The following is a 224,404-nucleotide window of genomic DNA, read 5'->3' on the forward strand; positions in this document are numbered from 1 at the left end:
GTGACGGATGAGATGTTCATGGCCGCCGCCCATACGCTTGCCGATTGCGTCGGCAAGGAGGACCTCGCGCAGGGCAGCCTCTATCCGGCGCTCCCTCGTATTCGCGAGGTCTCGGTACGCATCGCGGCCGCCGTCGCAGACGTCGCCTTCCAGCGCGGGCTCTCGGACGGACCCGCGCCCAACGACGTGAAGGGCCTGGTCCAATCCCAGATGTACGAGCCGAAGTATTAAGCTGTTGCGGGAAGCCGGAACGGCTTGGCTAACGCTCTCACATCGTCATGGCCGGGCTTGTCTCGGCCATCCACGCGTTGCCCGTGGTCCAAGAAATCCGGATGCCGGAGATACAAGCCCGGGGCGCTTGGCTCGCCGCATCACGTTGATTTTTCACCAGTCTGTCTCGATTCAGGACAGGCCAGTGTGGTGGAATCGTCACAGCTGGCGCGAAATGGCCGCGGCCTCAGGCGTGCTTTTGTTCTGACAAGGTTCTGCCCTCATTGCCCACCGAAACTGCGGGTCGTTCGGAGGGCGTACCATGTATCGCATTGCACGTGCCGAAAGTGCCCGGATTTCCCTCGTCACCTCGGGCCGGTTGCTGCTCGCCATCCTTGGCGCCGCCTCGCTCGCCGCCTGCGCGCAATCGCCGGTCGGCCGCCAGAAGGCGGATCTCGCCGGCACAAGCCGGCAGGCCAATGTCGAGCGCCCCCACAGGGTCGCGGCGCTGCATCCGCGGCCGATCAGCCGGGCGCGTGGGCCTGACCGTGCCGGAGACGCAAAGCAAACTGCCTCGCATGGCGTTGCCAGCTTCTATTCGGATACCGAGACCGCGAGCGGCGAGAAGTTCGACAAGAACGAATTGACCGCGGCCCATCCCAGCCTGCCGTTCGGCACCAAGCTGCGCGTCACCGACGTCTCCTCCGGCCGCTTCGTGACCGTCAGGGTCAACGATCGCGGGCCCTATGTTCGCGGACGCGTGGTCGACATCTCTCCCTCCGCGGCCGAGGCGCTTGGCATGATGGACAAGGGCATTACCAATGTCAGGCTCGACGTCGTGCGATAGGTGCGATTGAACGACCAGGACGCTGCCGCTTAACCGACTGTTAGCCGCTTCTCAAGCACCATGGATGCCCGAACAATTCGGGGCTTTTGGGGAGGCGGACGCTTGAACACGATCCAGTATCTCGAAGATCAGGCTGCACGCGCCGAGCGGCTCGCCAAACGGATCACGGATACGCTGACGATCGAAAAGCTGCTGAGCTTCGCCGGCGAACGCCGCCGCGAAATCGAGGTCATCACCGGGAAATATCGGCGCGCATAACTCCTCCTACACCATGCACCGGACGCATTCCCCGTCGCTTTGAGGCGCGGAACTTCTTTTCGCCTCCTGCGTCATCTGGACAGTGCATGAGGAGGAAGAAGTCATGGGTTTTGGACGAGGTGCTTTGCTTTGGTTGCTTGGCGTGCCGCTGCCGATCGTTCTGCTGCTGGCATTGTTCTGGCATCACTGACGTTGCTACACGAAAAGCGCCGCGGAAGCGGCGCTTTTTTGTTGCCTGCAATTTGACGGCGATCACCGCGCGGCGCGTCGCCAGCTGTGGTTCTCGACGAAGTCGCTGAGATAGTCGGGCAGCGTCACGCCATCGATGTCGCAGCGCGCCTGGATTTCGCCGGCGACGTCGGTCGAGATATCCTTCATCCAGTGCTCGAGCGTGTTGAACGAGATGACCTTGATGGGATCGTTGAAGCAGCCGGCGACGAGTTCGCGGATCGTGGCGTCGAGGTCGGTTCGCTCGATGCGGATTTCAGTCGCCTTGTCGCGGCGATCGATCACCACGAACAAGGTCTGGTCTGCGCCATAGGGCACGACCGGGGATGGTACGCCAGCTTCAAGCATCTCAGATACCCTCGCCTTGGCTTTCGACCCGTTAACGGGAAAAACCGGAAGAAGGTTCCTTCGTTGGTGAGAAGCTTGTCGGACGCGTGCAGCTTCAGTGTCTGCACGCAATCAGAGATACTCCCTCAGCCGCGATAGCTCGATGACGTGCTCGGGCGAAAGGATATCCGTGACCAGGGGCGGCTGCGCCGCCGTATGGATTTCGTAGAGGTGCCTGGTGGCCGCCGGCTTTTCCATGAAGGCCGAGATGCATTCGTCGAGCGTGCCTTCGCTGACCTGATAGGAATCTCTGTCGGGCCGCCGCTGGTTCGCAAGCGACGGCCATTTATGCAGCGCCGCGAGCATGCCGAAATCGACCTTTGAAACCCCGGCAACGTCCCCCATCGCACCGCCTCACGCAAAAAACACCCCAGCACGCGGACTTGCGTGCCGGGGCCTACATCTGTCGCTGCATCTCAATGCCACGTGAGCCTCAACGCGGCGGCCGGGAAAAGGTTCCCGGCCACCTTGCCATTCTCAGCTCGCGGCGGCCGCAATCCTGTGCCCCGGGCTGCCGTGACCGTGGCTGTGTTCGTCGCCGCGGCCGACCTCCGGCGGCAGTCCGGCGAAGCGGCGCAAGGCTTCCGCCATCTGCACCCGGCCCGAGACGCCGGTGATCACCACGTCGACCATCGCAAAGGACGAGTGGAAATGCCCGCGCGCCTTGAGTTGCTCGACCCGGACGCCGGCGGCCGCCATCGCCTCGGCATAGGCGATGCCTTCGTCGCGCAGAGGATCGAATTCGCAGGTGACGACGAAGGCCGGCGGCAACCCTGAGACCTTGCCGCGCAGCGGCGAGACGCGCGGATCGGTGCGGTCGGCCGGTGAGCAGTAGAGGTCCCAGAACCAGTACATCAGCGAACCGGTCAGGAAATAGCCGGTCGCATTGTCGTTGTATGAGGGACGATCGAAGCTGCAGTCAGTCACCGGACAGACCAGGAGCTGGCCGGCGATCTCAGGCCCGCCGCGATCGCGTGCGAGCTGGCAGGTGACGGCGGCGATGTTGCCGCCGGCGCTCCAGCCAGCGACCAGCACCGGGCCCGGCTTGCCGCCGAGTTCGGCGGCGTGCTCGGCGATCCAGCGCGTTGCCGCATAGCCGTCTTCGGCTGCGGCCGGGAAGCGATGCTCGGGCGCGTGGCGATAGCCGACGCTGACGAACATCATGCCGGTTCGCCGCACCATGTCGCGGCAGAACGGGTCGTCCGACTGCTCGTCGCCGAGCACCCAGCCGCCGCCATGGAAATAGACCACGACCGGATGCGGCCCGGGCGATGCGGGCTTGTAGACACGATAGGGCAGCGGACCGTCGGTGCCCGGCAGCGTGCCGTCGACGATGTCGCCGATCGGCCGCCCTGCGGGGCGGCCCTTGTTGAACTCGTTGACGAAGGCGCGGGCGCCTAGCGCGCCCATCGACTCGATCGGCGGCAGGTTGAGCGACGCGAGCAGGTTCAGCACCAGCCGCACATCCGGCTGCAGCCGCACCACCTCGCCGTCGTTGCACTGCGCCGCGATGTCGGGGCCGGCGAGCCTGAAGCCGAGCATGCCGCGGCCGACGACCTCGTCGCAGATGCTGCGATAGGGACCGACGCCGCCGGTATAGGGCATCAGGCCCTGCACCTTGCCGGGCACGTTGGCGCCGGTGTACCAGGTGTTGGCGAGCCGGTGCAGCGTCACCATCGAACAGTCGGCCATGTGCCGGCCCCAGCCGGCTTGCGCCGTCTGGGTCGGCTCGATCGTGGTGAAGCCGGCATCCCGCAGCGCTGCGAGCCGGTCGACGACCCAATCGACATGCTGCTCGATCGACACCGCCATGTTCGACAGCACCGACGGGCTGCCGGGCCCGGTGATCATGAAGAAATTCGGGAAGCCCTCGACGGTGAGCCCGAGATAGGTCTGCGGCCCCTGCGCCCAGACATCAGTGAGCGACTTGCCGCCGCGCCCGGTGATCGGATGCACGGCGCGGATCGCGCCGGTCATGGCGTCGAAGCCGGTCGCGAACACGATCACGTCGACGTCGAAGTTGCGCTTGCCGGTGGTGATCCCGCTTGCGGTGATCGCCTTGATCGGCTCCTCGCGCAGATTGACCAGCGTGACGTTCGGCCGGTTGTAGGTGGCGTAGTAGTTGGTATCGAGGCAGGGCCGCTTGGCGCCGAAGGGATGATCGTGCGGCATCAGCGCCGCCGCGGTTTCCGGATCCTTCACCGCCGCCGAGATTTTCTCGCGAATGAGCTCGCCGATTAGCGCGTTGCCATCGAAATCGACGGCCTGGTCGGCCCAGAGCTGCGTCAGGATGTGGACGAGGTCCCCGGCTGCCCAGGCACGTTCGAACCGCTCACGACGCTCGGCATCGCTCAGTTGCCAGCTCACGACGGTTTGTTGCGGGTAGGGCACCCCGGCCATCGACTGGCGTGCCTGCTCGCGATAGGCCGCGCGGTCGCTCTGGAACAGGTCCATGCGATCGGACGGCGCGGGGCCGTTATGCGCAGGCAGCGCGAAATTCGGCGTGCGCTGGAACACGGTCAGATGCGCCGCCTGCTCGGCGATCAGCGGGATCGACTGGATGGCCGACGAGCCCGTGCCGATGACCGCGACGCGCTTGCCGGCGAGATCGACGCCGTCATGCGGCCAGCGTCCGGTGAAATAGACCTTGCCGCCAAAATCCTTGACGCCGTCGATCTCCGGCGGCTTTGGCGCCGAAAGGCAGCCGGTGGCCATGATGTAGTGGCGGCAGGAGACCGGCGCGCCATTGTCGGTGGTGAGCTGCCAGCGCTCGGTCGCTTCGTCCCATCTGGCTTCGGTGACCTTGGTCCTGAAGCGGATGTCGCGGCGCAGGTCGTAGCGGTCCGCGACGAAGCCGAGATAGCGCAGGATCTCGGGCTGGGTCGCGTATTTCTCCGACCAGGTCCAGGCCGTATCGAGTTCCGGATCGAAGGTGTAGCTGTAGTCGATGGTCTGGATATCGCAGCGCGCGCCGGGATATCGGTTCCAGTACCAGGTGCCGCCGACATCGCCGGCCTCTTCGAGTGTGACCGCCGAGAAGCCGGCCTTGCGCAGCCGGTGAAGAAGATAGAGGCCGGCAAATCCCGCACCGACCACGGCAACATCGACCCGTTGGGCTCCGCTCGCCGCCTTGGATTCACGTGCGGCAACCATTGCGTCAGGCATGGCATTCCTCCCGTGTATTTTGTTTTGCCGGCAGGCTATCGCCGCAGGCTCGGCTTGTCATCAGAACAAGTGCAATCTTCGGTAGCCATTTGTGGCGTCAGCCGTGGCCGCGCGAAGGTTGCGGCGATACACGCATCGCGATGCACAATCGCCGGGATAGCCCGGACTCATCAGACCACATCCCTCTGTGTATGCTTGCGGATACTAGCCACGCGTGCCGACCGGGCGTCATGACAGAGTTGAGTGAACGGACCAAAGCGAACATGGACGTCGTCCTGGAGGAGACGTGTCGCCAATTGCCGCATGGCGGCGATCACGACAGCCGCAGGTTCATCGCCGAGCGCCTGATCGAGGCGGCACAGTCCGGTCACTCCACGCTCGGTGAGCTCGGCATCGTTGCGCGGCGCGCGCTCGCGGAGCTCATCGCGAAGAACGGTTAGGGCGCTGCGGCGCTTGCTTCCCCATGGGACGCGGACGTAACCTGACGGCGAACCCGTCCGCGCATCGAGATCCACCAAGATGCGGTCCTTGCTCGCGCTTGCTGCGGCTTCCGCATTCCTTTGCACCGGCCCGGCCGCGGCCCAGCCCGCCGGACAGTTTCCATTCGCTTTGACGCGTGAAGGACAGATGCTCGGCGCCGTCGAAGGCGAAGTCGCGTCCTTCAGGGGGCTGGCCTATGCAGCGCCGCCGGTCGGCGCCCTGCGCTGGCGTCCCCCGCAGGCCACGGCCGAGAACGCCGAGATGCACACCGCCTATGAGTACGGCGCGCCCTGCCTTCAGCCATCGCTGCCGGGCGCGCGCGAGGATTGCCTCACGCTGAACGTGTTCCGTCCCTTCGGGGTCGACGGCCCGCTGCCGGTGATGGTGTTCATCCATGGCGGCGCCTTCGTCACCGGCACCGCGAACGATCCGCTGTTCGACGGCGCGAAACTCGCGCAGGCCGGCCTGATCGTAGTGACCGTGAATTTTCGTCTCGGCGCGCTCGGCTGGCTCATTGACCCCGATCTGTCGGAAGGCGGTTCGGGCAATTACGGTCTGATGGACCAGATTGCGGCGCTGCATTGGGTGCACGACAACATCGCGGCCTTCGGCGGCGATCCGGGCAACGTCACGCTGTTCGGCAGCGGCGCCGGCGCGGCGTCGATCGCGCTGCTGATGCTGTCCGCGCAATCGCGCGATCTCTTCCAGAAAGCCATTCTGCAATCGGTGCCCGGCCGTATGCGACTGCGCTCGGCGCAGGAGGCGGAGCTCGTGGGCCGGCAATTCGTGGCGGCGCTTGGGCGGCAGGCGGATCCGCGCGCGGCCGAGCCGCGACGCCTGCTCGCCGCCGAAAGGCATCTGCTGGAAAAATCGTCGCGCAGCTTCGCGCCGATGATCGATGGAAGCCTGGTGATCGAGGATCCTGCCGCGGGCTTTGCGGCCGGACATGAGAGCCGCATTCCCCTGATGATCGGCTCGAACGACGACGAGACGAATTTCGACAGCGAGCTGGAAATCAAGGAGGAGCTTGCATCGTCCGGCACCACCAGCGATGAGCTGCGCAAGCTCTATCCGGACCTCGCCGGGTCTTCGGAGCTTGCGGCGAGGTTCTACACCGACAAGGCCTTCTCGGAGCCGGTGAGGCTATTGGCGCGCCTGCATGCGGCAAGCGGCGCGCCGACCTTTCGTTATCGCTTCGCCTATGTGCCGGAGGCGCGGCGCGCAAATCCCGAGGGCGGTCACGGGCGCGAGTTGCAGTTCATCTTCGGCGTGGAAGGCGTGCCCGGTGCGGGGATCCTGTCACGAAGTGATCGCGAGGTCGCAAGCCGCATGCGCGCCTATTGGATCAACTTCGCCAGGAGCGGCGATCCCAACGGCCCCGACCTGCCACGCTGGGACGTTGCGGCAGGCCGCGATCGCCTGCTGCTGATCACGAACGATCGGATCGCGAGCGGAGACGACCCCTGGACGGAGCGTCTCGACCGGCTCGGGCGCTAGGGCTGGATGAGCTGGACTTAAGCCGCGAGCTCGACGCGCGGCGCCGGGCTCAGCCGGTCTTCCTCGAGATAGTCCATCGCACCGTCCTTCTCGACGGCGTAGAACTGCTGGCCTTCCTTCGACCTGTAGGCGGCGCGAACGACGCCGCGGCGGCCCTTGTCACTGTTGACGACGTCCCCCAGCGCAAACTTCTTCATCTTACGTCTCGCTTGTCTTCAGGCCGATTCCTTCGGCCACGCCGGCGATTTTGTGCGGTGAATCGTTAACGTCTTGCTAACCATAGGAGTTTGCCTATGCTCGCGGCCGATCGTATGTGGCCAACGAGATGAGCTTCCACCAATGACGCGGTTTCCTACCTTCTTCCTGTCGCATGGCGGCGGCCCCTGGCCTTTCATGGAGGACAGGCGGGTGCAATATGCCAGGACCGCCGAAGAGTTCGGCCGGTTGCCGCAGCTTCTGCCCGAGAAACCCAAGGCGGTGCTCGTCATCACCGGCCATTGGGAGGCCGACGCCTTCACCGTGTCGACCTCGGCGCATCCGCCGATGGTGTACGATTATTACGGTTTCCCCGAGCATACCTATCACCTGAAATATCCGGCGCCGGGCCGGCCCGAGCTCGCCGCGGAGGTGAAGGCGCTGCTCACGCGCGCCGGCCTCGATTGCCGGGAGGATCCCAATCAGGGCTTCGATCACGGCACCTTCGTGCCGCTCGGGCTGATGTATCCGAACGCCGACATGCCGATCGTGCTGCTGTCGCTGAGATCGACCTATGATGCGGCGGAGCACGTCAGGGCCGGGGAGGCGATCGCATCGCTGCGCGATGAAGGCATTTTGATCGTCGGCAGCGGGCTCACCTATCACAACATGCGTGGCTTCGGTCGGGCAGAGTCGAAACCGGTCTCGTATGATTTCGAGGCCTATTTGAACGAGGCGATCAGCCACAAGGATGCGGCGCGCCGCAACGCGATGCTGGTTGACTGGGAGAACGCCCCGAGCGCGCGCCTGGCCCATCCGCGCGAAGATCATCTGCTGCCGCTGATGGTGGCCGCCGGCGCCGCCGGCAGCGACGTCGGCCATCGCGTTTTTGTCGACGAGGTCGCAAACGTCGCGATGGCGTCGTATGTGTTCGGCAATCAGCCCTGAATCGCGCGGCTGCCCGCAATCACAATTTACGCCAACGTCGCGTCGATCTTTCTCGCGGTATCCGTTCCGAGCAATTGCTCATAGCGAGCCTTGACGGCGGCGTAACATTCGCACGTGCCTTCCTCCAGTCCCTCGGCATCCAGAATCCTGATCTTGCCGCGCGCGTAACGGATCAGACCGGCCGCTTGCAGCGTGCGTGCGACGACGGTCACGCTCGATCGCCGAGCGCCCAGCATCTGTCCGAGATATTCCTGCGTGAACTGGAGTTGGTCGCTGCCGGACAAGTCACGCGCGCGCAGCAGCCAGCGACAGAGCCGGGCCTGGACGCTATGCGAGGCGAAGCACGCTGCCGACTGCTGGGCTTGGGCGTAGACGGCCTGCTCATGCCGCATAAGGAGCGCCAACAACCTGGGACTCTGGAGCGTGGCCGTCTTCAGCGCATCCATATTGCAGACGACGATGTCTCCGCCAAGTTGAACGATGCCGCGACAGAGGGACATCCGCCCGTCCAGCGCCGCGGCTGCGCCGACGACGCCATCGATTCCGACCATCGCAGTTTCAATCATCTCTCCGGTCGAGAGGGTCACCACCAGCGAGACCACTGCGCCGGCAGGAAAGTAAACGGAGCGAATTTCCTGATCGGCCTCGAACAGCAGAGAATGCTGCTCGAAGGCGACTGTCTTCAAGTGCGGTTCGAGGATTCTGAAATCGGTTTCGGAAAGATGCCTCAGCAAGAGGTTCTTCATGCGTCGCTCCCTGGGACAGGCGGGAGCGCAGAGAACTCTCAGCTATCGGTGCCTCATGCGGATATCCGATAATGGAACAACAGTAAGAGCCGTACCGCACATAGCGAGTCTTTATTTCACTATGCCAGATTTTGACATAAGGATCGAAGGGAATCCGGTCGAGAACGTCAGTAAGGCTCGCCTGTATCTGCGGCGCGACAGCTAACCGCTGCGGGGCCTTCACATGTCTCGGCGAGCAGCCGAATGCGATAGATGGGCTCCCGTCTTGGACCCAGAAGCTCGATCCGCCATTCGGCATTTTTTTCGAGAATGCAGTCTCGCGCCAAATCCCCGAACACTCTCGTCGTTTCCGTCCACGCAGATTTATGATCCGCGATCTCGGCCAGATGTTCGACCGTGCCGCCGTCGCACCTGGTAATCCGGAAGTAATGGTCGGGCATGATGCGCTCCGAACGGCCGCGAGGGATATCACTCAGTCTGACCGGTCCGCCAATTATGTCAGCTAACGCACATAAGGACCCTGGGCGCCTGTACCTGCAAATGCAAGCGAAATCGGGCGCATGGCCTGAGACTGAATCTCGCAAAGGTTGAATCGTGACGCCGGCTTTTGGGCGGGACCCGGCGGTCCGCACTCCAGCGTGCCTATTCTCCTCGTTTCCAGAAGTTCGCCGGAACAGCGTTTCGCTGGTCGCTCATGCTCTTCAGCAGGCGAACGTCATTCGATTCAGCCGCGGCCACATCGAGTCGTCAACGTCGCAGAGCTCAATAAGGCGACCCGCGAATGCTATCGCGCGGTGAAGTTGCAGTACAAGCGGCTCCGGTTTTCTCCGGAAGAGAAATCCGAGGCTTGAACAAGCCTAACCGTACTTCAGCTTCATCACCAGAATGCCGCCGGCGAGCACCATGGTGACGGTGTTGGCGGCGACCAGCGGAGCGTCGCCGGAGAGCAGGCCGTATATCAGCCAGAGTGCCAGGCCCAGCACCATGATCAGGAACATGCCGAGCGAAATGTCGCGCGCCGAACGGGTCTTCCAGACCTTGATGGCCTGGGGCGCGTAGGCGATTGTGGTGCAGGTGGCGGCAGCGAAGCCGATCAGCTTGATCGCGAAGGGGTCCATGGCGGCTCTATAACATTGATTCGGCGGCGGCAGAGCGTCTGAGGCGGCCCTCCAGGCGGCAGTCTGCCCGCGCCTCGTCCTTCGAGACGGCGCTTAGGCCCCCCTCAGGATGAGGCTGGGCAGCACGGTGCTGTGGAAATTGTTGCCGCATATTCGGCCCTCATCCCGAGGAGGCCGCGGATGCGGGCGTCTCGACGGATGCGCCGCAGGAAGCCGCTATTCAAATGCGAGAGGCCTGCCGCTTCAGGTGCGTCGAGCAATGAGATCGCGATAGAGCGCGGCATAGTCGCCTGCGCGGTTGCGCCAGGACACGTCGGTTGCAAGGCCGCTCAATTGCAGCCGGCGCCAGGTCGGCTTGTCGTGGAAGGCGGTGTTGGCCTTGCGCAGTGTGCCGGCGAGGGCGTCCGCGGTGACGGGTGCGAACTTGAAGCCGGTGGCATCGCGGCCTGACGCAGCGGCCTCGCCGATATCGACAATGGTATCCTCGAGACCGCCGACGCGCGAGACGATGGGCACGGCGCCGTAGCGCAGCGCGCAGAGCTGTGTCAGGCCGCACGGCTCGAAGCGAGACGGCACGATGAGCGCGTCCGAGCCGGCCTGGATCAGATGCGCGAGAATTTCGTCATAGCCGATCACGACCCCGATCCGGCCGGGGTTCGCACGCGCGGCGGCCTGATAGCGATCCTGCAGATCGCGGTCGCCGCTGCCGAGCAGCGCGAGCTGCATGCCTTCGCGCAAAATGGTCGGAATGGCCTCGAGCAGGAGATCGAGCCCCTTCTGCCAGGACAGGCGGCTGATGACACCGAGCAATGGCGCCTCGTCGGAGGAATCCAGATTGAACTGCTGCTGGAGCACGGCCTTGTTTGCGGCCCGGAACGTGAGGTCCTCCGCGCCGAAGCGGTAGGCGATGTGCGGGTCGCGTTGCGGGTTCCACACCTCGATGTCGATGCCGTTGAGGATACCGCTCAGCACGCTGGCGCGGGCGCGAAGCAGGCCGCCGAACCCCATGCCGCCCTCGTCGCTCTGGATTTCCTGCGCATAGGTCGGCGACACCGTGGTGATGCGATCGGCGAACTGCAGGCCTGCCTTCAGGAAACTGATGCCGCCGAAATATTCGAGGGCGTCGACGTTGAAGGCGTGCCAGGGAAGGCCAATCGATCCGATGAGCTGAGGAGCGAACTTGCCCTGATAGGCCATGTTGTGGATGGTCATCACGGTGGCGGGCCGTGGCCGGTTGTCGTAGTGCAGATAGGCCGGCGTCAGCCCGGCCTGCCAGTCATGGGCATGCACCACGTCAGGCACGAAGGCGGAAACGAGGCCGTGGCCGATATCGGCCGCGATGCGCGACAGGGCCGCAAAGCGCACGCCATTGTCCGGCCAGTCGACGCCTTCGGCCGTCACATAAGGGTTGCCAGGCCGCGCGTAGAGATGCGGCACGTCGAGCACGAACAGGTCGAGGCCGTCATGTGAGCCGGCCAGCAGGCGTCCGGGGCCGCCGAAATAATCCGGCCAGCGCCGGATTTCCTCGGCTCCCCCCAGCAGCCTCATCACGTCGGGATAGCCCGGCACCAGCGTGCGCATCTCGATGCCATGCGCCTTCAGCGCAATCGGCAGCGCGCCGGCGACGTCCGCGAGCCCGCCGGTCTTGACGATGGGATAGACTTCAGAGGCGACCGCGAGGACGCGAACAGGCGTCATGTATTGAGCCTGTCGAGCATCGGCTGGGTGATGAGCGAAATGCCCTGTTCGGTGGTGCGGAAGCGCTTTGCGTCCAGCTCGGGATCCTCGCCGACGACGAGGCCTTCCGGGATCTCGACGCCGCGATCGATCACGACGTTCTTCAAGCGCGCGCCGCGGCCGATATTGACGTAGGGCATGATCACAGCGTTCTCGACATTGGCATAGGAGTTGATGCGCACGCCGGTGAACAGCAGCGAACGCCGCAGCGAGGCGCCGGAAATGATGCAGCCGCCCGAGACCAGCGAGCTCACGGCCTGGCCGCGGCGACTCTCCTCGTCATGGACGAATTTCGCCGGAGGCGTGATCTCCGAATAGGACCAGATCGGCCAGGCGCGGTCGAACAGATCGAGTTCCGGCACCACGTCGGTGAGGTCGATATTGGCGGCCCAATAGGCGTCGACCGTGCCGACGTCGCGCCAGTAGGAGCGGGGGTCTTCGCCGGAGCGGACGCAGGAGGTCGAGTACTGGTGCGCCATGGCGCGGCCGTGCTTGACGAGGTAGGGAATGATGTCCTTGCCGAAATCGTGGTTGGAGTTCGGGTCCTCGGCGTCGCGCTTGAGCTCCTCGAACAGGAATTTCGCGTTGAACACGTAAATGCCCATGCTGGCCAGCGAGACATCCGGCTTGCCGGGCATCGGCGGCGGATCGGCCGGTTTCTCCAGGAACGACTTGATCCAGCCGTTCTCGTCGATGTGCATGATGCCGAAGCCGGAAGATTCCTGGCGCGGCATCTCCAGGCAGCCGACGGTGACGTCGGCGCCGCTCTCGACGTGCTGGCGCAGCATCACCTCGTAGTCCATCTTGTAGATGTGGTCGCCGGCGAGCACGACGATGAAGCGGCAGGCGTGGGATTCGATGATGTCGATGTTCTGGTAGACCGCATCCGCCGTGCCGACATACCACATGTTCTCGGAGACACGCTGGCTCGCCGGGAGGATGTCGAAGCTCTCGTTGCGCTCGGGGCGGAAGAAGTTCCAGCCCATCTGAAGATGCCGGATCAGGCTGTGCGCCTTGTACTGGGTCGCGACCGCGATACGGCGAATGCCCGAGTTCACCGCGTTCGACAGCGCGAAATCGATGATGCGGGATTTTCCGCCGAAATAAACCGCGGGCTTGGCGCGCCGGTCGGTCAACTCCAGCAGCCGGCTGCCGCGTCCGCCGGCCAGAACGAAGGCCAGCGCCTGGCGGGCAAGCGGCTCGGGTCTCGCGGCACTCATTTGATCCTCCCACACAGACTGGGGCGCAGCCAAAATCCCTCTCTCACGGAGGGCCTGTCGGGCGCCGTCGGGCAAAGAATAGTAGCGGTAGGAACGGTAAGTCGGAAAGTAGGTTGTTGGTTGCGAAACGCATGAACCTTAATGCTTTATCGCGGCCCGCGTGGGCCGGCGTTCCCGGATCGGCCGCCGGGATGACGATGGCCGGGCCAGGCGATCTGTCCGGCCGGCTTGGCTCATCGTCGCTATTGGGGCCTGGGCCTGCAGGTATGGAACGGCTGATGGGCAAGGATACCCGTGCACCACGGGCTTTTCAGGCGAGTGACGATATGCCGCCTGGTTGGCTCGACAGCCAAATTTCCGATCCCGGCCGGTTTGCTGTCCTGCCCGGGCGTTGTCCAGGCGTCGCCCGTCTTTACGCGGGCCATCCTTGCGGCCATGCCGTCGAGGGCTTCGAACGATCGAACGAGATTGTCATCAAGTGTGGCGGTTTCGGGTGGCGGCCTGAACTCGAAGCGGTCGCCAGTGACCAACAACAACGTCACGACGACGAGACCGATTGCGCAACATGCCAAGGCAACGGCCGTCGCGATCATGGCACGGTAATCGTCCGTATCGTCGCTGAACGGTTGAGACAGCAACATGGATTATGCAAACCGTCGACGCCAGGTGACCTCAATCCCGAATGCTTCCGACCAGGGTTGGCCTAGATCAGGCAAGTCAGGTAAACAACGGCGGCGGTGAGCGCGGTCGCAATCGACCAGAGCGCGGGATCGAAAGTCTCCGCGATCACTTTGGCTTCGGCTCTTTTCCTTCGCATGGATTTCCTCCAGTCAACGGGAAGCGGCGAGCACCGCGCTGCCTGCGATATGCGGCCTTCCGAGCGCTGCTTCGATCGTAGCCGGCTTGGCATACACATGAACACACAGTGTGAATGCAGTGACCGAGATGGCAGCGAGCAGCGCCACAATCACGATTTTGCGGTGGGTCGCGCGATCCGCATGGTGAATTGAATGGCTCATCAAGGCCCCTCCGTGCCCACCTGGGCACGATCAACCAGAACCTGGCGGCTTGGATATTGCGCTGCTTATCTTAGGGAGACTTACCTAGGTGGTTTGACGGAGGCGTACGGACCACATGGCACGGGCGGCGGAGTCCCTGCTGTCTTGTGCGGTGCACCGCAAAACGAAGTCTTTGACTTGGGGCAATGAAACGCCATCGTGGTGTGCGACGTTTGAGATCGAGGCGTCAGACAAGGAGTGAAGCGATGAGCATCTGGAAGACAGGAGCTGCCTGTGCACTGGCAATAACCGTGACGGTCGGCCAATTGGAGCAGGCCGCGGCGGCGCCGATGCCGACCAATATCGAAACCATGAAGACGATGGTTCCCAACGACGCTACGCAGGTGCATTGGCGCGGCGGCGGCTGGGGATTGGGCATCGGTGGTCTCGCGGCCGGCGCGATCATCGGCGGCGCTATCGCGAGCGGCGGCTATTACGGCGGCGGCCCGTATTACGGCGGCTATGGATATCCGGGCTACGGTTATGGTTATGCGCCAGCCTACTATGGCGGCGGTCCATATTATGGTGGCTACGCGCAGCCTTACGTCTATCCCCGGTATTACGGCTACCGTCGATATTACCGGCCTTACTATGGTCCGCGTTATGGATACTACAGGCCCTACGGTGGCTATCATCGATACTACCGTCGCCATTGGTGAACTCGCGAGCCCGGTAGACGAAGACCCGGTAGACCAAGAGATGCCTGAACCTGATCATGCTTGAATCGGGTTTGGTCAGAACAGGGTTTGGTATGCCTGAACAGGTAGGCGCGGCGCCAATTGTATCATCCGGTTGCACGTCGGGCTTGCCGGCCATTCGGCAAGCCCGTTGATTTGTCATAGGCAGGCTCCTTTGACGCGAACGCACGCAGTGCGCAGCGGCTGCGCCGGCTCGCACGCGGGTGCTTCATAAACAGTAACAATGTGTGATGGCACCACCGGCCGGGCCCTGCCGCGGCTTGGAACCTCGTGGAACAGCGGAACGTTTGTAGCGCGGGGCAGGGTTAACGGGGAGCGGTGCCGTGCGAGCGCAGCCGACGCTATTGTTTTGTCTAGCTACCTTCTTGCTTTCAGCTTTTTCTGTCGCCCACGCTGAAAGCGGGCTTGCCTCCTATTACGGATACGGAAAGGCCGGAAAAGGCGAACTGACCTGCGCTCACCGGACGCGGCCCTTCGGCAGCATGCTGCGGGTGTCGTATGGTAGCCGCTCGATTCAGTGCCGCGTCAACGATCGCGGCCCCTTCATCCGCGGTCGCATCGTCGATCTCTCGGTGCCGGCCGCCAGAGCGCTTGGCATGATGAGCGCCGGCGTGGTGCGGGTCTCGGTGGAATAGACCTGCCGGCGCGCTATAGTGCTGCCCAAGGTGTGGGTGAGGGGCGCTATGGCCAGGATCAGGGTGGGACTCGTCGGCTGCGGCTTCGTGTCGGAGCTGCATATGTATGCGTTCCGGCGCGTCTACGGCGTGGATGTCGAGGTCGCGGCGGTCGCCGCGCGCGGGGACCACGTCGTCGAATTCGCCGCCCGCCATCAGATCCCGCGCGTCTACCGCAGCTTTGCCGAACTGATCGCCGACCGCGAACTCGACGTGATCGATATCTGCACGCCGCCCAATCTCCATGCCGGGATGATCGTCGCCAGCATGCAGGCCGGCAAGCACGTGATCTGTGAAAAGCCCTTTGCCGGCTATTTCGGCCGTCAGGGCGACAAACAGCCGATCGGCAAGCACGTCCCGAAGGCGCAGATGTACGAACGCGTGCTGGAGGAGATGGACGCGACCCGCGCCGCGATCGAACGTACCGGCAGGCTTTTCATGTATGCCGAGGACTGGATCTACGCGCCCGCGGTGACCAAGACCGCGGAAATCATCAAGGCCACCAAGGACAAGATCCTGTTCATGAAAGGCGAGGAGAGTCATTCCGGCTCGCATGCGGCGCATGCCGCGCAATGGGCGATGACCGGCGGCGGATCGCTGATCCGGATGGGGTGCCATCCGCTCTCCGCCGTGCTCTATCTGAAGCAGGTCGAGGCCAGAGCGCGCGGCGAAACCATCCATGTTGCCAGCGTCACCGGCGATGTCGGCAACGTCACGGCCGTCCTCAAGCCGGAGGAGCGCACCTACATCAAGGCCAATCCCGTCGACGTCGAGGACTGGGGCACGCTCACCGCGACCTTCTCCGACGGCACCAAGGCCACCGTGTTCTCCGGCGACATGATCATGGGCGGCGTGCGCAACCTGATCGAGACCTACACCTCCGGCGGCTCGCTGTTCGCCAACATCACGCCGAACACGCATCTGATGAGCTACCAGACCTCCGAGGAGAAGCTCGCCTCCGTCTACATCACCGAGAAGGTCGACCGCAAAACCGGCTGGCAATATGTCTGCCTGGAGGAGGAATGGACCCGCGGCTATCTCCAGGAGATCCAGGATTTCATGGAGTGTGCCGCGACGGGCCGGCAGCCGCTGTCGGACCTCGCGCTGGCCTACGAGACGATCAAGGTGAACTACGCCGGCTATTGGGCGGCGGAGGAGGGACGGCGGGTGGTGCTGTAGGGCGTGGCGAGTGGGTAGAACTATCGCCGCAGCGGGACTGCTCCCTCTCCCCGCAAGCGGGGAGAGGCGCAGAACGATAGTCTCACGTCCCGTAAGTCGATCCCTTCGGCAGCGGAAACACCGGGTCCCGCGTCCTGATGTTGGTCGGCCACACCACGGAGATGTGCTCGCCGGCATTCTGCATCACCACGGGCGTCGAGCGCTCGTTCTGGCCGGAGAGCGGCGTGCCCGGCGGGAAGAATTTCACGCCATAGCCTTGGATGGTGCCGCCGGCGGGAATGTCGACGTCGAGCGCGGCCTTGCGGATGGCCTCGGGCTCGAAGCCGCCGTACTTTTCCTTGGCGACCGGCAGCACGTTGTTGAGCAGCACCCAGGTCTGGTTGAAGCCCATCGAGCAGTGCGGCGGTACGTCGGTCGCGCCGGTCTTGGCCTGGTAGCGCGAGACCATGATCTTGGTCAGATCGCCGATGCCCGGCGCAAGCTTGGCGGGATCGAGCAATTGTGCCGGCACCGGATCGATGTTGCAGAAATTGTCGATGTCGGCGCCGAAGGTCGCGCGCAGCTTGTCGAGCTGGCTGTAGCCGGCGCCGGCGCCGAACAGCATCTTGAAGCGCAGGCCGCTCTCGCGGGCCTGGCGCAGGAACAGCGTGATGTCCGGATTGTAGCCGGCATGCGAGATCACATCGGCCTTGGCGCGCTTGATTTTTGTAACCAGCACCGACAAATCGGGGGCCGAAGCCGAATAGCCCTCTTTCAGCACGACCTGAAGTCCGGCCTCCTTGGCATAGGCCTCGTCCGCGGCGGCGACGCCAACACCGTAAGGGCCGTCCTCGTGGATCAACGCGATCTTGACGTCCTTTGGCTCCATGCCGAGCTTCGCCTTGGCGTGCTCGTTCATGAAGCCGGCAAAGGCCTGGCCATACTGGTCCGAATGGATCTGCGCGCGAAACACATATTGCAGGTTCTTGTCCTTGAACACGGCGGTCGAGACCGCGGTCGTGATCCAGAGGATCTTCTTCTGCTGCTCGACCTTCGCCGCCATCGGCACCGCATGCGCGCTCGAATAGACGCCGTTGATGATGTCGATCTTTTCCTGGCTGATCAGCCGCTCGGCCTCGTTGATCGCCACGTCCGCCTTGCTCTGCGAATCCGCCGCGACCGGCACGATCTTGGTCTTGCCGCCGATGCCGCCCTTCTCGTTGACGAGGTCGATGGCGATCTGCGCGCCGACCGAGGAAGCGACCGAACCGCCGGCGGCGAACGGGCCGGTCAAATCGTAGATCAGGCCAATGCGCAGATTCTCGGCTTGCGCCTGGGCCCGTGTCCAATCCAGGCTGAGTGCGGCGGCGGCAGCCGCCGAGCTCTTCAGCAGCTGCCTGCGTGAAGTCGGCATTCTATCCTCCCTCGAAACCGTCTTATGATCTGGTCTTGTTATTTTTTTTCGAAGTATGGCGAGCGGGACCGCGGAAAGTCAACATCGCCCAAGGTCGATACGCTCCGGCCGCGGCACACAACGCACCTGCGAAAGGCAAAGCAAAAGCCCACCGCTCCCTGCGGAGCGATGGGCTTGATGCTGGCGAAAGCCGATTTACTGCGACAGCTTCACGAAGGCCGGAAACTTCAGCTTCCCTTCGGCGATTTTCTCCGGCCACACCACGACCTGCTTGCCGTCCTGCCATTGGAAGACCAGGCCGGACACGGTTGTGGGGCCGGACTTGATGCCATGGGTGAACTCGTCATCCTTGCCATAAAACTGGATGCGGCCAATCGTGCCCTCGAAATCGGTCTTCTCGAGCTCGGTGACCATCTTGTCGGGATCGGTCGAGCCTGCGCGCTTGATGGCTTCCGTAATGAAATAGACCTCGTCATAGGCGGTATAGCCGGTATAGGCCGGCGGCGCGCCGAACTTGGCCTTGTAGGCGGCTGCGAACGGTTTGGTCTTGGAGGTCACGGCGACGTCGGGCGTCGCGACGGCGAGCGACGGCACGCCGTCGGCGGCGCCATTGGTGTCCTTCCAGAAGGTCGGGCTCAGCGCCTGCGCGCTGATTCCGAACATCGGGACCGGCACCTGCTGGTTCTTCCACTGCACCGTCGGCTGTACGCCGACATGCGAGATGCCGGTCACGATCACATCAGGCTTCTTGCCCTCGATGTTGTTGAAGATCGGCGTGAAGTCGGTGGTGTCGGGCGAGAAGCGCACGTGCTCGACGACTTTCAGGCCCGCCTTGGGCAGGCAGGCCTCGTAGCCGACGTCGAGCGGTTTGGTCCAGGCGGCGTCCTCGCTCATGATCGCGACGGTCTTGAATTTGAGCTTGTCAACGAGGAGATCCTTGGCGGCGTCGCAGACGAGCTGGGCCTGGGCAGCCGAGGTCAGATAGCCGTGGAAGGTGTATTTGTTCTTCTCGTAGTCGTTGTGGATCGCCTTGGTGATCTCGTTCGAGGCGGCGCCGGGGGTGATCAGCGGCATCTTCAGCCGCGCCGCCCAGGGCTCGAGCGCCAGCACGACCTCGCTGATGTAGCTCGCGATCACCGCCGACACCTTGTCCTCGCTGACGGCACGCTGGAACGCGCGCACGGAGTCCGCCGAGGAGCTCTTGTTGTCGTAGGTCACGATCTCGATCTTGCGGCCGAGGATGCCGCCCTTGGCGTTGATCTCGTCAGCGGCGATCTGGGCGCCGCCCGGCGTCGCGGCACCGGCGATCGATTGCACCTCGGCGATGACGCCGATCTTGATCGGATCGTTCGACTGCGCGTAGGCGGGAGCAGCGAGGCACAGCGCCAGCGCGGAGGCGAGGAGGAAGCTGCTCATATTCGTCGATGGTCGCATGGTCGTTTCCCTTTCGTTTGTTCTTGTTGATGCTTGCGCGCTACAGAAAATCGGCGCCGGCTTCCGCGGCGAAGCGGCCGGGATCGCCCTCCCAGACGACCCGGGCATGCTCCAGCACATAGACGCGGTCGGCATGCGGAAGCGCGAAGGTCACGTTCTGCTCGCCGAGCAGCACCGTGATCGAGGTGGTCTGCCGCAGCTTCGTCAGCGCCTTGGACAATTGTTCGAGGATGACGGGGGCGAGGCCCAGCGTCGGCTCGTCCAGGATCAGGATCTGCGGCTGCATCATCAGCGCGCGGCCGATCGCGAGCATCTGCTGCTCGCCGCCGGAGAGCGTCTGCGCCATCTGGCCCTGGCGTTCCTTCAGGATCGGGAACAGCTCGAACAACCAGGCGAGCTGCTTTGCGCGGGCCTCGTCGGCCAGATGCTGGCCGCCGAGATCGAGATTTTCCCGCACGCTCATCTCGCCGAACAGCTCGCGCGATTCCGGACATTGCACGAGACCGCTGCGTGCGATCCTGGCCGGGCTGGTGCCGCGCAGCCTGTCGCCGCCGCGCACGATCTCTCCGCTATAGGGCAGGAAGCCGGAGATGGTGTTGAACAGCGTGGTCTTGCCGGCGCCGTTGAGGCCGACGATCGAGACGAACTCGCCCTCGTGGACGTGGATAGAGACGTTCTCCAGCGCCTGCGCCTTGCCGTAGAATACGCTGACATTCTCGACCTGGAGCAGCGGCACCTTGTCCTTGAAGCTGGTCTCGGGCCGCGCATGGGTCTCGATGGCGCCGCCGAGATAGACCCGCCGCACGGTCTCGTTCTTCATGACGTCCTCGGCCTTGCCGGTGACGATCTCCTCGCCGAGATACATCGCGAGCACGCGGTCGACGAGCGCGGCGACGCTCTTGACGTTGTGGTCGACCAGCATCACCGCACGGCCCTCGTCGCGAAAGCTGCGGATCAGGTCGGAGAAGATTTCGACCTCGGCCCGCGTCAGCCCGGCGAAGGGCTCGTCCACCAGCACGACTTTTGGATCGCGCGCGATGGCCTTGGCGAGTTCCAGCCGGCGCAAATCCGCGAATGGCAGCGTCGGCGGGCGGCGGTGCATGACGGCGCCGAGGCCGACGCGGTCGGCGATCCATTTGGCGCGCTCGATCAGCGCCTTGTCCGGGAACAGCATGAACAGGCTGTCCGGCAACAGCGCCACCATGATGTTCTCCAGCACCGTCTGCCGGTTCAGCGGACGCGAGTGCTGGAACACCATGCCAAAGCCCTTGCGCGCGATCTTGTGCGCGGGCAGGCCGGCGACGTTCTCGCCTTCGAAGATCACCTCGCCCGCGGTCGGGCGCTCGATGCCCATCACGCTTTTCATCGCGGTCGACTTGCCCGAGCCGTTCGGCCCGATCAGGCCGAAGATCTCGCCGCCGTTGACCTCGAAGCCGAGGTTCTTCACCGCCGTGAGACCGCCGAAGCGCTTGGTCAGACCGCGGACTTCGAGCACGGCCCGGTTTGAAAGCCTCATATCCATCACGAACGAGCCTCGCGCGAGAGGGCCGCTCCGAGGAAGCCGCCGGGAAAGAACAGCACGACGAGCAGGGCGACCGCCGAGACGATGAAGGTCGCAAGCTCCCCGGTCGGCCGCAGGAATTCGCCGGCGACGATCAGGAAGATCGCGCCCAGCGCAGCGCCAAGCACGGTGCGCCGGCCGCCGAGCACGGCCGAGACGATGACGTTGACGCCGACCGCGACGTCGACCACGGTGCCGACCGAGGCGGTGCCGAAATAGAACACCAGCAGCGCGCCCGAGAGCCCGGAGAAGAACGCGCTGACGATGAAGGCGGCGAGCTTGTGCTTGACGATGTTGAAGCCGAGCGCGCCGGCCTGCACCGGATCCTGGCCGCTGGCCTGGAGCACGAGGCCGATCGGCGATTGCGACAGCCCGTAGAGGATCGCGGCCGAGATCGTCATGAAGCCGAGCGCGATCCAGTAATTGGCGCCGGCGTTGATGGTGATGACGTCGGGGATGGTCAGCCCGATCTCGCCGCCGGTCAGATCGGCGAACACCACGATGAAGTTCTGCAGCATCAGCACCGCGACCAGCGTGGTCAGGCCGAAATAGGGTCCGCGCACCCGAAGCGCCGGCAAGGCCAGCACGAGACCGGCGATGACGGAGGCAAGCGCGCCGAGTACGATGCAGAGATAGACCGACCAGCCGAACTGGGCATTCAGGATGCCGGCGGTGTAGGCGCCGACGCCGATCAGGAAGGTCGGGCCGAAATTGACCTCGCCGGCGAAGCCGAACAGCAGGTCCCAGGCCATCGCGAACACGCCGAAATAGAACGCCACGGTGAGCAGGCCCAGCACGTAGCCGGAGACGTAGAGCGGCAGCGTCGCCGCGACGACGACGAGCGCGAGCGAGATGAAGAACAGGCGTGAGGTGAAAAAGCTGGACATCTCAGCGCCTCCCCAGAAGGCCCTGGGGCCGGATGTACATCACGAACACGAGCAGCAGCAGCGCCGGAATGGTGCGGTAGGCCGGCGAGACCAGATAGGCCGTCAGCGTTTCGAGATAGCCGACCACGAAGGCCGCGATCAGCGAGCCTGAGACGCTGCCGAGGCCGCCGAGCACCACGATCGAGAACGCGCTCGCCGTCAGTGGTCCGACACTGTAGGAGCTGACGCCGAGGAACATGCCGAGCAGCACGCCGGCGATGCCGGCGAGGATGCCGTAGATTCCCCACACCACGATGTAGATGTTGGTGAGCTCGAGCCCGAGGAGGGTGACGCCGCGCGGGTTCATCGACGCCGCCAGCACAGCCTTGCCGGTGCGGGTGCGGTTCACCAGCAGCCACAGCAGCGCGATGACGAGGCAGCACACGATCGCGGTGAAGATCTCGTTCTTCGGCGTGCGCACGCCGAGGATCTCGACGACGCCCTCGACGATCGGCAGCACGGTTTTGGCGTTATTGGTGAAGAAATAGGCGATCAGCTCCTGGATCATGATGCCCCAGAGCAGCGTTCCCGTCAGAACGAAGATCTCCTTCTCCTCATTGGGGATGCGCCGGGAATCCTGGATGGGCTTCACCACCGCGAAATAGGTGGCGAAGGCGGTGAGGAGAGCGACACCGACGCCGATCAGCGCGCCGGCATAGGTGCCGACATTCAGCACGCTGGCGGCGGCCCAGGCCGCCACCGCTGCCGCCACCATGATGGCGCCGTGGGAGAGGTTGAGCACGCCGGAGACGCCGAAGATGAGCGTGAAGCCGGTGGCACCGAGAGCATAGAGGGCGCTGATGGCAAAGCCATCGATCAAAATCTGGAAAGCTCGCATTGATGATTGGCCGCGTGGCAGCTCGGGCTGCCGCTTTGAGGAAAGGTGCTGCGGGGACGCCGCAAGTGGAAGCTCCCGGGAGGTGATCCCGGGAGCATGTCCTGCCAACTAGTTGCTGAGCTTGATGAAGCTCGGGAACTTGATATCGACCTTGGCGATGTCCTTGGGCCAGACCGCGCTCTGCTTGCCGTCCTGCCATTGCAGCATCAGCCCGGTGATCAGGCCCTTGCCGTACTTGATCGAGTGGGTGAACGGATCATCCTTGCCATAGAACTGGACGCGGCCGATCGTGCCTTCCCAGTCGGTCGTCTCCAGCGCAGCGACCAGCTTGTCGGCGTCGGTCGAGCCCGCGCGTTTCACCGCATCGGCGATGTAATAGACCTCGTCATAGGCGGTGTAGCCGGCATAGGACGGATAGTTGCCGAACTTCTTCTTGAAGTTCTCCGCGAACGGCACCGACTTCGGCGTCACTGCCACGCCGGGGCCGGAGACGCCCTGGTAGAGCACGCCTTCGGCGGCCTGGTTGGTGTCCTTGCCGAAGGTCTCGTTGGTGGCCTGCGAGGAGATGCCGAACATCGGGATCGGCACCTGCTGGTTCTTCCACTGCACCGTCGGCTGCACGCCGACGTGGGAGATTCCGGTGATGATCACGTCGGGCTTGGCGCCCTCGATCTTGTTGAAGATCGGCGTGAAGTCGGTGGTGTCGGGCGAGAAGCGGATGTGGTCGAGCACCTTCAGCCCGATCTTGGGCAGGCATTCCTCGTAGCCGACGTCGAGCGGCTTGGTCCAGGCGGCGTCCTCGCTCATGATGACCGCAGTCTTCATGTGCATCTTGTCGACGAGCAGGTCCTTGGCGCCGTCGCAGACCGACAGCGCCAGCGCCGCGGAGGTCAAATAGCCGTGGAAGGTGTATTTGTTCTTCTCGTAGTCGGCATGCACGCTCTTGCTGATCTCGTTGGAAGCGGCGCCGGGCGTAACGAAGGGCGTCTTCAGCCGCGAGGCCCAGGGCTCAAGCGCGAGCACGACCTCGCTGATGTAGCTGGCGATCACGACGTTGACCTTGTCCTCGTTCACCGCGCGCTGGAACGCACGCACTGAATCTGCCGAGGAGGAATGATTGTCGTAGCCGACGATTTCGATCTTGCGGCCATCGACGCCGCCCTTGGCGTTGATCTCGTCGGCGGCGAGTTGCGCCGCCTGGGGAATCGACGCGCCGGCGATTGCCTGCGCTTCCGCGATCACGCCGATCCTGATCGGATCGGCCGCAAGTGCCGCGCCTGACGTCATCAACACACCGGCTGCGGCGGTACCGAGTGCCATTCGCAACGCAACAGAGAGTCGTTTCTTCATCTTGTTCTCTCCCTTTGAACAGGCCTCTTGTGAGCCATTGTGTCGCAACTATACCGGCGAGGGCACTCTCGGCAAGTGAAACTGCGTTCAGGATTGTGAGAGAGAACTAAAGTCTAGCGCTGCGCAAATTGCAGGCAAAAGAGCAGCGAAACACTGATCGTGCGCAGGCATGCAGATTCCGTCGGCGGGCATGCGTGAGTATCAAGGGCTGAGAGCAATCGTCGGTTGACGAGCCGCGATCTCGTCAAGCGCTTCAGCGTGCTTGCAGCAGGGATGGATCGAGCGGTGTCAGCCGGGCGGGATCGAATGGCGACAAGTCAATCTCGCGCGTTGCACCTTCAGCGATCAGTTCTGCCAGCGCTTGCCCGGTCGCCGGCGCATTGAGGATGCCCCAGACATTGTGCCCGGTCGCAACATAGAGGTTATCGCTCCGCGGCACCTTGCCGATCAAGGGCAAGCCGTCCTGCGTCACCGGACGGAAACAGGCCTGCTGCGCGATGATCCTTTCGGGACGGAACAGCGGCGATAGCCGCCCGGACATGGTCTGCAGCCGCGCGATCGCATCGCGATCGGGCGTCACGGCGGCGGGATCGAGCGGCAGCGGCGCGATGTCGGAAAGAGCCGTGATGTGCGTGCTGCCGTCCGCGCGTGGGAAGACCTCGATCGACACTGCGCTGCCGTCTTCCTCCCTCTCCAGGAATAACGCTTCGGCCGGTGCGTCGCCGTCGGTGTCGTAGACGATGCTCGGGCTGCGCTGGCCGTAGACGGGAGGCAGGCTCATCCATTGCGCCGCGAGCAGCGACCACGGTCCCATCGCGATCACGACGGCATCCGCCTCGATCAGATCACCATCGATCTCGACGCCCCCGGCTGTCATTCCGTCAGTGCCGCGCGTGATGCCGGTGACACAGCCATGATGCAGCTTCGCGCCTTGCGCCCGCGCTGCGTTCATCACGGCCGACGTGAACTTGCGGGGATGAACGATCGCAGTCGTCTCCGCCGTGCCGATGCACTGTGCAATGACGACGCCGTCGCTGAGCCAGCCAAGCGCGGACGGTGCATCCCGGCGCGCGTCGCCGTCGGACGCAACGAAACCGCTATAGGCGGTCATCGGCCGGTAGCCCCAATCGCCCGAGATTTCCTCCGGCAGTTGTGCGTGAAGCGCAAAGCTGCGCCGGGCCAACGCATCGAGCGGCGTGCCGGTGCACCAGTCCCGTGCCAGGAAGCCGCCGGCCTTGCCCGACGCGGCGGCCGCGACCTCGGTCCGTTCCACGACGGTCACGTCGATGCCGCGGCGGCGCAGGAAATAAGCCGTGCAGGCCCCGATCACGCCGCCGCCGCAGATCACAACGCGCATGATTTCTTTCCTGACTCAGGTCGCTCCCGGGAGCCCGTTTCGACTCCATCGGAAACAACCTAGCTCGCGTAACCCCGTTCCAGCGATTGACGCTGCCGGTGCCGGTCCAGCGCCAGATCGACGAGCCGCGTCAGCAGCTCGCCATACGGTACGCCCGAGGCTTCCATCATCTTCGGATACATGCTGATCGACGTGAAGCCGGGCAGGGTGTTGATCTCATTGAAATAGAACTCGCCGGTTTGCCGGTCGAGGAAGAAGTCGACGCGTGCGAAGCCGCCGCATTCGAGCGCGGCGAACACTTCTGTGGCCAGTGAGCGCACGCGCTCCATCTGCGCGGCGTCGAGCCGGGCCGGAAGGTCAACCCGAGCGCCATCGGGATCGAGATATTTTGCCTCGTACGAATAGAACTCGTGATGGGCATTGGGGTTCAGCTCGCTGGCGACGCTCGCGAACAGCGTCTCGCCCTCGAGCACCGCGACCTCGATCTCGCGCGCGTCGATGCCCTGTTCGACCAGCACCTTGACGTCATAGCGAAACGCATCGTCGAGCGCCGTTTCTAGCGCATCCTGCGTCTTGACCTTGTGGATGCCGACGCTGGAGCCCATGTTGCACGGCTTGACGAAGACCGGGAGATTCAGGCCCTCGACCGCCTTCGCAAGCGATGAGATGCGGTCCTGGACCAAGGCCTTGCGGGTGAGCACGCGATAGGGAGCGACCGGAATGCCGGCGAATTCAGCGAGCCGCTTGGCGACATCCTTGTCCATGCTGACGGCGGAGGCGAGAACGCCCGATCCCACATAGGCGACATCGGCCAATTCCAGCAGGCCTTGCACGGTGCCGTCCTCGCAGAGCGGCCCGTGGATGACCGGAAACACGACGTCGATCTCGATCGGGTTGGCAGCGCCTTGCGTGATCGGCATCAGGGCTCCGCGCTCATCGGGGCCTCTGGCGAGCCGCATCTCCGGCGCATCGGGCAGAATCGGCAAAGCCGTCGCGTGCGACTGATCGAGCGTCTGAAGATCGTTCCATTGCCACCGGCCCGTCTTGTCGATGGAGACCGGGATCACCTCGAAGCGGGTGCGGTCGAGATGCCTGAATACGGAGGCGGCCGATTTCAGCGAGACCTCATGCTCACCGGACCTGCCGCCATAGAGAACAACGACGCGAATTTTGTCTGCCATGGCTCAATTATCATGCGCTCGATCCGGAAGTCACCCTTTGTTGTCCGATTCGAGCATCAACGCAGCGATGGAAACAACACGGCGCCGGCGAGGCACACCGGCGCCGTGTCGCAATTGAAGGCTTGTGCCGTTCAGCCCGGGCCTGCACCTTGCGTTGCCGTGTACACCGCGTAGAGCGACTGGCTCGCAGCCATGAACAGTCGGTTGCGCTTCGGGCCGCCGAAGCAGATGTTGCCGCACACTTCCGGCAGCCGGATGCGGCCGAGTAGCTTGCCTTCGGGCGACCACACCGTCGCGCCGCTATAGCCGACGGCGCGGCCGGCATTGCTGGAGGCCCAGACGTTGCCGTTGACGTCGCAGCGCACGCCGTCCGGTCCGCACTTCACGCCATCGACAACGCACTCGCTGAATCGCTTGTGGTTGGTGAGCTTGTTGTCGCTGCCGACGTCGAACACGAAGATCTCGCCTTTGCCACCGGGGCCGGTATCGCCCGGTCCCTTGCCGGTCGATACGACATAGAGCTTCTTGAAGTCCGGAGAGAAGCACAGCCCGTTCGGATCGGGCACCTGCTCCTCGGTGACGACGAGATCGATGCGGCCCGATGGGTCGATGCGATAGCAATTGGTCGGCAGCTCGCGCTTGCCCGGCACGAAGCCGGCCGGCTGTCCGATCCGCGGATTGAGCTTGCCGCCGGAATTGCTTGGGCCGCCCGCGGCGTCGGGCTCGCCTTCATAGAGCTGGCCGCCATAGGGCGGATCGGTGAACCAGTAGCTGCCGTCTGGATGTGCAACGACATCGTTCGGCGAGTTCAGCCGCTTGCCCTGATAGGAGTCGGCGAGCACGGTCGCGGTGCCGTCATGCTCGTAACGTGTCACCCGCCGCGTCAGGTGTTCGCAGGAGAGCTGCCGGCCCTGGAAGTCGAACGAGTTGCCGTTGGAGTTGTTGGACGGCGAACGGAATACGCTGACGCGGCCGTCGTCTTCGCTCCATCGCATTTGCCGGTTGTTGGGAATGTCGCTCCACAGCAGATAGCGGCCCTGCGCGCTCCAGGCCGGGCCTTCGGCCCACAGCACGCCGGTGTGCAGGCGCTTGATCGCCGTGTTGGGCTGCGCGAGATCGTTGAAGGACGGATCGACCGCGATGATGTCGGGGTCCCAGAAATAAGTGGTCGGCGCGCCGTGGGGGCCGAAGTCGCGCGGCGGGGTGGTGATCGTCGTCGGCGGTGCGGCAGGTCCGGTCTGGGCCAGCGCGGCGCCGGCACCGGCCATGGTGGCCGCGCCGAGCGCGAGTCCCCGGACGAGTGTTCGTCGTGAAAGCGCAGTCTCCTGGTCACGCTGAGCCTCTTGGCGTGTCATCGCGTCCTCCCGGTCTTGTTCGCTGGCCGGTTGATCCGGCCGAGCAAGGGGAAGGTTAGTCCGGTCTGGTGACGGTTGCGAGGGGTAGGCTCGCATCCTCTGCGCGATATCGCGCCGCAAGCGGGTTGGAATATCGAACAAGAAAACGACAAATTCGTCTCGGCGCGGGCGGGTCGCAGAAACCGGTTCCGGGCGTCGCCAGGCTGTGGAGCATGTCAAGCCTTGACCTCCTGCGCGATGCTGGCAGAACGTCATTCGGGGCGCAGGTCGGAGTTCACTGTGGCAGTCGCTGTCGTCGTACTGGTTATGCTGCTGGCGATCGCTTTTTCGGCCGGCTATTTCACCCGCGACTATGTCTCCCGGAAACGGCGGGCGGCGGCGCGTCGCTGGCGCGGGTACACCGAGCCGGATTGGCTCCGCGCCAATGCGCCGGCCAACACCAACGAGGTCGCGAACCCCGACGAGGCGATACCTGTCGCCACCGGCGAACTCGGTCAGATGCTGGACCGCTGGGAGAGCAGGGCGCGCTCCCGCCGCGCGGGATAGCCGGCGAACCGCCCATCCCTCGGAAATCAGGTCAGCTGTTCTGACCATCTTTTGGCGTTGCAGGGGCCGCCAATTCTCGTCTAGAAACATTGCATCGAGCCTCCCGGCAACCAACCGTCAACGGTTTTGACCGAGGATTGAGGGCTCAAAAGGGTCTGGCAATGCTGATTCGCGGCCAAATTGATGGGATTTCGGGGGAGGTGGCTCTGGCCGCCGCCACGATCCCGGCCGCGCTGCTGCCCACCCTCCTGATTGGCGGGCTTCTTCTTAGCTGCCCCTGAGGGCCGGCTGGGCGCCATGCGCCTGGGCGCTCAGGGGTTGGTCGAGATCACCGGACACCTCAAGCGCCCAGAACACTGACGGCGCAAAAGCTCAAAAGGAATTTTTCAATGGCCTCCGTGAACAAGTCCGACAAGGACCGCGTCATCATTTTCGACACCACGCTGCGCGACGGCGAGCAGTGCCCCGGCGCCACCATGACCTTCGAGGAGAAGCTCGAGGTCGCCGAGATGCTGGATGATATGGGTGTCGACGTCATCGAGGCCGGCTTCCCCATCACCTCGGAAGGCGACTTCCAGGCGGTCAGCGAGATCGCCCGCCGCTCCAAGAACGCCGTCATCGCCGGCCTGTCGCGCGCCCATCCCGCCGACATCGATCGCTGCGCCGAGGCGGTGAAATTTGCAAAGCGCGGCCGCGTCCACACCGTGATCGCGACCTCGCCGCTGCATATGCGGGTGAAGCTGAACAAGACCCCCGAGCAGGTGCTCGAGACCTCGGTCGCCATGGTTGCGCGCGCCCGCAACCAGATCGACGACGTCGAATGGTCGGCCGAGGACGGCACCCGCAGCGAGATGGATTATCTGTGCCGCATCGTGGAAGCCGTCATCAAGGCCGGTGCGACCACGGTGAACATCCCCGACACCGTCGGCTACACCACGCCCGACGAATACACCCACTTCATGAAGACGCTGATCGAGCGCGTGCCGAACTCGGACAAGGCGGTGTTCTCCGTGCACTGCCATAACGATCTCGGCATGGCGGTGGCGAACTCGCTGGCCGGCGTCATCGGCGGCGCGCGCCAGGTCGAGTGCACCATCAACGGCATCGGCGAGCGTGCCGGCAACGCCGCGCTGGAAGAGATCGTGATGGCGATCAACGTCCGCAACGACAAATTCCCGTTCTGGAATAAGATCGACACCACGCAGCTCACCCGCGCCTCGAAGGTGGTGTCGGCGGCGACCTCGTTCCCGGTGCAGTACAACAAGGCGATCGTCGGCCGGAACGCCTTCGCCCACGAGAGCGGCATCCATCAGGACGGCGTACTGAAGGACGCCTCGACCTACGAGATCATGCGGCCCGAGATGGTCGGCCTGAAGCAGTCTTCGCTGGTGCTGGGCAAGCATTCCGGCCGCCATGCCTTCGTGCACAAGCTGGAGGAGATGGGCTACAAGCTCGGCCCGAACCAGCTGGAAGATGCGTTCACGCGGATGAAGGCGCTCGCCGACCGCAAGAAGGACATCTATGACGAGGACATCGAGGCGCTGGTCGACGAGGAGATGGCGGCCTCGCACGACCGCATCAAGCTGACCTCGCTGACCGTGATCGCCGGCACCCATGGTCCGCAGCGCGCGACCATGAAGCTCGACGTCGACGGCCAGATCAAGATCGAGGAGGCCGAAGGCAACGGTCCGGTCGACGCCGTGTTCAACTGCATCAAGGCGCTGGTGCCGCACGAGGCCAAGCTCGACCTGTACCAGGTCCACGCCGTGACCCAGGGCACCGACGCGCAGGCCGAGGTTTCGGTGCGGCTGTCGCATGAGGGACGCGCGATGACCGCGCGCGCGGCGGATCCGGATACGCTGGTGGCGTCGGCCAAGGCCTATCTCGGCGCGCTCAACAAGATCGTCATGAAGCGTCAGCGCGACACGGTCACGACGGCGACGGCGGCGGCAAGCTGAGCTGCACTCACGGCCAATCGGCAGAAACGCGGCGCGCTCGGCGCCGCGTTTTTCGTTCATCGTCCTGCGTGGTGCTTCCGCGGATATCCCCGCGGCCCTGCATTTTTGCAAGGAGACCCCCTGCTAACAGGCAATGGTGCCGATACCGGCTTCCCTATAAAGCTGCCTTCAAGTCTTTGACTTAAAATCTTGAAATCAAGCTTTGGGGCCGGCGTGCCGCGCCTCACAAGAAATGCGGGAGGAAGCATGAGGAAACTCATTTTGGCTGCGGCGTCGATTGCGGCCCTGGCGCTGACCGGGCCGGCACTGGCTCAATCGCCGATCATCATCAAGTTCAGCCACGTGGTCGCCGCCGACACGCCGAAGGGCAAGGCGTCGCAGAAATTCAAGGAGCTCGCCGAGAAGTACACCGGCGGCAAGGTCAAGGTCGAGGTCTACCCGAACTCGACGCTCTACAAGGACAAGGAAGAGCTCGAGGCGCTTCAGCTTGGCAGCGTGCAGATGCTGGCGCCGTCCAACTCGAAATTCGGCCCGCTCGGCATCCGCGAGTTCGAGGTGTTCGATCTGCCCTACATCCTTCCCGACCTGAAGACGCTGCGGAAGGTGACGGAAGGCCCGCTCGGCCTCCGCCTGCTCAAGCTCCTGGACTCCAAGGGCATCACCGGCCTTGCCTATTGGGACAACGGCTTCAAGCAGATGAGCGCCAACAAGAAGCTGATCGCGCCGGCCGATTATCAGGGCGTCAAATTCCGCATCCAGTCCTCGCGCGTCCTGCAGGCCCAGTTCAAGGCGCTCGCCTCGCTGCCGCAGGTGATGGCGTTCTCGGAAGTCTACCAGGCGCTCCAGACCGGCGTGGTCGACGGCCAGGAGAACACCTGGTCGAACATCTATACCCAGAAGATGCACGAGGTGCAGAAGTACATCACCGAGACCAACCACGGCTACATCGGCTACGTCGTGATCGTGAACAAGAAGTTCTGGGACGATCTTCCGGCCGACATCCGCGAGCAGCTCACGAAGGCGATGAAGGAAGCCACCGACTTCAACAACACGCAGTCGCAGAAGGAGAACGACGACGCGCTCGCCGAGATCAAGAAGAGCGGCAAGAGCGAGATCATCAAGCTCACACCGGCGCAGGACGAGGCGATGCGCAAGGCGATGGAGCCGGTCTACAAGGACGCAGCCAGCCGCGTGGGCCAGCCGCTGATCGACGAATTCCTGAAGGAATCGAAAAGCACGACGAACTGAGCCAGACGATGCATGAATGAGGGGCTTCCGTGCCGGGCGCGGAAGCCCTTTTTTTGTTGCGAATGATTTCCGGTTGCGGCTGGAGGTAAAATCAGGCGTTACATCCTCGTAACAACGCCCTCCCTGTCCAAGTTGTAAGTTGCGCGTCAGCCTCGCGGGCCCCATCTTCAGGGCATCCTTCCAGAGGAGGTCCGGATGAGGAAGTTCACCATCGCTGCCATCGCCGTGCTCAGCATCGCCGGCTCGGGCGCGGTTTATGCCCAATATCATCGCCCGTGGATGGAGCACATGCGCCACATGCGCATCAATCCGGAAGACCGCGCCGCCTTCGTCGACGCGCGGATCGCCGCCGTCCATGCCGGGCTGAAGCTCAACGCCGACCAGGAGAAGCTGTGGCCGCCGGTCGAGGCCGCCGTGCGCGACTTCGCCAAGCTGCGCATCGATCGCGCCAATGCGCGAATGAATGCCGGCCCGGACGATGCGGGCAGGGATGCAAGCAAGGATGCCGACAGGCCGGAGGATCCGGTTGCTCGCCTGCGCCAGCGTGCCGACGACATGGGCGCGGCGTCGGTGGCCCTGAAGAAGATCGCCGATGCCGCCGATCCGCTCTACAAGACCCTGGATGACGGCCAGAAGCGGCGCCTTGCCGTGCTGACCCGCCACCGCGGCCCGTTCGGCGGCGGCGAGGACGGCCCGCATCGCCACTTCATGGAACGCGGCATGGACCGGATGATGGAGCGCGGCATGGACCGCTTCCACCATGACCGTTTCGACCGCGACGGCGGCCCGGACCGGGACCGCGAGGGCCGGCTTTGAGCCATCGGGGATTTTGCGGGAATCAGCCCCTGGATTAACCTTGGCGAAGCCGCTGGAATCCAGCGGCTTTTCGCTTTTTGGGGACTGTTGAAAAACCTTCGCCGCATCGCTTGCCATACCCGGATCGCTTTGCTAAACGACCGGCCTCGCAAGGCATTGACCGCCTTTCGGGCGCATAGCTCAGTTGGTAGAGCAGCTGACTCTTAATCAGCGGGTCCCAGGTTCGAGCCCTGGTGCGCCCACCAAGTCAAAGACTTAGCGACCAAGACCGTTTGAGCAGCTAACTTTTCAAACGGTCTTTTTGAAGCAGCGATATCGGCCGTTTAACGTCTGAGAGGCCTGTCTTGCGGCCGTAGGTCAGGAGGTCGTGCTCTTGAGCTATTGCTTTCGCGGGACACGATTTTTTGCGGCCGGAACCCTCAGCCGACGGTGAGCGCGATCTGTCCAGTGATGGATCGGAGCGACAGTTCAAGCTGTTCAATAGGTTGTAAGGTCGCGTGCGCACGACGTGTGCATCCGGAGATCATGAAAAATCTTGCGACAGCCAACGTGAGCAAGTCTCTGAAGTCGTAGGCTCGCCCCGGGTCACGGCTTATCGAGCAGTGCGACCCATTGGAAAGATATGCCGACGATGGGTCTCGAAATACTCGGTGAGTTCGCCAAGCTTCACCCCAGCTCAGCACTCAGTTTCGCCACGATCAGGCTCTCCCTGAATTCTCGGTGAATATTAGATGCCCGCATTGACGAGCAGCGGATCGGCTGAGGTCACGAGCTTCAGGGTCCGCAGCGAGAAGGTCGATCGGGTGTGCCGGATGCCCTGGATCCGGTAGAGCTTCTCCCGGAGAAAGCGCTCGTAATGCGTGGTGTCGGCGACCGCGACCTTGACCAGATAGTCGTAATCGCCGGTGACGAGATTGGCCTCGATCACCTCCGGGATCTTTGCAAGGGCGTCGCCAAACCGGGCCAGCACCTTGTCGTCGTGCTTGTCGAGCGTGACCTCGATGAAGACGATATCCTTCAGACCGATGGCGACGTGGTCGATGACGGCCGCGTAATGCTTGATCACGCTGATCTCCTCCAGATACCTGACCCGCGACCAGCACGGCGACGACGACAGTCCGACGCGATCGGATAATTCGTTGATTGTCAGCCGTCCTTCGTTGCGGAGGATCGAGAGAATCTTTCGATCGACCAGGTCGAGGTCCGCCTTGGTGCGCGGCTTAGCGCGGGAAGACGATTTCATCAGAGATCTCCGGAAATGCAGACGATTCTTCTGCAAAATCCGACTATCCCACAAAATATCGGGAAAATCACCTGTTGACCCGGCAGTAGAGTCTCGTCGAGGAGATCAGCCAATGTCGTCCACCGCATGTCGCGCTTCGTCCGTCGTCTTCAGAGCCATTGCCACGGATTCGCTTGCCGCGGCATCCCAGCTTCTGGCCGATGTGCAGCGCTTCGGGCTGCAGATGGTCGAATTCCGGATGCTGGTCGATGGGGAAGGCGGAGCGGCCATCGACTTCGGCATCGACGCAAACCCGGACCGCGATCCCTTGGTGCTCTGCTCTCGCTTCGCACGACATCCCGCGCTCCGTTCGGTCGAAATTGTCGGACGGTCGCCGGTCAACGCCGAAGGCACGGTGTCATGAACGTCCAGCCTCTCACCTTTCATGTTCCCGAGCCGCACCCTTGCTTCGGCAGCGCGGCGGATGTCAGCGGCTTCCAGCTGTCGGACGCAGTACGGGTTCGTCGCCCGGAGATCGATGTCGAGGCGAGCGAGATCCGCGATCTCGCCTACGAGTTGATCCGGGTGCTCGATGCCGACGGACATGCGGTCGGCCCCTGGTCTGAGGCATGTACCGTGGATCAACTCCGCTCCGGCCTGCGCGCGATGCTCAAGACGCGGGCCTACGATGCGCGCATGACCGTGATGCAACGGCAGCGCAAGACGTCCTTTTACATGCAGTGCACCGGCGAAGAGGCGATCGCGTGCGGCTTCCAGTCGGCGCTGCAGGCAGGGGACATGAACTTCCCGACCTATCGCCAGCAGGGGCTGTTGATCGCGCAGGACTGGCCGCTGGTCGACCTGATGTGCCAGGTGCTGTCGAACGAAAAGGATCGCATGAAAGGTCGCCAGCTTCCGGTGTTCTATTCGGCGCGTGAGGCCGGCTTTTTCTCGATCTCCGGTAATCTCGCCACCCAGTATGTGCAGGCGGTGGGTTGGGCGATGGCGTCGGCGATGCGGGGCGACAGCCGCGTGGCCGCAGCCTGGATTGGCGAGGGCGCGACCGCCGAAAACGACTTCCATGCCGCGCTGGTGTTCGCCTCGGTGTACCGCCCACCCGTGGTTCTCAACGTCGTCAACAATCAGTGGGCGATCTCGACGGCGCAGTCAGTAGCCGGCGGCGCACAGGCGACCTTTGCGGCCCGCGCGCATGGCTACGGAATTCCCGCGTTGCGCGTCGATGGCAACGATTATCTGGCCGTTCACGCGGCGGCGTGCTGGGCCGTGGAACGCGCCCGCCGCAATCTCGGGTCGACGCTGATCGAGTGGGTGACCTATCGGGCCGCACCGCATTCGACCTCAGACGATCCGTCGAAATATCGCCCGCAGAACGACCAGGCGGTGTGGCCGCTCGGCGATCCCGTCGAACGGCTGAAGGATCATTTGACCGGGATTGGTGAATGGAGCGAGGCGCGTCACGTCCAGCTAAAAGCGGAGCTCGACGAGGAGATCGCCGGCGCGGCGAAGGAGGCGCAGGGTTCTGGGACGCTGGTCGAGGGCTCCAAGTGCAGCCCGGCCTCGATGTTCGATGATGTCTACAAATCGATGCCGCCTCACTTGCGCGAACAGCGGCAGGAGCTTGGGTTCTGACCATGCCTTCCTTGACGATGATCGAAGCGATCCGCGATGCCATGGACGTGATGATGGCGCGGGACGACCGTGTCGTCACCTTCGGCCAGGACGTTGGTCGCTTCGGCGGCGTGTTTCGCTGTACCGACGGCCTGCAGGGCAAATACGGGTCATCGCGCTGCTTTGATACACCGATCTCTGAAAGCGGCATCGTCGGCATCGCGGTCGGCATGGGGGCGTACGGCTTGAGGCCGGTCGCTGAAATCCAGTTCGCCGACTACATGTATCCGGCCTATGACCAGATCGTGTCGGAGGCGGCGCGGCTGCGCTACCGCTCGGCCGGCGAGTTCAGCGCCCCGATCGTGGTGCGCATGCCCTGTGGCGGCGGCATCTTCGGGGCGCAGACGCACAGCCAAAGCCCAGAGGCACTGTTCACCCATGTGGCGGGGTTGAAGACGGTCATTCCCTCGAACCCGCATGACGCGAAGGGATTGCTCATCGCTGCGATCGAGGATGACGATCCGGTGGTGTTTCTCGAACCGAAGCGGATCTACAACGGTCCGTTCGACGGTCATCACGACCGGCCGGTCGTGCCGTGGTCGAAGCACGAGCTGAGTGAAACGCCGCAGGGTCATTACACCGTGCCGATCGGCGAAGCGGTCGTTCGCCGGGAAGGAGCGGAGGTGTCGATCCTGGCCTATGGCACCATGGTCCATGTCGCCGAGGCGGCCCGTCGGGAGGTTGGCATCGATGCCGAGATCATCGATCTCAGGTCGCTCATTCCGCTCGACGTCGACACCATCGTGCAATCGGTGATCAAGACCGGCCGCTGCATGATCGTGCACGAAGCGACCCGCACGTCGGGCTTTGGCGCCGAGCTTTCCGCATTGATCCAGGAAAAGTGTTTCTATCATCTCGAGGCGCCGGTCGTGCGGGTGACGGGCTGGGACACGCCTTACCCGCATGCGCAGGAGTGGGACTATTTCCCGGGGCCGGATCGCGTCGGCCGCGCGCTGATCCGGCTGATGGAGAGTTGAGATGCCCGTCGAGTTGGTCAAGCTACCCGATGTCGGAGAGGGCGTTGCCGAGGCGGAAATCGTCGAATGGCATGTGGCCGTCGGCGAAGCGGTCAAGGAGGACCAGATCCTGGCAGCTGTCATGACCGACAAGGTGACGGTCGAGGTTCCTTCGCCAAGGGCTGGCGTGGTCGTCGAACTCGGCGGAGAACTGGGCGCGCGTCTCGCTGTCGGCAGTGCGCTGGTCGGAATCAGGTTTGGAGCTGACGATGACGGCGTTGCAAATGGGCACGAAGCTGTCGCGCGGGTCATCGTTGGTACTGGCTCTGATGCGATCCCGGTTGAAGTGACGCCCCGGACCACGGGGGATCGACGCAACCGCGCGGCCGGCGCCATCGCAACACTGTCGCCGGCACGGCCGATTGCCTCGCCGGCGACAAGGGCGCGAGCGCGTGAGGCGGGAATTGATCTCCGTTTGGTTTTGGGCTCTGGGCCCGCCGGCCGGATCACGCGCGACGACCTCGCCGATCATGTTCGAAATCGATCGAAGGGGACCGGTGGCCACCGGATCGCGCAGTGCAATGATGCTGTCGAGCAGATCAAGGTCATTGGTCTGCGTCGCAAGATCGCCGAGAGGATGGCGGAATCTACCCGGCGTGTGGCGCATTTTTCCTATGTCGAGGAAATCGATGTCACGGCGCTCGAGGAATGCCGCAAGCAGCTGAACGCGCGGTTTGCCGACGCCCGGCCGAAGTTGACCGTCTTGCCCTTTGTCGTCGCGTCGCTTGTTCGCGCGCTGCACGATTTTCCGCAAATCAACGGAACCTATGACGATGACAAGGAGGTCGTCAGCCGCCACAGTGCCGTTCATGTCGGCATAGCCACGCAGACTCCATCCGGCCTGATGGTGCCTGTGCTCTTCCATGCCGAGGCGCGCGATCTCTGGGGCTGCGCGGAAGAGATCAAGCAGCTCGCGACGGCGGCGCGCGAAGGCCGCGCGAAGCGGGAAGAACTGAGCGGCTCGACCATCACCATCACCAGTCTCGGCGATCTCGGTGGCATCGCAACAACGCCCGTCATCAATCGGCCGGAGCTCGCGATCCTCGGCGTCAACCGAATGATGATTCGCCCGGTGTGGCAGGATGGTCAATTCGTTCCGCGTATGATGATGAACCTGTCGTCGTCATTTGATCACCGCATCGTCGATGGCTACGAGGCCGCGCAATTCATCCGGCGTGTGAAAGAGCTGCTCGAGGCGCCGGCCCTTCTCTTGGTTGGAAACTGACGTGCGGGAGAGCACCGTAGAGGTCGTGATCATCGGCGGAGGGCCCGGCGGCTATGTCGCCGCCATTCGTGCCGGGCAACTGGGATTGCGAACCGTACTGATCGAGCGCGCCGCCCTGGGCGGGACCTGCCTGAATGTCGGCTGCATCCCGTCCAAGGCGCTAATCCACGCCGCTGATGCGTTCCATGTCGCCAATGGGCAACGTGAAACCACGCCGTTCGGCTTGAGTATGGGGGAGGCGAAGCTCGATTTCGGGCGGACCGTTGCGTGGAAGGACGCGATCGTGAATCGCCTGACAGGCGGCGTCGCAGGCCTCCTGAAGCGAAGCGGTGTGTCGGTGATCTCAGGCGTCGCCGAAATACTGGATGGCAAGACCGTCAAGGTCGGAACGGCTGATGCGACGACGCGTGTTCGCGCCAAGCACCTCGTTCTCGCAACCGGTTCGGTGCCGCAGGTCCTGACCACGCTGCCGTTCGGCGGCAATGTCATCTCATCGACCGAGTTGCTCTCGCTGCCCGAGAGGCCGCGCAACCTCGTTGTTGTCGGTGCCGGGTATATCGGCCTTGAGCTCGGAATGGCCTTCGCAAAGCTCGGATCTGATGTGACGGTCGTCGAGGCCGCCGAGCGGATCCTGCCGAGATGGGACGCGGCGTTGACGCGACCTGTGGTGAGGCGGCTTGAGGAGCTAAAGGTCAGTGTCATCACCTCGGCGTACGCTCAGGGGCTGACGCCGGATGGCGAGAGCTTGTTGATCGAGCAGCGCGGGCGGGCTCCGCGCGAACTACCAGCGGACAAAATCCTGGTCGCCGTCGGGCGCACGCCTTGCACTGAGGGTTTCGGCTTGGAGCGGCTGGATCTCGCGATGGACGGAAAGTTCGTTGCGATCGATGACCGCTCCGAGACATCGATGTCGAATGTCTGGGCGATCGGCGATCTCACGGGAGAGCCGATGCTGGCACATCGCGCCATGGCGCAGGGCGCGATGGTGGCGGAGAACATTGCGGGACAACGCCGCTCCTTCGATGCCACAGCCATTCCGTCCGTGTGCTTCACCGATCCGGAAGTGATTTCGGTCGGACGAACGCCGGAAGAGGCCAAGGCAGATGGCAAGGTGGACGGTTACGAGATCAAGGTCGCGACCTTTCCCTTCGCTGCCAATGGCCGGGCCCTGACGCAGGTGGACGAGGAGGGGTTCGTACGGATCGTCGCGCGCGCCAGCGACCACCTCGTGCTGGGGGCGCAGGCGGTCGGGGCGGGAGTCTCGGAACTGACGTCGTCGCTGACACTTGCCATTGAAATGGGAGCGGTGCTCGAGGACATTGCCGGCACCATCGGCGCCCATCCGACGCGGAGCGAGGCGATCCACGAGGCTGCGCTTGGCGCGTTGGGGCGCGGCCTGCATTTTTGATGGACGCGAAAGAAAATTTGGTGGAAACGTCCTGCAAGACTTGCAGCAGGATCAAACTCTGGAGCGCGGACCTTGTCTAAATCTGAACGGACTTACCGCAACTACATCGCCGGCCGCTGGGTCGATGCCGCCGATGGACGCCGCCTCGAGATCCTGGATCCGTCCGACGGTTCGCATCTTGCGGATATTGCCCGTAGCAGCCGCGAAGACATCGATCGCGCGGTCCTGGCGGCCCGAGCGGCGCTGGCCGGCGACTGGGGACGCATGTCGGCGACTGACCGTGGCCGTGTCCTGCACCGGATCGGCGAGGGTGTTCTGAAACACGTCGATCTGCTGGCGGATCTCGAAGCACGTGACGTCGGCAAGCCGCTCAAGCAGGCGCGGGCCGATGTCGAGGCGCTGGCGCGCTACTTCGAATTCTATGGTGCCGCCGCCGACAAGGTTCACGGCGACACCATCCCTTATCGTTCCGGCTTCACGGCCATCACACTGTATGAGCCTCACGGCGTAACCGCCCATATCATTCCCTGGAATTATCCGATGCAGATCATCGGACGCAGCCTTGGTGCAGCCCTTGCCATGGGCAACGCCGCCGTCGTGAAGCCGGCGGAAGAAGCCTGCCTCACGGTGATCGAGTTCGCCCGCATTGCGGAAGAGGCGGGATTGCCGCACGGCGCGTTCAACCTTGTCACCGGGACCGGCGAGGAGGCTGGCGCGGCCTTGTCCGGCCATCCCGGCATCAATCACATTTCGTTCACGGGTTCGGTGGCGACCGGCGCGCTGGTGCAGGCAGCCGCGGGGCGGAATGCGGTGCCGGTGACGCTGGAGCTTGGCGGCAAGTCGCCGCAACTGGTGTTTGCCGATGCCGAACTCGATCGGGCTTTGCCGTTCCTGGTGATGGCGGGCATTCAGAACGCCGGCCAGACCTGCTCTGCATCGTCGCGGATCCTGGTCGAGCAGTCGGTCTACGAAGAGGTCGTAGCACGCATGGCCGATGCGTACCGAAAGCTGAAGGTGGGACCGGCGCTGTCCGACCTGGATGTCGGCCCCGTGGTCTCCCGCCGGCAGAAGGACATCGTCGGCGGTTATATCGGTCTTGCCGAGCGTGACGGCGCGCGTATCGCAGCGCAAGGCACGATCGCGCCAGATGCACCTGCCGGTGGCGCCTATGTCAAGCCGACGCTGATCCGCGACGTTTCGCCCAGCCACCGCCTCGTGCAGGAAGAGATCTTCGGGCCGGTCCAGGTGATCATGCCCTTCGACAGCGAGCAACATGCGCTCGAACTGGCGAACGGTACGCCCTTTGGCCTTGTCTGTGGAATCTGGACCCGGGACGGCGCGCGACAATTCCGCCTCGCGCGCGGGATTCATTCAGGCCAGGTCTTCATCAACAACTACGGCGCCGGCGGCGGCATCGAGCTGCCGTTCGGCGGCGTCAAGCGCTCAGGCCATGGCCGCGAGAAGGGCTTTGAAGCGCTCTACGGCTTTGCAACGACCAAGACGATTTCGATCTATCACGGCTGACGGCTGCGAAGTGCTGGCGGCGATCAAGCCGCCCGGCACTAACCGTGATTGCGCGTCAGGCGCGCCCGCGCAACCTTGCGCAGAGAATGTCAGTGATTTCCTCGGAACCGGCCGTTCCGCCGAGATCCCGGCTCAAAGCCATTTCGTCGGCGAGAGCAAAGTTGACGGCCGCTTCGATCCGATCCGCCGCTTCGACCAACCGTGCATCGGCATGACGCCGGCCCAGCCAGTTCAGCATCAGGGCGGAGGCCAGCACCGTTCCGTAGGGATTGGCGATTCCCTTGCCGGCGATATCCGGAGCCGAGCCATGGGAAGCCTGAAAGAAGCCGTTGCCGTCGCCGAGTTCGGCGGACGGTGACATGCCCATGCCACCGATCGTCGCGGCTCCAAGATCGGAGATGATGTCGCCGAACATGTTCTCCGTGACGATGACGTCGTAATGCGATGGACGATTGATCAGGTGGACGGTCATGGCGTCGATCAGCACGTGTTCAGCCTCGACATCAGGATATTGTGCCGCGATCTCATCGAACACACTTCGGAAGAACGCGTAGCTGCGCAGCACATTGGCCTTGTCGCAACAGGTGACCCGACGGCGTCCGTCGCGCGGAGCGCCGCCACGCGTGCGGGCGAGTTCGAATGCGAAGCGCACGATCCGTTCGATGCCCTTGCGGGTCTGCACCAGGGGATCGACGGCGACCTCGCCGCGAAGCAGCGTTCCTGCGCCACGTGCGGCATAGAGGCCTTCGCTGTTCTCACGAACGATGACGTAGTCGATGGCGCCGGCATCGCGCAGCGGCGATCGCACGCCTGGTAGCAGCTTGATCGGCCGGACATTGGCGTAGAGATCGAGTTTCCCGCGCAGCGTCAGGGTAAAATCGAGGCCTGCCTCGGTGCCGTCGGGGTGGACGACGCCTGGCATGCCCGCAGCGCCGTGTAGGATCGCGTCGGCGGCGCGACATGCCTCGAACGTCTCGCCCGGGAAGGATTCGCCGGCTTCGAGGAAATGCTGCGCGCCGGCGGGGTGCTCGCTGAAGTGAAGCGGCGAGGTGTCGCCGAACGCGGCCTCCAGCGCCCGGACCGTTGCCTTGCCCACCTCAGGTCCAATGCCGTCGCCGTGGACGACGCAGATTTCGTACGTGGTTTTCATGACGTGGTCTCGCCTCAGATGCAGCGGCCGCCGTCGACTTCCATCGCGACGCCCGTGATCATGCTTGCCTCGTCCGAGCACAGGAAGGCGGCAGCGTTGCCCATGTCCTCCGGCGTGGAAAAGCGGCCGAGTGGAATCGTCGACAGGAATTTGGCGCGGATCTCGGGCGTGTCCTGGCCCATGAAGGTCTTCAGCAGCGGCGTTTCCCCGGCGACGGGGTTGATCGCGTTGACGCGGATGCCGAACGGCGCAAGCTCAAAAGCCATCGCGCGCGTCGCCGTGATGACCCAGCCTTTCGAGGCATTGTACCAGGTCAGGTTCGGTCGCGGACTGACGCCGCCGGTCGAGGCTACGTTGAGCACTACGCCAGATTTTTGCTGCTTGAAATGCGGCACGATGATCTTTGCGCCGTAGTAGATCGACTTCATGTTGACGCTGGCGATCCGGTCGAACATGTCGTCCGTCACCATTTCGAGCGGTTGGGGGGTGTGACCGACGCCGGCATTGTTGACGAGGACATCGAGTCCTCCGAAATCCCGCTGGGCTTTCTGCACGACTGAAGCGAAGCCGGACTCGGTGGAGATATCCGCCTCCGCCGCAATGGCTTTGCCGTCGAACAAGCCAGCCACGCGCTCTGCCGCGGCTCGATCGCGATCGGCCACGACAACGCGGGCACCTTCGGCTACGAATTTGCGAACGATGCCTTCGCCGAAGCCGGAGCCGCCGCCTGTCACGATTGCGATCTTGTCTTTCAATCTCACGGCGGTCCTCATGGTTGGAAGTGTTCGAGATTGGCTGGCCGCCGGCACCGCTTGAATGGCAATGCGATCGCCGGTGAAGACGCGGGAGCTGCCTCGCTTTGCAGACGAATGGGAGGAGAGGGGACCGTCTCGGTCAGGACGAGTCGTTGAGAATGCCGGCGTTTGCCGCCTGCGCGGCGTTGTGCCGGCCACCCCATACGTCGCGCGACCTTTCCAGGTGTCGTCGGATGGTTGCTTCGGCCCCGCAGCGATCCTGCTTCGAGATGTAGTCGAGCAGCTTGAAATGCTCATTCGCGGATTGCTTGAGAAAGTCTCGCGGCGACTCGCCGCTTGCAAAGCCCTGCAGCCGCACGCGGTCCCTGAGCGTCTCGACCAGTTTGGCGAGATAGTGATTGCCGAGCGTGGCGATCAGCTGAACGTGGAATCTGAGATCGGTATCAAGGAAGGCAATCAGATCGCCGGAATCCGCCGTCTGACGCGTGGCCTCCGCCAGTTGATGAAGTTCGTCGAGTTGTCCACCCGACAAGCCGCTCTGGGCGATATCGCCGAGGCTCGGCACCTCCAGCAGCAGCCGGACAGCAAAGATATCGTTGAGTTCGTTGAGCGACAGCGACACCACGCGAAAGCCGCGATTGCGCTCCGCTTCGAGCAGGCCTTCGCGCTCGAGATCGAGCAAGGCTTCCCGTACCGGTGTCGCCGACACGCCGAGTTCGGCCGCCAACCGCGGCACCGAGTAGAGTTGATCCGGTTGCATCTGCCCGGTGATGACAAGCCCGCGGATCACCTGACGCGCCTGCTCGCGCAGGCTTGGCGCCGAAATCAGCCCTGCCGAGCCCTTTTGCATCGTTTCCATGCATTCTCATTAGCACACTGGCTTAAAAATCCACAATATAAAGTGTGATGTGTGATATATTATAGCTTGACGAGCAAAGTGTGATGCGTGATATTTTACTCCAGAAGAAAAACCAGGGAGATAACAAATGGCGGTAGATCGCATCCTCATGATCGTGTCCGACACTGTGCGGACGGACATGCTCGGCTACAACGGTGGTGGGGTTAGAACTCCCAATCTCGACAAGCTTGCCGCCAAATCGATGGTGTTCGATCGCTACTATGCATCGAGCTTTCCGACCGTCCCCGCGCGCTACGATTATCTGACCGGTAAGCCAGCCTTCGCCGGTGTCGGCTGGGGCGCGCTGCCGCGCGCGGATCGCTCGATCGCAACCACATTGACCGAAGCGGGCTACACGACGCTCGGCGTGGTGGACACACCATTCTATCAGGTCAACGGCTACTCATATGACCGCGGATTCAATTTCTTCTACGACATGAAGTCCCAGCTGTTGGGAACGCCGCACTATTCGTCCTACAGCGCGCCCAACAAAACCAAGCGCCAGGGCGAAGGCAAGCTGCCGCAATGGCCGATCACCGGCAAGGTAAAGCCCGATCCGCGTACGGGCGAGATGGACTGTCCGGCGCCGCTCACCATGGTGCAGGCTGCCAAATCTCTGGAGCAAATCTACGAGGACAAGTTCTTCGCGCTGGTCGACACCTGGGATCCGCACGAGCCGTGGGATCCGCCGGCCTATTACGTCAGGCACTATCTTCCCGATTATGCCGGCGAGCGCGTGCACCCGCCCTATGGCGAATGCAAGAAGCACGGCATGACCGATCGCGACATCGCGGTGGCGCGCGCGCTCTATAGCGGCGAGCTCGAGCTCGTCGATCGCTGGATCGGGCATCTGCTCAATCAGCTCGCCTATCTCGGCATCGAGGACTCCACCGCCATCATCTTCGTCTCCGACCACGGTTTCCTGCTGGGAGAGCATGGGCTGATGGGCAAGATGGTCCGCAGGGCGCCCGGCGAGGCGACGTGGATGCGCTCGCCGCTTTACGAGGAGATCGCGAAGGTGCCGCTGTTGATTCATGTGCCGGGCGCAAAGGCCGGTCGAACCAGCAAGCTTGCCTGCGCGCTCGATCTCGCGCCCACGATTTGCGACATGGCCGGCCTGCCGCGCCAGGCGGAGATGCAGGGGATCTCGCTGCTGCCCGCAGTCCATGGCCAGCCGTTCGAAGGACGCGACCACGTGCTGACCGCGCTGCCGCTTGCCAATCCCGGCGATACGGTTGAAGTCGTCGACGATCTGATGCGGACGGTGGTCGAGTGGCAGCCCGTCACCATCACGACGGAGCAATGGTCGCTGCTCTACGCGACTCCGAACGATCCGGTCGAGCTCTATGATTTGCGCTCCGACCCGAAGCAAGCGACCAACGTGGCGGCAAAACATCCCGACGTCATCCGCTCTCTGCTGAAGTTGTATGCGGAAGACCTGCGACGCGCCGGCGTCACCAGGAAATACAGCGATCCGCGCCTCGCCGCGTTGCTCGAACCCGCATCCTAGTTCGCATGAAGACGACGCATCAAAACAGGGATCCGGAGCGTCGGCTCTGATTCAATCAGAACCGACCATGCTCCAGGTCGTTACGGCGGCAAAACTCGATCGACTGGTGGAGGGAGACATGAGGGGCGACTTCACGCGAAGGCAATTCCTCGGCTCCACCGCGACGGGGCTGGTTGCTCTCGGATACGGCGTAGGGGCGCCGTCGATGGCGGCGGAGGGCGAGGGGCCCACGCCGAAGCGAGGCGGCGTGCTGACGATCGGTCAGGACGAGAATCCGATCGGGCTCGACCCGCACAAGACGGCGGCGTTTTCGACCACGAACATCGCCGAGCATATCTTTACCTGCCTGCTCAGGTGGGATGCGACTGTGAGCCGTGTCGAACCGGACCTCGCGGTTGCGTGGGAGAATCCGGATCCCCAGACATTCGTCTTCCATCTGCGCGACGGCGTTAAATTCCACAATGGCGATGTGCTCACCAGCGACGACGTCAAGTTCACGTTCCAGCGCATGGTCGATCCCGCGACCCGCTCGCCGTGGGCCTCGATCTTCTCGGTGATCCGCGAAATCGAGACGCCGGATCCGCGGACCGTGGTGTTTCGTCTCGCCCATCCGTTCTCCCCCTTCCTCAACTATCTCGCCACGGTCAGATATACCGCGATTGTCAGCCGCGAGGATGTGAAGCGCCGCGGTGACCTCGTCACGGGCGGCGTCGGCACGGGGCCATTCATGCTGGAGGATTTCCGGCCGAACTCGCTGGTGCGGCTGAAGCGCAACGCGGACTATTACGAGCCCGGATTGCCTTATCTCGACGGCCTCGACTTCCGCATCATTCCCGACGAAGGCAGTCGCATGGCGGCGTTGCGGGCGGGCAGCGTTCAGCTGACCTGGCTGAGCCGCCCCGATTCGGCTGCGCAGATGCGCGATGTCGCAGATATCGTGGCGCCCGAGCCTGAAGCCTATTCGCGGCTGATGCTGCTCGAATTCGATCAGCGCAAGCCACCCTTCAACGACGTTCGCGTTCGCCGCGCCTTCAGTCTCGCGCTGAACCGTGAGCTGATCGTCAAGGTGGTTTGGCGCGGCCGGGCTGGCCTCACGGCCGCGCTGCCGCCGATGCAAGCGCCTTTCGCGGTCCCGAGCGGCGAGGTGCCCGGCTTGCCCTATGCCAGGGAAGACGTGGCCGCGGCCAAGGCGCTGATGGCAGAGGCCGGCTATGTCGGCGGCTTCGAGACGATTTTTGCCGTCTCGCCGGCCAACTATGGCGACGTTCAGATTGCCCAGATCATTCAGCAGATGGTTGGCCGTGTCGGCATCAGGATCAAGATCCTGCAGAAGGAATGGAGTAATCTCGTCACCGATTTCCAATCGACGGAATCTCCGATCTCGATGGCCGGCCTGGTTTGGGGACCCGATCCCGACACCAACATCTCGATCCGGCTGGACTCTCATTCCACGGTCAACCCGGGCAAGACGGCCGATCCCGTGCTGGACGATCTGCTCGCCAAGGCTCGCCAGAGCTACGACCAGGCCGAGCGTGTCAGCCACTATCGCGCGGTCCAGCAGCGCGTCGCCGAGATGGCTTACGTCATCACGCCCTGTGCCGCCGCGCTGCGATGGGAGATGTGGTCGACGAAGCTGCAGGGCTACCGCGCCTTGCCATCGACGCTGCGTGTCTATCTTCGGCAGTCCTGGTTGCAATAGGCGCAAGCGCAGGACTTGAATGGAGGTGTCGATGCTCAGATATGCCGCGGGCCGCATCGTTCTCACCGTGCCGGTGCTATTCGGCGTGTCGCTGATGAGCTTCGCCATCATCCATTTGATCCCCGGCGATATCGTCAGCGTGCTGGCGGGCCCCACGGTGGCGCTCGACTCGGAAGCGGCCCAGAACATCCGCCACGCGCTGCATCTCGATCAGCCGCTGCCGGTCCAATACGGCATCTGGCTGACCGGCACGCTGCGCGGCGATTTCGGCAACTCGTTGGTGATGGGGCTGCCGGTCGGCCCGCAGATCGCCTCGCACCTTCCGGTGACGCTGGTCCTGACCGCCCTGTCTCTGATTCTAGCGATCATGATCGGATTGCCAGGAGGCGTCGTCGCGGCGACGACCCGCGGCCGCTGGCCCGATCTCGCCATTCGCGGCGTTGCTCTGCTCGGCCTGTCGACGCCGCCATTCTTCGTCGGCGTGGCCGCGGTGTTGCTGCTTTCGATCTATCTGCCATCGTTCAAGACGCTGGGCGCCGTCGACCTCCATCACGATCCGCTCGGCGGACTTCAGACCTTGCTGCTGCCGGCTTTCGTGCTGTCGCTGGCGTCCGCCACGACGATCATGCGCTACACGCGCGTCGCCATGCTGGAGGTGCTGGCGGAGCCTTACATGGCGACGGCGCGCGCCAAGGGTGCCGGTCGTCTCCGCGTGCTGATTCGGCATGGTCTTCGCAATGCCCTGTTGCCGGTGGTGACCGCGGTCGGCGTCACCGCGGCTCACCTCATCGCGGGCGCGGTCGTGGTCGAACAGGTGTTCGGCCTGCCCGGTATCGGACAGTTGATGCTCAACGCGATCTATCAGCGCGACTATACTCAGGTTCAGGCCACGGTGCTGGTGATCACCACGCTCGTGGTCCTGATCAATATCATGGTCGACCTCAGCTATTATTTACTCGATCCGAGGATTCAGCAGCATGGCTGATGCGCATCCGACCGTGATCGACGTGCCGGACCAACCCGGTGTGCAGTTGAACCGGCCGACGATCGCCGACGAATCCGATCTGGCTTCCTGGCGTTTCCGGCATTGCCTGAATCTGCCGCTCCTGATCGGTGCCGTGATCGTCCTGCTGTCGATCGCCCTCGCGCTCACCGCGCCGTGGCTGACGTCGCACGATCCCCTGGAGATCGCCGACGCATCGCTCTCGCCGCCGTCAAGTCAATATCTGCTGGGTACGGATCAACTCGGACGGGACGTCCTGACGCGGATCCTTTACGCAGCGCGCAGCTCGCTCGCGGCGGCCTGCCTGAGCGCTGCGCTGGCATTCGTATCAGGCACCATGATCGGTCTCCTTGCCGGATACTCCAGCGGGCTGCTGGATGCCTGCCTGATGCGCGTGCTCGACATTCTGCAGGCCTTTCCCGCTCTTTTGCTGGCCATTGCGCTGGTGGCCGCACTCGGGCCGAACCTGCCCAATCTCGTGTTCACCATGGGCCTGTTGTTCATGCCACGCTTCGCCCGTGTTGCGCGCGCCTCGACGCTGTCGGTGCGGGAGCGGGACTACATCACCGCTTCCATCGGGCTCGGCGTGTCGCGCGCGCGAACCCTGTGGCGGCACGTTCTGCCGAACATCGCGGCGCCCCTGATCGTCGAGGCGTCACTGACGGTGACGATCGCGATCCTGACCGAGGCCTCGCTGTCGTTTCTCGGGCTCGGCGTGCAGCCGCCCGATCCGACCTGGGGCGGCATGATCGCCGAATCCACCTCGGTGATGGCGCTCGCGCCATGGCTCGCCCTTAGTCCGGGGCTTGCCATCGTGTTCGTCGTCGTCGGCTTCACGCTCATGGGCGATGGCTTGCGCGATGCTCTGGATCCAAGAGGTTGATCGATGCTCGAAAAATTGAAGACTGATGCAATGCGCGATCGGCCCTCCGATCTTCACTGGATGCCGGCTTGGCAGATCCGCGAAGCCATCGTCACACGGCGCCTGTCGGCGACCGAGGTCGCCTGTCATTTCATCGAAAGGATCGAGAAGCTCGATCGACGCCTCCACTCCTTCTTCACGGTGTCGGGGGAAGTGGCGCTGGGCCAGGCCAGGGCGATCGATCGGCGGATCGATCGCGGCGAGCCCGTCGGTGCGCTGGCGGGTGTGCCGGTGTCGATCAAGGATCAGTTCTTGACCAAGAGCATCCGTACCACCAGCGGATCTCGGATCTATGCCGACCATGTGCCGGAGGAGGATTCGCTACACGTCGCGCGCGTGAAGGCGGCCGATGGCGTGATCATCGGAAAGACTGCCACGCCTGAATTTGGGACGTTCTGGCGCACAACCGGCCGCGTCGCGCCGGAATGCGTCAATCCCTGGGATCCCCGACGCACGTCTGGGGGCTCAAGCGGAGGGGCGGCGGCAAGTGTCGCTGCCGGCTTCGGCCCGCTGGCGCTAGGGAGCGATTCGGGTGGATCGATCCGGCTGCCTTCGGCGATGTGCGGGGTGCTCGGCGTGTTGCCGAGCAACGGCAGGGTGCCACAGCACGGCTCGCTCGGATCCACCATGTTCCTTTGTAGCGCAGGCCCGATCAGCCGCGACGTGCGCGATGCGGCCACGTTGCTGCAGCTACTGGCGCAGCCGTCCGTCGACGATTCCCTGTGCCGGCTGGATGAGCCGCCCGACTATCTTTCCGGGCTCGATGACGGCATCGCGGGACTGCGGCTCGGATGGTGGGAGGATCAGAGCATTTCGGGTCAGGTCGATGCCGCCGTGATCACCGCGATCAAGAAAGCTGCGTTTGGCCTCGGCTCGCTCGGTGCCAACATTGTCGATGATGCCGTGACGTTCGACACGCAGGGGGTGGACGAAGCCTGGCGGGTGCTCGACTTCGTCGATCGTTACGCCTCGCTCGGCGAGTCGCTCTATGCCGACCCGCTGGCACGGCGCAAGCTGACCCAGTATGCGCGCGAGCGATTTGCCTGGGCCAAGGGCGTGAACGGCGCCGATTATTCGCGCGCGGTGCTCCGGCGCGCCGCCTTCATCCGCTCGTTCGAGGCCGGCTTCCGCAGCTGTGATCTCGTGCTCTCGCCGACGCTCGGCTTCACCGCGCCGGTGATTGAATCCGTCGGTCCCGCCCAGCGCATCCCGGCGCTGGTCGCCTATACACTGGCTGTCAATTTCGCCGGCTTCACGTCCGTGACAATTCCCTGCGGCTTCGTCGATGGAATGCCGATCGGCCTGCAGGTGATCGCACCGCCAAATCAGGAGGCGCTGGTGCTGCGCGCGGCCCGTGCCTTCGAGCTCGCTTGGCCGTGGGCCGGACGAAGGGCCGCGGTTTAGCGGAGCAGAATCATGTCGCTGCTGCGCGTTGAAAATCTCCGAACGTATTTCGACACGCGATCCGGCGTGATGAAGGCCGTCGACGGAATCAATCTTGAGGTTCGCGAGGGCAGCACGCTTGGCATCGTCGGTGAATCCGGCAGCGGCAAGAGCGTCACCGCGCTTTCGATCATGCGTTTGATCGAGCGGCCGGGCCGCGTCCTGCCTGGTAGTCATATCTATTTCGAAGGCGTGGACCTCGCAGCGATTTCGGAACGGGAGCTCGAGGACATTCGCGGCAATCGCATCTCCATGGTGTTTCAGGAGCCGATGACTTCGCTGAACCCGGTCTATACGGTCGGCAACCAGATCATCGAAGCCATCAGGTTGCATCGTCGAGTGAGCGTGCGGGATGCTCGCGAGCGTGCGATCGAATTGCTGGAGCTCGTGGGAATTCCCTCGCCCGAGCGCCGCATCGACGCCTTTCCGCATGAGCTGTCCGGTGGCATGCGGCAGCGTGTCATGATCGCGATGGCGCTCGCTTGCGAGCCCAAGCTCCTGATCGCCGACGAACCGACGACTGCGCTCGACGTCACCATTCAGGCGCAGATTCTCGAATTGCTCAGGCAGTTGCGCGACAAGCTGGCTATGGCGGTGATCCTGATCACCCACGATCTCGGCGTCGTCGCAGAGATGTGCGATGATGTCGCGGTGATGTATGCAGGCGAGGTGGTGGAGCGAGGCTCCGTCGACGCCGTCTTCTGTGCTCCCCAGCACCCCTATACCGAGGCATTGCTGAGGTCGGTCCCACTGTTGGGAATGACACAGGCCGAGCCGCTCAACGTGATTCCCGGCATGGTTCCGAGCGCGCTCCACTGGCCGGTGGGCTGTCGGTTCGCGGCGCGTTGCGACTACGCATCCGACCATTGCCATCGTGAAGCGCCGGAATTAGTCGCAACCCGCGCGGGATATGCAGCCTGTTGGTTGCGCGGCAATGCACCGAGCAGCGAATAGTGGGGAAGCGAGCTATGCATGAGCCGTTGTTGAATGCTCGTGGCGTCAAGAAGTATTTTCCGATTCGCAGTGGGCTATTGGGACGCAATGTGGTCCAAGCGCGGGCGGTTGACGGTGTAGATCTCAGCGTCAGCTCTGGAGAGACACTCGGTCTGGTCGGCGAATCCGGTAGCGGAAAATCCACGCTCGGACAGATTTTAGTCGGCCTGATGAAGCCGAGCGCTGGCGAATTGTCGTTCGATGGCACACCGATCGCCGATCTGAAGGGATCTGAATTGCGACGTTCGCGCCGCCAGATGCAGTTCATCTTTCAGGATCCGAGAGGATCGCTCGACCCCCGCATGAAGATCCACGACATCATTGGGGAGGGCCTCGATGCTGCCCAGAGCATGGAGCGTCCCATGCGTGACAGGCTCATTGCAGAAATGCTGGACAGGGTGGGGCTGCGGCGGGAAGCTGCGCAGCGCTATCCTCACGAGCTGTCAGGTGGCCAGCGTCAGCGTGTCGGGATTGCAAGGGCGCTCGTACTTCGACCGAGACTTGTGGTTGCCGACGAGCCCGTTTCCGCACTCGACGTCTCGATCCAATCACAGGTGCTGAACCTGATGGTGGAACTGAAGCGCGAGCTGCACCTGACTTACGTTTTCATCTCGCACAATCTCGCGGCGGTCAGCTATGTCAGCGATCGGATCGCGGTGATGTATCTTGGCAAGCTTGTTGAGCTCACATCTACCGAGCGGCTCTGCCGCGCGCCGCTTCATCCCTATACTCAGGCGCTGGTGTCGGCGGTGCCAGAGCCGATTCCGGGCCGCCAGCGACAGATCGTCGTATTGCGGGGGGACATTCCAAATCCGATCCAGCCTCCTTCCGGTTGCCGCTTTCGGACGCGCTGTCCACTGGCACAGCCGATTTGCGCGGAAAGAGAGCCGCAGCTGAAGGCGGTTGGAGTGGCAGATCATCTCGTTGCCTGCCATTTCGCATGACCGGCCCTATCACTGTGCTTGAGTACCGCCACCTAGGGGCGAAGCGCTTGCATCGCCACACGAACCCCAGGCTTCCGCCTATCTCCTTGATGTCGCCGTACGACGAGTGGTGAAATTCGTAAATCGTTCGTGCTGAAACCCAGCAAAGGGTGCACCGATTGGCAGCGTGTCTCGCGGCGAAAATCAACGAGAGAGCTGCGGGTGCTTCTGCTAGGGCTTCCGGCGGACTATGGCAATTGTAATCGCGGCACTCAACTCGGACCGTCTGAGTTGCGCGACCGCAAATATCGATAAATCGAGCACCACAGGATTTCTGCGCGGGAGCGCTTCCGTCCTTCCTTTCCTACCAGCAATTCGAGTAGATCGATGCCGGAGATGGCGCGATCCGCGTCGCGAGCCCACGATAAGAATGGTTCAGTAAACGTCCTGACCCGAGAGCGCTATCACGGTCCGGATCATGATGCGAATGTCCAACCAAATGCTCCAATTGGCGACGTACCAGACATCGTACTCAACGCGTTTCTTCATCAGGTCGATGGTAGGAGTCTCGCCGCGCAAGCCGTTCACCTGAGCCCAACCGGTGAGGCCGGGTTTGACGTGACGGCGACAGGCATAATTGCCAATCGTCTGGTCGTAATATTTGTCATGTGCGAGAGCATGCGGTCGTGGGCCAACCAACGACATTTCCCCGCGCAGCACGTTCCATAATTGAGGCAATTCGTCGATGCTGGTCTTCCGCAAAATGCGCCCAACTCTGGTAACCCGCGCATCTTCCTTACTTGCCTGCTTGATCTCGGAACCATTCTCCGAAACCGTCATGGTGCGGAACTTCCAGATGTCAAACAACTTGCCGTTGAAGCCGCGGCGCGTTTGACGAAATATGACGCTACCTGAGGACTCGAGCTTGACCAGGAGCGCCGTCACAACAAGCAAAGGCGCAAGGAACAACAACCCGAACGATGCAAGACCAATATCGACGCTGCGTTTCAGGGCTCGCTCGCTGACCGAAAGAGGCGCTCGCTGGATTTCGATCGCGACTGATCCGCCAATGGGTGCGAATGGCCGCGATACAAGGTCGGCGATTTCAAAATCCGGCAGCAGGCGGACGGGATTTGGCACCTGGCGCAGGCATTGGCTGAGGCGTTGAAACAACGGCAGGTCGTTCCAGTTGAAGGCAAGAAGAAATTCGTCGACGCCTGCTGCGCGCGAACTTCGAATGATGGTCGTCAGCTCGCGCTCCATTGCCGCGTCGTCAGCCTTTAGCACAGCGTCCAGAACGAAGTGACGTACCACCTGAAAGCCGTTCTTGCGCAAGTCCTTGAAGCGGCTTGAGGTAAAGTCGAGCGGCTCGCCGCTAATCAGTACGACGCTTCGTTTGACGGAATGTCTTCGCGCGAAAGAAGAGTTCAAGGCGAGGCGCCAGATCGCGCGATGCGCGCCCAGACCGACAAGGCCGGCCGCTGCAAACAGAACGATGGTGATGCGGGACAGCTCGGCAGTCGATCTAAGCAGGAAAGCAGAAAATGCGAGAATCGCGAGTGACAGAACCCACACGGATGAAGCCATACGCAATTGCCAGCTTGTATTGACTAGATTGTGGCGGTCGTAGCAGCCTCTGAAAAAGGCGATCGCGACGAACGCTGTCGCCACAAGCAACGCGACGCCGACCGAAAGTTCTCGCTCAGCCAGTGTTGCCATGAATTTGCGGTGAATTAGGTTGGCGGCGGCATAGCTGAGCAGAATGAGCAGGAAGTCGCCTGTCATAATGCCAAATTGAAACGGTGTTTGCAGTGAGACGCCGCGTCTCGTCGAGGACTTCGAACCATATGTGGCTAATGACATGAAAGGCCTCGTTCTAAAGACTGTACGCGGCAATGCACTGACGAAAGCAAGGGCATATTCAAAACCCTGCATCGAGAGACTGCAGACCCGATGATATCGATGTAGCTCCTCGCGACGTTTCGACGACGGAGATCGCGGGTATCAACAGCGTTTAGGGGGCCGACCGTGGCGCCAAGGTCCGCAGACAAGGCGAGGGTCCAGATGCAGTGCGCTGCATGCCGGCGGCTGTAGCAGGAAGCGGAGACTCGGCCAGGGGTGGAGGCGGGTCTGCGACAAACTGCGCGGTGCTGCCCGAAAAGAAGTATAGTGTGGACCAATCTGGGGAGAGCTCGACCCAGTTGCTGTTGCCGGCCCCTCGATTGTTGGCGCCGCTGTGCGGCGAGTCAGGAGAACGCCACCAGTCGGCCCCAACGTTGGCAACCACTCTCATCTCGGGGTCCGTCGTCTTCATGTCTATCTGGACGTAGACAGAATCGACAGCTCCGGCGGCGAAACCGCCGCGTCTCACGAGCCACATCAGGTCGTTGCGGCCGGGAGGGGGACCGTCAACAAGGGTGCCTCCATTCGTCTGAACTTCAATCTTCATCTGGACAGCAGGGCTCTTGGGAACCATTGCGTCAAAATGGGCTCCAACGATCTCGTTCTCTGTCTGATCCTGCACTAGGATCCATTCCTTCGTGCTGCGAAGGCGTACATATGTCTTTCCGTTGGCGACCAGGACCTTGCCGTCCTTGTTCGATGTGTTCGCCCCAAACTTTGGAAATACCGATGCCATTCCTGTGACGGCAGTGAATTCGGCGGGAGGTTCGCCGTTCTCGGGCTTGGAGGCGCCGTTGCACCAGGAGGATGTCTTGGGGGCACCGGCAGGATATGCCTGGCTATACCCAACGCTGTTCTGCTCGATGACGCGCGAAGCGAGACTCACAGAGGTGACGGCATCCGGTCTTCCACTCGCCGCATCGGCACTCTCCGTGGAGGCGGCCAGAATTCCAATGAGGCCGAGTGGCAGGAGCCAACCCGAGGCAGATCGCTCGAGGATGCAAATCATACGTGCAATAGCAGCGCGCGGCGAGCAGGATGGGATAAAATGGTAAGTGTCAGACATAGACCGACCCATAACCAGTTAAACGTCTTCTTATATCGTAGACACCGGGCGCTCGGCCAACTTGACAATCGTCAAGAATGGATATGCGATTTTGGACCGTTCAACCGCGTGTTGCACGGTTAGCCTGTTTGACGTCGTAACCCTTCGTTCTCGGATGCAACGACGTCTGCGACGCTACGCTTATTCGCTCGACCGAGACCGTCGATATAGCGCCGAGCCGGCGTTTCAATCACAAAGTAGGAGAAATAGGAGACAGCGAATATGATCAACCAGGAGACTATGCAGAACGCGACCATCAGTCCGGGCGACGCGTGAAAGAGCTTGTCGGCGATCGCATTCATGACAATCAGAATTACCAGGGGATGCCACATGTAGATTGAATAGGTGAGCTGGCCGAGAGGGGCGAGGCGCTTCACCAAGGGTGGCGCAGTCCCCTGATCGGCCGCCATCGCGGTGATCGCGACGACATAGACGAGTCCCAGCGAGATGAGATGGTGGGTATAGGTCATCATCGAGATCAGCAACAGCGCCATTGACAATAGCAAAGCTCGCCTCGGCGCAGGAATGATCTGAAGTTTGTGTCGAAAGCAAAAAAGGCAAATGCCAATCATGAAGGAAGGAAGCGCCCTGAAGGGCGGCCACACGTCGACCCACGAGCGGTCGATGGAATTCTGAGTGAGATCGATGGCGATCATGACGACAAGAACAAGGAAGGACGCCACCAGAAGCCCAAGCCTTGATCTGACTGCCGCCCAAGCGAAGAGCGGAAACATCAGATACATTGCCATCTCGGCGCCAATCGACCAGGATACACTGCTGAACGAAATTCCATTGCCGCAGGTCAACATCGCATTGAGGAGAAGGGCGGTTTCCGCGATGCATGTCGCTTCGAAAGACGGTTGGTGATTTCCCGCCTTGCCGAGCACGACGAATACAGACCAGACAATGATGGAAGCCGCCAGCGTCAACCAGTGCAGCGGCATGAGCCGGCCGACACGTCGCTGGAGAAATGATCCATAATCGGAGAGCGTCTCGACGTTTCCTTGATAGACATGCGCAATAACAAATCCGGAGATCACGAAAAAAAGGTCAACGAATAGGGCAAGGCCGCTCGGTAGCGTAGGCCGAATGGCCGCCGGAAAGAAGAACTCGAAAGAGTGTCGAACTACGATGCCGATAGAGGCGACGAATCGAAGCAAATCCAGATGCAGCATCTCGCCGGACGCAACACGAAGAACTGGAATTGTCCACGCTTTGACCGTCATGTCGCCGCGTTCCGGCTTGTTCGTTGGCGACCCGGCGGGTTGTTACGGCTGACTTTGGCCAGTGTTCCCAGCGTCAGAGCAAAGGCCAGAAGGCAGTCGTTTGAGAAGGCTTGCGCGGTTGCGGTTGAATCGGCAGGGATGGGGCGTGAACCGGCCTCAATAAGCTGCTGCCGTCCGTCTGCCGACGGAGAGGATCTATCTCTGTCGTTGTCCGCAGAATTACTCCACTGGCTGGAACGGGCCCCGAGAGCAGCCGATTTGCCTTGGATGAGAATCTCGCCGCTTCGGGTTGGTCTCGAGGGGGACGCGGGCAATATCTCCTTTACCAATCCGCGCAGCGGCGGAGCTGGGCTCGCGCGAAAGCCGTCAGCGCTCATGGAATAGAAACCGATCGTCTTCCACTGGGTCGAAAGTTCGATCCAGTTGCTGCCGCCGACGCCTGGATTGTTGCTGTGGTCTTCGAGATAGGGCGCTCGCGCGTCGCGCCACCAGTCGGCGCCGACCATGGCCACGAGATGCAGGTTCGGATCGGTAACCCTCATCTCCATCTGGACATAGACGGCATCCGCAGCGCCAGCCGGGTAGGTTCCGCGCGCCTTGTACCAAAAATGATTGTTGTAGCCGGCCGGAGGCGCGCCAAAAGCGATCGTCGTGCCGGCCACGGGGGTGGCTTTCATCGGGATGGCAACGTTGCCAACGAAGTCCGGGACGAAATGCCCTCCAGTCAGTTGCGTTTTCGACTGGTCTTGCACCAACGTCCATTCACCAGTGTGCTTGAAGCGAACGTAAGTCCTGGCGTTGGCGACCTCAACGGCCGCGTCCGGATTTGAATACGGCGGTGACCCCACCTTCGGATAGACTTGTCCCCAGCCTTCGACCGCAGTGAAATCCGCGGGCGGCGACCAAAGCCCGCCATCATTCCATCCCTGGTACCAATTGTAGCTTGGGGGCACGCCTGCAGGAAAGCCTTCGCTACTCCCAGGAGTGTTCTGTTTGATGAGATCGGACATTGAGAAGTCCATCAACGACACTTCCTTGCTCATGCGCCGGACGGGCTGTGTGCAAGCCATTTCGGCGACGTAAACCGGCCCGCGTAGCAAAAGAACAACGTCATCGATGTGAAATTGTCGATGAGGTTCTCGGATAGAAAGTAGATGAGGAGCACCGTGTACATGGTCTTCGCCGCCCGATCCTTCAGCGAAAAAACGATGGTGAAGACGAAGATGGCGAAGACCAGAAAATTCAGCAGCCCATACTCTGCCAATACGCGCAGGTAGTCATTGTGCGGCGGCAGCGGCAGGACAGTAAGGACACCGGTCTGACTTGCGCCATATCCGAACAATATTCCGCCGATTCCGAGCGACGAATATATCTGCCATATGTTCGTCCAGTGTGTGACGCGGAAGAACGCAGACATGTCCGTCGTTCCGGTCAAATCGATCAACTGCTTCGTCGACATTCGGGCGACGGTGCTCGGATCGAGGCTCCAGATCAGCGCGATTGCGTTCAACCCGGTTATCAGTCGATCCAGCGCGCCGACGGCGTAGGCCGCAACGCTGGCGCATGCCAACAAGATGAGCGCGACGAAGACCTGTGGTCGCAATGGGAAAAAAGACCAAAGGCCGATGGAGACGATGGTCGCCAGGGCTGGGCCAACACGGTTCATGATGGCAGCGTTTATGAACTGTGCGACCAGGACCTTGTTTCCGAACCAGGGGGACAAGGCAAAGAACAGGGCCGAGAAGTACAGCGCTGCCGTGTTTGTGTTCGGAAAGTAGGAGAACACGTCAGGATATTCGATGCCGGTATAGACGTGAGTGTGGCCGATCACCTTGAACAGTAGCGGCAATGCCGCAAGCACATAGATGCAACGCTTTTCGGCCGGCTGGATCCGCTGGGCCATGCCGCGGCCCGCTACGTAGAATGAGTAGATTGAGACAAGCTTCAACCCATCGGACAGCTCGAAAGCGCCAAAGTTCACCAGGTAGCTCGCGCCCGTGAAGATGCAAGCGAGCGTCAACAGGGCATTGTAAAAGTAGCTTCTCTCGTCCGCGATCAGCACATGGCGCGCAGACCACAGGATCAGAAGCAGGCTTGTCGAATTGCTCAGGACGTTGAATACCGTCGAGCCGGTGAAATGATAGAGAAAGGTCAGGCAGTTCAGGAACACGAGGCCAAAGCAGGTCACCACGAAGAAGCGGCCCTGCATGGTCGTCGAACCGGAGGCGAGGTGCGGTGTACCCTCTCTTCCCAGAGCTAGATCGTTCACAACTGGGTACTCCGCGCTTCTGACCTTTCGGTTCCGCGTCGCCCCTCCGAACGGGAGCGCACTATCCGGGACCGACCTGTCGGATCAACATGTCGGGAATCGCCAAGTCTGAGTTGACGATCGTCAATTCCCGCCCGTCCGCTTCGGTGGAGCTTAAGCTGTCAGAGGAATTGGAGTCGACAGTGGAACGTGGCACGAGCAGTGTATTAGCCAGCGCGTTCGGTCTGTTATGGCGTCGGCAATGGGTCATATATCTGTGCCTGTTGCTGACGTCCGGCGCGGCCTTTCTTTACTACGCTGCGGTTGGAGAGCGCTACGAAGCGTACGTCTTGCTTCGCGCCGGGCAGGGAATCAAGGAACGATCTTCCAGTAACGCGGCGACTACGCCGTTCGGGGAGGGCGTTGACCTCCAAAGCCGAATGGAATCACTGTCGCGCATCGCCAAGATCGATCTGGTCATCCTGGAGGCGGCGAAGAACGTCGGTTACGAGAGACTATCGTCCGACTCAAACCCGACGCTCCTGGCCAGATTTATGGCGTGGGGAAGGGAGATTGATCTTCGAGACGTGTTTGCCAAGGAACCTGCAGAACCGAAGGCGCAGGCGAAGCCGGTTGACGAGACGGAAGAGGACATAGAGCGTAACCAAGCGGGCATTCTAAGCTTGCGAGACCGCGTCAACGCGAAACAGGAGGGGCGCTCCGATCTATTGAGGATAACGTTCCGTCACAAGGATCCGGTGATCGCCGCGAGCTATCTGAACGAACTCGCGAACGCGTTGGTCACCGTGCAAAGCCTCGACGTGCAAATGCCAGGTGCACAGGAGTTCTTCCAGCAACAAACGAAGCGGCTGGAGGAGGAGGCCGAGATAGCAGCTGCAGAACTGAAGCGCTTCTCCGTCGAGGCCTCGATCTATGCCGTCGACGACCAGCGGCAGCTGCTTCTCAAACGTGCCAGTGATCTGTCTGCGCTGATCGCCACGACGCGAGGAGCGATCGAGGACAAGAAGGGGCAGAAACAGTCGGTCGCCGAACAATTGGCCGTATTGCGGCCAGTTGCGCAGAACAAGGCCATCAGTCGGATGGTAGCCACGCTCGGAGGGCAGGATGGCCGTAGGGGTCTTGACCCGGTCGCGAAGCCGCCGGAGCAGTTTGAGGAGCAGCCGCCGTTGCTTCTGATCAAGGTCTACCAGGACAACATGGCAACGCTGATGAAGCTGAATGCCGAACTGAATGGGCAGACGGAGCTCCTGAATCAGCTCGGTACTGAGCTCGAGAAGGTAAACAAAGAGCTGGCGTCGCTTTCCGCAAAGGAAGCAGAATACGGCAGATTGAAACGAGTTCTCACGACCGCGTCATCGGCCGCCGCACAGTATGCAACTCGTATTGTCGAAGAGCAGATAAGCTCCGAAGTGGCCAAGAAGAGCCAGCTCTCCAGTCTTAGAGTGGTGCAGAAGGCGATAACGCCAACGGCGCCGGTGTTTCCGCAAGTCTCGCAGCTTGTCGCATTGGCAGTCGCTGGCGGAATTCTGCTTGGCTTAGGCGGTATCTTCGGTCCCGAGCTTGCCAAGAGCACCAGGTATCCGGCGTCAAACCCGGCTACCGCCGTTGAGGATCACGATCCGATAAAGAACTTGTTGATGGCCGTTCCAAGAGGGGACGGGATGAGGGGGCTTCATCCCGTCGGATGGGCTGACTACGAGGAAAACGGCGCCGGGATTGGCGCGCGATCACCCAGAGTGCCTCCACTGAAGGGGTGAATACAATGTGCCATGAGAGTGCCATGTGACGGGTCGGTGGCCGTCACCGGTACCAAGGGTAATCCTCGACATGAAGATATTCAGCATTTGTTGCGTTCGAGACGAGAACGACATTGTCGGCGAGACGTTGAAAGCGGCTCTCGAATGGAGCGATCGGATCTTCGTTTTTGACAATGGAAGTGTCGATGGAACCTGGGAGACGCTTCAAGACTTGGCGAATTGCTATCCCAAGATCGAGCTTGTTGGCCACGACGATCGGAGGTTCACCGATGAGCTACGCGGGGAAATATTTGAAACGAGACGGCACGTAGCGTCGCCGGGGGACTGGTGGTGCAGGCTCGATTCTGACGAGTTCTTTATCGATGATCCGGCGCAGTTCCTTGGGAACGTGCCCCAAAGCTATGGCTTCGTTCTTTCGGCGACTATGAATTTCTATTTCACGGACGCCGATCTGAAGAACTACGAAGAGAACCCGGCTGAATGGCTCGCCCGCTCCGTGCAAGAGCGGCTCAGGTACTATCAGAACAACTGGAGCGAACCGCGCTTCGTTCGCCATCGAGGCGATCTCCATTGGGGCGGATTGATCTGGCCACATAATCGCGGACGGACATCTCCATCGCGGATACGTTTAAAGCATTTCCCATATCGCTCGCCGGCGCAGATATCCAAGCGACTGGCGATACGTCAACAGCAGCCGGGGCTGTTCAAGCACGAGGCGAACCGAGCGCTTGCGAAGGGCTTGCAGCCTGACTGGATGGAAAAGGGTCCAATGCCCTTTCATGAGCTGGCCTCCTGGCGCGATCGCGTGAGAGAGGCCGCTGAATGTGACGTTGATCGGGGCGATGGAATGTTCTTCATGCGCGATGACCTCATGCCGCCACTTCCGTCGCCGGCCTTGGACCTGGTGAAGGTCGGTCTGCGGCGGACCCAGGTAGGGAGAGCAATTGTGTCACCGCTCCTGAGATGGCGTCGAAGCCAACTCGGCAGGCGGTGAGCCGTCTGTCCCACTTGCGCGCGATATCAACGGCCGAACCGAGCTGGACGAAAACTGACAGGAGCAGAGAAATATGGTAGTGAAAGACCGACTGAAATCGTTCGTGAGGTCAGCAGGATACGAAATTCGCCGTCATCATCCGAATTTGGCGGAGTTCCTCCGATCCCGTTCCGTAAACCTTGTTCTGGACGTCGGAGCGAACGAGGGCCAGTTCGTACACGATCTCAAATCCCAAGGTTATGCAGGGAGGATCGTCTCCTTCGAGCCTGTGGTTGATGTGTTCAAGAGACTCGAGAAAGGGTGCGAGGCCGATCAGAAATGGGAGTGCCGAAATTTGGCGCTGGGCGATATCAACGGTATCATCCAGATCAATGTGAGCAAGAACACGGCGATGAGCTCGATCGTCAGCCAGACAGAGATCGGTCGGAACAGCATCTACGAATCCCAGGTGGTTCGCGTCGACAAGGTCCGGATCGCCACGCTCGATTCGATATTTGAGGAGTTCGTCGGCGAGCGTGTTTTCCTGAAGGTTGATACGCAGGGATTTGAGCAAAGCGTCCTGCGCGGGGGGGCAAACTCGCTTCATCGCCTGGTTGGCGTCCAACTCGAATTGCCGCTGATCCATCTTTATGAGGATACCTGGAAGTTCGATGAAGCACTCCGCTTCATGCGTGAGGCTGGCTTTACGCTGAGCCAGCTGCGTCCGGTGACCTACTACTCCCGGGATCCAGCGTCGCTGCTCGAGGTAGATTGCCTATTTAGGCGGACTGATTACGCCGATGGTCTCAGCTACGATTAATTGCCGAACATTCCTGAGATCGTTCTGAATCTGCGATTAGGCGCCCACTCGGCGGGAATAGGCGCTCGAGATCGGGAAGCCGAACAGCAACCAGTAGCGCCATAGTGCCATGATGAGCGACGTCAACAGGATCGCCACTCCGGCGCCATGGAGTCCGGCGAGCGGCAACAGCGCCAATTGTGCTATCACTAGAACTCCTACCGAGGTCAGGTTCGTGACCGTCGTCAGGCGGTCAAGATGCGCTGTAAACAAGGCCAAGACGCCGAAATCGGCCATATAGCGAACAGCCAGTCCAGCGACGATCAACCAGAATGCCGACCACTGGACGACGAGCGCGGGCTGAGCGACCCATGGCAGAAGGACCTGGAAGGCAAATCCGACCGCCGTGCTGAGCGCAGCGGTCGCGAGCGCGGTTGTCCGCAGGAAGCGCCAGGCCAGCTGACGGTGCGCCGAGGGGCCGCTGGTCCGATATGCGCTGATCAGCGATGGGCGCTGCTTTTGTTGAAGGACCAGAGCCAGGAAGGTGGTTGCGGAACTGCCGACCGTCCAGAAAAGGAAGTAGATGCCGGCGACTTTCAAACCCAGGAACAGTGTGATCAGGTAACGGTCGATATACTGGCTCGTAATAAAGCCGAGGTCGCTCAACAGCATGAGGAAGGACTTTCGGATCGCGTCGGTGATCACTGAACGCCTGAACGGCCGGAAGAAGGATGCCAGCCATGGCCATGACCGGCTCAGGAAAGCGAACAGCCCCACCGAGGCAACGCCTCCCACCAACCAGAAGCCGAACAGATACGGAAGCGATCTGAAGCTGGTGTCCCAAATGGCGAGCGGAACATAGAAGAGGATCCAGGCCGCGCCGCGGATGAAACCGATGGCGTTCGCCCAGACGTGCCGCTGCAGGCTGGAAAGGAGGTAGAAAATGTCGTTGCCAACATGCTCGAACATGATCACGGCGACGATGAGGATCCAGAGAGGCGGAGTGCCGAAGAGGACGGTGACCAGCGTCGTGATCGTCAGAAGAACCGCGTACGCTAAGACCACGAAGCACCAATAGTGGCGCATGCTGTCGATCATTTCGCTGGTGGAGGCCGTTACGGCGTCGCGCATCAGCAGGTGGTTCATACCGAGATTGACCACGATCGGAACGGCTGCGATCGCGCCGGCGGCGAGGCCATAGAGACCCAGCGACGACAGATCAAGATAGCGAGCAATGAACAGGGTGAGGCCGAATTTGCAGCCCATGACGCTCGCCCGCATGGCCATGACCATTAGATCGACGAGGAGGCGGCTGGGAGAGTCGTTCAAGGCTGGTGTGCTCATGATGCAGGCAATGAATCAGGCATAACAGATCACCATCGCATTCATCTCGCGTCCGGTCCGCTCGATCGGAAAACCAATGACTCCCGGGGGAGCCTATGGGTGCGAGAACCGGCCGAATTTGAGAGGCATCAATAACGGTTTAAGCCGACAAATGTGGCCGACAGTGCTTGCTGTCAGACTCGTGGGTCGGGAAACGGACCACAATCCGTGCGGTTACCGTCAAGCGAGTTGTTCCGGTGTGCTGCGCCTCAGGCGACGCAAGCGGGCGGCGAGAAACGGCGGACAAAGGGCGACAGCAACGAAACGAAGGACGGCTTGCAGGCTGACGCCATGAAGATCCCGGCGAAATTGCCAAGCCACGCTCGACATCTCCACTATGCTCGCACCGCCTTTACGAAAATCTGTCAGCGTGATCAGTCCCCGACGCGCAAAGCAGCGCCTGGCCTGGAGCTGGACGGTTTTGCGCAGCTGTGTGTCCTGGACACTGGATTCGGCAGTCTGCGCGATCAAATCGGCTACCTTGCGTGCGTCGTGCAGAAGCTGCTCCACCCCCAATCGAGCCGTCTCAGAATCCTCGTGATAGGTGTAGGTCGCACAGGCCTCGTTGATGAGACCTGCTTTGCCGAGAAGTAGCAGCGGCGCCCAGGCAGCGACGTCGGCCGTGTGCGGCAGATCCAGCGGGATGCCGCCGCGCTCGCGCAGGAGGGCAGTGCGCATCACCACGCCGCATACGTTAACGGTGATCTGGTCGGTCAGGAACGCATTCAGAATCGTGGTGCCGTCCCGAATGCCTGTATCGAGAGTCCGACTGACGCGTGGAGGGCGCGTCTGGCCGAGCGAGGCCGCATGTAGATTGCTTAGGGTAATGACGATTGGAAGTTGCGGGTGTTGGTCGATGAGGGCAACGCATCGCTCGAGCAGCGACGGCATTATTCTGTCGTCATCGGAGACGAGGATGATGTATTCGCCTCGAGCATTCGCGAGACATGCATTCCAATTCGGGAGCAGGCCGATGTTCGTTTCCTGGGTGATGACGCGTAATCGTGGGTCGCTAAAGTCGTTCAAGGTCTGTGCGGTATCATCTGGCGAAGCATTGTTCGAAACGAGGACCTCGAAATGGGGGTAGGTCTGCGCCAGGGCCGACGCGACGCATCCCTTCAATAGGGCGGCACGGTTATACGTGGGAATTGCAATCGTCACATAGGGATGGCTTGTCGTGGCCGGAGGCATACGACTCGCGATTGCATTCGCAATATTCGAGGGCGGACACTCCGTGATATTTGCCGAATGTGTCATGGAATTTCGATTGTCAGACCTGTCGTCGCGACAATCGCCATGAGACGCTCGGTCCGGTATTGTTTGGTTCCCGATCGAAAGTGAACTTCCTGGAATGCACGGCCGGCTCCTTCCACGTGTGAAATCGCACAAGGGCGTCATGGACGGCGAACGGCATCATTCTGGGCGCGCCCGGCATCATCTAGACTGCGACAGACGGGGTCCGAGTTGACGGCTATCAATTCCGTCGCCCGTTGTTCGTCAAGCCGCGGCTGCTTGCGTGAAGGCGTTCCTCACGGGCTGGCGCAAGCGAGCATGCGAGGGCCGTGAAACGGCGCCCCGAGGTTTTGTTCTATCCCATCGCGAGAAAACTAGTGTTGGGCAGGCAACGAGAGCGTCTGCGCGAGTGAAGCGTTCGGATCGGCCGCGAGAGGCCCGTTCGTCACCGCGCTGGTTGTGATCGCATCGGTTGCGGCATATTGGTTCATTAGCGCAACCGCCTGACTTGCACTGCTCAGCAGGGACGCCGAGGCAGAGCTCGCCGGCTTTGCAACCAAAGACACATTGTCATAGAGCGCACCGAGCCCGTCACTGCCTTGGCCCGCGACCTCGCGGAATGTCACGCGGTCCTGCCCGCCTGTACCGGTCACCGTGAAATCATAGTTTTGCCAGGTGCTGTCGGGAGGAACCAGCCCAACGACCGAGCCATTCCAGAGGACTTCGATCGAGCAGGTCGAGCTTGTGAATCCCGGGCGCGAGCGCGCATCGAAGGAAAGGACGTATTGCTGCCCCGCCACGGTTTTCACATCCTGGTAAAGTCCGTCACGGGCTCCAGCATAGTCCAATTCGCCGTAGTTGACGCCGTCGCTCGCTTTCACGCCATTTAGATTGTTCCAGAGCTCGATGGTTCCGCCACTGATGGCGTGCCAGCCTGGGATAGCATCGAAGGCCCCCCAGCGGCCGCCTTGGAGTGGCGTCAGCGAGGATGACTCGAACGATCCGTTCACCAGGAGAGTCTTATCCGCGCCCCCCGGTAGTGAATCGGCTGGCGTCGCCGTGGCGACGGTGAGCTCGATATTGTCATAGAGGGCACCCAGGCCGTCGCTGCCCTGGCTAGCTACTTCGCGGAAGGCAAGGCGATCGTTGCTGCCGGTGCCTACGACCTTGAAATCATAGGCGTCCCAACTACTGCCAGGCGGAACGGTCGCAATGACTGAGCCATTCCACAAAACTTCGATCGAGCAGGTCGCGCCGGTGAAGCCGGGCCGTGACCGCGCATCGAAGGACAGTTGATAAACTTGTCCCGCGACGGTCTTGACGTCCTGGTAGAATCCATCTCGGGCGCCGGCATAGTCGAGCTCGCCAAAATTGCCGCCGTCGCTCGCCTTGACTCCGCCAAGATTGTTCCAGAGCTCGATCGTGCCGCCGGAGATCGCGGTCCAGCCGGACACCGACTTGTAGGCTCCCCAACGGCCGCCAGCGAAGGGCGCCAAGGACGTTGCCTCGAACGACCCGTTGACAAGCAAGTTCTTTCCATTTGCCGGTGGTGAGGTGACGGGCGCGCTCACCGTCACATTCAGGGCGGCAGATTTCGTGCTGACGTTGCCCGCAGCGTCAGTGGCCATCGCAGCAAAGGCATGGTTCCCGGTAGCCAACTGGGCCGTTGTCAGGCGCCAAGCGCCGCCCGCGTCAGCAGTGGTCGTGCCAATCACGGTCGTTCCCTCAACGACCTTAACCGTGCTTCCCGCTTCCGCCGTGCCGCCCAATGTCAGTTGCCTGGTGTTGGTCGTCTTGGTCGCGACGGTACCACTGTCCGGTGTGAATGCGGCAATCTTGGGGGCTGCTGGCGCAAGCGTGTCCACAAGGATACTGCGAGAAGCGGATTTTGAACTGACGTTGCCTGCAGCGTCTGTGGCGGTTGCGGTGAAAGCATGATTGCCGTCCGGCAATTGGGCAGTGGTCAGGCTCCAGGTGCCGCTCGCACTGGCCTTGGCCGTGCCAATTGCGGTGGTGCCCTCAAATACCTTGATTGTGCTGCCCGCTTCTGCCGTTCCGCTCAACGTCAATTGCTTGACGTTGGTGATGTTGTCTCCGGCGGTACCTGTATCCGGCGTGATTGCGACTATCGTGGGCGATGCCGGTGCCAGCGTGTCGGAAGGCTCGACTGGAGGAGAAGATCCAAACAACGGCGGAGGCAAGTCTGCCTGGAACGCCGCAGTGCTCATGGAATAGTAACCGATCGTCTTCCACTGGGTTGATAGCTCAACCCAGTTGCTGCCTCCGACACCTGGATTGTTGCTGTGGTCGGCAAGATACGGCGCTGTCGCGTTGCGCCACCAGTCCACGCCCACCATGCCCACCAGCTTCGCGTTGGGATCGGTCTTCCTCATGTCCATCTGGACGTAAACGCCGTCGACCGTGCCAGCTGCGTAGGTCCCGCGCGATCCATACCAGAAATGATCGTTGTATCCGGTCGAAGGCGCATCAAAGCTCGCCGCTCCGTTTGACAGGCGAGTCACCGTCATCGGATAAGCTGAGTTACCGGCGAAATCAGAGACGAAATGCCCGCCTCCGATGCCAAGCTTTGACTGGTCCTGAACCAGCAACCACTGGCCGGTCTCCTTGATGTGCACGTAGGTTCTTGCGTTCGCGACTTCGATGTCCGAACTTGGGGACGCTGGAGCCCCTTCCTCCGTATAGACCTGCCCCCAACCTTCGACCGCGGTGAAGCCGGCGGGCGGGGTCATCTGACCGCCAGGATTCCAACCCTTGTACCAACTGTAGCTGTGCGGAACACCGGCAGGATACCCCTCGCTGAGCCCAAGCGTGTTCTGTTTGATCAGCTCCGATAGCGAAATCCCCATTTCACTTTCCTAGTCGTTCGAATGTGTGAATGTGAGACAACGTTTAAAGCTGCCCGCGAACGTGCGAGGACAGAACGCACAATCGACGTTTCGCCGTTCGCGCCAACTAAACGCTGTTTCTGCTGATACTCGAAAGTTGCAAGAACCGGCCGGACGCCCTGCGGCCATCGTCTCGCATTACCGAAATCGGACTTGCCGAATCACCTTGAGCCTTTCCACAAAGCATGAACCAAGCCGCAGTAAAGTTCAATCGACGCGTCGCAACGAACTCTTCACAGCTTCTGCGACTGCACTCATTTTGAGCAACCGGTCGTCAGCGCAACGACCTGCAAATGCAACCTAGCGCATTCCCGAGTTCACGCTCGCAACAGAATCTGTCGTCAATGTGATTGATTTGTTGCGGAATGAGGTGGCAGTGAGGCGCTCTCCCATCATCGCCGTCTAATGGTGGCGTTTGCGGCTTGAGGCAGCAGGAGCTATTTTATCACCACGTTTGCTATCACGAGGAAATACCGGCTGTTTTTGTGTTTGGCTCGCTGTGGTGTGGTCGCATGTTGAGCGCATTGCGTCGAATTGTCCCGCCTCAGTGAGACGCATGCCGTTTCCGACATTTGAAGCTTTGAGCATCGACCCTTCGACGGGTGCGGTGGTCGAAATCCCTGCGACGAGAGGTTTCCGCACCTCTTATTGTTGCGCCGCTCATTATTGAGCATCGTCAACTCGATTGGAACGGTTGGGTCTAACCGAGAGGAAAGGCGTCTCTTCTGTGGTTCGCCGAAAGGGTTCGAGACGGAGGCATCACGTGATCGGCTTTCGTGCACAGACCGGAATTTCGAGTGTTCTATCGGACTGGCTCGATCTTGCGCGCGGCCTCGCTGCCGTCGAGGTGCTGGCATTCCATTCCTATCAGTTGATGTTCATGGAGAAGCTGCCGGGCGAGAGTTACGACCCGGCAATGAGAGCGGTCTATTCCATTCTGTGGGCAGCAAGCGCGAATGGCCCCGCGGCTGTTCTCGTGTTCTTTGTTTTGAGCGGTTACCTTGTGGGAGGGCCAGCTCTGGTTGGAGCCTTGCGAGGACGGCTGAACGCTGTTGACTATTTCTCGGCGCGCTTATCGCGCCTCTATGTCGTGCTCCTGCCTGCGCTGACGATATCCTTCTGCCTCTATATCTCGGCGCGGCAGTCAGCGGGGTGGCAGGTATATGTGTCCTCGCATCAGGACGTCTACAATAATGCGGTCATCTTTCACGCGCCTGTTGGCGCGGCCGCCGCGATCTGCAACGGCCTGTTTTTCCAGACGATAGCCTGTTCGGAATTCGCAGGAAATGCGGCCCTCTGGAGCTTGTCGAACGAATTCTGGTACTATGTGTTGTTTTTTGCGCTGATTTCGGTGCGTAAGAAACCGGCCTACATCGCGATGATCTTCACGGTCTTCGGGCTGTTTGCGCTCGCCGAACACCATGACGCGGGCGGCACGCATGTCGGTCTGAAGTTTGTCTTCTTTTTTTTCATCTGGTGCTTCGGCGTGATCGCCTATGCGGTGATTGCGCCGGCCTGGGCGTGGTGTTGCGGCTTTCTCTTGAGCATGACGGGACTGTATCTTCTCACGTTGAAGGGCATCTTCCCTCAATGGGCGTCGTTCAGCATGGTGGTCGGGTTAGGGACGGCCGCATTCATTGTTGGCATAGACCGTCTGAAGGTGCGTCTGCCTTCATTTCTTCGAGCCGGCAGGGAGCTCGCAAAGTTCAGCTTTTCCCTCTATGCGATTCACTATCCGATCCTGCTGCTCCTGAACGTCACCGCCGCCAGTGATCGCCAGGAATTCACGCTGGCCTCGGTCGGGCTTAACGCAAGTTTCATGCTGGCCTGCCTGTTCACAGCGGCAATCTTCTATCTCGTTTTTGAAGCCCGCACCCCAACGATCCGCGACTGGTTGAGGGCCAAGATGCTTCGCGGCTGGACCGACAGTCGTCTGCTGCATCCTACGGTGGCTGTTGACGCCGCCGCTCTGCCATACGCGCTCGGATCTGATCGTGCTGCGGTGCCCCCTGCTGCCGCCGGAGCCGGACCGTCCTTGCCGTCGGCTGCCTCTGGAATGCCGCTGAAGCAGGCAGAACCGTCGCGAGGGCACCTTGCAGCAGTCGCAACTCGAGTCCCGATGGTGTCGCTCAAGGACGGCCATGCATTGCCTCAGCTCGGCTTTGGAGCCTGGCAGGTCGACAACGCGATTGCGCCGGAAGTCATCACATCCGCGATCAACGCAGGCTATCGCTTGATCGACACGGCTGCGGATTATGGAAACGAGAGCGGAGTTGGCACGGCCCTGAAGCAGGTAAGAAACCAATTCTATATCACGACGAAGCTTCGCAATGAGGATCAGGGATACGATCGGACAATGCGTGCGTTTGACGCAAGCTCTGCTAGGTTGCAACTCGACGTTGTCGATCTCTATCTGATTCATTGGCCATGCCCTCAACGGCGGGCATATATCGAGACTTGGCGTGCGCTCATCGAGCTCCAGAAACAAGGACGTGTCCGGTCGATTGGTGTATCGAACTTCATGGCCGATCATCTGGAACGCATCGTGCATGAGACCGGCGTCGTACCAGCGGTCAATCAGGTCGAGCTGCATCCAGCGTTCCAACAGCGCGAGCTACGGAATATCCACGAGCGCTATGGCATCGTGACTCAGGCATGGAGTCCGCTCGGGCGGGGCGCGGCTCTCACCAATCCGAGAATATTGGCCATCGCAGAACGGTGCGGCTGTTCGCCTGCGCAGATCGTGCTTCGCTGGCACCTCGAAAACGGCACGATCGCGATACCGAAATCGGCAAAGGCAGCTCGCATGGCCGAGAACATCGACCTGTTCGACTTTGAGTTGACCAGCGACGACCACGCCGTCATTTCGAGGCTCGATCGGCCTGATGGAAGAATCGGCCCCGATCCTGCATCCTATGGGCAAACGGGCTTATTTCGTCGACTGACCCGTCTCCTCTCGAGGACTTGAGGCAGCTCGGGTTTTGTCTTTCCGTGGCTGCCGGTTGAGCTCATATCGGCTCAGTTTGTCGGAACCGGCGGCTTGGAAGGCGCTGTACGGGCTTCCGCAGGGCGGCCAAACAGCGAACTCCACGCGGTTACGAGCATGTACCGCACTCGATCCACGAGCATTGAGACGAACGCCAGGATCTGCTTCTTCCCTGTCATCACCCTGGATTCGAGCAGATGCCAGGATGCAATCGCGAAGATCGAGGTCACGGCAAGGCTGATCCCAAAATTGACGTACCAAATGCGGTAGGTCGGCAAGAACTGGGCAACTGTTTGCTGAACGGGAAACCCGTAAAGATAGATGCCATACGAGTAGTCGGTCACCCGGGTGACAGGTCCGACGTTGAAATTGAGTAGTCCGACATACACCGTGAGGTAGCTGACGAAGAGCGCGGCGAGATCCTCTCCGGCGCGGCTCGAGGCGAGGACGGAAGCAACGAAGCCAACGAGGCTGATCAGCAGCAGCCAACGCGAAAACACGATCCGGGTTCGATTCAGGAACAGCGCCACTCCGCACAGGAAGGCGAGAACTAGCATCCGGCCCGGTGGAGCGGCAAGCGAAGCGGGCTTCCCGCCAACAATGTCACGCAGCGCCAATGCGCTGACTACGAACAGGACTGCGAACAAGAAGAGTCGGCGGCGCCTCGTCAAGCCGATTAACGCGGCCGCACTGATGGCAACATAACATTCTAGTTCGTGCGGAACGGTCCAAAGCTGGCTGTTTACCATGTTTGGTACGGGCAAGTCGGCAAAGACGCCGGGCAAATAAAAGTGAACGTCACCGATTGCATTGAGGAAGTAGCGAAAGAAGGCGGGGTCGGTGAAATAGTGCGACAGGGCGAGGTTTGTGAAGAGCGGGCCGATCAGCATAGCCGAGATTACGACTTCTGCAGTCAGGGCGGGGAATATCCTGATGACCCGCAGCGTGACGAAAGCCGGAAGGTTGTTCCGTTCGAGGCTTCCTGCAACGAGGAAGCCGCTGAGGGCAAAGAAGGCGGGGACGATAAGCCAGACAATGGGCTTCAATGAGCCACCATAGAACCATTGTTCGGCGGGCAAGCCGTAGCAAACCGCGACAGAGTGCCAAAGAATGACGGCGACTGCCAATGAGATGCGCACGAGATCGAAACCCGCGGGCCGTCCCTTCGCCGCTTCCCACTTGTCACCGATCGATGTCATCGCGTGTTCTTCCGGGGTGGTAGGCGTTCGCCTCGATCTTTGAATATCGGCAGCGCAGATCGGCAAGTTGATGATCGTCAAATCGTTTATGCACGCGAACGCTTGTCATGACGCGGTGAGCGGCATCAACCGATGTCTGCCGAGTTGACGGTCATCAACTTGGTCGTGCCCCAGCGAACTACGGTCAGAACTGCGCCATCCGAAAGTGCATCTGCGCATGTTTCGGTCGGGAACCTAGGACAGGAGATCCCTATGAAGGTTGTTATTCTCGCCGGTGGCTACGGTACGAGATTGAGCGAGCAGACTTCGGTGGTGCCGAAGCCGCTGGTTGAGATCGGTGGTCGTCCGATCCTGTGGCATATCATGAAGCTGTATTCCCATCATGGCCTCAACGAGTTCGTCATCTGCTGTGGCTACAAGGGCACGATGATCAAGGACTATTTCATGAGCTACCTGTCTCACCAGGGAGACTTCACGCTCGACCTTCAGCGCAACCGCATCGAAATGCATCGAAACGGATCGGAGCCTTGGCAGGTTACGCTGGTCGATACCGGAGAGAAGACGATGACCGGGGGACGCCTCAAACGAGTGCGCGAGCATCTCGGGAATTCGACCTTCTGCATGACATACGGCGATGGCGTCAGCGATGTCGACATACGTGCGCTAATCAAATTCCACCATCAGCAGGGCGCGTTGGCGACTGTCACCGCGGTCCAGTTACCCGGCCGCTTTGGCGCGATCAATCTCTCGTCTGATCGCCCCCGCGCGGCCGGCTTTCGCGAGAAGGACGCGACCGACGGTCAAGTCATCAACGGAGGTTTCTTCGTTGTCGAACCTCAGGCCCTCGATCTCATCGACGACGACAGCACGAGCTGGGAAAGCGAGCCGCTCGCCCGTCTGACCGAGCAGGATCAACTGGCTGTCTACAGGCACCGTGGCTACTGGCAGAACATGGACACCTTGCGCGACAAGGCCATTCTCCAGGATCTCTGGGATACCGGGGATCCACCCTGGTACGTCTGGAATAAGGGCGTTGCCGCGAATGGAAGCAACAAGTTATCGCACCCCGCAATCGCCGATCGGACAACAATCTGAGGAGATGAAGCAGATGCGCGTTCTCTTCACTGGAGCTGACGGATATATCGGTGCGGTGCTCGGCCCGAGGCTGCTCGAGCACGGTTACGATGCGATCGGGATCGACACGGGCCTCTACCGCCGCGGCTGGCTATTCGATGACGGCAGGACACGGCCAATGGTCATGTCGCGCGATACGCGGCAGTTGTCACTGTCTGATTTGGAGGGGTTTGACGCTGTGGTGCACCTCGCGGAGCTCTCCAATGATCCGCTGGGAGAGAATGACCCTGCGATCACGATGGAGATCAACCATCGCGGCTCCGTGGAATTTGCCCGCAAGTGCAGGGAGGCGGGAATCGGGCGATTCATCTATGCGTCCTCTTGCAGCATCTATGGAGCGGCCGGCAGCGAGGTGAAATCCGAGACGTCTTCTTGCGAACCTCAGACGGCTTATGCGCGATGCAAAGTGCTCGTCGAGCGCGATCTCGTCGAACTGGCTGACTCCCGGTTCACGCCCGTGTTTCTGCGTAACGCCACCGCGTTTGGAGCGTCTCCCCGGCAGCGCTTCGATCTCGTCCTGAACAACCTTGCGGGGTGGGCCTTCACAACAGGAAAAATTCGCGTCATGAGCGACGGCACCCCCTGTCGTCCGTTGGTCCACATCGAGGACATCTGCCAAGCCATCCTGTGCGCTTTGGACGCTCCCCGCGAAGCGGTTTGCGCCGAGGCGTTTAATGTCGGCGATGAAAGTCAGAATTATACGGTGCGCGAGATCGCGGAGATCGTTAACGACACTTTCACCGATTGCGATCTTTCGTTTGGTCCGAGTGGTCCGGACAATCGCAGCTATCGCGTCTCCTTTGCGAAGATTAGGGCCCACATGCCGAATTTCCGCTGCCAATGGAATGCGGAGCGCGGCGCGCGGCAATTGAGCGGGGTATTCCAGCGCATCCAATTAGACGAAGCGACCTTCAATGCCGCGCCATTTACTCGCCTTTTGGAGCTTCGACACCTGCAGTACACCGAGCAACTGGATCTTCATTTGCGGTGGACGCCAATTCCCGAAATCGTGCCGGCGCTCGCGCGCACTTAGTAGCCTTTGCGGCGGGAAGGTTCGCGTATTTGCCTGCCGACGCCGATGGACCCAGGTCGAAGCCCGTCCGCGCGGCAGCGTTGGAAACGAATTGCTATCACCAGTTGACTTTTCCTCAACTGATCATAATATTATTGCAATGCGGCAATCCTGATTATGGGTGGCCGCGTATGGCCGGAGGGAAGGGAACACCGAGCAGAAGTACCAATGGGTGAGGTTGTTTTGCCGTTTCATCAGTTCAAGCTGCCAACGATGTGAGAGTCCCGGGTAAGAGTACGGGATTGCTCGGAGATTGAGCAGTGCCAGTCATCCTAATAGTTGATCAGCACAGTGTTTATCGTAGCGGTCTCCGAGATGTAGTTGAGGCCAAGTTTAAGAAGTCCCGCGTCATAGACATGGCACAGCTTGAGAATTTTGAGCTGGAGACAGGCATCGATTTGATCTTGATCGATCTAGGTTGTCTTAACCAACGTTCGCTCTCGGTTCTCTCGGAAGTCGTCGACTTGAGGCCCGCTACTCGTATTGCAGTGATGTCGGCTTCGAGCAGCCGCACGGACGTGCTGAAATGTCTTTCGGCTGGATTTCATGGATTCTTGCCCAAGCTTCAGTCGGATGAGGAATTGCTGTCCGCGGTCGGCGATTTGCTGTCTGGACGCATCTATGTTCCGCGGTGGTTGGCCGATGATGATGTAGGCCGACCAGAGCCCCCTCAGGCGGTCAACTTCAACCTGGAGGCTCTGCGATTGACACGCCGGCAGAACGAAATTCTTCCGCTGCTGGCCCAAGGAATGTCGAACAAAGAGATTGCGCGCGAGCTAAGCATCGCGGAAGGAACCAGCAAGATCCATACAGCGGCGCTTCTGCGCGCGCTTTGTGCCCGCAATCGGACGGAGGCGGCCTTTATAGCCGCGAAGTTGGTCGGGCCCAGGGACAGGTTGGCTAGCAGAATGAGAAGCAAGAGGTTCTCGATCGACCGGGGTAATGGCTCAGGCCCAGGTTCGGAGTTGATCGTTGGCGATCGATGGGCGCAGCCCACGGACAGGCCTCTCTTTCGAAGACCAGCCGGGTGATCGCTGCATTTTCCAGCTTGCCGCGCTTGGCAACAACGTCTTGCTCGGCGCCGGCTGCTAGAGATGCAACCCCGGGGCCGTGTCCCCGGCGAATGGTGGTGGAGAGCTCGGCAGAGCAACGCTCGCCTACGCGCCTGAGATCCTAGCGGGTCGGCAGCTTTGCGGAGACTGGAGAGTCGCCGGTAGGATTGGGTTGCGACGCGCCAGCGCAACCGAGGAACCACCGATGATCGACGATATCATGACGCTCCGCGCGCTCGTGGACGAACCAGGTGAAAGCCCTATCGTCCAATCGAGGGCGACTGGCCATATCTGTGGATCGACGCAACCCAAGTGAAGGGCTAGCCAGCAGGGATGCATCGTCCGGGTCGTGGCGATCGTCGCGGTCGGCGTCAACGCCGACGGCTGGCGCGGGGTTCTCGGCAACGGATATTCAGTCTCCTTGAGGCAGCCTTCGCGGCATCGTCTCCGATCCCCCCAACGAGAACAAGGTTCTCAACGCCAGCTGGCAGCGTTGCCGCGTCAACCTCATGCGCAACGCTCTGGCGCACGCAACTGGTTGCCATGTGAATTGTGGGAACCTCGTGGGAGGCTCGCAGCTTCGGATCAAATTACTCAGCAAGGACAATTGCGCTCCTCGACCGCAACTCTTCCCAAAAAATCGATCCGACAGAAGGCGCTGTGTAATTGGGCACAGCTGGTACACGCGTGAGCACTTTCACTGCGAGCTTGCACGAGCTTTTTGCTCTTTTGAGCGCGGCATAGGCAGCGAACAGTTTCTTCGCCCGACGGACTAGTCCAACTGGCTTATACGGAACCAGTAAAATCCTAACGCTTTAGCCTGAGTATCCTTCGGATTAGGTCCGCCTACACTTCAACGTATTGGATTACGTATTGAGGTGAATTCAAATGCTTACAGAATCCGCTTTACTTCAGGGTAAACTTTCTCCGCAAGTTCATAGATCGACCAGCGTTCCCGATTTTCGACGCCCGTCTACGTCCTTCGTACCTCGCTGCAGGGCTCTCTTTTGGGAAGGAGAGGAAGAAGCTCAGAAGATCGAGATCGTTGAGGGGGTCGTACGGGCAGTCCGCCTTCTTGAGAACGGAAATCGCCAGATTCTTGCTTTCTACTGGCCCGGCGATGTCGTTATGCCGACCCATTCAACCCATCAGCAGTTTACTGCAGAGGCCGTGACAGATTGTCGCGTTATCCGATCGAGGACTTCTGGGGTGTGCCGGAGCGATGAGCCCTGTGGGGCCCACCAGGTGCTGGCAGATACCCTCACCTTGGTGATGACCATGAGCCAAAAGAACTGCGTGGCGCGCATCGCCTGGCTCTTGCTGCGCATACGGCCACACTTGCCTGCGGACCCAAAACGCCCTGGCGCGCTCCGACTTCAGTTACCCCGGGCTGATATCGCCGATCACGTTGGAACGTCGCTCGAAACGGTTTGTCGTACCTTGGCCGAGTTCAAGGCGAAGAAGGTCATCGACCTTCCCAATCGTAAGACGATCAAGTTCACCGATCTTGAGGGGCTAGCGAGGATTTCCAACGGGCGAGCCGTTGATTAAACCGCTTCGTGCTGTAAGCGTCTCGCCGCGACTGTTCTTTGTGGTTCGCGGCGGGTTATCCTCGGATGTCGAACGTGATCAGATTGAGGCTTTCACAACTACACCGCCGCGCGCCAGGCCTTGATCGGCTAACTGGCTTTCGCATCGCTTGACCCGCGAACTCTCGTTCTCGGCGTTCCGGCCGAAGTCGAAGTGGCCTGTCGACGGAACACCGGTGCGACCGGCCTGCCAATCAGATGGGCTTCCGGCCCGTCCTCCAGCGCCTTCTGATATACGGCGAGTGCGCCGTCGATGGCCTCGATGGTTCGGTCGATATCATCGTTGGTGTGCGAATAGCTTGTGACCAGTGAGGGCGCTAGCAAGCCGCGGCGGATTGTCTCCTGGAGAAACAATGTGCGGAAGGTCTGTGATGGCACTCCGTCACGATCACAACAAGCATAGACCATGTTGGACGTCCGGCCGGCGAGCTTGAAATAGCGGGTTAATCCGCGGCGCTGCGTGGAGTCTTCGATGCCGGCCTTCAGGCGATTTCCTTGGCGATGGAGCGTCTCGATGACTGGTTCGTCGCGATAGGTGTTCATGACGGCCAGGGCCGCAGCCAAAGCGTGAGTCTCGGCACCATGTGTCGTCGAAAGCAGGAAGACGCGATCGCGATCATGATTGAGGCCGCCCAGCTCCATGATTTCGCGTCTGCCGAGCAGCGCAGAAATTGCGATGCCGTTGCCCATCGCCTTGCCGAAGGTCGATAGGTCGGCCTTAATTCCATGGTGACGCTGGGCAGAGCACTCCGGCCATCGAAAGCCTGTGATCATCTCGTCGATGATCAAGAGAGCACCGTTCCGATGACACAGTTCGTGCAGTTCGGCGAGATATCCCGGCGTCGGCGGTACCTCCTTTTCGGCTTCGAGGATCAGGGCTGCCAACCGACCCGGGTATCGAGCGAACAGCGCCTCCGCCGAGGACAGGTCGTTGTACCGGAATCCCTGTGTCAACTGCGCCATAGCCCGGGGTATGCCGGCGCTCATGGGTGTCGTGCAGATCGCCCAGTCGTCGTAGGAGAAGAAGGGCTGACCGGAGCAGAGCGCTATCATGTCCCGGCCCGTATAAGCTCGGGCAAGCCGTATGGCAGCCGTCGTGGCAGTTGATCCGTCCTTGGTGAATTTCGCCATTTCGGCGGCGGGGACGAGCTCGATCAGGCGCTCCGCACATTCGACCTCAAGTGCCGAAGGCCGCGTAAAGTTTGTGCCTTGTGCCAGCTGCGCGGCTGCGGCCTGCATGACAGCTGGAAAGCCATGGCCCAGCGACACCGCGCGCAGTCCCATTCCGTATTCGATGAACTCGTTGCCGTCGACGTCCCATACATGGCAGCCCAAGCCTCTCGAGATGAAGCCTGGCGCGAGGAGCGGGTACTGATCGTCGCCCTTCGCGTAAGTATGTGCTCCGCCCGGGATCGCAGCGCGCGCCCGAAATCGCAGCGCTCCCGACGCTGCGAAGTTGTCTAGATTTGTTTCCGCGAAAAAACTCGACCTAATATTCATCGCCAAACCCCTTTTCAACGCGTGATGTTCGAAGAACCGCAATTACGCGCCGCCCGGCTGCATTTGATGACACAAGAATGTCACGCATTTGAGGGTTCTCAACTTGGCATCAGCCGCGACCTGGATTCCAGACGACCTTTCCCAATTGCCGCAGTTCGGTCAGGCTGACTGCAAAGGTAGTCGACCTTTTGACAATCTCCGTTTTTTGGGGCGGACGCAGCTGGCCTGGCGGGGTACATCACCCCGCTACCCAGAGCATCGTTTGAACGCCGCCATTGCATGGCCCACCGTTATTGAGCTTTGTCAGATTGGCGAATTCAGCTCTGGCTAGGCTGTCGTGAGGTCATGTCACGGATTGAGCGGGCAATGTCTGAATTCGAACAACTCAGAAACGCAACCTACGCAACCCAGTTTAGGGGCACGAAAGCGGCGAGCCGAAGTTTCGAATGGCCTGTCCTCGGTATCGCATTTGCGCTGGTCAGCGTCGTTGCGTGGGATCTAGCTCTGCTGTGGCTTGCAGCCAAACTCTGTCGGATCGTGTTCATCTAGTAGCCTGAACCCAGCTATTTCATCTGCCTCATGATATTTTCCGAAACAATCCTCGCCGGCGCCTACACGGTGGAGATAGATAGGCATCAGGACAATCGGGGATACTTCGCTCGGGTATTCTGCGCCGACACATTTCTTGCGCACGGCCTCAAGCCCGTCGTCGCACAGGCAAGTATCAGCTACAACGCAAAACGCGGTACGCTGCGCGGCCTGCATTTCCAATATCCCCCAGCGACGGAAAACAAGTACGTCCGATGCACCAAGGGCGCGGTGGCCGACGTGATCGTCGACCTGCGGCCGGAATCGGCAACCTATTTGCGACATATCATCGTTAACCTCTCCGCGGACAATGGCCGCGGGCTCTACATACCGGAACGCTTCGCACATGGTTTCATCACGCTCACTGACGACACAGAGCTGATTTATCTAATCAGCAACTATTACACGCCGGGCGCGGAAGGCGGGTTGCCGCATGACGATCCTTCGCTTGGAATTTCCTGGCCGGCAGAAGTGCGCGTGCTCTCGGATCGTGACAGGGCATGGAAGCCCCGCAGCAATATCGGGAACGAATTGAAGGCCCGCATGAATATCGCTGTCCCCAAGAGGTCGTAGGCGAGGGCTCCACGTTCGCAAAAAGCAAACGTGACTTGACGACCGTCAATAGCTCTGTCCCGACCAACGCTAGCGTGTCGGTGACATCACAGATTGCCATCGGCAGGAGCATAGAATGCTGAAAGAAGCAGCATCCACCCTTAACGTCAAAGCACCAACTGCGCATGCAATGGAGTTGAGCTGTTGTCGTTTCTGCAGCGCGCCTCTTGAACGTGTGTTTATCGATCTCGGAATGTCTCCATTGGCAAATTCCTATCTCCGGAACGAGAAAGCCAAACAAGACGAGCGCTTCTTTCCGTTGCGGGCTTACGTTTGCGGAGAGTGCTTCCTTGTCCAGCTCGAGGAATGGGAGGCGCCGGAGAATATCTTTGGAGACTATGCCTACTTTTCATCCTACAGCGATTCATGGCTGCAGCATGTTAAGTCCTACGTCACCCGAGTCATCGAAAGGTTCGGAATCGGGGCAAACAGCAAGGTCGTCGAGATCGCGAGCAACGACGGCTATTTGCTGCAATACTTTGTCGAAGCCGATGTGCCGGTTCTAGGCATCGAGCCGGCTCAGAACGTCGCTGCCGTTGCGCGCGCGAAGGGCATTCCGACCCGTGTGGAGTTCTTCGGCGAACGTGCAGCCCGTACCTTGCGACGCGAGGGGCTACGCGCTGATCTGTTGATCGGAAACAATGTCTTGGCTCACGTGCCAAATTTGAATGACTTCGTCAAAGGCATGAGCCTTCTTCTCGCCGACGCGGGGGTCATCACGATGGAGTTCCCCCATCTGATGCGTCTGTTTGACGAGTGTCAGATTGACACCATCTATCACGAGCATTTTTCATACTTCTCGCTTATCGCTGTCGAGAAGATCTTTGCCGCCCACGGCCTGACATTGTTTGATGTCGAAGAGTTGCCGACCCATGGTGGCTCGTTGCGAATCTATGCTCAGCACGCCAACAAAGGATGGCATCCGATCTCCCATCGGGTACTGGATCTCAGGCGCCGCGAAATCGATGCCGGATATGCCAATCTTGACCACTACGACGCATTCGAAGAGCGCGCTGTGGAAACCAGGCAAAAGCTTCTTTCCTTTCTGGAGGATGCAAAGCGACAGGGCAAGCGTGTTGTCGGGTACGGCGCCCCAGCCAAGGGCAACACACTCTTGAACTACTGCGGCATAACCTCGGACCTCATTGAGTATACGGTCGACCGAAACCCACACAAGCAGGGGGCGTTGTTGCCGGGATCCCACATTCCAATTCTCGAGCCCGAACGCATAAACGTGACAAAGCCGGACTACATTCTCATTCTACCCTGGAACCTGAAGCGGGAGATCGTTAGCCAGCTGTCATTCGCCCGCAGTTGGGGAGCTCAGTTCGTGGTGCCGATACCCGAGCCCAGGATCGTGGATTGAGCCGACCGGATACCGGAGGGACGTGGAGCATGGATGACATTGCAAGGCATGCAGACTTCGCGGACCTCAGGGAGAGTGAGGCGGCCGTTGACCTGTCAGCGGACAAGACCGGACGTGCACTCCACGAGTTTATTGCGGATATGTATCCCATCTCCCGCAGCATAACGGGGGATGGGATCCGAAGAACGATCGATCTCATCCGGAACTACGTTCCTCTTACCACGTGCGAAGTACCGTCCGGCCTCCAGGTATTTGATTGGACCGTTCCACCGGAGTGGAACGTGCGTGATGCATATGTCAAGAACAGCGCCGGCGAGCGCGTGATCGATTTCGGGAAGTCGAACCTGCACCTCCTGGGCTACAGCATACCGGTGAGGGCGCACATGACGCTCGACGAGCTTAAGCCTCACCTCTACTCGGATCCGGATAAGCCGGACTGGATTCCCTATCGGACAAGCTATTACCAGAAGACCTGGGGCTTCTGTCTGCCGCACAATGACCTATTGGCAATGCAGGAGGACGATTACGAGGTTTGTATCGATGCCAGCCTCGCACCGGGTCATCTGACTTACGGCGATCTGAGACTGCTTGGTCGCACCTCGGACGAGGTGCTGATCTCCTGCCATATCTGTCATCCGTCGCTCTGCAATGACAACCTGTCCGGGATCGCGGTCGCAACCGCGCTGGCGCAGCACCTTCGGAAGATGGAGCTCAGGTATACATATCGCTTCGTATTTATCCCCGGCACTATTGGAGCGATCACCTGGTTGGCGCTCAACGAGGCTCATGTCGGTCGGGTGAAGCATGGATTTGTGTTGACCTGCGCCGGCGATTCGGGGGCGATGACCTACAAGAGGAGCCGCCGCGGCAACACAGAGATCGATCGAGCCTGGTCCTATGTGCTTGAGCAGAGCGGCGAACCGCACGAAATCCAGGAGTTCTCACCTTACGGCTATGACGAGCGGCAATATTGCTCGCCTGGCTTCAACCTACCAATCGGCACCGTAATGCGAACGCCGTTCGGTAGATTCGCGGAGTATCACAGCTCGGCCGATAATCTGGAGTTTGTTCGCCCTGCTGCGCTGTACGATACTCTAACGAAGGCGATTGCAGCCATCGACGTCATCGAGAACAACGCCTACTTTCGGAACGAGAAGCCATTCTGCGAGCCAAAATTGGGCAATTATGGCCTTTATCGTGGATTGGGCGGGCTCGCGGCCGGAGACTTCCAGATGGGGCTGCTATGGGTCCTGAACATGTCGGACGGGGATCATTCACTCTTCGACATCGCCGAACGATCCAAGTTGCCTTGGGCGGTGATGAAGGAAGCGGCCGCCGCGCTGAGCCGAGCTGGTCTCATCAAGCAAACCGAGCCGAGCCCGACAAACTAGTTTCGTCAAGGCGGGTGGTGTTTGGCCGCCGATAGAGGTTGAGACAGCTGAAGGGCGACGAGTTGATGGTGTCCGCTGGAAAAATGGCTCGCCAGCACGTCGAATTTGAGCATTCCCGGACCGGCGAGAGGTCATGATACAGAGGGTGGTGCTCATTGTCGGGTGGGTGGTACTCGTGTTCATCACGTTCACTAACACCAATTCAAGGTCGTCCGAGGTTGGCTGGTCTTCAACTGGAGCACTTCGCTGCCTTCGCTGTAATGGGCTCTGCGTTTTCGTTCGGCATGACACGTCGTACATGGGCTGTTCTTGCCTTGGTGATCCTCAGCGCGCTTGCTCTCGAAGGCATGCAGTTGCTAGCGACGGATCGGCATGGTCGGATTCTCGACGCCGCAGTGAAGGTCATCGGGGGAGTCTGCGGGGCCGGCGCCGGCCGTCTAGTTCCGCATCTGATCGATATCCTGACTTCGCCATCCGCGAAACGTCATCAGTAACAGCGCGTGGTATTTGCAGCGAATACCCTTGCACAGCTGCTCGTGCGCTACCGCTCCCGCAAGCTTTCCTGCTTATACCGCATGATCGGTGATAAGAGATAGCTAATGACACTACGTGATCCAGACTTGATCTCGACGGTGGCGGCCATACCGGGTGAAAGGCTGACATGCTTGTTCTCGATGTTCATGTAGCTGCGGTCGAGCGACACCCGCGCTGCGTAGACGAGCTCCTGTCCATTGGGTTCGCTGCTGGTTGTCCCGGCGCCGAGAGGCCTGGTGTTGCCGTTCTCCGGTGGCTTGTTCCGGGGAATGGCGTCCTGGGAGATGTTGATCACCTTGCCATGTAGCAGTCCGTACCGGGTAAAATTGAAGGTATCGATCTTGATGGCGGCGTTCTGGCCTGCCTCGACGAAGCCGATATCCTGATTCGAGATCATGGCCTCAACTTCGAGATTGCTATCGATTGGAACGATCATCATGATTGGTTGCGCCGGCGTGACGACACCCCCGACGGTATGAACTGCGAGTTGCTGTACGACGCCATCAATTGGCGCAGTCAGGTTTTGCAGGCCGGTGTGCCGCTCGGCTTTGATGACGTCCTGGCTTAGACCGGCAGCCTTCTGTTCCGCCTTGGCGAGTTCCTCGAGCAACGTTCGTTCGTATTCGGCAATGGTCTTGTTGCGGTTCTCCACCAGAACCCCGACGGCGGCATCTGCTTCGCCAAAACGGCTTTGCTGAACGAGTATCTCCTGTCGTTGACCGAGTAGCTCTTGGTAGTCGGCCAAGTACTGCAGCTTAGAACCGAGTTCTTTCTGGTACAGCTGCTCGCGTATCTCGACGCGCTGCTGGAGCGGGCCAATTGTGGCTTTCAGCTTATCCATCGACGCCTTCGAAGTGGCCCGTTCAGCTTCCTTTTGTGAGATTTGGCGGTCAATTGCAGCGAGTTTGGCAGCCTGCTCGGTGGCTTGGCTGACGAGAAAGCGACGATGCATCTCGATCAGCGCAGTTGTGGCGGCTGGGGGCGGGTTAAACGCCGAAGCGGGATCAGTCTTATTTGACAGTAACGCCTTCAGGCGTGAGGCGTCGAGCTGCGCACTCATCAGATCGCTCTTGAGGTGGTTCAGCTCTGCAGCGGAAATGGTCGCATCCAGATCAACCAGGCGTTCACCGGCTCTGACGGTTTGGCCGTCGTGAACGTAGATCGCGCGAACAACGGCGGTCTCGAAGGGCTGGATGGTCTTGGTTCGGTCGCTCGGGATGATCTTGCCAGGAGCGATAGCAACAATGTCGATGGTTCCAAGGCAGGCCCAGAGCAAGGCGACAATGAAACCCGCCGTGATGCTGATGACGATGGTACGTCCAACGGGCGAAGGAGGGGTCTCGATGATTTCGAGTGCTGCGGGGAGGAAAGCGAGTGCTTCGCTCGGATGAATCCTGTGGGAAGGCGTCAGCCCGACAACGGCGCGGCCGAGCTTGCGGGCGTGATCCGCGAAAACAATGACCGCGTTCCCGCTGTTCGCATTCCGGGGAGGCTCCGTCGGCGCGGCCGGCCGCTGCTTGGACATTGCAGATGCGCGATCGGCGCGAGACGAAAACATACCAGCCAGTCGTGCCCTAACAATCAGGGATCGCTCCTTTGAACGCCGGATGAATTCCAGGCAGCATCGTGAAAAGCGCAGTAGCCGAGCGGTGATGGCGCGTTGATGGGCGATCACGACGAGCCGTCCGTCCCAATTGGACTCAAGCTCGTATCTGGAAATGATAGATGGCCTTGCGGCGCCAGCGGTCATCACCACGGCCTCATAGCCATGTACTTTTCCGAGTAGGAGAAAGCTGCCGCTGCGAATCGGGAGGATGCCAGGCAGGGCTGATGCCGATAGTCCGTCCCAATCGGTCAGAACACAGCTCGCAGAGAGATTGAGCTCCCTCGCATAAGCGAGCATTTCCGGGACATCGATAGGCGTGTAGCCGGACCGCTGGCGAATATGATCGAGGCTGCTGTCAACACCACGCAATCGGAGCAGGAGGTCGAGCACAAACAGCCCCGGATCGTCGAACGTCTCTGCCGTCGTCTGTTTCATGCGGCCTCGTCGATGCCCGCGTGAGCTCGACCGTGTCGCCTGTCGGTGTCGACGCAAGCGAAGGGCAGGCTATGCAAGGTCATGGAAGCCAGACTGTAGGCGGAAGAGCTTTGAATAACGTCCTCCGCGCTTGACCAGCTCTTGATGAGAACCATCCTCGACCAAGCGGCCATCTTCAATCGTGATGATCCGGTCGGCCATTCGTAAGGCCGATAGCCGATGCGCAATGATCAGGACAGTACGGCCGTGCACGATTTTGGCCATGTTCTGTTGAACGATGTGCTCACTCTCGTAGTCGAGTGCGCTGGTCGCCTCGTCAAAGATCAGGATCCGGGGATTGGTTACCAGCGCGCGCGCAATCGCAATGCGCTGACGCTGTCCGCCGGACAGGCTGCTCCCGCGCTCGCCGACTATCGTGTCGTATCCGTTCGGTAGTTGTAGAATGAAATTGTGTGCACCGGCCATTGTGGCCGCTTCAACCACACGCTCCGTCGATGTCGCGGGATCCGCGAAGGCAATATTGTCCCTGATCGAACAGTTGAAGAGGACACTGTCCTGGAGAACTACACCGATCTGTCGGCGCAGCCAGGCGGGGTCAACCTGAGTCACGTCGATCCCGTCGACGAGGACCCGGCCTCGCTCCGGGATATACAGCCGCTGCACCAGTTTGGCCAAAGTGCTCTTCCCCGAGCCCGAGGAGCCCACTATTCCAATGACCTGCCTTGCCGGAACGTGCAGCTGCACATCTCGAAGGATTTCAGGCCCATCGATGCGGTAGCGAAAGGCTACCTGTTCGAACGCAATATCACCTCGGATGCTATGCAGCGCCGTTTTTCCAGGGCTGTAAACAGGCTCCGGCTCTGTATTCAGGATGTCGCCGAGGCGCGCGATCGAGAGCCTGGCTTGGTGAAAATCTTGCCAAGTCTGGGCTAATCGGAGGACCGGGCCGCTGATGCGACCGGAGATCAGATTGAAAGCAACCAGCTCGCCAACAGTAAGATCTCCAGCCATGACGAAGCGAGCGCCGAAATAGAGGATGGCGACGCCGACCAGCTTGTTGACAAGCTGGACCGATTGGCTGGACACGTTCGCCAGGCTGATGACACGAAAGCTCGCTGCGACGTATCCGGCGAGCTGTTGCTCCCAGCGACGTTGCATCTGAGGCTCGACAGCCATCGCCTTGAGCGTTTCCATCGCGGTGACGCTCTCCACAAGAAAGGCCTGGTTCTCCGCACCCAGCCGAAATTTTTCGTCGAGCCGCCGCTGAAACAGAGGCGTCGCTCCGGCAGAAATTGCGACATAGACCGGAAGCGAAGCGAGGACGATCCAGGTTAGCGTTGGCGAGTAGAAGGCCAGCACTGCAATGAAGACAACCGAGAAGGACAGGTCGATGACCAAGGTCAGAGCAGAACTCGTCAGGAAATTGCGGATATTTTCGAGTTCCCTGACCCTCGCGACAGAGTCACCCACCCGCCGAGCCTGGAAGTAGCCGATCGGCAAGGCCAACAGGTGACGGAATAGCCGAGCGCCTAGTTCGACATCGATTCGGTTGGTGGTGTGAGAGAAGAGGTATGTACGGAGAACTCCGAGGATCGTTTCAAACATCGCGGTCGCTACGAGGCCGATGGCGAGTACGTCCAGCGTACTCATGCTGCGATGCACTAGAACCTTGTCGATAACCACCTGGAAGAAGAGCGGCGATACCAGGGCAAACAGCTGAAGGCAGAACGATGCTGCAAGGACTTCGAGGAGCAATCGCCGGTATTTTCGAATTGCGCCGAGAAACCACGTGATGTCGAAACGCCGTGCAAGATCGGAAAGAGCGGCTCGACGCGTCATCAGAATGACCGCGCCGTCCCAGACGGCTTCGAGTTCTATCCGCGACATCATGACCGGTTGCGGGCGACCCGGCTCAAGCGCGATGACCCGCTCCTCGGTGGCCTTTCCGAAGATAAGAAATCTATCCTCACGAAGGATCGCGAGCGCGGGCATCGGCAGACCGGAAAGCCTAGACCAATTGGTCCTGACGACACGTGCCTTCAACCCAAGCTCCTTGGCAGAGCGGAGAATCTCGGCGACCCTGATAATGGTCCCAAACTGATGACGGATGCGCTCAGGATCTATGGCGAGGCCGTTGAAGCGGAGCATCATAACCAACGCGATCAACCCTTGATCGGGGATTGCGCCAATTGGCTCAAGGTGCTCGGGCATCCTCTCTCCGCATTGCATCGAGCAGTTGCGATCCGGCAGTCACCGGGCAGTTCTCGCCGATCACGAAGTTATGTCGTTTTGACGCCCGAGCGCGTCCTTAGACGCAGCCCGTATCCTCAGAATTGGGCCGCATTCCGACTCGAAGAGGGGCCAGCACCCCATCATCCTAGGCCGCGCACTGGTGGCGAGTTGACGGCCGTCAATATCGGCGCATAGCGGTCGCCTATCATCCTGCTGATGGTTGTAGTTGCGACGAGATCAGCCTGCCCGACCGAACACCATCCTGCAGGCGTTGGTGTCCGCCCCGCAGTGTGGCCTGTTTCGGTCTCCAGAAAAGGACCGCGGCGATGACGGAGCCTTCGTTCGATTTCAGCGAAGAAATCGCTGTTTCGGTGGCGCGCTCAAGGCTGAGTCCGGAGCAGGATGTCCCGTCTTCTAGACGAGAACGGCTTGGCGGATCGGGTCGGAACGCTATGAAAGTGTTGTTTGCGAACAAGTTCTTCTTTCGTAACGGCGGCTCCGAAGTCGTGATGTTCGACGAGATGGAGTTGATGCGCAGGCGGAATGTTGATGTCGTCGAATTCTCCATGAATGACGATCGAAATATTCCATCACGCTTCCAATCGTACTTCGTCTCGCAGAAATCGTATCACGCATCATCCAGACGCGAAAAGCTGAGATCGGCATTATCCTTTATTCATTCATCCGAAGCTGTCTCGCAAATTACGCGCCTCATCCGAGATGAGAAGCCGGACATATTGCACTGTCATAACATCTATCACCAGCTCACTCCCTCGATCGTCACCGCAGCAGCGGAAATGGGGGTTCCCGTCGTTCTCACGCTTCACGACTACAAACCGGTGTGTCCCGTCTATACGCAGCTAAGCAACGGACAGGTGTGTGCGAGATGCGGCGACGGCGCCTTCGAGACGATTCTCGCTCGTCGTTGCGCCGACGGTTCTCTAGGGCGCAGCGCCTTGCTTTGGGCGGAGGCGCGCTATCACGCGCTGCTGGGAAGCTATCATCGCGTCGGAAAATTCATTGCGCCGAGCAAGTTCATGTATGAGGCCATCGTCCGTCGGTTCGGTGCAGATAAGGTGGTTCATATTCCAAACGGGATCGACGCATCGCGTATCGATACCTCTGTCGGCGATGACGGATACGCACTGTATTTCGGGCGCCTGTCGCCTGAAAAAGGCGTTGAGGATCTCCTTAAAGCTCATGCGACCGCCCAAGGCGCCTGGCGGCTGGTAATCGCCGGCACTGGACCGCTTTTCGATGAGCTTCGGCGGAAATACCCCGCGGCGGAGTTTAGAGGGCATCTCATGGGCATCGACCTCGAGCGCACAATCAGGGAGGCGGGTTTGATTGTCGTGCCCTCGGTGTGGCACGAAAACAGTCCTCTCTCGATTCTTGAGGCGATGGCGCATGGCAAGCCAATCGTCGCTTCCCGCATTGGCGGAATTCCCGAGTTGGTCAGAGACGGGACGACAGGTCTGTTGTTTGACCCTGGCGACGTTATTCCACTCTCTGAAAAGGTCAGAACTCTCCTCGTCGACCGCAGTCGTCGCGAGGTGTTCGGTCGCAACGCACGCAAGACCGTCGAGAACGAGTACTCGCTCGAGAAACACGGTGCGGCGTTACTCTCGTTATACGAGGATCTGATTGCATCAGTCGGCTTACACAGGAAAGTTGGATCATAAAATGGACCTTACCGTCATTTCCACGTTCCGCTGCAACTCCAAGTGTCAGATGTGTTACATCTGGCAGAATCCGACCGAGCCGAAGGAAGAGGTGTCGCTGGCTACGTTGTCGAAGCTTCCATCCGGCTTCGACAATTTGAATGTGTCGGGTGGAGAGCCGACGCTTCGCAAAGACCTCGAAGAGATGATCGATCTTCTCTATCCGAAGGCAAGAGTGACGGAAATATCGTCGAACGGGCTGCATCCGGAGCGCCTCGTTCCGATCATCAAGAAACACCCCAACATCAAGGTACGCTTCTCGCTCGAGGGCGATCAGGAGACCAGCGATAGAATTCGCGGGGAGAAGGACGGTTACAGCACCAAGATCGCGGGACTTCGTATGCTGCGCGAAGCCGGCGGCACCGACCTCGGCTTTGCGATGGTCATCCAGGACGAAAACGTCGATCAGCTCGTCAATGTCTATGAGTTCGCTCGCAAGGAAGGATTCGAGCTGGCAACTTCCACGCTTCACAATGCGTGGCAGTTCTACAAGAACGACAATTACTTCTATGATCGGAAGGCAGTCGCGCGGAAGGTTGAAGGGCTTATTTCGGCGATGCTGCGTAGTCCGAAGCCAAAGAACTGGTTTCGGGCCTACCTGAACCTTGGCCTGATCGAGAAGATTCTCGGTCATGATCGGTTGATCCCGTGCAGTGCGGGTAAGGATTTTGCCTTTATCGACCCGTGGTCGGACGTATGGGCTTGCAACGTCCGCTCGGATCTGCCCATGGGAAATCTTGCGCGGGAATCATGGAACGAGATCATGAACAGCGAGGCCGCTCAGCAGACACGGAAAAAGGTCGCGAGCTGCGGGCAGAACTGCTGGATGGTGACGACCGCGCGGACCGCGATGCGGTCCAACTTGGTCCCTCAGCTTCCAAAAGGCGAGCCGTTGTTATGGGTCATCAAGAACAAGCTCAAGGTCTCGATCGGCAAGAGCATATGCTTTGACAGCTATATTGATTATTCCGACGTGCGTCCATCGCCGCATGTCGAGCGAACGTCGTTCTTGAACAAAAATGTCAAGGCCCGGCTGGTCAAGGGCCGCATAACCCCGGACGAGCATTACCCGCTGCGAACATTTATGAACAATTAGATTGGAAGGAAGTCCAGATGAGAAGGCGTGAGATCTACATGTTCGGCTTCCGTGGCTTCCCTCAAATTCAGGGTGGTATCGAGACGCATGCAGAAAATCTCGCACCAAGGTTGGTCGAGCTAGGCAGGGGGGTTACCGTCTGCATGCGATCTCCTTACGTCGCCCCGAATGTCCCCAAAGTCTGGAAGGGGGTGCGGGTACTGCGACTGTGGACTCTAAGTAACAAGTATCTGGAGACTCTGCTCCATTCCGTAGTCTGCGCACTTGTCGCAATGGTGCGGCGGCCGGCGTTGGTGCACATTCACGGTATAGGTCCTGCAATTGTAACGCCGTTGCTTCGTGCTGTCGGCCTGCGGGTCGTCGTCACGCATCATGGTGAGGACTACAATAGGGAAAAATGGGGCTGGGCGGCGCGTATGGTCCTGAGGACCGGCGAAGCTGTCGGAATGCGCTATGCTAGCAAGCGCATCGCAGTCAGTCGCAGCATAGGCGAACTCATCACTTCCAAATATGGCAAACCCTGCGAGGTGGTGCCGAATGGCGTGGTGTTCTCGGACTTGCCGCAGCAAAGCGAACAGGTGGTCGGGTTGGGATTGGAGCCGGGACGATACATATTGACGGTCGGCCGGCTTGTTCCTGAGAAGCGGCAGCTCGATCTTTTGCGCGCATTCCTGGCTGCGGCAATGCCGGGATGGAAGCTTGCCATAGTTGGAAAGATCGACCACCAGAATGAGTACGCGGATCAGCTGGTTAGAGAGGCGGCCCGCCACCAGAACGTTGTCATGGCCGGGTTTCAGACCGGCGACGGGCTGCGACAACTCTACGCCCATGCGGCACTGTTTGTTTTGCCGTCGTCGCATGAGGGATTGCCGATCGTTCTGCTTGAAGCGCTTAGCTATGGATTGCCGGTGCTGGTAAGCGATATCGCACCTAACCTGGAGGTGGTGGGCGATCCCGAGCACATTTTCCATGTCGGTGATTGTGAGGAGTTGGGTGCGAAGCTGTTGGTGCTGACAAAGACGCGTCTGAGCGCGTCTGAGCGCGAAATGGTACGTCGCGAAAGCGCCTTGCGGTACGATTGGTCCGATATCGCATCGAGAACGTCGGATATCTATGATGACCTGCTCGGCCGGACACGGCAGCAAGACGATCTATCGCGCGCAAGCTGGGGCGCCAGCGCAAGGTCGCAACAATCGGCATATGGCAGACCAGCCAACCATTGAGGCATTGCCAGTGCTTTCGACGACAAAGTCTGGCAGCATATTGGCGCGCCCCATACGTTGATCGGGTTGAAGCGATGCCGCTCCCGGGCCGGCGGTGCCGAGGATTATGGCTGTTACTCGGAGCTTGATTTCAAGTCGGGCGTCCCCGGTTCTCAGTGCTGAGATCTCAGCTCTTGCGGTCCTCCCGCAACTATGGTCTGGCGATAGCGTCGGCCATGGTCGATGGGCGTGGCGTCCAGAGTCTGTAGCCCGCGACCGAAACCTCGGGGAGCCACGGGCTCTGCGACCGGATCCGATCGGTCGGCCAGCGGCCAGCACAAGCTGGATTTCTCCCATTGCCTAGATAATGGACATAGATTGGGGCTTCCGAAAGCCGTCGAACCCTGAGAGGCTCCGGGTCGGGGATTCGCCGGCCCGATGAAGCTGGTCAGGTGTCGAAGCGCCGGGCGTTGCTGGATTATGTGAGAATGAGCAGGGTGGATGAGCTAACGACCGGTGAGATTGACGAGCAGATTGTTTCGATCATCGAGCTGGCCGGTGAAAATTTAGTGCGCCTGTCCGATCCGTCATTCGAGTTCGTGCCGGAGCGAATGACAGGAGCGATATCGGCCATTCATCAGCGCCTGAAAGCGGAGCTTGCTGCGCTTCTTAAGCTGCGGACCGTATACGGCGATCTGATCGTTTGCCGCATTGTTGCCGGCAGCTATCCCTGGATCCGTGACCAATTGTCGCCGTATCAACATTTGAGACTCGCGTGGCTACAGCTCACGCAGCTGAGCAGCATGTTTGATCACTCCATGACTGAGCTCGATCGCCTTCACGACGAAACGCTAGAGTTGCTTTCTATCGACGTTGAAAGAGCGGTTGCTGATGGCTCTCCTCGAACGAGGGCGGGCGAGCGGAACACGCGGGTAGATCGCTGGTTCGAAGTTGTGCCGCAGCACGAAGCGCCAACGTTCGAGACCATGAGGATTGCAAGCGAGTTGTCGATCGCTGACGCACTCATCGCGGAGTACTGTGACGCTGCGCGGCGCGAGCTATTGGGAGAGATCGACGCGACCGCACAAATCGTGAGTTCCAGCATCGCTGGTTTTTTGTCGGATCATGGGGGCGAGCTGATAGACCTTATTGGTCGTTACAACGACATGGTCGAGAACCTCAAACTCCGGTATCGCCGAATGTGAGACGCAGATTTTGAACTGTCGGGAACACGAAATATCCTTTCATTCTGCAGAACTCGATTCCTGTTTAGATTCCTGGATACCGACTCGCAGCTGACTGGCCGTTACCCTGCCTGCGACGGAAGCGAGCTCGTAGCTCACTCTTTGCCCTTCAATCAACGTCGAAATGCCGGCTTCCTCGACGGCGGACATATGAACGAATATGTCCTTGCCTCCGCCGTCGGGCCTTATGAAGCCGTAACCCTTAAACTTATTGAACCAGACTACGAATCCGTTAGCCAAAGTTCCTCCGGCATCCGCATGATCTAGTCCGACGTAAAGATTGCGAAGCGTAGAAATTCACATCGGGCGTAGAATGACTTCTTTTGCTCAAACCCCGGTTGTTACCCCTTGGTCCGATGAGGGGTGAGTTTCGTTCATTCAGACTAACCGGCGCTGCAAAAATGCTGCGTATGAATCGGAACTCGTGGCCCAATGCTCACATCCCCACAATAGATACGTCAAGTGTTGCTGCGCAAATAAGCAATATGCCGCGTTTATTTGCAGATATGCTTCCTGCCTTGCGTGTGCTGTAGGCGCAAGCGCCTCTCGAAACGTCGATCGACTTAAATGCTGCATCTCGCGATTAGTTGCAAAGACGCAGTGGTAAAGCGATCGCGATCTGAAAGCCTGGTTAAGCCAAGAAAGAGCTACGGCAATATGGAATGTCGCACAACGCACCTCTTTCGCGACAACCGGCCAGGGTCTGGGGCGAAAGCGATCCGCGACGAGGAGGCGATTAGCAGAGCAGGTGCCTGCCTTGGTTTCGTCGGGAAGCGCAAGTTTGACAGGCATTTGTGATATTCTCCGACCGTCCGCGTGAGATGACGTCAGTCGAGTGCCGGAGATTGAAGCCGATTCACCTCGCCAGATCGACAAGTCGGAGTGGAAGCTTTAGCCTGCTAACGATCTTTCTCACAGCTTGTGGTGTTCTTCCAAGGCGTCGTGAAACGGCGTGCAAGCTCTTTCCCTCTAAAATGAGGAACCGTACCTGCTCGATCTCGTGATGACTCCATGGCGGAGCAACCTTTCGCTTGGTGGTCTGCGGGGCCAACACTATAGCGCTCCTTTTCAGGCTGTTACGAAGAGGCAAGGGTCTCGGGGTCAGGGAAGCGGGGTGAGCTGGTAAGTCGTGACAATCGGGCTTGCTTGCTCCGCATCATAGTTCTGGCTGGCTATAGCTTGGATGGCCTCGCGATGCCGATGAAAGGTCGCTCGAATGTCCATTTCATCGGCGCCATCGACCGCTGCGCGATCAATAAGAGCGTCCCAATCAACTTTGCAGATCACTCGTTTGGGACCGTCAAACATCGCGAACAGGATGCCCGAATGTTGGTCAACAACGGTCATCTCTCCGGAAGGGTCATGTCGAAGGGGCATCGCAGCGGATCTCCGTTGTGCAATTCTTCGTTGGAGTTTGCTCCGGGGTTCAGGAGTTTCTTTCGCACTACGCCCTATGCCGGCGAAGACTGCCTTGCACGAGATGGAAGCTAGGGAAATAAAGCAATGTTGAATCTGATCACGGTCAAGTTGTGGGACCGGCCCCGGCATCAAATCGCCTCATGCCAAAGGAGTTCGCTATCGGCTCTCCGCAATAGCTGTCTCTGGTCCGCTGGTCCGAACCCGCGTCGCCCTCGATTGCGCCGCAAAAGGATCATGGATGGTTGAAGCTCGTACTGGTGCGCTCTGCTCAGATTTTATGCTGTCGACGATTGATTGGCGATTAGTGACTTCGCTTCGGGGTAGCAACCATGACCGACCGACCGACTGTCCTCGTCACGGGAGGCGCCGGCTATATTGGCTCGCATGCCTGCCGCGCCCTGGCCGCCGCCGGCTATCAGCCCGTCGTTTATGACAATCTTTCGACGGGTCATCGCAGCTTCGTTGCCGGCCCCCTGGTGACCGGCGACCTTCTCGACGGCGCAGCGCTGGCGCGCGCCTTCGCCGATCACAAGGTCACGGCCGTGATGCATTTCGCGGCGGCGAGCCTTGTCGGCGAATCCATGACCGACCCGCAGAAGTACTACATCAACAATTTGCAGGGCACGCTGTCGCTGCTCCAGGCGATGCGCAACGCCGATTGCCATCGCATCGTGTTCTCCTCGACCGGCGCCGTCTACGGCAACGCCGATTCCAAGGAACTGCCGGAAGACTTCCCCTGTGCGCCGATCAATCCCTATGGCGCGTCGAAATGGATGATCGAGCGGATGCTCGCCGACTACCGCGCGGCCTATGGCTTCGGCGCGTTCTGCCTGCGCTATTTCAACGCCAGCGGTGCCGATCCGGCCGGCGGCATCGGCGAGTTGCGCGACAACGAGACCCACCTCATTCCGCGCGCCATGATGGCTCTCCAGGGCCATGTCGACTTCGCGGTGTTCGGCGATGACTACGACACGCCCGACGGCACCGCGATCCGCGACTACATCCATGTCACCGACCTCGCCGCCGCGCATGTCGCGGCGCTGAAGCTGCTGGAACAGGGACATGCCGGCGGTAGCTTCAATCTCGGCACCGGCTCCGGCTTTTCGGTGCGCGAGATCCTGGGCGCGATCCGGCAGGAGACCGGCCGTGAGGTGCCGCACACCGTCAAGCCGCGTCGCGCCGGCGATCCCACCTATCTGGTCGCCGACGCCTCCGCCGCACGAAAAGTTCTTAACTTCGTGCCGCGCCATTCCGACCTGCCGACTGTGATCCGCACCGCCTGGGCCTGGCACCAGAAGGCGCATCCGCTCACGCGATTATAACGTACGAGCCAGTAGTCCGGCTTGGCGCATCGAGGTCAACCGTGCTGATGGGTTGCGACAAGCCCGGGGCATCGCTGTGCACGGGGATTGCTATGGAGCGGGGAGAACCACCGGTGGATTGCCGGCACGCCCGGTACGGTGGCTGGTCGCATGCAGGAGTGGTTAGAGGCCGGCGCCTGACAGCATCAGGTTGCAGGTCCCCTATCTTCCGAGCGGCTTGGAGGAACTGGTCCACGGGCTACTACCGGAGCGCAATGTAGCGGCTTATTCCGCACGGATTACGACGGTCCGAGCTTGCGCCAAGCGCTAGGCCTCCCCCGCCTGGCGAGTTAAGCGGCGCCTCTTGATCTATCCGTTGTACTCTTCAATTTCAGTCGTTCCCAACATCCTCAGCGCAGCGAGTATCGTGGTCGTGCGACAGATGCCCGATTGCGGCCGGATAAGCCCTAGTTCGCGACCGGTAAGTCATTGATGGTTCTCAACCCGTCGCTATCTCTTAATCAGCGGGTCCCAGGTTCGAGCCCTGGTGCGCCCACCATACAAGATCAAGACCTTAGCGAGAGAAACCGTTTGAGAGCGCCGAACTAAAACGGTTCTTCAAACGGTGTTTTTGGCGGCCGACCGGCGAGTCCCCTCGCGGCATCGTGCTCTACTTTGCTCGCTCAAGCAGAGGCGAAGCCGACTCGAAGGCCGACCGGCAGAACCGCTTCCTCAGTTCTCTATCTGGGTCAGAGCCGCCCGACGTAGCGGGTATTTTTCCACTTTTGTTCTACATCATCAGCGACGCATTGGGGCGGCTGTGCCGCGCTGCTGCTGAAATAGTGCTTGAAGTGGATGTGAACCCTCATGTTGTCCGGCCGATAAGCCGCCATGCAGTCGTAGAGGAGAACCGATCCCGCTTCGAAGGACCATATGGCGCTGTGCAGGATTTTGAATCCCCAGGGAGCAGGCAAGTGCTTACCTGCAGGCTCAGCTGTTCGAGGCGGAATGATCGTGTGCCTGCTGGAGGTTGGGCAGGCGAGCTCGCGCCGGGCGAGATATCGTGCCGGACGAAGGCGCCGGCGTGAGCGTCTCTCCCTTCCCACCGACACCTCGGGCAGAATCGAAGAATACGCAGAGGTTTGCTGAAGTACGGGCTGACACTGCATGACGGAGTACAGATCCTGATCGATGAAGGCGCAAACTCTTCGCGTCCCCGCCGCAGACGACCACAAAGGACGAATTCATCTTCGCGCGGTGGGCAGGAGGTAGTGCCTGAAGCTGACGTCGTCCTTCATGACCGGCCACGAATTCGACAGCCCAAGTGGAAGCACGCGCTGCGCGGTGTTGATGCAAGCATTTTGGGAGGCGCCATCCAGGAGAGTCGCGGAGCCGTCGATCGCCAAAAGGCAGCGCAAAACATCATCCGTGAAGCTGCCGGGACGAGGTACCTCGTAAGGGGAGTGCGACAAGGCGGCATCTTCACGGGCTTCGCCGGGCGCCTCAATATGTCGAGGTGGGCGGGAGTTGGGGCCCAATGTCTATCAAGCAATGCGAATGATGCATTCGAGGCGTTGATGCGCGAACTTGTTGAAGCGGCATATTGCGAGATGGTCAATCTGAAGCCTGCTCCGATTGAGCCGTCGTGGATCATTGAAGGCAATCCGGAAGCTTGTTCGCACCTTGTGTCGACGAGCGCATGTAAGACTGCCTGGACCATGATCTGGTCCTGCACCCAGGGCAAGTTCAACTGGCATTACGATTTCGACGAGACCGTCGTGATTCTCGAAGGATCAATCCTGCTCGAGGTCGATGGGGCGCCGCCGACGCGTTATGGAGTCGGAGACGTGATCGTGTTCCGTACCGGGGCGCGTGCCAAATGGCACGTCGAAGATAGTGTGAAGAAGGTCGCCTTCTGCCGGCTCAACAATCCGTCTCCGCTGGGCCTCGCCATCCGTGCCGTCAACAAGCTCAAGTCACTGATGCCTAGCCAACCTGCAGCGTCGCGACTTACTTGACGGGATGCAACTTAATAGCCGGACACGAAAGAAGTCGCTCAATGCGAGCATCACTTCTCTCGATCGAATTGGAACGACCCTGGCGCGGGAGTCGATTCCAGTCAGGCCCCGACCCATGCTTTAATCCGGCTTCCCCGGGTCGATGTCGTCATCGGTCGCCGCCACATAGTTCACATGCAGAGTGATTGGGACCTTCGATCCGTCCAGAACCACACGCAGGCTTCTCGGATAAAATCCGCCGCCGATGACGCGTCCGGTCTTTCCAGCCAAGCGAGCGCCGGCTTCAGGCTTTACCTGGACCCGTGAGCCCGGAGGAAACCCGAGATTGGTGCAGGCTGATTCCGGCATGGCCTTCTCAGTAGTGAAAGAGACAGTGCTCGACGCCGCGAAGTTCAAAGGAAATGTTCTTAGGCATGGCGGCCGACGTCGCTGTAGGTACCTGTCACGGCTTGACGTAGGTCCAGCCCAGCTCCTGCAATTCCATGACACGCACGACGCCAGATTTCACGACTTCCGCCTGACGAACGATCGGTATGTCCTTATCCTCGGCCTTCTTCATCTTCTCCTGGGTGTTGCCGCAGGCCTTGAACGAGACCTCGGGCGTGCTCAGGGCCATCTCCTCGATGCGTGCCTTTACCGGCGAGGTGTCGCCACGCAGCATGTGCAGGCCGGGCCCGAACGTGACGACCTCGATCTTCACCTTCTCGCCAGCGTCCTTGTAATATTGCGCCACATTGGTTGCGTTGTTAAGCGCGAGATTCATCGCTGCGGGGTCGTTGGTATTCACCTGCAGGATCAAATGATGTTCTCTTTTCTTCGGTGTGGCCGAAGCCTCCATGCGGGCAAACGCGGAGTGCTTCCACGTCGCCGTCGTCGGCTTCGCTACGTGCTGTCTCTCATGGCTCGCCTTATGCGGGACGGGTTGCCCGTCTGCCGGGGTCCAGTATTTTCCGCCCTGCTCCGCGGCCGCAAACGATGCGGAAACCAGAACGGTGATCGCTGCCATCGCGGCCGCTTTGGCAATATGTTGAAGCCTGATCATTATCCGCCTCCATTGAAGAAAATCATATGCACGCCATCAATGATTTGGTGTCGCGATCGCGCGCGGCCATTTGCACGCCGCGGCCATCTTCGCACGCGCCGCGTCCAGCCCGGCGAGGGAGAACGTTCCGTCATGGGCAGCGCCGCCCCGCGGTGAAAGCAGGACAATGAGGTCCCCGCTGTCTGGAAGCGACTGCAGCAAGCGAACGACGTCTCCTGCGAACGCGACGCCGGGACCGAATGCCGGGATGGCTGCCGCGACCTGCACCGCAGGACTATCATTGACGCGATAGGAAATTGCATCGTCACCGTCTCCGCGGGAGATGCCGGGTCCCGCGAGCACTAGCTCCGTCCAGCCGCTGCGACAGCGGATCGATAATTGCATTAAGGGCTCGCCGGTCCCACCGCGCGACGATGTCGTAGCGGTCGCGATCGGTGAGTAGTCTATTGGGGAGGTCGTCTGGCTGACGATCCAGTCGTCTTCCGGCGTCAGGCGATGCTGAGGCGCGACGGTACGCGTCAATTTATTCAGACACGCCAGGCGCTCCGCGTGTTCCTTCTGAAGACAGGAACGGAGCTGCGTCATGGGGTCCTGGGCCAACGCAATGCCGCCTGCACCCCAGAGCGCAACAAGAAGAAGCATCGCGGCCCGTGTCATTGCGATGCTTGTGTTGCGCGAGGCTGGCGATTCAGCCACGCCTGCGCCGCAGGGACGCGCGTGAGACCCGGAACCGTTGCGGCGAGGTTGATGGATCTCCACTTTGGATCGAAACCGGGCCCCTGTAATCTGTCGATCCGGGAGAACAGGTGGTCGATGAAGCGCGCGACGCGCTCGGAGCGATTCGAGTTGGCCGGCCAATTGAAGGCGACCAGAGCGGTCGGCACCGCGATCGTTGAAACCCGTTCGCCCGGTTTGATCAGATTGGGATAGTCAGCCCCATCGAGGGCGGCAGGAAGATAATAGTCCTCGAACTTGCTGTCGTATGTGAGGGGCAGGAACTTGAAACCCGGCTCCCAGCGGCCGCGCACAAAGGCATCCACCGGCTTCGAGGTAATGAAGACGACGGCTGCCATCTCGCCCTTGCGCATCTGTTCGAGCGCGATTTGATGCGGAATGAACGTCTTTTCCACCTCGAGATTGAGCCGGCTGAAGATCAGCGGCCCCGAATAGGCCGCGGCTGTGCCCTGCGTATTGAAGTTGACCTTCTTGCCGGCGAGATCACTCAAGCTCCGAATCTCCGGCCGAACGAAGATGTGCAGCTCGGACGGGAACAGATTCAGGACATACGCAATCCGTCGCTGGATGTCCGGCACCTGGCTCTTGTATTCCTCGAGCGCGTCGGAGTTGATGATGGCCGCATCGATGCCGCGCAAATAGAGCAGGGAATTCAGATTTTCAGTGGCTCCGCGAGTGACGACCGGCAGAACATGCATGTTGTCTCCGTCGTCGACCACACGGGCGATCTCCGCCGCCAGGCGGATCGGGGCGCCCTCAAGCAGGCCTCCAGCCAGGCCGATCGTCCAGGCGTTCATAGAGATCGCCTCAGGCCTTGGCTGCGGCGGCTCGGGCCGCGCCAGACGAACCTTGTGAGGCCGATTGTTCTGCGGCCGGGCATCCGCCCAAGGCGGGAGGGCCAGGAGGAATGGTGCAAACGCCGCGAGCAAGATCAGCCGATGCAATCCAGTAAGCCTTTTCATTGCCCAAGGTCCTCTACACATGCCTCATGCGCGTCAGCGCTTTCGGATCTCGATAGCGCGTGGTCGTTTGGAAAAATGGCCGCACGGGACCGCGCTATCGACCCAACGCTTCGAATCGCGCCTTCGCCTCCTCGACTCCTCCGGCTTCGGCCCGCGCATAGAGATCACGCGCCTTGCTCGCGTCGCTGTGGGTTCCATAAGTTCCAAAACTGGGAAGCGTCAGCGGATCGTAGGTTTCCGCGAGCACGAACACTGCCTGCGCACTGCCCATTCGGGCGACGTGCTCCAGCACGATTCGCGCCGCGCCGATGTCGCCCCGTTCAAGCAGCAAGCTTGCGCGCGCGATCAGCCTCGCTACTTGCATCCCTTCGTCAGGATTGACCTGCGCATCGTCTGGGCTGCGCGCCACCATAGCCTGGTCTTGGACTGGCTCATCTTGGGCAGGCCGGTGCTGGAGTGGCCGTGCCGGCGCCTCGCGCGCGGCCTGGCCGGTGGTAGCGAACTGAGACGCAGCGGTGAGACCTTTCGCCACAAGTGCGCCGTTGTCGTGACGCGCCAATGCAAGAGTTCTTTCCAGTCCCTCGGCCCGCTCGCGCTCACGCTGCAACAAGCTGCGCAACTCGGCCGAGTCGCGCTCTCTGGCCTGCTTGATCCACACGACTTCGTCGCTCGCCTTGGACGCCCGCTCGGTCTGCGCGTCGAGCTCGCGGCCTGCTTTAGCAAGATCCCGAGCCAGCTGCTCGACCCGCTCGCGCTCCCGTTGCTGCGATTGCCCCAGCGAGGCGGTATCGCTCGCCTCCGCCTGTTTGAGCTGTGCCGCTTCCTCGCTGGCTTTGGCGGCTTGAGCTTCGTAGGCGTAGACCTTGCTGCGTGCCATCGAGAGATCCTGCGCCAGCGCATCGGCTCTCTCGCGCTCCTTCTGCATCGATCGTCTCTGTTCCGCGGCGCCAGCTTTTTCAGCTTGCGTCAGCCTGGCGACCTCGTCGCTCGCCGCTGCCGCTCGCGCCGTTTGCACATCGATATCGCGTCGCGCGGCTGCGATCACCTGCTCCAGCTGACCGTTCCGATCCCGCTCCTGTTGCAGGGATTGCTGCAACTCCGCCAAGCCACCTTCCGCTGCCTGCTTCAGCTGGGCGGCCTCGTCGCTCGCCTTTGTCGCGAGTGCTGTCTGAGTATCGACGTCTCGATGCGCGACTGCAAGCGCCTGCTCGAGCCGGCCGGCCCGGTCGCGCTGCTGTTGCAGGGATTCCTGTAATTCCACGCGGCCACCTTCCGCCGCCTGCTTCAGCTGGACAACCTCGTCGCTCGTCTTTGCCGCAAGTGCTGTCTGAGCATCGACGTCGCGTCGCGCCGCCGTCAACGCCTGCTCCAGCTGTTCGGCTCGATCGTGCTCGTGTGCGAGACCTTGCAGGAGCTCGATATCGTGTTTCGCATTGCCGAGTTCGCAGGACAGCGCGTCAGGCCCGCGCGGCTCCAGTTCCGGAGACTGCTGCGGCTCTCCTCTTTCGGTTGCTGCCGCTTGCGCGAGCCGCATTGAGTCGCGATGGTCGGAAACACTCGCCTGTCGTGCATCCACGACGTATCGCGCGTGATCGGCGGACGCCTGCACGTCCGGAATGGACGTGATCACGAGCATAGCCGCCGCCAGCCACAGGGGCGCGAACCATCCCAGCCCGGACAGGTGTCTTGCCGTCTCCGGCGCGAACAGCGTCTCGTCGCAAGCACGGCGCGACGTATCTGCGACGTCGCAGGTGGTGTTCAAATGAAGAATGGCCGTGCGACCCATTTGCAGTGACCCGTCGCATGATGGTGCGGTTCGTTACAGGTGCATCATTATGCGCGCTGCCTATCCGTGATTCCTATTACTCGCATGGAGGACCCTCGCTTCCCCCTTTCCCTGCTCAGAAGAGGTACCTCCAGGGATGCCCACAAAGGGTCGTTGTGCCTGTGATCTTCAGAGGCCACGATGGGCAGCGTTATCGTACTTGTTGTCCACGTTTGCACTCAGTGACGGATGCGGCGGGATTGCTGCCATCGAAATCGAGAACCATTCACCATGGATGCCAAGGGAAAATCCGAGCCCGTCATTCGACTGCCCAACGTAGCTTTGCGCAGGGGAAAGAAACCCCTGCTGTTGTTCCTGGGGGCCGTCTCCGGGCTCGCGCTTCTGGGGGCCGGAGCGGCCAGGAATTGGGAGGCGGTCGAGGTTGCCTCCGGAGCCCTCGTGCAGAAGGTGTCCGCTGCAATCGGTACACAGCAAGACCAGCCGGGTCAGGCCATGGCTGAATCCGCCGGCGTGCTCGGAGCTCAGGCGCCGGGCGCAGCGCTGATCGAACGGAGCGCCATCCTTGCCGTCCCCACCATGACTGAGCGCCCGAGAACGGTCGGCATGCCGCTGGACGCGCCGGCGGCTGGCCTTTTCGTCGTCGGCGACCGGCTCAAGCTCGCGTTCTACGAGCGCGTTGACGTCGAGGAAGACAAGTGGGGGCGCTCATCGTCCGCGTCGGCTCTACGCGGCATCCTGCAGCGCCCGGAACTGAGCGGGGAATACGCCGTCGAGGAGGACGGCAAGATTTCTGTGCCCTTGCTCGGCTCCATTCCGGTCGTCGATCGGTCAGCGCAACAGGTGCAAACCGAGCTGCTGGAGCGATTCGATCAGCTGCTGGGCCGCAAAGGAATGATCAATATTCTGTCGGTGGAGCGCTCGCCTATTTACGTGCTGGGACCGGTCAAGAATGCGGGCTCGTTCAAATACGTGCCCGGCATGACGGTCCTTCATGCGATCGCGCTGGCCGGGGGGCTTGATCGGGGTACCAATGAGCCATGGCAAAAGATCGAAGCTGTGCGGGAAATCCAGAGGCGCAGTGCGGCGGTCGATGCCATGCTGAAGTTATTGGCGCGTGCGGCGGTGCTGAAGGCCGAGCGCGAAGGGACCGAACCAAAGATTCCGCTCCGGCTGCTGGAATTGGTCGGCTCGACCGAGGCCGCCAATCTCGTCAATGAGCAGAGCGACCGACGCAAGGCCGTCGCTACGGCCCGCAAGAACCGCGAGCACGCCATCCTGACCGCATTGGATTCGGCCAAGCAGGATGTTGCTGTATACGGGCGCACGGAGGCGCTCGACGAGCTCGTCAAGCTGCGCCAGGATCGCGTCAGCAGCATGCGGACGCTCGTGGACCGCAACGTTCTCAGCATGACGGTACTCAATCAGGTCCAGAGCGAGTTGACCGACGCCGAGCAACGTCGGCGGGATGCCCTCAATCAGTACGGGATGGCCAAGCAGCGCCTCGCTTCCATGGAGGCCGAGGCAATGAAGGTCCAGGCCGATGTCAAGAACGATCTGGAGGTCGAGATCGAGACGATCGAGCGCCAGATTGCGGACAATGAGCGCGAGTTCAACATCAGCGAAGGCGTGCTTAGCACATTGCCGGCGACCCGTGCCCAGTTTGCGAAGGAGGCGAACCGGGTGACCTACGAGGTCGTGCGGCAGACTGCAGCCGGACCGGTCGCCATCGCCTCCGCGGGGATGAGCGTGTTGCTACCTGGTGACCTCGTCAACATCATCACGGGCGAAAGCGAGACAAAAGAGCGGGCCGGCGCGCCGGTCGCGACCTCGCCGGCGGGCGAGAGACTGCCGGCCGGGCGTCCCGCCGATCGTGCCGATACGACCGGTCGCGCTGTCGCGGACAAGAGGGCCGGTCCGAAGTGATGGCGTTCGGGAGATTGAACCGCAAAGGTGATGGGCCTGCTGGCAGCCAAATCGGATCGGAAGCGCCTGTGTCGACGAAGCTGAAGCCCGACTATAGGGCGATCCAGCGGCGCTTGAAGGACACTCGATCGCCCGAGCGCCTGATCGCGCACTACGAACTCGAGCGCCGGCTCGCGGATCGTCTGCGGGCCGCCACCGGCGACGAGCGCTCCCGTCTCTATGCCGAAGTCTATTCGGAACTGTTCAACAGCCTGCCGGACCATCCGCAAAAAGCCGCCGGCAGCTCGCGGCCGGACCGGGTTGCGAGACAAGTCAGGCTGCTCAAGCCTCTGATGGAGCGCGGCGGCGTGTATCTGGAGATCGGCGCCGGTGACGCCCTGCTGCCCTACGCGCTGTCCAGCGTCGCCCGTGAGGTGCTCGGCTTGGATGTCACGGATGCTCTTGTGAATTTCCCCGCCGCTCCGGCGAATTTCCGATTCGTGAAGACCGATGGGGTCGACATTCCGCTCGCGGACAACTCCGTCGATCTGGCGAATTCGGATCAGCTCATGGAGCATCTGCACGTCGAGGACGCCAAGGACCAGCTCCGGGAGATCCACCGGGTGCTCAGGCGTGGCGGGCGTTATGTGTGTACGACGCCGAGCATCGTTACGGGGCCGCACGACATTTCTGCGCTCGTCGACGATGTGGCGACGGGCATGCACATGCGCGAATATGACTACCGTTCGCTGCGCGCCCTGATGCTCAGGGCCGGCTTCCGCCGAGTCGAGTTCCCCCTGGTGACCGCCGGATATCGGCTCGCCACGCCACCCTATCGCCTGATGCGCGGCGTCGAATGGGCTCTGCAACGCCTCCCGGCGCGTTTGCGGCGCAATCAATTGGCCGGCGTCCTGATGGGCATCACGGCAATTGCAACCAAATAATCGCGCGAGACTCAGAACGAGCCTCCGGCGGCGCCGATCACGATGGTCCGCAGGCATCCAATTTTGCGGATGATGCCCCTACACCGTGATCGGAGTTTTCTTGGGGCGGGCCATGCCTTCGCGCACTGAGCCGGCGGCAGAATCCAGCTTCGTTGCGAAGGCCAACACGAGGGCCGCACACGTCCCCTCGATGCTGACGGCGAGTATCCAGCCCAGAACCAGGCCTTGCAGTCCGCCAAGTTTTGCGCCAGCGACCGCGAAGCCGATATCCAGCAATCCGCCAAGCGCGAACCAGACAGACGCCTTGCGCATCTTGTCGCCAAGCCGCGCCAGCGTGCAGCCATGAAACTTGAGCGTAAGTCCCAGAAGGCTGAATCCGAGCAAGCGCATGCTCGAACCGGCGATCTCCGGATAGGCCGGATTGAAGAGCGCAAGGAGTTGCCGCGAATAGGCGAAGACAACGACGGCGCAGACCAGGGAGAAGAGCAGTGACGCGGTCAGCGACACCAGCAGGTCGTGACCGAATTGTCTGGAGTTTGCTCTGACCACGGGGAACAGGACTGTGGCCAAGGCTGCCGGAATCAGCGCGGCCATCGAGACCAGCATCCACAAGGTTGCGAAGGCGGCGTTGATGGTCGGGGACAGGAGGACCAGCACAAGGTATGGCATGATGATGGCGGGAGCCTGGACGGAGACATCAAGCGCGTAATGGCCGAGCACCTTGCCGCGAAGAGCATGGAGCAGCCCGAAATCGGGCGCTCCGACGAGGCTACGCGCACCACCTCGAGTCAAGAGATCGAGACCGATCCAGGATGCGAGCAGGCCGACCACCCAGGTGAGAAGAATCGCGGCATTGGAGGCAAGTCCGGCGGTGGCGGCAGCGGCGATCAGCATCAGCTTGAGCGTCGAGAACAGCACTTGCCGGACCATCCTGGCGCCGCTGCGCAGACTGCCTACCAGCGCCTGCTCGAGCACGAAGCTGAGTGCGGTCAGGCTACAGCCAAGGACGAACAGGCAGGCCTCGGACCAGCCGCCGATCGGGCTGGCCGAGCTGAGTTGTCCTTCGGCGATGACAAACAACAAGGCCAGGCCGAGCGCCAGCGTCGCCGCGATACATGCCGCCGCGGCCGCAAGCCCGGCCCCTTGGCCGGGATGCCGGACGATTTCGCCGATCAGCAAGGTCCCGACTCCGGCCTCCCCCAGGAGAGCAATGAGGCCCATCACGGACAGAAGGCCGGAGGCGTTGCCGATCACCTCCGGCGGGAACATCCGCGCGGCGAGCCACCAATAGACAAATCCAAGACCCGCCGACGCTATCGTTCCGATCGCCAGTGCGCCCGAATTCGTGAAGAGAATCGCGCTCTTTCGAAGCGTCCTGGGTAGGCGCGCGATGAACGTCCATGCGAGCGCTAGCATGATGGCTCTCCCGAACATTGCTTTGCCGGCGGCTCGACCCTGCTGGCGGCCGGGCGCAGCACGTCGCGGTAGACCTGCTCGATCCGGGTCACGACCGCACCGGCCTTGAGACGCCCCACCCGGGCGAGACTTTTCGACTCGAGGTGGGCCAGCAAGGTGCGGTCGTCCAGAAGTGATTGCATCGCGCGGGCCAAGGCTTGCGGGTCGCCCGGCGGCACGAGAAGGCCCGTTTCGCCGTGATCGACGAGATCCGGCATACCACCGACGTCTGTCGCGACGACGGCTTTGCCGGACGCCATTGCTTCCATGATGACGGTCGCGCAAGCTTCCGGCCCGACCGAGGGCAGCACGCCGAACAGCGATCTGTGCCATGCATGCATGATGGCGGAATGTGGCCAGTTGTTGAAAACGCGAACGTTCGGCGGAAACACGGTTGGCGTATCGGCGACCCGGCGTCCGATCAGGATCAGCGGCGGCGCCCGCTCGAGCCGGGCATAGGCCTTCAGGAGAACGTCGATGCCCTTGAGCCGCATCATGTCACCGACGAACAGGATGAATCCATTTTTCGGCAGCTCCCGCAGGCAGGGATATTCCGAGCCAAGTACGCCGACATCATCGGGCACGAAGTTTGGGATGACCTCGTAGGGCGTGCGGCCTCCGGTGAGACCGGTGTGTCGCGCCACCGCGTGGCTCACCGCGATGAAGCGGTCGACCACGCGCCGCGCGACGAAACTTGATGCCCAGTTGCCAAGCGTCGTCGCGGTGGCTTTCACGGCGCCGTAGTGAGCGGTGGCGCAGGGCAGGCACTTCGCGAGTCGCGGGCCATCGCACAGATGCGTGCCCAGGTGCATGAAGTTCTTCCTGGCGCAGACGAGGCCGTAATCATGGAGCGTCACCACGAGGGGCGCGCCACCGAGAAGCCTGAGCGGCAGAAAGGAGGCGTAGATCCAGTTATGGGCGTGGACGATGTCCGGCCTCTCCTCTGCGACTAGCCGCTTCAGCGCCAGCAGCAATCCGGGATCGGGGAAGGGTGGGGCGTGGCGGCGCTCGGAATCGGCGTGGAGATTTGACAGGCGCTGGACTGTGCCGCGCAGGCGACGCACGCGGACTGCGCCGTCGAACTCAGTCTCTGGTGATCCGGGATGCATGAAGGTCCCGACGCTTACACTATGGCCGCGCTGCGCCAGTGCCCTGCCGAGGTTACGGACGTGTCGCTCCTCGCCTCCGATCACCGGAGGATAGAATTGCGACAGCAGCAGGATGCGCATGATCGGCCTCGTTTCAGGTGCGCGGCACCAGCGTCGAGACGCTGCGATAGAGTCGATGGTCGTCCGGCCTGTAGAGCCGGGCTTCGGCCCTTTGGGAGGTGGCCGAGACGGGTACCGGGATCTGTCGCGCCCAGGTCTCGCCCGGCGCGATGGTAAGCGAGCGGAAAACCGCGGACAGTCGCCCGTCGATGGTGATTTCCACGTCGAAACGGTGAGTCTGGGTCTCGGCGCTGCGGAGGCCGACGGTGAGCCGGCCCGGGCGATCGCCGGCCGGTGGCAACATCCACAACTCCGTGTAGCTGAATTGTCGGTAAGTCGTTTCGTCGCGGACAGCCAGCGCATAAGCGCCGGTCGCCAAGAGCAACGCGAGTACGATCGCTGCGCCCTGCCAGAAGCGGACCCGCACCGGACCTGGCCAGGGAGGCAGATCGGGAGCGTCGCTGCGACTGTCGGCCACGAGCGCAGCGCCGATGGTGATGGCGCAAAACCAGATCGCCCAGCCGGGCGGCCCCAGGAAACCTGCGGTGTTCAAGGCAAAGCCGCCGGCGATGCCGATGGCGAGGCTCGTGCCGACCGCGTAGGCGAGATGCTCGGATACGGAGGTGGTCCTGATGCCGATCGCCCGCAGCACGGCGTGACCAGAGACGAGGAAAACGATGGGTGCGCCCAGGATGGTGCGCAGGAACAAACTATCGCTGACGGCCACCGCAGCCAGCGTGACGGCCGCCCAGACGCAGGTGGCCAGAAGGTCCCGGCTGCTAGGAATTCCCATGCAATCCTCTCACGTCGTAGATGACGATCCAGCCGTTGTCGTAGATGCGCGTGATGCCCTTGATGTCGTCGAACTTGAGCAACATGTCGCTTGAAAGCGGCTTTCCTTGCTGCACCTGCCACGGCTCGAAGTAGAAGCCGAGCACCGGCGGGGCCGTGCACAAACGCAGATCCACCAGCAGGAAGTCGATGTCGCTCCTGGCCAACGCCCAGAAGTCATCGGGCCCCAACGTTTCGGCTTCGAATAAGCGCGCGGTATCAACGCCTGCGGCGATCTTGACCCTCACGTCCTGTCGCCCGTAGCTGGCAAGCAGCAGGCGATTGACGCGGTCGGCGGTGAAGCGATTGCCGGCCGCGAGCCACTGCTTGGTCCAGAGTGCAGTTTCGATTCCCATGGGCTCGACCGATTGCTGGTCGGCTGCCACCCTGTACGGTCCACGGATCGGATCGAGCGCAGAGCTCGTGACGCCGCCCATGACAATAACGGAGAGCGCGATTGCCGGCCCAATGAGGCGCCACCCACGGGGCTCGCGGCCTTGCCAGAAATGCACGATGCTCACCGCGACGACCAGCCCGACGGCGATGAACACGAACGTTCCCATGCGGTTGCCGATTTCCCATCCGGCGCTGGTCAGCCGGAACGCCACCGAGATCGGGAATCCGAAGGCCAATAGGGTGAGGAGCAAGATGCGGCCGTCGCGCCAGCGACGCCTCAGAATGTCCTGGATCGGACGCCAGCCTGCGCGCGCGCTGCTCGGTGCTGTCGTCGCCAGCGACCTGAAGAATCCTGTCGCCAGTCCCAGTGCCAACAGCAGGATCGCCACCATGGTTGTCAGCCGCATGCCGAGGGGCTGGGCCGGGGGGCCGAGATGCTCCGACCGTGGGGTGGGTGCGCCCATGATCTTCCCCAGCAACGTCCTAAAGCCGCCTTCGATGACCGGGCCAAGATAACCCGTGAGAAGGTTACCGTGGGCTTCCATCCACAGGAACGGCAGGGCGATGGCGAGGAGAGCCGTGGCGCCCACGGCAAATCTTGCCTCGATCTGCATGGGGCCGCGCCGCAAGGCTTCGAAGCCGGCCAGTGCTCCGAAATAGATGGCCGCGAAGGCGGCCGAGAGGTGATGCGTGACCGCAAGGGCCCCCAATAGCAAGGCGATCAACCCAAGCGCTCGCAGCCGCGGTCGCCCATCGAGATCCCTGGACGCTACTTCGACCGCGATGGCCAGCACGCACAGTACGACGCCAAGGCTCTCGTAGGAGAACATTGCCTCGAACACTGCGAAGGTTGTGCAGCCCATATAGACGAGACAGGCGATGGCCGAGGTGCGCGGTGATCCGGAGAGCTTTTCGTAGAACAGGAACAGACCGGCGACGAAGGTGCCCTTCAGGATGACCAACAGCAGCGTCCCCGCCGCAAACAACGACAGTCCGGTGAGATCGACGATCGCAGTCGTCAGAATTTCCAGTGCGGGATACGCCGGGCCGATCGGCAGAAGCGGGTTGGACAGGAATAGCCGGCGTGCCGTCAAGAGATCGTCGGCAGCGACCCAGTGCAGGAATTCGTCGTGACCGATGAAGCTCGTCGGAGAATAGACAGCCTTGCAGTAGAACAGGGCTTCGGCAAGCAGGAACAGCAGGAAGAGTCGTTCGCCCCGGGCGACCCTGGGCCAGCCGGTGCGAAGGCTGATTGGGACGACCAGCAGGACCACGCCAGACCAGAAAAGCAGTGGCGCCATGTCGTTGGACCGGCGCCCGGCGGCGTGCCCCGCCACCACGAGTAGCAAGGCCATAGCCGCCGTCAGGCACAAGGCCGCGATCCATTCGCAACTCACCGGTCGCGTCGGGGCGTCGGAGCTGCCGCCGTGAAGATCGGGGCCGATGACCGCCGAGACGAATTGGACTCCGGTCTGGAGCGGGTTTGTCCCGGTTGCTGCGGTTAGATGAGCCCGCGTCATCGGCGTGGTGCCTTCGTCGCAGAAGGCCACGAGGGGATGCCGCCGAGCGGTAGGCGCCCCCTGGACCGGCTGCTCAAAATGTCGTTGCAGACATCGTCGTAAACTTCGCTCAGCGCTTGTGCGCAGTCATCCCAGTCCGGCAACGCCCAATCCGGGACCTCCCGCTGGGCCTTCAGTCCCTCGGCCATAGCGGCAGCTAGCGCGCTCGGGTTTGCGTCGCGCGCAATCGCCCGGCACAGACCTTTGGACGCAAGCTCTCCAAGCCCGGACGTGTCACTCACGAGGACCGGGCGCCGCAACGACAAGGCTTCCATCACGGCGACCGGATGGGCTTCGTATTCGCTGAACAATACAAACAGCCCGGCGCTCGCCAGGAGGTCGGCCATCTTCTGTCGCTCGGATCCGGGAAGGGTTGAGATGCTGACCCGATTTTCAAGGCCAAGCGTCGCGACGAGGCGCCGCAATTCTCCCTCATAGGGGCCCGATCCGACGACATGCAGTCGGACGTCTGGTACCCGGCGGATCAGTTCGGGCATAGCTGCAATCGCCCGGTGATGGCCCTTGTAGCGCTCGAGCCTGCCGCTGGAGACGATCAGGTGGGGATCGACCTTGACACCGGGACTCGCAGCCGGCATCGCCGCGCCGTTTGGAATGACGACGAAGCGTTCGCGCGGCACGCCCATCCGGGCGCTGAAGAACCTGGCTTCGAATTCGGAGACGCCGATCAGCCGCGCGGCTCGGGCCACGAGCGGCCGGAGCAGCGCGTGCTGCGTCCCGCGCACTGCATTGCGCAGCCGCGAGGAATGTCCGCCACTGTGGAAGGTCATGACGAATGGTATATCGCCGCGGATGGCCGCGAGCAGCCCGATCGGCGCCACGAAGGTGTTGTAGCCCTGGAAATGGATGAGATCCCAGACACCGCTCCGGATCGCAGTGTAGATGCCGGGCGACACATAAAGGTCCCGTTCCCTCGGCCAAGCCGGCACCCGCTGCACGCGCATGCCACGCATATACTCCTCAACCGGCAGTTCTCCCGAGGGGTCGGTGGTGAGCACGTCGACCACATGGCCACGCTCCACGAGGCGGGGGCCGACCTCATGGATGTGGGTTTCGATGCCTCCCGTGAAGGGGTAGCAGCGAGCAGCAACCATCAGGATTTGCATCGGGCTATCCCTTCACCAGACGATTTCTCGATCGTCCCAGCCCTTCACGGATATCCATAGGCTACCAGCGAGACAGGCGACAGCACGCGCTCGCGCAGGATCGTCTTGAGGACGCGCCAGCCGTCCGGGATCGCGCGTAGATTGCTCTCACCACTGATGCGCGGAGCCTCGAAACTCGCGACCTCGACTATGTTGAGGTGGTTCTTCAAGGCCCGCACGCTGATGAGGGTCTCGATCTCGAATCCGTCGCAATCGCAGTCGAGCGTGGCGACGTGCTTGGTCCAGAACGCTATGTATCCGTAGCAGAGATCGGAGAACACGCCGCCATAGAGCAGCCGCACGGTCTGGGTCAGCCCCCAGTTGCCGAGCATGCGGAACGGTGACATGTCGTCGGTACCGGCTCCCTGGAGGAAACGCGAGCCCTTGACCAGATCAGCGCCGGCCATCAACGCACTCACGAAGACGACGGCCTCTTCCGGGATCATGGAGCCGTCGGCGTCGATCATGACGATGATGTCGCCGGAGGCTGCCCGGAATCCCGCTCGCAGTGCCGCGCCTTTGCCTCGTCGGGGTTCCATGACAACCTTGACGTCACGCAGGCGGCGCGCCACCACGACGGTATCGTCCGTCGAACGACCGTCCACGATAATGATCTCATGTGCCCAGTTCGGGATGCGCGGCAGAAGCCAGGGGAGGTTCTTGGCTTCGTTGAGTGTCGGGACGATGAAGCTCACGCGAGGCAGAATCAGCGACCGCCCCATAGCGATATTGATCGGGGCAGGCGCCGGAGCGCCCCCGACATGGGCGAGAATGCTGGGGACAGGGGCGTTCATGGCGACACCGTACGGTCGAGCGGCCGAAGCTGGAACGCGGGCCGGTAGCGTACCAGGACAGCCGACAGGTGGCGGGCTAGATGACGGGCCGGGTGATATGTGCCGTAGACGAAGCGACACACCGGACCAAAGCTGTTTGCCGCGGCCGGACCAATGAAATGCAGGCCCGGCACGGTCGTCTCGTAATGCGCCGAGAGTTGCGGCGCTCCATCGATCAGCTGCATTCGACGCAACAGCGTTTCGTTCAGGAAGCCCAGCCGGCTCACGTCGACCTTGTAGCCGGTTGCAAAGATGACGTGGTCAGCCCGCATCGAACGCGGCGCACCAGCGAAGTCGACGAAATCGAGCATGACTTTACCATCGTGCGTCTCGATGCCACGAATGGCCTGACCGAGCCACACCGGCACTTGTCCGAGAACGCGGTCCTTCACGAAAGCGCCGCCCAGCGGGCCCAGCGCCCCGTGGTCGGCGAGCCGGACTCGCAAGTCCTTCGACAAAAGCCGGATCAGTTGCGGATATTTGGCGCAGGTCGCCAACGCCCAGCCATGGCCGATGCCGCTCATCGGAGCCGTGGTGCGCGCGAACAAGGAGCGGTGCCGGGGGCCGTCGGCGAAATTCAGCTTTGGCCGGCGCGCAACGAGCGAAACCGCAATCCCTCGCTCATGGAGCAGCGCCGCCAGATCAGACGCCGATGATCCGGATCCGACCACGATGACCTCTCTGCCGTTGAGGGCCTCCAGCGAACCGTACTCGCCGCTGTGCGAGCACAGCTCGACCGGCAGATGCGCAACCTCCTGCGGCAGGCACTTGAAGGGATTCAGGCCGATCGACACCACGACGCGGCGCGCATGGACCGTTTCGCCGTCGTCGAAAGTGGCGCGAAGAATGCCCGGGCCGGGCTCCAGGGCGATCAAAGTCTTGCGCTCAACGGCGGGTACGTAACGCGCCTGGAAAGCTTCGCCGTAGTCGATGAACCGGCTGAGCGGCAGCGGCATCAACTCGTCATGATAGGGCAGGGCACGTTCGTTGCAGAAGCTCTTCAGGCCGAATTCCGACTTCGGGTCTGAGAGGCTCGTGGCCCAAGGATAGGATTTGAGCAGCATGCCGCGGGGCATGTTGGTTTTCCAGGGCCCCATGGGCTCTCCGAAAATCCGGTGCTCCACGCCGCGTGCGCGCAGGTGCGCGGCCAGCGACAATCCGTAGGGGCCGGCTCCAATGACCGCCACATCTACGGACGTGCTTGACCTCGCCATTATGCAGACTCCGTACAGGGGGCAATGAAGATCAGATGATAGATCCTTGGAGAGGAAGGTTCTGGGGCCCTCTGACCTGACTTGACTGGAGCATCCCCGATGCGATGGTGCGATGGAAGCACGATAGATGGTTAGCTCATTGTGGTTATGCGTTCAGGTCGGTCTCGGCCGTACCACGGTCAGCTTCCCTCGGCCGCGGAACTCGGGGTTGCCGTGCAACTACTTTCGCAACGTCGCAAAATCCGAATCGACCGGTGCAGGAGTTTGGTCATAGGCGATCGATGGGCGGGATGAGAGCGGACCATAGGTGACTGTAACTTCCCGTAGGCCGCCGACGTTACCGAACAGGTCGACAACCTCCAGGCCGGACTGACGGTTGTACGTGTGGCACCCGAACGCTCCGGACGTGATGCGGCCGACCGGAGTCTGCACAAACTTCGACCGGTCGAGCGCATCGATCTGGCAAAATGTCACCGCGCCGCCATAGTAGCGCGAGCAATCCTGGACCGGGCGTAGCGTGCGCCCGCCTTGCCGGATGAAGGCGCCTGCGGGACGGCTAAGTGTTGCATCGATCAGCACTGGGTCTTCTGCCTGGGGCGTCCATACTCCTGTCAGGCTCTCGGCACGGTAGATGCTGAGGACATCCCAGGACGTCGATCCCCACACCCTTCGACTGACGAAGAACCAGAAGGCGCCCGCATGCTGCAGCGGTGTGGTGTCGTAACACTCGATGCCTTCGACGAGGCAGGCTTCGCGCGTCCATCGATGTGGGAATTCCACGGCCCTGTAGAGGCTCACACTCCTGGCCGCCCCTGATTCCGGAATCATCCAGATCTGTCCGTCCTGCTCGAATACGAATGGGTAGGACAGATGATGCGGTTCCTCGACGACGATCTGTGGTGGGGTGGTGGTTCCATTCCGGTCCGCTGTCACGACCGCAATGCATCCCCGGCTCTTGGTGTTGAGATACTGTTCGACAAAGATGTAATCCCGACCCTGATGTCGAAACGGGAACGGGTCGGCAAGATAGCCATTGGCGTGCGAAGTGAGGACACGAAAGCCTGCGTTACCCTTGTCGAGCAGGCTGGCGTTTTCGTCGAAGCGCCAGCCGATTCCCCACGTCTTGCCGCCCCGCGCCAGGACATCCAGGAACCTGATTGCCTTCGATGCCACGGTGCTGGTCGCAAATGCGAGGGCCGAAAACGCGCCAAGGCACCGGGTGGTTGTCAGGGCGGCGCGGACATCGGACGCGGTCCCACCGGCTTCCTCGCGCAAGGCCTTGAGGATCAGCACCACAGCGCAGGAGAGCGCGCTGTCGAGGCCTGCTGCGAACACGTCGCGGTCCAAACGGGCCGGTCGCGCCGTCCATGAGCCCGAGGGGAAAGCCGTGTCGTGTAGGTCGATGAGGAGGTCCTGGTCATTGGCGAGCGCGGTCATGACGCCGATCTCGCCGGGTACGCCGTTGAAGAGTGGCGTCAGCAGACGTCCTCCTCCCGTGAGCGGCTCCTCTCCGCTGAAATTGATCACCACATCGACATCCCCGGCCGGAGCCGTCGGCAGGGACCGCAGCGCCGTTTCGACGGGATCGGTGGCGCGGTTCGCGCCAAAGCCATGGATCAGCCGTTCGAGGTCGATCAGAAGACGGCACATCGACGGGAGCGGGCGTCGGGTGGTTGCGAACGCGCAGGAGACCTCGTTGCCGGGCGTCCCGGCAAGCGCCTCCGCCAGCCACTGATGCCAGCGAAAAAGTCGAGACGGATCGAGATACAGGCAGATGCGCATTGTTGGTCTCACGCCTCCGAAGGACGCCGGCACGTGGCGGCGCCAAGTTTCCGCTGCGACTCCGCAATCCAAGGTTGCAGATGCAAGGCTACGCCGTGTGCCGCGTTGCGCGGATAGTGCGCGAGTGCTGGCAGCGGATCGTCGCGGCGCCAGTAGCCATCCACCACAACGGACCGAGGCGGGATCGGTGTCGCACCCAGGCGGATCCGCTCGATCCAGGAACTCTGCCACACCATTCGGCCGTCGATCGGGCCGTCAGGAAGGGGCGGCAGGCCGAGCTCGTGCCGATAAGCTATCAGCGGGATGTTGACCCCGGCGAGCGTCGCCGCCTCCTCCTGCCAGTCGGTGCGCCCGACCGTCGGCTCGATGATCAGGAAGCGTTCGCTCCTGGCATCCCGCTTGTATTCGATGCCACCAAATCCGAAGTAGTTCACCTGATCGAGAATGCCTTTCGTCGTGCGCTCCAGCTCCTCGTTGGTCGAAGCCGTACAGAAGGCCGTGCTGCCGCTGCCCGGCGGTGTGCTGGCGAGCTTTTGTCCGGTGAACAGGCCGAGCGTCTCACGGTCGCGGCCCCGGTAGAACAGGCAGAAGTAGATGTTGTCGTCCGGTCCCTCGATGGTTTCCTGCACCAGGACCTCGCCGGCCTGAGCCAGCAACCTCTCGGCCGTCGCGATTGCGTCGGCGTGACTGTGCGCAGTGAGCAGGCGGGGAGCGTGTCCTTCATGGACGTGGCGCTTGTCAGCCGGCTTCAGAATCATCGGCAGGCGGAGTGTCGCGATTTTCTGGACGTCCGTGAGAGCCCGCACGACCACGCCGTTCGGTATCGGCCAGCCGTGCAGGCCGGCGCTCTCGTGAAACCTGGCTTTGTCGTGCAGCATGAGAACCGTCCCGTGAGCCGGCAATCGGAAGCGATAGAGTCTCTCGAGCTCTTTACGATGTTCCGAAATCGTGAGCAGTGCCAACTCGTCCGTGACGACCAGGAAGGGCGGCTTACCGAGCCGGCGTTGTAGATCACGCAGAAAGTCAATGAAGCCTGGACCGTGCAGGGTGTCCGTGAGGACCTGATGGGCGTAGCGTGACCACAGCGCCGGGTTCGAGCGCTTGCAGTCGACCACCCAGATGGGCATCCCGCCCACCGCAAGGCTGCGGCACACTCCGAGGCCGTTCAGCTCGCCACCGATTACGACAGCGGGGACGCGCCGCTCCGACGAGCCGGACATTTGGTTGGTTATTGACACCGCTGGGCTCTACCGAAACGACCGGAACCGGCAAAGCGCCACTATGCCTCATCGGCGACGGATCGTGCGACGCCAGTGGAGGTAATCCTTCGGGGCGGTTGCGTTCGGCCTCGGGCGAAGGTCACGTGGAGATATGATTGTCGACTGGCAACGGGCGAGAGACGGGCTGCGCGACGCCGGAATGCGTGTGCTGGTGCTCGCGTTGCTGTTTGCCCCGGCATCCGTGAGCGTCGCGCACGATATGTCGGCAACGTCCTTCGTCAAAACTTCCGGAACGGATTTCACGGTCGACGGCCGGCAGTTCTTCGTTGTCGGCGTCAACAACCATTATCTGACCTTCGGCTCGCGGAACGAGGTGACGCGTGTTCTCGACGACGCGGTGGCCATCGGCGCCAATGTAGTCCGTACGTTCCTCCAGCCGGTAGTTGGGTCGCTCGATGGAAGAAACGCAACGATCTGGAACTGGAAGGCTGATGGCGATGCCAATGATCTCGCGGTCAGGGGTACGTACCTTCTCTACTGGGACGCTCGCGCTGGTGAGATGGCGATCAATGACGGCGCGAACGGTATGCAGAAGGTTGACTTCCTCATTGCCGAAGCGGGCAAGCGACGCCTGAGGCTAGTCATCGCCTTCCTGGATTTCTGGGCTTACACGGGCGGCGCCCAGCAGATGCGGGCTTGGTATGGGAGCCAGGACAAGTCCGGATTTTTCTTCAAGGATCCTCGCACGAAGCGCGACTACAAGAGCTGGGTCAGCCATGTCGTGCAGCGGGTCAACCCGCTCACAGGGCTCGCCTACCGGGATGATCCGACCATCATGGGCTGGGAGCTGATGAACGAGGGCAATGCGCAGCCAGAGGCCTTGCGTTTGGCCTGGACTGCCGAGATGTCGGCCTACGTAAAGTCGCTCGATCCCAATCACCTCGTCAGCTCGGGGCACGCGAACGTCGACGCGAAGCTATCCGATCTGACGATTCCGACTCTCGATTTCGGGACCTGGCACGGCTACCCGCTCTTCTACAAGCTGACCGTCAAGCAATTCAACGACACGATTACCGAGTTTTGCCAGCTGGCAGCGCGTGCGAAGAAGCCGGTCCTACTGGAGGAATTCGGCTATGCCCGCTCCAACCCCGGCTCGGCCGAGGCTTACGCGATGTGGCTTGACACGCTTGCGCGCGATCCAAACTGCGCCGGCTGGATGGTGTGGCGGCTGGTGTCGCGGCAGGACAGCGGACGCTATCCCGTCGACGAGCACGACCAGTTCGATATCCGTAACGATGGAAGCACGATCTGGAACATATTCAAAGCAGCGGAGCGGACGGCGCGGATCCGGGAGACCACCGGGAGCATCCGATGATCGAAGCTTCCGTCGTGATCTGCGCGCATACGCTCGACCGCTGGGACGAGCTGACACGCGCCGTCCAATCTGTCCGCAACCAAACGCGTGCCCCGCGCGAAATCGTCGTCGTGGTGGACAACAACGATGCCTTGCGAGAGCGCGCAGCACGAGAGCTTGCCGGTGTGACCGTCCTAGCCAATGCCAAGCAAGCGGGCTTGTCGGGCGGACGCATGACTGGGGCGGAATACATCACGGCGCCTGTGATCGCCTTTCTTGACGACGATGCCGCCGCCGATCCGCACTGGCTGGAGGAACTGCTGGAGGCCTACAAGGATCCAGCCGCGCTCGGAGCAGGCGGCCCGGTCGAGCCACTGTGGCAGGCGCCACCGCCCCCCTGGTTTCCGGGTGAATTCCGCTGGGTCGTCGGCTGCACCTACACGGGCATGCATGTGCAGGACGGCCGTATCCGCAATCCGATCGGCGCCAACATGTCGGTGCGTGCCGACGTGCTGCGGCGCGCAGGTGGCTTCACGTCGGAGCTCGGACGCCGCAAGCTCGGATTTTCCGTCAGCGGCCGCGCGAGGATCGGCGGCAAGGCCGAAAGCTGCGAAGAGACGGAGTTCTGCATCCGGGCTACCCGCCTTCACCCTGGAGGCTACTGGGCTTATCGGCTCGGTGCACGGGTGCATCACGCGGTGCCTGCCCAACGTACGACATGGAAATACTTCGTCCACCGCTGTTTGGTGGAGGGCACCGCCAAGGCGGTCTTGACGGGTCTCGCAGGGTCCAAAGATGGCCTCGGAGCGGAAGGCCGCTACGTCAGGGACGTGTTGCCGCGCGCGGTCGCAGGCGATTTGAGGGCAGCCATGCGCGGCAAGGTCGGCGCCGCGCGTCGGGCCGGAGCGATTGTCGCGGGCTTCGCTCTTACCGCTTTCGCCTACGCCACGACCCGCCTAGGCGGGGCCGCGGAAGCGTTGTCGCAGCAGGTGTTATCGCGGGTCTGGGTCTGGAGAGCATAGCTGGCGTCGTACTGAGGCCCGGTTAGCGAATGCGGAAGGTGTCCGAGATGATCTTGGTGACCGGAGGTGCCGGCTATATCGGATCCCACGTCTGTATCGCGTTGCTGGACGCCGGGTTCGACGTCGTCGCGGTCGACAATCTCTCCAACAGCAACAAGGCCTCGCTCGAGCGCGTGCAATCCATCTGCGGACGTTCGCTCGTTTTTCGGCACGCCGATATCCGGAATGAAGAGGTACTCCGCGACATCCTCCATGCCTGCAGAGTGACTGCGGTCATTCACCTCGCAGGGCTGAAGGCGGTGGGCGATTCCAACGTACGGCCCATGATGTATTACGAAAACAACGTCCTGGGAACGATGCGGCTGGTGTCGGCCATGAGGAGGGCGCATGTAAAGACTCTCGTCTTCAGCTCGTCTGCGACCGTTTACGGGTTGCCGAGATACTTGCCGCTCGACGAGAAGCATCCCCTCGGTCCGACCAATCCGTACGGCCGCACAAAGCTCGTCATCGAAGAAATGCTGAAGGATCTCTGCAGGTCCGACGACGGTTGGCGGATCGGCAATCTGCGCTACTTCAATCCGGTTGGCGCGGACGAAAGCGGGCTCGTCGGAGAAGACCCACTGGGCGTTCCCAGCAACCTGCTACCGTTCGTGGCGCAGGTAGCGATTGGACGGCGGGAGAAGCTGCAGATCTGGGGAAACGACTATGACACGCCCGATGGGACTGGAATCCGCGACTTCATTCATGTGGTCGATCTTGCATCCGGACATTTGAGTGCCTTGCGCCACCTCACACAGCCCGGTGTGCTCACGGTCAATCTTGGAACGGGTTGCGGCAGCAGCGTTCTGGAGGTCATTCGCACATTTGAGGCAGCGAGTGGGCGATCGGTCCCCTATGAAATCGGGCCGCGCCGGGCCGGTGATGTCGCCGTCTGCTATGCCGACCCTACCTTTGCGAAGGACGCGCTGGGCTGGACATCGACGCGGTCGTTGCAGCAAATGTGTGAGGACCATTGGCGTTGGCAATTGCAGAACCCCAATGGCTATCAGCGTAGCGAGCTTCCGAAGGTTCGGGAGCGGTCCAGGCAACTCCGCCGTCATGGCTGAACTCGCACGCCCGAGGTGGTTGGCGAGCACCGAGGGCCTGACAGCAAGAGTGGAGTTCGAGGCGAGCCGCCGCCGCAAGTAAACCGCCCATCAGAGGTAGCTCGCAATGACCCGAAATCTCCACGCCGCAGAGCAAGCCTGCAGGTAAGATGCCGTCGCGTATGGGAATTTGCGATGCCACACTATCGTGCATACGTTCTGGACGAACACGGCCGGTTGGGGGGCGTGGTCAACCTTTACTGCCCAGACGACGCGTCCGCAACCAAGCGGGCCGGGCAGTTAGCGGACGGTCATGAGGTTCAGCTTTGGCGACTGGTCGCTGAGCTCAAATTTGACGATCCGCAGCATCGACCCAAGCGGCGGCGGAGTGTCCGCGCACCAATGCACTAGGATCGATTGGCGCGTGTGCGTTCGTTTCGCGCATCTTTGACAGTTTGGGGCGCTTCGACCGCGATGTCATCAAATCCGGAAACAGCGGCTCGCGCGTGGGAAATGGACGCACGATCACGCGGGCCGAAAGCGGTCGCCGGTAATCCGGTCTAGAATGGCCTGCACGGCATACCAACGTATGCCTGTATCCGCGTTTAGAAATCACATTTCGAAACTTTTTTCGCCATGTTTCATTAATACCTACCCTCCCAGCAGTCGGGGGGGCGCTTTCAAAAACCCACTGCACTGAAATCTGTTCGCCAAGCAGAGCTTGCGAGCATGCGGTATGTCGCGCGCGTTCACGCAGCGGCAGTGGAATTCCCTGTTATCAACGTCAAGAGGATACCGGAATGACCCTTTCCGCACCTGCGGGCTATACTTCGAGCGATCTCATCTTCCAGGAAGACTTCTCCGGCACGACGCTCGACAGCTACTGGCACAATTACATCACCAGCAACGCCGCCAACGGCTGGCCGTGGAACAGCTACGGATCAGGCGGTAGCGGGGTCGGCGGTCCGTATGACGCCGACTACTTCATGCCGAGCCAGGTGACCGTGAACAATGGAGTATTGGATCTCACGGCGATCCGGCAGTCGGTGTCCGGCATGAACCAGGGGACGCAACAGACATTCCCGATCACGTCTGGCACGGTCAGCAGCTACGGCAACTTCGAATTCAATGGCGGCTATCTTCAGATCAGCATGAAGGCGCCGAGCGGCGATGGTGCGTGGCCGGGCCTCTGGCTGATGCCGGGCAAAGGCGCGGGCAGCAGTGGCGATAATTTCGAAATCGATATCCAGGAGGGTGGATATACCGGCTCCGGCCCTGCAAACCAGGCCTTCAGTTGGCATCTTCATACGCCCTCCGGGACCGTCGGCGGCACCGTCGACACCGGCGTCGACCTGACGGCGGCCTTCCACACCTATGCCATCGACTGGCAGCCCGGGAAATCGATCACCTGGTACCTCGATGGGAAGCAGATCGCACAGGTGACCAGCGCGCAGGTGCCGATCCCGAATGAGCCGATGGAATTGATCATGGACAATCAGGTCGCTAATTCCAACACGACCGGATGGCATACGGCTCTTGACAGCTCGACCCCTTCCTCGATGCCGATGCAGATCGACGCGATCCAGCTCTATCAAAAAGCAGGGAGTGGCGAAACCGTCACGGGTGCGAACGTCACGGCCACGACGCAGCCGACGGTCCAGCCGGCGGTGACGCAGGCCACGGCTTCTCCCGCAACGGGCATCGAGCATGCCGGCGATACCATCACTCTGTCGCTCGCCTTCAACGAGGCCGTGACGGTGACGGGTACGCCGACGCTGTCGCTCAATGACGGCAATACCGCCACCTATGTGGGTGGTTCGGGCACAGGTACGCTCACTTTCCGCTCCACAGTTGCGTCCACCGACAAGGATACCTCGGCGCTCGCCATCACCGGCGTCAATCTTCCGAGTGGTGCGACCATCAAGGACGCGAGCGGCGTCGCTGCGAACCTCGCTGGCGCCGTGAAGACGTTCACCGGTCTCCAGATCGATCCAATCTTGCCGGCGGTGACACAGGCTACGGCTTCTCCGACAACCGGCACCGAGCACGTGGGAGACACGATTACGCTGTCGCTCGGCTTCAACGAGGCCGTGACCGTGACGGGTACGCCCACGCTGTCGCTCAATGACGGCGGCACGGCCACTTATGCCGGTGGTTCGGGCACGGGCACGCTCACCTTCAAGACCACGGTCGCCTCGACCAACACCAGCACCTCGGCGCTCGCCATCATCGGGGTCAATCTTCCGAGCGGTGCGACCATCAAGGACGCGAGCGGTGTCGCTGCGAATCTCGCTGGCGCCGTGAAGACGTTCTCCGGTCTGCAGGTCGACCCGACGTCATCGACGCCAACGTCGCCGTCGACCCCATCGGCGACCACGCCAGTCCTCACTATCGCGGATAACTCGCTCTGGGTGGCCGGGAGAGGTGGTACCGTCGATCTCGGGGCCAAGGTAACGACGACCGACGCCAACGATCTCGTGACCGTGAACATCACGGGGTTGCCGAGATATGAGTCGATTACCGACAAGCTGGATGGTCGGACCTTCACGGGGAAAAACATCACCCTGACGGCCGCGCAGGTCGACAGCGGACTGACACTGACCTCGCAATATCGGGGCGGGGGTCAGCCGGTTGCGACACTTTCGCTGACGGCAAGTGCAACGGATCCGTCAACCGGCGCGGTTTCGACGGCTTCGCCGCAGACCATCACGGTGACGGATCCTCGACCCGCAGACGTCACGACCACAACGTCGTCGCACCACCAACACACCGCGACGGATCATCAGCCTGCTGCCACCGCGACGGCCGTGGCTCCGATGGCGCCGCAGACGGTCGACTTTGCGAATCATCCGCAGCCGACCACTGCAAGCACGGTGGTCTTGGCAAGCCGGGCCTCTGCACTGCTCCAGCAACATGTGGACCCGGCCACCGACACCCTGGCAACGACCGCGCCGCAGCCGATCACTGTGGCAGATCATCCGGCTGCGAGCGGCACGACGACGGCGTCCATGGCAAGCCAGAGTTTTGCGCTGCTGAACCAGTATCTGGCCGCTCACACCGGCCAGGTGGATTCCGGCCAAATCGTGGCGGCTGTCTCGCAAGCGATCGGCTGGGGTCACGAACCGTTGCTGGCCCGACCGCAACATTAGTGCTCCGCCGCACCCAGGCTCAACGCCTGGGTGCGGCTCCGTCTATGTTTGTGAATGCATGAGAAGGAACATCGTACGCGGCCGGTGGCCGCGAAGGGTTGAGTAAAAAATGGCGATCCAGAATGGAAATGCCCATGCCGCAGATCTCGGGCTTCGATCCCTGGCTCTGTTCTTGCGCCTTCATGGCGTGAATGCCGAATCCGACCAGATCCGCTACCGTTGCGGGGAGAGTGAAATCGGCATCCGTGCGATGCTTCGCTGCGCCCGCGATTTCGGACTGAAGGTCGGTTCGCGCACGACACATTGGAAAGAGCTCGCAGGCATCAGCTTGCCCGGAATCGCAGCGCTGCGTGATGGCGGATTTCTGCTGCTCGGGAAGGTCGAGGACGATGCGGCGCTCGTGTTGCATCCGACCTCGACACGTCCGACGTTGATGCCGCGTGCGGAATTTGAAGAGATCTGGGACGGCCGCTTGATCCTGACCGGATCTCAAAGCCTCGCCGGTCGGGCGCATCATGCCTTTGCCGGTCTGATTGCGCTCGGGCGTGATGTGGTTGGCCGTGCCGGTGACGTCCTGACGCATGCCTTTTCCGCCCTTCGTCGCGATATGCCCGTCCATGAGCCGGTTCCTGAGCCTGCGGATGGCGATGAGTCTGGGCTCATCGCGGTGGCGATACTGCTGCGTTGCCATGGCATCGCGGCCGACCCGGAGCAGATTCGGCATCGCATGGGCACGTCTCGGGTCGGTGTGACCGAAATCCTGCGCAGTACGAGGGAGTTCGGGCTCAAGGCTCAAGCACAGCGGTCGGGCTGGAACAGGCTTGCCGTCACGCCGCTGCCGGCAATTGCCGTGCTGCGCGACGGCAGCTTCCTGATCCTGGGCAAGGTCATCGACGACAAGCTTCTTGTTCAACGCCCATTGTCTCCACGACCCGAATCCGTGACTCAGGCCGAACTCGAGGCCGTCTGGGACGGCGACATCATCCTGATGACCCGACGCGCCGCCCTGACGGATCTCTCCCGGCGATTCGATATCAGCTGGTTTCTCGGTGCGGTCCACAAGTATCGCCGTCTTCTCGGCGAAGTTCTGATCGCGTCTTTCTTCCTTCAGGTCTTTGCCCTCGTCGCGCCGTTGTTTTTCCAGGTCGTCATCGACAAGGTGCTCGTGCATCGAAGCATCAGCACGCTCGATGTTCTGGTCGCGGGCCTCGTTGCGTTGACGTTGTTCGAGACTGTTCTCGGCACGTTGCGCGTCTATCTCTTCGCGCACACGACGAACCGCATCGACGTAGAGCTCGGCGCTCGATTGTTTCGTCACCTGATGGCGTTGCCGATCGCATACTTCCAGACACGCCGTGTTGGCGATTCGGTCGCACGCGTTCGCGAGCTCGAGAACATCCGCCAGTTCCTGACGAGCTCGGCGCTCACACTCGTCGTCGATCTCCTGTTCACCGTCGTCTTCCTTGCGGTGATGTTCTACTATTCGACGCCGTTGACGCTGATCGTTCTGGCCTCGTTCCCCTTCTACATCGGAATTTCCGCCAGCGCCGCGCCGCTGTTTCGCCGACGCCTCGATGAGAAGTTCAATCGCGGCTCGGAGAACCAGGCCTTCCTGGTCGAGAGCGTCACGGGCATCGAGACGCTGAAGGCGATGGCGGTCGAACCGCAGATGCAACGCCGCTGGGAAGAGCAACTCGCCGGCTATGTAGGTGCGAGCTTCCGCGTGCTCAGCCTGAACAATACGGCGAGCCAAGCGGTTCAGATGATCAACAAGCTGGTCACCGTCGCAACGCTCTACTTCGGCGCCAGGCTCGTGATCGGCGGTGACCTGACCGTCGGCGAACTGGTCGCGTTCAATATGCTGGCGGCGCGGGTGAGCATGCCGGTACTTCGGCTCGCGCAGATCTGGCAGGATTTCCATCAGGCCCGTTTGTCGGTCGATCGTCTGGGCGACATCCTCAACACCATGCCGGAGCCAAGCTTCAGTTCGGCCCGCGCCGCGCTGCCGGCGATCCGCGGCAAGGTCACATTCGAGCACGTAACCTTCCGCTACCGCGTCGACGGCCCCGAAGTGCTGCACGATGTGTCCTTCGGCGTCGAGCCCGGCCAGGTCGTCGGTATCGTTGGCTCTTCGGGCTCGGGCAAGAGCACCATCGGCAAGTTGATCCAGCGTCTCTACGTGCCGGAGAGCGGACGCGTGCTGGTCGACGGCGTTGACCTCGCGACGGTCGACCTGACCTGGCTTCGGCGCCAGATCGGCGTGGTTTTGCAGGAGAACGTGCTCTTCAATTGCTCGATCCGCGAGAACATTGCGCTCGCCGACCCGGCCATGCCCATGGAGCGCGTCATCGAGGCGGCGGCGCTCGCCGGCGCTCACGACTTCATCCTGGAGCTCCCCGAGGGCTACGACACCATCGTGGGTGAACGCGGAAGCAGTTTATCCGGCGGGCAGCGCCAGCGTGTCGCGATCGCTCGCGCACTCATTACCAACCCCCGCATCCTTATCCTCGACGAGGCGACCAGCGCGCTCGATTACGAAAGCGAGCGCGCCATCCAGCAGAACATGAAACGGATTGCCGCCGGTCGGACTGTATTCGTCATCGCTCATCGGCTCTCGACCGTGCGCAATGCGAACCGGATCGTCACTCTCGAGCATGGCCGCATCGTCGAGGACGGAAGCCATGATGAGCTGATCCGCTCGAATGGGCGTTACGCAAACCTTCATTATCTGCAGGCCGGTATCCATGACGTCCGCTAGCCGAAATGTCGTTCCGTTTCCGAGAGCCGAGATTCGACGGCGTGAGCACGAGATCGCATTTCTGCCCGCGGCGCTCGAGATCACCGAATCGCCGCCATCGCCGATCGGTCGCGCGATCGGGGCGAGCATCATCGCAGTCTTTTGCGTCGCGCTGTTGTGGGCATCATTCGGCAGCGTCGATATCGTCGCCACTGCGACGGGCAAGATCGTGCCTGGTGGCCGTACAAAGCTGATCCAGCCGTTCGAGACGGGTGTTGTCCGCGCCATCCACGTCCGAGACGGACAGAGCGTCAAAGCCGGCGACGTTCTGATCGAGCTTGACCCAACGATGACGGAGGCCGATCAGGAGCGCCAGAGAAGCGATCTCGTCGCAGCCGAACTCGACGTTGCGCGGCTGCGCGCAGCGCTCAGCGACGATCCGCTTGGCGCTTTCCGATCACCGCCGGGCGCAAGTGCCGCGGAGATCGAGATGCATCGCCAGTTTCTGATCAGCCAGCGCGCTGAGCAGAGCGCCAAGCTCGCCGAGATCGAGCGCCAGCAAGGTCAGAAGGAAGCGGAGAGGGCGACCACGTCGGCGAGCGCGGCGAAGCTCCAGGCGACGATACCGGTGCTCCAGGAGCGAGTCGACATTCGCAAGAATCTCGTCGACAAGGCCTTGGCCTCGAAGGTTGTCTATCTCTCCGAGTATCAGGAGCTGGTCGGCCTTCAGCAGGATCTGGTGCTCCAGCAGAGCCGGCTCCGCGAAGCCGACGCTGCCATCGCCTTGTTGAAGGAAACGAAAGAAAGGACCGCCGCGGAGTATCGGCGTGCCACCTATGACGCACTCGCGAAAGCTGAGCAGAAGGCAGCGAGCGCCGCGCAGGAAGTGGTCAAGGCGGACCGGCGCACGAAGCTTCAGCATTTGACCGCGCCGGTCAACGGCGTCGTGCAACAGCTCGCGGTTCACACGGTGGGAGGTGTGGTGACGCCGGCACAGGCGCTGGCCATCGTGGTTCCAAGTGAGAGTCAGCTTGAGATCGAGGCCATGCTGTCCAATCGCGACATCGGCTTCGTGCATCCCGGACAGAAGGCGGAGATCAAGATCGATACGTTCAACTTCACGCGCTATGGGCTCCTGCATGGGGACGTACTCAGCGTGTCGACCGACGCGATCACGCGGGACAGGCAGGGCGGATCGAACGACCGCGCGCCCGGCACGGCGCAAGGCAGCAGCGAGCCGAAAGGCCAGGAGCTAGAGTATGCGGCGCGCATTTCACTCGACCGCACGCACATGCAGGTGGAGGATAAGCTCGTCAAGCTCGGTCCCGGCATGGCGGTGACGGTCGAGATCAAGACGGGCACGCGCAGGATCATCAGCTACCTTCTCTCGCCGCTGGCGAGATACAAGCAGGAGGCGCTGCGGGAGCGATAAAGGGCCGGCTCCCGCAGCCTGTGCGCTCCGCGTCGTCAGCCCGAGGAGCGTATCCGCGCGATCTCGAGTACCATTCATGCCGGAGCAGCGGGGAACACGCTGCCGGCGCCTAGACGTCGCGAAGCCGACGAAAGGGTCGCGGCTTAAGCCTTTACTCCGCATGACCGTTTGCGCGACGGCAGTTCGTTTCCGAGCCCCTGCGTCTACTTGTAGAACCGTACCGCGGCGGGATTCCCCCGGTCCACGCCCTGGCGGAGTAAGCCGTCGATAGGGGGTGCCACGACGGGAACTAGTGGAGCCGGCTCCATTTCGGAGATCGCCTCGATAGGCTTCGCGATCCCTCTGCCCGCATCGACTGCTGAGGGGGCGCGACCGTTTGCCGGCCGTACCAGCGACCCATGGTTCATCCCCCAGATGGCCGCTTGTGTCCGGTTCTGGACCCGGATCTTGCGCAGGATCGCCTTGACGTGAACTTTCACGGTGGCCTCGGCGATATTGATCTTTCTGGCGACGCACTTGTTGGAATCACCCTCGATAAGGCAGGATAGAATTGCCTTTTCTCGCGGAGAGAGCTGCGGAAGGATCGCGTCCTCTGCAGCGGCGAGGATGGCTTGTTCGCATTCGCTTGGCTCCGCCGTTTCGCGTGCGCGATTGGAATCAAGGGCGAATGACAGGAATGCAGGCGGGAAGACGGTCTCGCCCATCGTCACGAGCTCGACGGATTTGATGAATGCGTCGCACGAATTAACGTTCACGAAGTAGCCGTTCGCCCCTGCTCGAAATGCGGAGGCAAGGTCGACTGGCCGATAATTGTCGGACACGATCGCGATGCGCGCGTCCGGGTACCGATCTTTCACAAATCCGATTTGTTCTATCGCCACGCTGAAGCCATCGCCGGTATGGACGATGAGGAACATCAGTTTCTCTACTTGAAGTGAGCTTGGCAATTCCTCTGGGCGAGAGACCGATATCGGGATGCGAAAAGTCGCCGCGTGCAAAATTCTGGCAATTCCTTCTCGAATTAAAACGCTCTTTCCGATAAGAACTACCTCATGAGATTGATGCCTCCTCATTTGGTCCTCCAGCCAACGCAATGACACAACAGAAACGCAAATCAATTAAGTCTGGCGAGGGATGACCAGCCATTGTTGATGGTTGGCCGTTCTAGCTTCTAGCTATCTTGAGTTACTCCGAGCCTTCCCGAACGCCATCGGCAAATCCACCGATCTTGTATTCTTTAGGCTTTTAATAATGTTAGTTGAATTCCCAATCGCCTATATGCCGTTCGTTATAGACGCGGGGGTAGGTCCAGGCCGAAGAGCCTCGCGGAACTCGTTTCGTGCGCCGTCTCTGGGTGACGCGGCGCGTTGGCGAGCTTGAACCTGTCTGGAATTGAACTGCGCGTTAGGCGCCGTCCCTGCATCTTAGTCGGGGGCGGTTGTCTGCGGACCAATTTGATGGAATGCAGCTAACAAGAAATGACGGGAATTTGTGCGACGATGCGGTGAATTGCTTCACGGCGCTCTCTTAGACCAAACCTAAGATGTGGCGCGATCGAGCGCGCGCAATTCGAATAGGGAATTTGGTCATGGCTATTGCACAACACTCAGCACCTATGCCGTCCTTGGTTCGCAGTTACGACGGCGTGACTATTTTGGGCTACATGGCGTTCGCCGTAGTGATGCCTGCCGCAATCGACTTTGCCTCGTGAGGTCCAGGCTTCGCTGATGCTGATCTGTCAGCTATGACTTCCTTGTTCCTCTCGAGGCACGCCAGTCTATCTAACTGACCGGCTAAACCCCGCAAGGTTCGGGCGATGTTTTTGAGGACGGCGGCGCGATCCTCAGAAGGGGTAACCTCACGGAAAAGTGTAGAGTAGTGGTCAGCAGCTTCTTGGCACTGTGTGATGCTTATCATCCATTGCCTCTGATGTCGTTCCGGCCACCGACATTCTTGTCATGCATGGCAGACCAGATCTGAGCAAAATTGCTCACCTTTGGGCAGCCTCACTGTTTGCATCGCGTCTGTCGTTTTCCTTCTGAAGACCGTTGTTTTCGAGATGGCCGTCAAGGCGAACTGATCTTCACTAATCCCGAAGGTGGGGCATTCTCTGAAAACGCGATGCTCGCGGTACTTGATCGTCTCGGTTAAGGCTCGCTGCCAAATAACGGGCAACAGCCTACGCCAACGGCTGGCTAGCGGCGTTTAGTTCGTCGCGAAGACGCCGAACGTCCTGTTCGTGGATGGCCTGCGTATCCCTCAGCGTACCTAAAATCTTGAGGGCGTCCGTGGCGTCGTGGCCGCGCTGATGTAGGCCCGTAACCAGCGTCTCTTGGCGAGCGACAAGGCGCCTTCCTTCGGCGGCGTGCCGTTCGGCTTGGGCAAGGTGCTTCTGGATCGTGGCCAGGTCCATCGGCTAACAACGCCAGTGGGCTGGAAGCGGTTCGGCGGGGCTGTGCAGAGCTTCTCCGTGGCCATGTTGATGATGCCGGGGCCAAGTGGCATTGCCGAGTCCTAGGGCAAGGTTTTTGCATGTTGCAGGTGAAGCCAAAACGGAACATCGCCGGCCATAGCGGCGGTTGGCTTGGCCGGTAGTCATACTGGCGCGGAAGAGATTTAGTGCTGTGCCCACGTTGCGCAATTGCGCCGTGGTTCATCTCGGGGCCATTGCAGACTGGTCGCGAGACGGTTTGAGGCATTCCAGCGCATATTGGGGCGAAAAGCCGGGGCGACCTGCTCTGATGTTGCGTCGCAACATGCCGTCGTCTCGGAAGATATTTGAACTGATCCTGCCTATATGGGTTAGAAATAGGAGCAGGTTTGGCGCGTTAAGATTGGGGGGCCTCGGCGGAGGAGTGCCCAATGCGACGTAGCAGCGTAGTCATTGCACACCGGCATCCGATCGTCTTGGTGGGCCTGAGTATCGTGCTCGATGCCCTGGCCGATTTTGAAATCGTTGCATCTTGTAAGAACGCTGCAAGCTGCGTCGAAGCGATTCGTAACTTCGCTCCCGATATCGCGATCGTCGATCCCGCAATGACCGAGTTCGCCGCACTAATGGTTCTTTCGACCCCTACTTCAGAAAATCGTTCGTTGGAAAGTCGTTCGACACATGTGGTCTTTCTTGGCTCAAGTGAAGATTGCGCCATGGTGCTGGAAGCCGCACCCGCAACCTGCAGCATTGTCCTGAAGGACACGGAGCCTGAGGCGCTGGTTGAGTTCTTGCGGCGCATCGCTAATGGCCACAGCTTGTTGCCACCGACGTCGTCCGATCCCGTGGCACCGCAGGGAATGGGGACGAATGCGGAACACATGCTGGCAACCCTCACGTACCGCGAGCGTCAAATCGTGCATCTGGTCTCGAGAGGATTGTCGAACAAGGAAATCGGGCGGCGGTTGAACATTGCCGATGGCACTATCAAACAGCATCTTCACAACATCTTTCAGAAGCTTGAAATCAGCAATCGGACGGTGCTCGCGGCCATTGCCATCTTGCAACATGATCGTACGACCACCTCCGGGGAGAAGGCGCCGCATGCCGGATTGAATCCGACGAGTGACGAGCGCTGGGAGTCGTAACTTTGGGTCAGCATCGGCGCGGCCAGTGATGTAAGCATGTTGTCACGGCGACGCCCCGGCAGCACAGCGGATCAGCTTGAACGAACAGCCTTGAGGGCTGGAGACTGATTTCAAGCGCTGCTTGACTGGCGGTTAATGTCCGGGAAGCTAAATGGGGTAGTCCGTCGGGACTTGCGGCTGATCCGAAATCGCAGCCCAGGTAGCGGGAGGGAAGTGTAATCATTCGTCATCTGCAGCTCTGGGTCGATCGCGATTTGTCCGTTGTCAGGTAAAGCGAAGTCGCGGGCAACAGATCGGCTCCAGATGCGATCGCAGAGGTGTAGCGGTGTGCTGACTGGATATCGGTACATCGGGAGCGGCGGCCCTGGCCCTTCCTGCCCTGCCCCCAGCGGTCAGGGCCGCTTCTCTGTAGTCGGCCTGCCAAGAGAACTGAAATTCTTGGGTTGAGCTGAAAGCGAGTGCGCGGATTGGCGGTTCCGCGATTTCAACCTTCGCGGAGGCGGAGAAGGCCTGCAACATGATGCTTGAGCATCCGAAGGGGCTGTCGCCGAAATGACGTGTCCAGCCTGCGGTCAGGCTAGGTCGACATTCGAGTAATTTAGCCAAGAGGAGAGGTCACCCGCGACGGGGATCCGATTCTCAGCGGTCAGGCAGTGCTACCGGCGTCGACCGTCACCACGGTGCCGGTGATGTTCCGGCCGCCTTCGCCGAGAAGATATTCGACCACGGAAGCGACGTCGTCGGCTTCGGGGTGGTGGCGCAATGCGCTGCGGCTAGCGATGCGTCGGCGGCCTTTTTCGTCCAAGGACCTGGTCAACTCCGTGTCGACGAAGCCGGGCGCGATCGCGTTCACGGTGATGCCGACCCTACCGACTTCTCGGGCCAGCGAATGGGTGAAGCCGGCAATGGCGGCCTTGGACGCGGCGTACACGGACAGGCCGCTGTAACCCGTCGAGGCGACAATAGAGGAAATGTTGACGATCCGCCCGGCGCCGTTGGCCATCATATGGCGTGCCACGTATTTAGTCAGGATGATCGGCGACAGTACGTTTAGGCGAATCAAGGCCTCAATTTCGGAATTGTGCATGGTGGCCAGCAGCCCATCGGTACCGATTCCGGCGTTGTTGACGAGGCCGTAGATCGCGCCGAATTCGTCGCGCACTGATTTTGCGAAGACCGGAATCGTTTCGGTGAGCCCAAGGTCGCAGGCGCGGAAATGCAGTCGCCGTTGTGCTTCGCCGGCTGCAGCCGCAAGCTGTCCGCTCTCGCGGCGCGCCACCGCGACCACATTGTAGTCGCCGCATGCGGCGAGCCTGCGCGCAATGGCAAGACCGATACCGCGGCTGCCGCCGGTGACGATGACGTTACGCATCGGCGCGCGCCAGTTTCCCGGCTGCCGTGACGTCGAGTCGCTCGACGAAGCGGATCACCGCAGGCACCTTCCATGCAGCCAGGCAATCTTTGCAGCGGCCGAGAATCTCCGTGCGAATCGTCTCGTGGCGCTCGGCATCGGTGCCGTTGGCGAGAATGACGTCGGCGACCACAATGGCGCCGGTGATCGGGCTCCTGCGCGATCGCGCGCGCGACATCTGGACGGAGGCATGCCGGTTGATCACGGCTTCCACCTCCTCCGGATGCACCTTCAGCCCGCCGATGTTGATGATGCCGCCTCGCCGGCCCACGAAATGGTATCGTTCGCCGCGCAGTTCGACCATATCGCCGGTATCGACGAAGCCCTCGGTGTCGGCGAGCGGCGGAGCATCGGTGCCGACATAGGAGCGCGCGGTGCGCCGGGAACGGATCCGCAGTGAGCCGTCGACCACCTTCATCTCAACGCCGGTGTGACTCTGCCCGATCAGGTGGGCAGGAAAACCCTCGCGCCCATCGTCCACGCTGAAAACGACGCCCGCCTCGGTCGAGGCATAGGCATGCCCGATAGACGCACGCGGAAATGCCCCGGCCAGGCCGTCCAGCACTGCCTGGTCAGCGATTTCGCCCGACAGACGGACATAGTCCGGCGAGAAATTGGCGGACGCGCCGCTCATCAGGAGCTTGCGCCAGTGCGATGGCGTCCCTGAGATGTGGGTGACGCCGCCCGCGCGCAGCCGCGCCACATGGGCAGCGACGGCTTCCCCTGGCTCCGAAAGCACCATCGATCCGCCGCCGATCACGGCTCGCAGGAAAATTTGCAGGCCGCCGTAGCGGCGGATGTCGTAGAACGTCGCCCAGGTTGCGTTCCGGTTGCGCGCGGGCCCCTCGGCGATGATCGCGCCAGCGAGCCCATCAAGCGTATGCCGGACAATCTTCGGCAGCCCAGATGTCCCCGAGGTCAGCATCAGCCACTCGGTCGCGCGATCGACCTCCGATCCCATGGCCGGCCGCTCAGGCAGGTCGACGCCGATAACGATGTACTTGCCAGCACTACTTCGATGTAACGGCCGATCGGTGACGATGGTGTCGATATCGGCCTGCTCGAGCAGGACTTGCAGGCGATCCCAATCGAGGTCGGGCGGGCATAGAAGCAGGCGGCGGGCGATGCCGTCTAGCTCGATCATTGCGAGTGCGGACAGCAACTGTCCAGACGTCGCAAGCAGCACGGAGCGGCCGGACAGATCGCAGGATCTACCGGTCAAGCAGCTGTATTGGATTATGTCGGTCAACGATACAGTGTGCCGGGCATCAGAAATCGTGCGGTCCTTCAGCTCCGGGCCGAGATACTCGCGCAACGCGACGATGTCAGGCTGGGACATTCTCGTAGGCTCTGACAAACTCGCCGAGGGTTGACGGGAAGGCTGCGTCCTCGGCGACAGTGAATGGATCGACACCGACTTCGTCCTCGAGCCGCGCAACCAGGATTGCGAATGCCAGCGAATCGAACCCGGTTTCGTTCAGAGACAGATCGTCCTCAAGCGGCGGAAGCGTGACCTTTTGTTCCTCGGCGATCTGCTTCATCGCAGAGAAAATCTTCGACTTGACCGACATGATACACCTCACATTTCGGCTTTCCGAGCCGATGTTAGAGCCTGATTTCGCCCGCAACGATGCGCGCGTAGACCGCCCGGTCGATCGAACGATAGTCGCCGGTCACCGGATCGCGCAGGAACAGCGGATCGTCTACCACCGAAGGATCAAATCCCTCGCGGATCAGCCGCTGATTATTCTGCTTAAAAGTGTCGGTCGCCTCGAGCGCCCGGCACAATCTGACGAATGCCGGAACTGCATAGCGCGGAAGCCGATACAAAAGGTGTTCGCTGAATATCCCGAAATCGAATCCTCCGTCGACCACCAGGGCCGCCATGCCGACTCGGCCATCGGCCCCGGAAACGGCAACCCCATAGGTCGAGGCGTCCAGAACGCCGGGGCAGTCCCTTATTGCGTCGTTCACTTCGCTGGTCGCGACGTTCTCGCCCTTCCAGCGGAAGGTGTCGCCGACGCGGTCGACGAAGTGCAAGTAGCCCTGCTCGTCGCGCAGCATCAGATCACCGGTGCGGAACCACGCGTCGCCCTCGGCGAAGACGTCACGCAGAATCTTCTTCTCGGTCTCCTCGGGATCCGTGTAGCCTTCGAAAGGCCGGCCGTCACGATCGCCATCACCGATACGTCCAACGGCCTCGCCGATCTCGCCAGGTGCGCAGGCGATGCAGAGCCCTGCGACGCTCCGGACCGGGCTGCTGCTGTCGGCATCGATCTTGACGATCGAGGCGGGAAAGCGATGTGCCAGAACCGGCGGGATCCGGCCGATCGCACCGGGTTTTCCTTCGACGTTGTACAGCGAGAAATTGCCTTCCGTTGCGGCATAGAATTCGAGGATTTGCGGAATCGCGAACCGGCTGGCGAACATCTCCCAGATGTCGCCCCGCAATCCGTTGCCGACAGCCAGCCGCAGCCCGTGTCGCGCCTTTTGTTCAGACGCCGGCGCCTTCAGCAAATAGCGGCAGAGCTCGCCAATATATTGGAAAACAGTACAGTTGAAACGTTCGATGTCGTCCCAAAAGCTGCCTGCGGAAAACTTCTCCGCAATCACGACCGATCCGCCCGCGTAGAGCATGCTGCAGGGGGCAGCGACGCCGCCCACGGAATGATGGAGCGGCAGGCAATCGTAGAGACGATCGTCGGTGGACGCGTCCGTAAGTCCGGCAAACCACGCGCCCCAGGTGAGAATGCGGCGATGACTGACGTTCGCGGCCTTCGGTAGCCCCGTGGTGCCCGAGGTGTAGATAAGGAGTGCGCGTCCATCGATCGTGACGTCGCCACGTTCGGTGGAGGACAGCGGACTTGGCTCGAAGGCGGCGAGCGCCGCATCCAGATCGTTGCTTGGGTCGCCGGTGCCGAGGGGCGAAGTCTGCGGCACGCGGTGCAGGTGCGGACGTGCGCTCTCGAACGCATCCACGCAATCGGCAGCGAGGATGAGGTGATCCGCGTGCGCTACGTCGATGCAATGGGCGAGGGACCGGCCGACCAGCCTGGTATTGATCAGTGCCACTGTCCCGCCGACGCTGCTGATGCCGAGCCAGCAGGCGAGGTAGTCCGGCCGGTTCGGCATCATCAGACAGACGGTGCGGCCCGCATGAAGGCCGAGGCTCCGCGCCCAGCGCGCATACCGGTTGATCCGGGCGGTGAGTTCTCCATACGTGAAAGATTGGCCGTCCGAGAGCAAAGCGGGTCGCCTTGGCTGATGCTGTGCCCATTCTTCCACGACGTCGGCGAACAACCGATGCGGATGGGCGTCGACCCGCGCCGTTAGTGCGATGGCTTGCAGCCAGGTCCTGGCGGCGGAGCGTCGGCGCCGCGGAGCGCCGCGTCTGGTGGTCCGCTGCATCACAGCTGCCTTCACGACCGTATCGACGCCCGTGCTCGCCTGCTCGCTGGGCGGCGAGGTTGGAGCCCTAACGACCTCGCAATCCTTGTCGATGCCGCTCGCCAGGTTGTCGAAGCGGAATCTCCGTTCATCCGGCGTCATCCCGACCCGGGTCCGAGTTGGTTGAGGATCATTCGCTCCATCGCCTTCACCGATTGGAAATTTTCGGGCGTGATTTCGAGTTGGGGAAGGATGAGATCAAATTCCGCTTCAATCTTGAGCATTAGCTCGACCATGCCCATCGAGCTCAACCCGATATCCACCAGCCGGGACTCCGGGTGGACATCGGCGGTGATCGCGTTCTGCCGGATGACGTTCCTGACGACGGATAGAACACGGTCCTGAACGTTGACGACAAAGTCGTGCATTTCACTGGCCCCCTCACCGCAGCCGGGCGTGATCACAATCGGGACGACGATACCCAACTACTCCTCGGGCCAATAGCTCTGCTTCGGAGGTACCTCGCCCGGGAGTGGTAGCTCCTTGACACCCACTTCTGCGCCAACGACGCAGCAAGGGAAGTGGGCTAGCTGTGAATTTTGAGCGGAATCCATCTCGACCGGGCACGCGTCGTCCAACCATGACAACGATGAAATAGGAGGCTTTGGCCCATGAGTGTGCAGGAGGTCCAGTTCCGCAACATCGCCACGGGCATCGGCCGAATAGCATTCTCTCCCGACGGCCCCTCGTTCCGGCAGCGGGCAGCGGTTGTCGCGGAGGTCGCTGCGGCGGAAGCCGAGGCGGTCGATCGTGAGGCACGCTTCCCACGGAAGGCGATCGACGCGGCGCGCAAGGAGAGACTCCTGGGCGCTCAGATCCCGATCGAGTTCGGTGGAGGCGGAGCGTCTATCTCCGAGGTGGCCGATATGTGCTACGCACTCGGCCGCGCCTGCGCCTCGGCCGGGATGATCTTCGCGATGCATCAGACCAAGGTCGCATGCCTGGTCCGCCACGGAGCGGGCAGCGGCTGGCACGAAAGTCTCATGCGTCGCGTGGCTGCCGAGCAGCTGCTGCTGGCATCTTCGACCACGGAAGGCCAGAACGGCGGGAACATACGCTTCAGTTCGGCCGCAGTGGAGAGCGCTGGCACCGAGATTTCTCTGGTGCGCGACGCGACGGTGATTTCGTACGGAGCCGAGGCCGACGGCATCATCACCATCGCCCGTCGCTCCGACTCCGCTGCCGGATCCGATCAGGTGCTACTGGCCATCACCCGTGACGAATATACGCTGGAGCCCACTCTCGCGTGGGAGACGCTTGGCATGCGTGGGACCTGCAGCGCCGGGTTCAGGCTGAATTTCAGGGGCGCTGCGGACCAGATATTCCCCGTGGCATACGAAAAGATCCATGCGCAGACGATGACGCCCGTCGCCCACCTGTGCTGGTCCTCGGTATGGGCGGGGATCGCGGCAGCTGCGGTGGATCGGGCGCAGCTCTTCATCCGCAAGGCCGCGCGTGGGTCGGGCGGCAATATGCCTCCCGGCGCGGCGCACTTCACCGCCGCCAAAATGACGCTGACGAAACTGCGCGCCATCATCGCCGCGAATCTCCAGTTCTATGAAGTTCGCGAACGGGACGAGCGCGCGCTGTCGTCCGTCGACTTCCAGTCCTCGATCAATCTTCTCAAGGTGGAAGCCTCCGAACTCGCGGTGGCAGCCGTCATGCACGCGATGCGCGCCTGCGGCCTGTCCGGTTATCGCAACGACACCGATGTAAGTATCGGCCGCCACCTGCGCGACGTGCTTTCCGCTCCGATCATGATCAACAACGATCGCATCCTCGCCAGCATCGGTACCTCCACGCTGATGAGCACCGTTCCGGACTCTCTATACGATTGACTTTCTCTCAAAAGGAATAGGCCTGATGAACGTGGCCATTGTTAAAGAACCGGCTGACTCCACTCTGTCTCCGGCCGATCCGTTGGACCATCTCGCCGATGCGCTGTTCCACGAGATGGGCTCTCCCGGCGTCTATGGCCGCACGGCGCTCTATGAGGACGTCGTGGAGCGAATTGCGGCGGTGATCTCACGGAATCGCGAACTGAACACTGAGGTGATGCGCTTCCCGCCGGTCATGAGCCGCGCCCAGCTTGAGAGGTCGGGCTATCTGAAGAGCTTTCCCAACCTCCTCGGTTGCGTCTGTGGCTTGCACGGCACGGAAAGCGAGATCGACGCGGCGGTCAGCCGCTTCGATGCCGGCTTTGACTGGACCGCGTCGTTATCGCCGGCCGATCTTGTTCTGTCGCCGGCCGCCTGCTATCCGGTCTATCCGATCGCGGCGAGCCGAGGTCCCGTGCCGGCAGGCGGTTGGAGCTTCGATGTGGCCGCCGAGTGCTTCCGTCGCGAGCCCTCGCGCCACCTCGACCGGCTGCAGTCCTTCAGGATGCGCGAATTCGTCTGCATCGGTAGCGCCGATCACGTCTCGGCGTTTCGGGAGCGCTGGATCATACGCGCCCAGAAGATCGCCCGAGATCTCGGGCTAACCTTCAGGGTCGACTATGCCAACGACCCGTTCTTCGGCCGGGTCGGTCAGATGATGGCGGTGAGCCAAAAGCAGCAGTCGCTGAAGTTCGAACTGCTGGTGCCTCTTCGCTCCGAGGAGCGGCCGACCGCCTGCATGAGCTTCAACTACCACCGGGATCATTTCGGCACTGCCTGGGGCCTCGTCGATGCTGCCTCCGAGCCGGCCCACACCGCCTGCGTGGCATTCGGGATGGACCGTCTCGCCGTCGCCATGTTCCACACCCACGGCAATGACGTCACCTTGTGGCCGAGCGCAGTGCGGAATCTGCTGGGCTTCGCGCAGACCGATCGCCGGGCGCCGTCAGTATTAGAGGGGGTCCGATGCGCCAAGGAAGTCGGGAGCTAGCCCGGGATCGAAGAGCCGAAGGCCAGCCTCCATGAAGAGAGAGACTCTCGCCGTCCACGGCGGCTTCGAAAGCGATCCCGCAACGAAAGCCGTTGCTGTGCCGATCTACCAGACGGCCTCGTACGCATTCGACAGCGCCGACCATGGAGCCGCGCTCTTCAACCTTGAAGTGGACGGCTTCCGCTATACCCGGATCGGCAATCCAACCAACGCGGTGCTGGAGAAGCGCGTCGCCGCCCTGGAAGGAGGCATCGAGGCGCTCAGCGTGGCCTGTGGTCAGGCCGCGGTGAACTATGCGGTGGTCAACATCACGGAGATGGGCAGCAACATCGTCTCGGTTCCGCAGCTCTACGGCACGACGCATACGCTGTTCGCATACATCCTGCCGAGGCAGGGCATCACGGTCCGGTTTTCGGAAGACGACCGGTCGGCGAGCGTCGAAAAACTGATCGACGATGATACGCGGGCGGTGTTCTGTGAGAGCGTCGGAAATCCGGCCGGAAACGTCTGCGACATCGAAGCAATGGCCGACGTCGCGCACAGGCACGGCGTTCCGCTGATCGTCGACAACACGGTGCCGACACCGATCCTGCTCAGGCCGATCGAATACGGCGCAGACATCGTGGTGGAGTCGCTCACGAAATTCATGGGCGGGCATGGGACCACGCTCGGTGGAATTATCGTCGACAGCGGCAGGTTCCCGTGGGCGGAGCATCGCCGGCGCTTCCCGATGATGAATGAGCCGGAGAAATCGTACCACGGGCTGGTCTTTACCGAGCGCTACGGGGCCGCCGCTTACATTGCCCGTTGCCGTGCCGTCTCCCAGAGGACCACCGGCGCCGTCCTGGCGCCGATGAACGCGTTTCTGCTACTCCAGGGCATTGAGACCGTCGCGCTCCGGATCGAGCGGCACGTCGAGAATGGCGAAAAGGTCGCACAGTTCTTGCGCAATGACCGCCGTGTCGGGTGGGTGAATTATGCGGGCTTTCACGGCGGCCCCTATTACGAGTTGATGCAGAAGTATCTAGGTGGTCGGGCGTGTTCGCTGCTGACTTTTGGCGTGGCTGGAGGCTTCGAGGCGGGCAAGCGGTTCTACGACGCGCTGAAGCTCTGTAAGCGGCTGGTCAATATTGGCGACGCGAAAACGCTCGCCTGCCATCCCGCATCGACAACGCACCGGCAGATGTCGCCCGAAGAACAGGACAAAGCCGGCGTGCGGCCCGAGATGATCAGACTGAGCGTCGGAATCGAGCACATCGACGACATCGTCGCGGATCTCGATCAGGCTCTCTGTGCCGCGAATTGATGTTTCGTAAAGCATGAAGGCATTCGGATGACTGTCCTAATCGACATAGATTCGTACGAGCACCACCTCTTCTCGAGAGTATCGAACAGAGGTGCTTGTGCGATGGCGTCACCCGGAAATCGGGTGGATTGCCTCGACATCGGGCTCATCAACAACATGTCGGATGCTGCCTTGATGTCGACCGAGCGCCAGATCTTCGACCTGCTCGATGCGGCGGCCGGACGACTTAGCGTCAGGCTGCATTTCTATACGATGGAGGCGACTCCCCGTTCCGAATGGGGACGCGACTACGTGCGTCGATACTATCGCGGCATCGACGATCTGCTGAAAGGAAGCCTGGATGGAGTGATCGTGACCGGTGCCGAGCCGAGAGCTGCCAGTCTGACGGAAGAGCCATATTGGACCACCTTCGCCGAGATCGTCGACTGGGCCAGGGAGAATACCGTGTCGTCGGTGTTTTCCTGTCTGGCCGTCCATGGGGCCGTCCTGCATATGGACGGCATTGCGCGCCACAAGCTGCCTACCAAATGCTTCGGCGTCTTCGCTCAAACAAAGACGAGACATCATCCCTTGATGCACGATGTGCCGAGGACCTTCCGAATACCGCACGCCCGGTGGAACGAGGTGCAGGAGGAGGATCTCTCGAACTGCGGATATTCGGTTCTCACTTGGTCGGCGGAGGCTGGGGTCGACTGCTTCGTCAAGCAGCAGAAGAAGAGCCTTTTCGTCCATTTCCAGGGCCATCCGGAATACGAAACCCGGACCCTATTGGGCGAATACAGGAGAGATATGGGACGCTTCCTCCGCGGAGAGAATGAAGTGTGTCCGACGATACCGAGGGGTTATTTGGACGAGGAAGCGAAAGAGATGCTGATCGCTTTTCGACAGAAAGCCCTTTCCGGCAGACGCCCGGAGCTTTTCGCCGACTTTCCAGCCGATCAGACGGCGAAGGATCTGAGCAACGTCTGGCATCAGCCAGCCAAGCGCATATACCGCAACTGGTTGCTGTACATGGTGTCGCAGCGAGCTGGACGCACAAAGCCGCTGGGGGCGCGAGAAGCTGTTCTCTCCGCAACCGGGATTCCGGCGCGTCGTCATGGACGCAAGTTGGTCGTCGCTCGATCTGCTCATCTGGCGCGCTCGCCAAACCTGATGACCAGAAAGAAGCTGGGATATTATGAGTGAGAGTTCGGGCCATGATCCGATGCCGCGAGATAGGAGCAGCCGATCTTGACGCCATCGCCGATCTTCTGACACGCGGATTTCCGATCCGCTCGCGCAACTACTGGATCGACGGACTCCGGCGCCTGTCTGTGCGGGAGACGCCCGACAATTTCCCGCGCTTCGGCTACATGCTCGAGCATGACCGCAGGCCCGTCGGCGCTCTGCTGTTGATCCACACCGCACGGAATGATGACGGCTGTGCCTCCATTCGCTGCAATCTCTCCAGCTGGTACCTGGAACCTGCTTTTCGCAGCTATGCGCCGATGCTGACCAAGGTCGCGCAGCGCAACAAGGACGTCACCTACGTCAATATCAGTCCGGCGCAATGGACCTGGCGCGCCATCGAAGCGCAGGGATTCCGGCGCTATTGCGGCGGGTTATTTTTCTCTTTTCCGGCGGTGTCGCGTCCGGTCAAGGCTATGCGCGTCGAAGTCGTCGGGCCGGACGCACAGACGGTCGACGGCTTGTCCGAAGCCGACGGCGCGCTGCTAGCACGTCACGCAGCTTACGGCTGCCTCAGCCTGGTATGCCGCGCCGCCGATGGCCCCGCCTTTCCGTTTGTCCTGCAGCCGATGCGCGTCGGTCGCATCAGGCTGCCGGCGATGCAGATGATCTATTGCCCCGATGTGGCCGATTATGTCGCGTGCGCCGGCGCTATCGGCCGCTTCTTGCTGCGGCGCGGCAGGATATCGATTGCACTCGACGCCAACGGCCCCGTAGTTGCCCTCGTCGGCATCTACAGGAAGCAAATCGGCTGCAAATACTTCAAGGGTCCTCATTGCCCCCGGCTTGCCGATCTATCGGATTCCGAACTGGTGATTTACGGACCATAGTTCAGTCGTCCCAAATTGGAGATTCGTCATGGATCCCGGCAACAGCTCCGTCAGTCATTCGCGGACACTGAAATTCTTCCGGGCCAGTGGCACGAGGGTAACGTGCCGATCTTGGGGCCACGCACCCATGGGCTCTGGCTCCCCTCGATCGCGTTCGATGGCGCGCGCGCCTTCGAAGGCGTTCGACCTTGATCGTCATTGCGCCCGCGTCAATCAATCCGCGGTCAACTTCGGGCTCAAAGTCGTCGATCTCGGCACGTGGCTCGGACTGTCGCGTGAAGGCATCGCTCGTTTCCCAGTCGATGCCGAACCGTACATTTGCCCGATGTACTGGCCGCAGAACGGCGTTGCGGAAAGTGCGCTGAGCCGAGGCAACTCGTACACGCCTCAGTATGACTGAATGAGCCAATCCCATTGATGTTGCCATCGAGAATCGGATGCGCAACTGGCGCATCCTGCGGGGACGTCATCCTGCAGGATGCGGCGTTCAGAGCCGGAAATGGCGGCCGTCAGCGGCAGACATAAGCCCCGTTGACCAGCACGCGGACGCATGCCGTGCCGACCGCGGCCGCGCCGACGGCCGCACCGCCAACCACCGCGCGCCTGGTCGTGCGGCGTGCAACGCCGGCCACCGACACTGGCGTGAGGGGCCGTCCGACGCGTGCCTGGGCCTCGCCCAGCGATAGCGAAAGGCCTTCGTCAGCTGACCAGCCAAGCGAACCAGATACTCCGAGGGCGATCACGGCAACAGCGAGTAGGAGCTTTCCGAGCATGCCACGCTTCATGATGGTCTCCATTCTGTGAGAGTGAATTTGGATCGATCCATGGACTGGTGCTCCGACCATTGATCAAGGTCAAGGAACTCGGAGAAATGTCCCAAGCGGTCGGTGACAGGCTCCGAGGCGGCATGGCGCTACTCGATCTGCGCTTCATCATCTCTGTCGTTTGGTCCGTTGGCCCGTGTTGCGCCGCGACAAATTTGCCGAATGCGAAGCAAAATCTGGCAACGACACCACTTCTCAATTCGTGCTCATCATGAAGCGTCTCGTCCGCCAGGCGTGACCAGCTTCTTGCCTCGGCCATCCACGCGGATCGGTTTTCCGGATCCCGGCTCGCAAGCTGCCGGCAAAGTGCTGCGCGCGAACTCAGCTCGAACTGACTCATCATCGGCCCTCCCTGCCAGAAGCTCGATGTACACCACGAGAGTCCTACGCTGCGAGCCGCGCCCGTCCAATTGCTCTCGTGGTCATTGTACCAAAGTGCATGTCACCGGAGCTGACCAAGCTGTGCAGCGTCGCGCGAGGCAACGTCGCTAAAACCCGATTCGTTGATCTGGCTCAAGCGAAGCCGGGCGGCAATGCGATGAACATCAGCCTGCTGAAGCATGCGTGCGCGAATGCCCCGCAAGCCTCGGCAAGTGCTTCGCCAGGGATACGCCGCGGCAGATGCAACGGCGGTTCGATTTAGGCAACCACGCCCATGCAGGTTGCGTTGTTTCGCCAATGTTGCCGCCGCCGGCCGTTGCTTTCCGGACGAAAAACCGCGGCAATGATGGCGCCGACAATGCCCGTCTCGTCATACCTGGTCTATGTCGGCGGTGCGTTGCTGGCGCTGCTCTTCATTGCGGATGCCTTTCTTCTGGATCGGCCCGCCATGCGCGGCGGGCCCGGTGCTTCGGTCGCCATCCGCATCCATTCCAATTTGAAATTGCCGGAGCGAGTCGTTCTCGACACCAGCCAGCCCACGATCGTGCCGACGGACATCGCGAAGGCGGAGCTTGCTGCCCCGCCCGGCGCCGACTCCCGAGAGATACGCGCGCAGGAGGCATTTGCCCAGCTTCGACCGCTCGATGCAGAACGACTGCAATCGCGTCAGTCGACAAAGCCTGAAGCGAAGCCGCAGCGTCAAAGCAAAATTGCAAGAAGGCACATCGAAAGACGCATCCGGCTCGTTGCGCGACCGCCGCAATTTGGCTGGTTCGGGTCCCAGTTGTGGTGAGCATGGCCGGTCCGATCGCTGGGTCTGAGCGGCCATGGCAACGACGCTGATCGCTGACGACGATCAATGCACGTCGAGCAATTGACGACTGAAACGTCCTCGAGATCGGGAGATCGCAGACATGCGTGAAACTTCAAGGTGTGAACCAGTCGCTCGCCGAGAGGCTCTTTCGCTGCCGGGATTGGCCGCGGCGCTCGGATTGGCGCCATCCGGCGCGTTCCTGTTCGGAATACAAGCGCTGGCGCAGACGGTCGGCATGGAACGACGCCAAGAGAGACGGGGAAGCACGTCATGAGCGGCGCACGAGACGCACCGAGCGTCGCGAAGAGCGGCGCAACCAGGACGACGACATGATCTCACCGGTCATTTTGGGTCGACAGATATCCGCTTGATCGCGATACGGGAGCTGGCGGATGCCGCAGATCTGGTACGTTACCTTCGAAGTGCACAGGCGTGGGACCTTGCCGAAGCGGCGAAGTCCCCGGGAGACCCGCACATTCGAGAACGAAGAAGAAGCGCGGGCTTTTGCGCGAGAGAAGTTCAATGAAGGATTGATCGTGTTCGCAGGCACGCTCAATCCCTCTTTGCCGCGACGGCTGATCCCCTCGAGCGACATCCCGTCCTGGATCGAGCAAGACGAGGAGGTCTCCGGGGCCAAGCGCGACCTGGAAAGATAGTCGACGCAATCGCATCCGATCCTTGCCTGTCACGAGAAGCGAACCCTGGCGGGCAGGCTGCTTTCCGTCATTCGGACCAAGTCATCAACGGTCAAGTCATCAGCGGACAGGTCGTTCGTGCCGGCCGGCGAGACAGATTAGGGTCGAGTTTCAGTGCCGAGTTCGAAAAGTCTTGAGTGTTGCCATTATGGCACGGGGAGATCGAACGCTCGCCCGTAGAGTTTCAGCCGGAAGTTGGGGGATGATTGCATTGCAACAACCCGCCGTTTCGAGCAATCAGAGACGGCCGGCAAGGAGAGCACACAATGAGAAGGCTTCTGCTGACAACCGTTGGTCTGGTGGCGCTGTGCGCGGGGGGGACCGCCATGGCTGCCGATATGGCCGTAAAGGCTCCGCCACCGGCACCGATTATTCCGATCTACAATTGGACCGGCTTCTATATCGGCGGCAATGGTGGCTGGGCGCAGAACCACAACTGCGTTGATTTCCTTGACGCGGCCGGCGTAGCCGTCGCTTCCGGCTGCCGCGATCGGTCCGGTGGCGTCATCGGTGGCCAGCTCGGTTATCGCTGGCAAGCCAGCCAGTGGGTGTTTGGTCTGGAAGCTCAAGGCGATTGGGCGGATCTCAGCAACCAGCGCGTCAGCCTGATCGATGCGACGCTGTCCACGCGCTCCAAGACCAGTGCCATCGGCCTCTTCACCGGCCAGATCGGTTACGCCTGGAATGCGTCGCTGCTCTATGTGAAGGGCGGCGCGGCGGTCACCGACAACCGCCTCAGCATTCTTGACACGCCCTCCGGCACCGAGCTGGTCGCGCAAAGCGCAACCCGCTGGGGTGGCGTCATTGGTGTTGGGTTCGAGTATGGCTTCACGCCGAACTGGTCGGTGGGTCTCGAATACGACCATTTGTTCATGGGACACCGGAATAATTCGTTCACGATCGCTGATCCGCGACTTGCCGCCTTTGTCAACGACCGGGTCACCCAGGACGTCGATATGGTCACCGTGCGCTTCAACTACCGCTTCGGTAGCTATGGCAACCCGGTCGTCGCGAGGTACTGAGCTCTCCCGGTCTGAGGTCTTCAGGGGGCCGGCAGCAGTGCCGGCCCTGATTTTTCCGGGGCTATCGCAGCAGGCCGATCAGCGCCTGCCAACGCGATCGACTGGACCGCCGCGATTGGCCGGAGTGCCGGGCCGCACTGCCTCGCGTGCAACTGCGCCCGCGACGGGTCTGGGCCGCAGCACGACGCCCGCCCGCGCGACACAGCTGGGTGGATAGTCGACATATTGGCAGTACACCACGGCATTGGCGCTTTCAGAACTCGCGAAGACGTATCCGATCATCACCAACGCGACGGCTAATCCGATTGATGGCTTCATTTCCGGCCTCCTCTGGATTGGAGCCGTAGTCGATGCCTGCGCTCTGCGTGCGAGTTGATCCAGATCAACGAAAGTGTAGCGCCCGCGCCAGCAAGACGCAGAGCGCAGAGTGACGGTAGCAAAAGCGCGTGCTCATTAAGTCCCGAGCCAGGATTCACCAGCCGGAGTAATAGCTCCGCCTCGCGTAGTAGCCGCCATAACCGCCATAACTGCCGTAGGCGCCATAAGCGCTGGGCGGACAATAATCGGAGCCGTATCCGCCGCCGTAATAGGAGTATCCTCCTCCGTAGTAGGGGCTTCCGCCATAGTAGCCGGAGCTTGCGATCGCGCCGCCGACGAGGGCGCCTGCTACGACGGCGCCGGCTCCCCATCCGCGATAGCCATAACCTCTATATCCATAACCTCTGTAGCCATATCCGGCGCTGCGATAACCCAGGCCACGATAACCCCATCCTCCTCCGCGGTAGCCTCCGCCCCATCCGCCGCGATAGCCCCAGCCGCCATAGCGTGCCTGCACGACATCGTTGTCGAGCACGGCTTTCATCGCGCCGACATGGGTCGGCAACGGCGCGGCTTGGCTTCCGGGTACAAAAATGAACGTGCCGGCGACAGTAAGAATCGTCGTAAATGCTGCCTTCGTGAACGTCATAACGTCCTCCGTCTGGGTTGAAATATCGACAGACCGGCGAGGGAAGGGCTCCGTCGCGCGGGCGGCATCACCGTGCAGATGAAATGTTTGCGGTCGCTGCGGAACCGGCCTTGATTTGAATCAAACGAGCGGAGATGGACGCCCTAAGCGGCGCCGGCCGGTCACCGGCTCGCTTGTCCGAGGCGCCGCGCCAGATGGATCGTATGCGGGTCGCTGCGCGCGTCCGGCTTGAAACCGAACTTGCCGAACACGGCCAGCATCGCCTTGTTCTCGGGCAGGACTTCTGCCGTGAGCTCGTGCAATCCCGAATTGACGGCAATCCTGCCGAGATGATCCATCAGGATAGAGCCGACGCCGCGTCCCTGCCAGGCATCGACGACGACGAAGGCCATCTCGGCCCGTCCGGGCTCGAAGACAACGTATCGACCGCCTCCGACGATGATGTCCCGGCCGGCCTGCGCGGCCAGCACCACCAGCGCGACGTGATTACTGAAATCGACCTCCATGAAGAAGGCCCGCTCCTTGTCGGAGAAATGACGCTTCATGGCAAAGAACCGGCGCTGCAGCGACTGCGGGCTCGTCTGGTCCAGTGCGGCGAGCATATCGGCCTCATCCTCCGGCCGAAGCGCGCGGATCTCGACCGGGCTGCCGTCCCGCAGGTGCTCTGTTGCGCTGTATGTGGCGGTGTTCGACATGCGCGGTCTTGTCTCAGGAGCTTGCCAATGCAACTACCGGAGCCTCGTCCATGACCAACCCGGTTGGCTGCGGGCTTGATCTGTGTCAAGGGCCGGCGCGATATCGGCCGCCGTACTTGTTCGTTCGCGGCGCTTGACTCATGGGGCGCGGAGAGTGGTGAGCCAGATCTAAAATATCGTCCCCATCTACCATCATGGAGCGGCCTGATGATCACAGTTCCGGAACTGGTGTCGCAAGCTCTGGGCGCATTTCTGACCACAGAAACCAAGGACCGGTTCGGCGCCTCGCATTCCGGTCTGACCGAATTGCTTCCGTTCGCGGCAAAGCTCACCATGGAGTGCATCGGCAATAGCGATGCCCTCTATCATAACATCGAGCATACGTTGCTCGTGACCCTTGCCGGGCACGATATTCTGACCGGTCGTTCGCTGCTGCGTCCCACCACGGCGAACGACTATGCGAATTTCATTCTGGCATGCCTTGCCCATGACATCGGATACGTGCGCGGCGTCGTTCAAGGCGATGAGGACGAGCTGTTCATCGCCGACGTGAACGGCGGCACTGTTCGTCTGCCGCGAGGATCGTCTGACGCGGCTCTCGCGCCATACCATGTCGATCGCTCGAAGCTGTTCGTGCTGGAGCGGTTGGATTCTGTCGAACAGCTGGACGCAGAGCGGGTCGCTCGTGCGATCGAGTATACCCGGTTTCCTTATACGATGCCCTCTAACGATAGCCTCATGGAGGAGGAGGGATTGTTGCTGCGCGCAGCTGATCTCATCGGTCAGCTCGGCGATCCCAATTATCTGAAGAAGTCGAACGCACTGTTCTACGAGTTTGAAGAGATCGGACTCAACAAGACCTTGGGCTACGCAACGCCGGCGGACGTCGTCTACAAATATCCGCAATTCTATTGGAGCAACGTAGCTCCCCAGATCCAGCCGGCGATACGCTACCTCAACGTGACCTCGCGCGGTCGGCAATGGATAGCGAGTCTCTACGGCAACGTATTCAGGGCCGAGCGTGAACTCAACCTGTCCGGACCTCAGCCCTAGAAGACCCATCGCCGCTTGATCTGGATCAAGATCGCCGCGCGAGTGCGGAGATTAGCGTCGCCTGCAACCTGCATGGATGAGGGCACGTCCGTGAGAACACTTCGCCAGATATTCTCCGGAGACGAGATCGTCCAGCTTGCGATCCGGCTGGGGTTGCTCGCGGTCCTGATCGTCTGGACGCTGCTCCTGATCCGTCCGTTCGTGCCGATCCTGGCCTGGAGCGTCGTGCTCGCCGTCGCGCTCAACCCGGTGTTTCAGCGGCTCGCCAAAATTCTCGGCGGCCGGCCGAAGCTTGCTGCAGGAATTCTCACCCTCGTCAGTCTCGCCATTGTCATCGGTCCCGCGACCTGGCTCGGCATGGGCGCAGTCGATGGGATCAGGGATCTTGCCGGGCAACTGACGGCGGGTGAGGTGCTGGTTCCGACGCCGCCTCAGTCGCTCAAGGAATGGCCCCTCGTCGGACCTCAACTCTTTGATCTCTGGGATCATGCCTCGACCAATCTTCGTTCCCTGCTGCGCCAAGTGGTGCCTTATCTCAAGCCTTTCGCGACGACGTTGCTTGGATTTGCCGGCAATGCCGGTGTGGGGACGGTCAAGTTCCTGCTGTCCGTTGTCGTGGCCGGTGTCCTGTTTCCGTACGGCCCGCAACTCGTCGCCGCGAGTCGCGACTTTCTGTCGCGGATCGTTCCTGAACAGAGCGAGCACTTCCTCGACCTCGCCGGTAGCACCATCCGTGCGGTAGCCCAGGGTGTGATCGGCGTTGCGATCGTCCAATCCTTGCTGGCCGGTATTGGATTCAAGCTGGCCGGCATCGGTGCCGCGGGACTTCTGGCATTCGTGGTGCTGTTGCTGTCGATCGTGCAGATCGGCGGCGCGATCGTCATCCTGCCGGTCATCATCTGGATCTGGGCCGACAAGGAATTTCCGATTGCGCTCCTGCTGACGGTGTTTCTCGTGGTCGTATCGGTGCTCGACAACATCCTGAAACCGCTGCTGATGGGGCGCGGCCTGACCACGCCCGCACTCGTCATCCTGATCGGGGTGATCGGCGGAACCCTTGTCCACGGCATCATCGGCCTCTTCATCGGACCGATCATTCTGTCGGTGGCCTGGGAGCTGACGGTTGCCTGGATTCACGCGAAACGTGTTCCGCCGGCGAAGCTGGCGGCCGAGCGTTGACCTAAATCAACACTGGCGGATGCGCAGGCCTTTGAATGAAATCGACACGACGATGAGGTCGAACCATGTCGATGGAAATGCCTGCGTTACCCGGTGGCGCGATGTCCGGACTTGTCGCTTCGGCGGTCGAATACATGGTCGATGCCGGACAGCGAAGTATCCTGTTTCTCGACGTGATGCGCCGGCGCGGCGACCAGTATCGGGAGCACGTCGCCCAGACGGCGCCGCACGTCCTGCAATATGCCGCCGAATTGATCATCGACGGTCGCAAGCTGGATGAACCCGTGAACTATGCGCTGGTCCGCATCATCCCGCCCAAGGATGTCGAGATCGATCCTGCACGCCGCCCGTTCATCGTGATCGATCCGCGCGCCGGGCACGGCCCGGGTATCGGCGGATTCAAGGCCGACAGCGAGATCGGTGTCGCGATGAAAGCGGGTCATCCCTGCTACTTCATCGGCTTCCTGCCGGAACCGATGCCGGGACAGACCATTGAACGGATTGCGCACGCCGAGGCGCTGTTCATCGAGAAGGTCATCGGCCGCCATCCGGAAGCCGACGGCAAGCCCTGCGTGATCGGCAATTGTCAAGCCGGCTGGGCCGTCATGATCCTGGCGTCGCTGCGGCCTGAACTGTTCGGACCGCTGATCATCGCCGGTGCGCCGCTCGCTTATTGGGCGGGCGTGCACGGCAAGAATCCAATGCGCTATTCCGGCGGCCTGCTGGGCGGAAGCTGGCTGACCGCACTTGTCGGTGATCTCGGCGCAGGCAAATTCGACGGCGCCTGGCTGGTACAGAATTTCGAGAGCCAGAATCCTTCGAACACGCTCTGGACCAAGCAGTATAACGTCTATTCGAAAGTCGACACCGAGGCCGAGCGTTACCTCGAGTTCGAGCGGTGGTGGGGCGGACACGTCAACCTCAACGCCGAGGAAATCCAGTTCATTGTCGATGAGCTCTTCGTCGGCAACAATCTGGCCGCCGGCAACATCAAGATGTCCGACGGCCAGCAGGTGGACTTGCGCAATATCAGGTCGCCGATCGTGGTGTTCTGCTCGAAAGGCGACAACATCACGCCGCCGCAGCAGGCGCTGGGCTGGATTCTCGATTGCTATGCCGACGTCGACGATATCAGGTCCTATGGGCAGACCATTGTCTACACCGTTCACGAGAGCGTCGGCCATCTCGGCATCTTCGTCTCCGGCGGCGTGGCCAAGAAGGAGCACGCGGAATTCTCCAGCAATATCGACCTGATCGACGTGCTGCCGCCCGGACTTTACGAGGCGACCTTCGAGGCCAAGGGCGCCGACACCACGCATGCGGACCTCACCATCGGCGAGTGGGTGATGCGCTGCGAGGCGCGGACGCTCGACGACATCCGGGCCATGGGCGGCAATTCGCCCGAGGACGAGCGCCGCTTCGCCGCCGCCAAGCGAGTCTCGGAGCTCAACCTCGCCGCCTATCGGAAGTTCGTGCAGCCATGGATCAAGAGCATGGTGGCGCCCCAAACGGCGGAGTTGATGCGCAATCTGCATCCGTTGCGGACGCAGTATGAGGCGTTCAGCAGTCAGAATCCGTGGATGACGGCGGTGAAGTCGGCGGCGGATGGCTTGGAAGAGAACCGCAAGCCGGTTTCGAAGGACAATCCTTTCCTGGCGTTTCAGGAGCAGGTCTCCAAGCAGATCGTTCATGTCCTGGACGCCTGGCGCGATTCGCAGGAAGCGCTGAGCGAAGCGATCTTCCTCAACGTGTATGGCTCGCCAGCGCTCCAGGCGGCCGTCGGGATCGATCCGAAGGCCGACCCGTCGCACCGGCTGGAGATGCCCGCCGAACACCGCGCCATGCTCGAGAAACGGACCGCCGAGCTCAAATCCAGGATTGGGGAGGGCGGACTGCGCGAAGCTGCCATTCGTGCCCTGCTCTATGTCGGCTCGGCGAGAGGAATGGTGGACGAGCGCAGCATCGAGGCGTTGCGGCAGGCTCGTCGCGACGACAGCGGAGCGAAGTTGACGCTTCCAGAGTTCAAGATGCTGGTCCGCGAGCAATTCTTCATGCTGCTGCTCGATCGCGAGGCGGCGCTGGCTGCGATTCCGAAGTTGCTCCCCGACGACGTCAATCAACGCCGAGCTGCCTTTACGACGATGAACGAGGTGCTGTCGGCCAGTGAGGATATCACGGGCGAGCGCGCCAGCCGCCTGCAGCGTGTCGCAACGCTGTTCGGTCTCGACGCCGGCGAGACGTCGGGGAGGGCGTCGAACGTTGCCCCTTTCGATCCCAAGGCGAAGGCGTCGTAACACTGGTTGGAAGGAGCGGCCTCATGTCAGCCGACGCGACGCAGACCCCGAGCAAATACGACCGCCTGATCGCCGCCGCGAGGGCGGTGCCGCCGACCCCGACCGTCGTCGTGCATCCCTGCGACGAGACATCTCTGCGCGGTGCCGTCGAAAGTGCACAGGCCGGCATCATCCGGCCAATCCTGGTCGGGCCTGAAAAGAAGATCCGGGAGACGGCCGCCAAACACGGCCTCGACATTGCTCCCTTCGAGATTGTCGATGCCGCGCACAGCGACGAATCTGCCGCCCGCGGGGTCGAACTGATCCATGTCGGCAAAGGCGAGCTGCTGATGAAGGGCAGTCTGCACACCGACGAACTGATGCGCGCCGTCACCGCCAAGGTCGGCGGCCTGCGCACCGACCGACGCATCAGCCATGTCTTCGTGATGGACGTGCCGGCTTATGCCGAGACCATCTTCGTGACGGATGCGGCCATCAACATCTTTCCCGATCTCGACGCCAAGCGGGACATCATTCAGAACGCGATCGATCTCTATAATCAGGCGGGCTTCGGCACGTCGCCGCGGGTGGCGATCCTGTCGGCCGTCGAAACGGTGACCTCGAAGATTCCGTCCACGATCGAGGCGGCCGCGCTCTGCAAGATGGCCGATCGCGGCCAGATCACCGGCGGGCTGCTCGACGGCCCGCTGGCGTTCGACAATGCCATCGATATGGAGGCAGCGCGGATCAAGGGAATCAAATCGGAGGTCGCCGGCCGGGCGCAGATCCTGGTCGTTCCAAACCTCGAGGCCGGCAATATGCTCGCGAAGAATCTCGCCTATTTCGCCAAGGCGGACGGCGCCGGCATCGTGCTCGGAGCCCGGGTGCCCGTTGTCCTGACCTCGCGCGCGGACTCGGCGCGCGCGAGGATGGCTTCCTGCGCGGTGGCAGCGCTGTACGCCCACGCGCGGCGCCAGCATGCTCCGACGATTGCCGCGTGAGCGCCATGGACACTATCCTTGTCGTCAATGCCGGCTCTTCCAGCGTCAAGTTCCAGATCTATTCGATCGAGGGTGAAGGAGCGCTACGACAGCAGCTCAAGGGGCAGATCGACGGCATTGGAAGCCGTCCGCGCCTGCGCGCGAGCGGCGCCAGTGGCGATCCACTTGCCGATCGCGCTTATCCGATCGAGACGGTGCCGGACGTTCCCGCCGCGATGGACATCGCCGGCGCCTGGCTGCGGGACGAGCTTCGCATCCAGCCCATTGCCGTCGGCCACCGCGTCGTTCACGGCGGACCCGACTATGATCGCCCGATCCGGATCGACCATGGCGTCGTGACCCGGCTGGAACGGTTCATCGCGCTGGCGCCGCTGCATCAGCCGCACAATCTGGCGCCGATCCGCTCGATTCTCGCCAATTTTCCGGCGCTTCCGCAGGTCGCCTGTTTCGATACCGCATTTCATCGCACGCATAGCGCGGTCGCTGATCATTATGCGATCCCGCACCAGCTTCATGCCGAGGGCGTGCGCCGCTACGGCTTTCACGGTCTCTCCTACGAATACATTGCGAAGTCCTTGCCGAAGATCGCGCCGAAAATTGCGAATGGGCGGGTGATCGTCGCGCATCTCGGGAGCGGAGCCTCGATGTGCGCGATCAGAGGCGGACGCAGCGTCGAGAGCACCATGGGTTTCACGGCCCTCGACGGGCTCCCGATGGGGACGCGCCCCGGTCAGATCGATCCGGGCGTCGTGCTCTACCTCATCTCCGAGAAGGGAATGTCCGCGCCGAACGTCCAGGATTTCCTCTATCGCGATTGCGGCCTCAAGGGATTGTCCGGCATCAGCAACGACATGCGCGAGCTTGAAGCCAGCGACAGCTTCAACGCCAAGCTGGCGATCGACTATTTCGTCTACCGGATCGGGCTCAACGCCGGCATGCTCGCGGCGGCATTGCAAGGGCTGGATGCCTTCGTCTTCACGGCCGGCATTGGCGAGAACTCCGCGACCATTCGCGCGCGCATCTGCGATCAACTCGCATGGCTCGGCGTCGGCATCGACCAGGCGGAAAACGCCCGTCATGCCCGGCTGATATCGCGCTCGCACAGCCTCGTTCCCGTCTACGTCGTGTCGACCGACGAAGAACTGATGATCGCGCAACACACGCTGTCGCTGCTGATGAACTCGCCATCGTCCACCCCCAGACATGAGAAAGCGTCATGATTCCCGCATTTCCGGAAACCAAGGTCGCCCTCAAGGGCAAGAAGGGACTTGTCGTCGGCATCGCCAACGACCAGTCGATCGCATGGGGATGCGCCAGGGCCTTCCGCGCGCTCGGAGCGGATCTCGCGGTGACCTACCTCAATGAACGCGCCAAAAAGCATGTCGAGCCGCTCGCGCAGGCGCTTGAGGCGCCGATCTTCATGCCGCTGGACGTCATGGTGGAAGGACAGACGGAGGAGGTGTTCGCCCGGGTCGAGAAGGAATGGGGGCAGCTCGATTTCCTGCTGCACTCGATCGCCTTCTCGCCAAAGGAAGCCTTGCACGGGCGCGTGGTGGACGTCGGCCGCGACGGCTTCCTGAAGACGATGGAAGTCTCCTGCTGGTCATTCATGCGCATGGCTCATCTGGCCGAACCGCTGATGAAGAACGGCGGCACGATGTTCACCATGACCTATTACGGCAGCCAGATGGTGGTCGAGAACTACAACGTGATGGGTGTGGCCAAGGCGGCGCTTGAAGCATCCGTCCGCTACATTGCCGCCGAACTGGGGCCGAAGGGCATCCGCGTGCACGCGATCTCGCCCGGCCCGCTGGCCACGCGCGCGGCGTCAGGCATCCCGGAATTCGACGAGTTGATGGACAAGGCGCAATCCAAGGCGCCGGCGCGCAGCCTCGTCAGCATCGAGGACGTCGGCAACGCCACGGCCTTCCTCGCCCTTGACGGCGCCAAGCTGATCACTGGCGGCGTGCTTTATATCGACGGTGGCTATCACATCATCGATTGAACGACGAGCCCGGCGGGCGTCCCGCGCGCCGGCTAGCGATAGTGCAGGGCGATCAACTCGGCGACGCAGGCCGGGCGTTTGCCCCCTTCGATCTCGATCACGAGATGGTAGTTCACGCGCAGGCCGTCGGGAGGCACGTCCTCCGTCTCGGCAACGGTGACGCGGCCGCGCAGCTTTGAGCCCGCCGGGACCGGCGCAAGGTACCGGATCCTGTCCGCGCCGTAGTTCAGGGTGTTGCGCAGGCCCTTCAGCCCCATTACCGATCGGATAAACATCGGCGCCAGCGCCAGCGACAACAGTCCGTGGGCGATGGTGGTGCCGCCGGGCAGTTCCTTCCTCGCACGCTCCTGGTCGACATGGATCCACTGCTCGTCGCACGTCGCTTCCGCAAACCTGTTGATCCGATCCTGCGTCACCTCGATCCAGTCGCTGACGCCGATTTCGGTGCCGACCGCGGATCTGATCTCGTCGAAATCGCTGAATATTCGCATGTCCGTCACCTCGTCAGATATTCATTTCCGGGACGTGGTCGGGGACGACGAGGTCGGCTTCCGTCACTGCCATGACTTCACCGACGCTGACGCCCGGCGCGGTCTCCAGCAGTGTGGCCTTGCCGTCCGGGAAGCCGATCACCGCCATGTCGGTGACGACGAGATGGACGGGCCGCGCGGAGGTTAGCGGCAACGTGCACTTGCCGACGATCTTCGACTTGCCCTTTGCGGCATGCTGCATGGCGACGATGACGCGCTTGGCGCCGCTGACGAGGTCCATCGCGCCGCCCATGCCGGGCACCATCTTGCCAGGGATCATCCAATTGGCGAGATGGCCGTGCGCATCGACCTGAAGACCGCCGAGCACGGTGACATCGACGTGGCCGCCGCGGATCAATCCGAACGACATCGCGCTGTCGAAGGTGCTGGCGCCGGGCAGCGCACTGATCGGGCGTCCGCCTGCGTCCGTCAGCGTCGGATGCGCCAGACCTTGCTCGGGGATGGGCCCGGTGCCGATCAGTCCGTTCTCCGACTGGAAGAATACTTTCAGATCCGCCGGAACGTAGTTCGCAACCAGCGTCGGAATGCCGATGCCGAGATTGACGAGGTCGCCGCTCTTCAGCTCCTTGGCGACGCGCCGGGCGATGACAATCTGCGGATCCATGGGTCACCCGTTCGCAATGAGGTAGTCGACGAGCGGTGCCGGCGTCACGACGTGGTCGGGAGCGATCACACCGACGGGCACGATGTTCTCGGCCGACACGATCACCGTGTCGGCCGCCATCGCCATGATCGGGTTGAAGTTGCGCGCCGTCAGCGCGTAGGTCAGGTTGCCGAGGTAATCCGCGAGAAAGGCGTGCACCAGCGCGAACTGCGCACGCAGGGCCGTCTCCAGCACGTACGGCTTACCCTCGACTTCGATCTGGCGCTTGCCTTCCGCAACCAGCGTGCCGACACCGGTCGACGTCAGGACGCCGCCCAGGCCGCATCCGCCGGCGCGAATGCGCTCGGCAAATGTTCCCTGCGGTATGAGATCGACGGCGATCGTGCTAGCCAGCATCTGCTGCTGCGCCTTCGCATTGAGACCGATATGCGTTGCGGTCAACCGCGACACCAGCGCAGCGTCGAACAGCTTGCCGACGCCTTTGCCGGGGGTCGCAGCGTCGTTGCAGATCAACGACAGGCCGGTCTTCTTCTGGCGCACGATCTCGTCGAGCAGTCGCTCCGGTGTCCCGACGCCCATGAACCCGCCGACCATGACGCTGGCGCCCGCCGGGATCATTGCGACGGCTTCTTCGACGGAAACGACCTTCATGACGACAACTCCGGTCGGGGCACAGAAGCGACGGTTGTTGAATGTTGGGGGGCGCCGGCCGCGCGCCCTTGATCTGCGTCAAGCCCCCGCATTATTCGCGACTGCGATTCCCACGCTTTCGAGCGCGTCGCTCCAGAGCTTGCGCAACTCGGTGTGTCGGCGTTCGAGCGCCGCGCCGACGACATCTCTGAAAGGCACCAGGTCCGGCCCCTTCAGGAACATGATTTGAGCCTGCAACAGCCGGCCGCTCTCGAATTCGATCCGGCGCAGCGCCACCGCGAAGGGATCGTTCGCATTCGCCTCGATCGGCAGCAAGGCCGCCGGTCGTATTCCGGCATGAACGGCATGGGCAAGCGTGGTCAGGTGCACCGCTTGCGCAAGTAAGCTATCGCTGATGCCTTTGATCGGCGTCGGGAACCATGCTGTCTCCCAGGACGTGGCCATGTAGCACAGGGCAAGGTCAGGCACCCACGTGGTTGCGCGCATCAGAAGCGAGACGATCTCGGTCTCGCGGTAGAACTGCGCGTTCAACTCGCTCTGCCAGGCGGACTGAAGCTTGAGGGGCAGGGTGAACGCGAACTGCCGCGCCAGGGCGCCATGGGCGGAGATCAGGAAAGCGGCGGCGCGCGTCTGCTGGTGCGGTGGTACGCGACCTTCGGGATCGAGAGGTCCAAAGAATCCGCTCATGTTGACGTCCCCTGCACGGGGATCGCGCGCAGATGATCGTAGCCGGCGGGAAACGGGGTGAGCTCATCGCCGGGATCTTCCGGCGCAATCCAGACCGCCTTGTTGCCCCGCCAGCGTCCGGCCAGCACGTCATCGGCGAAGCGCGCGAGCAGGTCAGCTGTGAGCGCACCCTTCTCGAGCGTAAAGGCGTGATAGGCACGCGGGATGATCACGAGCGCGCTGTCGGGGATTTCGACCCGCAAGGTCTCGTGCAGCGCGCGCGGCGTCAGGAAGTCGAACTCGCCGTTCAGGATCATGGTCGGCACGGCGATCGACGAAAGCTGCGGCGTCAGCGGCTGAAAGTCGAGAAACGACTCCATCAGGTTCTGAAGCGCGTAGACATCGTTGACCAGCCAGCCCTGCCGCTTCACGCTGTCGAGCTTGTTCAGCAGCGGCTTGAGCCATTCATCGGACAGGTTCATCGGCAGCAGCAGATCCTGGAGATAGCCGGTGCCGCCCAGGATCAGTCCGGTGCGCAGGGCATTGCCGATCAAGAGAAGCTGGGGCGAAAGCTCGGCAAAGCAGCTCATCGGCACCAGGCCCGAAAGGCGCTTGCCATGCTCGATGGCGTAGCGAAGCGCGATCAAGCCGCCGAAGCTGATACCGCTGAGGAAGATCGGCTCATCGCCGAGCTCGCCGATCAGGCGATGCAGCGCCAGGACCTGGTCGTCCTGATTGATGAAGAGCGCGGGCTTGTCGGAGGCGCCCTGACCGAGCAGATCGAAGGTCGCAACGCGAAACCCACGCGCGATCAGCGCGTCGCGATAGGGGGTCCACAGTTCGGAATATTGTGTCAGTCCGTTGACCAGCACATAGGCCGGCGCCTTGGCAGGACCGTCGAGCTCGTACCGGATCCGGTAGGAGCCGTGGCTGAGGAAAGGCATCGCGGCGCCCCGGCGGGAAATTCGTCGTGGAAATTCTCGCGCGCGCAGTGCGAATTCCCTTGCGCTAGATCAAGGGTCGCGCCGCCGCCGCTCATAACGTTTGAAAAAATGTAGCCTGCCGGAGGAATTCGCCATGATCGTGAGACATGTCATGCGGCGATATCTCATCAGCCTGCTGTTGCTGTTGATCGGGACATCGCTTGCGGTCGCGCAGCCGTTCTCGCGCCGCTCGTCGCAGGTGCAGCACGACGGGTTGAAGAAGACCTACGAGATCGCCAACTTCCGCCTCGGCGGAAAGTACGATCTCGCCGATCCCTCGAAATGGGAGAATGGCGGCGAGGGCGGCGTCACGCTGGAATCGCTTGGCGCCGGGAAACTGCACACGGCCTATATCGCGGTCGGCACGCCGCGGCGCAATGCCGCCGGCGAGATCACCAATGCCGTCGTCATCAACTCATACTATTCCGGCGATTCCACCGACATGTATGAGCAGTGGGTCAAGGGCGCCGCCTTGTCCGGCACCGTGCCCATCATCGGTCCGGGCCGGCCGATCGATACCGACCGCTATTACGTCATCATGGTCGACCCGCTCGGGACCTGGGGCGCGAGCAAGCCGTCCGACGGGCTTGGCATCAAGTTTCCGCAGTACAGCTACTATGACATGGTCCAGGCCAATTACCGGCTGCTGCGCGACGAGCTGAAGGTCGCGCGCGTGGCCCTCGTGTCGGGCGTCTCGATGGGCGGCACCCAGACCTATGTCTGGGGCGTGATGCATCCGGAATATATCGGCGCGCTGATGCCGATCGGTGGCACGACGCAGTCGGATGGCGAGGATCCCGTCGGCAACTGGACGTTCCAGATGATGACCGCAGCGATCGAATCCGATCCGGTGTGGCAGGCGACGAAGGGCGATTATTACAAGCTGCCCAAGGAGAAGCATCCGATGCCGGGCGTGGCATTCGGCTGGTCGATCCTCGGCATGACGGGCTATGACTTTGCCTTCCGTACGTCCCAGAACTGGGGGGCCGTCCAGCCCGAAATCTTCTATTGGGACCCACCGAACGAAAAGGCGGCGCTGAACGTCGTCAACCGTGCCAAGCTTTACGACGCGGTCGACCTCGTCTGGCGCAACCGGGTCGGCGAAACGCACAACATCAACGCTTATCTCGGCCGCATCCAGGCGCGCACGCTGGTGATGCACATCACGAACGACCTTTGGCTGAACTTCAAGCTGGCACAACAGGCGGTCGACCGCGTGCCCGGTGCGGACCTTATCGCTCAAGAAAGCCCGGTCGCCCATTATGGCGTGTTTCCGATCATCAACCAGCGGAAGAACGACCCGAAGTTCGTCGCCTTCATGGACGATGTCGCAAGCCTCGATCGCGCGCAGAAGTTCGTCGACAAGAACTATCGCGTGCCCGGCGTCGCCGGGAATATCGATCCGAAGAAGTCGTTCTGGAAGGAGTTCGTGACCTACCCCTATCCGGTCAAATACGCCAACGCCAAGGACAAGAGCGGCAATACCTGGCAGATCGGCTACATGGATGAATATGCCGGCACCGACAAGGATCCGAAGGTCCTCGTCGTCATCCATGGCAAGGGCGCTTTCGGCGGCCACTACGGCAACATCATGCAGTATGCGCTACGCAGCGGCCTGCGCGTGATTGTGCCCGACCTGCCGCATTACGGCATGTCCGGGCCCGGCAATCTCGACAAGAGTCTGGCGCGCACCATGCAGGACATGCGCGAGGTCATCTACGACCTCGTCGTCAACCAGCTCGGCGTCAAGAAAGCGTACTATCTCGGCCATTCGCTCGGCGGGCAGTTCGTGATGGGTTACGCCCTGACCTGGCCGGATGCGGTGCAGGGCCTCGCACTGGAGGCGCCGTCGGGGCTCGAGGAATATCCGCGCGACATCACTATCGCCAAGGGCAAGAAGGCGCGATTGTTCGACCCGGCCTTCGATCATGACTTCGACAAGTGGAAGGCGACCTGGGACCAAACCGGCATTCTGGCCGCGGAGAAGGCGCGTGACGAGCAGAACATCCGCGATTTCTTCTACTTCAAGAAGCGCGACCCTGAGACCGGCGCGGTGTCTGCGGCGAAGAGCGGCTATTTCTTCAGCGACAGCGAATATGCCCGCCTCCACACCGAGCAGCGCGTCGGGCTGACCAAAGGTAATCCGAAGGAGCTCGAGCAGTGGTGCAACGTGTTCATCTATGACGTCTACACGATCGGTGCGGAGCTCCAGCAGGATGATCCGAAGAACCTCTACGAGCGACTCACGCAGATCAAGGCACCGATCTTTCTCGCCTTTGGCGACAAGGAGCCGTTCATCCCGACGCCCGCCTTCAACGGGCTGACGGATCTCGGCCGCGACGCCATCACACCGTTCATGACGCGCATGACCAATGCGGGTAACCGGCCGATCCTCAAGATCTATCCGGAGACCGGGCACTTCATTCATACCGACAACCCGGTCGAGTATCCGGCCGACGTCGTGGATTTCGTGACGAGGGGAAGCGTCGACACGTCATCGCCGCTCGGGACCGATCGCATGATCAAGGGCTCGGTGGTTTCGGCCCTGCCGGTGGCACCGACGCCGCCAGGCGCGGCGCCCACTGCCGGCCTGAACAAGTAGGACCGGTTCATGCCGAGGGTGCAGGCGGGTGAAATTCAGCTGGGCTGGCGAGAGTGGGGACACGGCGACATCACCGTCGTCTTCATCCACGGCAATCTCGCCAGCAAGGACTGGATCGAGCTCGCTGCGCCGCTTTTTCCCTCCGGCCTCCGTGTGATCGGGATCGACTGGCGCGGCTGCGGCGACAGCGATCGGCCGAAGCCCACGGTCGATTATACCAACTATACGATGCAGCAGCACGCGCAGGACATGCTGGCTGCACTGGATACGCTGGGTATCAATTACTGCCATCTTGCAACGCATTCGACCGGCGGCATCATTGCGGCCCGCATGCTGTTGATGCAGCCACGCCGGTTCGGACGGGTGTTTGCGCTTGATCCGGTCACCCCGCTCGGCATGGCATTCAATGCCGACCAGATCGGGCTGTTCCGCGCGATGATGGCGAGCAAGGAGTTGACCCGGTCGGTGATGGCGACCGCAGCGTCATCTTTGTTCGTGCCGGAAAGCATGGCGCCGAATATGATCCCGCAATTCCGTCCAGGGATCCCGGACATCCAGGCGCTGTTCGACCGGATCATCGAACAGACCTTTGGTGTCTCCGAGGGCATCTGGATCGGCACGCCCGTCAATCTCACCCGCGAGAAGGAGAGCCGCGAGCTGGAGCTCCGGATGCCGGATATCGGGCATTCGCATCTGGTGCTCTGGGGCGAGTGGGACGGCTGGATTCCGCCGGCCGATCTTCGCAGGATGGCCGAGGCGATGCCGGATTGCCGGCTCGTCGTGGTGCCCCGGGTCGGACATTCAATGAATCTCGAACTGCCCGCACTCTACGCCGGCTATTTCGGTGCGTGGTTCGGCGGGCTAACGGCATAGGACTTGCAGCATAACCAGGAGGAACGACACCATGGCCGACATCAATCCATCTGCCGAAGGCATTCGTACGATGCTAGCCGAGACGCTCGGCCGTCTGCGCAAGGCCAATGCGGAATATTTCGAGCAGCTGGAGAAGGGCCTGAGCGCCTCGCCGCTGCCGATTGCCAACCAGGCCAAGGAATTCTGCAGCTACATGCAGCGCAACGTCGCTGCGACATTTGATCTCGGCGACAAGATCATTCAGGCCAAGGACATGCAGGACGCGCTCAAGATCCAGTCCGATTTCTTCCAGGAGCAGATGCGTTTGCTCACCGATCAGACCAGGAGCATGGGCGAGTCCGCAATGAAGGCGGCGGCAGGGGCCTTTACGCCGAAGGCGTGAGCAGTGCGGTTGCCTCGGGGCGCGCGATGGCGGTTCAGTTCCTGCTCGGCACCTTCGTCAGCGTGATCGACATCATGATCCACGCGCTGGTGACCGTTGCAGCGATCGACATCGCTCGCGCGGCGGGATTGCAGCATACGTCGCGGCCTCGATCGCATCTGATGGCCGTGATGGTCACGACGGCTGTCATTTTGATGGTCGCGCATACGGTTGAGGTGCTGGTCTGGGCGCTGGCCTATGCCGTGGTTGGCGCAGCGCCTGCCGGAAGCGATCTGCTGTATTTTACCTTCGTGAACTACACCACGCTCGGCTATGGCGATATTACTCCCGTGGAGGGGTGGCGGCTAACCGGACCGATGACCGCAATGAACGGAATCCTGATGTTCGGCTGGTCCACCGCCGTCTTGTTCGAGGTGCTGCGCAAGACGCTCGAACATCTCGCCGCTATTGCGGCCGCCGGGTCTAGTTCTGCAGATCGAGGCTAGCGAGCTGCGGCCGATCCAGCAGCACGATCTGGCGCTGGTTGCTGCCGATGAAGCCGAGGATGCCGAGCTCGTGCAGTCGCGACAGCGCGCGGGACACGGTCTCCAGGGTCAGTCCGAGATAGTCCGCGATGTCGCGCCGCGACATCGGGAGCGCCAGGATGCCCGCGGCCGTCAGCCGCTTGTCCATTTCGATCAGGAAGGCCGCGACCCGCTCCAGCGATGTCTTGCGGCCCAGCAGCAGCATGTGGTCTTCGGCATGCTGAAGATTGCTGGTGGTCATGCTGAGCAGATTTCGAGCGACCATGGCGTCGCTTTCCGCAACGAGCTCGAGGCTTTGCCGCCTGACCAGGCGAACCGCGGTGTCGACGACGGCCTCCGCCGTGAATCTGTGTTCGCTGCCGTTCTCCAACCCGAATATGTCGCCGGCCAGGTGAAACGCGCCGATCTGGCGGCGGCCGTCGGACAGCAACTTGTAGCTTCGGACCGCGCCCAGCTTGACCTGGTAGACGTAGTCCGCGGGCTCCTTCTCGCCGTAGATCTCGGTACCCTTCTTGTAGGCAAATTCGTTTAAACTGATGATCGGATTCGAATCACTGGTCATTCCGAGTTCGCGCAGCGAGTTGGGGCGAGGGGAGGTATCGATGGCGCTACGGATGAACATGGCCAACTCCCGAACTGATGATGATGTGATAGCCCGCCATCGTTGAGGGGAAGGAGCCGCCGATACCCCCATTCCCGCATGGGTGGCTTACGACTAAAACCGCATATTCAGCCATTGTCTCTAGGTTCATTGTACCAAAGGACAGCGCAGCGAACGGTGCGCTAAATGAGATGATTGGCATGGGGCCTGCCCGATCTCTGGGGAGTATGGTGCGATCGAGATATTTCGGCATAATGTTGCTGTTCGATTATGCCGTGACTTCGGACGGACGGTGGCTTCCTTCGGGTGGCTTTTGATTAGCACTTCGCGATTTCGTGGCTTGCCCACGGTTCTGTGAGTGGCTCGAGAGGGGACATTGCCAGGCCTCGTTTATGTCGTGGACGACGACGAATCGTTTCGAGTGGCAATCGAGCGCCGGCTCAAGGTTGGCGGCTATGAGGTCGTGACGCATTCATCGGCGCAGGAGCTGCTTGATCACATGCCGGATGCTTCAAGACCCGGATGCATCCTGCTCGACGTGCAGATCCCCGGGCTGAGTGGACCCGAGTTGCAAGCACGGCTCATCGAACTGGGTTCGATGCTGCCGATCGTGTTTCTCACCGGTCATGCCGATACCGCAACCACCGTCCGCACCATCAAGGCCGGGGCGGAGGATTTTCTGACCAAGCCGGTTTCATCGGAGCAATTGATCGATGCGATCGAACGGGCATTGGCCCGCTGGGAAGCCTCGCGCGGCCGACAGAGCAAGCTCGACGCGCTGCGTGCTCTTTTGGCGTCGCTGACGCCGCGCGAACGGCAGGTGTTCGACCTGATCGTGCGCGGCAAGATAAACAAGCAGATCGCCCATGAGCTTGGGACCACCGAACGTACGGTGAAGGCGCATCGCCATCAGGTGATGGAGAAAATGCGGGTGCCTTCGTTCGCCGAGCTGGTTTCAATCGCCGAGCGCTTGGGTCTGCTCGATCCCGGGAAGATGTAACTAACCGGTCGGTACATGAGCCCGTCGCTGTTGTTCTCATTGCGTCCTGTACGAAGGGACAATATGAAACTTTGTTGACAGAATCCGGCAGAAGCTGCGTAGTGTTTTCTCGTCGAGAGCGGCGCGGAATTATCAAACGACCGGATCAATAGCGATATCGCCGCAACTTCTCCGGACTCAGAAAGAGATCTCTTGTCCGCACGCAGATTCATTTTCGTTGTGGATGATAATTCTTCCGTGCGCCGAAGCATAGAGCGTCTGCTTCGCGAGCGTGGCTTCGATGTGATCCCGTTCGACTCGGCCAGCGCACTGCTGCGTCATGGCCGTTTCGACGAAGCCTGTTGCATCGTTCTGGATATCAACCTGAACGGCGAATCCGGCATCGTTCTCCGCCGCAGGATCGCGCAGGAGGGCGCTACCGTGCCGGTCATCTACATCACCGGCAACGACAGCCACGCGAACCAGGCGGCGGCGATCGAGTCGGGATGTGTTGCCTATCTGACGAAGCCGTTTGCCGCGGATGCATTCATCGAGTCGGTGGAACGTGCCTGCACCGGAAGCGTCTAACCCGATCGCGCTCGTTCATTCGTCGATGTCCTGTTCAAATGTCTTTGCCGCCGCGCCCTTGTGGACGGAGGCGAACTGGGTGAGCGGCAGTGAAGTCGTCACGGCCAGAAGGCTGGAATCAACCACCACGAGTACCAGTGCCTTTCCGGACTCCATCGCTGTGACGAAGCTGTGATCCACGACGTCGGCGGCGATGCAGGCGTTGGTAAGGCACCAGTTGTAGGGGAGCAGCTGCTCGCTGCCCTGATCGACCGTCAGCTTGGCTGGCTGTTTTAGATACATGCCGACCGGAACGAACACTTGCAGCCGCGCGGCGCGGTCGCCGTCACGCTCGATCAGGTCCACGCGTACCGCCGTTTGCCCGGTCGGAAACTTGCCCGTGATCGACGTCCGGCACAGCGCACGCGCACCGCCCGGCTTGAAGCAGAGCTTCTGCCAGTCGCCGAAAGTGATGTCCTTGGCTTCGCGCTGTCCGCGGGGCGCGATTTCGGCGGGTTTCGCCTGGCGCGCCTGCTGTTGCGCTGCAGCGGCGCTCAGAACCGAAGCTGGTCCGGTGATAGCGGCAGCGAACAGAATCGACAGGCAGGCGCGTGCAGGCCTGGGCCACGGTGTTGAAGCTGTGTCGATCATGACAGTGTCTCCAGGCGCCGCGCTTGCGGCTACTTCTGTGCGTCGAGGAATTTTTCGACGAGCGGCGACCACATCGGGATCGCATCGGGCGAGCCGACGAAGAAATGACCCTCATTGCCGAAGGGCGGCATCAGATGATACTCGGCCCTGCCGCCGGCGGCGGTGAAGGCGTCATGCATGCGTTTCGACAGGGCCGGGCCGAAGAACGTGTCGTTTTCGATGTAGAACCACAGCATCGGCACCCGCGAGGTCCGGCCGAAATCCGCGGTCGCTTCGACCAGCCTGTCCGGTGCGCAGTTGTTGTTGGGCTTGCCGTCGACGCGTCCGCCGCGACCGGCTGCAAAGGTGATGATCGCCTTGACCTGCGACGGGTTCACGCTCGACAGCGCGATCGAACCCCAGCCACCGGCGGACTGCCCGATGACGATGACGTCCTTCGCGAGCACGCGTTTCTCGGCGACCATGTAGTCGATGATCCAGAGGTCGACCTGTGCCAACGCGCGTCCGGCATCCTTGAAATTTGGATTGCTGCAGTTGCCGATTTTGGCGAAGAAGGGCCCGTAGAGTCCGCGCTCGGGAATGTCGATGGCGGCCGCGCCATATCCGGTGCCGACCGGCGCCACGACGAAATAGCCGTGTTCTGCGAACCACTTCGCGGCGTCGCGGAATTCCACCAGCGGAAAGAAGCTCCGGTCGACCGGCTTGAGCGACACGCCATGGTTCATGATCGCGAGAGGAAAGGGGCCGTCACCGACGGGGCGTACCACGTAGGCGAGCATCGGGAGCGGGAGCTGCAGCGCCCAGATTTCCTCCTGGATGGGGCCGCCGTCTGCGGCCCGCGCCGGGGCGAACAGGCAGATCAGGAGGGCCAATGCCGCCGCTATCGACTTTAGGGCTGGGGCATGCAGGAGATTCATGCGCGCCTCGCTCAACCGGCGAATGTGCTGGCCACGATAATCGGGCCGAGCACGGTCAGGACGACATTGCCGACCGCGTAAGGCACGGCGACCCCGAGCACCGGCGTCTGGCTTTCGGCAACATCGCAGGCACCGGTTACGGCGGCGTCGACCGTCATGGCTCCGGCCAGCGCGCCGCAAATAATGACCGGGTTCATCCGCAGCACACGATGGGCGAACAGGGTTGTAACAACGAGCGGCACCAGCGTGACGACCAGGCCCATGCCGACCAGCAGCATGCCGTGCGACTGGATCGCAACCCATGCCGCATGGCCGTTGCCGAGCCCGATCGCTGCGATGAAGCCGCCGAGCCCGAGATCGCTGAGCGTCTGCTGTGCCGCGGGCGGCATTGCGCCTATCGTGGGCCGCCTCGAGCGCAGCCAGCCACAGAACAGCCCGGCGATCAGGGCGCCGCCGCCACCGCCCAGCGTGAGCGGGACTGAGCCGATCTTGACGCTCGCGAGACCGGCGAGCAGGCCCACGGCGATGCCCGCGGCAAGGAACGCGATGTCGGTGCGGTCGCCCGAGCGCAGAATCTGGCCGACCTTCGCGGCGGCGCGCTCGATATTGCGGGTGCTGCCGACCAGCGTCATGACATCGCCGACATAGACGCGGGTGTCCGCGCTCAACGGGACCTCGCGTCCCATCCGCGTCAATGTGCGCAGGAAAACGCCACGCGCGTTGTCGCCGACGCGTTCGGCGACGTCCTTGACAGAGCGGCCATGGAGTTTGCGGTTGTCGATGAGGACATCGACCACGTTGCCGGGGATTGCCCTGAGAATCTCGTCGGCGTCGATCTCGGTGCCAATGATCGGCTTTGCTGCAACAAGAACCGCGGTCCGTCCTGCGATGACGATGTCGTCGCCTGCTTCAAGAACGGTGTCGAGATGCGGCTCGACGTCGGCGCCCTGACGCACGATCCGCTCGACCACGCTACGACTGCCGATCTCGCCTTCGACGGCGCCGACGGTCCGTCCTGCCGCGACCGACACCCGGTAGGCGCGGGCCTGGAATTTTCGATAGTGCAGATTTTCAGTTTGTGGCGGGTCGCCACCCGAAAGCTCCGCCTCGAGCTTTGCGGCTTCCGCTTTCAAATCGATCCGCATCAATTTCGGCGCGACAAACGGCACGTACAGGAGCGTGAGGATATAGCCGAGCACGTAGGTGACGGCGTAGCCGGCGGCAATATTGGCGTCCTGCTGCTCCAGCACCTCTTTGGCGAGTCCGAGCTGGGCCAGTGCGCCAGATGCGGTGCCGATGACCGAGGACTGTGTCAGGGCTCCTGCAGCAAGACCGGAAGCGGTGCCGGGACCGAGCGCGAACACATGGGCAAATATGAGAACGATGACGAGGCCGGTCCCACCGAGCACGAGCGCGAGCGCGACCTGCGCCAGGGTCCGGATGCTCAGCGAGGCAAAGAACTCGGGTCCGGACCGGTAACCGATCGTAAACACGAAAAGGCTGAAGAGAATGACCCTGAGCAGGGAGGGAAACGTGAATGTGCCGAGCTGCCCGATGAGGACGGCGATGATGAGCGTGCACGCCGTGGTGCCGATCGAAAAGCCGTGGATCCGGACGCGGCCAAGAATGGTGCCGAGTGCGACCGACAGCAGCAGGAAGATTTCCGGAGCGGCGGAGATGATCCATCTGACCGTGCTCATGACGCATGCCCTCCAGCGATTTGCGCCAAATCTGGTTCGTGAAACCCGGCGATGCTTGATCCAGATCAACCCCTGCCGAGGGCTAAGCCGCTCCCTGTTCAGGCTCTACAGCACCCAAGACCCGGCGTTCGGACATGAGCACGATGGATATCGCCCCTGTGTCGTCGATAGGCCGCGACGAAACGGTGCCAATCGCGCTGCTGCTGGCCTTCGCCGGCGGCTATCTCGACGCCTATACCTGGATCGTCCACGGCGTGATGGCCAACGCGCAGACCGCCAATCTCGTTCTGCTTTGGGTCTATGGGTCGATCGGCGACTGGACGAAAGCGCTCCACTTCGTTCCACCGATCCTCGCGTTCGCGGCCGGTATCGTGATCGCGGCATGGCTGCGCCGCGCAACCGGCGAGCGCGCCAGGGTGATCAGCACGCTGGTCGAGATCGTGCTTTTGGTCGTCATCGCCGTCCTGCACAACCGCCTGCCGGATCTCGCCGGAACGCTCGGCATTTCATTCGTCGCCGCCATACAGAGCGCCGTCTTCACCCGGGTCGAGGGCGTTGTCTTCAGTTCGGTGATGATCACGGGCAATATGCGGCAGGCGATTGAAGGTGCGTTCGCTGCAGCGTCCGGCGATGGATCGCTGCGCCCTCCAGGTATTTTCGCTACCTTGTGCCTCACTTTTGGCCTCGGGGCCGCCCTCGGCGCCTTCGCGACCAAGCAAATCCCGAATCTGGCGCTCGGTTTGCCCGTGATCGCACTGCTGGTCGTGCTGTTGCTCTGCGAAGCCCCGCGCGACGAGGCCAGCCTATGACGACTTCCGAGCGGAGAGCGCGCTGGACTTTCCTGTTTCCGCCGGCGACATGGCTTGCGCACTACCGCAGCGCCTGGCTGCGCCCGGACGCCGTCGCCGGCATCACCCTCGCGGCCTACGCCATTCCCGTGTCGCTCGCCTATGCTGCGCTGGCGGGCCTGCCGCCCCAGATCGGAATCTACGGTTACATGCTTGGCGGCATCGGCTATGCGCTGCTCGGGTCGTCGCGTCAGCTTGCAGTTGGTCCGACCTCCGCGATCTCGTTGATGATTGCGGCCTCCGTCGGAGCGTTGGCGGGCGGAGACGCGACAAAATACGCCGAGATCGCCAGCCTGGCGGCATGCGCGGTGGCGCTGCTCTGTCTGATCTCCTGGCTGTTCAAGCTCAGCGTTCTCGTCCGCCTGGTGAGTGACAGCATCCTGGTCGGATTCAAGGCCGGCGCCGGACTCACCATCATGATGAGCCAGTTGCCGAGCCTGTTCGGCGTCGCTGGCGGCGGTCACAATTTCTTCGATCGCGCCATCAAGCTTGCCGGACAGCTCGGCGGCATCAATTGGCTGGTTCTCGCGATCGGAGCCATCGCGCTCTTCTTCCTGCTGGTGGGAGAACGGCGGCTGCCCGGGAGGCCGGTCGGGCTCACGATCATGGCGCTGTCGATCGTCGTTGCGACGTTGCTCGGGCTTCCGTCGCTTGGCGTGCCGGTCACCGGCAAGATTCCCGAGGGATTGCCGTCAATCGGCTTGCCCAGGTTCGGTCTGTTGGAGCCCGACGAGCTCTTCCCGCTGGCTGCGGGTTGCGTGCTGCTGGCCTACATAGAAGGCGTGTCCGCCGCCCGCAGCTTCGCTGCCAAGCATGGCTATGCGCTTGATGTCCGGCAGGAATTTTTGGGGCTCGGCGCGGCGAACCTCGTAGCGGCATTCGGCCACGGCTATCCCGTGGCCGGAGGGCTGTCACAATCTGCGGTCAACGACAACGCAGGGGCGCGCACGCCGCTGGCGCTGATGATCTGTTCGGCGACGCTTGCGCTATGCCTGCTGTTCTTCACGGGCCTGTTGACGAATCTGCCCAAGGCAGTGCTTGCGGCGATCGTCTTTGCCGCCGTCTACAGACTGGTGGACATACGCGCGCTGTTGCGGATGTGGCAAGTCAGCCGCATCGACTTTTATGCCGCGGCCATTGCGCTGCTGGCAGTGTTGCTCCTCGGGATATTACAGGGCGTCCTGCTGGCGGCCATTGCATCGATCGTTCTGCTTTTGGCGCGGGCCTCACGCCCGAATGTCGCTTTCCTTGGTCGCCTGCAAGGGACCGGCCGTTACTCCGACAATGCGAGACATGAAGGCGTCGAGCCGCTGGTCGGAATCATCGCCTTTCGACCCGAAGCCTCGCTGCTCTATATCAATGCCGAAACGATCCTGGAAGCGGTGTTGGACACCTTGCTGAGGTCGGTCGATATCAGGCTGGTCGTCTGCGATCTCTCGGCCTCGCCCTATATCGATCTGGCCGGGGCGCGTATGTTGCACGATCTCTATGACGAACTCGCCTCCCGGAAGATCGCATTCGCGATCGTTGGCGCGCATGCACAGTTGCGCGATCTGTTGAGGGCTGAGGGTCTGGCGGAAAAGACCGACAGCGGAGCGTGGCTCCGCTCGCTCGACAGCGTGCTGGGAGAGGGCAAAGCCGGGCAATCGCCGGATCCCAAACCGGAGGATCCGGCGGACTTGTTGGCCGGCCGGCTCTGACCTGTCCCATTGATCGCTCGCCGTCCTTCGCGCGGCAGCCGCCCGGACGATATTGCATCGCGAAGTGTTCCAGGCCTGTTCAAGATGCGCGACCGTTGACTTGGATCAATGGACCGAGGTGAGCGGGCACCACGATGCGGCCGGGACTTTGCAAAAGATCCGGAGAGAGACATGTCCAAGGACGCCAAGCCAGCAGAAAAGCGCATCGATCAGTTCATTTCCGGGCCCGGCGGGCGAGCGGACGACTGGCGCGATCTGGTCGAGGCAGCCAAGGCATGGGCGCGCGGCGGCGACCGCGCGAAGTATGATGCGGCGCTGGCCGATCTTTCCGTCATAGAGGAGTTTCACGGCTATCCCGGGCTGCAATTGATGGCGGCGTTGCGGGAGGCGGCCTCGGCGGGCGATGCGGCGGGCTCACTGAGCCTTGCGACGCGCATCACGCAGGCCCTGATGACGAGATCCTTCCGCCAACATGCCGGCGACTGGAATGCCAGGGATGACGGCAACGGCGATGCGCCCGAGCTCGTGCCCTCGAGTTTCGGGTCGCATGAGGGCCATCGGCCCTATTTTGAAACGCTGATCGTCACCGGCCTCTCGTCCGACAAATGGCCGGCGCTCGCTGCCGAATGGCGCAAGCTGCGACGTCCGGTGGATTCCTTCGTCTATGAGCCGGTGATCGTCGGCAGTCTTGAAGACGCCTTTTGTGCGACGATGCTCAATCCCACCATCGCGGCCGTGATCATCAACGAAGGGTTTGGCCTGCGCTCGCGTCACAACGCACCGATCCTGCGCACCATGACCGCGACGGCGGGCATCAATGACGAGACCGACGCGTCCGCACTCCGGCTTGCACACATCATCAAGCGGGTACGTCCCGAGCTTGACCTCTATCTGATGTCGAATCGCGACGTCGAGAAGATGGCGGGAGATCCCGACGCCAACGTGGTTCGGCGGATATTCTACTCGATCGAAGAGCTCCTCGAACTCCATCTCTCCATCCTCGAAGGTATCCAGGATCGATTCGACACACCGTTCTTCGACAATCTCAAGAAATACGCACAACGCCCGATCGGGACGTTCCACGCGCTGCCGATCGCGCGCGGAAAATCCGTGTTCAAGTCGGACTGGATCCGCGACATGGGCGAATTCTACGGCTTGAACCTGTTCCTTGCCGAGAGCAGCGCCACCACCGGCGGTCTCGACAGCCTGCTGGAGCCGACCGGCAACATCAAGAAGGCGCAGGACAAGGCGGCGCGCGCGCTCGGTGCGGACCGCGTTTTCTTCGTGACCAACGGCACCTCGACCTCGAACAAGATGGCGGTGCAGGCGCTGCTTGGGCCGGGCGACATCGCGATCGTCGATCGCAACTGCCACAAGTCGCACCACTACGGGATGGTGCTGGCCGGCGCCCAGCCGATCTACGTCGAAGCGTTTCCGATGACGGAATACTCGATGTACGGCGCGGTGCCGCTGAAGACCATCAAGCAGGCCCTGCTGAACGCCAGGGCCGATGGCCGGCTGGACCGTGTCAAGATGCTTGACCTGACCAACTGCACGTTTGACGGCCACATCTACAACACCCGGCGGGTGATGGAGGAATGCCTCGCCATCAAGCCCGACTTGATCTTCCTCTGGGACGAAGCCTGGTTCGGCTTTGCGCGATTCTCGCCGTTCCTGCGGCGACGGACCGCGATGGGCGCCGCCAATGAGATCGAGGCCTGGATGCACGATCCGAAATCGGTCGCGGCTTACGAGAAGCAACAGGCCGAGCTCGGCAAGACCCCCTCGGACGAGGTGCTGCTCAAGACCAGGCTGATCCCGGATCCGCGTCAGATCCGCTTGCGCGTCTACCAGACCAACTCGACCCACAAGTCGATGTCGGCGATCCGGCAGGGCTCGATGCTGTCCGTCAAGGACGTCGAATTCCACACCGTCGAGCAGCAGTTCAAGGAGGCGGTCTTCACGCATGCATCGACCAGCCCGAACCAGCAGATCATCGCGAGCCTCGACGTATCGCGGCGCCAGATGGAGCTCGAGGGCTATGGTCTGGTGTCCAATGCGATCGAAATCGCTTTCGCGATCCGCCAGGCGGTCAACAACAATCCGCTGATCTCCAAATACTTCCGGATTCTCGGCGCGGACGCGATGGTGCCGGCGCAATACCGCCAGAGCGGCTTTACCGACTATCTGGCCCCCGGCATGAACTGGGCGAACGCCCTGAAGAGCCTGGACGACGACGAGTTCTGCCTCGATCCGACCCGCATGACCCTGGTGTGCGGCACCGCCGGCTACGACGGCACGCAGTTCAAGGGAATCCTGGCCAACGAGTACGATATCCAGATCAACAAGACGTCACGCAACTCGGTGTTGTTCCAGTCCAACATCAACAACACGCGCAGCGACGTTGCGCATCTGGTAAGAGTGCTGGCCGAGATCGCGGGCGAGGTCGATCGCGGGCTGGTTCAGGGCGGCGTCAATGCGAAGAAGACCTTCGAGGCGCGGGTCAAGAGCCTGATGACGGACGTGCCGGACTTGCCGAACTTTTCGCATTTCCACCAGAGTTTCCGTGGCGATGCCGGCACCAAGACCAACGAAGGCGACATCCGCAGCGGTTTCTACTCGGCCTATGACGCGGCGGGGTGCGAATATATCCGGCTGGCCGATCCCGAGATCGACCGTCGTCTGAAGGCCGGTCCCGATCTCGTGTCTGCCAGTTTCGTGATCCCGTACCCGCCGGGCTTCCCGATCATGGTGCCGGGACAGGTCATCACCCAGGAAACCATCGACTTCATGCGCAAGCTCGATGTGAAGGAAATCCACGGCTACGACGCCAAGGAAGGGCTGAAGCTCGTACGTGCCGAAGCCCTGGCGAAGATTGGCCGGCCCAAGCCCGGTGCGACGCCGAAGCTGAAGGCCGCATCATAGATAGGGGACGACCATGCTAGGGTTTTTCACGTTCTTGCAGCAGAATCCGTTTCTGTTGCTGTTCTTCGTCGTCGGGCTCGCCGTCTGGATCGGCCGGGCCAGCATCAAGGGTTACGGCCTCGGCATGGTCGCTGGCGCCATCGTGGTCGGCGCCGGCCTAGCCGTCTGGGCTTCGAGCTACGGCGTGAAGCTCGAGCTGAACAACTTCGCCAAGAGCCTGTTCTACTACCTCTTCATGTACGGCGTCGGCTTGCGCGTCGGGCCGTCCTTCATCAACAGCCTGAGGGGGGACGGCATCAAATTCGTGCTCCTGGCGGTGGTGTCGAGTGTGCTCGGTCTGGCGCTCGTCGTCATTCTTTCAAAGCTCTTCGCGCTGCCGATCGGCGCCGCCGGCGGCATGCTGGCGGGGTCGCAGACCATGTCGGCCGCGATCGGTTCGGCCGAGCAGGCAATCACCTCGGGTGTCGTGAAGCTTCCCGAAGGGATGAAGCCTGAGGACGCGACCGGCATGATCGCGCTGTCCTACGGCATCACCTATATCTGGGGTACCGTCGGCATCATTTTGATCTGCAAGTACCTGCCGCGTTGGTGGGGTGTCGACGCCAAGGCGGCTGCCACGCAGTATGAGAAGGAGTTCGGCGTCAAGGATCTCGAGGGCGGCGGCCTGACCGGCTATCGGCAGTTCGGTCTGCGCGCCTACCGGCTCGACAATCCGGCCCAGGTCGGCATGAGCATCGCCAAATTCCGCACGATCAACCCGGAATACCGCATCGTCAACGTGGTGCGGGGCGGTCAACCGTTGGGAGCCGATCCCGAAATCGTGCTGCAAAAGGGAGACGTCGTCGCGCTCGGTGGCGCGACCGAGCATCTGACCGACAAGATGGGCCTGATCGGCCCCGAGGTTGCCGATGCCAAGGCGCTCGGTATTCCCATGGACCAGGCGGACATCCTCGTCACCAACAAGGAGATGGTCGGACGCACCTTCGAATCGTTCCGCGAGACAGCGTTGGCGGGCCAGTTGCAGGTCACCAAGGTCGAGCGTGGTGGTGTGCCGCTTGCCGCCGGTCTCAAGACCGAGTTGCAGCGGATGGATATCATCTCCGTTGTCGGTCTCAAATCGGCCGTCAACGAGCTCGGCGAGATGTGGGGGCGCATTGCGCGGACCAACACCTCGACCGATCTTCTCACGCTCGCCGCGGGCATGATCATCGGCTTCCTGATCGGCATGATCGAGTTTCCGGCCTTCGGTGCCAAGATCGGCCTCGGAAACGCCGGCGGTCTATTGCTATCGGGCGTGATCGTCTCGTCGCTGGTTTCGCGGCTGCGCTTCTTCGGCAACACGCCGAACGCGGCGCGCAACGTGCTGGAGGATCTCGGCCTCGTCGTCTTCGTCGCCATCGTCGGCGTCAATGCCGGCGCCGGATTGCTGGCGCAGCTCACGGGTGCGGTTGCCTTGAAGATATTCGTCGCCGGCTTTATCGCCTGCACGATCCCGCCTTTCGTCGTCTGGGCGATCGGCTACCACGTCTTCAAGATCAACCCCGCGGTGCTGATGGGCGGCGTTGCCGGCGCGCGGTCGCACTCCGGTCCGTGCCGCGAAGCGGCGGTGGAAATCCAGAGCTCCGTGCCCTGGATCGGATTCCCGGTCGGCTACGCCGTGTCGGGCATCCTGCTCACCGTGTTCGGCTACTTCGCAATGCTCCTTGCCCAATAGCTCGGCATCACAACCAAAGGGAAACGAAAGTCATGAGAAAAGTCGCCATCTGCGCCGTCCTGGCCACCGCGCTTGCAAGCATCGCCGGTTTCAGCACGCCATCGCGTGCCGAGACCGGCCAGGTTGCCGTGGTCTTCACCAAGGGCGGATTCATCGTCGGCGTCGGTGGCGGCGAGGGGGTTCTGCTTTATCGCGGCAAGAAATATCCCTTCACGGTCTCCGGCATGAGCGTCGGTTTCACGATCGGCGCCTCGACCACCAAGCTGGTCGGCCGCGCCCTCAATCTGAGGGGACCGGAGTCCATCGAAGGCTCCTACGCGGCGGGCGGCGCGGGCGGCGCCGTTGCCGCGGGCGCCGGGGCCGTTCAGTTGCAGAACGGCAACGGCGTGATCCTCCAGCTCAGCGGACCGAAGGTCGGCGCGGAAGTGTCGGCCGCCGTCGGCGGTGTGACGATACGGTTGAAGTAGACCAACGATCGGGCCGCGTCCAGGCGCGGCCTGATCGTCTCGTCAATATCGTTCGGTGACGAAGTTCATCCCGCGCAGGGTGGCCTGGTCGTTGTAGCGTCCCTTGTCGGAACGCTTGGGCAGCTTGACCTTGGTCTTCCTGATCCGCTTGTAGGGGATCGCCCTGAGCAGATGCGCGATGCAGTTCAGCCGCGCCCGCCGCTTGTCGTCGGAGCGGATGATGTACCATGGCGCATGCTTCGTGCTCGTCTTCTTGAGCATCAGGTCGCGTGCGCGTGAGTAATCGTACCAGCGCTTGAAGGATTCCAGATCCATCGGGCTGAGCTTCCACTGCCGCACCGGGTCGTCGATGCGAGCCGTGAAGCGGCGCTCCTGCTCCTCCATTCCGACCTCGAGCCAGACCTTGATCAGGATGATGCCGCCGTCGATGACGTACTTTTCCATCTGCGGACAGAGCGAGAGAAAGCGGTCGTGCTCGGCGGGCGAGCAGAAGCCCATGACGTATTCGACGCCGGCGCGGTTGTACCAGCTGCGGTCGAAGATCACGACCTCGCCGCCGGCTGGAAAATGCTTCATGTAGCGCTGAAAGAACAGCTGCGACTTCTCGCGGTCCGACGGCGCCGGCAGCGCAACCACGCGGAACACGCGCGGACTGACCTTTTCCGTGATCGCCTTGATCGTGCCACCTTTGCCGGCTGCGTCCCGCCCCTCGAACAGCACGATGACCCGAAGCTTGTTTTCCCTGACATAGTCCTGGAGATGGCAAAGTTCGACCTGGAGCTTTTCGAGCTCCTTCTCGTAATCCTTGCGCTTCATCCGTTCCATCGCCCCGGCCTTTGCCATGCTTCGCGTTCCATTGCGTCAATGCGGCCAAACCGCGATCAGTCCCCCCAGGAAATGGTCACCCCGATGTCGCCGGGCACGCCGCCGGGAAAGTCGATGACCTGATAGCCGATCCGATAGCCGCGCGGCTTGAGGTATTCGGTCCAGAGCTCGAAGATCTCCTTTGGAATTCCCGTCAGCGTTTTCTCCCAGCCTGCCTCCATCTGGTTGATGGCGCGGCCCTTGTCGGTGCACAGCGTATTCGGGAAGCGATAGACTTGTACTTCGGTCAGGCCGTTGCGTACCGCGCGCTGGATGATGGTCGAGGCGAGCTTGATCTTCTCCTCCTCGGACTTGCCGGACGGTTTGCTCAGCCGTTCGATCAAGTCGCGTTTCTCGGCTTCGGCCGCCGCGGCGAGGCGAACATATTCCTCGGCCTTTCTGGCTTCCTCGAGCGCGGCTTCCTTGCGGATTTGCAGTGCGTTGGGAATGAGATCATCGATGCCGGGCATGGTTCCTGGCTTGCTGTTGGGGCAGAGTCAGGACTAGTCTAGGTTTCGCGCCGTCTCGACCTTTGATTCATATCAAGCAATTTCTCACCTGCGTGGCCACGGTGGCCGTGCGGTGCATAAGCCGCCCTGGTCCCTTCCGTGGAGAAGAGCATTGAGCGAGCAACTTCATCCGCTGGCCCCTCATCATTTGCCGTTCTATCTCGCGCCGGGAAGCGGGACCGACGTGCTGATGGTGGTGATGGGGATCTTCCTGGTCGGTACCGTGCTCTGGGTGGGCACGCTCTACTGGAAGCTGCACAGCCTACCCGAGCGGATGGCGCACAAATCGCAGAAGCTGCAGTTTGAGATCGTGGCGGTGCTGGGCATTATCTCGCTCTTTACGCACTTGCACATTTTCTGGGTGGCGGGTCTGCTGCTCGCGATGATCGACCTGCCCGATTTCGGCACGCCGCTACGCAGCATTGCCGGCTCCGTCGAGAGGATCGCTGATGCGGCGCCGGGCGAGGCGCGCGAGCCCGACCAGCCGAGCCCCGCGCCGATAGAGACGTCAGTCCCGAAGGAGAAGGAGCGCAGCCATGTTTGAGCTCATGTTCTGCTCCCTTCTGACCATCCTGCCGGACTATCTCTACCGCCGCTATGCCCAGGGCAAGCGCTTCGGCAAGGAGATCACGTTCTTTTCCATCTGGTACGAGCTGCGCTGGGGCATCACCGGCTGCCTGATGCTCACGGTGTCGCTGATCACCATGATCTTCTACTTTCATCCGGCGACCAACTCGGCGGCAATCTACTTCCGGACCGTGCCGATTCTTCCCGAGGGTTCGGGGCGCGTCGCCGAGGTCAAGGTCAGATACAGCCAGTCGGTGAAGCAAGGCGACGTCCTGTTCACGCTGGACAGTTCGAAACAGCAGGCCGCTCTGGAAACGGCCAGGAGCAAGGTTGCCGAAGTCGATGCTTCGCTGATTTCGGCGCGCGCCGACGTCGTCAAGGCCGAGGCTCAGCTGGAGGAGGCGAAATCCTCCTTTCAGCAGGCCAAGGACGAACTGGATGTGAAATCCGAGCTGCAGCGTCGCAATCCCGGCATCGTGCCGCAGCGTGACATCGAGAAGTTGCAAGTGGTGGTCAACGGACGGCAAGCCGGTATCGACGCCGCGAATGCCACACGGGAATCCGCGTCCTTGCGAGTCTCCACGCTGCTGCCCGCGGAGAGAGCCAGCGCCTCCGCCGCGATGGCGCAGGCACAGGTCGATCTCGACAAGACCTTCGTTCGCGCCGGCGTCGATGGGCGGGTCGAACAGTTCTTCGTTCGGCCCGGCGATCTTGTTGCACAGATCATGCGACCAGCCGGTGTTTTGATACCGACAGAATCCGGCAAGGGTGGGCTGCAGGCCGGGTTTGGACAGATTGAAGCGGGGGTGATGAAGGTAGGGATGGTCGCGGAAGCGACCTGCATCTCCAAGCCGTGGGTGATCATTCCGCTCATTGTCACCGATGTGCAGGATTACATCGCCGCCGGCCAGGTCCAGGCTGGCCAGGAATTGATTGAACTTCAGAATGCACGGAAGCCGGGTTCGATACTCGCCTTCCTGGAGCCGCTCTACAAAGGCGGCCTTGAAGGCGTCACTCCGGGGAGCAGCTGCATCGTCAACGCCTACACCAGCAATCACGAGGAGATCTCGGCGAAGGAGACCAGCACCGTCCGCGCCATTGCCTTGCATGTCGTCGACGGCGTCGGGCTGGTGCATGCGATGCTGCTGCGCATTCAGGCGCTGCTGCTGCCGATCAAGACGCTGGTGCTCAGCGGACACTGATCGGGTTCGACGCGCTACCAAATCGAGCGGGCAAATTGCTCCAGGCGGAGTGAGATTAGCCCGTCCGGCCTGCGAACGTCATCTGTTCTGCGAGAGCCGCATGGTCTCAGCGAGAATGCCGATATGGTTTCGTTTCGTCATCGTCGCCGGCTTGGTCGTGCTGGTTCTCGGGGCTGGCCTGTTCGGCTATCGCTGGTATTCCCGCCCGACGGTGCTGACTATCGCGGTCGGATCCCTGGACCGGGAGGCCACACGGCTGGTAGCGGCGCTGGCGAGCCGGCTCGCTGCGGTCAATGCTCCGGTGCGCCTCAAGCTGGTCGAGACGACCAGCGCTGTTGACGCGGCCGATTTGTTTGCGGCCGAGAAGGTCGATCTCGCCGTCGTGCGCGGCGACGTCGGCGATCTGTCGCAGGCCCAGGCCGTCGTGGTGCTCGCCCATGCCGTCGTTCTGCTGGCGACTCCGCCGGGATCGTCCATCACCGACATCGCCGGCTTGAAGCGCACCAGCGTCGGCGTGATCGGCGGCGAGATCAATCGCAAGATCGTCAACGTCCTGAGCGACGAATATGGCCTGGCCCGCGCCAACGTGACGTTCCGCAATCTCCAGCCGCCAGACGCGCGGCGCGCGCTGGACACCAAGGAGGTCCGGGCGATTCTGATCGTCGTTCCTCTCGCCGAAAAATACCTCGCTCTGTTGCGCGGCCTGTTTTTGCAGACGCCGAAGACCGCGCCGGTTCTGCTTCCCATCGATGCCGCCGGTGCCATCGCCGCGAAGCAGCGCGCATTTGAAAGCTTCGATGTCCCGAAGGGCACGTTGCGCGGTTCGCCTCCTGTCCCGAGCGAGGATATCACCACGCTGCGGGTCTCATTCTATGTGGTCGCGCAAAAGCAGCTCAGCGCAAAGGTGGCCGGCGGCCTGGCTGACGCGCTGATGAAGGCGCGCAGGGACCTGCTCGGCGAATTGCCGATCCTCTCGCAAATGACAGCGCCGAGCACGGATTCGGACGCCTTCCTCCCGGTCCATCCCGGCGCCGCCGCGTTCTACAACGGCACACAGCAGAGCTTTCTGGACGAATGGGGAAACGCGATCTTCCTCGCGCCGATGATCCTGGGCGGGCTTGTGTCGGTGCTGGCGGCCGCGTGGAAATTCCTTCGGGCGGGCGATCCTTCGAAGGATGAGCACGACCTGGATTCGCTTTATGCGCTGGGTGCGCGGATACGCACGACCGGCGCGGAAACCGAACTGTCCGAGATCGAGGCCGAGATTGACCGGGTTCTCCAGGCGCAGCGGGCCAGGACGGCGGCGGGAGACGAGAACGCGCTCGATGTCACGACCCTGAACGTTGCCGCGCATCGCCTTCAGAGCCTGATCCACGACCGCCGGATTCTGCTGTCGGCGCTGCCGGACTCGAGCGCTTGAGCGGCGCGGCCGAAGGGCGATAGAGGCGCAGTGCGTTAGCGCAAGAGTTGTGCTGTAATAGCCGCCGTTTAGACTTTTGAGGCTGCCGGGGAATAGAATGAACGGGCGCATTCCCATCGGCGCGGTCAACATGGTCTGGCCCGGGGTAGCTGCGCGTGTCGTCGTCTGCCTGCTGGTTTGGGCCATGCTGCCGGCCGCCGCGAGCAGCGAGCCGCGTGGCCAGCCCAAGCGCGTCCTCATGCTCCACTCCTTCGGACGCGACTTCAGACCATGGAGCGAATATGCCCGCACCATCCGGGCCGACCTCCAGCAGCAATCGCCGTGGCCAATCGACCTGCAGGAGCACACGCTCCTGACGGCGCGGTTCAACGATCCGGGTCCGGAGGCACCGTTCGTCGCCTATCTCCGCTCGCTTTATCGCGACAACCCGCCCGACATCGTGATGAGCATTGGGGCGCCGGCGGCAAGGTTTGTCCAGAAACATCGTGACCAGCTATTCCGCGACACGCCCATGGTGCTGACGGCGGTCGAACAACGGCTGGTGAACCGCATCGAACTGACCGACAGCGACGTTGTCGTCGCCGTTCACAACGACTTCCCGGCGTTCTTCGGCAGTATTCTTCAAGTCATGCCGGAGACCGAGACGATTGCCGTCGTCATCGGCTCTTCGCCGCTTGAGAAGTTCTGGCTCGAGGAGATCAAGAGGGAAGCGAAGCCGTTCGAAAACCGGGTCGCATTCGTCTGGTATGCAGACTTGGCATTTGAACAGATTCTTCATCGGGCGTCGGCGCTTCCGCCGCATACGGTGCTGTTCTGGCATCTGATGTCCGTCGATGGCGCCGGTATCGCACACGAAGGTGATCTCGCGCTGCGCAGCCTGCATGCGGTCGCCAACGCGCCGATTTTTTCCTACCAGGAGGCGTTCTTCGGTCACGACACCGTCGGCGGCCCGATGCATTCGATCGCGGGAGCGAGCCAGGCGACCGTCAACGTTGCGATCCGCCTTCTCGGCGGCGAGAAGCCCAGCGCGATCAAGATCGAGCCGCTTCGGTTCGCGTCGCCGAGATACGATTGGCGCGAGTTGCAGCGCTGGGGCATCAGCGAGAGCAATCTGCCCGAGGGCAGCGATATCCTGTTTCGCGAGGCAACCATTTGGGACAGATATCGCTGGCAGCTGGTGCTGCTTGCCAGCGTGATCCTGATCCAGGGGGCGTTGATCAGCGGATTGCTCCATGAGCACCGCCGCCGCCGCCTAGCCGAGGTCGAGGCGCGCCAGCGGATGGTGGAGCTCGCCCATGTCAACCGCTACGCGGCCGCCGGCGAACTCACGACGTCGGTCGCGCACGAACTCAACCAGCCGCTGGGCGCCATCCTCACCAATGCGGAGACTGCGGAGCTCATGCTGAGGAGCACCTCGCCGAACCTCCGGGAAATCGCCGATATTCTCGCCGACATCAAGCGGGACGACCAGCGCGCCAGTGAAGTGATACGCCGGCTTCGCAGCGTGCTGAAGAAGACGCCATTCGAGATCAGGGACATCGACCTCAATCAGACGGTGCGCGAGGCGATGGGATTTGTGGGCGATCTGGCGCGTGGACAGGGTGTGGTGTTGAATTATGTTCCGCCCCCGACCGAGCTGCACGTCAAGGGGGACCCTGTTCAACTGCAACAGGTCATGCTCAATCTCATCATGAACGCAATCGACGCGGTGTCCGACGCGGACCCGAGGAAGCGCGAAATCAGCGTCACGGCGGTCCACGCCGGCAGCCATGCCGAGATCAAGGTCGCCGACAACGGGCAGGGCATTGCGCCCGGCGACCTGAATACGATCTTCGATCCGTTTTTCTCCACCAAGCCGCAAGGCATGGGCATGGGGCTGGCCATCGTCCGCACCATTGTCGAGGCGCATCAAGGGCGTATCGCCGCTGAAAATCAGCCATCGGGGGGCGCGCTCTTCACCGTTAGGCTTCCGATCGGTCGCGGCAGCGCGAAATCGGCTTGATACCGCCGTATCGCTCTGGCGTCGCAGCAGGTTTCCTCCCCGCGCCGGATGCGCGTTCCTTTGATCTTGATCAATGAAGGCTGTTGACCTTCCAGGATGCTCGCGCTGCGAGGCCCGAGGGAGGATGTGATGTTTCGTTGCGGCAAGACCTTGATCGCGATGGCGCTGCTGCTGGCGATCCCGGTCGCTGCGGTCGCTCAAACGGCTGGCACCCCGACTGCCCCGGGCGGTCAGGCACAACCGTCAAGCCAGCCGCCGCCGACTGTCGAGTTGCTCAAGCCCGAGCAGCTCGAGGCACTGGTGGCGCCGATCGCGCTCTATCCCGACGAACTGCTCGCCAATGTGCTGGCGGCATCCACCTATCCTCTGGAAGTCGTGCAGGCCGATCGCTGGCTGAAAGAGCGCAAGACCCTGATGGGCGATGCCCTGAAGACCGAGGTCGAGAAGCAATCCTGGGACGACAGCGTCAAGGCACTGGCCTCGACCGCCGACGTCCTCACGATGATGAGTGACAAGCTCGACTGGACCAAGGCGCTCGGCGACGCCGTGCTGGCGCAGCAGCCGGACGTGATGGATGCGGTCCAGCGGCTCCGTTCCAAGGCCTTTGACAACAAGAAGCTGGTCACCACCAAGCAGCAGAAGGTCAGCGTCCAGACCCAGGAGAGCAGGCAGGTGATCGTGATCGAACCGGCCGTATCAGATACGATGTACGTGCCGTATTACGAGCCGGCGACGGTCTACGGCGAGTGGCCCTACGCGGAGTATCCGCCGTATTACTTCGGTTACCCGTCCTACATTGGTGCGGGCGTCGTCGCGGCGGGTCTCGCCTTCGGCACGGCCTGGGCCATTGGCCGCTGGGGCAATTATTGGGGCGGTGGCTGCAACTGGGGCAACCGCAACGTCTACATCAATCACCGAACCACCAACGTTGGAAATGGCTGGCAACACAATCCGTCGCATCGCCAGGGCGTTCGCTACAACAACGCAAATGTTCAGCAGCGCTTCGGCAATAGCAACCTGAAGGCCGGTGCCTCCGACCGGATGGATTTCCGCGGACGCGACGGACAGCAAGTGTTGAAGCCGGGACAGGACCGGGCAGGTTCTGGAGATCGTGCGGGAGATCGTGCAGGAGACCGCGCCGGCGATCGAGGTGGCCAGGGTGCGGGGGATCGCGCCAAGGGCGGAGGTGATCGTGCGGCCAAGGGTGGTGCCAAGAATGCCGGTGCCAAAAATGCGGGTGCCAAAAATGCCGGTGCCAAGAGCGCCGGCAACAAAGCAGGCGGTGGCAAGGGCGGTGCTGCGGCTGCGAACCGTGGTGGCGGCAGCTCACGCGGCGGAAGTGCGCTGAACGTATCGTCGGGCCGCTCGGCGGCGGCGGCGTCGGCCCGCGGTCACGCCAGCATGGCGAGCGCGGGGCCGCGTGGCGGCGGTGGCGGCGCCAGCTTCGCCGGCCGCGGTGGTGGCGGTGGAGGCGGCCGCGGCGGTGGTGGCGGCGGGCGCCGTTCCGACATCTCGCTGAAGCACGATGTCGTCTTGCTTGGCCATCTCGCAAACGGACTCGGCTATTATCGCTTCAACTATATCGGCAGCGACAAGGCCTATGTCGGCGTCATCGCGCAGGAGGTCGAGGAGGTGATGCCGAAAGCTGTCACCCGCGGAGCGGACGGTTATCTCCGGGTCTATTACGAAAAGCTCGGTCTTAAATTCCGCACCTACCGCGATTGGCTCGCCGGCGGCGCGAAGATTCCTGCGGAGGTGACGCCATGATGGGCTTGAATACGGTTCATCGTGCGGTTGTGCCGGCCATCATGGCACTGGCGCTCATGGGTTCGCCGTCGCTCGCGCAGCAGTCCTATCCGACACCGGAGGAAGCAGCGGCGGCGCTCGCCACCGCCGTCAAGAGCGGGCCGGACAGGGCCATCCTGAAAGTGCTCGGCAGCGCCGCCGACGACATCGTCTCGTCCGGCGACGAGGTGGCCGACGTCGACATCCGGAAACGCTTCACCTCGATGTACGATGCGAAACATTCGATCAAGGCGGAGGGTAACAAGAAAGCGACGCTGATGCTGGGGCCGGACGACTTCCCGTTCCCGATCCCGCTCGTCAACACCAAGACCGGCTGGGAGTTCGACACCGCCGAAGGCCGCATCGAGATCCTGTATCGCCGTATCGGCCGCAACGAGCTCGACGCGATCCAGACCAGCCTCGCCTTTGTCGATGCGGAGAACGAGTACGCCGATAAGGATCGCGGCGAGGGAGCCGGCGTGTACGCACAGCGCATCGTCAGCAGTGCGGGCAAGAAGGATGGGTTGTTCTGGCGCGACGACAGTGACCCGAGCCCGCTCGGCGCACTGGCGGCACAGGCTTCGACCGAGGGCTACAAGGCCGAGGAGGGGCCGGCGCCCTATCACGGCTACTATTTCCGCATCCTGAAGGGGCAGGGCGCAAACGCGCCGGGCGGCGTGCTCAACTATGTCGTCAAAGGCAAGATGATCGGGGGCTTTGCGCTGATCGCCTGGCCTGCCGAGTACGGCAATTCCGGAGTGATGACCTTCCTGGTCAACCATGCGGGCATCGTCTATCAGAAGGATCTGGGGACTCGGACCAAGGTCCTCGCTCCCCGCATGACCGAGTTCGATCCGGACCAGACCTGGAAGAAGGTCGATGCTGCAAAACCCTGAGCGACGCACGGAGATATCGCGCCGGCTGCTTGGGCGTCTCGCACCACTCGTGTTGCTCGCGCTCCTCGCCTCGATGACCCCCTCGTTCGCGCAGGCGTCCGCCCAGGTCCGCGTCAAGATCGTCAAGGCGGGGCTGCTCTTGGGTGGTGGCGCCGGCAGCGGGGTGCTGACTTATCGGGGCCGCCATTATCCATTCCGTGTCACCGGGTTGAGCTTGGGTTTCACCGCCGGCGCCACGGTTGGACGGCTCGAGGGCCGGGCTTCAGGAATTCGAGAGGTCGGCGATTTTGCCGGTACGTACAGCTCGGTCGGCGGCGGAGCCGCCCTGATCGGCGGCATCAACGGCGTTCAGTTGCGCAACGACAGAGGTGTCACGATGGTGCTGCAGGGACCAAAGGCCGGGCTGGAGTTCGCCGCCAACCTCAGCTCGATCATGATCTCCCTGAGGTGAGCGTGCAGCGGCGAAATGGGGACCTCACATCCAGCGCCCCCTGACGCCTTTTCGCTCGCAACGCCACTGCTCCGATGACGGGGCGTAATTGACTGGGCTTTCAGATCACGAGCTCGAATTTCTCGCGCGGCAGAAACTGATCTGAAGCTATTGTCGGGCAGCGATTGCGGTCATCTCGAGTTTGACGCCCGGACCGAGATCGGCCACGCCGATTGCGGCGCGCGCCGGCAGATGAGCTTCTGCGAAGTGCGCCTTCCAGGCCGCATTGAACTCTGCCTTCTCCTTGAGGTCGGCCATGTAGATGGTGACCTGCAAGACGTTGGCGAGATCGGACCCGAGGGTCTTCAGCAGGTGGGCCAATTGTCCGAGGACGTCGTATGCCTGGCCCGACATATCGAGACTCGTGTCCTCGGGGACGATGCCACCGATGTAAAGCACGCCGTTATGCTCGACCACTTCGTGGAGCAGACCCTCGTAAGGCAAGACGCGCTTGATCATGACGAAACCGATGTTGCTGTGAGGACCGGCGGCATATCGCACATTTCAATGTCGGTGTCGTTGCAAGAGATGGCGTACGCCTGCGAAAGGGCCACTCCGATCGTGGTCAGATAAAGTATTGAAAATAAAGGAACAAATTGACCTGCGAATCGTCGTCATCGCTCTGGCGAAGGTCACCAGCCTCTCATTGCGCACGAGGGCCCGGCATTTCCGCAGGCCTTGACCCTGACGACATCGGAAAGTGGATCGGTATACTGGCACCCGAATGACGCGGGGCTGCCGGACCATGCCGTGCCCGGAACAAGGATCAGACGATGGACGATACGATTGGCTTCCCCGACCCCGGCCTCGACCTGTCCGACGGCTTCAAGCCGCACACCTCCCATTGGGGCGTGTTCTCGGCGCGTCAAAGCGCGGCCGGGCTCGAGGTCAGGGCGTATGCGGGCGATCCCGATCCGAACGGCATCATCGACAATTTCCCCGGTGCGCTGCGACACCAGGCGCGTATTGGCCAGCCGGCGATCCGCCGCGGCTGGCTCGAGCGTGGCCCGGGCCCGGACGATCGCCGCGGCCGCGACGAGTTCGTCTCCGTCAGCTGGGAGAAGGCGCTCGATCTCCTCGGCGACGAGCTCGGTCGCATCCGTGACACGCGCGGGCCCGGTGCCGTGTTCGGCGGCTCCTATGGCTGGTCGAGCGCGGGCCGCTTCCATCACGCCCAGAGCCAGGTGCACCGTTTCCTCAACATCGCCCTGGGCGGCTATGTACGCTCTGTGAATTCCTATTCCTCGGGCGCGTCCTCGGTGCTGCTGCCGCAGATCCTCTGCGGCTACGAGGACATCACCAAGCGCAACGTCACCTGGGAGCAGATCGCGGCCGAAACCGACATCGTGCTGGCGTTCGGCGGCATGGCGTTGAAGAACTCGATGGTCGCCGGCGGCTCGATCAGCAAGCATGTCGAGCGCGGCGCGATGGCAGCTGCGCGCCGGCGCGGCTGCGAGTTCATCCTCTTCAGCCCGCTGCGTGAAGACCTGCCCGTCGAGGCCGGTGCCGAATGGATGACATGCGTGCCCGGCACCGACACCGCGCTGATGCTCGGAATCGTCCACACGCTGGCGAGCGAAGGCCTGCACGACCAGGCTTTCCTCGATCGCTACACGGAGGGGTGGCCGGTCTTCCTGCGCTATCTCACCGGCGAAACCGATGGCCAGCCGAAGAGCGCCGAGTGGGCCGCCGCGATCTGCGGCGTCGGCGCGGACACGATCCGCCGGCTGGCGCGTCGCCTGGCCGGAAAGCGCGCGCTGATCACCGTCTCCCATTCGCTCCAGCGCGCCGAGCATGGCGAGCAGCCGGTGTGGATGGGCATGGTGCTGGCGGCAGCCCTTGGCCAGATCGGCCTTCCCGGCGGTGGCTACGCCTATTCGTTGGGTGCGATCGGTTATTACGGCCGCCGCGTCAACGACGTGCCGGGGCCGACGCTGGGGCAGGGCCGCAATGCCGTCCGTGATTTCATTCCGGTGGCGCGCATCGCCGACATGCTGCTCAACCCCGGCAGCACCTATCGCTACAACGGCGAGACGCGCACCTATCTGGACATCCGTCTCGTCTACTGGGCCGGCGGCAATCCCTTTCATCACCACCAGGACATCAACCGCCTGCGCAAGGCGTTTGCGAAAGTCGACACGCTGGTCGTGCACGAGCTCGCATGGACCGCCACGGCCCGGCATGCCGACATCGTGCTGCCCTCGACGATGACGCTCGAGCGCGAGGACATCGGCTATTCCAGCAACGATCCGCTGATGGTCGCCATGCACCGGATCGCCGAGCCGTTTGGCCTTGCGCGCGACGATTACGAGATTTTTGCCGATCTCGCCGAACGTCTCGGCGCGCGCGAGCCTTTCACGGAGGGACGCACGTCGCGAGAATGGCTAGAACATCTTTACGAGCCGACCCGCGCATCGCTGGAAGCGCGCGGCCTTGAGGCCCCGGCCTTCGAGGACTTCTGGCAGCGCGGCAGCCTGGTCGTGCCGCAGCAACCCGATGACGGCGGCCGGCTGCGCAGTTTCCGCGACGATCCTGTCAATCATCCGCTGCCGACGCCGAGCGGCCGCATCGAAATATTCTCCGCCAAGATTGCGGGCCATGGCGACGCGGATTGTCCCGGCCATCCGGTCTGGCTCGACAAGACCGACATGCCCAAGCCCGGCGCGCCCTGCTTCCTCGTCGCCAACCAGCCGGCGACGCGTCTGCACAGCCAGCTCGATTTCGGCGGACATTCGCTGGCGGCAAAGCATCGCGGCCGCGAGGTCGCGCGCATGAATCCGCGCGATGCGAGCGCGCGCGGCATCGGGGACGGCGACATCATCCGCCTGTTCAACGCGCGCGGCGCGTGCCTTGCCGCAGTCCATGTCACCGACGGCGTCGCGCCGGGCGTCGTGCAGCTTCCGACCGGCGCCTGGTACGATCCGATGGATCCCGAAGACGAAGCGCCGCTCTGCGTTCACGGCAATCCGAACGTGCTCACCCGCGACATTGGCACTTCATCGTTCGCCCAAGGCTGCACCGGCCAGCTCACGACGGTCGAGGTCGAGAAGTTCACCGGCAATCTGCCGCCGATCCGGGCTTTCGATCCGGTGTAGAAAAAAGCGGGGCCGCCCTGTTGGGTGCAGGGACGGCCCCGAGAGGCTCGCGGGCCCGGGAGGAGGAGGGCGCGAGCTGAATGCTTAGGCGGCCGCGCTGATCCATTCCCTCTGTGCAGAAGCACGACGCGGCGGAAGCGCCTTCACCTCGGGCCGCTCGCCCTTGCTGGCGAGGCGCCAGCGTGCCGGTGATTGACCGCTGATGCGCTTGAAGACGGTGGAAAAATGCGCCTGCGTGCTGAAGCCGACCGCAAGCGCGATCTCCGCCAGAGGCCGCTCGGTCGTCGCCAGCAGCGCCTTGGCCTGCTCGATCCGGTAATTGAGCAGATACTCCCGGGGGCGATAACCGGTCGCGGTGCGGAATTGCGCCGCAAAGTGCATTCTGGACAGGCCGGCGACGTTGGCGAGCTCGGACAGGCTGATGCACCGGTCGAAATGATCGGCGACATATTGCTCGATGCGCCGCAGCCGCCATTTCGGCAACGCATTGACCCTGGCGCGCGGCAATTCCACGCGCGCAAGATGCATCGCAAGGGTCTGGCCGATGCAGCACGTAAACTTGTGGTCCACGGCGTCGCCATGTTCGATCAGCGCCTTGGCAAGTTCGGCGGCGAGCGGGTCGCGCAACAGCACGAGGTCATTCAGTCCTTCGGTCGCGGCGAATTGCGCCGGAAAATGCTCCGTGGCGATGTGGACGTGCAGGAAGGCGCAGGGCGACTGGAATTGCACGGCGAGAGGTTTCGACGGCGCGGTGAGATAGAGGGTGCCGGCGGGCATCGTGCCGTCGAAAATGATCTGGCGGTCCCGGCTCAGTTTTAGGCGCGTGGTCTTCAACGCGATGCCGACGAAATAGCGATCCTCGGGCGTCGTCGCTTCGTGCGAGGACGTGCTCCGCGGGTCTTCCCATCGCGAAACCGTGATGTCCTCGACGGCCTCGGGGCCGCAATCGATCTGGCGCCATTGGCGCTCCCGAATGATCGCCTGTGTCGATTGGGGGATCTCGTGACCCCGCTGGCCGGCCGGAAAATCAGTCCAGGCAGGCGCTCCCTGCGAATTGGTCAACATCGTTGGTCCTCTCCAGGCTTTGCGGCTGCTTGCAATCGGCAAACGCGCAAACCCATGCTTTCGATGTTGAGAGGATAGGCGTGCTCTGGCCAGGAAGCCCGTTAGTGGTGATTAGGATCTGTTAGTTTTTGTGGGGCGCGTCACGTGCGGCAGCTCGTCGCAGAAGGGGACGTTTTTGCGCGTTTTATCAACTGTTTGCGCAGCCCGATCCGACTCGGGAGAGCGCGGGCTATCACGCGGCTATCCATGCAGCGGCGTGGGTTTCGTACGATGCCCTCGCTGGACCTCGCACCGGTGCCGGGTATAGTCGCGCCGCATTTCGATGGAGCGGCTGTCAAGATGAGTCAGAAGTGACCGAGCTCTCGGCAGGTCATGGCCCCCGTGGCAGCGGCGCCGCAACGATGCTCGATTTCGAGGCCGTCTCGTTCGGTCCATTTTCGCTTCGGTCGCGGCTGCTGGAGAAGGATGGCCTGCCGGTCAGGCTCGGCAGCCGCGCGATGGATATCTTGCGCCTGCTCGTCAGCCGCGCCGGCGAAGTGGTCCCGAAGGACGAGATTCTCGGCTATGCGTGGTCCGGACTCTCTGTCGAGGAGATCAGCCTTCGCGTCCATGTCGCGGAGCTGCGCAAGGTGCTGGGCGACGGAAAAAGTGGCGCCCGCTACATCACCACCATCCCTGGCCGGGGCTATTGCTTCGTCGCGCCCGTGCGGCGCGTCGAGCGCGCAGAGGTGTCTGCGTTGGCGTCGCGGGCACCTCAAAAGGCGGCGCCACCGCCGTCTCTGCCGCATCGACTGGACCGGATGGTCGGGCGGGAGGACGCCGTGGCCGAGTTGACGGCGCGCTTGCTCCGCGATCGCTTCGTCACGCTACGTGGGCCGGGCGGCATCGGCAAGACCACCGTCGCGACCGCGATCGCGCATGACATGTGCGATACCTTCGACGGCAACGTCCATTTTCTCGAATTCGGTCCCCTGAAGGACGCGGCGCTGGTTGCGAGCACGGTTGCCGCCGCATTGGGCCTCGTCGTTCACCACGATGATCCATCGGGCAGCATCGTCAATTTCCTGCGCGGGCGGCGGCTGCTTCTCGTTCTCGACAGCTGCGAGCACGTGATCGACGAGGTCGCGCGCCTTGCGGAAAACATCTACCGGGAGGCGCCCGGCATCGTCATTCTCGCCACCAGTCGCGAGTCGCTGCTGGTGGAAGGCGAGCAGATTTTCGAGCTCGTTTCGCTGCCCGGCCCCCCGCAGGGAACCCGCCTCAATGCCGGCGAGGTGCTGGCTTATCCCGCTGCGCGTCTGTTCGTCGATCGCGCGGTCGCCGCGGGGCATCGCGACGACATCACCGACGCCGATGCGGAGATCCTGTCCCGGATTTGCGGCAAGCTCGATGGCATCGCGCTCGCGATCGAGCTGGCTGCCGCACGCGTCGGTCTCTACGGGCTGCGCGAGATGGCGGATCTGCTCGACAGCCGGCTGCAGCTCGAATGGCGCGGGCGGCGAACGGCGCCGCCGCGGCAGCAGACCCTCAGTGCAACGCTCGATTGGAGCTTCGGCCTGATCGGCGAGAGCGAGCGGATCGTGTTCCAGCGGCTCGCCGTCTTCGCGGGCAACTTCACGTTGAAAGGCGCGATAGCGGTCGCGGCCGGGGAGGCGCCGGAAGAAGGCGTCGTCCACGCACTGGAGCAGCTCGTGGCCAAGTCGCTGGTGTCCGCGCTGCCGGACGGAGCGTCGCGGCGCTATCGCCTGCTGGATGCCACGCGCGCCTATGCCATGCAGAAGCTGGCGGATGGCGATCAGGCAAACGAGATCGCGCGCCGTCACGCGCTATATGTTCAACGCGCGCTCGAAGCAGGCATGAGGGATCATGGGGGCACCGATCATCCATCCCTTGTGCAGGAGCGCGTGAGCCTGCTCGCCGACGCTCGCGCGGCGCTGCAATGGAGTTATGCCAACGACGACGGCGCCGGCTTGCGCGTGCCGCTGGCGGCCGGCTGCACAAGGCTGTTCGTCGAGCTCAATCTGCTCAGCGAGGCCCGCATCTGGTCCGATCGCGCACTCGCAACGCTCGACAATGCCGACCGGGGCGGCAGATGGGAGCTCGAGCTCCAGTCCACGCTCGGTCACGCCCTCATGTTCACCGAGCGCAACAGCGAGCAGGCGGAAGCGGCGCTCCGGCGCGGGCTGGAGCTTGCGGAGGCGCTTTCCGATCACGCCAACACGTTCAGGCTGCTGTCGCGGCTCAACATGTTCTACCGCCGCACCGGTGGCTATCGGCATCTGGTGCCGACCGCGCTTCACGCCGAGCGGATTGCCCGCCTGATCGGCGACATCGCGGGGATTGCCGGCAGTAAGGCGCTGCTCGGCGTTTCCTATCACCTCGCCGGAGATCAAGTCGCGGCGGAGGCCCATCTCGACCAGGGCGTACGCGACGACGCTGCGCTACGCGGAACGCAACCCGGACATTTCGCCTATTCGCGCACGCCGCAAATTCCGCTCGCGCGCGTGCTGTGGCTGCGCGGCTTTCCCGATCGTGCGCTCGAATGCGTCCGGCCGCTTGTCGGCGCTTCAGCGCCGCGCGACGCGGTGATGCATTGTATCGCGCTGTGCTGGTCCGCCTCCGTGTTCGGGTGGGTTGGCGACTGGTCGTCCGTCGAGACCATGACCGGTCGCTTGTCGGCGCATGCGGGCATGCACGGACTCGTACCCTACGAAGCCGTCGCGACCGGCTTTCGAGCCCAGGCCATGATCGGCCGCGGCGAGGTCACCGGCGGCATCGACTTGTTGCGGAGCGCGCTTCCACGCCTGCATGCCGATCGCTACGAGCTCTATGCATCGGCGTTCGCCTCGGACCTGTGCCGGGGATTGGTCTCTTTGGGACGATTGACGGAAGGCGCCCAGGTCCTGCACGAAACCATCGACCGGGTCGTGCAGGAAGGCGGGGCCTTCGACATGCCCGAACTGCTCCGTCTGCGGGGAGAACTCGAGGCTCGTGGCGGCAATCTCGAGGCGGCCGAAGCAGATCTTGTCGCGTCGATCACCCTTGCCGAGCAGCAGGGCGCATTGTCCTGGCGGCTGCGGGCCGAGACGTCGCTGGCGCAGCTTCGTGTTCGGCAGGGTGTGCAGGCTCCGCTGGAACGGCTCGCCGAAACCTACGCCCGCTTCTCCGAAGGATTCGAGACCGCCGATCTCATTGCGGCGCGGCGCATGCTGAACGGGCCGGCGGCCTGAACACGTCGCAGCAACCGGCCGTCAAGGCCTCTCCTAAGGCCTGTCCTGGGCGCGTCCATCGGCGGTCATCTCTTCTGTCCGTCCAGCCGCGCCAGGAAGTCGCGGACGAGCGCGGCGATCTCGTCGGTGGCTTCATCCAGCGCGAAGTGGCCGGCTTCGAGGATGTGAATCTCGGCATCCGGCACGTCGTCGCGATAGGCCTCGGCGCCTGCGACGGTGAAGGACGGATCGTATTTGCCCCAGACCACCAGCGTCGGTGGCCGCGTCTTGCGCAGCCAGTCCTGCCATTTGGGATATGAGGCGACGTTGGTCCGGTAATCGAGGAACAGCGTGGTCTGGATCTCGGCCTGGCCGGGACGCGTCAGGAACGCGTATTCGTCGGTCCAGGTGTCGGGGTCGTAGCGTTCGGGGTGCGGGCTCGAGCCGAGATGCCGCTGACGGGTCGCTTCCAGGGACGTGAAGTTGGCCTTGAGCGCCTCGAGCTCGTGTGCGGGATCGGCCCAGTACTTCCTGCGCGCACTCCAGAGCGGACCCAGCCCCTGCTCGTGCGAAACCGCGTTCTGAACGATGATGGCGCTGATACGTTCGGGCTGCGCCAGGGCAATGCGGAAGCCGACAGGACCTCCGTAGTCCTGCATGAACAGGACGTAGCCGGCAAGTCCGAGCTTTGTCGTGAGCTCGCCGATCACGGCGGCGATGTTGTCGAACGTATAGGTGAAATCTGACGGCGGCGGCGCGCTGCTGTTGCCGAAGCCGGGATAGTCCGGAGCGATGACATGATATTTGTCGGCGAGCAGCGACAGCAGGGGCTCCCACATCCGCGACGACGAGGGAAAGCCGTGCAGCAGCAAAACGGCCGGGGCGTCGGTGGGGCCGGCCTCGCGGTAGAAGACCTTGAGGCCCTCGATCTCGACGGTGTGATAGCTGATCGAGCGTCGGCTCGACCGCAACTCTTGCGCCGACGCTGTCACGGTCGCGCCGACCATCGCGGCCGAGAGGACGAGTGCGGCTGGGATGTTCATGTCATCGCTCCGGTCCGGTATGTCGGGTGAAGATCTGTCGAAAGCGGGTCATGCGCTTGCGACTGCGATGTCGGGAGGCGCCGTCACGGGCCCCTCCCGAGATGTGGCCGCATCCCGGCTTTACGAAGCGCGCGCCAACGGTTTGCCCTTGAGGGCGGCGAGCAGCGCCTGCGCGGCCGGCCTGGACGAATGCGGGTTCTGTCCCGTGATCAGCAGGCCGTCGCTGACGACGTGGGGCGTCCAGTTGGCCTTCTTCGAGAAGGTGGCGCCGAGGCGCAGCATCTCGTCCTCGACCAGGAACGGCACCACCTTGGTGAGGCCGACGGCTTCCTCCTCGCCATTGGTGAAACCGGTCACTTCCCTGCCCCGCACCAGTGGCTTGCCGTCCGGCGTCTTGACGTGGCGCAGCGCCGCCGGGGAATGGCAAACGATCGCGACATGCTTGCCGGCGGCAAAGAACGACTCGATCAGCTTGACCGAGTCCGGGTCTTCGGCAAGGTCCCACATCGGGCCGTGGCCGCCGGGATAGAACAGCGTGTCGAAATCCTGCTGCCTGACGCTGTCGAGGCGAAGCGTCTTGTCGAGCTGTGCTTCCGCGGCGGCATCCGCTTCAAAGCGCAGCGTTAGGTCGGTGCGGAACTCGGGCTCGTTGCTCTTGGGGTCGAGCGGCGGACGGCCGCCCTTGGGCGAGACGAGCGTGATCTCCGCGCCCGAATCCTTGAACACGTAATAGGGGGCGGCCAGCTCCTCGAGCCAGAAGCCCGTCTTGCGCCCGGTGTTGCCGAGTTGATCGTGTGACGTGAGAACCATCAGTACTTTCATGACTGTTTCCCTTGAGTGTGTTCACTGAAATGATGCGTTCCAACCCGATGGAGATGGGCCGTCTGCGTCTCGTTCGAGCACGTCGTTCGATGCTCGCAAGCGCAATCTGCACTCGAGGCGCGCTGTTGGCTCGTTATGTATTGTTAGACGTTGAGAGCGGTGGTCCGTTGCCGGGCCTGCGCGCGCGGTTACTCGAACACGGCGTCGAATATCTCGACGTCCATCAGCACCGGCTTGGCGATCACGGTTCCGTCGGGCCGCAGCGTCTGCGCACGTCGAAGCGTCGGCACCACGATGCCGCCGAAGCTGTCATGGGCCCAGGAATAATTTGCGACCTTCATCCCGAACAGATCGTGATCCGTCCGCCGTTGCAGGGCGCTCTCGTCGAAGTAGAAGATCTGCTCGGGCGCGAGCGTGATCAAATGCGCGGGAAATTGCGCCCGCAGCCGCCGCCAGGTCTCGGCGCCCTCGCGCCATGGCGCCAGCTCCTCCGTGACGACATCGGGATGGGCAAGGAGGAATGGGCTGGTCAGGTAATTCCAGATTGCGACGCCGCAGAAGAAGACGAGGTGCAGTTCGTCCGCGAGCGCAGGCGAGCCGACCTCGGGAAATGCAAGGCTCGGGTTGCGCCAGGACCGCAGGACCTCGCCATCCAGGCTCTCGATCGTGATCGCATCGGGCTGGAAGGAGCCGGAGTGTTCGCCCCCGGTGATGCCTGTGAAGCGGACCGATTGTGTCTTGGTCGAGCCTTCCGCAGTCACATCCTTGAATTCCCTGGCATGTCCGGCGCTGGAGAACAGCGTTCCGCCGACGGACAGGTGGAGGGTGAACCGGTTCAAGCTGTTCCAGCGGGCCAAACCACCGCTGGCATCGATGACGTCGTCAAGAAGGGCCATGTCCCGCCATATCCACCGTGAAGTGCCACCACCATGGCGGGGTGTATGCGGCTTGGCGTGTTAGAAGTTGTTAGGAGTTGCGAGCGCGCAGCATGGTGGTATCTCCTTGAAGATACTCTCAATTCAGGCTGCCCAGGAGCTCCCTTGCGGCGACCAGATCGCAAGTCTGGAGGCCTTCCCTGTATCGCGCCACGAGTGGGGTGAGCAGGGCCCGCGCGTCGGCGGACTTGCCGGCCCGCTCCCAGATGCGGCCGAGACTGATCGCTCCGCGGAGCTCCCAGCCAAGCGCGCATTGCCGGCGTGACAGATCGAGCGATTTGCGGACGTAGTTCTCGGCTTCCGCTGAGTGACCCGACCGCGCAAGGATGTCGCCCTTAATCCTGAGCATCTCCGGCATGTCGAAGGACTCGCCGTTATCGGGAATCTGGGCGATGGCCTCATTGATCGTCTGCAAGGCCTCCTCGGCCTGGTTCTGGGCGGCGAGACCCTCCGCGAGCGCCGTCGCGAACACCGTCGTCATGATCCGGTGCCGGGTCGCGTACAGCGTGGCCTGGCTGCGGCGCAGGAGTTCGATGCCGGCGGCGACCTCGCCGCGGCGCAGCAGCAGCTCGCCCTTCTGGCCGATGCCGACCGCGTGATAGGGGCCGAGGAAGTGCCGGGCGGAGTGATCGATCAGGCGCTCGATCAGGCTTTCGGCATTGGCCCAGTCGCCGACCCAGAGGAACACGTAGATCGTCCAGATCAGGGAAATACCGAGCGTGAGCGGCTGCTCGAGCAGCTCGGCCTCGCGCACCGTGTATCTGGCCGCCTCGATCGCATGATCGGGCCTGCCGGTGAGCCAGAGCCCGCGCGCCAGCGCCACCAGCGCGACGATGCGGTCGTCATAACCGAGATGGCCGATATTGAGCCGCTGCGAGCCGGGATTATGCACCATCGCGCTCTCGCAGAACTGCACCGCCTTGTCCTGGTTGCCGATCAAATGATGCGCGACGCCCAGCATCCATTCCACGTTCAGCGTGCTGGCGGGATCGTTCAGCTTCCGCGCAACGCTTTCGCCCTGTTCGCCGGTCCCGAGCGCGCCGTGAAAATCTCCGACCCGGGTCAGGTAGATGTGCAATCCGCGCAGCAGCCAGAGCTGCCAGTGCAGATCCTCGAGCTCCCGGGCAAGCTGGAGGCTGCGCGTGAACGCCGAGTGGACCGCTTCGGTATTGCCCTGCGTGAACATCGCGGAGACGCCGAGCGCGGCTTGCAGCGTCATCTCCGTGCGGCTGTCGGCCGCGCTCGCATCGAGCAACGCCAGCGCCTGCTGGGTCCAGCGGGAGCATTCCGTCAGCAAGGTCAGCTCGAGGAAGAACTGGGCCGCCGCGGCCGCCAGATCCACGCCGATGGTCCGGTCGCCGCCGTCCGAAAAGCTGAAGGTCAGCGCGGCCCGGACATTGGGCAGATGATCGGCATAGGGAAGGAAGCCGCCCGCGCTCTGCATGCCAGTGGATTTCAGTGCGATGTCGCGCAGGAAATCGCGGAAATATTCGGCGTGGGCGCGCGCGACGCGGGGCGCTTCCCCGTTCTCGACGAGCTTGTCCGCGACGAAGGCGCGTGTCGTGTCGAGCAGGCGATAGCGCAGCCGCCGCTCCGCAGCCGAGGTCGCGATCAGCGATTTCGACAGCAGGTTCGAGATCGCCTCGACCGCTTCGGGCTCGCCGATGCCCTGGCAGGAGGCGACCGCAAGCGCGGCTTCCAGCGTGAATGGCCCGACGAACACCGACAATCCGCGCAGCGTTGCGCTCTCGGCTGCCGGCAGCAGATCGTAGCTCCAGGCGAGCGCCGCGCTGAGGGTCTGGTGCCGCGGGATCGCGGTGCGCCGCCCCCGCCACAGCAGCGAGAAGCGGCTGTCCAGCAGCGAGGCGGTTCCGGCTATGCCATAGGCGTTCACGCGCCCGGCCGCGAGCTCGATCGCGAGCGCGATGCCGTCCAGCCGCCGGCAGATCTCGGCGACGAGCGGCGCATCCTCTTCGCTGAGCTCGAATTCTCCGAGGCTTTCGGCAATGCGTTCCACGAAGAGCTGACTTGCGGGATAGGCAAGGATGTCGGCGAGGCCGAGCCCGTCGCGCTCCGGCGGGCAATCCAGCGGAAACAACCGATGGACGCGCTCCCCTTCCGAGCGGAAGGATTCGCGGCTGGTGGCCAGAATATGCAGCTCGCCCGCCTCCCGGACGATGCGCTCGGCCAGGGGGGCGAGGTCGTCGAGGATGTGCTCGCAACTGTCGAAGACCAGCAGCATCCGCCGGCTGCGCAGGTGCGTCAGCAGCCCCGGCATCGGGTCCTCGGAATTGACGGTCAGGCCGAGGGCGGCTGCGATCGTTCCGGTAACGAGCCGGGGCTCCGTCAGCGCGCCGAAATCGACGAAGCACACCTGGCCCTCGAAGGCCTGGAGCTCGGCGTGCGCGACGGCCAGTGCGACCGAGGTCTTGCCGATCCCGCCGGGGCCGACGATCGTGACGAAGCGATGCAGGGCAAGCTCGGCCGAAATCTTCTCGATCGCATCGTCCCGCCCGATCATCTTCGCGAGTGGCGAGGGCAGCGAGCGGGGCGAAGCTGCGGGCAGGCCGGACCGGTTCTCCGAAGCAGGCTGCAGCAGCGGAGCCGCGAAGCAATAGCCGCGCCCTGGGACGTTGACGACGTAGCGGGAGGCTTCCCCGGCATCGCCCAAGGCCTTGCGGAGCGTCGTGATGTGAAAGCGAAGGCTGCCTTCGTCGACGTTCACGTCGGCCCAGACGCGCTTGATCAACTCACGCTTGTCCACAACCTCGCCGGCGCGCTCGGCGAGAAAAACGAGGAGGTCGAGCGCACGACCGCCAAGGTGAACGGGAGCGCCGTCCTTCTCGAGCAGCCGCGACTTTGCGAACAGCCGGAACGGTCCGAAGGCAATGGCCGAATCCTGGTCGTTGGTGTCCGGCACGGGCTAGTGATTCCAGTGAAAAGGCTGGTGTCTGCGCTTTGATCTACCAGAACGAGGTCATCAGTAAACTGGCCGAAAGTGGCAAAATCGCGTGGCGATGACCGACCGCAGGCGGAATCTCAGCCGCAAATTTGCTTAAACGCGAACGGTTTACGACGCGACCGCGACAATTCGTCAGTGGGCCTGACCGTCGCGGCGGCAGTCGCCACTGCCAGATCGTGATGCCGCCGATCATAACAAAAACTTGCAACGTCTAACGGGCAAAACACGCGCGATGCATCCAGTATGGCTTCCGAGTTAGATCCTATTTCAACAGGGAGGCTATGATGTCCGCTATCGGGTCCATGCCGAACGGTAGCTCCGTTCGTGCTCAATTTGTCGCCAGCCTCGACGACCAGTCGCGTGATTGGGAACTCGTGCTGCGGGAGTCCCATCATCGCATGAAGAACACGCTGACGCTGCTCGGCGCGTCGGTCCGTCGCGACTTCACGCGGGCCGGCACCAGGGACGTGTCGCTTGCGGTGGATCGGTTCGAGCGGCGCATCGTCGCCTTCGGCAGGCTCTACCAACTCCTGTCTGACAATGACGACCATTCGGCGATCTCCGTTGCAGGCTTCTTCGAAAGCCTGTGCGCGGCGATTTCCGAGGCCGTGCTGGAGCCGTCGGGCATCCGCTGCGAAGCGGCCATCGAAGACGGCACGCTGCCGGCATGGCAATGCCATCGACTCGCATTGATGCTGACGGAGCTGGTGACGAATGCGGCAAAGCATGCCTTCCCGAACAGGAATGGTGCGCTGATCCGCATCGACATGGCCAAGCGTGACGGCGCCTGGTTCTGCACGGTGGCCGACAACGGGATCGGCGCGACCAAGCCGCTTCAGGGCACCGGCAGCCGGCTTCTCGAAGGACTCGCACGCGGCATTCGCGCGCAGCTGCACGGCGAGGCGGGAGAGGGCGGCACACGGGTGACCATCGTGATGCCGATCGAAGCCGCCTGAGGCTCGTTTCAAATCCAACTCAGGGAGTTCGACATGGCCACACTCGACATCGACCGTGATGCCGCGGTCAAATCTTCGGAGACGTCTGCAAGCAAGCCTTCGACGTCGCCTGGCGTTGATCTGAGGCTCGAGGTGGTCGTGATCCCCGTGTCCGACGTCGACCGCGCCAAGGCGTTCTACACCCGTCTCGGCTGGCGGCTCGACGCCGATTTTGCCTCGGACGACGACTGGCGTGTGATCCAGTTCACGCCGCCGGGCTCGGCCTGCTCGGTGATCTTCGGCAGCAACGTGACGGCGGCGGCGCCCGGGTCGGCGCGGGGCCTGTACCTGATCGTGTCCGATCTGGAGGCGGCCCGAAAGGATCTGCTCGACCGTGGCATCGAGGTCAGCGCTCCGTTCCACGGTGCCGGGGACGTTCATTCCGGATCGGACGAACCATATCTGTTCGGCCGCGCGCGAGTCGGCGGTGCTGACCCGAAGCGCGGCAGCTACAGCTCATTTGCCTCGTTCAGCGATCCCGACGGCAATGGCTGGCTGTTCCAGGAAGTCACCACGCGACTGCCGGGACGCATCGCGGGCGGCGGCACGACGTTCGCTTCGCAGGCCGAGCTGGCCGCGGCATTGCGCCGTGCGGCGGCGGCCCATGGCGAACACGAAAAGCGGACCGGCGGGCACGACGAGAACTGGGCCGATTGGTACGCCGACTACATCGTCCGTGAGCAGGCGGGCCAGCCTCTGCCATCCTGAGCTGGGCGGCACGAACGCTTCAACCGACGCAAGCCGACGCGGCGCGCGATGACCGAGGTCATCGCGCGCCGCGTTGCTTTTTGCCGATCGGCGATGTGCCCCGCCGGCTCGCAACGGCTAACGCAGTCTAACAATGCATAACGAGCCAATTGCAGTTGTCTGCGTCACTCTCTGCCCATGACGAGCCGACGCGTCGATTTCGAATTCGATCGGCGTCACCGATCAAGCAAGGGAGAGCCAACATGACCACGCAAGCACGAGCCGACATCCTCAACCCCGACCGCCGTCAATTGCTGACCCAGGCCGCGATGACGGCGGTTGCCGCCAGCGTATCGAGCCTGCTGCCGCTGCATCCGGCGAAGGCCGCTGCAAGCGGCGCCGTCCGCCCGTTCCACGTCAGCGTGCCGGAGGAGGATCTGCTCGATCTCCGTCGTCGCCTCGCAGCGACGCGCTGGCCGGATCGTGAGATCGTCGCCGATCAATCGCAGGGCGTGCAGCTGGCGACGGTGCAGCAGCTCGTGCGCCACTGGCAGAACGACTACGACTGGCGCAAGATCGAGGCGCGGCTGAATGCCTTGCCGCAATTCGTCACCGAGATCGACGGTGTCGACATCCACTTCATTCACGTCCGCTCTCGTCACGAGAACGCGCTGCCGATGATCGTCACGCATGGCTGGCCCGGCTCGATCATCGAGCAGATGAAGATCGTCGGCCCGCTCACCGATCCGACCGCGCACGGTGCAAAGGCGGCCGACGCCTTTGATCTCGTCATCCCCTCGCTGCCCGGCCACGGCTTCTCCGGCAAGCCAACGGCACTCGGCTGGGACCCCCAGCGCGTCGCGCGCGCCTGGATCGTGCTGATGAAGCGGCTCGGATACGGCCGCTACGTTGCGCAAGGCGGCGATTGGGGCAATGCCGTGACGGAGCAGATGGCGTTGATCGCGCCGCCGGAACTGCTCGGCATCCACACCAACATGCCTGCCACCGTTCCCGACGATATCGCCAAGGAGCTACAGCCCGGCGGGTCGCGGCCGGCTAATCTCTCGGCCGACGAACGCCATGCCTACGACCAGCTCGACGATTTCTACAAGCACGGACTGGGCTACGCGATCGAGATGTCGAACCGACCCCAGACACTCTATGGCCTCGTGGATTCGCCGGCAGGTCTCGCATCCTGGATGCTCGATCACGATGCGCGCAGCGCTGCCATGATCGCGCGGGTGTTCGACGGCAGGACGGAAGGGTTGTCGCGGGACGATGTGATCGACAACATCACGCTCTATTGGCTCACCAACACTGCAGTGTCGTCGGCGCGGCTCTACTGGGAGAACAAGCTGGTGTTCTTCGAGCCCAAGCACATCAAGATCCCGGTCGCCGTCAGCGTCTTCCCGGACGAGATCTACGCCGCGCCCCGCAGCTGGACCGAGAAGGCCTATCCGAAGCTGATGCACTACAACCGACTCGACAAGGGTGGACACTTCGCGGCCTGGGAGCAGCCCGCGCTGTTCGCTGCGGAAATGCGCACCGCGTTCCGCCCGCTGCGCCAGTCGATCTGAGAACGAGCGGGGACACGCAATCCCGCGCGTCCCTGACCGCCCCGACATCAGGAGTTACAATCATGAACCGTCCCGAACGCAATTTCACGACCGGAGACATTCGTCTGGAACGCCGTCTGCCGTCCTACTGGCGCGTCACCTTCGACATGCCGCCGGTTAACATCTTTGGCCCGAAGCATCTTCCGCTACTCGACGACATCGTCACGGCGGTCGAGACCGATCCGGAGGTGAAAGTCGTCGTGTTCGACAGCGCCGTCGAAGGCTTCTTCATCACGCATTACGACTTCCTCGCGCCGCTGGAGGATTCGCTTCGTATCCCGCCCGGACCGACCGGATTGCAGGCGCTGCCCGACGCGCTGGTTCGCCTCAGCCGCGCGCCGGTCGTTTCCATTGCGTCCATCCGGGGCCGCGCCACCGGCGTCGGCAGCGAGCTCGCGCTCGCCAGCGACATGCGCTTTGCCAGTCGCGAGAAGGCGATCCTGTCGCAATGGGAAGTTGGTGCGGGCCTGGTGCCCGGCGGCGGCCCGATGGCGCGGCTGCCGCGCCTGATGGGCCGCGGCCGCGCGCTCGAAGTGCTGCTCGGCGCCGACGACATCCACGGCGATCTCGCCGAGCGCTACGGCTATGTGAACCGGTCGTTGCCCGATACCGAGCTCGACGGCTTCGTCGAGGCGCTCGCGATGCGCATCGCGTCCTTCGACAAGGACGCCATCGCCGAGACCAAGCGTCTCGTCGACGTCGCGAGCCTGCCGCCGGATGTCGAGATCAAGCCGGAATGGGACGCGTTCCTGGCCGCGCTCGGCCGCCCCGCGAGCCAGACCCGCATCAAGGCGTTGATGGCACGTGGCTTCCACCGCGCCGGCGACGTGGAGAATCGCCTGGGTTTCCACGTCGGCCAGATTGGGGCCTGACGGAACCGCCGCGGCGCTTGGCCGGTTGGAATGGCGACAGGCGGTCGTGCCAATGTCGCTTTCCTCCGGTACGGACGCCGGTGCTGAAAATCAACAAGGAGAATTGAGATGATCCGCAAGGCAACAGCAGTCTGGAAGGGGACCGGTCGCGACGGCACCGGTCAGCTATCGAGCGAATCCGGCGTGCTCGCCGCAACGCCTTATTCGTTCAAGACCCGCTTCGAGAACGAGAAGGGCACCAATCCCGAGGAGTTGATCGCGGCGGCCCATGCCGGCTGCTTCACCATGGCGCTGGCGTTCGGCCTTCAGCTCGCCGGCTTCACGCCGGACGAACTCTCGACGGAGGCCGCCGTCACGCTGGAGCCGGAAGGCAAGGGCTTCAAGATCAGCAAGTCCGCGCTGACCCTGCGCGCCAAGGTGCCGAACCTCGATGACGCAGGCTTCGCCAGGATCGCCGGCGAGGCCGAGAAGAACTGTCCGGTGTCGAAGGTTCTCAACGCCGCGATCACGCTCGATGCCAAATTGACCTAGGCAACACAGGGAGCGGCGCCATGCTTCGTCAAGATCCGTCCCGTCAACATCAGCCGGACGAAGACAGGTTTCGGGCGATACTGCCCGAGGATATCGCATGGCTGCCGTTCCCGGCGTTTCCATCCGGGGCGCGGCTGGCCGCGATCGTCGGTCATCCCAATGAACCCGGACCCTACGTGGTCCGGGTGAAGGTGCCCGGCGGTACCAGACTGATGCCACACAAGCATCCGGAGGACCGCGTCTACACGGTCATGTCGGGTGTGTTCTATATCGGACTCGGCGAGCGTTTCGACGGCGACGATGTCAAGGCCTACCCGCCCGGTAGCGTGATCGTGCTGCCCGGCGAAACCTGGCATTTCCATTGGGCGAAGTCCGGTGAATATGTCACACAGGTCTACGCCATCGGCCCATTGGGCCTCGAATATCACGACGACGATGATGACCCGCGCCTCCATGCAGTTGCCAGGTAGAGCGCCGGGGATATCGGCTGAACGAATGGAGGATCAAATGACGACAGAGCGCGCGGTTCTGGCCGGAGGATGCTTCTGGGGCATGCAGGATCTGATCCGCAAGCAGCCCGGTGTGATTTCGACTCGCGTCGGCTACACCGGCGGAGAGGTCAAGAACGCGACCTATCGCCATCACGAGGGCCACGCCGAGGCGATCGAGATCATCTTCGACCCGGCGAAAACGAGCTACCGAACGATGCTGGAGTTCTTCTTCCAGATCCACGATCCCACCACGCTCAACCGTCAGGGCAACGACTGGGGTACGAGCTATCGCTCGGCGATCTTCACGACGAGCGACGAGCAGAAGCGGATCGCGGAAGACACGATCGCCGATGTCGAGACCTCGCAACTGTGGCCTGGTAAAGTAGTGACCGAGGTCACGCCCGCCGGCGAGTTCTGGGAGGCCGAGCCTGAGCACCAGGATTATCTCGAGCGCTATCCGGACGGCTACACCTGTCACTTCATCCGGCCCGGCTGGAAGCTGCCGCGTCGGGCGGCGGCGGCGGGAGGCTAGATCGCACCGTTACAAATTGCCGGGGAGAGCCCGGCTGGGTCCGGCTTGCGAACCGCTCGCGACGGCGGCCATTTGTTGACGAGGAATGCAAGTGTGCCGGTTGAAGTCATCTCATTGCGCGGAAGAATCGCTCCCGACCGTCACCGGCTCGCGAGCCGAGAACGCCTCGCTGCTCAGCGCACCTCTGTCCGGCAATCGCAGATCACGTCCACGGCCTTCCGGGCAAGCTCCCTCAACTCGGCGCGGCGAGCGCCGGCGCGGGCGCGAATGGCGATGGTATGCATCGTGGCTGAGGCGAGGATTGCAAGCGCAGCGGGATCCGCATCACGCTTCAGTTCGCCCTTGTCCTGGGCAAGGCGGAAGCGGGCCTCGAAATCGGCATCGATCGCGCGGAGTCCCGCCGCTACGCTGTTCCGGATTGCTGCATCCTCTGCCACTTCGGTCACCGCGGTTCCCACCACGAAGCAGCCGCGCGCGGTTCCCTTGCCGGAAAAATAGATCGACAGCGCAGCGTCATAGGCCAGCATCAAGGCTTCGTCCAAGGGAAGGTCCCCGGCGAGGGCCTCACGCGTTGCGGCAAGGCTCATCTCCCAATAGCGCGCGAGCGCTTCGAGATAGAGCGCGTGCTTGTTGCCGAACACGGCGTAGAGGCTCGGTGGACTCATGCCGGTCGCGGCGGCGACCTTGTCCAGTGATGTGCCGGAATAGCCGGTCCGCCAGAACGTCTCCGTGGCCCGCTTGAGGGCCGTCTCTGCATCGTAGGCGGGCGGCCGTCCGCGGCGCGCCGGGCCCGTTTCGCTCTTCTTCCGTGCCATATCGCCAAAATCCTGGTTGCGATGTTTCACACATATATTTGTATGGATCGTTATAAAAATCAATGGCCGCGCACCTTGATCGGCGCACCGGAGTACAATATTTGTAACGATCGTTAGTGAAAAGGATAAGACGAGGGCCTTACGATGCGCTTGAATTTTGCGCCAATCGCCGGCTGGTTGGGCGATCGCAGGAGCTTCCGCGGGAGCGAGGCTGCTGCGCCATTGTTCGGAGCGGACCTTGGCAGGCGGCTGCGCCGGCCCCTGATGCTCGCGCTGCCGACTGCGGCCGCCGTGTTCGGCGCCGTCATGTATCTGGCGCAGGAACAATATGTCTCGACCGACGACGCGTTCCTGCGTTCTGCCAAGGTGACCATCAACGCGCGGGTGTCAGGCCAGGCGGTCGAGATCGCCGTGCGCGATAACGAGCGCGTGCGACGGGGCCAGGTCCTGTTTAGAATCGACCCGGAGCCCTATCAGATTGCAGTCGATCAGGCCGAGGCGCGGCTCGGCAGTGCGCGGCTCCAGATCGCCTCCCTCAAGGCGACCTACCGCCAGCAGCAGGCGGAACTGCAATCGGCGAAGGAATCGGCTTCCTTCGACGAACGTGAGTTCGATCGCAAGAAGATGCTGGTCGCCTCCGACTTTACGCCGCGCGCGGTCTATGAACGGGCCGAGACCGATCTCAAGGTCGCCCGCCATCGCATGGCATCGATCGAGCAGCAGATCGCCAACACGGTCGTCGCGCTTAACGGCGATCCCGATATCGATGCCGATCGTCATCCGACAGTTCGCGCGGCAAGAGCCCAGCTTGACCGTGCGCGGCTCGATCTCTCCTACGCCACGGTGATTGCGCCCGACGACGGTATCGTGACGAAGGTCGACGACTTGCAGATCGGCGGCTTCGTCAACGCGGGGGCGCCGACGTTCTCGCTGATGTCGAGCCGGAACATCTGGATCGAGGCGAATTTTCGCGAGACCGGCTTGACCCACATGCGTCCGGGCCAGGAGGCGACGATCGACGTCGACGCCTATCCGGATCGCAAGTTCAGGGCGCATATCGTCAGTATGAGCCCCGGCACCGGCTCGGACTTCTCGATCCTGCCGCCCGAGAATGCGACCGGAAACTGGGTCAAGGTCGTCCAGCGGCTGCCGGTGCGCCTCGAGCTCGACGATCTCGATCCGACGCGGCCGCTGTTCTCGGGCATCAGCGTGACGGCGCGGGTCGACACCCGCCATCGCCGAAGCTGGCCGCATTTGCTCCAAGGCGCGCTTGCGACGGAGGTCAAATGAGTACGCCCCTCCCATCGACCGCGGCGACCGGCGGTCACCACGCGATCTCCGCGGCGGCGCTCATGGCGACCTACATGCAGGCCGTCAACATCTCGATACCGAACGCGGCGTTGCCGCATATTCAGGCGACGCTCTCGATGGCGAACGACGAGGTCGGCTGGGTGTTCTCCTCGTATATCGCGGCAAGTGCCGTGACCATGTCGGTCACGCAGTGGCTCGCGGGGCGCTATGGCCGCAAGGCGGTCTATCAGGCTGCCCTCGCCATCTTCACGCTCGGTCTTGTCCTCGACACGCTGGCAACGACGTCGATCCAGTTCGTGCTGGCGCGGATCCTCCAGGGCGCGGCGAGCGGGCCGCTCGCGACGCTCTCCTTGGCGATCCTGCTCGAGGTGACGCCACCGGCGCGGCACGCGCGGATGGGCCTGGTGTCCACCGTCTGCTCCCTGCTCGGCATCAGCACCGGCCCCGCCATTGGCGGCTGGCTCAGTGAATATTACGGCTGGCCGTCGATCTTCCATTTCAGCCTGCCGATGACGGCCTTCATCTTCCTGACGATGGCCTTGCTGCTGAGCGAGAAGCGGGTCGAGCGAAGCCAGCCCTTCGACTTCTTTGGCCTCACGACCTTCTCCGTCGGCATGATCGGACTACAGATGCTGCTGGACCGCGGCGAGCGCCTCGAATGGTTCGCATCGACGGAGATATGGGGCGAAGCGATCGCCTCGGTGCTGGGTTTCTATCTCTTCATCGTGCACGTTCTGACGAAGAAGGAACATTTTCTCCGCACGGCGCTATTCAGGGATCGCAATCTCGTCCTCTCGACGGTGATCTCCTTCGCGCTTGGCTTCGTCCTGCTGCCGACATTGGCGTTGACGTCCCCGATGCTGGAGGAGTTGCTCAATTACCCCGTCGACACCACCGGCTACATGACCATTCCGCGCGGCGTGGCGCTGATGGGCGCGCTGGTGCTGACGAGCCTGGTTCCGGGACAGGTCGACTACAGGCCGTTCCTCATGGGTGGAATGACGTTGGTGATCTATGCCAATTGGCTGATGCTCGGCTACTCGCCCGCGATGGATTGGCGGCCGGTCGTCGAAGCCGGTTTCCTCCAGGGCGCAGGTCTCGGCATGTTGTTGCCGGCGCTCGCGAGGGCTGCGTTCGGCACGCTCGATCCGAAGCTCCGGCCGGAGGGCAGCGCGATGATCAACCTGTCGCGCCTCTATGGCAGCACCATCGGCATCGCGGTGGTCCAGCTCTTCTTCTATGCCAACACCCAGGCCGTGCACATAGCGCTTGCCAAACACCTCACGCCTTTCCGTGTCGCGGCGAACGTTGCGGGCCCGATCGGGAAGCCGGCCCTTGTCGCGCTCAACGGAATGGTCACGCGTCAGGCGGCAACGGTCGCGGTCATCGATCAGTTCGAGATCCTGATGTTCGCCATGCTCGTCGTGATCCCGCTCGTATTCTTTCTCCGTAAGCCGCGTCCCGCCGGTTAACGCCGGGGAGTCGTGAATGACATCGCATCGGCAATTTCGATCACTTCGTGCCCCGCTGGTGCCGGGGACGCAGACAAGCAAAGGAGCCTACCATGACGATCTCCGATTCACTTCGCTACACAAAGATTCCCACACGTGGGTCCGGCACGATTCCCGCGGTGGGATTTGGCACGCTCATTCCGGATCCGCTCGTGACCAGGCAGGCCACCAGGGCCGCATTGGAGGCCGGATTTCGACATCTCGATTGTGCCGAGCGCTATCGCAACGAAGCGGCCGTCGGCGATGCGATACAGGACGCGTTCAGGGCGGGCACGCTTCGGCGCCAGGACCTGTTCGTGACGACGAAGCTATGGAACACCAATCATCGGCCGGAGCGGATCAAGCCTGCCTTCGACGCCAGCCGCCGGCGGCTGCAACTCGACGATATCGACTGCTACATCATCCATACGCCCTTCGCCTTTCAGCCCGGTGACGAGCAGGATCCGAGGGACGCGAGCGGCCGCGTCATCTATGATTCAGGCGTAACGTTGGCGGAGACATGGCACGCGCTGGAGCGCCTCGTCGACGAGGGGCACTGCAAGTCGATCGGCCTGTCGGACATTACCCTGGAGAAGCTGCGCGAGATCGTTGCCGTCGCGCGGATCAGGCCGGCCATGGTGCAGGTCGAATCGCATCCGTATCTCCCCGAATGGGAGCTGCTCGAGTTCTGCCGCGAGCATGGAATTGTCCTGCAGGCGTTTGCGGCGCTGGGACACGCCATGGAGCCAAACCTTTTGGCCGACCCGGTGATTACCGCCATCGCGGAGCGCATGCACAAGACGCCGGCCCAGGTTGCCCTGGCATGGGCTGTCCAGCGCGGCACGGCTTTCCTGACGACCTCGACCAATCCCAGGCGCATCCAGGAGAATTTCGATATCTCGACGTTGCCTGAAGACGCTATGCGCCAGATGCGGGACAGGATCACGACGAATGTCCGGTTCAACGCGGTGGTCGAGACCGGCGTGCCCGGATTTATTCCCCGGGCTACTTGAATTGAGCCGAGCAACCGCGACCCCGCGCTCGGGGTCGCTATTCCGGCCCTGGCACCGGAAAGTTTCACGACTTTCCTCCATTTCCCGGTTTCATCTGCGATGAGCTTGCCGAAGTCGCCCGGCGATCCCGCAAGAATCGTTCCGCCCATGTTCGTGGCCTGAGTCCTCAGATCCGGCTCCGCCATCGCGGCATTGATCTCCCGATTGTCGGTCGCGCCGGATAGTCCAGCGTTCGGGCGATGCGGGGCAGGATTGGAAGGATGGTCGCAGCGGCGGCAAAGTGAAGAAATCTCCGTCGTGGCTGTCTCGTGACGCGCCCAGATAATCGTCGCCGGCGGCAGAAACTGTGACTGTTTTTTCGGAGGGATCGGAAGGGACTGATGGACCTTACCCATGGCGAGATCGCCTTTCGCGTCGCTTCACATCAACCGTGAGATGTGCCATTTCAACTCAAGCTTGCGTGAGGTCGCGAATATGGTCGCAAGCGAGAGCTTCGCGCCGGTTGGTTGCTGGCCCGAACGACGGTCTGCTATCCTGGGCGGTCTGGATTTGGGCCGAGAGAAACGGATCGGCCTCGCGCGCACTGAATAAGAACACGGGGCCGATGAAGACGCCGGTGGTGCTACGCAACGAGATACTGTCGTTCGGCCCGTTTCGCGTCACAGCAAGCGAAAGGTTGCTGACGAAGGACGGCGTCGCTGTGGAGCTTGGTGCCCGGGCGTTCGATATTTTGATCGCGCTGCTGTCGCGCCCGGCCGAAATCATCAGCAAGCACGATCTGATGGCGCGAGTCTGGCCGGGCGTCACCGTCGAAGAGGTCAGCCTGCGATTTCACGTCGCCAGCCTGCGCAAGGCTCTCGGTGACGGCAAGGACGGTGTCCGCTACATCACGACGTCGGCGGGACTGGGCTATGGCTTCGTCGCGCCGGTGTTGCGATCGGTCGAGCAGACGCCCCTGCTCAAAGCGTCCGAGCCCGGCTTTCAGCATGCCAACCTGCCGGTCCGCCTGTCTCGGATGATTGATCGGGAGGAGGACCTTGAAAGCCTTTCGGTGTTGGTCGACCGGGAGCGCTTCGTCACCATCGTTGGCTCCGGCGGTGTCGGCAAGACGACCGTCGCGGTCGTGGTCGGGCATCAGTTGATTGATCGCTTCACCGGCGCGGTACTCTTCGTCGATCTCAGCATGCTCAACGATTCCGATCTGGTGGCAACGGTCATCGCTTCGCTGCTTGGACTGTCCGTGCAGTCCCATGACGCAACGTCCAGCCTGGTCGCATATCTGCGCGACAAGCGGATCCTGCTGATACTCGACACCTGCGAGCATCTGATCGAAGCCGTGGCCGTACTTGCTTCACTGATCTTCGCATCCGCGCCGCAGATCCACATCCTGGCAACCAGCCGCGAGACACTTCAGGCCCAGGGCGAACACGTTTACCGGCTCGAGCCGCTCGCGTGTCCACCAGACGGCGAACTCTCTGCGGATGTCGTCAAGACTTTTCCGGCTACGCAATTGTTCCTCGATCGCGCGCTGGCGAGCGGCGCGCAGCTCGATTTCAGCGATGCGGAAGCGGCGACCGTCGCTGAGATGTGCCGCAAGCTCGACGGCGTCGCTCTGGCGATCGAGCTCACGGCACGGCGTATCGAGGCCTATGGCGTGCATCAGACGGCGGCACTGCTCGATCAGCGCCTGACGCTCTCATGGAGCGGGTTGCGCGGTGCACCGGCGCGGCAGAAGACCCTCCAGGCGACGCTGGATTGGAGCTATAGATTACTGTCCGAAGTCGAGCGGGTCGTGCTGCGTAGACTCGCCGTTTTTGTCGGAAGCTTCACGATCGACGCGGCACTTTGGGTTGCCGCGACCGCGACCGTAGATCGTTCGCTTGTTCTTGGTGCCATCGACGGGCTGGTCGCGAAGTCCATGATCGCGGTTCGCCCTGCCGGAACGCTGATGCGGTATCAGCTTCTGGACACGACGCGGGCCTATGCCCGGCAGAATAACCTCGAAGCTGCCGATTTCGCCGATCTTCACTCTCGCCACGCCAACTACTACCGGCAATGGCTGGAGACGATAGGGCTCAAATGGCCGATCCTTGCTACGGCCGCGGAGCGCGCGCCCCACTTCATTGCGCTCAACAACGTTCGTGCGGGCCTGGAATGGTGTTTTGGCGCCGGCGGCGATGCTGATCTTGGCGTGAGGCTTGCGGCCGCTGCCGCGCCGGTGTTCTGGGCAATGTCGCTGCTTCCCGAATGCCATCGTTGGTCGCTCCGTGCCATCCAGGCCCTTGACGAAACGAGCAGAGGAAGCCGCGAGGAAATGCATCTTCAGGCGGGCCTTGCGACCTCGTTCATGAACGTCAACGGGAAAACCGACGACGCGAAAGAGGCCTTTCATAGGAGCCTCGCTATCGCCGAGGAACTCGGCGATAGCCTTGCGCAAATGGGACTGCTTGGAATATTGCACGTGCTTCACGTGCGCGGCGGAGATTTCAAGACCGCATTTCAATATGCGCAGCAGGCGTCCGTCGTCGCCGCCGGGATCGACGACGCGACGGCAAAGGCGTTTGCCCACAGTTTGCTGGGGAGAGCATTTCTCTTCGAGGGCGATGTCGCCAATGCACGTCTCGAGTTGGAGGCGGCGGTGAGGCATCAGCCAAATCCTGAACAAATCAGTCCGATCTATCTGGCGGCCGATCGGCACTACCGGCCGGGCATTCAGCTCGCGAGAACGCTTTGGTTGCAGGGCTATCCGGCCCAGTCGGTGGAGCGGGTGCACAATACGCTCAAGGAGGTGACCGATCATCCGGTCGCACTGACAGGCGCCTTGACGTTTGCAATCGGGGTATTCTTCTGGACCGGCGACCTCGCGAGTGCCGAAGCGCATATCGACTGGTTCCTGGCCCATGCCGAAGCTCATTCGCTCGGCCCCAATGCTGCGGTTGGACGGGGCTTGCGAGCACAATTGGCCATTTACCAGGGTGATGCAGAAACGGGGGTCGAAACGTTGCGTGGCTCCATGGCGAGAGTCCACGCCGCCCGTCACGGCCTCCTGGTCACGGAGTTCAACATTTCGCTGGCCCGCGGCCTGATGGCCATCGGTCAGTTCCCGGAAGCGATGACGTTGATCCAGCAGGCGATCGATCGGGTCGACGCCGCCGGCGACACGTTTTCCAAGCCGGAGCTGTTGCGATTGAGCGGGCGCGTGCATCTTTCGAAGCCGGAGGCCGATGCTGCCGCTGCGGAATCCTGCCTGCTGCAATCACTTGAGTTGAGCCGGCGCCAGGGCACCTTGGCGTGGGAGTTGCGGACCGCCATTGACCTCGCCGAATTGTTCGCCAGCCAAGGGCAACCGCAGCGTGGCCGAATGCTCCTTGAACCCGTGTTCCTGCGCTTCACCGAGGGGTTCGAGACAGCCGATCTCGCGGCCGCCGAGCGGCTGCTGGCGGGGTTGCGCTGACGCGGCGTCAGGCTCGCATCTGCGCGATCAGGCCGCGGGCAACGCGCATGTCGGCGATGTCTGCGCCCTCGGCAAACGCCGCGCAGACATCGTCGAGAACCGCGAGAGCCTCTGCATTCTGGCCAGTCGCCATCATGTAGCGCGCGAGGCTGATCGCACAGCGCAGCTCCCAGAATCGTGCGCCCTGCTGGACGGAAATGTCCATGGCCTCTCGAAAGCGCGCCTCGGCATCCCCAGAATGCCGTGCGCTCCTGAGCATCAACTCACCCTTGATGCGGATCAGCTCCGGCAGATACCAGAGCTCCTGCCGGTCGTTGCAGCGGGTCAGGCCGTCCTCGATCACGTCGAGGCCGCGGTCGACCTGGTCGGTCTCCAGAAAGCACGCCGCGAGCTCGCCGAGCAAAGGAAGAAAGCGCGGCAGGAAGCGCGCATCGCCGGCACGATTGAGCTCCTCGCGCAGCAGCGGCAGGCCGGTCGCGACGTCGCCGCGCTTTACGATGACCGCGGCGTTGAAGGCCCGCGCCCACAAGCCCCATAGCCGGATGGCGTGGCGCTCGGTGTGTTCGAGCAGCTCGGTGCCGTGGCGCTCGGCGGCATCGAAATCGCCGGACCAGAAGGCGATTGGGCAGGTGGCTTGGCCCAATACGCTGCAGAAGGTCAGGGCATGGCCATTGGCGCGACCTTCCTCGATGTTCCTGGCGGCGAGCGCCTGGGCCTGATCGGCGAAGCCCTGGAGCCACAGGATGCGGGCGCGGAAATATTGCGTGGATAGTCGCAGGTCGAGCGGAAAGATCTTCGGTTTCTCCGCCAGCACATGCAGCGACGCATTGACCCGGTCGATGCGCAGCCGTGCCTCGTTCTGGTCCCCGAGATAGTGCAGCGCGACGGCCGTCAACCGGTCGCCCAGCATGGGATCGGTCTTGTCGGGCGAGTTCGCCGCTGCATTCGCGAAGCGATCGGCGAGCGCGCGGGCCTTGCCGAACTGTCCGTTGTTGAACTGGTCGATGCACAGGCCCCAGAGCGCGCGCAGCCGGAAATCCTTGTCGTCGAGCCTGTCAGCCAGCTCGAGGGTCGTCTCGAGGATCGGCCGCGCCTCGCGCGCGCGGCCCTCGCCATACATCAGCGACCAGCCGAGCGCCGACAGCAGCTGCATGCGGATACGGTCGTGGTCGCCGTTGTCGCCGAGCGCGGCGAGCGCCGTTCTGGTGCGCTCGCGACATTCGGCGAACAGCGAAAGGCGCACCCACAGCGTGACCGCGGCCGCCGTCAGCGCGATGCCGAGCGTCGCATCGCCCTCGGGTCCGAAGGCCCAGTTCAACGCCGCGCGTGCATTGTCCAGCTCGGCGCCATAGATGCTCAGCCATTCCGGGAGCGGCGTCGACGTGTCGGCCTCCGCGCGCGCGAAAAAATCGCGAAAATGCTCGGCGTGGCGGCGCGCGAACTGACTGGTTTCGCCGAGTTCGCTGAGCTTCCCGTGCGCATAGGTGCGCGTGGTGTCGAGCAGACGATAGCGCAGCGTCCGTACGCCGGACGGCGAGATCAGCGACTTGGTGACGAGGCTGTCGATCGCTTCGAGAGTCTCGGATGCGTTGAAGCCGTCACCGGAGGCGACCGCGGCAGCCGCCTCCGGCGCGAAAGGCCCGGCGAAGACCGACAGGCGTCTCAAGGTGGCGCTCTCCGCGGCAGGCAGCAGATCGTAGCTCCAGTCGAGGGCCGCGGCGAGGGTCTGGTGCCGCGGCACGGCGGTGCGCCGCCCCCGCCACTGCAGCGAAAAGCGGCTGTCGAGCAGCGATGCGGTGCCGGCGATGCCGTAGGCATTGACGCGGCCTGCCGCGAGCTCGATCGCCAGCGCGATGCCGTCGAGGCGCCGGCAGATGCTGGCGACGAGCGGCGCCTCTTCCGCGCTGAGCTGGAACGGGCCCGAGCTCTGCGCGATGCGCTCCACGAAGAGCTGAGCCGCGGGGTAGGCAAGGACCGCGGCGGCATCGAGCCCTTCGCGCTCGGGCGGACAATCCAGCGGGAACAGCCGGAATATCCGCTCGCCTTCGCTGCGGAAACTCTCGCGGCTGGTCGCGAGAACACGAAGCTGCGGCGCCTCGCGAACGATGCTCTCGACGAGCGGCGCCAGATTATCCAGCACATGTTCGCAACCGTCGAAGATCAGCAGGGCCGGGCCGGTCTTCAGAAATGTCAGCACGGCCGGCGTCGGATCCTCCGCGCTGATGGTCAGTCCGAGCGCCGAAGCAATGGTGGTCGCGATGTGGCTGGCATCCCGCAGCGGACCGAAGTCGACGAAGAAGACGCGTCCGCCGAAATCCTGGGAACGGCGATGACCGACCGTGACGGCGACCGCGGTCTTGCCGATGCCGCCCGGGCCGACGACGGTCATGAAGCGATGCAGCGAAAGCCCGCTCGATATCTTCTCGACGATCTCCTCCCGTCCGACCATCTTCGAGAGCGGCGCGGGAAGCGAGCGGGGGGGTATGATCTCGGCGAGAGGCTGGGCGGCGGGCGGGGCCGGTTGAGCGAACGAGGCGACGAAGCAATAGCCGCGGCCGGGCACGTTGACGACATAACGGGCCGACTTGCCGGTATCCCCGAGCGCCTTGCGCAGCACCGCGACATGGAAGCGGAGGCTGCCTTCGTCGACATTGACGTCGGCCCAGATGCGCTTGACCAGCTCTCTCTTGTCGACGACTTCACCGGGGCGCTCGGCCAGGAAGATGAGAATATCGAGTGCACGGCCGCCGACATGAAGCGGCGAGCCCTCCTTCTCCAAGAGCCGGGACTTCGGAAACAGTCGAAATGGCCCAAAGGAAATGGCCGAGTCTTCGGTACGATCTGGCACGCGCCATTGCCCCCGCAACGGGAGTCAAAAGGTATTACTTTCTGGTCTATCAGAACGAGGCGTACAGTAAACTGGCCGAAAGCAGTGGGCAGGGCTGACAGCTCTGCGCAGACGGCTTGGGTCCGTGGGCCTCGGGAATATTGCTTTAAAAGGAATGGCTTAGGTCGGCATGACCGTGTCCATGGCGGCGGGAGCTAGTCCGGACGGAGCATTGACGGCGGTGGAAGATTGCTGCGATGGGATGGCTTGGGAGCCGGTCCCGCCTCGACAGTGACCACCGACTTCCGGAATTCGACCATGCCGTCCTTTTCACGCCGACACTTCGTCCATGCGTTATCGGGCGCAGCGGCCCTTGCCGCCATTCCGCGCAGCGGACAGGCCGCCGATTATCCCTCCCGCCCCATTCGCCTCGTGCATCCGTACGGAGCCGGCGGAGCGGGGGACCAGATCGGGCGTCCCTGGGTCGACAAGATGTCATCGCTGCTCGGGCCGACCTTCATCGACTATATCGGCGGTGCAGGCGGCGCGATCGGGACCGCCGCCGTCGCGCGCGAGGAGCCCGACGGCTATTCGCTGCTGCTCGGCAACGGCAGCACGCAGGTCATCATTCCCCTGACCTCGGCAAATCCCGGCTATTCCGTTGACGATTTCCGCGCGATCTACCGCCTGATCAGCAGTGCGTTGGTTTTCGCCGTTCATCCGTCGCTGCCCGCCGCAAACCTGCGCGAACTGATCGCCTACGCAAAGGCCAATCCGGGAAAGCTGTCCTATGGGACGCCCGGCATCGCCACCGGAAACCATCTGGTCGGAGAATCCTTCAAACAGCAGGCTGGCGCACTGGACATTGTCCATGTGCCTTATCGGGGGATGTCGCAGGCGGCCAACGACCTCGTCAGTGGTCAGATCTCGCTCATCATTGGCGTGATGTCCGTCCAGTTGAAGGAGCTGAGCGAGGCCGGGAAGGTCAGGCTGCTGGCGGTCACCACGGAAAAGCGTTTGAGCGGCGCGCCGGAGATTCCGACCGCCGTCGAATCCGGCATGCCGGATCTTCGCTATGAGGGATGGTTCGGCATCTTTGCACCCAGGCGCACCGACGATGCCATCATCGGCCGGATCGCGCAGGCAACGCGACTGGCCATGTCCGATCCCGCACTGCTCGCGAGCTACCGCGCCCAGGGCCTGGAGCCGGACAGCGATTCAAGCCCGGACAAATTCCAGCGCATCGTCGAGGCGACGACGGCAAGCCTGGCGCCGGTGATCAAATCGATCGGGCTGCGCAAATTGTGAGGTCGCTCACGCATCGACGCGCGATGTCTGGCGCCGCTCCGCGGTGACAATGCGCGCGGACAACGTGACGAGCCCCATCAATGCGGCCAGAAGCCAGAACGCCATCGGCAATCCGCCAATGCGTGCCACGAAGCCGACGCCGGCGGGACCGACGAGGATGCCGGCGTAGCCCGCCGTCGTAATCGCCGCGACGGCGAGCCCCGTGGGCATCACCGTCTGCCTCGCCGCCCGGCGGAACAGCACCGGCACGAGGTTCGATGCGCCGAGGCCGATCAGCATGAAGCCGCCGACGGCGACCGCCGCGACGCCAGCCGTGAGCAGGACCACGAAGCCCGCGATGGCAATGAGGCTGCCCCAGAACAATGTCGCACGGTCGCCGATGCGGGCGACGACGGCGTCGCCGCCGAGCCGTCCGACGGTCATCGCGATCGAGAACACGATATAGCCGATGCCGCCTTGCGCATCCGCGACGAGGCCTGCGCCGATGACGAGCAGCGCACCCCAATCGAGCATCGCGCCTTCGACGAGGAAGGTGATGGCGCCGAGCAGCGCGAGCAGAAGCACGGAGCCGTGCGGCAGCACGAACAGCGGTCCGTCCTGCACCTTCGTGGAACGCAACAGGCGCGGCCAGGCCACCAGCATCGCGATCAGCATCAGGACGGAGCAGATCAGCGTGCAGGCGAGCACGCCAAGTTGCAGCGAAAGCAATACGGTCATCAGCGCGGATCCGGCAAAGCCGCCGATGCTGAACAGCGCGTGGAAGCCGGACATCAGCGGACGTGGCGCTGCGCGCTCCACCTCCACCGCGTGGATGTTCATGGCGACGTCGATGGAGCCGAGCGCGGCGCCGAAGGCGAGGAGCGCCAGCGCCAGCGTCGCGGGCGAGCTCGCGACCGCCAGCACAGGCAGGACCAAAGCGAGACCGAGCCCGCCCGCAATAATGATCGGCCTGGAGCCGTAGCGCGCGCTCAGGACGCCGGTCAAAAGCATTGCGACGACCGAGCCGATGCCGAGGCTGAGCAGGAGCAACCCGAGCACACCGTCATCGACGCCGAGCCGTGTCTTCGCGAACGGCACCAGCGGCGCCCAGCACGCGATGCCGAAGCCCGCGACGAGAAAGGCAAGCCTGGTCGCAAGGCGCGTCGCCGGCCGGTCGGCAGATGACATGGGAACTCCGGAGGAAGCAGGGCAGGGCGATCGACAAACCCCGGGATTGTCGCGCCTTTATGTCCGGGGCGTGCTCGAATTGTCGCAGGCGGCGTTCGACAGCCGCAAGCGGACACGCAGGCCCTTCGGCTCGTTGTCGAGCAGCTGAAGCGTTCCATCATGCGCGGTCACGATCGCCTGCGCGATGGAGAGGCCGAGGCCAAATCCCGATGTCTCGTCCATGGTGCGGGCTTCCTCTCCGCGTACGAAGGGCTCCAGCATCGCGGCCTTCCTTTGATCGGGAATGCCGGGTCCGTCGTCGGCAACGTCGATGACGAGATGATCCCCGGCCGTCAACAGCGCGACGTCGACTTCGGTTCCGAAGTGCGTTGCGTTCTGGACGAGGTTGGTGACCGCGCGGATGATCTCATCCGGGCGCAGGATGAAGGCGGCCCTGTCCGGGCCGGAATAGGTCACGGCAAATCCGGAATCGGAAAATTGCTCGCAGACCATCTGAAGCAGCGCTGCGACGTCCACCAGCGTCGGCTGGACGGGACTTTCACTGCGCAGCAGCGAAAGCACCGATTCGAGCATGGACTGCATCTGGTCGAGGTCGCGTACGGTCTGCGTGCGCTGTGCCGGGTCCTCGATATATTCCGAGCGCAGCCGCAGGCGCGTGATCGGCGTGCGCAGATCGTGGCTGATGGCCGCCAGCATGCGGGTCCGGTCGTTCATCAGCGTGGTGATGCGCTCGCGCATCCGGTTGAGCGCCCTCGCTGCGGACTTGATCTCCTCCGGTCCGTTCTCTGGCAGCGGCGCCGACGACCGGTTCAGGCTGAAGTCCTCCGCCGCCCGCGCGAAGGCCGACAGCGGCGAACTGAGCGCGCGGCCGGCCCAGACGCCGAGCAGCGTCACGCTCGCCACCAGGAACAGCAGCGTGCTGGTCCAGAGACCGCTCACGAATGGCGGCATCTTGAATGATCCGATCGTGGCCTCGAGCACCTCGTCGTTCGCCAGATAGAACCAGATGCGATTGTCCTCCGGCGCGTCGCCCCGAAGGAGATCGGCGCGGCCGTCCAGCGACAGCGGGATGTTCAGGGCTGTCCGCTCGGGCAACGGCGCCGTGGAGGCGGAAACGCCTTCTCTCAATCGGAGCCTGAGCACCGGAAAGCTTCGGCTGATGCTTTCCAGGACGAGACCGCGCTCTGCCTGCGGTGTATTGGCGATGATCCTTGCGATCAGCTCGAACTGCTCGATGGGCGTGTCCGCCAGCGGCTTCGGCCGGCTGAGCAGGAAATACCCGGCGATCAGGACGTGGATCAGGATCAGCGATCCCAGGATCAGGGCCGCGATCTGGCCGCTGATCCGCCTGAAGCTGAACAGCGCGACGGTGTCGGCGATGCGGCTCATGCTTCCTCCACCACCGGGGTGAAGACGTAGCCGCCGGTGCGGACGGTTCTGATCATCGAGGTCCCTTCGGTCCGGTCGAGCTTGCGGCGCAGCCGGCTGACGAGGACGTCGATGCTGCGGCCGAAGCTTCCCCCGGGACGGCCACGCGTCATGCTCAGGAGGTTGTCGCGGGCCAGGATGCGGCCGGCGCGTTCGCAGAAGGCCTGCAGCAGATCGAACTCGGCGCTGGTCAGCGGCACCTGCGCGCCTTCGGGGTTGCGCAAATCCCGCAGTCGCAGATCGATGGTCCAGCCCTCGAATTTGAGGCGCGTCGCCGTGGAGCCGGCGGCCAGCCCGCTCATATGGCGGCGCAGGACGGCGTTGATCCTGGCGAGAAGCTCGCGCGGGTTGAACGGCTTTGGCAGATAATCGTCGGCTCCCATCTCGAGGCCGAGGATCCGGTCGAGATCCTCGCCCTTGGCGGTGAGAATGATGATCGGCGTCATGGACTCCATGCGCACGCGGCGGCAGAGGCTCAAGCCGTCCTCGCCGGGCAGCATCAGGTCGAGCACGATCAGGTCGGCCCGGTTCCGCGAGAGAAAGCGGTCCATCTCCTTGCCGTTGGCGACCGTGTCGACCGAGAATTTTTGATCGCGCAGATAGCGCGCGATGAGGTCGCGGGTCTGTTGGTCGTCCTCGACGATCAGGATGTTCTGCGTGCCGCTTGTCATGGTTGAGATCGCATCGGGGTTGCCGATCGTTGATCGATTTGCGGACGAATGTCTCGCCCGAAGAACTACGGTCATGGTGCAATCCTAAGGTCAGTCACGGCTCAGCGCCACCACGGGGTCGAGGAATGCTGCGCGGCGGGCGGGGAAGAACCCGAAGGCGACGCCGATCCCGGTCGAGGTCAGGAACGCCGCGCCGATCGAGAACATCGAATAGCTGACCTCGAATCCCGGCGCGGCGATGTTGATGGCAACGCCGAGCAGGATCGCGATGAGAATGCCGGCGATGCCGCCGATGGACGAGATCAGGGTCGCCTCGACCAGGAATTGCTGGAGAATGTCGCTGCGCCTGGCGCCGACCGCCATGCGCACGCCGATTTCGCTGATCCGCTCAGAGACGGACACCAGCATGATGTTCATGACGCCGATGCCGCCGACGACCAGCGAGATGACCGCGATCGCGGCCACGAGGAAAGCCAGGGTCCGCGTCGTGCTCGTGATGGTGCGGCGGATGTCGTCGGTGTTGAGGATGACGAAATCCCTGACATTGTGCCGCTGCGTCAGCAGCGTGGTGACCGCATCCTGCGCCAGCGCGGTCGAGACCTCGTCGCTGATCCGCAGCAGGACGCTGCGAAGCGCGCGGTCGCCCGTGAACTGGGCCTGCACCGTGGTGTAGGGCAGGTAGACCGAGAGATTCTGGTTCGAGCCGAACCCGCCCTGCTGCTGGGCGATGACGCCCACGATAATGCAGGGGACCTTCCCGAGCCAGATGACGCGTCCGATGCCGGAGGTCTGGTCGTCGGCGAAGAAGGTCTTGCGGGTGTTGTCGTCGATGACGGCCTGCCGCTCGATGTTGCGGACCGCCTCGGTATCGAACAGGCGTCCCTTCGCGAGCTTGGCGCCCTTGACCTGGAAATAGCTCTCGCCGACGCCGTTCACCAGCACATTGGACTCGTTGCCACGGTACCGCACGGTCGTGCTGGTCGAAACCGTCGGCGTCACGCCGGCGATGAAGCTCTGCCGGTCGAGCGCGCGGGCGTCGTCGACGACCAGCGTCTTGATCTTGCCGGCGCGGGCATCGCCGAAATCCTTGCCCGGAAACACCTCGATCGTGTTGGTGCCGAGGCTTGCGATGTCGGACAGCACCTTGCGCTGAGAGGCGTTGCCGAGCGCCACGACGGACGACACCGCCGCGATGCCGATGATGATGCCGAGCATCGTCAGGAAGGCGCGCAGCCGATGCGCGGCCATCGACACCAGCGCCATCCGCGACGCCTCGCGCAGGCGCCGCAAGGCGCCGGACCAGCCTGGCGCACTGTCCCAGCCGGTCCGGGCCACTGGAGCAGGCAGCTGCGATGGCTCCGCGGTCGCCGTGCGGCGGTCTGCCACGATCTTGCCGTCGCGCAGCTCGATGACGCGCTCGGCCCTGGCGGCGACGTCGGCATCGTGGGTGACGATGATGATCGTCCGCCCCTCGCGGTTCAGCTCCTTCAGGATCTTGAGGACTTCCTCGCCGCTGCGCCGGTCGAGCGCGCCGGTCGGTTCGTCCGCCAGGACGACCTCGGCGCCGTTGATCAGCGCCCGCGCGATCGAGACACGCTGCTGCTGGCCGCCCGAAAGCTGGTTCGGGCGGTGACCACGCCGGTCGTTCACCCCGAGCCGTGCGAGAAGCGTCTCTGCGCGCGTGCGGCGCTCTCGGGCCTTCATTCCGGCATAGATCGCGGGGATCTCCACGTTTTCGCCGGCAGAGAGGTCGCCGAGCAGATGATAGCGCTGGAAAATGAAGCCGAAATGCTCGCGGCGCAGCGCTGCAAGCGCATCGGCGTCGAGCTCGGCGACATTCTTGCCGGCGACGCGATAGGTGCCCGATGTCGGCCGATCGAGACAGCCGAGAATGTTGAGCAGCGTCGACTTGCCCGACCCGGACGAGCCGATGATCGCGACCATCTCGCCGGGCTGGATGCTGAGCGAGAAGTCGTCGAGCGCGACCACGCGCGTATCGCCTGCCGTGAATTCGCGCCGGACGTTGTGAAGGGCGATGATCGGATCGGCCATGTCAGGGGCCTCCCGGCGGGCCGCCGCCCGACGTGCCGTGCGAAGCGGTCTGCTCGTTGGCCTCTCCGGTGACGACACGCTCGCCTTCGACGAGGCCGGATTTGATCTCGACGGTGGTGCGATCGTTGAGGCCTGTCTTGACGTCGCGCTCGGCCACGTCGCCCGATGGGCTCAGGGTGCGCACCGTGCTGCGCCCGTCCGACTTCCGCATCACCGCCAGTGCCGGAATGACCTTCACGCGCTTGGCCTCTCCGGTGATGATGTGCACCTCCGCGGTCATGTAGGTCCGCAGCGCATATTCCTTGTTGGGGACGTTGAAGACGCCGATGTAGTAGATCGCGGTGCTGGTCGAGCTCGAGGAGCTCGTGCTCGATGTCGACGTCGTGGTGGTCGAGGAGAAGCTGGCGTCGCTCTTGATCGACTCGGGCGCAGGCTCGATCTGCTCGAGCCTGGCCTCGTAGCGATGGTCCTGGTCGCCGAGGATGGTGAAGTAGAGCGATTGGCCCGGCTTGACCTTGACGATGTCGGCCTCGGAAATCTCTGCCCGCACGGTCATCGTCTCGAGTTGGCCGAGCACGACGATGGTCGGCGCCGACTGGACCGCGTTGACCGTCTGTCCCTCCTGCGCGACGGTTGCGAGCACCGTGCCGTCGATCGGCGCGGTGATGCGGGTGTATTCGAGGTTCACCCGCGCGGTCTCCAGGCTGGCTTCGGCGCCGACGATCAGGGCGTCCAGGGCTGCGATCTGGGCGCGGGTCTGGCGCACCGTCGAATCCGCGCTGTCGAAATCGCTGCGCGATGTCGCACGCTGCGCCAGTGTCGCCTGCTGGCGCGCGAGGTTGGCTTCCGCCAGCGCCAGTGCGGCCTCCTTCTCGTCCTTCTGCGCGCGGTAGTTCTTCAGCGAAGCCTCCGAGCTTCGCAAATCGTTCTGCTTGGTCACGGGGTCGATCTGGGCGATGACGTCGCCGGCCTTGACGGTATCGCCGACGCGCACGTTGAGCGCCGTGATCCGGCCCGACACCTGGGCGCCGACGGCCGTCAATCGTGCCGGCTTGAGCGTGCCGCTGGCGAGCACCTCCTCGCGCAGATCGCTGACGGTGACGGGCGCGGTGATGTAGGACTGCGCCTTGCTCGATGTCCCCGGGAAGCGTGTGGCCGCGACGACACCGGTCGCCACGACGGCAACCACGGCGGCGGCGATCTTCACGCGCTTGGCGGTGATGATATCAGTCACTTGACCGTTTCCCGCATGTGAGGCCCCGTGTTGGCGTCCACGATGATCGGCGTCGACACGTCGACCGGGTCGGCCCAGCCGCCGCCGAGCGCCTTCGCGAGCGAAATGTAGTCCTTGGCGGCCGACACCTTGCTCTGGATCAGCGAATCTTCGGCCGAATAGAGCGAACGTTCGGCATCCAGCACGTCGATGAAGCTGGCACTGCCGGTTTCGTACAGCGATCGCGACAGCCGCGCCGCCTCGCGGTAGTTCGTCGCCGCCTCCGTCAGCTTGGAGGCGCGCACGCGTTCGCGTGACAGCGAGACCAGGGCGTTCTCGACCTCCTCGAGCGCGGTGAGCAGGGTCGAATGGAAGGTGGCGAACGCCTGGTCCCGTTGCGCTTCCGCTATTCGGACCGTAGCCTGGCGCTTGCCGGCATCGAACACCGGCACCGTGACGGAAGGCCCGACCGACCAGCTCACGCTGGAATATTTTGCGAGATCGCCGGCGCGCAGCGCCGAGGTGCCGACCGAGCCGGTCAACGACACCGCCGGGTAGCGGTCGGCCTCGGCCTGGCCGATCTTGGCGGTTGCCTGCGCCAGCTTGCGCTCGGCGCTGGCGACGTCGGGTCGGCTCGTGAGGAGATCGGCGGGCAGTCCGGCGGGCAACGGCATACGCGGTGCCGGCACGGGTGCGGACCGCGCCATCAGCGAGGCGACGCCGTCCGGCGGTCGCCCGAGCAGGATCCCGAGCCGATGAATATCGGCCGCGAGCGCAGCCTGATAGGTCGGAACATTGGCTTCCGTGCTCGCGGCTTGCGCGGTCGCCTTGGCGAGGTCGACGGCGTTGCCGCTGCCGGCATCGTATTTGCCGCGTGTGAGCTTTTCGGTGTCGCGCTGCGAGACCGCGGTCCGCTGCGCCAGCGCGATCCGGGCCTGATAGCCCCGCGCCTCGACGTAATAGGCTGCGACATCGCCGATCAACGTGACCAGGCTGTCGCGCAGATCCTCCTCGGCCGATTCTGCCCCGCGCACCGCCGTTTCGATGCTCCGCTGCGTGCCGCCGAACAGGTCGAGCTCCCAGCTCGAATCGAAGCTCGCCTGGTGCAGCGTGTAAGGCGCGCTGTCGACGAGAACCGAAGAGGAGGCGGCGCTGGTCTTGTTGTTGGTCGTCGAGGCGGTGCCGCTCACGGACGGAAACAGGCCTGCCGTGGTCTGCTGCAGGGTGGCGCGCGCCTCGCGTACGACCGCTTTCGCTTTCGCGACATCAGGGTTGGCTTGAACTGCCTCTTCGATGAGCCGGTTGAGCAGGGGATCGCGCAGGCGGAGCCACCAGCGGTCGAGCCTGCCCGCGTCCCGATGCGAAGCGGTCCCGGTGCTCCAGTGCGAAGGCAGGTCGAGCTTGGGCGGGCCAATATAGTCCGGGCCGACCGCGCAGCCGGCCAGCGCGCCGCCCACCATCAGCGCAACGCAGATTGATCCGGCGCGCGACAGGGCGGCATGCAACGGGTCTGGCGTCGGGTGATGATCCACCTTTGCGGGCGACACGGGGCTTACGACGAACGAATGTGACGGCATCAAATCGGCTGAAATCCAGTGGTCTCGCCAGGGAGCGGCGGCGCTCGCGGCCCGGAGGCCGACCGCGTCGAAGGCGAGGCAGGGCTGATTAGCCGGGCGATCATGGCCTTTCGGCAGACGGATTGTTGCTGGATGTAAACAGATGTTGCCCTGCATCTCGGCCCCCGTGGGCTGCCCGTCGGGCAAAACACCCTGGCACCTCCGGCTTGCGCCGGTGTCAAGCCGCATGGATAAAATATTCCGCTTTACCGAAATTCGGTTTTGGCGTATGTGTCGCCCACCCGGCTCATCCTTGAGGGGCGATCTTGTGGTCGTCATGTTCGCGAGCCGGGCTTGCGGTGGACGCGGCAGCGTCGG

General features: G+C 62.3%; 184 protein-coding genes, 1 tRNA gene and 4 pseudogenes (1 of these 189 cut by a window edge). 103 read left to right on the plus strand and 86 right to left on the minus strand.

What is annotated here, in order from left to right; all coding sequences use genetic code 11:
• The 3 genes from JQ572_RS20535 to JQ572_RS20545 form a co-directional block, all read left to right on the plus strand.
• Positions 1–231 carry the 3' end of an NAD-dependent malic enzyme gene (locus JQ572_RS20535; RefSeq protein WP_211384628.1) on the plus strand. Its footprint begins 1,422 nt before the window's first position, so 231 of the gene's 1,653 nt are visible here — the last part of the coding sequence; the start codon falls outside the window, past its left edge; the stop codon is at positions 229–231.
• Between the two features lie 301 nt (positions 232–532).
• Positions 533–1,057 (plus strand): septal ring lytic transglycosylase RlpA family protein, encoded by a 525-nt coding sequence (locus JQ572_RS20540; RefSeq protein ID WP_211384629.1) that lies wholly within the window; start codon positions 533–535, stop codon positions 1,055–1,057.
• Positions 1,058–1,159: 102 nt separating this feature from the next.
• Positions 1,160–1,315 carry a hypothetical protein gene (locus JQ572_RS20545; RefSeq protein ID WP_211384630.1) on the plus strand — a complete coding sequence of 52 codons (156 nt, stop codon included), beginning with the start codon at positions 1,160–1,162 and terminating at the stop codon, positions 1,313–1,315.
• 252 nt (positions 1,316–1,567) lie between these two features.
• Here JQ572_RS20545 and JQ572_RS20550 read toward each other — a convergent pair whose 3' ends face one another.
• From JQ572_RS20550 to JQ572_RS20560, 3 genes are all read right to left on the minus strand, one after another.
• The gene (locus tag JQ572_RS20550) at positions 1,568–1,891 is read right to left on the minus strand and encodes a hypothetical protein (protein WP_211384631.1); all 324 of its coding nucleotides are present in this window, start codon (positions 1,889–1,891) and stop codon (positions 1,568–1,570) included.
• A 111-nt stretch (positions 1,892–2,002) separates the two neighbouring features.
• Positions 2,003–2,275, minus strand: coding sequence for a hypothetical protein (locus JQ572_RS20555; protein WP_211384632.1), 273 nt, complete (start codon positions 2,273–2,275; stop codon positions 2,003–2,005).
• A gap of 132 nt (positions 2,276–2,407) precedes the next feature.
• Complete coding sequence (locus JQ572_RS20560) at positions 2,408–5,095, minus strand: flavin-containing monooxygenase (RefSeq protein WP_211384633.1); 2,688 nt, start codon at positions 5,093–5,095, stop codon at positions 2,408–2,410.
• Positions 5,096–5,286: 191 nt separating this feature from the next.
• Here JQ572_RS20560 and JQ572_RS20565 point away from each other — a divergent pair, with 191 nt between their 5' ends.
• On the plus strand, positions 5,287–5,535 hold the full coding sequence (locus JQ572_RS20565) for a hypothetical protein (protein WP_211384634.1): 249 nt from the start codon (positions 5,287–5,289) through the stop codon (positions 5,533–5,535).
• A gap of 79 nt (positions 5,536–5,614) precedes the next feature.
• The gene (locus JQ572_RS20570) at positions 5,615–7,072 is read left to right on the plus strand and encodes a carboxylesterase/lipase family protein (RefSeq protein WP_211384635.1); all 1,458 of its coding nucleotides are present in this window, start codon (positions 5,615–5,617) and stop codon (positions 7,070–7,072) included.
• A 17-nt stretch (positions 7,073–7,089) separates the two neighbouring features.
• Here JQ572_RS20570 and JQ572_RS20575 read toward each other — a convergent pair whose 3' ends face one another.
• Positions 7,090–7,269 carry a hypothetical protein gene (locus tag JQ572_RS20575; RefSeq protein ID WP_027519499.1) on the minus strand — a complete coding sequence of 60 codons (180 nt, stop codon included), beginning with the start codon at positions 7,267–7,269 and terminating at the stop codon, positions 7,090–7,092.
• Between the two features lie 142 nt (positions 7,270–7,411).
• Here JQ572_RS20575 and JQ572_RS20580 point away from each other — a divergent pair, with 142 nt between their 5' ends.
• A complete protein-coding gene (locus JQ572_RS20580; RefSeq protein WP_211384636.1) occupies positions 7,412–8,215 on the plus strand; it encodes a DODA-type extradiol aromatic ring-opening family dioxygenase in 804 nt (267 codons plus the stop codon).
• 26 nt (positions 8,216–8,241) lie between these two features.
• Here JQ572_RS20580 and JQ572_RS20585 read toward each other — a convergent pair whose 3' ends face one another.
• The 7 genes from JQ572_RS20585 to JQ572_RS20615 all read right to left on the minus strand — a co-directional run bounded on the left by JQ572_RS20585 (position 8,242) and on the right by JQ572_RS20615 (position 14,055).
• Complete coding sequence (locus tag JQ572_RS20585) at positions 8,242–8,961, minus strand: Crp/Fnr family transcriptional regulator (RefSeq protein WP_211384637.1); 720 nt, start codon at positions 8,959–8,961, stop codon at positions 8,242–8,244.
• A 167-nt stretch (positions 8,962–9,128) separates the two neighbouring features.
• Positions 9,129–9,401, minus strand: a complete 273-nt coding sequence (locus tag JQ572_RS20590) for a DUF6894 family protein (protein WP_211384638.1) — start codon at positions 9,399–9,401, stop codon at positions 9,129–9,131.
• Positions 9,402–9,818: 417 nt separating this feature from the next.
• Positions 9,819–10,079 (minus strand): SemiSWEET transporter, encoded by a 261-nt coding sequence (locus tag JQ572_RS20595; protein ID WP_211384639.1) that lies wholly within the window; start codon positions 10,077–10,079, stop codon positions 9,819–9,821.
• 243 nt (positions 10,080–10,322) lie between these two features.
• Complete coding sequence (glgA, locus tag JQ572_RS20600) at positions 10,323–11,777, minus strand: glycogen synthase GlgA (RefSeq protein ID WP_211384640.1); 1,455 nt, start codon at positions 11,775–11,777, stop codon at positions 10,323–10,325.
• The gene (gene glgC, locus JQ572_RS20605; protein ID WP_211384641.1) at positions 11,774–13,036 is read right to left on the minus strand and encodes a glucose-1-phosphate adenylyltransferase; all 1,263 of its coding nucleotides are present in this window, start codon (positions 13,034–13,036) and stop codon (positions 11,774–11,776) included. Before glgC ends, glgA begins: the two co-directional genes overlap by 4 nt.
• A gap of 242 nt (positions 13,037–13,278) precedes the next feature.
• Complete coding sequence (locus JQ572_RS20610) at positions 13,279–13,677, minus strand: hypothetical protein (protein WP_211384642.1); 399 nt, start codon at positions 13,675–13,677, stop codon at positions 13,279–13,281.
• A gap of 189 nt (positions 13,678–13,866) precedes the next feature.
• Positions 13,867–14,055, minus strand: coding sequence for a hypothetical protein (locus JQ572_RS20615; RefSeq protein WP_211384826.1), 189 nt, complete (start codon positions 14,053–14,055; stop codon positions 13,867–13,869).
• Positions 14,056–14,300: 245 nt separating this feature from the next.
• On the opposite strand from JQ572_RS20615, the gene JQ572_RS20620 reads away from it, so the two are divergent.
• The 3 genes from JQ572_RS20620 to JQ572_RS20630 all read left to right on the plus strand — a co-directional run bounded on the left by JQ572_RS20620 (position 14,301) and on the right by JQ572_RS20630 (position 16,645).
• On the plus strand, positions 14,301–14,753 hold the full coding sequence (locus JQ572_RS20620) for a hypothetical protein (RefSeq protein WP_211384643.1): 453 nt from the start codon (positions 14,301–14,303) through the stop codon (positions 14,751–14,753).
• Positions 14,754–15,115: 362 nt separating this feature from the next.
• On the plus strand, positions 15,116–15,427 hold the full coding sequence (locus JQ572_RS20625; protein ID WP_211384644.1) for a septal ring lytic transglycosylase RlpA family protein: 312 nt from the start codon (positions 15,116–15,118) through the stop codon (positions 15,425–15,427).
• A gap of 48 nt (positions 15,428–15,475) precedes the next feature.
• On the plus strand, positions 15,476–16,645 hold the full coding sequence (locus JQ572_RS20630; protein ID WP_211384645.1) for a Gfo/Idh/MocA family protein: 1,170 nt from the start codon (positions 15,476–15,478) through the stop codon (positions 16,643–16,645).
• A gap of 82 nt (positions 16,646–16,727) precedes the next feature.
• On the opposite strand, the gene JQ572_RS20635 is transcribed toward JQ572_RS20630, so the two are convergent.
• The 9 genes from JQ572_RS20635 to JQ572_RS20675 form a co-directional block, all read right to left on the minus strand.
• Complete coding sequence (locus JQ572_RS20635) at positions 16,728–18,038, minus strand: ABC transporter substrate-binding protein (protein WP_211384646.1); 1,311 nt, start codon at positions 18,036–18,038, stop codon at positions 16,728–16,730.
• Between the two features lie 195 nt (positions 18,039–18,233).
• Positions 18,234–19,472: an ABC transporter substrate-binding protein gene (locus JQ572_RS20640; RefSeq protein WP_211384647.1), complete on the minus strand. Its 1,239-nt coding sequence runs from the start codon at positions 19,470–19,472 to the stop codon at positions 18,234–18,236.
• 40 nt (positions 19,473–19,512) lie between these two features.
• Entirely contained in the window at positions 19,513–20,994 is a 1,482-nt protein-coding gene (locus JQ572_RS20645; RefSeq protein WP_211384811.1) for an ATP-binding cassette domain-containing protein, read from the minus strand.
• Positions 20,994–21,920 carry a branched-chain amino acid ABC transporter permease gene (locus JQ572_RS20650; protein ID WP_211384648.1) on the minus strand — a complete coding sequence of 309 codons (927 nt, stop codon included), beginning with the start codon at positions 21,918–21,920 and terminating at the stop codon, positions 20,994–20,996. Before JQ572_RS20650 ends, JQ572_RS20645 begins: the two co-directional genes overlap by 1 nt.
• A 1-nt stretch (position 21,921) precedes the next feature.
• Entirely contained in the window at positions 21,922–22,797 is an 876-nt protein-coding gene (locus JQ572_RS20655) for a branched-chain amino acid ABC transporter permease (RefSeq protein ID WP_211384649.1), read from the minus strand.
• Positions 22,798–22,905: 108 nt separating this feature from the next.
• On the minus strand, positions 22,906–24,117 hold the full coding sequence (locus JQ572_RS20660) for an ABC transporter substrate-binding protein (protein WP_249129170.1): 1,212 nt from the start codon (positions 24,115–24,117) through the stop codon (positions 22,906–22,908).
• Positions 24,118–24,400: 283 nt separating this feature from the next.
• A complete protein-coding gene (locus JQ572_RS20665) occupies positions 24,401–25,504 on the minus strand; it encodes an NAD(P)/FAD-dependent oxidoreductase (RefSeq protein WP_211384651.1) in 1,104 nt (367 codons plus the stop codon).
• Positions 25,505–25,563: 59 nt separating this feature from the next.
• Positions 25,564–26,685 (minus strand): D-alanine--D-alanine ligase family protein, encoded by a 1,122-nt coding sequence (locus JQ572_RS20670; protein ID WP_211384652.1) that lies wholly within the window; start codon positions 26,683–26,685, stop codon positions 25,564–25,566.
• 131 nt (positions 26,686–26,816) lie between these two features.
• Positions 26,817–28,040 carry an SMP-30/gluconolactonase/LRE family protein gene (locus JQ572_RS20675; protein WP_211384653.1) on the minus strand — a complete coding sequence of 408 codons (1,224 nt, stop codon included), beginning with the start codon at positions 28,038–28,040 and terminating at the stop codon, positions 26,817–26,819.
• 237 nt (positions 28,041–28,277) lie between these two features.
• Here JQ572_RS20675 and JQ572_RS20680 point away from each other — a divergent pair, with 237 nt between their 5' ends.
• The 5 genes from JQ572_RS20680 to JQ572_RS20700 all read left to right on the plus strand — a co-directional run bounded on the left by JQ572_RS20680 (position 28,278) and on the right by JQ572_RS20700 (position 32,853).
• Positions 28,278–28,586 carry a hypothetical protein gene (locus tag JQ572_RS20680; protein ID WP_211384654.1) on the plus strand — a complete coding sequence of 103 codons (309 nt, stop codon included), beginning with the start codon at positions 28,278–28,280 and terminating at the stop codon, positions 28,584–28,586.
• A gap of 389 nt (positions 28,587–28,975) precedes the next feature.
• Positions 28,976–30,544: a 2-isopropylmalate synthase gene (locus tag JQ572_RS20685; protein WP_211384655.1), complete on the plus strand. Its 1,569-nt coding sequence runs from the start codon at positions 28,976–28,978 to the stop codon at positions 30,542–30,544.
• A 246-nt stretch (positions 30,545–30,790) separates the two neighbouring features.
• Positions 30,791–31,792: a TRAP transporter substrate-binding protein gene (locus tag JQ572_RS20690; RefSeq protein ID WP_211384656.1), complete on the plus strand. Its 1,002-nt coding sequence runs from the start codon at positions 30,791–30,793 to the stop codon at positions 31,790–31,792.
• Positions 31,793–31,987: 195 nt separating this feature from the next.
• On the plus strand, positions 31,988–32,608 hold the full coding sequence (locus JQ572_RS20695; protein WP_211384657.1) for a Spy/CpxP family protein refolding chaperone: 621 nt from the start codon (positions 31,988–31,990) through the stop codon (positions 32,606–32,608).
• Between the two features lie 169 nt (positions 32,609–32,777).
• Positions 32,778–32,853, plus strand: a tRNA-Lys gene (locus tag JQ572_RS20700).
• Between the two features lie 482 nt (positions 32,854–33,335).
• Here the strand turns inward: JQ572_RS20700 and JQ572_RS20705 are convergent.
• Positions 33,336–33,851: an Lrp/AsnC family transcriptional regulator gene (locus JQ572_RS20705; protein WP_211384658.1), complete on the minus strand. Its 516-nt coding sequence runs from the start codon at positions 33,849–33,851 to the stop codon at positions 33,336–33,338.
• A 112-nt stretch (positions 33,852–33,963) separates the two neighbouring features.
• Between JQ572_RS20705 and JQ572_RS20710 the strand changes: the two genes are divergently transcribed.
• The 6 genes from JQ572_RS20710 (at position 33,964) to JQ572_RS20735 (ending at position 40,692) form a co-directional block, all read left to right on the plus strand.
• On the plus strand, positions 33,964–34,254 hold the full coding sequence (locus JQ572_RS20710; protein ID WP_211384659.1) for a hypothetical protein: 291 nt from the start codon (positions 33,964–33,966) through the stop codon (positions 34,252–34,254).
• Entirely contained in the window at positions 34,251–35,480 is a 1,230-nt protein-coding gene (locus JQ572_RS20715) for a thiamine pyrophosphate-dependent enzyme (protein WP_211384660.1), read from the plus strand. The genes JQ572_RS20710 and JQ572_RS20715 overlap by 4 nt, the downstream gene beginning before the upstream one ends.
• A 2-nt stretch (positions 35,481–35,482) precedes the next feature.
• Positions 35,483–36,496, plus strand: coding sequence for an alpha-ketoacid dehydrogenase subunit beta (locus JQ572_RS20720; protein WP_211384661.1), 1,014 nt, complete (start codon positions 35,483–35,485; stop codon positions 36,494–36,496).
• 1 nt (position 36,497) lies between these two features.
• On the plus strand, positions 36,498–37,760 hold the full coding sequence (locus JQ572_RS20725; RefSeq protein WP_211384662.1) for a dihydrolipoamide acetyltransferase family protein: 1,263 nt from the start codon (positions 36,498–36,500) through the stop codon (positions 37,758–37,760).
• Position 37,761: 1 nt separating this feature from the next.
• Positions 37,762–39,168, plus strand: a complete 1,407-nt coding sequence (lpdA, locus tag JQ572_RS20730) for a dihydrolipoyl dehydrogenase (protein ID WP_211384663.1) — start codon at positions 37,762–37,764, stop codon at positions 39,166–39,168.
• Positions 39,169–39,240: 72 nt separating this feature from the next.
• Positions 39,241–40,692, plus strand: a complete 1,452-nt coding sequence (locus tag JQ572_RS20735) for an aldehyde dehydrogenase family protein (protein ID WP_211384664.1) — start codon at positions 39,241–39,243, stop codon at positions 40,690–40,692.
• Between the two features lie 55 nt (positions 40,693–40,747).
• Here JQ572_RS20735 and JQ572_RS20740 read toward each other — a convergent pair whose 3' ends face one another.
• The 3 genes from JQ572_RS20740 to JQ572_RS20750 all read right to left on the minus strand — a co-directional run bounded on the left by JQ572_RS20740 (position 40,748) and on the right by JQ572_RS20750 (position 43,447).
• Positions 40,748–41,842: an isocitrate/isopropylmalate dehydrogenase family protein gene (locus tag JQ572_RS20740; RefSeq protein WP_211384665.1), complete on the minus strand. Its 1,095-nt coding sequence runs from the start codon at positions 41,840–41,842 to the stop codon at positions 40,748–40,750.
• Between the two features lie 14 nt (positions 41,843–41,856).
• Entirely contained in the window at positions 41,857–42,603 is a 747-nt protein-coding gene (locus JQ572_RS20745; RefSeq protein ID WP_211384666.1) for a glucose 1-dehydrogenase, read from the minus strand.
• 133 nt (positions 42,604–42,736) lie between these two features.
• Positions 42,737–43,447: a GntR family transcriptional regulator gene (locus JQ572_RS20750; RefSeq protein ID WP_211384667.1), complete on the minus strand. Its 711-nt coding sequence runs from the start codon at positions 43,445–43,447 to the stop codon at positions 42,737–42,739.
• Between the two features lie 136 nt (positions 43,448–43,583).
• Between JQ572_RS20750 and JQ572_RS20755 the strand changes: the two genes are divergently transcribed.
• The 7 genes from JQ572_RS20755 to JQ572_RS20785 all read left to right on the plus strand — a co-directional run bounded on the left by JQ572_RS20755 (position 43,584) and on the right by JQ572_RS20785 (position 52,009).
• Positions 43,584–45,005, plus strand: a complete 1,422-nt coding sequence (locus JQ572_RS20755) for a sulfatase family protein (RefSeq protein ID WP_211384668.1) — start codon at positions 43,584–43,586, stop codon at positions 45,003–45,005.
• A gap of 67 nt (positions 45,006–45,072) precedes the next feature.
• Complete coding sequence (locus JQ572_RS20760) at positions 45,073–46,704, plus strand: ABC transporter substrate-binding protein (RefSeq protein ID WP_211384669.1); 1,632 nt, start codon at positions 45,073–45,075, stop codon at positions 46,702–46,704.
• Between the two features lie 31 nt (positions 46,705–46,735).
• On the plus strand, positions 46,736–47,689 hold the full coding sequence (locus tag JQ572_RS20765) for an ABC transporter permease (RefSeq protein ID WP_211384670.1): 954 nt from the start codon (positions 46,736–46,738) through the stop codon (positions 47,687–47,689).
• The gene (locus JQ572_RS20770; RefSeq protein WP_211384671.1) at positions 47,682–48,590 is read left to right on the plus strand and encodes an ABC transporter permease; all 909 of its coding nucleotides are present in this window, start codon (positions 47,682–47,684) and stop codon (positions 48,588–48,590) included. Before JQ572_RS20765 ends, JQ572_RS20770 begins: the two co-directional genes overlap by 8 nt.
• 30 nt (positions 48,591–48,620) lie before the next feature.
• Complete coding sequence (locus JQ572_RS20775; RefSeq protein WP_211384672.1) at positions 48,621–50,033, plus strand: amidase; 1,413 nt, start codon at positions 48,621–48,623, stop codon at positions 50,031–50,033.
• A 12-nt stretch (positions 50,034–50,045) separates the two neighbouring features.
• Positions 50,046–51,026, plus strand: coding sequence for an ABC transporter ATP-binding protein (locus tag JQ572_RS20780; protein ID WP_211384673.1), 981 nt, complete (start codon positions 50,046–50,048; stop codon positions 51,024–51,026).
• Positions 51,027–51,040: 14 nt separating this feature from the next.
• Positions 51,041–52,009 carry an ABC transporter ATP-binding protein gene (locus JQ572_RS20785; RefSeq protein ID WP_211384674.1) on the plus strand — a complete coding sequence of 323 codons (969 nt, stop codon included), beginning with the start codon at positions 51,041–51,043 and terminating at the stop codon, positions 52,007–52,009.
• Between the two features lie 414 nt (positions 52,010–52,423).
• Here the strand turns inward: JQ572_RS20785 and JQ572_RS20790 are convergent, their stop codons facing one another.
• From JQ572_RS20790 to JQ572_RS35435, 4 genes are all read right to left on the minus strand, one after another.
• Complete coding sequence (locus JQ572_RS20790) at positions 52,424–53,851, minus strand: undecaprenyl-phosphate glucose phosphotransferase (protein ID WP_211384675.1); 1,428 nt, start codon at positions 53,849–53,851, stop codon at positions 52,424–52,426.
• A gap of 1,224 nt (positions 53,852–55,075) precedes the next feature.
• Complete coding sequence (locus JQ572_RS20795; RefSeq protein WP_211384676.1) at positions 55,076–56,221, minus strand: acyltransferase family protein; 1,146 nt, start codon at positions 56,219–56,221, stop codon at positions 55,076–55,078.
• Entirely contained in the window at positions 56,218–57,231 is a 1,014-nt protein-coding gene (locus tag JQ572_RS20800) for a hypothetical protein (protein WP_211384677.1), read from the minus strand. Before JQ572_RS20800 ends, JQ572_RS20795 begins: the two co-directional genes overlap by 4 nt.
• Before the next feature lie 29 nt (positions 57,232–57,260).
• On the minus strand, positions 57,261–58,490 hold the full coding sequence (locus JQ572_RS35435; RefSeq protein ID WP_211384678.1) for an O-antigen ligase family protein: 1,230 nt from the start codon (positions 58,488–58,490) through the stop codon (positions 57,261–57,263).
• Between the two features lie 89 nt (positions 58,491–58,579).
• Between JQ572_RS35435 and JQ572_RS20810 the strand changes: the two genes are divergently transcribed.
• From JQ572_RS20810 to JQ572_RS20820, 3 genes are all read left to right on the plus strand, one after another.
• Positions 58,580–60,247 (plus strand): GumC domain-containing protein, encoded by a 1,668-nt coding sequence (locus JQ572_RS20810; protein ID WP_211384679.1) that lies wholly within the window; start codon positions 58,580–58,582, stop codon positions 60,245–60,247.
• A gap of 70 nt (positions 60,248–60,317) precedes the next feature.
• Entirely contained in the window at positions 60,318–61,241 is a 924-nt protein-coding gene (locus tag JQ572_RS20815) for a glycosyltransferase family 2 protein (RefSeq protein ID WP_211384680.1), read from the plus strand.
• Between the two features lie 73 nt (positions 61,242–61,314).
• Positions 61,315–62,040: an FkbM family methyltransferase gene (locus JQ572_RS20820; protein ID WP_211384681.1), complete on the plus strand. Its 726-nt coding sequence runs from the start codon at positions 61,315–61,317 to the stop codon at positions 62,038–62,040.
• A 36-nt stretch (positions 62,041–62,076) separates the two neighbouring features.
• Here the strand turns inward: JQ572_RS20820 and JQ572_RS20825 are convergent, their stop codons facing one another.
• The 3 genes from JQ572_RS20825 to JQ572_RS20835 form a co-directional block, all read right to left on the minus strand.
• Positions 62,077–63,363 carry a lipopolysaccharide biosynthesis protein gene (locus tag JQ572_RS20825; RefSeq protein WP_211384682.1) on the minus strand — a complete coding sequence of 429 codons (1,287 nt, stop codon included), beginning with the start codon at positions 63,361–63,363 and terminating at the stop codon, positions 62,077–62,079.
• Between the two features lie 219 nt (positions 63,364–63,582).
• Entirely contained in the window at positions 63,583–64,659 is a 1,077-nt protein-coding gene (locus JQ572_RS20830) for a glycosyltransferase family 2 protein (RefSeq protein ID WP_249129139.1), read from the minus strand.
• Between the two features lie 350 nt (positions 64,660–65,009).
• Positions 65,010–67,502: an Ig-like domain-containing protein gene (locus JQ572_RS20835; protein ID WP_211384683.1), complete on the minus strand. Its 2,493-nt coding sequence runs from the start codon at positions 67,500–67,502 to the stop codon at positions 65,010–65,012.
• A gap of 802 nt (positions 67,503–68,304) precedes the next feature.
• On the opposite strand from JQ572_RS20835, the pseudogene JQ572_RS35105 reads away from it, so the two are divergent.
• Both JQ572_RS35105 and JQ572_RS35110 read left to right on the plus strand, forming a co-directional pair.
• Positions 68,305–69,384, plus strand: a pseudogene (locus JQ572_RS35105) (acyltransferase family protein); the annotation flags it as partial.
• A gap of 213 nt (positions 69,385–69,597) precedes the next feature.
• Entirely contained in the window at positions 69,598–70,509 is a 912-nt protein-coding gene (locus JQ572_RS35110; RefSeq protein WP_249129173.1) for an aldo/keto reductase, read from the plus strand.
• A gap of 50 nt (positions 70,510–70,559) precedes the next feature.
• Here JQ572_RS35110 and JQ572_RS20845 read toward each other — a convergent pair whose 3' ends face one another.
• The gene (locus tag JQ572_RS20845) at positions 70,560–71,807 is read right to left on the minus strand and encodes an acyltransferase family protein (RefSeq protein WP_249129140.1); all 1,248 of its coding nucleotides are present in this window, start codon (positions 71,805–71,807) and stop codon (positions 70,560–70,562) included.
• Positions 71,808–71,978: 171 nt separating this feature from the next.
• Between JQ572_RS20845 and rfbF the strand changes: the two genes are divergently transcribed.
• The 6 genes and pseudogenes from rfbF to JQ572_RS35130 all read left to right on the plus strand — a co-directional run bounded on the left by rfbF (position 71,979) and on the right by JQ572_RS35130 (position 76,535).
• The gene (rfbF, locus tag JQ572_RS20850; RefSeq protein ID WP_211384685.1) at positions 71,979–72,821 is read left to right on the plus strand and encodes a glucose-1-phosphate cytidylyltransferase; all 843 of its coding nucleotides are present in this window, start codon (positions 71,979–71,981) and stop codon (positions 72,819–72,821) included.
• A 13-nt stretch (positions 72,822–72,834) separates the two neighbouring features.
• Positions 72,835–73,893 carry an NAD-dependent epimerase/dehydratase family protein gene (locus JQ572_RS20855; RefSeq protein ID WP_211384686.1) on the plus strand — a complete coding sequence of 353 codons (1,059 nt, stop codon included), beginning with the start codon at positions 72,835–72,837 and terminating at the stop codon, positions 73,891–73,893.
• A 299-nt stretch (positions 73,894–74,192) separates the two neighbouring features.
• Positions 74,193–74,963, plus strand: a complete 771-nt coding sequence (locus JQ572_RS35440) for a LuxR C-terminal-related transcriptional regulator (RefSeq protein WP_211384687.1) — start codon at positions 74,193–74,195, stop codon at positions 74,961–74,963.
• A 285-nt stretch (positions 74,964–75,248) separates the two neighbouring features.
• Positions 75,249–75,517: pseudogene (locus JQ572_RS35545) on the plus strand (transposase); the annotation flags it as partial.
• A 355-nt stretch (positions 75,518–75,872) separates the two neighbouring features.
• Positions 75,873–76,166, plus strand: a pseudogene (locus JQ572_RS35445) (hypothetical protein); the annotation flags it as partial.
• Positions 76,167–76,229: 63 nt separating this feature from the next.
• A complete protein-coding gene (locus JQ572_RS35130) occupies positions 76,230–76,535 on the plus strand; it encodes a Crp/Fnr family transcriptional regulator (RefSeq protein ID WP_244550073.1) in 306 nt (101 codons plus the stop codon).
• Positions 76,536–76,663: 128 nt separating this feature from the next.
• Here JQ572_RS35130 and JQ572_RS20870 read toward each other — a convergent pair whose 3' ends face one another.
• Positions 76,664–78,073, minus strand: coding sequence for a glutamate-1-semialdehyde 2,1-aminomutase (locus JQ572_RS20870; protein ID WP_211384689.1), 1,410 nt, complete (start codon positions 78,071–78,073; stop codon positions 76,664–76,666).
• 579 nt (positions 78,074–78,652) lie between these two features.
• Here JQ572_RS20870 and JQ572_RS20875 point away from each other — a divergent pair.
• From JQ572_RS20875 to JQ572_RS20885, 3 genes are all read left to right on the plus strand, one after another.
• A complete protein-coding gene (locus JQ572_RS20875; protein WP_211384690.1) occupies positions 78,653–79,234 on the plus strand; it encodes a dTDP-4-dehydrorhamnose 3,5-epimerase family protein in 582 nt (193 codons plus the stop codon).
• Between the two features lie 169 nt (positions 79,235–79,403).
• The gene (locus JQ572_RS20880) at positions 79,404–80,639 is read left to right on the plus strand and encodes a class I SAM-dependent methyltransferase (RefSeq protein ID WP_211384814.1); all 1,236 of its coding nucleotides are present in this window, start codon (positions 79,404–79,406) and stop codon (positions 80,637–80,639) included.
• Positions 80,640–80,668: 29 nt separating this feature from the next.
• Positions 80,669–82,030, plus strand: a complete 1,362-nt coding sequence (locus JQ572_RS20885; RefSeq protein ID WP_211384691.1) for a DUF4910 domain-containing protein — start codon at positions 80,669–80,671, stop codon at positions 82,028–82,030.
• A 541-nt stretch (positions 82,031–82,571) separates the two neighbouring features.
• On the opposite strand, the gene JQ572_RS20890 is transcribed toward JQ572_RS20885, so the two are convergent.
• Both JQ572_RS20890 and JQ572_RS20895 read right to left on the minus strand, forming a co-directional pair.
• Complete coding sequence (locus JQ572_RS20890; RefSeq protein WP_249129141.1) at positions 82,572–84,605, minus strand: HlyD family type I secretion periplasmic adaptor subunit; 2,034 nt, start codon at positions 84,603–84,605, stop codon at positions 82,572–82,574.
• 69 nt (positions 84,606–84,674) lie between these two features.
• Positions 84,675–86,816 (minus strand): type I secretion system permease/ATPase, encoded by a 2,142-nt coding sequence (locus tag JQ572_RS20895; protein WP_211384692.1) that lies wholly within the window; start codon positions 86,814–86,816, stop codon positions 84,675–84,677.
• A 347-nt stretch (positions 86,817–87,163) separates the two neighbouring features.
• Between JQ572_RS20895 and JQ572_RS20900 the strand changes: the two genes are divergently transcribed.
• The 4 genes from JQ572_RS20900 to JQ572_RS20915 all read left to right on the plus strand — a co-directional run bounded on the left by JQ572_RS20900 (position 87,164) and on the right by JQ572_RS20915 (position 92,061).
• Entirely contained in the window at positions 87,164–88,519 is a 1,356-nt protein-coding gene (locus JQ572_RS20900) for a glycosyltransferase family 4 protein (RefSeq protein WP_211384693.1), read from the plus strand.
• Position 88,520: 1 nt separating this feature from the next.
• A complete protein-coding gene (locus JQ572_RS20905) occupies positions 88,521–89,654 on the plus strand; it encodes a radical SAM protein (RefSeq protein WP_211384694.1) in 1,134 nt (377 codons plus the stop codon).
• A gap of 17 nt (positions 89,655–89,671) precedes the next feature.
• On the plus strand, positions 89,672–90,877 hold the full coding sequence (locus tag JQ572_RS20910; protein ID WP_211384695.1) for a glycosyltransferase family 4 protein: 1,206 nt from the start codon (positions 89,672–89,674) through the stop codon (positions 90,875–90,877).
• A gap of 467 nt (positions 90,878–91,344) precedes the next feature.
• Positions 91,345–92,061 (plus strand): hypothetical protein, encoded by a 717-nt coding sequence (locus JQ572_RS20915; RefSeq protein ID WP_211384696.1) that lies wholly within the window; start codon positions 91,345–91,347, stop codon positions 92,059–92,061.
• A 39-nt stretch (positions 92,062–92,100) separates the two neighbouring features.
• Here the strand turns inward: JQ572_RS20915 and JQ572_RS20920 are convergent, their stop codons facing one another.
• Complete coding sequence (locus JQ572_RS20920) at positions 92,101–92,340, minus strand: cold-shock protein (protein WP_211384697.1); 240 nt, start codon at positions 92,338–92,340, stop codon at positions 92,101–92,103.
• 861 nt (positions 92,341–93,201) lie between these two features.
• On the minus strand, positions 93,202–93,447 hold the full coding sequence (locus JQ572_RS20925) for a DUF1488 family protein (RefSeq protein ID WP_211384698.1): 246 nt from the start codon (positions 93,445–93,447) through the stop codon (positions 93,202–93,204).
• A 401-nt stretch (positions 93,448–93,848) separates the two neighbouring features.
• Between JQ572_RS20925 and galE (JQ572_RS20930) the strand changes: the two genes are divergently transcribed.
• A complete protein-coding gene (gene galE / locus JQ572_RS20930) occupies positions 93,849–94,841 on the plus strand; it encodes a UDP-glucose 4-epimerase GalE (RefSeq protein ID WP_211384699.1) in 993 nt (330 codons plus the stop codon).
• Positions 94,842–96,394: 1,553 nt separating this feature from the next.
• Positions 96,395–96,838 carry a cupin domain-containing protein gene (locus tag JQ572_RS20935; RefSeq protein ID WP_410050491.1) on the plus strand — a complete coding sequence of 148 codons (444 nt, stop codon included), beginning with the start codon at positions 96,395–96,397 and terminating at the stop codon, positions 96,836–96,838.
• 120 nt (positions 96,839–96,958) lie between these two features.
• Here the strand turns inward: JQ572_RS20935 and JQ572_RS20940 are convergent, their stop codons facing one another.
• The 5 genes from JQ572_RS20940 to JQ572_RS20960 form a co-directional block, all read right to left on the minus strand.
• Positions 96,959–97,186 carry a hypothetical protein gene (locus JQ572_RS20940; RefSeq protein WP_211384700.1) on the minus strand — a complete coding sequence of 76 codons (228 nt, stop codon included), beginning with the start codon at positions 97,184–97,186 and terminating at the stop codon, positions 96,959–96,961.
• A gap of 94 nt (positions 97,187–97,280) precedes the next feature.
• Positions 97,281–97,880: a DsrE family protein gene (locus JQ572_RS20945; RefSeq protein WP_211384701.1), complete on the minus strand. Its 600-nt coding sequence runs from the start codon at positions 97,878–97,880 to the stop codon at positions 97,281–97,283.
• Positions 97,881–97,916: 36 nt separating this feature from the next.
• On the minus strand, positions 97,917–98,537 hold the full coding sequence (locus JQ572_RS20950) for a hypothetical protein (protein WP_211384702.1): 621 nt from the start codon (positions 98,535–98,537) through the stop codon (positions 97,917–97,919).
• Complete coding sequence (locus JQ572_RS20955; protein ID WP_211384817.1) at positions 98,534–99,577, minus strand: TAXI family TRAP transporter solute-binding subunit; 1,044 nt, start codon at positions 99,575–99,577, stop codon at positions 98,534–98,536. Before JQ572_RS20955 ends, JQ572_RS20950 begins: the two co-directional genes overlap by 4 nt.
• A 94-nt stretch (positions 99,578–99,671) precedes the next feature.
• Positions 99,672–101,363: a coiled-coil domain-containing protein gene (locus JQ572_RS20960; RefSeq protein WP_249129142.1), complete on the minus strand. Its 1,692-nt coding sequence runs from the start codon at positions 101,361–101,363 to the stop codon at positions 99,672–99,674.
• A gap of 270 nt (positions 101,364–101,633) precedes the next feature.
• Here JQ572_RS20960 and JQ572_RS20965 point away from each other — a divergent pair, with 270 nt between their 5' ends.
• Together JQ572_RS20965 and JQ572_RS20970 are read left to right on the plus strand one after the other, a co-directional pair.
• Positions 101,634–103,286 (plus strand): polysaccharide biosynthesis/export family protein, encoded by a 1,653-nt coding sequence (locus tag JQ572_RS20965; RefSeq protein ID WP_211384703.1) that lies wholly within the window; start codon positions 101,634–101,636, stop codon positions 103,284–103,286.
• Positions 103,287–103,354: 68 nt separating this feature from the next.
• A complete protein-coding gene (locus JQ572_RS20970; RefSeq protein WP_256806135.1) occupies positions 103,355–104,209 on the plus strand; it encodes a class I SAM-dependent methyltransferase in 855 nt (284 codons plus the stop codon).
• 78 nt (positions 104,210–104,287) lie between these two features.
• On the opposite strand, the gene JQ572_RS20975 is transcribed toward JQ572_RS20970, so the two are convergent.
• The 9 genes from JQ572_RS20975 to JQ572_RS21015 all read right to left on the minus strand — a co-directional run bounded on the left by JQ572_RS20975 (position 104,288) and on the right by JQ572_RS21015 (position 115,777).
• Positions 104,288–105,625 carry a polysaccharide biosynthesis protein gene (locus JQ572_RS20975; protein WP_211384705.1) on the minus strand — a complete coding sequence of 446 codons (1,338 nt, stop codon included), beginning with the start codon at positions 105,623–105,625 and terminating at the stop codon, positions 104,288–104,290.
• Positions 105,619–106,893: a glycosyltransferase family 4 protein gene (locus JQ572_RS20980; RefSeq protein WP_211384706.1), complete on the minus strand. Its 1,275-nt coding sequence runs from the start codon at positions 106,891–106,893 to the stop codon at positions 105,619–105,621. Before JQ572_RS20980 ends, JQ572_RS20975 begins: the two co-directional genes overlap by 7 nt.
• A 13-nt stretch (positions 106,894–106,906) precedes the next feature.
• Positions 106,907–107,665, minus strand: a complete 759-nt coding sequence (locus JQ572_RS20985) for a hypothetical protein (RefSeq protein ID WP_211384707.1) — start codon at positions 107,663–107,665, stop codon at positions 106,907–106,909.
• The gene (locus tag JQ572_RS20990) at positions 107,652–109,649 is read right to left on the minus strand and encodes a hypothetical protein (protein ID WP_211384708.1); all 1,998 of its coding nucleotides are present in this window, start codon (positions 109,647–109,649) and stop codon (positions 107,652–107,654) included. The genes JQ572_RS20985 and JQ572_RS20990 overlap by 14 nt, the downstream gene beginning before the upstream one ends.
• Positions 109,616–110,782 carry a glycosyltransferase family 4 protein gene (locus JQ572_RS20995; protein ID WP_211384709.1) on the minus strand — a complete coding sequence of 389 codons (1,167 nt, stop codon included), beginning with the start codon at positions 110,780–110,782 and terminating at the stop codon, positions 109,616–109,618. Before JQ572_RS20995 ends, JQ572_RS20990 begins: the two co-directional genes overlap by 34 nt.
• A 44-nt stretch (positions 110,783–110,826) precedes the next feature.
• Positions 110,827–111,615, minus strand: coding sequence for a glycosyltransferase family 2 protein (locus JQ572_RS21000; RefSeq protein WP_249129143.1), 789 nt, complete (start codon positions 111,613–111,615; stop codon positions 110,827–110,829).
• On the minus strand, positions 111,612–112,868 hold the full coding sequence (locus JQ572_RS21005; protein ID WP_211384710.1) for a SidA/IucD/PvdA family monooxygenase: 1,257 nt from the start codon (positions 112,866–112,868) through the stop codon (positions 111,612–111,614). Before JQ572_RS21005 ends, JQ572_RS21000 begins: the two co-directional genes overlap by 4 nt.
• 219 nt (positions 112,869–113,087) lie before the next feature.
• Positions 113,088–114,650 (minus strand): glucosamine inositolphosphorylceramide transferase family protein, encoded by a 1,563-nt coding sequence (locus JQ572_RS21010; RefSeq protein WP_211384711.1) that lies wholly within the window; start codon positions 114,648–114,650, stop codon positions 113,088–113,090.
• An 8-nt stretch (positions 114,651–114,658) separates the two neighbouring features.
• Positions 114,659–115,777, minus strand: coding sequence for a carboxylate--amine ligase (locus JQ572_RS21015; RefSeq protein WP_211384712.1), 1,119 nt, complete (start codon positions 115,775–115,777; stop codon positions 114,659–114,661).
• A gap of 244 nt (positions 115,778–116,021) precedes the next feature.
• Here JQ572_RS21015 and JQ572_RS21020 point away from each other — a divergent pair, with 244 nt between their 5' ends.
• The 6 genes from JQ572_RS21020 (at position 116,022) to JQ572_RS21045 (ending at position 126,649) form a co-directional block, all read left to right on the plus strand.
• Positions 116,022–117,245, plus strand: a complete 1,224-nt coding sequence (locus JQ572_RS21020) for a glycoside hydrolase 5 family protein (protein ID WP_349643105.1) — start codon at positions 116,022–116,024, stop codon at positions 117,243–117,245.
• A complete protein-coding gene (locus tag JQ572_RS21025; RefSeq protein ID WP_211384713.1) occupies positions 117,242–118,246 on the plus strand; it encodes a glycosyltransferase family 2 protein in 1,005 nt (334 codons plus the stop codon). Before JQ572_RS21020 ends, JQ572_RS21025 begins: the two co-directional genes overlap by 4 nt.
• A 47-nt stretch (positions 118,247–118,293) precedes the next feature.
• Positions 118,294–119,352 (plus strand): UDP-glucose 4-epimerase GalE, encoded by a 1,059-nt coding sequence (gene galE / locus JQ572_RS21030; RefSeq protein WP_211384714.1) that lies wholly within the window; start codon positions 118,294–118,296, stop codon positions 119,350–119,352.
• A 779-nt stretch (positions 119,353–120,131) separates the two neighbouring features.
• Positions 120,132–122,480 (plus strand): family 16 glycosylhydrolase, encoded by a 2,349-nt coding sequence (locus tag JQ572_RS21035; protein WP_211384715.1) that lies wholly within the window; start codon positions 120,132–120,134, stop codon positions 122,478–122,480.
• 109 nt (positions 122,481–122,589) lie between these two features.
• Complete coding sequence (locus JQ572_RS21040; RefSeq protein ID WP_211384716.1) at positions 122,590–125,238, plus strand: type I secretion system permease/ATPase; 2,649 nt, start codon at positions 122,590–122,592, stop codon at positions 125,236–125,238.
• Complete coding sequence (locus tag JQ572_RS21045; RefSeq protein ID WP_211384717.1) at positions 125,225–126,649, plus strand: HlyD family type I secretion periplasmic adaptor subunit; 1,425 nt, start codon at positions 125,225–125,227, stop codon at positions 126,647–126,649. The genes JQ572_RS21040 and JQ572_RS21045 overlap by 14 nt, the downstream gene beginning before the upstream one ends.
• Positions 126,650–126,852: 203 nt before the next feature.
• Here JQ572_RS21045 and JQ572_RS21050 read toward each other — a convergent pair whose 3' ends face one another.
• Positions 126,853–127,566 carry a LuxR C-terminal-related transcriptional regulator gene (locus tag JQ572_RS21050; RefSeq protein ID WP_249129144.1) on the minus strand — a complete coding sequence of 238 codons (714 nt, stop codon included), beginning with the start codon at positions 127,564–127,566 and terminating at the stop codon, positions 126,853–126,855.
• A gap of 1,945 nt (positions 127,567–129,511) precedes the next feature.
• On the opposite strand from JQ572_RS21050, the gene JQ572_RS21055 reads away from it, so the two are divergent.
• On the plus strand, positions 129,512–130,228 hold the full coding sequence (locus JQ572_RS21055) for a LuxR C-terminal-related transcriptional regulator (RefSeq protein WP_211384719.1): 717 nt from the start codon (positions 129,512–129,514) through the stop codon (positions 130,226–130,228).
• Between the two features lie 646 nt (positions 130,229–130,874).
• On the opposite strand, the gene JQ572_RS21060 is transcribed toward JQ572_RS21055, so the two are convergent.
• The 5 genes from JQ572_RS21060 to JQ572_RS21080 form a co-directional block, all read right to left on the minus strand.
• The gene (locus tag JQ572_RS21060; protein ID WP_211384720.1) at positions 130,875–131,600 is read right to left on the minus strand and encodes an SDR family NAD(P)-dependent oxidoreductase; all 726 of its coding nucleotides are present in this window, start codon (positions 131,598–131,600) and stop codon (positions 130,875–130,877) included.
• Positions 131,593–132,978 carry an AMP-binding protein gene (locus JQ572_RS21065; protein WP_211384721.1) on the minus strand — a complete coding sequence of 462 codons (1,386 nt, stop codon included), beginning with the start codon at positions 132,976–132,978 and terminating at the stop codon, positions 131,593–131,595. Before JQ572_RS21065 ends, JQ572_RS21060 begins: the two co-directional genes overlap by 8 nt.
• Positions 132,965–133,210 carry an acyl carrier protein gene (locus JQ572_RS21070; protein ID WP_211384722.1) on the minus strand — a complete coding sequence of 82 codons (246 nt, stop codon included), beginning with the start codon at positions 133,208–133,210 and terminating at the stop codon, positions 132,965–132,967. Before JQ572_RS21070 ends, JQ572_RS21065 begins: the two co-directional genes overlap by 14 nt.
• A gap of 34 nt (positions 133,211–133,244) precedes the next feature.
• Positions 133,245–135,047 carry a long-chain-acyl-CoA synthetase gene (locus tag JQ572_RS21075; protein ID WP_211384821.1) on the minus strand — a complete coding sequence of 601 codons (1,803 nt, stop codon included), beginning with the start codon at positions 135,045–135,047 and terminating at the stop codon, positions 133,245–133,247.
• Between the two features lie 137 nt (positions 135,048–135,184).
• Positions 135,185–135,454 (minus strand): phosphopantetheine-binding protein, encoded by a 270-nt coding sequence (locus JQ572_RS21080; protein WP_211384822.1) that lies wholly within the window; start codon positions 135,452–135,454, stop codon positions 135,185–135,187.
• Positions 135,455–135,697: 243 nt separating this feature from the next.
• Here JQ572_RS21080 and JQ572_RS21085 point away from each other — a divergent pair, with 243 nt between their 5' ends.
• The 6 genes and pseudogenes from JQ572_RS21085 to JQ572_RS21110 all read left to right on the plus strand — a co-directional run.
• On the plus strand, positions 135,698–136,924 hold the full coding sequence (locus tag JQ572_RS21085) for an acyl-CoA dehydrogenase family protein (protein ID WP_211384723.1): 1,227 nt from the start codon (positions 135,698–135,700) through the stop codon (positions 136,922–136,924).
• A gap of 25 nt (positions 136,925–136,949) precedes the next feature.
• The gene (locus JQ572_RS21090; protein WP_211384724.1) at positions 136,950–137,954 is read left to right on the plus strand and encodes an amino acid--[acyl-carrier-protein] ligase; all 1,005 of its coding nucleotides are present in this window, start codon (positions 136,950–136,952) and stop codon (positions 137,952–137,954) included.
• A gap of 31 nt (positions 137,955–137,985) precedes the next feature.
• Positions 137,986–139,260: an O-acetylhomoserine aminocarboxypropyltransferase/cysteine synthase family protein gene (locus JQ572_RS21095; RefSeq protein ID WP_211384725.1), complete on the plus strand. Its 1,275-nt coding sequence runs from the start codon at positions 137,986–137,988 to the stop codon at positions 139,258–139,260.
• 27 nt (positions 139,261–139,287) lie between these two features.
• The gene (gene metA, locus JQ572_RS21100; protein WP_211384726.1) at positions 139,288–140,445 is read left to right on the plus strand and encodes a homoserine O-succinyltransferase MetA; all 1,158 of its coding nucleotides are present in this window, start codon (positions 139,288–139,290) and stop codon (positions 140,443–140,445) included.
• 11 nt (positions 140,446–140,456) lie between these two features.
• Positions 140,457–141,317, plus strand: a complete 861-nt coding sequence (locus JQ572_RS21105) for an acyl-CoA acyltransferase (RefSeq protein ID WP_211384727.1) — start codon at positions 140,457–140,459, stop codon at positions 141,315–141,317.
• A gap of 28 nt (positions 141,318–141,345) precedes the next feature.
• Positions 141,346–141,681, plus strand: a pseudogene (locus tag JQ572_RS21110) (aminotransferase class IV); the annotation flags it as partial.
• Positions 141,682–141,826: 145 nt separating this feature from the next.
• On the opposite strand, the gene JQ572_RS21115 reads toward JQ572_RS21110, so the two are convergent.
• Positions 141,827–142,102 carry a hypothetical protein gene (locus JQ572_RS21115; protein WP_211384728.1) on the minus strand — a complete coding sequence of 92 codons (276 nt, stop codon included), beginning with the start codon at positions 142,100–142,102 and terminating at the stop codon, positions 141,827–141,829.
• Positions 142,103–142,796: 694 nt separating this feature from the next.
• On the opposite strand from JQ572_RS21115, the gene JQ572_RS21120 reads away from it, so the two are divergent.
• The 3 genes from JQ572_RS21120 to JQ572_RS21130 all read left to right on the plus strand — a co-directional run bounded on the left by JQ572_RS21120 (position 142,797) and on the right by JQ572_RS21130 (position 145,053).
• The gene (locus tag JQ572_RS21120; RefSeq protein ID WP_249129145.1) at positions 142,797–143,315 is read left to right on the plus strand and encodes a hypothetical protein; all 519 of its coding nucleotides are present in this window, start codon (positions 142,797–142,799) and stop codon (positions 143,313–143,315) included.
• 413 nt (positions 143,316–143,728) lie between these two features.
• Positions 143,729–143,992: a hypothetical protein gene (locus tag JQ572_RS21125; RefSeq protein ID WP_211384729.1), complete on the plus strand. Its 264-nt coding sequence runs from the start codon at positions 143,729–143,731 to the stop codon at positions 143,990–143,992.
• Between the two features lie 305 nt (positions 143,993–144,297).
• Positions 144,298–145,053, plus strand: coding sequence for an outer membrane protein (locus JQ572_RS21130; protein ID WP_211384730.1), 756 nt, complete (start codon positions 144,298–144,300; stop codon positions 145,051–145,053).
• Between the two features lie 78 nt (positions 145,054–145,131).
• On the opposite strand, the gene JQ572_RS21135 is transcribed toward JQ572_RS21130, so the two are convergent.
• From JQ572_RS21135 to JQ572_RS21145, 3 genes are all read right to left on the minus strand, one after another.
• On the minus strand, positions 145,132–145,371 hold the full coding sequence (locus JQ572_RS21135; protein WP_211384731.1) for a hypothetical protein: 240 nt from the start codon (positions 145,369–145,371) through the stop codon (positions 145,132–145,134).
• 154 nt (positions 145,372–145,525) lie between these two features.
• The gene (locus JQ572_RS21140; RefSeq protein WP_211384732.1) at positions 145,526–146,020 is read right to left on the minus strand and encodes a hypothetical protein; all 495 of its coding nucleotides are present in this window, start codon (positions 146,018–146,020) and stop codon (positions 145,526–145,528) included.
• Positions 146,021–146,181: 161 nt separating this feature from the next.
• Positions 146,182–146,715, minus strand: a complete 534-nt coding sequence (locus tag JQ572_RS21145; protein ID WP_211384733.1) for a GNAT family N-acetyltransferase — start codon at positions 146,713–146,715, stop codon at positions 146,182–146,184.
• 207 nt (positions 146,716–146,922) lie between these two features.
• Between JQ572_RS21145 and JQ572_RS21150 the strand changes: the two genes are divergently transcribed.
• The 6 genes from JQ572_RS21150 to fabI all read left to right on the plus strand — a co-directional run bounded on the left by JQ572_RS21150 (position 146,923) and on the right by fabI (position 154,226).
• The gene (locus tag JQ572_RS21150) at positions 146,923–147,768 is read left to right on the plus strand and encodes an HD domain-containing protein (RefSeq protein WP_211384734.1); all 846 of its coding nucleotides are present in this window, start codon (positions 146,923–146,925) and stop codon (positions 147,766–147,768) included.
• A gap of 72 nt (positions 147,769–147,840) precedes the next feature.
• Positions 147,841–148,947 carry an AI-2E family transporter gene (locus tag JQ572_RS21155; protein ID WP_211384735.1) on the plus strand — a complete coding sequence of 369 codons (1,107 nt, stop codon included), beginning with the start codon at positions 147,841–147,843 and terminating at the stop codon, positions 148,945–148,947.
• Between the two features lie 65 nt (positions 148,948–149,012).
• Positions 149,013–151,241, plus strand: coding sequence for a DUF3141 domain-containing protein (locus JQ572_RS21160; protein ID WP_211384736.1), 2,229 nt, complete (start codon positions 149,013–149,015; stop codon positions 151,239–151,241).
• A gap of 23 nt (positions 151,242–151,264) precedes the next feature.
• Positions 151,265–152,221, plus strand: coding sequence for a phosphate acetyltransferase (locus JQ572_RS21165; protein ID WP_211384737.1), 957 nt, complete (start codon positions 151,265–151,267; stop codon positions 152,219–152,221).
• 5 nt (positions 152,222–152,226) lie between these two features.
• Positions 152,227–153,441: an acetate/propionate family kinase gene (locus JQ572_RS21170; protein WP_211384738.1), complete on the plus strand. Its 1,215-nt coding sequence runs from the start codon at positions 152,227–152,229 to the stop codon at positions 153,439–153,441.
• The gene (gene fabI / locus JQ572_RS21175) at positions 153,438–154,226 is read left to right on the plus strand and encodes an enoyl-ACP reductase FabI (protein ID WP_211384739.1); all 789 of its coding nucleotides are present in this window, start codon (positions 153,438–153,440) and stop codon (positions 154,224–154,226) included. The genes JQ572_RS21170 and fabI overlap by 4 nt, the downstream gene beginning before the upstream one ends.
• Before the next feature lie 32 nt (positions 154,227–154,258).
• Here the strand turns inward: fabI and JQ572_RS21180 are convergent, their stop codons facing one another.
• The 5 genes from JQ572_RS21180 to JQ572_RS21200 all read right to left on the minus strand — a co-directional run bounded on the left by JQ572_RS21180 (position 154,259) and on the right by JQ572_RS21200 (position 157,642).
• The gene (locus tag JQ572_RS21180) at positions 154,259–154,717 is read right to left on the minus strand and encodes a MaoC family dehydratase (RefSeq protein WP_211384740.1); all 459 of its coding nucleotides are present in this window, start codon (positions 154,715–154,717) and stop codon (positions 154,259–154,261) included.
• 13 nt (positions 154,718–154,730) lie between these two features.
• A complete protein-coding gene (locus tag JQ572_RS21185) occupies positions 154,731–155,381 on the minus strand; it encodes a 3-oxoacid CoA-transferase subunit B (RefSeq protein WP_211384741.1) in 651 nt (216 codons plus the stop codon).
• A gap of 3 nt (positions 155,382–155,384) precedes the next feature.
• Positions 155,385–156,032, minus strand: coding sequence for a CoA transferase subunit A (locus JQ572_RS21190; RefSeq protein WP_211384742.1), 648 nt, complete (start codon positions 156,030–156,032; stop codon positions 155,385–155,387).
• Between the two features lie 78 nt (positions 156,033–156,110).
• Positions 156,111–156,719 carry a hypothetical protein gene (locus JQ572_RS21195; RefSeq protein ID WP_211384743.1) on the minus strand — a complete coding sequence of 203 codons (609 nt, stop codon included), beginning with the start codon at positions 156,717–156,719 and terminating at the stop codon, positions 156,111–156,113.
• Entirely contained in the window at positions 156,716–157,642 is a 927-nt protein-coding gene (locus JQ572_RS21200) for an alpha/beta fold hydrolase (protein WP_211384744.1), read from the minus strand. Before JQ572_RS21200 ends, JQ572_RS21195 begins: the two co-directional genes overlap by 4 nt.
• A 133-nt stretch (positions 157,643–157,775) precedes the next feature.
• Here JQ572_RS21200 and JQ572_RS21205 point away from each other — a divergent pair, with 133 nt between their 5' ends.
• Genes JQ572_RS21205 through JQ572_RS21220 form a run of 4 tightly spaced genes read left to right on the plus strand, consistent with a single transcriptional unit; the run spans position 157,776 to position 162,023 of the window.
• Positions 157,776–160,283 carry an alpha/beta hydrolase gene (locus tag JQ572_RS21205; protein ID WP_211384745.1) on the plus strand — a complete coding sequence of 836 codons (2,508 nt, stop codon included), beginning with the start codon at positions 157,776–157,778 and terminating at the stop codon, positions 160,281–160,283.
• A gap of 9 nt (positions 160,284–160,292) precedes the next feature.
• Positions 160,293–161,156: an alpha/beta fold hydrolase gene (locus JQ572_RS21210; RefSeq protein WP_211384746.1), complete on the plus strand. Its 864-nt coding sequence runs from the start codon at positions 160,293–160,295 to the stop codon at positions 161,154–161,156.
• Positions 161,157–161,187: 31 nt separating this feature from the next.
• Positions 161,188–161,538, plus strand: a complete 351-nt coding sequence (locus JQ572_RS21215; protein WP_211384747.1) for a phasin — start codon at positions 161,188–161,190, stop codon at positions 161,536–161,538.
• A gap of 26 nt (positions 161,539–161,564) precedes the next feature.
• On the plus strand, positions 161,565–162,023 hold the full coding sequence (locus JQ572_RS21220) for a potassium channel family protein (protein WP_211384748.1): 459 nt from the start codon (positions 161,565–161,567) through the stop codon (positions 162,021–162,023).
• Here the strand turns inward: JQ572_RS21220 and JQ572_RS21225 are convergent.
• Positions 162,001–162,684: a helix-turn-helix domain-containing protein gene (locus JQ572_RS21225; protein ID WP_211384749.1), complete on the minus strand. Its 684-nt coding sequence runs from the start codon at positions 162,682–162,684 to the stop codon at positions 162,001–162,003. The genes JQ572_RS21220 and JQ572_RS21225 overlap by 23 nt on opposite strands.
• A gap of 355 nt (positions 162,685–163,039) precedes the next feature.
• Here JQ572_RS21225 and JQ572_RS21230 point away from each other — a divergent pair, with 355 nt between their 5' ends.
• Both JQ572_RS21230 and JQ572_RS21235 read left to right on the plus strand, forming a co-directional pair.
• Positions 163,040–163,663 (plus strand): response regulator transcription factor, encoded by a 624-nt coding sequence (locus tag JQ572_RS21230; RefSeq protein WP_211384750.1) that lies wholly within the window; start codon positions 163,040–163,042, stop codon positions 163,661–163,663.
• 192 nt (positions 163,664–163,855) lie between these two features.
• Complete coding sequence (locus JQ572_RS21235; RefSeq protein WP_211384751.1) at positions 163,856–164,230, plus strand: response regulator transcription factor; 375 nt, start codon at positions 163,856–163,858, stop codon at positions 164,228–164,230.
• Between the two features lie 15 nt (positions 164,231–164,245).
• Here JQ572_RS21235 and JQ572_RS21240 read toward each other — a convergent pair whose 3' ends face one another.
• From JQ572_RS21240 to JQ572_RS21250, 3 genes are read right to left on the minus strand one after another with little or no spacing between them, the layout of a single operon-like run.
• The gene (locus tag JQ572_RS21240; protein ID WP_211384752.1) at positions 164,246–164,860 is read right to left on the minus strand and encodes an invasion associated locus B family protein; all 615 of its coding nucleotides are present in this window, start codon (positions 164,858–164,860) and stop codon (positions 164,246–164,248) included.
• Between the two features lie 29 nt (positions 164,861–164,889).
• Positions 164,890–165,777 (minus strand): alpha/beta hydrolase family protein, encoded by an 888-nt coding sequence (locus JQ572_RS21245; RefSeq protein ID WP_211384753.1) that lies wholly within the window; start codon positions 165,775–165,777, stop codon positions 164,890–164,892.
• Positions 165,778–165,788: 11 nt separating this feature from the next.
• Entirely contained in the window at positions 165,789–167,477 is a 1,689-nt protein-coding gene (locus tag JQ572_RS21250) for an aspartate-alanine antiporter-like transporter (protein ID WP_211384754.1), read from the minus strand.
• A 134-nt stretch (positions 167,478–167,611) separates the two neighbouring features.
• Here JQ572_RS21250 and JQ572_RS21255 point away from each other — a divergent pair, with 134 nt between their 5' ends.
• The 5 genes from JQ572_RS21255 (at position 167,612) to JQ572_RS21275 (ending at position 175,131) form a co-directional block, all read left to right on the plus strand.
• Positions 167,612–168,286: a YoaK family protein gene (locus JQ572_RS21255; RefSeq protein WP_211384755.1), complete on the plus strand. Its 675-nt coding sequence runs from the start codon at positions 167,612–167,614 to the stop codon at positions 168,284–168,286.
• Positions 168,283–170,025 carry a SulP family inorganic anion transporter gene (locus tag JQ572_RS21260; RefSeq protein WP_211384756.1) on the plus strand — a complete coding sequence of 581 codons (1,743 nt, stop codon included), beginning with the start codon at positions 168,283–168,285 and terminating at the stop codon, positions 170,023–170,025. The genes JQ572_RS21255 and JQ572_RS21260 overlap by 4 nt, the downstream gene beginning before the upstream one ends.
• Before the next feature lie 171 nt (positions 170,026–170,196).
• Positions 170,197–172,950 carry a decarboxylase gene (locus tag JQ572_RS21265; RefSeq protein WP_211384757.1) on the plus strand — a complete coding sequence of 918 codons (2,754 nt, stop codon included), beginning with the start codon at positions 170,197–170,199 and terminating at the stop codon, positions 172,948–172,950.
• Between the two features lie 13 nt (positions 172,951–172,963).
• The gene (locus tag JQ572_RS21270) at positions 172,964–174,664 is read left to right on the plus strand and encodes an aspartate:alanine exchanger family transporter (protein WP_211384758.1); all 1,701 of its coding nucleotides are present in this window, start codon (positions 172,964–172,966) and stop codon (positions 174,662–174,664) included.
• Between the two features lie 32 nt (positions 174,665–174,696).
• The gene (locus JQ572_RS21275) at positions 174,697–175,131 is read left to right on the plus strand and encodes a hypothetical protein (RefSeq protein ID WP_211384759.1); all 435 of its coding nucleotides are present in this window, start codon (positions 174,697–174,699) and stop codon (positions 175,129–175,131) included.
• A 42-nt stretch (positions 175,132–175,173) separates the two neighbouring features.
• On the opposite strand, the gene ppk2 is transcribed toward JQ572_RS21275, so the two are convergent.
• Positions 175,174–175,974, minus strand: a complete 801-nt coding sequence (ppk2, locus tag JQ572_RS21280; RefSeq protein WP_211384760.1) for a polyphosphate kinase 2 — start codon at positions 175,972–175,974, stop codon at positions 175,174–175,176.
• 38 nt (positions 175,975–176,012) lie between these two features.
• Positions 176,013–176,465: a hypothetical protein gene (locus JQ572_RS21285; protein ID WP_211384761.1), complete on the minus strand. Its 453-nt coding sequence runs from the start codon at positions 176,463–176,465 to the stop codon at positions 176,013–176,015.
• Between the two features lie 151 nt (positions 176,466–176,616).
• On the opposite strand from JQ572_RS21285, the gene JQ572_RS21290 reads away from it, so the two are divergent.
• The 7 genes from JQ572_RS21290 to JQ572_RS21320 all read left to right on the plus strand — a co-directional run bounded on the left by JQ572_RS21290 (position 176,617) and on the right by JQ572_RS21320 (position 184,827).
• On the plus strand, positions 176,617–177,048 hold the full coding sequence (locus tag JQ572_RS21290) for a hypothetical protein (protein WP_249129146.1): 432 nt from the start codon (positions 176,617–176,619) through the stop codon (positions 177,046–177,048).
• The gene (locus JQ572_RS21295; RefSeq protein ID WP_211384762.1) at positions 177,041–178,273 is read left to right on the plus strand and encodes an HlyD family secretion protein; all 1,233 of its coding nucleotides are present in this window, start codon (positions 177,041–177,043) and stop codon (positions 178,271–178,273) included. The genes JQ572_RS21290 and JQ572_RS21295 overlap by 8 nt, the downstream gene beginning before the upstream one ends.
• Positions 178,274–178,373: 100 nt before the next feature.
• Complete coding sequence (locus JQ572_RS21300) at positions 178,374–179,693, plus strand: TAXI family TRAP transporter solute-binding subunit (protein WP_211384763.1); 1,320 nt, start codon at positions 178,374–178,376, stop codon at positions 179,691–179,693.
• Positions 179,694–179,790: 97 nt separating this feature from the next.
• The gene (locus tag JQ572_RS21305; RefSeq protein ID WP_211384764.1) at positions 179,791–181,695 is read left to right on the plus strand and encodes a sensor histidine kinase; all 1,905 of its coding nucleotides are present in this window, start codon (positions 179,791–179,793) and stop codon (positions 181,693–181,695) included.
• 129 nt (positions 181,696–181,824) lie between these two features.
• Positions 181,825–183,462: a DUF3300 domain-containing protein gene (locus JQ572_RS21310; RefSeq protein WP_211384765.1), complete on the plus strand. Its 1,638-nt coding sequence runs from the start codon at positions 181,825–181,827 to the stop codon at positions 183,460–183,462.
• Positions 183,459–184,376, plus strand: a complete 918-nt coding sequence (locus JQ572_RS21315) for a DUF2950 domain-containing protein (protein WP_211384766.1) — start codon at positions 183,459–183,461, stop codon at positions 184,374–184,376. The genes JQ572_RS21310 and JQ572_RS21315 overlap by 4 nt, the downstream gene beginning before the upstream one ends.
• Complete coding sequence (locus JQ572_RS21320; protein ID WP_211384767.1) at positions 184,360–184,827, plus strand: hypothetical protein; 468 nt, start codon at positions 184,360–184,362, stop codon at positions 184,825–184,827. The genes JQ572_RS21315 and JQ572_RS21320 overlap by 17 nt, the downstream gene beginning before the upstream one ends.
• A gap of 147 nt (positions 184,828–184,974) precedes the next feature.
• Here the strand turns inward: JQ572_RS21320 and JQ572_RS21325 are convergent, their stop codons facing one another.
• Positions 184,975–185,325: a RidA family protein gene (locus tag JQ572_RS21325; protein WP_211384768.1), complete on the minus strand. Its 351-nt coding sequence runs from the start codon at positions 185,323–185,325 to the stop codon at positions 184,975–184,977.
• A gap of 314 nt (positions 185,326–185,639) precedes the next feature.
• On the opposite strand from JQ572_RS21325, the gene JQ572_RS21330 reads away from it, so the two are divergent.
• Positions 185,640–187,961 (plus strand): molybdopterin guanine dinucleotide-containing S/N-oxide reductase, encoded by a 2,322-nt coding sequence (locus JQ572_RS21330; protein ID WP_211384769.1) that lies wholly within the window; start codon positions 185,640–185,642, stop codon positions 187,959–187,961.
• Positions 187,962–188,045: 84 nt separating this feature from the next.
• Here JQ572_RS21330 and JQ572_RS21335 read toward each other — a convergent pair whose 3' ends face one another.
• Entirely contained in the window at positions 188,046–189,026 is a 981-nt protein-coding gene (locus JQ572_RS21335) for a helix-turn-helix domain-containing protein (protein WP_211384770.1), read from the minus strand.
• 350 nt (positions 189,027–189,376) lie between these two features.
• On the opposite strand from JQ572_RS21335, the gene JQ572_RS21340 reads away from it, so the two are divergent.
• The gene (locus tag JQ572_RS21340) at positions 189,377–192,256 is read left to right on the plus strand and encodes an ATP-binding protein (protein WP_211384771.1); all 2,880 of its coding nucleotides are present in this window, start codon (positions 189,377–189,379) and stop codon (positions 192,254–192,256) included.
• 65 nt (positions 192,257–192,321) lie between these two features.
• Here the strand turns inward: JQ572_RS21340 and JQ572_RS21345 are convergent, their stop codons facing one another.
• The 4 genes from JQ572_RS21345 to JQ572_RS21360 all read right to left on the minus strand — a co-directional run bounded on the left by JQ572_RS21345 (position 192,322) and on the right by JQ572_RS21360 (position 197,955).
• Positions 192,322–193,278, minus strand: a complete 957-nt coding sequence (locus tag JQ572_RS21345; protein ID WP_211384772.1) for an alpha/beta fold hydrolase — start codon at positions 193,276–193,278, stop codon at positions 192,322–192,324.
• Positions 193,279–193,398: 120 nt separating this feature from the next.
• On the minus strand, positions 193,399–194,100 hold the full coding sequence (locus tag JQ572_RS21350; RefSeq protein WP_211384773.1) for a type 1 glutamine amidotransferase domain-containing protein: 702 nt from the start codon (positions 194,098–194,100) through the stop codon (positions 193,399–193,401).
• 188 nt (positions 194,101–194,288) lie between these two features.
• Positions 194,289–194,996 carry a hypothetical protein gene (locus tag JQ572_RS21355; protein WP_211384774.1) on the minus strand — a complete coding sequence of 236 codons (708 nt, stop codon included), beginning with the start codon at positions 194,994–194,996 and terminating at the stop codon, positions 194,289–194,291.
• 118 nt (positions 194,997–195,114) lie between these two features.
• Positions 195,115–197,955 (minus strand): ATP-binding protein, encoded by a 2,841-nt coding sequence (locus tag JQ572_RS21360; RefSeq protein WP_211384775.1) that lies wholly within the window; start codon positions 197,953–197,955, stop codon positions 195,115–195,117.
• Positions 197,956–198,281: 326 nt separating this feature from the next.
• Between JQ572_RS21360 and JQ572_RS21365 the strand changes: the two genes are divergently transcribed.
• The 7 genes from JQ572_RS21365 (at position 198,282) to msrA (ending at position 203,721) form a co-directional block, all read left to right on the plus strand.
• The gene (locus tag JQ572_RS21365) at positions 198,282–198,953 is read left to right on the plus strand and encodes a sensor histidine kinase (protein ID WP_211384776.1); all 672 of its coding nucleotides are present in this window, start codon (positions 198,282–198,284) and stop codon (positions 198,951–198,953) included.
• Positions 198,954–198,986: 33 nt separating this feature from the next.
• Entirely contained in the window at positions 198,987–199,700 is a 714-nt protein-coding gene (locus JQ572_RS21370; RefSeq protein WP_211384777.1) for a VOC family protein, read from the plus strand.
• A gap of 242 nt (positions 199,701–199,942) precedes the next feature.
• The gene (locus tag JQ572_RS21375) at positions 199,943–201,256 is read left to right on the plus strand and encodes an epoxide hydrolase family protein (protein WP_211384778.1); all 1,314 of its coding nucleotides are present in this window, start codon (positions 199,943–199,945) and stop codon (positions 201,254–201,256) included.
• A 62-nt stretch (positions 201,257–201,318) separates the two neighbouring features.
• The gene (locus JQ572_RS21380) at positions 201,319–202,167 is read left to right on the plus strand and encodes an enoyl-CoA hydratase/isomerase family protein (RefSeq protein ID WP_211384779.1); all 849 of its coding nucleotides are present in this window, start codon (positions 201,319–201,321) and stop codon (positions 202,165–202,167) included.
• Between the two features lie 108 nt (positions 202,168–202,275).
• A complete protein-coding gene (locus JQ572_RS21385) occupies positions 202,276–202,698 on the plus strand; it encodes an OsmC family protein (protein ID WP_007601290.1) in 423 nt (140 codons plus the stop codon).
• Positions 202,699–202,718: 20 nt separating this feature from the next.
• The gene (locus JQ572_RS21390) at positions 202,719–203,168 is read left to right on the plus strand and encodes a cupin domain-containing protein (RefSeq protein WP_211384780.1); all 450 of its coding nucleotides are present in this window, start codon (positions 202,719–202,721) and stop codon (positions 203,166–203,168) included.
• 37 nt (positions 203,169–203,205) lie between these two features.
• Entirely contained in the window at positions 203,206–203,721 is a 516-nt protein-coding gene (msrA, locus tag JQ572_RS21395) for a peptide-methionine (S)-S-oxide reductase MsrA (protein ID WP_211384781.1), read from the plus strand.
• A 173-nt stretch (positions 203,722–203,894) separates the two neighbouring features.
• Here the strand turns inward: msrA and JQ572_RS21400 are convergent, their stop codons facing one another.
• A complete protein-coding gene (locus JQ572_RS21400) occupies positions 203,895–204,863 on the minus strand; it encodes a TetR/AcrR family transcriptional regulator (protein WP_249129147.1) in 969 nt (322 codons plus the stop codon).
• Here JQ572_RS21400 and JQ572_RS21405 point away from each other — a divergent pair.
• The 4 genes from JQ572_RS21405 (at position 204,843) to JQ572_RS21420 (ending at position 211,804) form a co-directional block, all read left to right on the plus strand.
• Positions 204,843–205,826, plus strand: coding sequence for an HlyD family secretion protein (locus tag JQ572_RS21405; RefSeq protein ID WP_249129148.1), 984 nt, complete (start codon positions 204,843–204,845; stop codon positions 205,824–205,826). The two genes, JQ572_RS21400 and JQ572_RS21405, sit on opposite strands and share 21 nt — an antisense overlap.
• Complete coding sequence (locus JQ572_RS21410) at positions 205,823–207,319, plus strand: MDR family MFS transporter (protein WP_211384784.1); 1,497 nt, start codon at positions 205,823–205,825, stop codon at positions 207,317–207,319. The genes JQ572_RS21405 and JQ572_RS21410 overlap by 4 nt, the downstream gene beginning before the upstream one ends.
• 92 nt (positions 207,320–207,411) lie before the next feature.
• The gene (locus tag JQ572_RS21415; protein WP_211384785.1) at positions 207,412–208,350 is read left to right on the plus strand and encodes an aldo/keto reductase; all 939 of its coding nucleotides are present in this window, start codon (positions 207,412–207,414) and stop codon (positions 208,348–208,350) included.
• Positions 208,351–208,954: 604 nt separating this feature from the next.
• Positions 208,955–211,804 carry an ATP-binding protein gene (locus JQ572_RS21420; protein ID WP_211384786.1) on the plus strand — a complete coding sequence of 950 codons (2,850 nt, stop codon included), beginning with the start codon at positions 208,955–208,957 and terminating at the stop codon, positions 211,802–211,804.
• A gap of 7 nt (positions 211,805–211,811) precedes the next feature.
• On the opposite strand, the gene JQ572_RS21425 is transcribed toward JQ572_RS21420, so the two are convergent.
• Positions 211,812–214,652 (minus strand): ATP-binding protein, encoded by a 2,841-nt coding sequence (locus JQ572_RS21425; RefSeq protein WP_211384787.1) that lies wholly within the window; start codon positions 214,650–214,652, stop codon positions 211,812–211,814.
• A 297-nt stretch (positions 214,653–214,949) separates the two neighbouring features.
• On the opposite strand from JQ572_RS21425, the gene JQ572_RS21430 reads away from it, so the two are divergent.
• On the plus strand, positions 214,950–215,939 hold the full coding sequence (locus tag JQ572_RS21430; protein ID WP_211384788.1) for a Bug family tripartite tricarboxylate transporter substrate binding protein: 990 nt from the start codon (positions 214,950–214,952) through the stop codon (positions 215,937–215,939).
• A gap of 6 nt (positions 215,940–215,945) precedes the next feature.
• Here the strand turns inward: JQ572_RS21430 and JQ572_RS21435 are convergent, their stop codons facing one another.
• The 6 genes from JQ572_RS21435 to JQ572_RS21460 all read right to left on the minus strand — a co-directional run.
• Complete coding sequence (locus JQ572_RS21435; RefSeq protein ID WP_211384789.1) at positions 215,946–217,106, minus strand: MFS transporter; 1,161 nt, start codon at positions 217,104–217,106, stop codon at positions 215,946–215,948.
• Positions 217,107–217,163: 57 nt separating this feature from the next.
• Positions 217,164–218,495 carry an ATP-binding protein gene (locus JQ572_RS21440; protein WP_211384790.1) on the minus strand — a complete coding sequence of 444 codons (1,332 nt, stop codon included), beginning with the start codon at positions 218,493–218,495 and terminating at the stop codon, positions 217,164–217,166.
• Positions 218,492–219,205: a response regulator gene (locus JQ572_RS21445; protein ID WP_211384791.1), complete on the minus strand. Its 714-nt coding sequence runs from the start codon at positions 219,203–219,205 to the stop codon at positions 218,492–218,494. Before JQ572_RS21445 ends, JQ572_RS21440 begins: the two co-directional genes overlap by 4 nt.
• A gap of 90 nt (positions 219,206–219,295) precedes the next feature.
• Positions 219,296–221,257, minus strand: a complete 1,962-nt coding sequence (locus JQ572_RS21450; RefSeq protein WP_211384792.1) for a MacB family efflux pump subunit — start codon at positions 221,255–221,257, stop codon at positions 219,296–219,298.
• Between the two features lies 1 nt (position 221,258).
• Complete coding sequence (locus tag JQ572_RS21455) at positions 221,259–222,491, minus strand: efflux RND transporter periplasmic adaptor subunit (RefSeq protein ID WP_211384793.1); 1,233 nt, start codon at positions 222,489–222,491, stop codon at positions 221,259–221,261.
• On the minus strand, positions 222,488–224,404 hold a 1,917-nt coding region (locus JQ572_RS21460; RefSeq protein ID WP_349643106.1), incomplete at its 5' end, for an efflux transporter outer membrane subunit. The genes JQ572_RS21455 and JQ572_RS21460, both read right to left, overlap by 4 nt.

It is taken from the genome of Bradyrhizobium sp. SZCCT0153 (assembly GCF_018129995.1).
GTDB classification, from domain to species: domain Bacteria; phylum Pseudomonadota; class Alphaproteobacteria; order Rhizobiales; family Xanthobacteraceae; genus Bradyrhizobium; species Bradyrhizobium japonicum_G.

What these genes read in the sequence shown, in the direction of transcription:
- JQ572_RS21010 (WP_211384711.1), bottom strand. Translation starts at nt 114,650, where the DNA reads ATGCGCATCTGCCTGTATCTCGATCCGTCTCGACTTTTTCGCTGGCAT.
- JQ572_RS21260 (WP_211384756.1), top strand. Translation starts at nt 168,283, where the DNA reads ATGACGACTTCCGAGCGGAGAGCGCGCTGGACTTTCCTGTTTCCGCCG.
- JQ572_RS20695 (WP_211384657.1), top strand. Translation starts at nt 31,988, where the DNA reads ATGAGGAAGTTCACCATCGCTGCCATCGCCGTGCTCAGCATCGCCGGC.
- JQ572_RS21200 (WP_211384744.1), bottom strand. Translation starts at nt 157,642, where the DNA reads ATGCCTTTCCTCAGCCACGGCTCCTACCGGATCCGGTACGAGCTCGAC.
- JQ572_RS21375 (WP_211384778.1), top strand. Translation starts at nt 199,943, where the DNA reads ATGACCACGCAAGCACGAGCCGACATCCTCAACCCCGACCGCCGTCAA.
- JQ572_RS21350 (WP_211384773.1), bottom strand. Translation starts at nt 194,100, where the DNA reads ATGAAAGTACTGATGGTTCTCACGTCACACGATCAACTCGGCAACACC.
- JQ572_RS20875 (WP_211384690.1), top strand. Translation starts at nt 78,653, where the DNA reads ATGATATTTTCCGAAACAATCCTCGCCGGCGCCTACACGGTGGAGATA.
- JQ572_RS21315 (WP_211384766.1), top strand. Translation starts at nt 183,459, where the DNA reads ATGATGGGCTTGAATACGGTTCATCGTGCGGTTGTGCCGGCCATCATG.
- JQ572_RS20835 (WP_211384683.1), bottom strand. Translation starts at nt 67,502, where the DNA reads ATGGGGATTTCGCTATCGGAGCTGATCAAACAGAACACGCTTGGGCTC.
- JQ572_RS21125 (WP_211384729.1), top strand. Translation starts at nt 143,729, where the DNA reads ATGCCGCAGATCTGGTACGTTACCTTCGAAGTGCACAGGCGTGGGACC.
- JQ572_RS21430 (WP_211384788.1), top strand. Translation starts at nt 214,950, where the DNA reads ATGCCGTCCTTTTCACGCCGACACTTCGTCCATGCGTTATCGGGCGCA.
- JQ572_RS21045 (WP_211384717.1), top strand. Translation starts at nt 125,225, where the DNA reads ATGACGTCCGCTAGCCGAAATGTCGTTCCGTTTCCGAGAGCCGAGATT.
- JQ572_RS21325 (WP_211384768.1), bottom strand. Translation starts at nt 185,325, where the DNA reads ATGATCAAGCGCGTCTTGCCTTACGAGGGTCTGCTCCACGAAGTGGTC.
- JQ572_RS21210 (WP_211384746.1), top strand. Translation starts at nt 160,293, where the DNA reads ATGCCGAGGGTGCAGGCGGGTGAAATTCAGCTGGGCTGGCGAGAGTGG.
- JQ572_RS20870 (WP_211384689.1), bottom strand. Translation starts at nt 78,073, where the DNA reads ATGAATATTAGGTCGAGTTTTTTCGCGGAAACAAATCTAGACAACTTC.
- JQ572_RS20665 (WP_211384651.1), bottom strand. Translation starts at nt 25,504, where the DNA reads ATGCGCGTTGTGATCTGCGGCGGCGGCGTGATCGGGGCCTGCACGGCT.
- JQ572_RS21180 (WP_211384740.1), bottom strand. Translation starts at nt 154,717, where the DNA reads ATGCGAATATTCAGCGATTTCGACGAGATCAGATCCGCGGTCGGCACC.
- glgA (WP_211384640.1), bottom strand. Translation starts at nt 11,777, where the DNA reads ATGACGCCTGTTCGCGTCCTCGCGGTCGCCTCTGAAGTCTATCCCATC.
- JQ572_RS21150 (WP_211384734.1), top strand. Translation starts at nt 146,923, where the DNA reads ATGATCACAGTTCCGGAACTGGTGTCGCAAGCTCTGGGCGCATTTCTG.
- JQ572_RS21095 (WP_211384725.1), top strand. Translation starts at nt 137,986, where the DNA reads ATGAAGAGAGAGACTCTCGCCGTCCACGGCGGCTTCGAAAGCGATCCC.
- JQ572_RS21065 (WP_211384721.1), bottom strand. Translation starts at nt 132,978, where the DNA reads ATGTCCCAGCCTGACATCGTCGCGTTGCGCGAGTATCTCGGCCCGGAG.
- JQ572_RS20565 (WP_211384634.1), top strand. Translation starts at nt 5,287, where the DNA reads ATGCTTGCGGATACTAGCCACGCGTGCCGACCGGGCGTCATGACAGAG.
- galE (WP_211384714.1), top strand. Translation starts at nt 118,294, where the DNA reads ATGATCTTGGTGACCGGAGGTGCCGGCTATATCGGATCCCACGTCTGT.
- JQ572_RS20815 (WP_211384680.1), top strand. Translation starts at nt 60,318, where the DNA reads ATGAAGATATTCAGCATTTGTTGCGTTCGAGACGAGAACGACATTGTC.
- JQ572_RS21185 (WP_211384741.1), bottom strand. Translation starts at nt 155,381, where the DNA reads ATGGATCCGCAGATTGTCATCGCCCGGCGCGTCGCCAAGGAGCTGAAG.
- JQ572_RS21035 (WP_211384715.1), top strand. Translation starts at nt 120,132, where the DNA reads ATGACCCTTTCCGCACCTGCGGGCTATACTTCGAGCGATCTCATCTTC.
- JQ572_RS21320 (WP_211384767.1), top strand. Translation starts at nt 184,360, where the DNA reads ATGCTGCAAAACCCTGAGCGACGCACGGAGATATCGCGCCGGCTGCTT.
- JQ572_RS21085 (WP_211384723.1), top strand. Translation starts at nt 135,698, where the DNA reads ATGAGTGTGCAGGAGGTCCAGTTCCGCAACATCGCCACGGGCATCGGC.
- JQ572_RS21135 (WP_211384731.1), bottom strand. Translation starts at nt 145,371, where the DNA reads ATGAAGCCATCAATCGGATTAGCCGTCGCGTTGGTGATGATCGGATAC.
- JQ572_RS21415 (WP_211384785.1), top strand. Translation starts at nt 207,412, where the DNA reads ATGACGATCTCCGATTCACTTCGCTACACAAAGATTCCCACACGTGGG.
- JQ572_RS20900 (WP_211384693.1), top strand. Translation starts at nt 87,164, where the DNA reads ATGACGGAGCCTTCGTTCGATTTCAGCGAAGAAATCGCTGTTTCGGTG.
- JQ572_RS20880 (WP_211384814.1), top strand. Translation starts at nt 79,404, where the DNA reads ATGGAGTTGAGCTGTTGTCGTTTCTGCAGCGCGCCTCTTGAACGTGTG.
- JQ572_RS20710 (WP_211384659.1), top strand. Translation starts at nt 33,964, where the DNA reads ATGTCGTCCACCGCATGTCGCGCTTCGTCCGTCGTCTTCAGAGCCATT.
- JQ572_RS21410 (WP_211384784.1), top strand. Translation starts at nt 205,823, where the DNA reads ATGAGTACGCCCCTCCCATCGACCGCGGCGACCGGCGGTCACCACGCG.
- JQ572_RS21385 (WP_007601290.1), top strand. Translation starts at nt 202,276, where the DNA reads ATGATCCGCAAGGCAACAGCAGTCTGGAAGGGGACCGGTCGCGACGGC.
- JQ572_RS20585 (WP_211384637.1), bottom strand. Translation starts at nt 8,961, where the DNA reads ATGAAGAACCTCTTGCTGAGGCATCTTTCCGAAACCGATTTCAGAATC.
- JQ572_RS20635 (WP_211384646.1), bottom strand. Translation starts at nt 18,038, where the DNA reads ATGCCGACTTCACGCAGGCAGCTGCTGAAGAGCTCGGCGGCTGCCGCC.
- JQ572_RS20925 (WP_211384698.1), bottom strand. Translation starts at nt 93,447, where the DNA reads ATGACCGTTGTTGACCAACATTCGGGCATCCTGTTCGCGATGTTTGAC.
- JQ572_RS20820 (WP_211384681.1), top strand. Translation starts at nt 61,315, where the DNA reads ATGGTAGTGAAAGACCGACTGAAATCGTTCGTGAGGTCAGCAGGATAC.
- JQ572_RS21225 (WP_211384749.1), bottom strand. Translation starts at nt 162,684, where the DNA reads ATGTTCATCCGTAGCGCCATCGATACCTCCCCTCGCCCCAACTCGCTG.
- JQ572_RS20790 (WP_211384675.1), bottom strand. Translation starts at nt 53,851, where the DNA reads ATGTCATTAGCCACATATGGTTCGAAGTCCTCGACGAGACGCGGCGTC.
- JQ572_RS21380 (WP_211384779.1), top strand. Translation starts at nt 201,319, where the DNA reads ATGAACCGTCCCGAACGCAATTTCACGACCGGAGACATTCGTCTGGAA.
- JQ572_RS21255 (WP_211384755.1), top strand. Translation starts at nt 167,612, where the DNA reads ATGAGCACGATGGATATCGCCCCTGTGTCGTCGATAGGCCGCGACGAA.
- JQ572_RS20685 (WP_211384655.1), top strand. Translation starts at nt 28,976, where the DNA reads ATGGCCTCCGTGAACAAGTCCGACAAGGACCGCGTCATCATTTTCGAC.
- JQ572_RS20915 (WP_211384696.1), top strand. Translation starts at nt 91,345, where the DNA reads ATGAGCAGGGTGGATGAGCTAACGACCGGTGAGATTGACGAGCAGATT.
- JQ572_RS20750 (WP_211384667.1), bottom strand. Translation starts at nt 43,447, where the DNA reads ATGCAAAAGGGCTCGGCAGGGCTGATTTCGGCGCCAAGCCTGCGCGAG.
- JQ572_RS21165 (WP_211384737.1), top strand. Translation starts at nt 151,265, where the DNA reads ATGTCAGCCGACGCGACGCAGACCCCGAGCAAATACGACCGCCTGATC.
- JQ572_RS21215 (WP_211384747.1), top strand. Translation starts at nt 161,188, where the DNA reads ATGGCCGACATCAATCCATCTGCCGAAGGCATTCGTACGATGCTAGCC.
- JQ572_RS21305 (WP_211384764.1), top strand. Translation starts at nt 179,791, where the DNA reads ATGAACGGGCGCATTCCCATCGGCGCGGTCAACATGGTCTGGCCCGGG.
- JQ572_RS21245 (WP_211384753.1), bottom strand. Translation starts at nt 165,777, where the DNA reads ATGAATCTCCTGCATGCCCCAGCCCTAAAGTCGATAGCGGCGGCATTG.
- JQ572_RS21275 (WP_211384759.1), top strand. Translation starts at nt 174,697, where the DNA reads ATGAGAAAAGTCGCCATCTGCGCCGTCCTGGCCACCGCGCTTGCAAGC.
- JQ572_RS21090 (WP_211384724.1), top strand. Translation starts at nt 136,950, where the DNA reads ATGAACGTGGCCATTGTTAAAGAACCGGCTGACTCCACTCTGTCTCCG.
- JQ572_RS20760 (WP_211384669.1), top strand. Translation starts at nt 45,073, where the DNA reads ATGCTCCAGGTCGTTACGGCGGCAAAACTCGATCGACTGGTGGAGGGA.
- JQ572_RS21055 (WP_211384719.1), top strand. Translation starts at nt 129,512, where the DNA reads ATGCGACGTAGCAGCGTAGTCATTGCACACCGGCATCCGATCGTCTTG.
- JQ572_RS21250 (WP_211384754.1), bottom strand. Translation starts at nt 167,477, where the DNA reads ATGAGCACGGTCAGATGGATCATCTCCGCCGCTCCGGAAATCTTCCTG.
- JQ572_RS21285 (WP_211384761.1), bottom strand. Translation starts at nt 176,465, where the DNA reads ATGCCCGGCATCGATGATCTCATTCCCAACGCACTGCAAATCCGCAAG.
- JQ572_RS21420 (WP_211384786.1), top strand. Translation starts at nt 208,955, where the DNA reads ATGAAGACGCCGGTGGTGCTACGCAACGAGATACTGTCGTTCGGCCCG.
- JQ572_RS21205 (WP_211384745.1), top strand. Translation starts at nt 157,776, where the DNA reads ATGATCGTGAGACATGTCATGCGGCGATATCTCATCAGCCTGCTGTTG.
- JQ572_RS21440 (WP_211384790.1), bottom strand. Translation starts at nt 218,495, where the DNA reads ATGAGCCGCATCGCCGACACCGTCGCGCTGTTCAGCTTCAGGCGGATC.
- JQ572_RS21240 (WP_211384752.1), bottom strand. Translation starts at nt 164,860, where the DNA reads ATGATCGACACAGCTTCAACACCGTGGCCCAGGCCTGCACGCGCCTGC.
- msrA (WP_211384781.1), top strand. Translation starts at nt 203,206, where the DNA reads ATGACGACAGAGCGCGCGGTTCTGGCCGGAGGATGCTTCTGGGGCATG.
- JQ572_RS20755 (WP_211384668.1), top strand. Translation starts at nt 43,584, where the DNA reads ATGGCGGTAGATCGCATCCTCATGATCGTGTCCGACACTGTGCGGACG.
- JQ572_RS20955 (WP_211384817.1), bottom strand. Translation starts at nt 99,577, where the DNA reads ATGAAAAGGCTTACTGGATTGCATCGGCTGATCTTGCTCGCGGCGTTT.
- JQ572_RS20910 (WP_211384695.1), top strand. Translation starts at nt 89,672, where the DNA reads ATGAGAAGGCGTGAGATCTACATGTTCGGCTTCCGTGGCTTCCCTCAA.
- JQ572_RS21435 (WP_211384789.1), bottom strand. Translation starts at nt 217,106, where the DNA reads ATGTCATCTGCCGACCGGCCGGCGACGCGCCTTGCGACCAGGCTTGCC.
- JQ572_RS20650 (WP_211384648.1), bottom strand. Translation starts at nt 21,920, where the DNA reads ATGTCCAGCTTTTTCACCTCACGCCTGTTCTTCATCTCGCTCGCGCTC.
- JQ572_RS20620 (WP_211384643.1), top strand. Translation starts at nt 14,301, where the DNA reads ATGAGCATCTGGAAGACAGGAGCTGCCTGTGCACTGGCAATAACCGTG.
- JQ572_RS21170 (WP_211384738.1), top strand. Translation starts at nt 152,227, where the DNA reads ATGGACACTATCCTTGTCGTCAATGCCGGCTCTTCCAGCGTCAAGTTC.
- JQ572_RS20725 (WP_211384662.1), top strand. Translation starts at nt 36,498, where the DNA reads ATGCCCGTCGAGTTGGTCAAGCTACCCGATGTCGGAGAGGGCGTTGCC.
- JQ572_RS20980 (WP_211384706.1), bottom strand. Translation starts at nt 106,893, where the DNA reads ATGCGCATCCTGCTGCTGTCGCAATTCTATCCTCCGGTGATCGGAGGC.
- JQ572_RS21070 (WP_211384722.1), bottom strand. Translation starts at nt 133,210, where the DNA reads ATGTCGGTCAAGTCGAAGATTTTCTCTGCGATGAAGCAGATCGCCGAG.
- JQ572_RS20800 (WP_211384677.1), bottom strand. Translation starts at nt 57,231, where the DNA reads ATGTCCGATCTCATCAAACAGAACACTCCTGGGAGTAGCGAAGGCTTT.
- JQ572_RS21060 (WP_211384720.1), bottom strand. Translation starts at nt 131,600, where the DNA reads ATGCGTAACGTCATCGTCACCGGCGGCAGCCGCGGTATCGGTCTTGCC.
- JQ572_RS20775 (WP_211384672.1), top strand. Translation starts at nt 48,621, where the DNA reads ATGCGCGATCGGCCCTCCGATCTTCACTGGATGCCGGCTTGGCAGATC.
- JQ572_RS20645 (WP_211384811.1), bottom strand. Translation starts at nt 20,994, where the DNA reads ATGGATATGAGGCTTTCAAACCGGGCCGTGCTCGAAGTCCGCGGTCTG.
- JQ572_RS20595 (WP_211384639.1), bottom strand. Translation starts at nt 10,079, where the DNA reads ATGGACCCCTTCGCGATCAAGCTGATCGGCTTCGCTGCCGCCACCTGC.
- JQ572_RS21075 (WP_211384821.1), bottom strand. Translation starts at nt 135,047, where the DNA reads ATGCAGCGGACCACCAGACGCGGCGCTCCGCGGCGCCGACGCTCCGCC.
- JQ572_RS20675 (WP_211384653.1), bottom strand. Translation starts at nt 28,040, where the DNA reads ATGACACGCCAAGAGGCTCAGCGTGACCAGGAGACTGCGCTTTCACGA.
- JQ572_RS21190 (WP_211384742.1), bottom strand. Translation starts at nt 156,032, where the DNA reads ATGAAGGTCGTTTCCGTCGAAGAAGCCGTCGCAATGATCCCGGCGGGC.
- JQ572_RS21005 (WP_211384710.1), bottom strand. Translation starts at nt 112,868, where the DNA reads ATGGCGAGGTCAAGCACGTCCGTAGATGTGGCGGTCATTGGAGCCGGC.
- JQ572_RS21265 (WP_211384757.1), top strand. Translation starts at nt 170,197, where the DNA reads ATGTCCAAGGACGCCAAGCCAGCAGAAAAGCGCATCGATCAGTTCATT.
- JQ572_RS20715 (WP_211384660.1), top strand. Translation starts at nt 34,251, where the DNA reads ATGAACGTCCAGCCTCTCACCTTTCATGTTCCCGAGCCGCACCCTTGC.
- galE (WP_211384699.1), top strand. Translation starts at nt 93,849, where the DNA reads ATGACCGACCGACCGACTGTCCTCGTCACGGGAGGCGCCGGCTATATT.
- JQ572_RS20740 (WP_211384665.1), bottom strand. Translation starts at nt 41,842, where the DNA reads ATGAAAACCACGTACGAAATCTGCGTCGTCCACGGCGACGGCATTGGA.
- JQ572_RS20690 (WP_211384656.1), top strand. Translation starts at nt 30,791, where the DNA reads ATGAGGAAACTCATTTTGGCTGCGGCGTCGATTGCGGCCCTGGCGCTG.
- JQ572_RS20785 (WP_211384674.1), top strand. Translation starts at nt 51,041, where the DNA reads ATGCATGAGCCGTTGTTGAATGCTCGTGGCGTCAAGAAGTATTTTCCG.
- JQ572_RS20810 (WP_211384679.1), top strand. Translation starts at nt 58,580, where the DNA reads ATGTCGGGAATCGCCAAGTCTGAGTTGACGATCGTCAATTCCCGCCCG.
- JQ572_RS21365 (WP_211384776.1), top strand. Translation starts at nt 198,282, where the DNA reads ATGTCCGCTATCGGGTCCATGCCGAACGGTAGCTCCGTTCGTGCTCAA.
- JQ572_RS21000 (WP_249129143.1), bottom strand. Translation starts at nt 111,615, where the DNA reads ATGAACGCCCCTGTCCCCAGCATTCTCGCCCATGTCGGGGGCGCTCCG.
- JQ572_RS20965 (WP_211384703.1), top strand. Translation starts at nt 101,634, where the DNA reads ATGGATGCCAAGGGAAAATCCGAGCCCGTCATTCGACTGCCCAACGTA.
- JQ572_RS21310 (WP_211384765.1), top strand. Translation starts at nt 181,825, where the DNA reads ATGTTTCGTTGCGGCAAGACCTTGATCGCGATGGCGCTGCTGCTGGCG.
- JQ572_RS20580 (WP_211384636.1), top strand. Translation starts at nt 7,412, where the DNA reads ATGACGCGGTTTCCTACCTTCTTCCTGTCGCATGGCGGCGGCCCCTGG.
- JQ572_RS20570 (WP_211384635.1), top strand. Translation starts at nt 5,615, where the DNA reads ATGCGGTCCTTGCTCGCGCTTGCTGCGGCTTCCGCATTCCTTTGCACC.
- JQ572_RS21130 (WP_211384730.1), top strand. Translation starts at nt 144,298, where the DNA reads ATGAGAAGGCTTCTGCTGACAACCGTTGGTCTGGTGGCGCTGTGCGCG.
- JQ572_RS20855 (WP_211384686.1), top strand. Translation starts at nt 72,835, where the DNA reads ATGCGCGTTCTCTTCACTGGAGCTGACGGATATATCGGTGCGGTGCTC.
- JQ572_RS21115 (WP_211384728.1), bottom strand. Translation starts at nt 142,102, where the DNA reads ATGAAGCGTGGCATGCTCGGAAAGCTCCTACTCGCTGTTGCCGTGATC.
- JQ572_RS20670 (WP_211384652.1), bottom strand. Translation starts at nt 26,685, where the DNA reads ATGGCAGACAAAATTCGCGTCGTTGTTCTCTATGGCGGCAGGTCCGGT.
- JQ572_RS21025 (WP_211384713.1), top strand. Translation starts at nt 117,242, where the DNA reads ATGATCGAAGCTTCCGTCGTGATCTGCGCGCATACGCTCGACCGCTGG.
- JQ572_RS20885 (WP_211384691.1), top strand. Translation starts at nt 80,669, where the DNA reads ATGGATGACATTGCAAGGCATGCAGACTTCGCGGACCTCAGGGAGAGT.
- JQ572_RS20905 (WP_211384694.1), top strand. Translation starts at nt 88,521, where the DNA reads ATGGACCTTACCGTCATTTCCACGTTCCGCTGCAACTCCAAGTGTCAG.
- JQ572_RS21445 (WP_211384791.1), bottom strand. Translation starts at nt 219,205, where the DNA reads ATGACAAGCGGCACGCAGAACATCCTGATCGTCGAGGACGACCAACAG.
- JQ572_RS20825 (WP_211384682.1), bottom strand. Translation starts at nt 63,363, where the DNA reads ATGAGCACACCAGCCTTGAACGACTCTCCCAGCCGCCTCCTCGTCGAT.
- JQ572_RS21195 (WP_211384743.1), bottom strand. Translation starts at nt 156,719, where the DNA reads ATGAGCGGATTCTTTGGACCTCTCGATCCCGAAGGTCGCGTACCACCG.
- glgC (WP_211384641.1), bottom strand. Translation starts at nt 13,036, where the DNA reads ATGAGTGCCGCGAGACCCGAGCCGCTTGCCCGCCAGGCGCTGGCCTTC.
- JQ572_RS21330 (WP_211384769.1), top strand. Translation starts at nt 185,640, where the DNA reads ATGGACGATACGATTGGCTTCCCCGACCCCGGCCTCGACCTGTCCGAC.
- JQ572_RS21105 (WP_211384727.1), top strand. Translation starts at nt 140,457, where the DNA reads ATGATCCGATGCCGCGAGATAGGAGCAGCCGATCTTGACGCCATCGCC.
- rfbF (WP_211384685.1), top strand. Translation starts at nt 71,979, where the DNA reads ATGAAGGTTGTTATTCTCGCCGGTGGCTACGGTACGAGATTGAGCGAG.
- JQ572_RS21140 (WP_211384732.1), bottom strand. Translation starts at nt 146,020, where the DNA reads ATGACGTTCACGAAGGCAGCATTTACGACGATTCTTACTGTCGCCGGC.
- JQ572_RS20960 (WP_249129142.1), bottom strand. Translation starts at nt 101,363, where the DNA reads ATGGGTCGCACGGCCATTCTTCATTTGAACACCACCTGCGACGTCGCA.
- JQ572_RS21155 (WP_211384735.1), top strand. Translation starts at nt 147,841, where the DNA reads ATGGATGAGGGCACGTCCGTGAGAACACTTCGCCAGATATTCTCCGGA.
- ppk2 (WP_211384760.1), bottom strand. Translation starts at nt 175,974, where the DNA reads ATGGCAAAGGCCGGGGCGATGGAACGGATGAAGCGCAAGGATTACGAG.
- JQ572_RS20550 (WP_211384631.1), bottom strand. Translation starts at nt 1,891, where the DNA reads ATGCTTGAAGCTGGCGTACCATCCCCGGTCGTGCCCTATGGCGCAGAC.
- JQ572_RS20655 (WP_211384649.1), bottom strand. Translation starts at nt 22,797, where the DNA reads ATGCGAGCTTTCCAGATTTTGATCGATGGCTTTGCCATCAGCGCCCTC.
- JQ572_RS21080 (WP_211384822.1), bottom strand. Translation starts at nt 135,454, where the DNA reads ATGCACGACTTTGTCGTCAACGTTCAGGACCGTGTTCTATCCGTCGTC.
- JQ572_RS20555 (WP_211384632.1), bottom strand. Translation starts at nt 2,275, where the DNA reads ATGGGGGACGTTGCCGGGGTTTCAAAGGTCGATTTCGGCATGCTCGCG.
- JQ572_RS20640 (WP_211384647.1), bottom strand. Translation starts at nt 19,472, where the DNA reads ATGCGACCATCGACGAATATGAGCAGCTTCCTCCTCGCCTCCGCGCTG.
- JQ572_RS21015 (WP_211384712.1), bottom strand. Translation starts at nt 115,777, where the DNA reads ATGCCCATCTGGGTGGTCGACTGCAAGCGCTCGAACCCGGCGCTGTGG.
- JQ572_RS21390 (WP_211384780.1), top strand. Translation starts at nt 202,719, where the DNA reads ATGCTTCGTCAAGATCCGTCCCGTCAACATCAGCCGGACGAAGACAGG.
- JQ572_RS21300 (WP_211384763.1), top strand. Translation starts at nt 178,374, where the DNA reads ATGGTCTCAGCGAGAATGCCGATATGGTTTCGTTTCGTCATCGTCGCC.
- JQ572_RS20615 (WP_211384826.1), bottom strand. Translation starts at nt 14,055, where the DNA reads ATGAGCCATTCAATTCACCATGCGGATCGCGCGACCCACCGCAAAATC.
- JQ572_RS21335 (WP_211384770.1), bottom strand. Translation starts at nt 189,026, where the DNA reads ATGTTGACCAATTCGCAGGGAGCGCCTGCCTGGACTGATTTTCCGGCC.
- JQ572_RS21220 (WP_211384748.1), top strand. Translation starts at nt 161,565, where the DNA reads ATGGCGGTTCAGTTCCTGCTCGGCACCTTCGTCAGCGTGATCGACATC.
- JQ572_RS20950 (WP_211384702.1), bottom strand. Translation starts at nt 98,537, where the DNA reads ATGACACGGGCCGCGATGCTTCTTCTTGTTGCGCTCTGGGGTGCAGGC.
- JQ572_RS20765 (WP_211384670.1), top strand. Translation starts at nt 46,736, where the DNA reads ATGCTCAGATATGCCGCGGGCCGCATCGTTCTCACCGTGCCGGTGCTA.
- JQ572_RS20780 (WP_211384673.1), top strand. Translation starts at nt 50,046, where the DNA reads ATGTCGCTGCTGCGCGTTGAAAATCTCCGAACGTATTTCGACACGCGA.
- JQ572_RS20590 (WP_211384638.1), bottom strand. Translation starts at nt 9,401, where the DNA reads ATGCCCGACCATTACTTCCGGATTACCAGGTGCGACGGCGGCACGGTC.
- JQ572_RS20660 (WP_249129170.1), bottom strand. Translation starts at nt 24,117, where the DNA reads ATGGCACTCGGTACCGCCGCAGCCGGTGTGTTGATGACGTCAGGCGCG.
- JQ572_RS35110 (WP_249129173.1), top strand. Translation starts at nt 69,598, where the DNA reads ATGCCGCTGAAGCAGGCAGAACCGTCGCGAGGGCACCTTGCAGCAGTC.
- JQ572_RS20705 (WP_211384658.1), bottom strand. Translation starts at nt 33,851, where the DNA reads ATGAAATCGTCTTCCCGCGCTAAGCCGCGCACCAAGGCGGACCTCGAC.
- JQ572_RS20995 (WP_211384709.1), bottom strand. Translation starts at nt 110,782, where the DNA reads ATGCAAATCCTGATGGTTGCTGCTCGCTGCTACCCCTTCACGGGAGGC.
- JQ572_RS20630 (WP_211384645.1), top strand. Translation starts at nt 15,476, where the DNA reads ATGGCCAGGATCAGGGTGGGACTCGTCGGCTGCGGCTTCGTGTCGGAG.
- JQ572_RS20560 (WP_211384633.1), bottom strand. Translation starts at nt 5,095, where the DNA reads ATGCCTGACGCAATGGTTGCCGCACGTGAATCCAAGGCGGCGAGCGGA.
- JQ572_RS20720 (WP_211384661.1), top strand. Translation starts at nt 35,483, where the DNA reads ATGCCTTCCTTGACGATGATCGAAGCGATCCGCGATGCCATGGACGTG.
- JQ572_RS20575 (WP_027519499.1), bottom strand. Translation starts at nt 7,269, where the DNA reads ATGAAGAAGTTTGCGCTGGGGGACGTCGTCAACAGTGACAAGGGCCGC.
- JQ572_RS21370 (WP_211384777.1), top strand. Translation starts at nt 198,987, where the DNA reads ATGGCCACACTCGACATCGACCGTGATGCCGCGGTCAAATCTTCGGAG.
- JQ572_RS20830 (WP_249129139.1), bottom strand. Translation starts at nt 64,659, where the DNA reads ATGACACATTCGGCAAATATCACGGAGTGTCCGCCCTCGAATATTGCG.
- JQ572_RS21160 (WP_211384736.1), top strand. Translation starts at nt 149,013, where the DNA reads ATGTCGATGGAAATGCCTGCGTTACCCGGTGGCGCGATGTCCGGACTT.
- JQ572_RS20540 (WP_211384629.1), top strand. Translation starts at nt 533, where the DNA reads ATGTATCGCATTGCACGTGCCGAAAGTGCCCGGATTTCCCTCGTCACC.
- JQ572_RS21040 (WP_211384716.1), top strand. Translation starts at nt 122,590, where the DNA reads ATGGCGATCCAGAATGGAAATGCCCATGCCGCAGATCTCGGGCTTCGA.
- JQ572_RS21050 (WP_249129144.1), bottom strand. Translation starts at nt 127,566, where the DNA reads ATGTTCCTCATCGTCCATACCGGCGATGGCTTCAGCGTGGCGATAGAA.
- JQ572_RS20945 (WP_211384701.1), bottom strand. Translation starts at nt 97,880, where the DNA reads ATGATCAGGCTTCAACATATTGCCAAAGCGGCCGCGATGGCAGCGATC.
- JQ572_RS21020 (WP_349643105.1), top strand. Translation starts at nt 116,022, where the DNA reads ATGATTGTCGACTGGCAACGGGCGAGAGACGGGCTGCGCGACGCCGGA.
- JQ572_RS20890 (WP_249129141.1), bottom strand. Translation starts at nt 84,605, where the DNA reads ATGAAACAGACGACGGCAGAGACGTTCGACGATCCGGGGCTGTTTGTG.
- JQ572_RS20940 (WP_211384700.1), bottom strand. Translation starts at nt 97,186, where the DNA reads ATGCCGGAATCAGCCTGCACCAATCTCGGGTTTCCTCCGGGCTCACGG.
- JQ572_RS21355 (WP_211384774.1), bottom strand. Translation starts at nt 194,996, where the DNA reads ATGGCCCTTCTTGACGACGTCATCGATGCCAGCGGTGGTTTGGCCCGC.
- fabI (WP_211384739.1), top strand. Translation starts at nt 153,438, where the DNA reads ATGATTCCCGCATTTCCGGAAACCAAGGTCGCCCTCAAGGGCAAGAAG.
- JQ572_RS20795 (WP_211384676.1), bottom strand. Translation starts at nt 56,221, where the DNA reads ATGACGGTCAAAGCGTGGACAATTCCAGTTCTTCGTGTTGCGTCCGGC.
- JQ572_RS20770 (WP_211384671.1), top strand. Translation starts at nt 47,682, where the DNA reads ATGGCTGATGCGCATCCGACCGTGATCGACGTGCCGGACCAACCCGGT.
- JQ572_RS21145 (WP_211384733.1), bottom strand. Translation starts at nt 146,715, where the DNA reads ATGTCGAACACCGCCACATACAGCGCAACAGAGCACCTGCGGGACGGC.
- JQ572_RS20610 (WP_211384642.1), bottom strand. Translation starts at nt 13,677, where the DNA reads ATGTTGCTGTCTCAACCGTTCAGCGACGATACGGACGATTACCGTGCC.
- JQ572_RS20985 (WP_211384707.1), bottom strand. Translation starts at nt 107,665, where the DNA reads ATGGGAATTCCTAGCAGCCGGGACCTTCTGGCCACCTGCGTCTGGGCG.
- JQ572_RS21450 (WP_211384792.1), bottom strand. Translation starts at nt 221,257, where the DNA reads ATGGCCGATCCGATCATCGCCCTTCACAACGTCCGGCGCGAATTCACG.
- JQ572_RS21345 (WP_211384772.1), bottom strand. Translation starts at nt 193,278, where the DNA reads ATGAACATCCCAGCCGCACTCGTCCTCTCGGCCGCGATGGTCGGCGCG.
- JQ572_RS21120 (WP_249129145.1), top strand. Translation starts at nt 142,797, where the DNA reads ATGCAGGTTGCGTTGTTTCGCCAATGTTGCCGCCGCCGGCCGTTGCTT.
- JQ572_RS20975 (WP_211384705.1), bottom strand. Translation starts at nt 105,625, where the DNA reads ATGCTAGCGCTCGCATGGACGTTCATCGCGCGCCTACCCAGGACGCTT.
- JQ572_RS21270 (WP_211384758.1), top strand. Translation starts at nt 172,964, where the DNA reads ATGCTAGGGTTTTTCACGTTCTTGCAGCAGAATCCGTTTCTGTTGCTG.
- JQ572_RS20895 (WP_211384692.1), bottom strand. Translation starts at nt 86,816, where the DNA reads ATGCCCGAGCACCTTGAGCCAATTGGCGCAATCCCCGATCAAGGGTTG.
- JQ572_RS20680 (WP_211384654.1), top strand. Translation starts at nt 28,278, where the DNA reads ATGCTGGCAGAACGTCATTCGGGGCGCAGGTCGGAGTTCACTGTGGCA.
- JQ572_RS21295 (WP_211384762.1), top strand. Translation starts at nt 177,041, where the DNA reads ATGTTTGAGCTCATGTTCTGCTCCCTTCTGACCATCCTGCCGGACTAT.
- JQ572_RS21405 (WP_249129148.1), top strand. Translation starts at nt 204,843, where the DNA reads ATGTATCTGGCGCAGGAACAATATGTCTCGACCGACGACGCGTTCCTG.
- metA (WP_211384726.1), top strand. Translation starts at nt 139,288, where the DNA reads ATGACTGTCCTAATCGACATAGATTCGTACGAGCACCACCTCTTCTCG.